The organism is Pedobacter miscanthi (genome assembly GCF_032678605.1).
GTDB classification, from domain to species: domain Bacteria; phylum Bacteroidota; class Bacteroidia; order Sphingobacteriales; family Sphingobacteriaceae; genus Pedobacter; species Pedobacter miscanthi_A.
The window spans coordinates 115,343-313,265 of record NZ_JAVTSU010000007.1 but is presented as its reverse complement, the minus strand read 5'-3'; the positions used below and the strand labels follow the sequence as shown (position 1 = coordinate 313,265).

General features: G+C 41.3%; 173 protein-coding genes, 1 tRNA gene, 1 other RNA gene and 3 pseudogenes (1 of these 178 only partly in view). 66 read left to right on the top strand and 112 right to left on the bottom strand.

The genetic code is table 11. The features are described from left to right. Positions 1-126: 126 nt before the first annotated feature. Positions 127-200 (bottom strand) — tRNA-Ile (locus tag R2R28_RS13060). Between the two features lie 226 nt (positions 201-426). Here R2R28_RS13060 and R2R28_RS13055 point away from each other — a divergent pair. Continuing rightward, complete coding sequence (locus R2R28_RS13055; protein ID WP_316826131.1) at positions 427-2,520, top strand: HRDC domain-containing protein; 2,094 nt, start codon at positions 427-429, stop codon at positions 2,518-2,520. An 80-nt stretch (positions 2,521-2,600) separates the two neighbouring features. Then, positions 2,601-3,869: an Hsp70 family protein gene (locus R2R28_RS13050; RefSeq protein WP_316826130.1), complete on the top strand. Its 1,269-nt coding sequence runs from the start codon at positions 2,601-2,603 to the stop codon at positions 3,867-3,869. 348 nt (positions 3,870-4,217) lie between these two features. Here R2R28_RS13050 and R2R28_RS13045 read toward each other — a convergent pair whose 3' ends face one another. The 5 genes from R2R28_RS13045 to R2R28_RS13025 form a co-directional block, all read right to left on the bottom strand. Next, the gene (locus R2R28_RS13045; protein WP_316826129.1) at positions 4,218-4,994 is read right to left on the bottom strand and encodes an AraC family transcriptional regulator; all 777 of its coding nucleotides are present in this window, start codon (positions 4,992-4,994) and stop codon (positions 4,218-4,220) included. 329 nt (positions 4,995-5,323) lie between these two features. Continuing rightward, entirely contained in the window at positions 5,324-5,521 is a 198-nt protein-coding gene (locus R2R28_RS13040; protein WP_316826128.1) for a cold-shock protein, read from the bottom strand. Between the two features lie 3 nt (positions 5,522-5,524). After that, positions 5,525-5,713 (bottom strand): cold-shock protein, encoded by a 189-nt coding sequence (locus tag R2R28_RS13035; protein WP_316826127.1) that lies wholly within the window; start codon positions 5,711-5,713, stop codon positions 5,525-5,527. Between the two features lie 189 nt (positions 5,714-5,902). Then, complete coding sequence (locus tag R2R28_RS13030; RefSeq protein WP_316826126.1) at positions 5,903-6,910, bottom strand: aldo/keto reductase; 1,008 nt, start codon at positions 6,908-6,910, stop codon at positions 5,903-5,905. A 116-nt stretch (positions 6,911-7,026) separates the two neighbouring features. Continuing rightward, on the bottom strand, positions 7,027-7,929 hold the full coding sequence (locus tag R2R28_RS13025; protein ID WP_316826125.1) for a helix-turn-helix domain-containing protein: 903 nt from the start codon (positions 7,927-7,929) through the stop codon (positions 7,027-7,029). Positions 7,930-8,274: 345 nt separating this feature from the next. Here R2R28_RS13025 and R2R28_RS13020 point away from each other — a divergent pair, with 345 nt between their 5' ends. From R2R28_RS13020 to R2R28_RS13000, 5 genes are all read left to right on the top strand, one after another. Next, positions 8,275-8,457 (top strand): hypothetical protein, encoded by a 183-nt coding sequence (locus R2R28_RS13020; protein WP_316826124.1) that lies wholly within the window; start codon positions 8,275-8,277, stop codon positions 8,455-8,457. A 98-nt stretch (positions 8,458-8,555) separates the two neighbouring features. Continuing rightward, a complete protein-coding gene (locus tag R2R28_RS13015) occupies positions 8,556-9,974 on the top strand; it encodes a PQQ-dependent sugar dehydrogenase (RefSeq protein ID WP_316826123.1) in 1,419 nt (472 codons plus the stop codon). Positions 9,975-10,122: 148 nt separating this feature from the next. Beyond that, positions 10,123-12,828 carry a PQQ-dependent sugar dehydrogenase gene (locus tag R2R28_RS13010; protein ID WP_316826122.1) on the top strand — a complete coding sequence of 902 codons (2,706 nt, stop codon included), beginning with the start codon at positions 10,123-10,125 and terminating at the stop codon, positions 12,826-12,828. Positions 12,829-12,955: 127 nt separating this feature from the next. Next, positions 12,956-13,591, top strand: coding sequence for an HAD family phosphatase (locus tag R2R28_RS13005; protein WP_316826121.1), 636 nt, complete (start codon positions 12,956-12,958; stop codon positions 13,589-13,591). A gap of 8 nt (positions 13,592-13,599) precedes the next feature. Beyond that, positions 13,600-13,920 (top strand): DUF962 domain-containing protein, encoded by a 321-nt coding sequence (locus tag R2R28_RS13000; protein ID WP_316826120.1) that lies wholly within the window; start codon positions 13,600-13,602, stop codon positions 13,918-13,920. A gap of 217 nt (positions 13,921-14,137) precedes the next feature. On the opposite strand, the gene R2R28_RS12995 is transcribed toward R2R28_RS13000, so the two are convergent. Beyond that, entirely contained in the window at positions 14,138-15,322 is a 1,185-nt protein-coding gene (locus R2R28_RS12995; RefSeq protein WP_316826119.1) for a proline dehydrogenase family protein, read from the bottom strand. Between the two features lie 94 nt (positions 15,323-15,416). On the opposite strand from R2R28_RS12995, the gene R2R28_RS12990 reads away from it, so the two are divergent. From R2R28_RS12990 to R2R28_RS12945, 10 genes are all read left to right on the top strand, one after another. Continuing rightward, positions 15,417-15,623, top strand: a complete 207-nt coding sequence (locus R2R28_RS12990; protein WP_025142770.1) for an RNA-binding S4 domain-containing protein — start codon at positions 15,417-15,419, stop codon at positions 15,621-15,623. Next, positions 15,623-16,681, top strand: a complete 1,059-nt coding sequence (gene aroB, locus R2R28_RS12985) for a 3-dehydroquinate synthase (RefSeq protein WP_316826118.1) — start codon at positions 15,623-15,625, stop codon at positions 16,679-16,681. The genes R2R28_RS12990 and aroB overlap by 1 nt, the downstream gene beginning before the upstream one ends. Position 16,682: 1 nt before the next feature. Beyond that, positions 16,683-17,645, top strand: a complete 963-nt coding sequence (locus R2R28_RS12980; protein WP_316826117.1) for a sterol desaturase family protein — start codon at positions 16,683-16,685, stop codon at positions 17,643-17,645. 406 nt (positions 17,646-18,051) lie between these two features. Next, entirely contained in the window at positions 18,052-18,669 is a 618-nt protein-coding gene (locus tag R2R28_RS12975) for a hypothetical protein (protein WP_316826116.1), read from the top strand. Positions 18,670-19,008: 339 nt separating this feature from the next. Continuing rightward, on the top strand, positions 19,009-19,842 hold the full coding sequence (locus R2R28_RS12970) for a prephenate dehydratase (protein ID WP_316826115.1): 834 nt from the start codon (positions 19,009-19,011) through the stop codon (positions 19,840-19,842). A 115-nt stretch (positions 19,843-19,957) separates the two neighbouring features. After that, positions 19,958-21,097, top strand: a complete 1,140-nt coding sequence (locus R2R28_RS12965) for a chorismate mutase (protein ID WP_025142774.1) — start codon at positions 19,958-19,960, stop codon at positions 21,095-21,097. Between the two features lie 181 nt (positions 21,098-21,278). Further along, complete coding sequence (gene aroA, locus R2R28_RS12960) at positions 21,279-22,568, top strand: 3-phosphoshikimate 1-carboxyvinyltransferase (RefSeq protein WP_316826114.1); 1,290 nt, start codon at positions 21,279-21,281, stop codon at positions 22,566-22,568. 103 nt (positions 22,569-22,671) lie between these two features. Beyond that, positions 22,672-23,769, top strand: a complete 1,098-nt coding sequence (gene aroC, locus R2R28_RS12955; RefSeq protein ID WP_316826113.1) for a chorismate synthase — start codon at positions 22,672-22,674, stop codon at positions 23,767-23,769. A gap of 2 nt (positions 23,770-23,771) precedes the next feature. Further along, entirely contained in the window at positions 23,772-24,380 is a 609-nt protein-coding gene (locus R2R28_RS12950; RefSeq protein ID WP_316826112.1) for a DUF1684 domain-containing protein, read from the top strand. A 125-nt stretch (positions 24,381-24,505) separates the two neighbouring features. Further along, on the top strand, positions 24,506-25,261 hold the full coding sequence (locus R2R28_RS12945; RefSeq protein WP_316826111.1) for a LytTR family DNA-binding domain-containing protein: 756 nt from the start codon (positions 24,506-24,508) through the stop codon (positions 25,259-25,261). On the opposite strand, the gene R2R28_RS12940 is transcribed toward R2R28_RS12945, so the two are convergent. Together R2R28_RS12940 and R2R28_RS12935 are read right to left on the bottom strand one after the other, a co-directional pair. Then, positions 25,262-27,505, bottom strand: coding sequence for a tetratricopeptide repeat-containing sensor histidine kinase (locus tag R2R28_RS12940; RefSeq protein ID WP_316826110.1), 2,244 nt, complete (start codon positions 27,503-27,505; stop codon positions 25,262-25,264). Between the two features lie 346 nt (positions 27,506-27,851). Then, a complete protein-coding gene (locus R2R28_RS12935) occupies positions 27,852-30,272 on the bottom strand; it encodes a thiamine pyrophosphate-dependent enzyme (protein ID WP_316826109.1) in 2,421 nt (806 codons plus the stop codon). Positions 30,273-30,443: 171 nt separating this feature from the next. On the opposite strand from R2R28_RS12935, the gene R2R28_RS12930 reads away from it, so the two are divergent. From R2R28_RS12930 to R2R28_RS12900, 7 genes are all read left to right on the top strand, one after another. Further along, entirely contained in the window at positions 30,444-30,836 is a 393-nt protein-coding gene (locus R2R28_RS12930) for a DUF1573 domain-containing protein (RefSeq protein WP_025142781.1), read from the top strand. Between the two features lie 62 nt (positions 30,837-30,898). Beyond that, on the top strand, positions 30,899-32,098 hold the full coding sequence (locus R2R28_RS12925; protein ID WP_316826108.1) for a pyridoxal phosphate-dependent aminotransferase: 1,200 nt from the start codon (positions 30,899-30,901) through the stop codon (positions 32,096-32,098). 125 nt (positions 32,099-32,223) lie between these two features. Beyond that, positions 32,224-32,590: a transfer-messenger RNA gene (gene ssrA / locus R2R28_RS12920) on the top strand. Positions 32,591-32,849: 259 nt separating this feature from the next. Next, the gene (locus tag R2R28_RS12915; RefSeq protein WP_316826107.1) at positions 32,850-34,106 is read left to right on the top strand and encodes a site-specific integrase; all 1,257 of its coding nucleotides are present in this window, start codon (positions 32,850-32,852) and stop codon (positions 34,104-34,106) included. Beyond that, complete coding sequence (locus R2R28_RS12910) at positions 34,107-34,652, top strand: ORF6N domain-containing protein (protein WP_316826106.1); 546 nt, start codon at positions 34,107-34,109, stop codon at positions 34,650-34,652. 96 nt (positions 34,653-34,748) lie between these two features. Further along, on the top strand, positions 34,749-35,489 hold the full coding sequence (locus tag R2R28_RS12905; RefSeq protein WP_316826105.1) for a hypothetical protein: 741 nt from the start codon (positions 34,749-34,751) through the stop codon (positions 35,487-35,489). Positions 35,490-35,588: 99 nt separating this feature from the next. Further along, a complete protein-coding gene (locus R2R28_RS12900) occupies positions 35,589-35,885 on the top strand; it encodes a helix-turn-helix domain-containing protein (RefSeq protein WP_316826104.1) in 297 nt (98 codons plus the stop codon). A 392-nt stretch (positions 35,886-36,277) separates the two neighbouring features. On the opposite strand, the gene R2R28_RS12895 is transcribed toward R2R28_RS12900, so the two are convergent. The 9 genes from R2R28_RS12895 to R2R28_RS12855 all read right to left on the bottom strand — a co-directional run bounded on the left by R2R28_RS12895 (position 36,278) and on the right by R2R28_RS12855 (position 42,195). After that, positions 36,278-36,412, bottom strand: a complete 135-nt coding sequence (locus tag R2R28_RS12895) for a hypothetical protein (protein WP_316826103.1) — start codon at positions 36,410-36,412, stop codon at positions 36,278-36,280. A gap of 620 nt (positions 36,413-37,032) precedes the next feature. After that, positions 37,033-37,821, bottom strand: a complete 789-nt coding sequence (locus tag R2R28_RS12890) for a PRTRC system ThiF family protein (RefSeq protein WP_316826102.1) — start codon at positions 37,819-37,821, stop codon at positions 37,033-37,035. Further along, on the bottom strand, positions 37,818-38,531 hold the full coding sequence (locus tag R2R28_RS12885; RefSeq protein ID WP_316826101.1) for a PRTRC system protein B: 714 nt from the start codon (positions 38,529-38,531) through the stop codon (positions 37,818-37,820). The genes R2R28_RS12890 and R2R28_RS12885 overlap by 4 nt, the downstream gene beginning before the upstream one ends. Then, positions 38,512-39,453 (bottom strand): hypothetical protein, encoded by a 942-nt coding sequence (locus R2R28_RS12880; protein ID WP_316826100.1) that lies wholly within the window; start codon positions 39,451-39,453, stop codon positions 38,512-38,514. Before R2R28_RS12880 ends, R2R28_RS12885 begins: the two co-directional genes overlap by 20 nt. A 232-nt stretch (positions 39,454-39,685) precedes the next feature. Further along, positions 39,686-39,904, bottom strand: coding sequence for a PRTRC system protein C (locus R2R28_RS12875; RefSeq protein WP_316826099.1), 219 nt, complete (start codon positions 39,902-39,904; stop codon positions 39,686-39,688). A gap of 16 nt (positions 39,905-39,920) precedes the next feature. Beyond that, positions 39,921-40,472 (bottom strand): PRTRC system protein E, encoded by a 552-nt coding sequence (locus R2R28_RS12870; RefSeq protein WP_316826098.1) that lies wholly within the window; start codon positions 40,470-40,472, stop codon positions 39,921-39,923. After that, positions 40,469-40,687, bottom strand: coding sequence for a hypothetical protein (locus R2R28_RS12865; RefSeq protein WP_316826097.1), 219 nt, complete (start codon positions 40,685-40,687; stop codon positions 40,469-40,471). The genes R2R28_RS12870 and R2R28_RS12865 overlap by 4 nt, the downstream gene beginning before the upstream one ends. Positions 40,688-40,809: 122 nt before the next feature. Then, entirely contained in the window at positions 40,810-41,229 is a 420-nt protein-coding gene (locus R2R28_RS12860; RefSeq protein WP_316826096.1) for a single-stranded DNA-binding protein, read from the bottom strand. A 396-nt stretch (positions 41,230-41,625) separates the two neighbouring features. Further along, on the bottom strand, positions 41,626-42,195 hold the full coding sequence (locus tag R2R28_RS12855) for a UPF0758 domain-containing protein (RefSeq protein ID WP_316826095.1): 570 nt from the start codon (positions 42,193-42,195) through the stop codon (positions 41,626-41,628). 119 nt (positions 42,196-42,314) lie between these two features. Here R2R28_RS12855 and R2R28_RS12850 point away from each other — a divergent pair, with 119 nt between their 5' ends. Beyond that, entirely contained in the window at positions 42,315-42,716 is a 402-nt protein-coding gene (locus R2R28_RS12850; RefSeq protein ID WP_316826094.1) for a hypothetical protein, read from the top strand. 118 nt (positions 42,717-42,834) lie between these two features. On the opposite strand, the gene R2R28_RS12845 is transcribed toward R2R28_RS12850, so the two are convergent. From R2R28_RS12845 to R2R28_RS12725, 25 genes are all read right to left on the bottom strand, one after another. Beyond that, positions 42,835-43,011, bottom strand: coding sequence for a histone H1 (locus tag R2R28_RS12845; protein ID WP_316826093.1), 177 nt, complete (start codon positions 43,009-43,011; stop codon positions 42,835-42,837). Between the two features lie 186 nt (positions 43,012-43,197). Beyond that, positions 43,198-43,983, bottom strand: a complete 786-nt coding sequence (locus R2R28_RS12840; protein ID WP_316826092.1) for a hypothetical protein — start codon at positions 43,981-43,983, stop codon at positions 43,198-43,200. A gap of 176 nt (positions 43,984-44,159) precedes the next feature. Next, positions 44,160-44,954 (bottom strand): hypothetical protein, encoded by a 795-nt coding sequence (locus tag R2R28_RS12835; RefSeq protein WP_316826091.1) that lies wholly within the window; start codon positions 44,952-44,954, stop codon positions 44,160-44,162. Between the two features lie 59 nt (positions 44,955-45,013). Beyond that, positions 45,014-45,616, bottom strand: a complete 603-nt coding sequence (locus tag R2R28_RS12830; RefSeq protein WP_316826090.1) for a hypothetical protein — start codon at positions 45,614-45,616, stop codon at positions 45,014-45,016. Further along, the gene (locus R2R28_RS12825; protein WP_316826089.1) at positions 45,617-46,426 is read right to left on the bottom strand and encodes a DUF4099 domain-containing protein; all 810 of its coding nucleotides are present in this window, start codon (positions 46,424-46,426) and stop codon (positions 45,617-45,619) included. A 13-nt stretch (positions 46,427-46,439) separates the two neighbouring features. Then, entirely contained in the window at positions 46,440-47,012 is a 573-nt protein-coding gene (locus R2R28_RS12820; RefSeq protein WP_316826088.1) for a M23 family metallopeptidase, read from the bottom strand. Beyond that, positions 46,987-48,945 carry a type IV secretion system DNA-binding domain-containing protein gene (locus R2R28_RS12815; RefSeq protein ID WP_316826087.1) on the bottom strand — a complete coding sequence of 653 codons (1,959 nt, stop codon included), beginning with the start codon at positions 48,943-48,945 and terminating at the stop codon, positions 46,987-46,989. Before R2R28_RS12815 ends, R2R28_RS12820 begins: the two co-directional genes overlap by 26 nt. Positions 48,946-48,957: 12 nt before the next feature. Next, positions 48,958-49,782 carry a DUF4138 domain-containing protein gene (locus tag R2R28_RS12810; protein WP_316826086.1) on the bottom strand — a complete coding sequence of 275 codons (825 nt, stop codon included), beginning with the start codon at positions 49,780-49,782 and terminating at the stop codon, positions 48,958-48,960. Between the two features lie 5 nt (positions 49,783-49,787). Then, on the bottom strand, positions 49,788-50,987 hold the full coding sequence (gene traM, locus R2R28_RS12805) for a conjugative transposon protein TraM (protein ID WP_316826085.1): 1,200 nt from the start codon (positions 50,985-50,987) through the stop codon (positions 49,788-49,790). Further along, the gene (locus R2R28_RS12800) at positions 50,984-51,412 is read right to left on the bottom strand and encodes a hypothetical protein (RefSeq protein ID WP_316826084.1); all 429 of its coding nucleotides are present in this window, start codon (positions 51,410-51,412) and stop codon (positions 50,984-50,986) included. Before R2R28_RS12800 ends, traM begins: the two co-directional genes overlap by 4 nt. Further along, positions 51,390-52,004: a conjugative transposon protein TraK gene (traK, locus tag R2R28_RS12795; protein ID WP_316826083.1), complete on the bottom strand. Its 615-nt coding sequence runs from the start codon at positions 52,002-52,004 to the stop codon at positions 51,390-51,392. Before traK ends, R2R28_RS12800 begins: the two co-directional genes overlap by 23 nt. Before the next feature lie 24 nt (positions 52,005-52,028). Beyond that, positions 52,029-53,177, bottom strand: a complete 1,149-nt coding sequence (locus R2R28_RS12790; protein WP_316826082.1) for a plasmid transfer protein — start codon at positions 53,175-53,177, stop codon at positions 52,029-52,031. 21 nt (positions 53,178-53,198) lie between these two features. After that, complete coding sequence (locus R2R28_RS12785) at positions 53,199-54,002, bottom strand: hypothetical protein (RefSeq protein ID WP_316826081.1); 804 nt, start codon at positions 54,000-54,002, stop codon at positions 53,199-53,201. After that, the gene (locus tag R2R28_RS12780) at positions 53,999-54,688 is read right to left on the bottom strand and encodes a hypothetical protein (RefSeq protein ID WP_316826080.1); all 690 of its coding nucleotides are present in this window, start codon (positions 54,686-54,688) and stop codon (positions 53,999-54,001) included. The genes R2R28_RS12785 and R2R28_RS12780 overlap by 4 nt, the downstream gene beginning before the upstream one ends. Continuing rightward, positions 54,685-55,353: a hypothetical protein gene (locus R2R28_RS12775; RefSeq protein ID WP_316826079.1), complete on the bottom strand. Its 669-nt coding sequence runs from the start codon at positions 55,351-55,353 to the stop codon at positions 54,685-54,687. The genes R2R28_RS12780 and R2R28_RS12775 overlap by 4 nt, the downstream gene beginning before the upstream one ends. Then, positions 55,350-56,012, bottom strand: a complete 663-nt coding sequence (locus R2R28_RS12770) for a hypothetical protein (protein WP_316826078.1) — start codon at positions 56,010-56,012, stop codon at positions 55,350-55,352. The genes R2R28_RS12775 and R2R28_RS12770 overlap by 4 nt, the downstream gene beginning before the upstream one ends. 32 nt (positions 56,013-56,044) lie before the next feature. After that, positions 56,045-58,498: a TraG family conjugative transposon ATPase gene (locus R2R28_RS12765; RefSeq protein WP_316826077.1), complete on the bottom strand. Its 2,454-nt coding sequence runs from the start codon at positions 58,496-58,498 to the stop codon at positions 56,045-56,047. After that, positions 58,476-58,787 (bottom strand): plasmid transfer protein, encoded by a 312-nt coding sequence (locus R2R28_RS12760; protein ID WP_316826076.1) that lies wholly within the window; start codon positions 58,785-58,787, stop codon positions 58,476-58,478. The genes R2R28_RS12765 and R2R28_RS12760 overlap by 23 nt, the downstream gene beginning before the upstream one ends. A gap of 3 nt (positions 58,788-58,790) precedes the next feature. Continuing rightward, positions 58,791-59,099 (bottom strand): DUF4134 domain-containing protein, encoded by a 309-nt coding sequence (locus R2R28_RS12755; RefSeq protein WP_316826075.1) that lies wholly within the window; start codon positions 59,097-59,099, stop codon positions 58,791-58,793. A 78-nt stretch (positions 59,100-59,177) separates the two neighbouring features. Then, complete coding sequence (locus tag R2R28_RS12750; RefSeq protein ID WP_316826074.1) at positions 59,178-59,492, bottom strand: DUF4134 family protein; 315 nt, start codon at positions 59,490-59,492, stop codon at positions 59,178-59,180. 2 nt (positions 59,493-59,494) lie between these two features. Then, a complete protein-coding gene (locus tag R2R28_RS12745) occupies positions 59,495-59,827 on the bottom strand; it encodes a hypothetical protein (protein ID WP_316826073.1) in 333 nt (110 codons plus the stop codon). Further along, entirely contained in the window at positions 59,824-60,195 is a 372-nt protein-coding gene (locus tag R2R28_RS12740) for a hypothetical protein (RefSeq protein WP_316826072.1), read from the bottom strand. Before R2R28_RS12740 ends, R2R28_RS12745 begins: the two co-directional genes overlap by 4 nt. Positions 60,196-60,203: 8 nt before the next feature. Further along, complete coding sequence (locus R2R28_RS12735) at positions 60,204-60,851, bottom strand: ParA family protein (RefSeq protein ID WP_316826071.1); 648 nt, start codon at positions 60,849-60,851, stop codon at positions 60,204-60,206. A 17-nt stretch (positions 60,852-60,868) separates the two neighbouring features. Next, positions 60,869-62,017: a relaxase/mobilization nuclease domain-containing protein gene (locus tag R2R28_RS12730; RefSeq protein WP_316826070.1), complete on the bottom strand. Its 1,149-nt coding sequence runs from the start codon at positions 62,015-62,017 to the stop codon at positions 60,869-60,871. A gap of 319 nt (positions 62,018-62,336) precedes the next feature. Then, the gene (locus R2R28_RS12725) at positions 62,337-62,741 is read right to left on the bottom strand and encodes a plasmid mobilization protein (RefSeq protein ID WP_316826069.1); all 405 of its coding nucleotides are present in this window, start codon (positions 62,739-62,741) and stop codon (positions 62,337-62,339) included. 1,049 nt (positions 62,742-63,790) lie between these two features. Here R2R28_RS12725 and R2R28_RS12720 point away from each other — a divergent pair. From R2R28_RS12720 to R2R28_RS12700, 5 genes are all read left to right on the top strand, one after another. Next, positions 63,791-64,378: a trypsin-like serine peptidase gene (locus tag R2R28_RS12720; RefSeq protein ID WP_316826068.1), complete on the top strand. Its 588-nt coding sequence runs from the start codon at positions 63,791-63,793 to the stop codon at positions 64,376-64,378. A gap of 244 nt (positions 64,379-64,622) precedes the next feature. Further along, a complete protein-coding gene (locus tag R2R28_RS12715) occupies positions 64,623-66,266 on the top strand; it encodes a caspase domain-containing protein (RefSeq protein WP_316826067.1) in 1,644 nt (547 codons plus the stop codon). Between the two features lie 5 nt (positions 66,267-66,271). Beyond that, positions 66,272-67,240, top strand: coding sequence for a MoxR family ATPase (locus tag R2R28_RS12710; protein ID WP_316826066.1), 969 nt, complete (start codon positions 66,272-66,274; stop codon positions 67,238-67,240). Positions 67,241-67,243: 3 nt separating this feature from the next. Further along, positions 67,244-68,458 carry a hypothetical protein gene (locus R2R28_RS12705; protein ID WP_316826065.1) on the top strand — a complete coding sequence of 405 codons (1,215 nt, stop codon included), beginning with the start codon at positions 67,244-67,246 and terminating at the stop codon, positions 68,456-68,458. After that, positions 68,445-72,788, top strand: coding sequence for a hypothetical protein (locus R2R28_RS12700; RefSeq protein WP_316826064.1), 4,344 nt, complete (start codon positions 68,445-68,447; stop codon positions 72,786-72,788). Before R2R28_RS12705 ends, R2R28_RS12700 begins: the two co-directional genes overlap by 14 nt. A gap of 49 nt (positions 72,789-72,837) precedes the next feature. Here R2R28_RS12700 and R2R28_RS12695 read toward each other — a convergent pair whose 3' ends face one another. From R2R28_RS12695 to R2R28_RS12645, 11 genes are all read right to left on the bottom strand, one after another. Beyond that, the gene (locus R2R28_RS12695) at positions 72,838-76,227 is read right to left on the bottom strand and encodes a caspase family protein (RefSeq protein WP_316826063.1); all 3,390 of its coding nucleotides are present in this window, start codon (positions 76,225-76,227) and stop codon (positions 72,838-72,840) included. Between the two features lie 5 nt (positions 76,228-76,232). Continuing rightward, on the bottom strand, positions 76,233-76,958 hold the full coding sequence (locus tag R2R28_RS12690) for a hypothetical protein (RefSeq protein ID WP_316826062.1): 726 nt from the start codon (positions 76,956-76,958) through the stop codon (positions 76,233-76,235). Positions 76,959-77,303: 345 nt separating this feature from the next. Beyond that, complete coding sequence (locus tag R2R28_RS12685; protein WP_316826061.1) at positions 77,304-78,134, bottom strand: hypothetical protein; 831 nt, start codon at positions 78,132-78,134, stop codon at positions 77,304-77,306. A gap of 37 nt (positions 78,135-78,171) precedes the next feature. Next, positions 78,172-78,798 carry a hypothetical protein gene (locus R2R28_RS12680; protein ID WP_316826060.1) on the bottom strand — a complete coding sequence of 209 codons (627 nt, stop codon included), beginning with the start codon at positions 78,796-78,798 and terminating at the stop codon, positions 78,172-78,174. Between the two features lie 232 nt (positions 78,799-79,030). Next, positions 79,031-79,831, bottom strand: coding sequence for a hypothetical protein (locus R2R28_RS12675; RefSeq protein WP_316826059.1), 801 nt, complete (start codon positions 79,829-79,831; stop codon positions 79,031-79,033). Positions 79,832-79,837: 6 nt separating this feature from the next. Next, positions 79,838-80,527, bottom strand: a complete 690-nt coding sequence (locus R2R28_RS12670) for a hypothetical protein (protein ID WP_316826058.1) — start codon at positions 80,525-80,527, stop codon at positions 79,838-79,840. A 46-nt stretch (positions 80,528-80,573) separates the two neighbouring features. Next, positions 80,574-83,198: an AAA family ATPase gene (locus tag R2R28_RS12665; protein ID WP_316826057.1), complete on the bottom strand. Its 2,625-nt coding sequence runs from the start codon at positions 83,196-83,198 to the stop codon at positions 80,574-80,576. Positions 83,199-83,371: 173 nt separating this feature from the next. Then, complete coding sequence (locus R2R28_RS12660; protein ID WP_316826056.1) at positions 83,372-85,744, bottom strand: restriction endonuclease; 2,373 nt, start codon at positions 85,742-85,744, stop codon at positions 83,372-83,374. Positions 85,745-86,045: 301 nt separating this feature from the next. Then, positions 86,046-88,955: a TonB-dependent receptor gene (locus R2R28_RS12655; protein ID WP_316826055.1), complete on the bottom strand. Its 2,910-nt coding sequence runs from the start codon at positions 88,953-88,955 to the stop codon at positions 86,046-86,048. 249 nt (positions 88,956-89,204) lie between these two features. Beyond that, a complete protein-coding gene (locus tag R2R28_RS12650; RefSeq protein WP_316826054.1) occupies positions 89,205-90,464 on the bottom strand; it encodes a 6-bladed beta-propeller in 1,260 nt (419 codons plus the stop codon). A gap of 712 nt (positions 90,465-91,176) precedes the next feature. After that, a complete protein-coding gene (locus R2R28_RS12645) occupies positions 91,177-91,455 on the bottom strand; it encodes a DNA-binding protein (RefSeq protein ID WP_316826053.1) in 279 nt (92 codons plus the stop codon). Positions 91,456-91,823: 368 nt separating this feature from the next. On the opposite strand from R2R28_RS12645, the gene R2R28_RS12640 reads away from it, so the two are divergent. From R2R28_RS12640 to R2R28_RS12625, 4 genes are all read left to right on the top strand, one after another. Continuing rightward, positions 91,824-92,966, top strand: a complete 1,143-nt coding sequence (locus R2R28_RS12640; RefSeq protein WP_316826052.1) for a hypothetical protein — start codon at positions 91,824-91,826, stop codon at positions 92,964-92,966. Between the two features lie 267 nt (positions 92,967-93,233). Then, a complete protein-coding gene (locus R2R28_RS12635) occupies positions 93,234-93,818 on the top strand; it encodes a hypothetical protein (RefSeq protein WP_316826051.1) in 585 nt (194 codons plus the stop codon). 195 nt (positions 93,819-94,013) lie between these two features. After that, positions 94,014-94,457 (top strand): MauE/DoxX family redox-associated membrane protein, encoded by a 444-nt coding sequence (locus R2R28_RS12630; protein WP_316826050.1) that lies wholly within the window; start codon positions 94,014-94,016, stop codon positions 94,455-94,457. A gap of 118 nt (positions 94,458-94,575) precedes the next feature. Further along, positions 94,576-94,956 (top strand): hypothetical protein, encoded by a 381-nt coding sequence (locus R2R28_RS12625; protein ID WP_316826049.1) that lies wholly within the window; start codon positions 94,576-94,578, stop codon positions 94,954-94,956. Positions 94,957-95,020: 64 nt separating this feature from the next. Here R2R28_RS12625 and R2R28_RS12620 read toward each other — a convergent pair whose 3' ends face one another. From R2R28_RS12620 to R2R28_RS12610, 3 genes are all read right to left on the bottom strand, one after another. Continuing rightward, positions 95,021-96,343 carry a RagB/SusD family nutrient uptake outer membrane protein gene (locus tag R2R28_RS12620; protein ID WP_316826048.1) on the bottom strand — a complete coding sequence of 441 codons (1,323 nt, stop codon included), beginning with the start codon at positions 96,341-96,343 and terminating at the stop codon, positions 95,021-95,023. A gap of 66 nt (positions 96,344-96,409) precedes the next feature. Continuing rightward, entirely contained in the window at positions 96,410-99,667 is a 3,258-nt protein-coding gene (locus R2R28_RS12615; protein ID WP_316826047.1) for a SusC/RagA family TonB-linked outer membrane protein, read from the bottom strand. Between the two features lies 1 nt (position 99,668). After that, positions 99,669-100,241, bottom strand: coding sequence for a TlpA disulfide reductase family protein (locus tag R2R28_RS12610; protein ID WP_316826046.1), 573 nt, complete (start codon positions 100,239-100,241; stop codon positions 99,669-99,671). Positions 100,242-101,224: 983 nt separating this feature from the next. Between R2R28_RS12610 and R2R28_RS12605 the strand changes: the two genes are divergently transcribed. Further along, a complete protein-coding gene (locus R2R28_RS12605) occupies positions 101,225-101,458 on the top strand; it encodes a helix-turn-helix transcriptional regulator (protein ID WP_316826045.1) in 234 nt (77 codons plus the stop codon). Between the two features lie 277 nt (positions 101,459-101,735). Here the strand turns inward: R2R28_RS12605 and R2R28_RS12600 are convergent, their stop codons facing one another. Then, positions 101,736-102,284, bottom strand: a complete 549-nt coding sequence (locus tag R2R28_RS12600; protein WP_316826044.1) for a hypothetical protein — start codon at positions 102,282-102,284, stop codon at positions 101,736-101,738. A 40-nt stretch (positions 102,285-102,324) separates the two neighbouring features. On the opposite strand from R2R28_RS12600, the gene R2R28_RS12595 reads away from it, so the two are divergent. From R2R28_RS12595 to R2R28_RS12575, 5 genes are all read left to right on the top strand, one after another. Continuing rightward, positions 102,325-103,176, top strand: coding sequence for a hypothetical protein (locus tag R2R28_RS12595; protein ID WP_316826043.1), 852 nt, complete (start codon positions 102,325-102,327; stop codon positions 103,174-103,176). 379 nt (positions 103,177-103,555) lie between these two features. Continuing rightward, positions 103,556-104,944, top strand: coding sequence for a hypothetical protein (locus R2R28_RS12590; RefSeq protein ID WP_316826042.1), 1,389 nt, complete (start codon positions 103,556-103,558; stop codon positions 104,942-104,944). Between the two features lie 4 nt (positions 104,945-104,948). Next, positions 104,949-105,281, top strand: a complete 333-nt coding sequence (locus R2R28_RS12585) for an STAS-like domain-containing protein (protein WP_316826041.1) — start codon at positions 104,949-104,951, stop codon at positions 105,279-105,281. Further along, entirely contained in the window at positions 105,281-105,787 is a 507-nt protein-coding gene (locus R2R28_RS12580; protein ID WP_316826040.1) for a hypothetical protein, read from the top strand. The genes R2R28_RS12585 and R2R28_RS12580 overlap by 1 nt, the downstream gene beginning before the upstream one ends. 293 nt (positions 105,788-106,080) lie before the next feature. Beyond that, positions 106,081-106,863 carry a sce7726 family protein gene (locus R2R28_RS12575; RefSeq protein ID WP_316826039.1) on the top strand — a complete coding sequence of 261 codons (783 nt, stop codon included), beginning with the start codon at positions 106,081-106,083 and terminating at the stop codon, positions 106,861-106,863. Here the strand turns inward: R2R28_RS12575 and R2R28_RS12570 are convergent. Beyond that, the gene (locus tag R2R28_RS12570) at positions 106,860-107,927 is read right to left on the bottom strand and encodes a beta family protein (protein WP_316826038.1); all 1,068 of its coding nucleotides are present in this window, start codon (positions 107,925-107,927) and stop codon (positions 106,860-106,862) included. The two genes, R2R28_RS12575 and R2R28_RS12570, sit on opposite strands and share 4 nt — an antisense overlap. 1 nt (position 107,928) lies before the next feature. Continuing rightward, positions 107,929-108,747, bottom strand: a complete 819-nt coding sequence (locus R2R28_RS12565; protein ID WP_316826037.1) for a hypothetical protein — start codon at positions 108,745-108,747, stop codon at positions 107,929-107,931. A gap of 396 nt (positions 108,748-109,143) precedes the next feature. On the opposite strand from R2R28_RS12565, the gene R2R28_RS12560 reads away from it, so the two are divergent. Continuing rightward, the gene (locus R2R28_RS12560) at positions 109,144-109,866 is read left to right on the top strand and encodes a hypothetical protein (RefSeq protein WP_316826036.1); all 723 of its coding nucleotides are present in this window, start codon (positions 109,144-109,146) and stop codon (positions 109,864-109,866) included. Between the two features lie 280 nt (positions 109,867-110,146). Here R2R28_RS12560 and R2R28_RS12555 read toward each other — a convergent pair whose 3' ends face one another. The 5 genes from R2R28_RS12555 to R2R28_RS12535 form a co-directional block, all read right to left on the bottom strand. Beyond that, positions 110,147-110,500 (bottom strand): hypothetical protein, encoded by a 354-nt coding sequence (locus R2R28_RS12555; RefSeq protein WP_316826035.1) that lies wholly within the window; start codon positions 110,498-110,500, stop codon positions 110,147-110,149. Between the two features lie 2 nt (positions 110,501-110,502). Next, positions 110,503-111,024: a hypothetical protein gene (locus R2R28_RS12550; protein ID WP_316826034.1), complete on the bottom strand. Its 522-nt coding sequence runs from the start codon at positions 111,022-111,024 to the stop codon at positions 110,503-110,505. A 232-nt stretch (positions 111,025-111,256) separates the two neighbouring features. Further along, positions 111,257-114,034, bottom strand: a complete 2,778-nt coding sequence (locus tag R2R28_RS12545) for a PIN domain-containing protein (RefSeq protein ID WP_316826033.1) — start codon at positions 114,032-114,034, stop codon at positions 111,257-111,259. Positions 114,035-114,177: 143 nt separating this feature from the next. Beyond that, the gene (locus R2R28_RS12540) at positions 114,178-114,372 is read right to left on the bottom strand and encodes a hypothetical protein (protein WP_316826032.1); all 195 of its coding nucleotides are present in this window, start codon (positions 114,370-114,372) and stop codon (positions 114,178-114,180) included. 231 nt (positions 114,373-114,603) lie between these two features. Next, positions 114,604-117,813: an SNF2-related protein gene (locus tag R2R28_RS12535; protein ID WP_316826031.1), complete on the bottom strand. Its 3,210-nt coding sequence runs from the start codon at positions 117,811-117,813 to the stop codon at positions 114,604-114,606. A 175-nt stretch (positions 117,814-117,988) separates the two neighbouring features. Here R2R28_RS12535 and R2R28_RS12530 point away from each other — a divergent pair, with 175 nt between their 5' ends. Together R2R28_RS12530 and R2R28_RS12525 are read left to right on the top strand one after the other, a co-directional pair. Then, the gene (locus tag R2R28_RS12530; RefSeq protein WP_316826030.1) at positions 117,989-118,264 is read left to right on the top strand and encodes a hypothetical protein; all 276 of its coding nucleotides are present in this window, start codon (positions 117,989-117,991) and stop codon (positions 118,262-118,264) included. A 27-nt stretch (positions 118,265-118,291) separates the two neighbouring features. After that, on the top strand, positions 118,292-119,362 hold the full coding sequence (locus R2R28_RS12525) for an HNH endonuclease domain-containing protein (RefSeq protein ID WP_316826029.1): 1,071 nt from the start codon (positions 118,292-118,294) through the stop codon (positions 119,360-119,362). 152 nt (positions 119,363-119,514) lie between these two features. Here R2R28_RS12525 and R2R28_RS12520 read toward each other — a convergent pair whose 3' ends face one another. From R2R28_RS12520 to R2R28_RS12510, 3 genes are all read right to left on the bottom strand, one after another. Then, positions 119,515-120,405, bottom strand: coding sequence for a hypothetical protein (locus R2R28_RS12520; protein ID WP_316826028.1), 891 nt, complete (start codon positions 120,403-120,405; stop codon positions 119,515-119,517). 487 nt (positions 120,406-120,892) lie between these two features. Further along, positions 120,893-121,297 (bottom strand): hypothetical protein, encoded by a 405-nt coding sequence (locus R2R28_RS12515; protein ID WP_316826027.1) that lies wholly within the window; start codon positions 121,295-121,297, stop codon positions 120,893-120,895. A 25-nt stretch (positions 121,298-121,322) separates the two neighbouring features. Continuing rightward, the gene (locus tag R2R28_RS12510; RefSeq protein WP_316826026.1) at positions 121,323-124,925 is read right to left on the bottom strand and encodes an NACHT domain-containing protein; all 3,603 of its coding nucleotides are present in this window, start codon (positions 124,923-124,925) and stop codon (positions 121,323-121,325) included. Positions 124,926-126,659: 1,734 nt separating this feature from the next. Between R2R28_RS12510 and R2R28_RS12505 the strand changes: the two genes are divergently transcribed. Next, positions 126,660-127,958, top strand: a complete 1,299-nt coding sequence (locus tag R2R28_RS12505; RefSeq protein WP_316826025.1) for an alpha/beta hydrolase family protein — start codon at positions 126,660-126,662, stop codon at positions 127,956-127,958. A gap of 476 nt (positions 127,959-128,434) precedes the next feature. Here R2R28_RS12505 and R2R28_RS12500 read toward each other — a convergent pair whose 3' ends face one another. Together R2R28_RS12500 and R2R28_RS12495 are read right to left on the bottom strand one after the other, a co-directional pair. Further along, on the bottom strand, positions 128,435-129,958 hold the full coding sequence (locus R2R28_RS12500) for a patatin-like phospholipase family protein (protein WP_316826024.1): 1,524 nt from the start codon (positions 129,956-129,958) through the stop codon (positions 128,435-128,437). 420 nt (positions 129,959-130,378) lie between these two features. Beyond that, the gene (locus tag R2R28_RS12495; RefSeq protein WP_316826023.1) at positions 130,379-131,101 is read right to left on the bottom strand and encodes a UPF0489 family protein; all 723 of its coding nucleotides are present in this window, start codon (positions 131,099-131,101) and stop codon (positions 130,379-130,381) included. 424 nt (positions 131,102-131,525) lie between these two features. Between R2R28_RS12495 and R2R28_RS12490 the strand changes: the two genes are divergently transcribed. After that, entirely contained in the window at positions 131,526-132,299 is a 774-nt protein-coding gene (locus R2R28_RS12490) for a cyclase family protein (RefSeq protein WP_316826022.1), read from the top strand. 208 nt (positions 132,300-132,507) lie between these two features. On the opposite strand, the gene R2R28_RS12485 is transcribed toward R2R28_RS12490, so the two are convergent. The 14 genes and pseudogenes from R2R28_RS12485 to R2R28_RS12420 all read right to left on the bottom strand — a co-directional run bounded on the left by R2R28_RS12485 (position 132,508) and on the right by R2R28_RS12420 (position 150,933). Beyond that, positions 132,508-132,816: a hypothetical protein gene (locus R2R28_RS12485; RefSeq protein ID WP_316826021.1), complete on the bottom strand. Its 309-nt coding sequence runs from the start codon at positions 132,814-132,816 to the stop codon at positions 132,508-132,510. 254 nt (positions 132,817-133,070) lie between these two features. Further along, on the bottom strand, positions 133,071-133,802 hold the full coding sequence (locus R2R28_RS12480; RefSeq protein ID WP_316826020.1) for a hypothetical protein: 732 nt from the start codon (positions 133,800-133,802) through the stop codon (positions 133,071-133,073). 601 nt (positions 133,803-134,403) lie between these two features. Beyond that, positions 134,404-134,952 (bottom strand): annotated as a pseudogene (locus tag R2R28_RS12475) (RHS repeat-associated core domain-containing protein); the annotation flags it as partial. Positions 134,953-134,987: 35 nt separating this feature from the next. Next, positions 134,988-135,650, bottom strand: coding sequence for a hypothetical protein (locus R2R28_RS12470; RefSeq protein ID WP_316826018.1), 663 nt, complete (start codon positions 135,648-135,650; stop codon positions 134,988-134,990). Next, a pseudogene (locus tag R2R28_RS12465) lies at positions 135,565-136,101 on the bottom strand (RHS repeat domain-containing protein); the annotation flags it as partial. The pseudogene R2R28_RS12465 and the gene R2R28_RS12470, both read right to left, overlap by 86 nt. A gap of 27 nt (positions 136,102-136,128) precedes the next feature. After that, positions 136,129-136,776, bottom strand: a complete 648-nt coding sequence (locus tag R2R28_RS12460; RefSeq protein WP_316826017.1) for a hypothetical protein — start codon at positions 136,774-136,776, stop codon at positions 136,129-136,131. After that, positions 136,763-138,382: an RHS repeat-associated core domain-containing protein gene (locus R2R28_RS12455; RefSeq protein ID WP_316826016.1), complete on the bottom strand. Its 1,620-nt coding sequence runs from the start codon at positions 138,380-138,382 to the stop codon at positions 136,763-136,765. Before R2R28_RS12455 ends, R2R28_RS12460 begins: the two co-directional genes overlap by 14 nt. Positions 138,383-138,429: 47 nt before the next feature. Beyond that, positions 138,430-138,984: a hypothetical protein gene (locus R2R28_RS12450; protein ID WP_316826015.1), complete on the bottom strand. Its 555-nt coding sequence runs from the start codon at positions 138,982-138,984 to the stop codon at positions 138,430-138,432. A 4-nt stretch (positions 138,985-138,988) separates the two neighbouring features. Then, entirely contained in the window at positions 138,989-142,657 is a 3,669-nt protein-coding gene (locus R2R28_RS12445; protein WP_316826014.1) for a DUF6443 domain-containing protein, read from the bottom strand. 30 nt (positions 142,658-142,687) lie between these two features. Continuing rightward, positions 142,688-146,569 carry a hypothetical protein gene (locus tag R2R28_RS12440; protein WP_316826013.1) on the bottom strand — a complete coding sequence of 1,294 codons (3,882 nt, stop codon included), beginning with the start codon at positions 146,567-146,569 and terminating at the stop codon, positions 142,688-142,690. Positions 146,570-146,586: 17 nt separating this feature from the next. Then, a complete protein-coding gene (locus R2R28_RS12435; protein WP_316826012.1) occupies positions 146,587-147,201 on the bottom strand; it encodes a hypothetical protein in 615 nt (204 codons plus the stop codon). A 1,067-nt stretch (positions 147,202-148,268) separates the two neighbouring features. Then, positions 148,269-148,613: a hypothetical protein gene (locus tag R2R28_RS12430; protein ID WP_316826011.1), complete on the bottom strand. Its 345-nt coding sequence runs from the start codon at positions 148,611-148,613 to the stop codon at positions 148,269-148,271. Positions 148,614-148,728: 115 nt separating this feature from the next. Continuing rightward, the gene (locus R2R28_RS12425) at positions 148,729-148,962 is read right to left on the bottom strand and encodes a hypothetical protein (RefSeq protein ID WP_316826010.1); all 234 of its coding nucleotides are present in this window, start codon (positions 148,960-148,962) and stop codon (positions 148,729-148,731) included. A 30-nt stretch (positions 148,963-148,992) separates the two neighbouring features. Further along, positions 148,993-150,933, bottom strand: a complete 1,941-nt coding sequence (locus tag R2R28_RS12420; RefSeq protein WP_316826009.1) for a chloride channel protein — start codon at positions 150,931-150,933, stop codon at positions 148,993-148,995. 114 nt (positions 150,934-151,047) lie between these two features. Here R2R28_RS12420 and R2R28_RS12415 point away from each other — a divergent pair, with 114 nt between their 5' ends. Then, entirely contained in the window at positions 151,048-151,752 is a 705-nt protein-coding gene (locus R2R28_RS12415; RefSeq protein ID WP_316826008.1) for a Crp/Fnr family transcriptional regulator, read from the top strand. Between the two features lie 169 nt (positions 151,753-151,921). Here the strand turns inward: R2R28_RS12415 and R2R28_RS12410 are convergent, their stop codons facing one another. Together R2R28_RS12410 and R2R28_RS12405 are read right to left on the bottom strand one after the other, a co-directional pair. Then, a complete protein-coding gene (locus tag R2R28_RS12410) occupies positions 151,922-152,377 on the bottom strand; it encodes a JAB domain-containing protein (RefSeq protein WP_316826007.1) in 456 nt (151 codons plus the stop codon). A gap of 299 nt (positions 152,378-152,676) precedes the next feature. Next, positions 152,677-152,868, bottom strand: coding sequence for a cold-shock protein (locus R2R28_RS12405; protein WP_113946820.1), 192 nt, complete (start codon positions 152,866-152,868; stop codon positions 152,677-152,679). A 524-nt stretch (positions 152,869-153,392) separates the two neighbouring features. On the opposite strand from R2R28_RS12405, the gene R2R28_RS12400 reads away from it, so the two are divergent. From R2R28_RS12400 to R2R28_RS12380, 5 genes are all read left to right on the top strand, one after another. Beyond that, a complete protein-coding gene (locus R2R28_RS12400) occupies positions 153,393-153,770 on the top strand; it encodes a hypothetical protein (RefSeq protein ID WP_316826006.1) in 378 nt (125 codons plus the stop codon). Continuing rightward, on the top strand, positions 153,770-153,988 hold the full coding sequence (locus R2R28_RS12395; protein ID WP_316826005.1) for a hypothetical protein: 219 nt from the start codon (positions 153,770-153,772) through the stop codon (positions 153,986-153,988). Before R2R28_RS12400 ends, R2R28_RS12395 begins: the two co-directional genes overlap by 1 nt. 51 nt (positions 153,989-154,039) lie before the next feature. Continuing rightward, positions 154,040-154,489 carry a hypothetical protein gene (locus R2R28_RS12390; RefSeq protein ID WP_316826004.1) on the top strand — a complete coding sequence of 150 codons (450 nt, stop codon included), beginning with the start codon at positions 154,040-154,042 and terminating at the stop codon, positions 154,487-154,489. Between the two features lie 2 nt (positions 154,490-154,491). Continuing rightward, positions 154,492-154,779, top strand: a complete 288-nt coding sequence (locus R2R28_RS12385) for a hypothetical protein (RefSeq protein WP_316826003.1) — start codon at positions 154,492-154,494, stop codon at positions 154,777-154,779. Positions 154,780-155,002: 223 nt separating this feature from the next. Then, positions 155,003-155,581: a ferritin-like domain-containing protein gene (locus R2R28_RS12380; RefSeq protein ID WP_316826002.1), complete on the top strand. Its 579-nt coding sequence runs from the start codon at positions 155,003-155,005 to the stop codon at positions 155,579-155,581. A 364-nt stretch (positions 155,582-155,945) separates the two neighbouring features. On the opposite strand, the gene R2R28_RS12375 is transcribed toward R2R28_RS12380, so the two are convergent. Next, the gene (locus R2R28_RS12375; protein WP_316826001.1) at positions 155,946-156,152 is read right to left on the bottom strand and encodes a hypothetical protein; all 207 of its coding nucleotides are present in this window, start codon (positions 156,150-156,152) and stop codon (positions 155,946-155,948) included. Positions 156,153-156,505: 353 nt separating this feature from the next. Between R2R28_RS12375 and R2R28_RS12370 the strand changes: the two genes are divergently transcribed. The 4 genes from R2R28_RS12370 to uvrA all read left to right on the top strand — a co-directional run bounded on the left by R2R28_RS12370 (position 156,506) and on the right by uvrA (position 162,183). Further along, positions 156,506-156,865 (top strand): response regulator, encoded by a 360-nt coding sequence (locus tag R2R28_RS12370; RefSeq protein ID WP_316826000.1) that lies wholly within the window; start codon positions 156,506-156,508, stop codon positions 156,863-156,865. A 116-nt stretch (positions 156,866-156,981) separates the two neighbouring features. Continuing rightward, the gene (locus R2R28_RS12365) at positions 156,982-159,189 is read left to right on the top strand and encodes a hypothetical protein (RefSeq protein ID WP_316825999.1); all 2,208 of its coding nucleotides are present in this window, start codon (positions 156,982-156,984) and stop codon (positions 159,187-159,189) included. 156 nt (positions 159,190-159,345) lie between these two features. Then, positions 159,346-159,531: a DUF3606 domain-containing protein gene (locus tag R2R28_RS12360; protein ID WP_316825998.1), complete on the top strand. Its 186-nt coding sequence runs from the start codon at positions 159,346-159,348 to the stop codon at positions 159,529-159,531. Positions 159,532-159,681: 150 nt separating this feature from the next. Further along, positions 159,682-162,183 (top strand): excinuclease ABC subunit UvrA, encoded by a 2,502-nt coding sequence (uvrA, locus tag R2R28_RS12355; RefSeq protein ID WP_316825997.1) that lies wholly within the window; start codon positions 159,682-159,684, stop codon positions 162,181-162,183. A 214-nt stretch (positions 162,184-162,397) separates the two neighbouring features. Here the strand turns inward: uvrA and R2R28_RS12350 are convergent, their stop codons facing one another. The 3 genes from R2R28_RS12350 to R2R28_RS12340 all read right to left on the bottom strand — a co-directional run bounded on the left by R2R28_RS12350 (position 162,398) and on the right by R2R28_RS12340 (position 166,144). Further along, entirely contained in the window at positions 162,398-164,611 is a 2,214-nt protein-coding gene (locus R2R28_RS12350) for a histidine kinase dimerization/phosphoacceptor domain -containing protein (protein ID WP_316825996.1), read from the bottom strand. A gap of 265 nt (positions 164,612-164,876) precedes the next feature. Further along, complete coding sequence (locus tag R2R28_RS12345) at positions 164,877-165,188, bottom strand: YtxH domain-containing protein (RefSeq protein WP_316825995.1); 312 nt, start codon at positions 165,186-165,188, stop codon at positions 164,877-164,879. A gap of 575 nt (positions 165,189-165,763) precedes the next feature. After that, positions 165,764-166,144 carry a response regulator transcription factor gene (locus tag R2R28_RS12340; RefSeq protein WP_316825994.1) on the bottom strand — a complete coding sequence of 127 codons (381 nt, stop codon included), beginning with the start codon at positions 166,142-166,144 and terminating at the stop codon, positions 165,764-165,766. Between the two features lie 227 nt (positions 166,145-166,371). On the opposite strand from R2R28_RS12340, the gene R2R28_RS12335 reads away from it, so the two are divergent. Continuing rightward, positions 166,372-166,635: a hypothetical protein gene (locus R2R28_RS12335; RefSeq protein WP_316825993.1), complete on the top strand. Its 264-nt coding sequence runs from the start codon at positions 166,372-166,374 to the stop codon at positions 166,633-166,635. Between the two features lie 147 nt (positions 166,636-166,782). On the opposite strand, the gene R2R28_RS12330 is transcribed toward R2R28_RS12335, so the two are convergent. Further along, positions 166,783-167,208 (bottom strand): DUF1810 domain-containing protein, encoded by a 426-nt coding sequence (locus R2R28_RS12330; protein WP_316825992.1) that lies wholly within the window; start codon positions 167,206-167,208, stop codon positions 166,783-166,785. Positions 167,209-167,901: 693 nt separating this feature from the next. Between R2R28_RS12330 and R2R28_RS12325 the strand changes: the two genes are divergently transcribed. From R2R28_RS12325 to R2R28_RS12315, 3 genes are all read left to right on the top strand, one after another. Then, complete coding sequence (locus R2R28_RS12325) at positions 167,902-169,005, top strand: ATP-binding protein (RefSeq protein ID WP_316825991.1); 1,104 nt, start codon at positions 167,902-167,904, stop codon at positions 169,003-169,005. An 82-nt stretch (positions 169,006-169,087) separates the two neighbouring features. Next, positions 169,088-171,064 carry an ATP-binding protein gene (locus R2R28_RS12320; protein WP_316825990.1) on the top strand — a complete coding sequence of 659 codons (1,977 nt, stop codon included), beginning with the start codon at positions 169,088-169,090 and terminating at the stop codon, positions 171,062-171,064. Between the two features lie 168 nt (positions 171,065-171,232). Further along, positions 171,233-171,574 (top strand): hypothetical protein, encoded by a 342-nt coding sequence (locus R2R28_RS12315; RefSeq protein WP_316825989.1) that lies wholly within the window; start codon positions 171,233-171,235, stop codon positions 171,572-171,574. 82 nt (positions 171,575-171,656) lie between these two features. On the opposite strand, the gene R2R28_RS12310 is transcribed toward R2R28_RS12315, so the two are convergent. The 3 genes from R2R28_RS12310 to R2R28_RS12300 all read right to left on the bottom strand — a co-directional run bounded on the left by R2R28_RS12310 (position 171,657) and on the right by R2R28_RS12300 (position 173,428). Beyond that, on the bottom strand, positions 171,657-171,884 hold the full coding sequence (locus R2R28_RS12310; protein ID WP_316825988.1) for a hypothetical protein: 228 nt from the start codon (positions 171,882-171,884) through the stop codon (positions 171,657-171,659). A gap of 336 nt (positions 171,885-172,220) precedes the next feature. After that, the gene (locus tag R2R28_RS12305; protein ID WP_316825987.1) at positions 172,221-172,994 is read right to left on the bottom strand and encodes a DNA-formamidopyrimidine glycosylase family protein; all 774 of its coding nucleotides are present in this window, start codon (positions 172,992-172,994) and stop codon (positions 172,221-172,223) included. A 2-nt stretch (positions 172,995-172,996) separates the two neighbouring features. Next, positions 172,997-173,428, bottom strand: coding sequence for a DUF3606 domain-containing protein (locus tag R2R28_RS12300; RefSeq protein ID WP_316825986.1), 432 nt, complete (start codon positions 173,426-173,428; stop codon positions 172,997-172,999). A gap of 73 nt (positions 173,429-173,501) precedes the next feature. Between R2R28_RS12300 and R2R28_RS12295 the strand changes: the two genes are divergently transcribed. Continuing rightward, positions 173,502-173,807 (top strand): hypothetical protein, encoded by a 306-nt coding sequence (locus R2R28_RS12295; protein WP_316825985.1) that lies wholly within the window; start codon positions 173,502-173,504, stop codon positions 173,805-173,807. Between the two features lie 95 nt (positions 173,808-173,902). Here the strand turns inward: R2R28_RS12295 and R2R28_RS12290 are convergent, their stop codons facing one another. From R2R28_RS12290 to dinB, 5 genes are all read right to left on the bottom strand, one after another. Then, positions 173,903-174,532 (bottom strand): hypothetical protein, encoded by a 630-nt coding sequence (locus tag R2R28_RS12290; RefSeq protein WP_316825984.1) that lies wholly within the window; start codon positions 174,530-174,532, stop codon positions 173,903-173,905. A 317-nt stretch (positions 174,533-174,849) separates the two neighbouring features. Further along, positions 174,850-175,461 (bottom strand): hypothetical protein, encoded by a 612-nt coding sequence (locus R2R28_RS12285; protein WP_316825983.1) that lies wholly within the window; start codon positions 175,459-175,461, stop codon positions 174,850-174,852. A 61-nt stretch (positions 175,462-175,522) separates the two neighbouring features. Next, a complete protein-coding gene (locus tag R2R28_RS12280; RefSeq protein WP_316825982.1) occupies positions 175,523-176,071 on the bottom strand; it encodes a hypothetical protein in 549 nt (182 codons plus the stop codon). 181 nt (positions 176,072-176,252) lie between these two features. Next, the gene (locus tag R2R28_RS12275) at positions 176,253-179,198 is read right to left on the bottom strand and encodes a DNA polymerase III subunit alpha (RefSeq protein ID WP_316825981.1); all 2,946 of its coding nucleotides are present in this window, start codon (positions 179,196-179,198) and stop codon (positions 176,253-176,255) included. 11 nt (positions 179,199-179,209) lie between these two features. Beyond that, positions 179,210-180,367, bottom strand: a complete 1,158-nt coding sequence (gene dinB / locus R2R28_RS12270; RefSeq protein ID WP_316825980.1) for a DNA polymerase IV — start codon at positions 180,365-180,367, stop codon at positions 179,210-179,212. Positions 180,368-180,650: 283 nt separating this feature from the next. Between dinB and R2R28_RS12265 the strand changes: the two genes are divergently transcribed. Next, positions 180,651-181,103, top strand: coding sequence for a PA2169 family four-helix-bundle protein (locus tag R2R28_RS12265; protein ID WP_316825979.1), 453 nt, complete (start codon positions 180,651-180,653; stop codon positions 181,101-181,103). Positions 181,104-181,490: 387 nt separating this feature from the next. Here the strand turns inward: R2R28_RS12265 and R2R28_RS12260 are convergent, their stop codons facing one another. Genes R2R28_RS12260 through R2R28_RS12250 form a run of 3 tightly spaced genes read right to left on the bottom strand, consistent with a single transcriptional unit; the run spans position 181,491 to position 183,851 of the window. Continuing rightward, a complete protein-coding gene (locus R2R28_RS12260) occupies positions 181,491-182,171 on the bottom strand; it encodes an SOS response-associated peptidase (protein ID WP_316825978.1) in 681 nt (226 codons plus the stop codon). Positions 182,172-182,194: 23 nt separating this feature from the next. After that, positions 182,195-183,439 carry a Y-family DNA polymerase gene (locus R2R28_RS12255; RefSeq protein ID WP_316825977.1) on the bottom strand — a complete coding sequence of 415 codons (1,245 nt, stop codon included), beginning with the start codon at positions 183,437-183,439 and terminating at the stop codon, positions 182,195-182,197. Beyond that, entirely contained in the window at positions 183,423-183,851 is a 429-nt protein-coding gene (locus tag R2R28_RS12250) for a S24 family peptidase (RefSeq protein ID WP_316825976.1), read from the bottom strand. Before R2R28_RS12250 ends, R2R28_RS12255 begins: the two co-directional genes overlap by 17 nt. 168 nt (positions 183,852-184,019) lie before the next feature. Between R2R28_RS12250 and R2R28_RS12245 the strand changes: the two genes are divergently transcribed. Both R2R28_RS12245 and R2R28_RS12240 read left to right on the top strand, forming a co-directional pair. Then, complete coding sequence (locus R2R28_RS12245) at positions 184,020-184,286, top strand: hypothetical protein (protein ID WP_316825975.1); 267 nt, start codon at positions 184,020-184,022, stop codon at positions 184,284-184,286. Between the two features lie 3 nt (positions 184,287-184,289). Continuing rightward, positions 184,290-184,727, top strand: a complete 438-nt coding sequence (locus R2R28_RS12240) for a hypothetical protein (RefSeq protein WP_316825974.1) — start codon at positions 184,290-184,292, stop codon at positions 184,725-184,727. A gap of 160 nt (positions 184,728-184,887) precedes the next feature. On the opposite strand, the gene R2R28_RS12235 is transcribed toward R2R28_RS12240, so the two are convergent. The 3 genes from R2R28_RS12235 to R2R28_RS12225 form a co-directional block, all read right to left on the bottom strand. Further along, positions 184,888-185,274 (bottom strand): hypothetical protein, encoded by a 387-nt coding sequence (locus R2R28_RS12235; protein WP_316825973.1) that lies wholly within the window; start codon positions 185,272-185,274, stop codon positions 184,888-184,890. Positions 185,275-185,434: 160 nt separating this feature from the next. Beyond that, positions 185,435-186,181: a hypothetical protein gene (locus tag R2R28_RS12230; protein WP_316825972.1), complete on the bottom strand. Its 747-nt coding sequence runs from the start codon at positions 186,179-186,181 to the stop codon at positions 185,435-185,437. 280 nt (positions 186,182-186,461) lie between these two features. After that, on the bottom strand, positions 186,462-187,238 hold the full coding sequence (locus R2R28_RS12225) for a DUF3560 domain-containing protein (protein WP_316825971.1): 777 nt from the start codon (positions 187,236-187,238) through the stop codon (positions 186,462-186,464). Between the two features lie 533 nt (positions 187,239-187,771). On the opposite strand from R2R28_RS12225, the gene R2R28_RS12220 reads away from it, so the two are divergent. Together R2R28_RS12220 and R2R28_RS12215 are read left to right on the top strand one after the other, a co-directional pair. After that, positions 187,772-187,954 (top strand): hypothetical protein, encoded by a 183-nt coding sequence (locus R2R28_RS12220; RefSeq protein WP_316825970.1) that lies wholly within the window; start codon positions 187,772-187,774, stop codon positions 187,952-187,954. Positions 187,955-187,966: 12 nt separating this feature from the next. Further along, positions 187,967-188,260, top strand: a pseudogene (locus tag R2R28_RS12215) (RidA family protein); the annotation flags it as partial. 110 nt (positions 188,261-188,370) lie between these two features. Here the strand turns inward: R2R28_RS12215 and R2R28_RS12210 are convergent. The 7 genes from R2R28_RS12210 to R2R28_RS12180 all read right to left on the bottom strand — a co-directional run bounded on the left by R2R28_RS12210 (position 188,371) and on the right by R2R28_RS12180 (position 196,392). Next, complete coding sequence (locus R2R28_RS12210) at positions 188,371-188,643, bottom strand: hypothetical protein (protein WP_316825969.1); 273 nt, start codon at positions 188,641-188,643, stop codon at positions 188,371-188,373. A gap of 355 nt (positions 188,644-188,998) precedes the next feature. Then, on the bottom strand, positions 188,999-190,144 hold the full coding sequence (locus tag R2R28_RS12205; protein ID WP_316825968.1) for a PepSY-associated TM helix domain-containing protein: 1,146 nt from the start codon (positions 190,142-190,144) through the stop codon (positions 188,999-189,001). 4 nt (positions 190,145-190,148) lie between these two features. Beyond that, a complete protein-coding gene (locus R2R28_RS12200; protein WP_316825967.1) occupies positions 190,149-191,360 on the bottom strand; it encodes a DUF4374 domain-containing protein in 1,212 nt (403 codons plus the stop codon). Between the two features lie 37 nt (positions 191,361-191,397). After that, positions 191,398-193,755: a TonB-dependent receptor gene (locus tag R2R28_RS12195; protein WP_316825966.1), complete on the bottom strand. Its 2,358-nt coding sequence runs from the start codon at positions 193,753-193,755 to the stop codon at positions 191,398-191,400. Positions 193,756-193,841: 86 nt separating this feature from the next. Continuing rightward, positions 193,842-194,528, bottom strand: a complete 687-nt coding sequence (locus R2R28_RS12190) for a hypothetical protein (protein ID WP_316825965.1) — start codon at positions 194,526-194,528, stop codon at positions 193,842-193,844. A 122-nt stretch (positions 194,529-194,650) separates the two neighbouring features. Beyond that, entirely contained in the window at positions 194,651-195,763 is a 1,113-nt protein-coding gene (locus tag R2R28_RS12185; protein WP_316825964.1) for a hypothetical protein, read from the bottom strand. An 80-nt stretch (positions 195,764-195,843) separates the two neighbouring features. Continuing rightward, positions 195,844-196,392, bottom strand: a complete 549-nt coding sequence (locus R2R28_RS12180; RefSeq protein ID WP_316825963.1) for a sigma-70 family RNA polymerase sigma factor — start codon at positions 196,390-196,392, stop codon at positions 195,844-195,846. A gap of 814 nt (positions 196,393-197,206) precedes the next feature. On the opposite strand from R2R28_RS12180, the gene R2R28_RS12175 reads away from it, so the two are divergent. Then, positions 197,207-197,923, top strand: partial view of a LytTR family DNA-binding domain-containing protein gene (locus R2R28_RS12175; RefSeq protein WP_316825962.1) — the 5' portion only. It continues 24 nt past the right edge of the window; the window shows 717 of its 741 coding nt (coding positions 1-717); it begins with the start codon at positions 197,207-197,209; its stop codon lies off the right edge, out of view.

Below are 197,923 nucleotides of genomic sequence, written 5' to 3'. Positions count from 1 at the left end.
ACAGATTTTGTAACTGATCCCCTTTTAGGAGCAGAATAAACTTCGCAAGAAAGGGAGCGTTTAGATAATTCGATCGTACCCAAACAAAAAACCCCTCTAAGTATTACTTAAAGGGGTTTAAAGCAGTGGGCCCACCTGGGCTCGAACCAGGGACCAAAAGATTATGAGTCTTCTACTCTAACCAGCTGAGCTATAGGCCCGGAAAAAAGTATTCCTTTTTTGCGAGTGCAATGTTACAAATTTGAATTGAATTTTCGAAAATGTTTTTGGCAATTTTTCATAAAAAACCATTATATAAACTCATTTTCAACTGCTTAATCTTATTTTTTATTTTTCAGAGTACTCCCTTATGCTTTTAAAATGTGGATAAAAGGGCTCTTGATCTGTCCTCAAATGAGATTTGAATAGGTTATTTTTGTAGTTGATATGAATACGCCTGATCCGGACAACCAACTTCTTTTAGATTTTTTAGCTACGACCAATCAACCCGTTTTTTTAACCGGTAAAGCAGGAACGGGTAAAACCACCCTCCTACGCAAAATCAGGGATACCACCAAAAAGAATTTTGCCATTGTTGCCCCTACTGCAGTTGCAGCAATAAATGCGGGTGGTGTAACCCTCCATTCGTTTTTCCAGATCCCCTTTGGGCCACTGGTTCCTGTTGTGGATGAAAATGCAGATACCAATTTTAAATATTCTGACGAAAAAACCAGGTTATTACGTTGTCTTGATCTCTTAATTATAGATGAGATCAGTATGGTTCGGGTTGATATCATTGATTTTATCGACCGTACTTTAAAACGTGTTAAAGGATCCGGCCGGCCGTTTGGGGGCGTTCAGGTTTTAATGATCGGCGATCTTTATCAGCTTTCTCCTATTTTTCATGATGCCTGGCACATTTTGGGCGCTTTTTATTCGAGTCCATATTTTTTCGATAGTATCATTTTCCGTTCCACGCCGATGGTCACTTTTACGCTGGATAAAGTATACCGCCAGTCAGACCCAACATTTCTGGATATCCTGAATGGTATGCGCGAAAACACGCTTGATACTGGTTTATTGGCGAAATTAAACGAACGTTATGATCCATCTTTAAATCAGGAGTGGAAAGACGATTACATTACTTTAACCACACATAACCAACTGGTTAACAAAATTAACCAGGGATGTTTAGAAAAACTGGATGGAGATATTTTTGATTTCAATGCTGTAATTAACGGCGATTTTCCTAAAGATGCTTATCCTACTGATGAAAAATTACAGTTAAAACTTGGCGCACAGGTTATTTTCATCAAAAATGATTCTTCAGGCAAAAAGCAATATTATAACGGAAAGGCAGCAAAAATCACCGCAATTAATCAGGATTCAGTAAAAGTGAGTTTCTCTAACGATGGCCGGGAGATTGAGGTAGAAAAAGAAATCTGGCAAAATGTAAAATACAGTTTGAGTGACGAGGATAATAAAATAGACGAAACAAGTACAGGTTCGTTCTCTCAATATCCTTTTAAACTGGCCTGGGCCATCACCGTTCATAAAAGCCAGGGTTTAACCTTTGATCAAGCCATTGTTGATGTAAGCACGGCATTTACCCACGGACAGGCTTATGTGGCATTAAGCCGTTGTCGAAGTTTAGAAGGATTAATCCTAAAATCTCCTGTAGCCTCCGAAAATATCATCACCGATGCCAAAGTCATCAATTTCACAAAAACCAGCCACCAGGATAAACCTACTGCCGATCTGCTGGTGCGTTACAGCCAGCAATATGCCTGGAGCTTAATCCACGAATTATTAGACTTTTCGCTCGTTGCTAAAGACTGGGAAAAACTGGGCCGATCTAAACTGATGGATAAAGATGAAAAAAATGCATTTTTATCCATTTATGAACAGGGAAACCAGCTCCTTCAGAACGAAATATTTAAAATAGCCAGGAGCTTTGTCGCAAAAGAACTGTCAAAAATAAACACTGCTGAAAATCCGGCCAATGAGGGTGACTTTATGAGTCGCCTGCAAAAAGCATCGGATTATTTTATTCCTAAACTCGACCAGGTAATTACGCTGATGGCCAGAATTGTGGCAATCAATTTTTATAACGATACCCACTCTGATAAGCTCCTTACCGTATTAAAAGAAGTTAAAGACGCACTTCAAGTTAAACTGGCCTTATTTAAAATCTCCTGGAATCCGTTTTCGATTAAAGATTATATCAATACCCTGCATGCCGCAAGTAACAAACAACCAGAGAAAAAACAGGTAAAATCGAGTATTAAACCAAAGGAGATTTCCAATCCGCAGGTTTATAAAAATTTGGTTGAGTGGCGCAAAACCATTGCACAGCAAAGAGGCACTCCGGATTATTCGGTTCTTTCTGACCTGGCCTTACTTTCGATTGCCGAAAGAATGCCAAGAACCACCGATCAACTGGCTGCACTTAAAAGTGTCGGGATTGGCAATGCCAAAGAGCTTGGCCAGCAAATTACCCGGATTGTAAATGCGCATTTGGGTACGAGCGAGTTATTTTAAAAAATTTTTAGTTCAATACATCTTTTTTTAATACTTTCGCAGCCCCATTTCAGTCGCTACATTTCACAATACGCCAAGCCATGAGTAAATTTTTATACGGAATAGATTTTGGAACAACCAATTCGGCATTATCCATTTATGATGAAGAAAAGAAAGAAATTATAGATACGATTTCAATCCCCTCTTTAATCTATTTTACGGAAGTAAAAAGCATTATCGATGGCGAAAACCATATTGTTGGCGAAAAAGCAATCGAAGCTTATTTAGGCGATGGCATGAAAGGCCGTTTCATCAAATCCATCAAACAGATTCTCTCGAGATCTACTTTTACCGAAACCCGCATTCATAACAAAAGATACACCGCTTCTGACCTGGTGACCCTGATTCTTAAAGATTTAAAAGAAAAAGCAGATCACATTATTGGTGAAGATTGCCAGAAAGCCATTATTGGCCGGCCGGTTTTTTTTGATGATGATAATACCATGAAAGATACCCTGGCACAAACCAGGCTAAAAAAAGCGGCAGAAAATGCTGGTTTTACAGATGTACGCTTTCAATTTGAACCTATCGGAGCAGCTTTTGCTTATGAAAAAACCATCAAAAAGAAAGAGCGTGTTTTGGTTGCCGATCTGGGTGGCGGAACCACCGATTTCACCTACCTCATCCTCGATCCCGATAAGGTTGGCAGCAAAGACAGAAAAAATGACATGATTGCCTCTGGTGGTATCTACATTGGTGGCGATAGTCTCGATTCTGCCTTTATGTGGGATAAGGGCACTCCATATTTCGGAAAAAATACGATGTATGAGGCTACCCCGGGAAAGGTTTTAAATGTGCCAAAATCGCTGTTTGCCAACATTTGTACCTGGGATAAAATGAATTTCTTTAACGGACTAAAAATTCAGAAAGAGATTGAAGAATACTATTATTATTCTAAAAACGATCCGAAATTTAAAAATCTGATTACATTAATCGAAAATAACCTGGGTTATTCTCTCTTCAGGTCGATCGAAAAAACAAAAATTGAACTGTCTGATCAGCCGCGCTCTACATTTACTTATAACAATATGGAAATCGAGATTGATGAAAACATTTCACTCGAACAATATAATTCGATTATTGAAAAAGACATCAATAGAATTGACGCTTACCTGGATCAGTTTATGGAAACATACAAAATCAATCCTGAGGATATTGATTGCCTGTTTTTAACCGGAGGAACATCGATGGTTTCGGCGGTACAAAACCTTTTCAAAAATAAATTCCCTCACATTCCGTTAAATTCTGGAGATAACTTTAAAAGTGTAGCAAAAGGATTGGCCTATAGTGGTTATCTGTTTGAGAACTAATACCTGCCAAATTACACGAAGCAGTAATTAAACCAAATACACTGTAGTTTAATACCCTGAATTATAACAGTTAAAGTACGACGCATGGTTATTTAATATCTTATACAACATAATGTAATTACTCATATACGACTATGTAACATAATGAAGATTATTTTCTTCTTTATACAAAGATTTTATAATTTAGTGGTTGAAAAATTGGTGCGGCTGATAGTAGATACAGTGAGCAAAGCCTTACGCGTTAGGCGCTCAAGCAATTAATGTGGTGAGGTTCGGAAAGCCTGTTTTCTGGAAGAGATGAAATCAAGTTGATGTCCATTTCTTTACCAGACGCACCAATTTTCATTTTTAAACCAACCGGCTAAACTGGAGTACTGAAACTCCTTTGTGTCTTCTAAAACTCGTTAAAAATTTACTGGTTTGTTCAAACCCTAAAATACCGGCTATCTGATCAACCGAAAAGTCGCTGTGCAGCAACAATTCCTCAGCTTCTCTCATAATCCTGTCTTTAATTAATACAGTTAAGCTTTTCCCTAAAACGCGATCCAAAAATTTATTCAATTTCCCTGTGCTCATCCCCATACCGTCAGCATAAAACTGAATCCCCCGCTCCACTCTATAATACTGCTCTAAAATAGCCCTGAAGCGCAAAACCTGCTGTAATTCGTCTAACGTTAAAGCTGCCAGGTAACCATCTAAACCAGCAGTAAACCCCAGAAACAAGGATAAATATTGTGCTAAAAACCGTAAATCTTTTTTAGCGTCGATTTCTTTCTTAAGCTGATCCAGTAAACTATAAGTTTTAACCGATTCCTGAGGTTTTAAATCCCTGTAGGATAAATTAAGGAAAAGATTTTTTGCAAGTGGATCCAAATGTTGAAGCAAAAACTCAGCATATAACATGCTGCTGAAATTTAACCAATAACCTGATTTAATCTGACCTTCAAGCCTTACCAATCCTTCTTCAGGAATAAAAAAGATTCTTTTATCCACCAATTTAAGGTCGCCGGAGTTCATACACAAAAAGCCAGTGCCCTCCTTCACAATCAACATCCGCATCGGATATGTTGCCTGCAATGCACGTTCTCTATTAAAAACCCCGCTAATTGGCGCTAATTGTATCATAATAAACTTAAAGGATAAACATCAGTAAGACTGAAATATGCTAATCAGGTTACATTTCTATTAATTTTTTATGTAAACCAGGCCTTTTTCAGCATACAAATATCACAAAAATGCCCTCTAAAAAGATTAGAGGGCATTATTTATTAGATAAATATGAATCATTTTTATCCATTATTAAAACATTTATGCTATAGAAGGCTTTGCTTTGCGGTGGCAAACTTGGATATGTTTGTTTTACCGTTTAATCAATTTGATTTTACAACGAAAAACAGCGCCAAATCATTACCATGTTTAACTAAAACACCTTACTAACCCGTAACTTTGTACCCTCAGGCCGATAAGATCCTTACCTGAACGGCCTCTACTCCTGATTTAGTAAATTCAAGATCAAATTGAACAATATTATCAGGTTTAATCTCTCCAATTATGCCGTGAGCAAAAACATTAAATTCCATACCTCCGTTTGATGGCGTAATACCACCAAAACCTTCTTCGCTATTATAAAATTTTACTGTACCCAGTCTCATATTCTATTTAATCAATCTCACATTAACAGCGTTTGGTCCTTTTTTACCTTGTGCAACTTCAAACTCAACCCGGTCATTTTGATTTACTTTATCGATTAAACCCGTAACATGTACAAAAATTTCGTCGCCGTTTTCTGTAACAACAAACCCAAAACCTTTAGATTCGTTATAAAATTTTATTGTGCCTTGCATTTTATTTAGATTTTTAATTATCAAACATACGAATAACCAAAAATGTTTAGCAATTAAATAGATTTTATCATTAAATGTGTAGATCTGTACCTATTTAACAATGTTTTTAAATTTAAAGCCTCAAATATAACATTAAACAAAAAAAGCCACAGGTTACACCTGCAGCTTCAAAACTACCAATAACATATTTTAAGCATTTACAAACTGTATCTGGGTATCATCATACCGCCCGCCAGCGGTAGCGCCTACAGGAATAATAGATTCTAATTTTTCTTTTTCGGCTGCAGTTAATGTAATATTGGTGGCCGCTGCATTTTCTTCAATGTATTTAATCCTTTTTGTACCCGGAATTGCCAGTACACCTTGGGCAAGTACCCAGGCCAATGCCAATTGCGAAGGCGTTACACCTTTATCTGCAGCAATTAGCTCAATCTCTTTTAACAAGGCTATATTTTTGTAAAAGTTATCACCCTGAAAACGTGGAATACTTCTGCGGAAATCATCTTCGGCAAAATCATCCGGACTTTTGATATCGCCCGAAATAAAACCTCTTCCCAATGGAGAATAGGCAACGAAACCAATTCCAAGTTCATTTAAAGTATCCATTACGCCACTGGTTTCTGCTTCACGTTCGAAAAGTGAATATTCACTCTGTACGGCGGTAATTGGATGGATTTTATGTGCCCTTCTAATCGTTTCTGCAGAAACCTCCGATAAACCGATATACTTTACCTTGCCTGATTTTACCAATTCGGCCATTGCACCTACTGTTTCTTCAATTGGTGTATCAGGGTCAACACGATGCAGGTAATATAAATCGATATAATCTGTACCGAGATTTTTTAAGGAGCGGTCTAACGCTTTTTGCACATAGGCCGGCGTACCATTAAATCCCCAGGTTAATTGTTCGTTATCATCAACTTCGTAGCCAAATTTTGTAGCAATGGTATATTGATCACGGTTACCTTTTATCGCTTTTGCTACCAAACGTTCATTTAACAGCGGCCCATATAAATCGGCAGTATCCAAAAAATCGATTCCAAGTTCCAATGCACGATGGATGGTTGCAATTGAGTCCTCTTCATTAGCCTTGCCATAAATATCTCCTCCTGCAATAGTGGTCATGCCCATGCAGCCTAATCCCTGTACCGGTACCTGTAGTCCTTGACTACCTAATTTTATTTTTTTAATGCCCATGTTTTATTTCTTTAATTTAACAAGGGCAAAGTTATAGGGATGAGCACTTCGTTGATTAAACAAATCAAAGTGTTTATTAAACAAATCAACGGAAAGAAAAATGGGAAAGGTAAAATCTAAACAGGCAAAGAATTGTTCCTGATTTTCATCGGGGTAAAGCCTGTATGCTTTTTAAAAAAATTATTAAAGTATGAGGCGTATTCAAACCCCAGGCTAAAAGCAATTTCTGCCACGCTCCAATCTGTATGCAGCAAAAGGGATTTGGCTTCGGCAATAATGGCCTCATTAATAATGGTGGTGGTAGATTTACCGGTTACTTCCTGAATGGCAGCATTTAAATGGTTTACATGTACAGAAAGCCGTTCGGCATAATCTCCGGCTTTTTTCAGTTTAAGGGGATCTTGTGGAGAATCAACCGGAAATTGTTTTTCCAAAACGGTTAAAAACAGGTTGGTAATTCTCGAAGCTGCATTTGTTGGATTAAAATAAGCAACCGCAGGCTGCATTTTAACGGCTTCATGAATAATTACATTCACATAATTGCGGATCAGCTCATACTTATACACATAATCACCATCCATTTCGGTCTGCATCCTTACAAAAATACTTTTAAGGTAGCTTAGCTGTTCATCTTCCAACAGGTAAACAGGATTTCCATCTGCTTTAAACAAAGTAGAATCCTGCAAACTTTCCATACGCGCACCAGTGTGCAGGAAATCTTCACTAAAAACGCAGAAATGCCCGTCATATACCATATCCTCTTCTTTAGCATCCCATGAATAAGGAATTAGCGGATTGGTAAAAACCAAAGCAGGTTTGCTGATCTCGATATCGCGGTTTGCATACAACAAAGTGCTACAGCCTTTTGTAATGAGCGAAATTTTATAAAAATCTCTCCTATTATAAGCTGTTAACTTACATTTATCATCATTCATCCCAGCAACCCTAAATTGAATAGGATCGATATGAATACCAGAAAATGAATTTGTTTTTTTGCCGGATACCGGATTTTGCTGCATGTTCAAAATTAAACAATTCAAAGAGAAAACATCTCTACAAATTATTTGAAAAATGAATTAGCTCTTTTTACCATTAAAAATTACAAAGAAAACACTGAAACCACCTAAAAGGAACACTATTCCTAAAATCATATTTATTTTATCGCCCATTTCGTAATCTACAAATTAAATCTGAAATGACAATATCCTGACACAAAATAGTCACAAAATACAACCATAAGTTGTAAGAATATCAATTTTTACTTAAATTAACTTCATAATTAGCATCACTGTAGCGGATACCAACCAGTTGTAAAACATATATAAGCTGGCAATGTTAATTAAACAACATTAAACTACCAGAATATGAAAAAATTAACGAAAAACAGCAGTAAAGAAGAACTGGAAAGTATAAGAAAAGGCGATACCATTAAAGACGATACCGGAAAAGAAGGAGAAGTTACCCAGATCGAAATCTTAACCCGCCGACAAGAAAAGCAATATTATTATAAGCTTAAAAACGACGGCACCATATTGGTTATTAAATAAATTACATACCGCCTATTTATTATTTGTCCATAAGCAGATCATGATTAATATTTTATCATATATTTATTTGGTAAAACGTTTTAATAAACTCATTATCTATGATAAAGCTAAAATATATTGCTTTTTCGGTTTTTATCGTTGCCTTTGCTTACGCAACCAGTTTTACAGCTAAACAGGATAAAGATGAATCAGGAGTATTTTTTAAAATAGATACTTTAGCCAGTAACCTCAATGTTCCGTGGCAAATTACTTTTCTGCCCGACCGCACCATGCTGTTTACCGAACGCAGCGGGCAAGTACGCCTTTACCGGAATGGCAAACTTAGTGAAAAGCCCATATTAATTGTAAATGATATAAAGGCTGAAATCAAAACAGGCTTATTGGGAATGGTGGTTCACCCTGCCTTTAACAAGAATCATTTTATCTATATTGCTCATAATTATGGTGAAAATAACCGCTTATGGCTTCGCGTTGTACGTTATGAATTTAAAAGCGATACGCTCATCCATCCAAAAACATTAATCGAACAAATTCCTGCCGCCCGCAACCATACCGGATGCAGGTTAATTTTCGGTCCAGATCAAAAATTATACATTTCTACCGGTGATGCAGATCAGCCTACATTGGCTCAGGATTTAAAAACCTATAACGGTAAAATTTTACGGCTAAACGATGATGGAAGTATTCCTACCGACAATCCTTTTATTAAAAACGACACGGCACATCACGAAATCTGGTCGTATGGACATCGAAATCCTCAGGGGCTTGCTTTTGAGCCGGTAACTAAGCTTTTTTATGCTACAGAGCATGGGCCTACCGGTGGCGATGAGGTTAATGTGATCAAAAAAGGGGCTAACTATGGCTGGCCTGTAATCCACCACCAGGAAACCACAGCAGGTATGATTACACCATTGCTGGAATACACACCCTCCATTGGCCCATCTGAAGCGGTTTTTTACCATGGAAAGGCTTTTCCGCAACTCAGCAACAATTTACTGGTTGCCTGTTTAAGGGGCGAATCGATACTCAGAATCGAAATGAAGGAAAGTAAAGTGCTTAAACAGGAAGTATTATTAAAGAAACAATATGGAAGAATCCGATCGCTGGTGGTTGGCCCTGATGGATACCTTTATATGTCAACATCAAATTTTGACCTGCCCGAAAGTAAAGGCAAAAGACCTTATGATATGATCCTCAGATTACGTCCTTCAACTAAAGAAAATAATCAGATGGCCCAAACCATATCTTCCAATAATCAAACGTCAAAAATGGAAACCGGCTCTGCCGAAATATTTAAACAACTTTGCGCATCGTGCCATGGTGATAAATTACAAGGAACAGAAAGGGTTTATAGCCTTATGGGCGGAAAATTTAAACACGGGGCGGATAAGCAGTCGATCATCAACAACATCAACAATGGAATTATAGATAAAGGCATGCCGGCATGGAACGGTTCCATCAGCAAAAAAGACATGGAAAGCCTGGCCGATTATATTTTAAAGCAAGTGAAGGAATGAGCGTTTTTTAAAAAGTGAATATTAAATAATTTTGTCATTTAATTCAATCTTTCTGTCATTAACTTTCCAGATTCACATAAATTTTGATACAATCAGTTAAGTTTTAAAACTAAAATCTATATTTATTGAAAATCCCTCAACCAAATAAATGAAAACAACATTTACCCTACTCTTATCTGCCATTGCATTTATATTAATTTCGGCAACTACATTAACCAAAAACACTTACGGAAATAAAACTTTCGATTTTCTTAAAAATAAAATTGATACTCCCGATCAGGACCGTTTTGTTAAGGTTACCCTCGCACAAGGAGAATTTATGGAGCCTACTGAAATGGCCATACTCCCAAACCTCGACATTTTGGTGGCACAGCGCCGTGGTGAAGTATTAATTTATAAAAACACTACAAAAAAAATCAAAGAAGCCGGCAAGCTTGATGTTTATTTTAAAACCAGCAACCCCGATGTAAATGCAGAAGAAGGCCTGTTAGGAATGGCTGCAGATCCAAAATTTGCTGTAAATAAATACATTTACCTCTTTTACAGTCCATTTGATAAGTCAGTAAACCGTTTATCAAGATTTAAAATGGTTAATGATCAGATTGTAAAAGAATCGGAGAAAATTATTTTAGAATTTTATTCGCAACGCGAAATTTGCTGCCATACCGGTGGTTCAATTGCTTTCGGATCAGACAATCTCCTTTATGTTTCTACCGGTGATAACTCTACGCCTTTTGATGCACCTAAACAACAATATGTAAATAAAGGATATGCGCCGCTTGATAACAGAAAGGGCCTGGAGCAATACGATGCCAGAAGATCGGCAGGGAATACCAACGATTTAAGGGGGAAAATTTTAAGGATTAAGGTAAATGAAGATGGAACATACAGTATTCCGGATGGCAACCTTTTTCCAAAAAATGATCCAAAGGCCAGGCCAGAAATTTATGTAATGGGCAACCGGAATCCTTACCGCATTTCGGTTGATCAGAAAAACAATTTTTTGTATTGGGGAGAAGTTGGTCCTGATGCACCGAATGATGATCCTTTAAGAGGTCCAAGAGGTTATGATGAGGTTAACCAGGCACAAAAAGCAGGTAATTTCGGTTGGCCGCTATTTGTTGGCAATAACTACCCTTACAAAGCTTACGATTATACCAATGGCGCCAATGGCAATGCTTTTGATCCAAAAGCGCCGATTAACAATTCGCCGAACAATACCGGTTTAGAAAAACTTCCACCAGCACAGCCGGCATTTATCTGGTATCCTTATGGCGAATCGGCAGAATTTCCACAGGTGGGTGCCGGCGGACGTACAGCTATGGCCGGACCAGTGTATTATGCCAGTACAAATTCGCCATACCCAGCTTATTATAACGGAAAGTTAATTATCTACGAATGGGTACGTGGTTGGGTTAAAGCAGTAACCATGGATGCCAAAGGCCAATACCAGAGCATGGAGCCTTTTTTATCTAAAGTATCGCTGGCTGCGCCAATTGATATGGAATTAGGACCAGATGGAAAATTATACATTTTAGAGTATGGAAAAGGCTGGTTCAGCAAAAATCCTGATGCTGCAATTTCAAGGATCGATTACCTGAAAGGAAACCGTCCGCCAATGGTTGAAAAACTGAACATTGTAAAAACAAGTGGACTGCTTCCATACAAGTTAACGGCTAATGTTATTGCCAAAGATCCTGATGGAGATGCTTTAAATTATGTTTGGAACTTAGGAAAAGGGATAACAAAAACCACTACCAGCCCAACCTTGCAATATACTTTTACCAAAGCAGGTGAATATCCGGTAAGTGTTACCGTAATGGATAAAAGCAAAGCTTCTGCCAAGAGTGAAGTTATACCTGTTTTTGCAGGAAATGAGCATCCAAACGTAGCGATTGATTTGGCGGGCAACAAAACTTTTTACTTCCCCAATAAACCAGTTGATTATAAAGTTTTAGTAAGCGATAAAGGTTCGAAAGTAGACAACAGCCGTATTTATATTTCTAATACCTATACTGAAGGAACGGATATGGCCGGCGCACAATTGGGCCACCAACAGGCTGCCCAAACTATGATCGGTAAGGCACTGATGTTAAAAGCCGACTGCAGCACCTGCCACAAAGAGTCTGCAGTTTCTATCGGCCCTGCATTTGATAAAGTTGCCGCCAAGTATAAAAATGACCCAAAAGCAGCTGATTACCTGGCTTCGAAAGTAATTGGTGGTAGCCAGGGTGTTTGGGGTGAAGTACCCATGCCTGCACACACCGCGATGAAAGAAGCTGATGTAAAGAAAATTACGGAATGGATTATGACTTTAGGCAATAAAGAAGTGGTTAAAGCATCGTTACCTATAGCTGGTAAAATTGTTCCGCCAGCTGCTGCCGATAAAAAGAAATCGGTTTTAACTTTAAAAGCTACCTACACCGATGCAGGTGCCAAAGGTTTAAAACCATTAACAACCACCAACCTGGTTAACTTAAAAAGTAATGTGATTGACGCCAATGACATTAAAACCTTTGGCGGTTTTGAAAGAAAAGATGTTTTTGGAGGTGAAAAACTGGTTCTAACCAATATTAACGGATGGATCGCAATTAAAAATGTTGATTTAACGGGTATATCCGGATTTACTTTCTCTTTCTTAAATCTTGATCCGGGTGCTGATGGAGAGATCGAAATCAGACTGGATGACAGTAAAGGCATTATGATCGGGAAATCGACTTTTAGAAAAAGTGTTCCAATCAATATGCTTTCTGATGGAAAATTCCACTCCCTCTACTTTGTTTTTAAGGAACTTAAAACAGGTGATAAAAAGAACCGGGCAATTATCCAGTCGATTACTGTAGAGCCTAAATAATTTGAATTAATTTTATGCCCGAAACCTAATAAAATAGGTTTCGGGTTTTTTATTGTAAAAAAATCTGCATTAATACCCTTCATTAAGTCAGCAATAATATCTTTGCAAGCAAATTCTCAGGATTTCCATGCAAAACATTAAAAACATTATTTTCGATTACGGAAACGTCATATTTGATATCGATTTCAGGATTGCCCAGGCATCTTTTCAAAAGCTGGGTATTACCGATATAGAAAATTTCTTTGCGCATAAAGCACACAACCAATTATTTGATGACTTTGAAACGGGGGCAATTTCTCCGGCAGAGTTTAGGGCCGGGATCAGAACAGCGGCCAGCAAACCCGAATTAACAGATCAGCAGATTGATGATGCATGGAACAGCCTGTTAATTGGTACCATCCAGGAAAACCACGATTTATTACTTCAGGTAAAAGAAAAGTACCGTACCTTTTTGTTGAGTAACAACAACGAGATCCATTACAATTGGATTATCGATTATTTAAAAGCTACCTTCAAAATTAATAATTACGATGCTTACTTTGAAAAAGCTTATTTTTCTCAGCACATGAAACTGCGGAAACCCAATACCAGTATTTTTGAGCAGGTATTAAAAGAAAACAACCTTAACCCGGCAGAAACTTTGTTTATTGATGATAGTCCACAACACATAGCGGGGGCAAAAAAAGTGGGTTTAAATGCTTTATTAATGACAGAAAAACCGGCTCAGTTAGCCTCGTTTTTAAAAGCAAACGGAATTTTGTAAATTCGGGTATGACAGAGAAAAAGTTTAAGTCGCTAAAAGAATTCTACCCTTTTTACCTATCAGAACATAACAATACCACCTCGCGAATCCTGCATTTCATCGGAACAGGATTAGTGGTATTGGCTTTTTTTACCGGTTTTCTTTTTCACAACTGGCAGTTCTTCCTGGCTATGCCTGTATTGGGTTACGGTTTTGCATGGGTGGGCCACTTTTTCTTCGAAAAAAACAAACCCGCTACCTTTCAATATCCGGGTTATAGTTTGGCCAGTGATTTTATCCTGTTTTACGATTTACTTACCGGAAGGCAGCCTTTTGTGGTGGGGAATTAACTTCCGAAGTTTAACAAGGTCAAGAGCGGAGAAAGAACTTCGGAAATCTGATTTAAAAACGGTCGTCATTGCGAGGAGGAACGACGAAGCAATCTTACAACGGTCGCTAAGCATCAAACTTAATAAATGCTTTTTACCCACCCAAAGTAGTAGGATTGCTTCGTGCCTCGCAATGACGACCCCATTGTTAACCGTCAAATGCCAATTGAAAACTGAACTACAATTTCCTTCTTTTCAATTCTCTTTCAATCAAACCTAATTCACGACCGGTTTGTCCGGCAACTGAGGTGTTTTCCTGTGCCCTTCTGAACAAGTAAGGCATTACCGCTTTAATCGGTCCATATGGCACATATTTGGCCACGTTATAGTTCGAATCGGCCAGGTTAAAGCTCAGATTATCGCTCATCCCCAACAATTGTGCAAAATAAACGTGAGGGTGGTTATGTTTAATATTCTTTTCTTCTAAAAGATAGGTTAATAAACGACTGCTGTCTTCATTATGCGTTCCGGCCACAATGGCTATTTCTTCAATATGATCTACACAATAGCGCAAAGATTCGTTATAATCACGATCTGAGGCTTCTTTATCAGGCTGAATTGGCGAAGGATAGCCCATTTCTGCAGCACGTTTACGCTCTTTTTCCATATAGGCACCACGCACCATTTTCACCCCTAAAATAAACCCATCTGCTTTGGCAATTAAATGGTCGGCTTTCATATCAGCCAGTTTATCGTGGCGGTACATCTGGTAAGTATTGTATACAATAATGCGCTCACGGTTAAATTTACGCATCATATCCAAAGCCAGTTCATCAATGGTATTCTGGATCCAGGTTTCTTCCGCATCAATCATAATCGGTACCCCTTTATCAAAAGCGGTTTTGCAGATCATTTCGCAACGCAGTTTCACTTTTCCGTACTCTGCCTCTTCCGTTACGTTTAATTTTTCTTTGGCATCTAGTTTCTGCAACAACGCAAAACGGCCGATACCTGTTATTTTAAAAACCGTAATCGGAATTTTAGCATCCCCATCTGCACGTAGAATCGTGCGGATAATTTCGGCACAGGTTTCATCAAAAACCTGCTCTTCTTCTTCTCCTTCAACCGAATAATCTAAAATGGTACCAACTCCACCCTTATCCAGTTGTTCGATGGCTTTATTACATTCAGCGATGGTTTCGCCGCCACAAAATTGTTGAAAAATAGTGGCTTTAATTGCACCCTGGATAGGGAGCCCAATATTTAAGAAAAAGTTTGTAATGGCAGGGCCAACTTTTGTAAGGAAATTACTGCCTATCATTTTAAAAAGCCAATATGCTTTTTTCAGTTCCTGGTTAGTTTTTTGACGGAAAGCAATTTCCGTGTTGTCAAAATTAGGTTGTTTATCGGGGACTAAATCCATTTTTTATCTATATATAAGTCAGATTGGTGCAAAATTATAAAAAGCATTGGTTGTTAAAACTAAAAACCTCCAAATAATCGTATTTTTGCATAAAATGATACAATTCAAATTAGAAGGCGAATTTATTCCACTAATCCAGCTGCTAAAAGCAACGGGCTTAGTTGGTACTGGTGGCGATGCACAGGCTGCCGTGATGGACGGTTTGGTAAAATGCAATGGCGAAGTAGAATTTCGCAAACGCTATAAAGTCAGAGTTGGCGATATCATCACTTTTGAACAAGATAAAATCGAAGTAATTTAATGGAAACCTTAACGAGCGCAGGCCATTCGCTTTATTTCGAAAGCAATTTAGACGCCTTAAAAACACTTTTAGAAAGCAACAAATACAGCAAAGTTTTTGTATTTGCAGATGAGCATACCAGTGAAATCTGTTTGCCGCTGTTCCAGTCTCTTCTAGATGATTTCTCTGAATTTGACCTGATTGAAACTTCAGCAGGTGAAGAAAACAAAAACATCGATTTTTGTATTGGCATCTGGAAAACCCTTTTGGATTTTGAAGCCGACCGCAAAAGTTTATTGATTAATTTAGGTGGTGGTGTAATAACCGATATGGGTGGTTTTATTGCTTCTACCTATAAAAGGGGGATCGATTTCATTAATGTGCCCACTACCCTGTTATCGCAGGTTGATGCCTCGGTTGGTGGTAAAACAGGAATCGACATCGACAATGTAAAAAACATGGTGGGAACTTTTACCTTACCACAAATGGTTTTTATTGAAACCGCATTCTTAAAAACCTTGCCACAACGTGAGCTTTTATCAGGTTTTGCCGAAATGATTAAACACGGTTTGATTTACGATAAGCCTTACTACGAAAAATTAAAAGAAAGCAATTACCTTACCCCTTCTGCTGAAGATATTTACCGTTCGGTAGAAATTAAAAACGAAGTGGTAACCATCGATCCGCATGAAAAAAACCTGCGTAAGATTTTAAACTTTGGTCACACCATCGGGCATGCTGTAGAAGGTTATTCGCTGGCTAATGACGAAAATCCGTTAACACATGGTGAAGCCATTGCCATTGGTTTTGTATGCGAGGCAGCTTTATCGATCAAAAACAGTACACTCAGCAAAGAAGAACTGAACGACATCAGTAGCTATATTTTGTCGTTATACCCTAAATACCACATCAAAAAAGAAAGCTTCGATACGCTTTTTGAATTGATGCAAAGTGATAAAAAGAATGAAGATGGAAATATTTTATTCTCACTTTTAGAAACAACAGGCAAATGCACGTTTAACTGCCGTGTAAGCACAGCCGATATTTTAAGCAGTTTGGATTATTATAACAGTTTATAAAATGAATTTTACCGGAAGTGATATTTCTGTAATCGGGCTTTTTGGTTTCGTAATCGTTTTAACCCTGGTTGAAATGTATTTTAGTTACCAGCATGACAGAAAATTATATACCAAACGCGATACCTGGACGAATATTTACCTGATGACGGCAGCTGTTGTGATTAATTTAGCAACCAAAACGGGTACATTTTTCTTATTGGCTTATTGTTACCAGTTCCGCTTGTTCCTGATTCCTAACATTTGGGTGTACTGGTTAGTGCTTATTTTAGCACAGGATTTTTTATACTGGTTTTTACATACCGTAGGGCATTACGTGCGCTTTTTCTGGGCCATGCACGTTACGCACCACTCATCAGAGCACTTTAACCTTACCACAGGTTTCCGTTCTACCGTTTTTGAGCCGATGTACCGTGTATTCTTTTACCTGCCTTTGGCTTTTATGGGTTTTACTGCGGTAGATATCCTTTTTGCTTATCTGGTAACCCAGATTTATGGCAATTTGGTGCATACACAATACAATATAAAATTCCCTAAATGGTACGAGTACATCTTTGTAACGCCTTCGCACCACCGTGTGCACCACGCCAGTAATGTACGTTACCTGGATAAAAATATGGGCATGGTGTTAATTCTTTGGGACAGGTGGTTTGGTACTTTTCAGGCAGAATTACCAGAAGATGTAGTAAAATATGGTTTAACTACGCAACCTAAAGATACTGGCCCGGTAAACATTATTTTCCACGAGTTTATTGCTTTAACAGCCGACATTAAAAAAGCACCAACTTTTATGGATAAGGTAAAATACATTTTTAATCCACCGGGATGGAGCCATGATGGCAGCACTAAAATTGCTAAAATTATGCAGCAGGAATTGCGTGATGAAGAAAAGAAAAATTACGAAGCATTACAACAAGAAAAAGTAAAAGGACTTAACGATCGGGGAGAGTTAAGCTCTACAGGATAAAAAAAAGTTTATTACCTAAAGGTCTGTGTCTCCACAGACCTTTTTTGTTATATGCCTTAGCTATTGTTAATTTTTAATCACAGATATGCACAGATTAACACAGATGATGTTATATATGCTATAAAGAATCGTCATTTCGACTGCATTCCGATTTTTCATCGGTTGCGTAACGGAGAAATCTTTTAAACTTGATTTGATAACCTGTTACAAAGATTTCTCCATTTCGCTGCACTCCAGTCGAAATGACGACCTTACTAGGGAGTCTGTCAATGGTAGCGCAGCGAAGAATCTCAGACCGTGGTGAACAGGGCATGAGAATTTATCTGTATTGGCCCTCCATATCTGAACGGCAGAATAGGCTTATAATTTCATATTCTTTTAGCATATTGCAGTAAATTATACCACCATGAAAAAACTAATGCTCTCTCTTCTACCTCTCCTGCTCGTGCTTAAAATTAAAGCTCAAGAAGTTAAAAACACAAGATATTTCGATGTAGATAATAAAGAAATTAGTCAACAGGTTTTTAAAGATAAACGCGCTACCAATACCGTTTTAGATATTCCTGGCGATTCATCCAATCATCATAAACTAATCAACAGAGAACAACAGGGTAAAATAAGCAACCGTAAAGAACTTATTTCTCTTTTAGAATATGCAGCGCATGAAAAGATTAATCCTTCACAACAAATTCTAATTATTTACTACCCTGGGAAAGACGCATGTAATACTGGTGGTGATGTAAAATTTCTAATATCAAACCTAAAAGAGATTGAAAAAGGCGTTGATCGAATAGCCAGTACAAAAACATTTTACATTTATAAAGATAAGGAGGGACTTGAAAGATATGACAATGCCATACCATGGATTAAAGATCCGGAACAAATCGTAGAAAAACTCTTTTTTAAATACCACTATCCTTGTAATAGTTTTACCGTGATTTCTAAAACAGGCAAGTACATCAGCTATTTTGGAGAATTTTATAAAGACCTTGTATTAGAAGCTTCCAAAAAACTACGCAAGTAAATTAAAACCGGGATTTTAGTTTATTTTAATCCACACACCATATAAAAATCCGTTTTTAAACCATTTTAAACCATAAAAAGACCAATCCGGAAACCAGTCCGTTTTTAACAAAATTAAATTTTATTAAAAATATTTTCAATTTCCTATTGACAAATTAAATTTTGTTGCTACATTTGGCTCAACGAAAAAAAGAAATGCAAATTACAAACACATATTACTTTGGTTACTTTTACTATTTTAGTAAGAGCCGGGGCTAATATGCAAAAAGATATATAACAATATTAAAATGTATAAAAAAGTCCCGGCAAACAGCCGGGACTTTTTTGTTTTAACGCAAAAATGGAAACGACAAAACGAGTAGCAATTCAGGGTATTAAAGCATCTTTCCACGAAGAAGCCGCATACAAATTCTTTGGTAAAGAAATTGTAACTGTAGAGTGCAACTCTTTTAAAGAAACTTGCGACAAGCTGGAAAAAAATGAGGCAGACTTTGTGGTAATGGCCATCGAAAACTCCATAGCAGGCAGTTTATTACCAAACTATACATTAATTCGCGATTATGGTTTTGCAGTTGTAGGCGAAGTATACCTGCCTATTCAGCTGCACTTAATGGCCTTACCTGGTGTAAAGTTTGAAGATATTAAAATCGTAACCTCACACCCTATTGCCATCCGTCAGTGTATCGATTTCTTTTACGATTATCCACACATTAAAATTGTGGAGAGTAACGATACCGCTGCCTGTGCAAAACGTATCCAGGAAGAGCAGTTAACCGATACCATGGCCATTGCAAACAGCTTAGCCGCAGAGCTTTATGGTTTAAACATTTTAGAACGACGTGTAGAATCGAACAAGAAAAACTATACCCGTTTCCTCATCCTTAAAAAGGATAAAACCGACGAGGGAAAGAAAATAAACAAAGCTTCGATCTGTTTTCAGGTTGGACATAAAGCAGGCTCATTGGCCACTGTGTTAAATGTATTTGCAGAGCAGGATGTAAGCTTAACAAAAATACAATCTATGCCGGTTTTAGGTAAAAGAAACGAATACTACTTTTACGTCGACTTAGAATGGCCAAGTACCGAAAAATATGATAAAGCCATTAGAAAAGCATTAAAATATACTTCGAACTTTAATATCCTCGGAGAATATCAAAAGAACGATAAAGTATAAAAAGTCGGAGGTCAGGAGTCCAAAGACAAATAGCAAAAAAGTAAATAATTTAAAATCAAAATATATCTTCGGACTTCCGACTGCGGACTCCGGACTTAAAAACAAACCCATCATCATGAAACTTAATTTGAACATCCAACCATTAAACACCTGGTTAAACGTAAACAACGAGCCGTTAATCATTTCCGGTCCTTGTAGTGCAGAAACTGAAGAGCAATTATTAACTACAGCACATTTATTGGCTGCTACCGGTAAAGTATCAGTATTGAGAGCTGGTATCTGGAAACCACGTACCCGCCCGGGAGAATTCGAAGGGATCGGAAGTATTGGTTTAGAGTGGTTAAAACGTGCTAAAGCAGAAACAGGTTTACCAACTGCAGTAGAGGTTGCCAATGCAAAACACGTTGAAGAGGCTTTGGCAGCTGGTGTAGATATCCTTTGGATTGGTGCACGTTCTACTGTAAACCCTTTCACCGTTCAGGAAATTGCCGATGCTTTAAAAGGACATGATGTTCCGGTATTAATCAAAAACCCGGTTAATCCTGATTTACAATTGTGGATCGGTGCGATTGAGCGTATCAATGGTGCTGGTATCACTAAAATTGGTGCTATCCACCGCGGTTTCTCTTCATTCGAGAAAAGTTCTTTCCGTAACGAACCCATGTGGGAACTGGCTATCCAGTTAAAAACACTTTGCCCTGAATTGCCGATCATTAACGATCCAAGCCATATTTGCGGTAACCGTGAATTAATCCCTTACATTTCTCAAAAAGCATTGGATTTGGATATGCAAGGTTTAATGATCGAATCACACGTAGATCCTTCAGTAGCCTGGACAGATGCTAAACAACAAGTTACGCCTGCTGCTTTGGCAGAATTGGTTGACCGTTTAACGGTACGTGAGCCAGAAGCACCAAACGAAGCTTTTGCTGATAAATTAGCTGATTTACGTAAATCAATTGATAAAATTGACGATATCTTATTGCAGAAATTAGGTGAGCGTATGGCTATCGTTGAAAAAATTGGTGAGTTTAAGCGCGATAACCAGGTAACGATTTTACAGGTAAACCGTTGGGATGCCATCATTAAAAAAGGTCACGCTTTTGCAAAAGCTTTAAAATTAGACCTAAATTTTACCGAGAAATTCTTAGAATTGATGCACGGTGAATCGATCCGTAAGCAAACTGAAATTATGAATGCAGGCAAATCTGAACAAGGCATTGCTGCTGAGCAACATACTGAGGTTAAAGCATAGTTGAGGTTAAAGCTGAAAGACTAAAGCTTAAAGCTACGTTTAACAGTGGTGTCATGTTGACCCTGTAGAAGGACATATGATAATGTTTCGACAGGTTTAACATGACATTTAATAAAATAAGCTATATGTGGTGTCAGATGTTTCCATCTGACACTTACATTTAAGAATAAAACAGAATAAAATGTCGAAAAATGCCTTAGTTTCTTTTAAAGGAACCAAGAATATTAATACGGAAATCCAATTAACGGGCTCCAAAAGCGAATGCAACAGAGCCTTAATTATCAGCGCTTTAAGCAAGAAACTGGTTAAAGTTGAAAACCTTTCCAATGCTGCCGATACGGTAACCTTAAACGGTATCCTGAATAAGTTGGGAGTTGAGGGTGGTGAGTTGGGAGAAAACTCCAAACTAAAAACTGCAAATTCCGAGCTGGTTGATGTTGGGCCAGCGGGCACGGCGATGCGCTTCCTTTCTGCCTATCTTTCTGCTAAAAACGGAAATTTTCTGTTAACCGGAACGGAGAGGATGAAACAACGTCCTATTGGTATTCTGGCAGAAGCTTTAAAAACAATCGGAGCCGATATTTCGTATGCGGAGGCCGAAGGCTTCCCGCCGTTAAATATTACTGGCCCATTGGATCAAAAAACTGCACAGATAAAGATTAAAGGTGATGTTAGCAGTCAATATATTTCGGCTTTACTGATGATTGCCCCTATCCTGCCACAAGGTTTAACTTTAGAAATCGAGGGTGAGTTAACATCTAAGCCTTATGTAGATATGACTTTAGATATGCTGGCAGAAGTAGGCATTGCGCACAGCTGGAACGGAAACTTAATTAAGATTGAACCACAGGTTTTTAAACCCGGTACTTTGGTAGTTGAGCCTGATTGGAGCGCAGCATCTTATTGGTACAGCATTGCAGCTTTGGCCGATGAAGCCGAAATTGCTTTACCTGCTTTAAAAGAGAAAAGCCTGCAGGGTGATAGCCAGATCAAAAATATCATGAAAATTTTTGGTATTGCCACCAGTAAAACCGATAAAGGCATTGCCATTAGCAATTTAGGACTTACTTTAGATACCAAAGAAGTTTTAGATTTGAAAACCTGTCCTGATTTAGCGCAGACCATTGTGGTTATTGCGGCTGCTTTAGGTAAAAACATGGCTTTTACAGGTTTAGAAACCTTAAAAATTAAAGAAACAGACCGTATTGCAGCCCTTCAGAACGAATTGGCTAAAATTGGTGTTACTTTCACAGAAAACAATCTTGTTTATACTTTAAATACCGACAATCTTCACTTTCCCGATAAAGTTACTTTCGCAACCTACGAGGACCACCGTATGGCGATGGCTTTTGCGCCGCTTGCATTATTAATCAACGAAGTTGAAATCGAAGAGATGCAGGTTGTAGAGAAATCTTATCCTTTTTATTGGGAAGATTTGAAAAAAGCAGGGTTTGAAGTGAGAGAGATTTGAGACACAAATTTAATAAAGACAAATAAATAACAAACTAACGAGGTTTGAATAGGGTTTGAGGTATATATCTCAAATCTAATATCAAATCTAACATCTAAATAATATGGCAGGCAACTCATTCGGACAATTATTTCGCATTACTACTTTTGGCGAATCTCATGGTGTAGCCATTGGGGTAATTATTGATGGCTGTCCGGCGCAATTGGATATCGATATGGATTTTATCCAGTCAGAATTGGACAAACGCAAACCGGGTCAATCTAAAATTACCACGCAAAGAAAAGAAAGCGATACCGTTCAGGTTTTGTCGGGTGTTTTTGAAGGGAAAAGTACAGGTACTCCTATTGCACTTTTAATCCCGAATGAAGATCAACGTTCGAAAGATTACGGTCATAACGTTGATGTATACCGCCCCAGCCATGCCGATTACGTTTATGATGCAAAATATGGCATCCGTGATCACCGTGGTGGTGGCCGTTCTTCTGCACGCGAAACGGCAGCCCGCGTAGCCGCAGGAGCCATTGCTAAATTATTTTTAAAACAACAGGGCATCGAAATCTTTGCACATGTAACTTCGGTAGGTACGATTGAAGCACCTAATTTAGAAAGCAACGATTTATCAGCATTGTTGGCTATAAGAGAAGAAAATATTGTACGCTGCGCAGATCCGGCAACCGCACACGAAATGATTGAATTTATCGATTCGGTAAGAAAAGATGGTGATACAGTTGGGGGTAAAATTGGCTGCGTAGTAAAAGGCTGTCCGGCGGGTTTAGGCGAACCTGTTTTCGATAAACTACATGCCGATTTAGGCAAGGCCATGCTGAGCATTAATGCTGTACACGGTTTCGAATATGGCTCTGGTTTTGCGGGGAGCGAACTGCGTGGATCACAACACAATGATATTCCTCAACCCAAAGCTGCCGATGCTAAAGTATTTAAAACCACCACCAATTATGCAGGCGGCATTTTAGGTGGTATTTCTAATGGAATGGATATTACCTTCAAAGTAGCTTTTAAACCCGTTGCCACCATTATGCACAACCAGCAAACCATTAATACCGCAGGCGAAGCGTCAGAAATTAAAGGAAAAGGCAGGCACGACCCATGTGTGGTACCAAGAGCTGTAGTAATTGTTGAGGCCATGGCTGCACTGGTTTTAGCCGATCAGTTTTTAAGGAATAAGGCTAGCGTAATTTAAACATGAGAATCATCACTTTTCTATTTCTGTTGGTCAGCATCAACACTTTTGCCCAAAGCTTTTCAGCACAAATTGCCAAACACCGTGAGGCGTATAAAGCAGATTTTATAAAAGACAGCCGATCGCCATTAAAGAAAGATGATTTACAAAATCTTCATTTTTACGATGCGGATAGCACTTATAAAGTTATTGCCGAAGTAGTATTACTTAAAAACGAAAAGGTGTTTAAAATGCCAACCTTTAATGGCAGCAGCAGCGATTATTACCGCTATGCGCATATAAATTTCAGCTTGAACGGCAAAGCTATCCAAATGACATTGTACAGGAGTGTTTCGTTATCCAGTAATCCCGTTTATAAAGATCACCTCTTTTTACCTTTTACTGACGAGACCAATAATAAAGAAACTTATGGCGGGGGCCGCTATATTGATCTCGATGCAAAAGAAATCAAAGATAACCACTTCGAAGTTGACTTTAATAAGGCTTATAACCCTTATTGTGCCTATAGCGATGGCTATCGTTGCCCGGTACCACCAGAAGAAAACGATCTGCAATTAACAATAAAGGCCGGAGAGAAATCTTACACAGGCGAAAAGAAACATAAAAATTAAGCACCAAAGTTAAGTTTTATTAAAAAAACATAGCCTGAATTGTATTATAATCACATTTTAGCGTAAATTAGGAACATCAAATTCATCCGCCTGTTCTTTAAATAACTTAATTCCCCCATCCATAAATGACGTATAGCTGCATAATTGTTGATGATAACGAAATTGAAAGAGATGCAATAGAAATGCACCTCAAAAAAATCCCTTCATTAAACATTTTAGCGGTTTGTAGTAATGGTATCGAGGCATCGCAGTTATTGGCTACAACCCCTGTAGATATCGTTTTTTCAGATATTGATATGCCCGAACTTTCAGGAATGGAGCTGTTAAAAAGCCTCAAAAAACAACCTTTATTTATATTCATCACTTCTTTTACTGAATATGCAGCAGAAAGCTTTAACCTGGATGCTTTAGATTTTATTGTAAAACCGGCAACTTTCGAAAGGATATTAAAGGCTACAAATAAAGCCATCGAATACCTTGAACTGAAAAAACTGATTGGCAAAGAACCTCAGCCTATAGATAAATCTACCAATGAGGAAGGTGACGATCATTTCTTTTTCAGGGAAACCAAAGGAATTACCAAATTAAAATATGATGATGTGATCTACATCGAAAGCATGGGCGATTTTTCTAAATTATTTACCAGTACCGATAAACACATCATCCTGGTTAGTTTGAAAAATCTGGAGAAACAATTACCTGCTAAAATATTTTCGAGGGTACACAAACAATATATTATCAATATCAACCATATTGCTACCCTAACCAATCACGAAGTACATTTAGAACACAATTTTATTGTGCCTATAAGTGCTTCAAACAGGCAGGAATTGCTTGAAAAGGCGATTGATAAAAAAATCCTTTCGAGGTTTTTAAAATAATCATTTTTTCAATATGATGGCAAAACAAGTACCGCCGGTGGGGTTAGCACTAACGTTGATATGCCCATCCATTAAACCAACAAAAGTTCTGCAAAGCAGTAAACCTAAACCAGTACCCTTTTCTTTATTGGTACCCAGGGTGCTTACACCAGCCCCAAGGTAACCCGGTTTATTAAAATGGTTCAACCGAACCGGATCTAAGCCAACACCGGTATCAGAAATTTTAATTTCCTGGTAATCGCTTAAATCCGTCGAACTGATTTCGACCAAACCTCCTTCAGGGGTAAATTTAATGGCATTACTTACCAAATTACGGATTACCAGGCTCAACATATTCTCGTCGGCCTTACAGAAAGTTTTGTCAGGGATTAAATTTTTGATACTGATCTGTTTCTGGTCTGCACCATCTTGTAAAGATTGGATAACTTCTCCCGTTACCTGCTGAATGTCTAATGATTCCAGGTATGGATTAAAACCTTGCATCTGGCTTGCTGCCCAATTCAGTAGGTTTTCCATCATGGTTGAGGTGTAAGTAAGGTTATTTTTTAAGGATGCAGCATATCGCTTTAATTTCTCCTGTTCAATATTACCACCTTCCAGCAGTTGCATAAATGAGATCAGCGAATTTACAGGTGTTCGCATATCATGGCTCACTACGCTAAAAATACGGTCTTTAACCTTACTTAACTGCTCTAATTCTCTTTTCTGATTGTTGATGATCTTATTTAACCTTGTTGTTTTTCGCTGGTTCAAAAAGATAACAACTGCAATAATCAGGATCAAGATTGTAGCAATACTTAAAAATATTTTGATGCGTCCGTCAAATTTAATCTGCTGATCTTGTTTACTAATTTGCTTATCCTTTATACTGGCTGCAATCTGTGCTTCATATTTAGCCTTGGTAAATTTACCTTCCTGTGCCAAACGCTGGATATCGAGATCGGCTTTCGCCTTTTGAAAAGTTAAAAGATTTAAAGCCTTTTCTTTATCACTTAAAGCCAGCTCTTGCCTTTTTAAAATCAGTTCCTGCTGTTGCCTTTTTAATTCCCCTTCAGTAAGTTTTTGTTTTAATAAATAATCGCGCTCCTTTACATTAAAATCAAGCTGCATTTGTCTTCTGGTGATTTCTTTTTCCTTATCCTCATTAAAAATTTTATCCCTTGCCGCAATATACTGCCTGTAATAAGCTAATGCCTTGTTATAATTCTTTTCTTTTTCATAAACGGTGCTCAAACCCAGGTTAGCATTCCTTTCTATATCCAAAAACCTATTTTCTTCAGCAATTTTCAAACTGTTGTTCAATAAGGACGTGGCGTTTTCAAAGTCGTTTTCCTTTTGATAGAAATTACCCAATGCATATAAAGTAGAGGCATATGCTTCTTTATCATCACCTGTTTTACTTAGTTCAATCGATTTTTGATAAGATTTAAGTGCAGCATCTTTTTGCCCGATAGAACTGTAAAGATCGGCCAAATCTCGTTTTGCCGTTGCCACAATCCCTTTATCATCAATAATTTCTGCTACTTTTAACGATTTGTTGTAATACTCCAGTGCCAGTTTAATTTTTTGGCTGGGCAAAACCTTCATTTCCATTAATTCCCGGTCAGAAGCTTCGAAATAATTGTTACCAATTAAACCATAAACAACAGCCACACCCCTCGTATTTTCTCCATCTTTTGCAAATACTTTCAAAGCCATATTCATATATACCAAAGCCTGACTTTGGTTGCCTAAACGTTGATAAATGGTAGAAACATTGGTATAGCAACTGGCCATATCTACTTCGTTCCCCATCTTTTCGTAGATCGAGATGGCTTTTTGATTTACGTCTAAAGATTTTACATAATCAGGAATACTTCCATAAAGTGCACCAAGATTGAGGTAAGTACCTGCTTCCATATCAAGGTTACCAATTGAAGAAAATTCGGCAACTGCTGTTAAATAATTAACTTCTGCTTTTTGGTAATCAGAACGGCCATGATACATCAAAGCCCTACGATAATAGGCCATTGCAGAAAATTTTTTCAGATTTTTTTCATGCGAAAGCTGAATGGTTTTGTCTAGATAATCTTCCGCCTTATCAATATTTCGCATTCTCATGTACTGGCGATACACTTCTGTTAATATTTTAATCTTTGTCGAATCAGTTTTCTGGTTCTTCTGATTAAGGCTTAACAGGCTGTCGAGTTTTTTTTGAGGGGCATTTACCTGAGCAAAACCAGCCGTATAGAAAAGTAAAAACATTAAAAACACAGTGCTTACTTTAAAAAAATAAACACAGCTACACCTCTGTTTTTCAATAATATCCCGCCTCAATCCCTGATAAAATTTAATCATTCATGTTATCAGAAAATGCGCACGAAAAACTTCGAAAACTATGGTGTTTCACAAGTGGGATGATATAAAACATATCGAAATAAAAAAAATTGTTTGGTTTATAAATGTATATAAAAATTCTATTACTCAGTAACCGAATTTTTACCTGATAAAATAAAAAAACAAGATTATTTACTTCTTTTAAGAGTAGACCGATAAAAGCATTTATAAAACACTATTTTACAACACCTTACGCAAAACGAATATCCTTTAATTAAAAGAGTGCAGGATATTTTGTTGGATTCGCATCATGCATCATCTGGTAAATCACCTCAATCACATCATCAACAGATGGTTTACTGAAATAATCGCCATCCGAGCCAAATGGTGGACGGTGTGCTTTTGCCGATAAGGTTTTTGGTTGTCCATCCAGATGGAAATATCCTTTTTGTTCTTCTACAACCTTTTGCAGGATATAAGCAGAAGCACCACCAGGCACATCCTCATCTACAACCAGTAATTTATTGGTTTTTGAAAGAGAATTCACACAAACATGGTTAATATCAAAAGGTAAAAGGGTTTGCGGATCAATAATTTCGACTGAAATACCTAAAAGAGCCAGTTCTTCTGCAGCTTCCTGCACAATCCTTAGCGATGAACCATATGAAACCACCGTTATATCCGTTCCTTCTTCTAAAACCTCCGCTTTTCCTAAAGGCACAGTAAAATCGCCGACATTGGTTGGTAACTTTTCTTTTAAACGGTAGCCGTTTAAACATTCGATTACTACTGCCGGTTCATCAGCCCTGAAAAGCGTATTGTACATTCCTGCTGCCTGGGTCATGTTTCGGGGTACACAAAGGTGCATCCCTCTTAAAGAACCCAAAAGCATGCTAATTGGAGAGCCTGAGTGCCAGATACCTTCTAAGCGGTGGCCACGTGTACGCACAATAACCGGCGCTTTTTGAATACCTTTGGTGCGGTAAGCAAGTGAAGCCAAATCATCACTCAGCACATTAAGGGCAAATATCAAATAATCAAGGTATTGTATTTCGGCAATAGGTTTTAAACCACGCATAGCCAAACCAATTCCCTGCCCCATGATGGTCATTTCCCTGATTCCGGTATCCGTAATTCTTAGTTCGCCGTACTTGGCCTGTAAACCTGCAAAACCCTGATTTACATCACCAATATTACCTAAATCTTCGCCAAAAGCAACCAAACGCTGATCGCGGGCAAAATTTTCGTTAAAACAGGCATTAAGCACTTCCCTACCATCAACCATTTTAGAAAGTTCATCGTATTCAGGATCGACAACGGCAATTTTGGAAGGACTTTCTTTGCCATCGGTATGTAATTTAGAATTGTACCTGTCGTAATTATGTCCCTCCTGCTCTTTGTACCAGGCTAAGAGTTCATTACGTTCAGGAGAACCTGTGCCGGTCGAAATGCGTATGGCTTTACGTACTGCCACAAAAACTTCTCTTCGTTGAGCATCGGCAATTGAAGCCAGGTTAGCTGCAATTTTAGCCAGTTCGGGTTGGTGTTTTGCTACACCATTAATCAGGTCGATGGCTTGTTTTTGTTCAGGTTTGATACTGTCCAGAAATTCATTCCATGCTTCTTTTTGAGCATTGCGCACAAAAATCTTTGCTTCTTTTTCGATTTCTGCAATTTCATCTTCTGTGGCAACGGCCGAATCGAGCATCCAGGCACGCATTTTCAGGATACAATCATGCTCAGCTTCCCAGGTAAGGCGATCTTTAGATTTATACCTTTCGTGAGAACCAGAAGTTGAATGTCCTTGAGGTTGAGTCAGTTCCGTAACATGAATTAACACCGGAACATGTTCGTCTCTGCAAACATTAATGGCTTTTTCATACACTTCGCACAAAGCGGGATAGTCCCAGCCTTTTACTTTATATATTTCATATCCGGGTTTTTCATGCTCGCGCTGAAATCCTTTTAAAACTTCCGAAATATCTTCTTTTGTAGTTTGATATTTTGCCGGCACGGAGATTCCATAAGCATCATCCCAAATGGAAATCGCCATTGGAATTTGTAAAACACCCGCAGCATTAATCGCTTCGAAAAACACCCCTTCTGAAGTAGAAGCATTGCCAATGGTACCAAAAGCAACTTCATTTCCATTAACAGAAAAATGTTTTAAATAATCAAGTTCCCGATTTTCCCTGAATAACTTAGAGGCATAAGCCAAACCAACCAAACGGGCCATCTGCCCTCCTGTTGGTGAAATATCCGACGAACAGTTTTTGATTTGTGTAAGGTCGTTCCAGCTGCCATCTTCGTTAACCGATTTGGTCGCAAAATGACAGTTCATTTGCCTACCGCCCGAAAATGGATCGGCCCCATTGGTGGGATTTGCATACAATTGTGCAAAAAACTCTTTTATTGTAGAAATGCCTGTTGCAAAGGCAAAAGTCTGATCCCGGTAATAACCCGAACGCCAGTCGCCATTCTTAAAAGCTTTCGCCATGGCAATTTGTGGCACCTCTTTACCATCCCCAAAAATACCAAATTTAGCCTTCCCTGTTAATACTTCCCTCCTACCTAAAACACTGGCCTGCCTACTCTCAAAGGCCGTTTTATAGTCACTTTTAACAATTGATTTAAAATCATTAAAACTCAGTTCAGAAGCACTAATAGCGTTGGTCATCAATTTTTCATTCGGCATAGTAATCAAAGATTGGTTGCGGCAAATATATACAAAATTAAAAGTTTGCCTTTATCCTTGATTGTAAAATTATATATGGAATTGTAAAATAATATTTGGAATAGTTTTTGTTTTACATTGAAAACATTAAATTTGTTTTAGATATTTAAAAAAAAATTACACCCAAATAACATGAAAAAGATCTTAGTATTATTCGCTTTTGTTTTAGGTTTCGGGATTGCTGCAAATGCACAAGCTAAACCTGCTGAGTTTAAATTTGAAACTGAAACGCATGATTTCGGTAAAATTGTTTTAAACAAACCAGTAACTTACGATTTTAAATACACCAATGTTGGCGAGGAGCCATTAATTATTACCAAAGCTGAAGCAAGCTGTGGTTGTACTGTACCAAAATACACTTCTACTCCACTGAAAAAAGGTGAAACTGGTGTAATTTCAGTAACTTTTAATGCTGCTGCTGGTCCATCTACTTTCTCTAAAGCAGTTACCATCACTTCAAACGCTAAAACACCAATTAAGGTGCTTTATATTAAAGGTGAAACTGTAGCTGCCGCTTCAAAGTAATTTTTTAACCGATAATATTTAAAAAGTCCCGATTTTCATCGGGACTTTTTTATTTTTGTACCATGCCAAAAATTTCACAAAAAGGTGTGCAGATGCCTGCATCTCCGATCAGAAAATTAACTCCATTTGCAGATCAAGCTAAAAAAGATGGTAAAAAAGTATACCATTTAAATATTGGTCAGCCCGATATAGAAACCCCTGAAGGGATGCTGAATGCCATTAAAAACATTGATTTTAATGTTTGGGCCTACACACCATCAGAAGGTACGCTTGCTTACCGTTTAAAACTTACCGAATATTATAATAAACTGGGGTATAACATTACACCAGAAAACATATTGGTTACTGTTGGTGGCTCTGAAGCGATTACCATTGCCATGCAGACTTGTGTAAACGAAGGCGACGAAATTATTATTCCTGAACCTTTTTACGCTAATTACAATGGTTTTGCCTGTATGAGTAATGTGGTGGTAAAACCGATCCTTTCGTACATCGAAAATGGTTTTGCCCTGCCTCCTATTGCTGAATTTGAAAAACTAATTACTGAAAAAACCAAAGCAATTATTATTTGTAACCCAAATAATCCAACCGGTTATTTATACTCGAGAGAAGAATTAGAGGCTTTAAAAACACTTTGTGTAAAATACGACCTGTTTTTATTCTCGGATGAAGCTTACCGAGAGTTCTGTTATGACGGCAGGGAATTTATTTCTCCAATGCACCTGGATGGGCTTGACGAAAATGTGGTGATTATGGATACGGTTTCTAAACGTTACAGTGCTTGTGGTGCACGTTTGGGCTGTTTAATTACCAAAAATAAAGAAGTTATTGCTTCGGGATTAAAATTTGCACAGGCCAGGTTAAGTCCGGGTATGGTTGAGCAAATTGCCGGAGCCGCCGCCGTAGATACGCCAGATAGCTATTTCGAGAAAGTAAATACGGAATATACCTTACGCCGAGATACCCTGGTTGGAAGGTTAAACACGATTGACGGTGTTTTCTGTCCGAACCCGGGTGGTGCATTTTACGTGGTGGCAAAATTTCCGATTGATGATGCTGATAAATTCTGTCAGTGGATTTTAGAAGAGTTCGATCACGAAAATCAGACGGTGATGATGGCGCCTGCAACAGGTTTCTACTCTACTCCAGGTTCGGGTAAAAATGAGGTACGTATGGCCTATGTTTTAAATACCGACGATTTACATGCGGCAATGGATTGTTTGGAAGTAGCGTTGCAACAATATCCGGGAAGAACAATTTAATTTTCAGTTCGCAATTTTCAGTTTTAGATGCCAAATATTAGTTTACAGCTACTATTTGGCATTTTATTTGTATATTTGCTGTTCGGTTTGCAAACTGATTACTCAAAACTGCAAACTGAAAACCTGGGGCCGTTCTTGGATTTGACAGGGTGGCGAAGGTTATGTTAGCATGCAGTGCGTTGTTCGGAGAGCACTTAAAGTGAACGATCACATTTTAGTTGGCGAAAATACTTACGCCTTAGCTGCCTAGTTTAGAACTAGCTTAGCTTTTGTCCCTCTAACTGCTGCATTGTTGGGTTAGAATCCGGGGCATCGAAACAACAAAGCTGGCTTTAAGGAGATGCGACTTAAAGTGAGATAAAGTATCTAAGGATATAAATAAGGTCGGTTTTCAGCCCGCTTATGTCCCGAAAATCAATTGAAAAATAAGCATGTAGAAGGTATAATTTATCTCACAACTGGACAAGGGTTCGACTCCCTTCGGCTCCACTGGAATCAGTAACAAAAATCACCAAACAACACTAAAAGCCTGCAAATCAACGATTTGCAGGCTTTTGTTTTTTGGGAAATAATGGCTTTTTTGACCAAATAACGCATATGCGAGGTGCGTCATTCGGTGCGTCAGACTACGAAAGTTTCGGACGCACCGAATTTGATATTAACTAACTGAATATCAACTAGTTTACCACGTACACATCTTGACTTTTTTTGACTGCAATCTTAAGTTTAAAACACTTTTAAGATTACAATTATGAAAAGAAATTTCAGTTTAATTTTCTTTCTGAAGAAAGGAAAAACAGACCAAAAAGACACCTCATCGATCTACATTCGGATCACTGTTGAGAAAAAAAGAGCAGAAGTTGCCACGGGAAAACAGTGTTTAGACATTGACTGGGACAATGGAAAAGTCAGAAAAAGCTCGTCAGCAGCAAAAAGTATCAACCCTTTTTTAAAGCAACTTGAGCTAAAAGTCCACGATGCCCAGAGAAAACTTATGATGGCGGATGAAGATGCTACGGCACTCAATCTGATGGATGAACTCTTGGGCAGAAGCTATAAGGTTAGAAAATTGACGGAGGTTTTTGAAGACCATAATGATAGAATGAAGGCTTTAGTTGGAAGTGAGTTTTCAAAGATGACATTACTAAGATATCAGACAGCCCTCCGCCATATTAGACAGTTTCTTAAAGAAAAATATAACACTACAGATATTGACATTAAAAAAATCAATCACACCTTTTTAACCGATTATGATTTTTTTCTTAGAACTGTAAGAAAATGCGCCAACAATTCAGCCGTCAAGTATATTAAAAATCTCAAAAAAATTATTAAAATATGCTTGGCACATGGATGGATCATTAAAGATCCGTTTGCGAATTTTAAAGCTACAGTCAAGGTAATAGATCGTATTTGCCTGAATGAACAAGAGGTTAAAGTCCTCGAACAAAAATATATTAGTAATGAACGACTTGCAAGGGTGAAGGATATTTTTCTATTTAGCTGTTATACCGGACTGGCCTATATTGACATATATCAGTTAAAAAAATCTGAGGTCATAGTAGGAAATAACGGTGACCGATGGATAATATCCAACCGCCAAAAAACAGGTACACCAACAAGAATTCCATTACTGCCAAACGCAGTATTAATTCTGGATAAGTATGCTGACCATCCTATTTGCTGTGATTCAGATAAAATGTTTCCGGTGAGCTCGAACCAAAAAATGAATTCCTATTTAAAGGAGATTGCCGATCTGTGTGCTTTTAATATTCCGCTAACCTACCATCTTGCCCGACATACTTTTGCAACAACTATCACACTATTGAACGATGTACCTATTGAAACTGTCAGTAAGATGCTGGGGCACAAGGATCTTAAGACAACGCAGCATTATGCAAAAGTAATGGACAGAAAAGTGGATAATGACATGGCCATTCTCAAACAAAAGATCACTGAATTCAAACCAATTCAGAATTCAACAAAATATAATTACACAATAACAAAGTAAATGGAAACAAAAGAAATTAACCCGTCTGTTACCGAAGCAATGGTGACAGGCAAAATTTATCATATAAGAGATCAAAAAGTAATGCTGGACAGTGATCTATCTGATCTTTACCAGGTCGAGACCAAACAGTTAAAACGGCAGGTAAAAAGAAACCTGCTCAGATTCCCAGCGGATTTTATGTTTGAACTCAGTGATGAGGAACAGAAAATCCTAAGGAGCCAATTTGGCACCTTAGGACATGGAAAGTATTCAAAATATGGGATTATGGCCTTTACAGAGCAGGGCGTTGCAATGCTTTCAAGCGTATTGAGCAGTGAAAGGGCAATTCTGGTAAACATTGAGATTATACGGACTTTCACAAAGATCCGAGCTGCCTTGGTTGAATCAAACTCATTGAGATCTGATGTGGAAAGAATCAAAAACAGGCTGAATGACCATGATAAAAATCTCGAGATCGTCTTCAATTATCTGGATGAACTCATCATATCAAGGGAAAACGAAAAAGAGCCAAGAAAAAGAATTGGTTTCAAACCGGATTTTATATAGCATTCAATAAACTTAAATGGGCTGAGATTGCAAAAATTCTGTATTGGGTCCATTTTTGTTTAAATTTATTAAACAGTTACACATAGCATTACTCATATGAGAAAGGACCTTTTTAAATTCCGGGGAAGATTTGACTTTTCCCCAAATCCGCTTGAGATTGGAAGACCGGTTTTCAGAGATGAGGGTTCAGCAGATAATTTTTTTCTGCTGAAGATGTATAGCCTTCCAGAAAGTTCGTACGATGAGTTTTATAATTTTCATCTCAGACATTTTATTGGAAAGCATCCCGACCAGGAAAAGTTTTTTTACAACTCAGTATTTGAAATCCTATCGGTTAGAATCAATTACTACCAAAGGATAGATCCGTTTTCCAAAAAACACCCGATACACCTGGAATACCTGGCTTCACTTTCCGCTTTTAAAAAATCTATTTTAAAGAACGATAAATGGAGCAATTCACTGGCCATCGATAGGATACTTGGGGAAAAACATTCAGAAAATGAAGAATTAAAATTAAGGATTATTGAATTGGAAGCCCAGATCAGGCAGTTTCAACAGTTTGAACCTAGTGAAAAAATAAGCATTACTAAGGGAAGTCTTGCGACTTTTATGGATATTCTACGCCAGTTTCAATCATTGCAGCACCCCAGCGGATCAAAAATCCTAACGTTTCAGGGATATAGTTCCTGGTATAAACTGATCTCAAAGTACTTTGTGCACGGGGACAAGGACATTCCAATGGCAACCGCCCAGAATTATTTTTCTCCCGAATCTTCAATAAAATATACCGAAATATCACCCAAGGATAAAATCTTTGAGATTATTTCAAAAACTTAAACCGAAAAATGCCCAAATTTAAACTTTGGGCATTTTTTTTTTACCGCCAGCTCCTATGTTTACCGTAAAAAAAATAATAATGATCTAGGAGAAGAAAGTATGAATTTGGAAATCATAACAAAAGAGGATTTAGATAATTTTGGGAGAGAGCTGCTGATTGAAATCAGAAAAATTATTAGCATTGAAAAACCGGTTGAAAAAAAATACCTCAAGGGAAATGAGGTAAGAAAACTATTGGGTATATCCCAGGGCACCCTTCAAAACCTCAGGATCAATGGGATATTACCATTCTCAAAAATCGGAAGTATTTATTACTATCTTACCGTAACAGTAGAAAATTTATTGGACCGAAAATATAAAGATCTGAACAAAAAAAAGCCATCACTCCAAACTTAACCATTATGGCAAAAAACAAGATATTGGCCAGTTTATTTAGGGCAATCTGTGATGACCAAAGAATTACGACAATTCATTTCGGCCTTTTTACAGCGATTGCACTTTGTTGGGAACGTAACGGTTTTCAATATCCATTTAATATAAGCCGTCGCGAATTAATGGCGATCTGCAAAATTTGTTCTACCAGGACTTATCATAAATGCATTAAACAGCTTCATGAGTTTGAGTACATTAATTATTTCCCTTCTTATCATCCGGTTTTTGGGAGCACCATTTATTGGCATAAAAACTTCGAAGGAAAATCCAAAAAACTTTTCATAATGGATTTTAACTTCTAATGTTTTAGTATAAAAAAACCTTAATATTTTTACATATTAAGGTTTTTGTAATTCTTATCGATAAGTTATATGTTCTTCATCACCATTTTTCTTCACTTCCTTCGGGTGATTTCTCATTAAATACTTATATGCCAGCGTAGCAAAAGGTAGCAATCCAGCTATAATCCATCCAGCATCTTGTACATCCATACAATTCTAAATTATTTATTAGTTATTTAGTTAATTATTCCTCGTCCTTCACCAAATCCTTAAATACCCACAAGTGGATACTCGTAATAGAGAGCGCTATTAATTGGATAAACTAATCCAACAGCAGTCTACACAGCTTAGCTGATATCAATACATGAACACTTTACTTAATATTTATCTTCTCCGAGTGGAGGAAAATCAAAGTTCCGAAAATGGGGTGCTTTGATTAAGGCGTTTTAGAAATTTAGATACTTAATTACAATAAAGTTGAGAAAATTAATTGTCACTTCCTAATTTATTTTAACATTTTTTAACATTTCTATATATTTAATTAGTCGATTTACAAGCAGTTATGTGCAAATGTGTACTAGACAACTTTTGATCACTATTAGCCGCATAAAAAAACCGCGATGGAAAATTTGCATTTTTTTTCCGACATTAAAATCCATCAGCTAAAATTTCCGATTCCTGAGAGATTCTGCAAAAACCTGAATACGAGCTTCGGATTTTTTTTTGCAATCCTTAATCTACCTGCTTTTCTTTGTGGAGGCTGGGAGTCAGGAGAAGAGCAGGTAAAAAAAATTGGCGGCCGAAGCCCGCCAAACGATTTCGGCGGATTGCTACACTACAATAGGCTGCGTGCGGAAATCCCCAAGGTTCAAAAAGAATCCCCTGTATTGGATTATACCGTCACGGAACATTGTCCACAGCAAAGATGCACCTATATTGGCAAGTACAGGATTTATAAAAAGTTCCTGTTTATCCAGTGCCTCGGCAAGCGAACAGCTTGGCGTATCATCGCCCTGCTCAGAACTTGCAAGCAATTCGGCATATTCTGTTGTCAGTGAAGGGAGAGAATCAACGGTAGTATTTTTTTTGGATTCAGCCTGTTTGATCTTTCCGATTGTCGAAAGCACTACCTGTCCCGAATCTTTACTGTTACCAAAATCCATCAGGTACAGGCAACTGTCCCGATGATTGGCTTTGATGGCTTGCAGGGCAATTGTTTTTTCAATTGCTATTCTGGCTGAAAGGGTATCCACGCAGGAAATGGTCAGCTTTGCAGACCTGTTATTATCTTCGCTGCAAAAAGATTCAAAACGCTCTGGCACAGCTTTCCAGTTTGTCCCAAAGAAACAATTGTAGCGGTTAATTAAGACAACAGCTTTGTTCATACCGATTTCATATTCTGTAAAAAGCTGTCTTGCCAGGTTTGGCCGTTCAACGGTATCATCGTCAAAAACAGTGACCTGTAAGCCCGCATGGCCGAAAGCCCCGAGTGCAGCATTAATTTTTGCCAAGGCCGTCAGCATCTGACTTCCTGTACCACCTGCGCCAATAAGGTTGACAGAAATGGGGTTAGCAGGATTTAAAAAACTTGGATGAACGATGTGGACTCTTGTTTTCATGACAGCAGATCTTTGATGGTTTTAGGGTGTTTCTTTAAGATGTTCTTTGGAAAATCGTCCCCCGAAGAAATGAGTTTTTGCCAAAGGGGAACAATGTTAACCTTAACAGGAGAAACCTCTGTGAGCAGGTGGCTGAATGCCGAGCCAAAAAAATAGTTTTCCCAAGCTGAAATAAATGTCTCTAGGTCGCAATCAGTATCTATGTCTATATCTACATTCCCCATGCATACCCTGCCATCGGTATAGATATTAAAAAATGGTGCATAATATAAATTAGTCGATATTTCGGGTCTTTTGGATTCTTTTAAAGCCCATATTTCAAGTGAAGATACGGTGGCTTTCCATAAAAGCGGTGGCATTGAAGCCATTCCATCGGGGATGGTCAGTCCCGATTTAAAAATCAAATGTCTTTTCTTCACAGGCGTGTACCAAATCACAAAACCGTTCCGCTGCGAATTGATATAGATTACTTCCTCTCTGAGCAGTCCATTTGGCTGCAAAAACCCCTGTCTGTTTTCTTCGGACGTATTAAGAACATCGGCAAGCGACTGGCTCTCACGAACAGAAAGCGGGTGTGCATTTATAGGTGTTCCGCTTTTGCCTATGTCATAGCTTTCGATGTAAAATTCATCGCTGCCCTGCTGTTGGTAGAGCAAAAGTGCTTTGGCAGGAAGATAGGTTCTGGAGAATTTATCGGTTATGTTTTTCATGATTAAAATCGTTTAGGTTATCGGTTATCCCGTTCAGTAAATCAAAAAACCGAATTTCAAAAGTGTGGTCATGCGCCTGGGATAACTGTACGGTATCAAAAAACTGTATGGTTGCCGGCTCATCGATTTCGTTGTATTCCTGTAACTCATTATTTACTGTTTCCATTACCTGATCGTACAGGCAATCAGTAAAACTCCAAATAAAAGACAGGTAATTTTCAGCATATACCCTGCATGAATCATAGTTTTCATCTTGGTCAAAAAGACCCGTATCAATCCGATCTATGATCGAAAAGTTGGGGAAATCACAATACAGCGCATATGCCTGTTTAGCCAAAGCCAAAAGTTCTTGTTCGGTTTCAGAACAGGGGCGAAAACCGTTGAGGCGTTTTTCAAACTTTTGCAGGTGGACTTTTTTATTCAGCTTTTCAAGAAGCCACTTGCTGCGATGTCCCATCAGTTCGATGTGGCCGAGGATATACTGCTCCTCATTTTCGTCGTCGAAACATTCTTCTTCACTTGACCAGTCATAAATCATATCATAAACAGAAGACAGGTAGCTGCCCTGTTCACCGTGATAAGGGATTCCCCCGATCTGATAGAGGTAGGCTAAAACTGAAAGCAACAGTTCGGCTGTTTTTTTTCTTTTGTCATCCTGCAAAAGATCATACAAAGGCTCTACAGGCAGATAGTATAGCGTGGTTTTTGTATCAAAGGTCTTCTTTACCGATAAACAGGCCGCATGATCTTCATCATGCGCCACAATGAGTTCGAGGTTTTTATCTACTCCCTCAAGCTTCTGCTTTAAATCTTTAATTGACTTTGCTATATTTTCGGGATACACTGATAATGGAAAATTCGCAGGGGCTATCCCGTAGAAGCTGCACAGTTTTTCTGCAGAACTAAAAAATTCCCGTTCCACGCAAGCCCTGTTGCTGATCTCGACAGGATAGCCATTGATTACGGGGCTGAAAACATGCCTTAAAAAACCATTTCGGTCAGGGATTGGGGTGCAGGTCTTTTTTTGTCTTTTTTTATTTCCGAAAGGTCGGACAGTCTGTCCAACCTTTCGAGAAATTTCCCCAAATTTTGGTGGAGTTTCCAATTTTGCGAGTATTGTTGTGTTTTGATGCATTTCGCTATGTTTTTCATGGTTAGCCTTTTGTACCCAATGTGGTAATGAATTTAAATTCGAGGGCATCTCCCTTGATTTCGGGTCCCTCGATCTTTGCCGTAGTGAGAATGGGATAAGTCCCCGAATAAAAATCCATAACCTGTTCGGGGCTGAATTTTTGTGCAGGGTCAGAAAGTTTTACCTCCTGTCCCTTATCGCTGAAAACGAATGTTCTTGGTAATGCGGTTGTTTTAAGCATGGCTTTTTTTTTTGGTTTACAATAGCGTCATTTGGCTTTTTCTCCAATTGAGTTCCTTTTGGAGTTTTTCGATCTCTGCTTTTTTATCGGGATAATCCTCCACATTTGGAAGAATCGCGAGAGCCTCCCCATATTTACAGGAACTGTTCAGCGCAGCAATATCTTTTACAATATCCTCGAATTTGGTTTTGATAGAAGCAGATTCTATGGATTCGATTGTACTGTCCCCTATCTTTTTCGTATCGGGGACTGAACTGCTTTTTTCCTTGGGTTTGGAGATCAGTTTTGCTTTTGCGTCTTCCAATCCTTTTTGGTAGGCAGATAAGTTTTCAAAAAAAGAAACGGTCTGTTCCACGGGAGCAGAAAGGCTTTCAAAAAAGCCCTCGTCAATTTCCTTAGCTGTCCCACGGTATAACATTGGTGGTAATGTGTTACCACCCGATTCTGCTGCGCTACTTTTGAGCAGAACAGAAACGAGCAGTTCGCTTTCTGCACTAAATGAAACATTGATGATCCAAGAACCTGCACCGTGCAGCCTTTGGATAGCCTGAAAAAAATTGGTTCTCATGGTTTCTGTTTAAATAAGTGTGTTCCCCTTTGTTTTGAAAAAACGGCATCGAAACCGTTGCCCCCGATTACGCTTATAATAATGTTCTCGGCATGGCGGATGCGCACGGCATCCCCTGCGGAAATCCGCAAACAATAGAGGTTTTCAAAAAACCGCAATGTTTTGGCGATTTCGTAAAGGGCTTTTTTTTCTGTGGTATCGGCTAATATGCTCATGATATAGTTTTTTAAGGGAGCGGTGAACCGCTCCCCATGTTTTAATTCAGTTGAAATGAAATATTATAATTTAGGTCGTGTCCCATGCGGAAAACCTAAAATGGATAAGTACCGCCTAATAATTAAAATGGCACATCACCGTCAATGCCCTCGAATTTGTTTACGGGCACTGTTTCTTCTGCATTTGGCGCATCATGCTGTGTATTTTCAGCAGCAGGGTAACCACTTTCACCTCTCTGATTACTTCCCAAGAGTTTGATTTCACTAGTATGAAAGGTTAAAGAGGCTTTGGGCTCACCCGAACCGCTCAGATAGGCGTTAATACCAATTCGGCCATAAACCTGTACCCAACCCCCTTTTTTTAGATATTCCGCTATTCCTGTATTAAGCCAATAGGAACACTCGATAAATGTGGTCACCTTTTTCTGTTCCCCGCCAGAGCGGTAAGTGTCATTGATAGCAATTGAAAAGCCAACAACTTTTCTCTCTCCGCTTACTGTTCTTACCGCTGCATCAGCGGTCAATCTTCCTGTAATTTCCATTCTGTAAAATTTTAAGTTTAACTTTTTTTTTCCTTTCCTTTTTTCCGAAAAATCTTTCCAAAAGAAAAAACGGAAAAAAAGAAAGTCCGAAAAAACGGGTGTATAGGAAACGAGAGCTATAAGTCCCGGAGGGTGTTTTGGCGCAGCCAAAACATTATGCGCTCGCAGAGCACCGAGCGCCCGATATTTACGGCCTTTTTTACCGTTTTCTATTGTAAAGTTTAACTTTACAGCCTATAGCAAAAAAGACGCTTGCCCCGTAAAACTATTAACGTAGGCCCCCAAAAACCAACATTGAAATCAGCCTAAAAAAAAATATATAAATGACTTACAGGGTTTTACCATATTCAAATATTTCCAATGCGTTGATTTTTCAATTGCAGTACTACACTTACCCTAAACCGCGCACATCCTTCTACCCAGCTCAAGCGCTGCCAGGATAGCACTGGACTTTGCCAACCCTACACCTTTAAACCTGGAAAGCGATTTATGGTCCTGCGCTGCCAGCACCTCAAGCCTACCCCCAACTGCTTTTAAGATCTTTTGAGCTAAATCGACAGCACTCACATCAGCCCGGCCAGAACCGATCAGCATCGCCATCAGTTCTGCATCACTCATTTGGGATGCACCCGAAGAAACAAATTTTTCCCGTGGCCTTAAATTGATATCCCATGACCTTATTCCTTTGTTATCAGCGGAACTTTTAAGGCGGGCTACATCCGCAACACTGAAATTGTCCTGGCCCAGATAGCTTGCAGAGTGGAACAGTGAAGACATTGCAGAAATCAAAAAATGAAAATCCTGTTCAAAGACGACAACTGTCGAACGTTTATAGGTTCCATCATCCTGCGCATCACTTCTGGTAATGCACAAATAACGGTTATCGTTAGCTGCTCTTTTAAAATCAAGAAAGTAATTTCTTTTCCCTGAGGAAAAATTTTCGGAGGTGAGATTATTGGTGTTCATATCCATCAAGTTTAGGTATGAACAAAATTATCTATCGTATTCTGAGGATTCGGTTGTATATTGGCTTATCCGATCCGACCGGATAAAAAACGGATAGGGACTACAGAAGATAATTCAAAATGCAGCAGCCTAAAGAAAACGAGCGGACCTGTAGCTACCGCAACTGTAACAATACATTTGAAGGGAGGAGTGATAAGATCTTCTGCAGTGATCAATGCCGTAACCATGCGCGGCGCGACCAGCTAAAGACTGAAAAATGGAATGAACCGGTTTTTTATGATAAACTTTCTGAAATTATTAAAAACAACCATAAAATACTAAAACACCAATTTGAAGAAAAGGGGGAGAATACGATAATTACCAATTTCCTGTTAAGGGACAGCGGATTCAATTTCGAATACCATACGCGGATTCTTAACACATCAAAAGGCATTTACAGATTTTGTTTCAATTATGGCTGGCTGGAATTGGAGAACGGAAAGATACTGATCGTAAAAAACGAGAAGATGGTCGAAATCTGAGCTCTAAACTATTTGTGATTAAAGTCTGCTGTTAAAAACATCCCTAACGACATGCAAAAGCAGGGCCGCTGCCCAATTGGACAGCGGCCCTGCTACTATTTCCCAAAACAGATTTCTTTTACTTTGTATTTTTCTTTTCTGTTACTTCAGCCCTGATCTCCTGAGCAAGGTTTTTAAGATCCTGCATACCTTTACGTACACGTGTTCCTGCTGCAGCGTTTCCTGCGCTGTAGAATTTTTCTACGTCAGCTTCAACAGAAGCTACCAATTCTTTGATTTTACTGAATTTTTCCATGCTTATAATAAATTTGAACGGCAAATATATCCATTAACATCAATCCACCAAATTATTCAAATCATAAACAGCTTTACGACATCACATTACCCTAAAAAAACAGCCTAAAAACATTAAATATGCAAAAGCACGGAGGCTTTCGCCTCCGTGCCCGTGACAGCAGTCTGTCCGGTAATTAAAGCAATTCTACCTGCCCCTCCCTGTTTTTTTTTCAGCCGAAGTGTCTTTTATAGCAGCTTCTTTAAGTTCACTGGATATCAATGCCTTAGTCGAAGCTTCATTAATGCCAACTGCTTTGCTGTAAACCGAAACAAGGTTCAGATCATAAAAATCAAGGGTTTTGAACTTAGGATTTGCAGCAATAAAGCCCATAATCTCTTTGCCATCCTTTAAAAAGGTCACCTCATGAAGATTGCCCCTATTCAGGCTTTTCAACAATTGTTCTTTAAATCCCGGTCTGTCAATACCCTGGAATACAAACCCCTCAACAGTAGAAACCAGATTATAATCATATTTTTTGAATGCATAGCCTTTTTCTGGATCACGTTCCGAAAGATCAAGCTTAAACCACATGTTGGCTTTTTCTCCGTTCTTAAGCACAACATCCTTATTGACCGCACGTCCACAAAGTAGATTGTAGCTCTCTTTAACTGTTATTCCCTCACCTTTTTTGATATAAAACCGCTGATTTCTCATTTCATATGGCTTAATGGCCGGCTGAAGATATATATCATATCTGTCAAATGAATACTTATCGGTACCGCTTTCTTTTGATATTTCAAGCTGATACTGTACCACATCTACATGATCCGGCCGATTTTTCGGATTGGGCACAGGCATTATTAAGTCCAGGGTCATACGGAACCGTGGCAGTTCAAATTCTATACAATTTCTCAATGAAGCGTTTAAAGTCCTCCCAAAGCCAAGGTATTCCAGAGTATGTTTCAGATCACTAAAATTCTTTTCGTTCATAATCATCACATGAAATGCCTTTTATCGAAAATGAAAGATAGTGCCTAACATTCTAAAACAGCCTTTCATTTTCTTAATTTCTACCCAGTTGACCAGTAACTTAAAAAGGCAAGCAGATAAAAACCGGGGACCGAAGTCCCCAGTTAAACAGAGGATACCCCCCAAACAAAACACAATTATCTTCCCCTGCCGTTTTTCGCTTCAACCGAAGTTTCCTCTACAACAGCTTCCTTATTTTCTACCGGGGCCAAGGTCTTCACGGGGGCTTCTTTCAGATCAACCGCTTTGCTATAAACCGAAGCAAGGTTCAGATCATAAAAATCAAGGGTTTTAAACTGCGGATTTGCAGCAATAAAGCCCTTCATCTCTTTGCCATCCTTTGAAAAAGTCATTTCATGCAGGTTACCCCTTTCCAGGCTTTTCATCAACTGGTCTTTAAAACCCTGCTTATTGATATCAGGGAGTACAAAGCGGTCAACAGTAGAAGCCAGGTTATAGCCATAGTTTTCACCATAATTTTTAACTGCAAAGCCCTTTTCCGGGTCACGCTCCGAGAGATCAAGCTTTAGCCACATATTGGCTTTCTCACCGCTTTTCAGCACTACATCTTTATTCACCGCCCGTCCTGAAAGCAGGTTATAACTTTCTTTAACAGTTACCCCTTTTCCCTTATTGATGTAAAAAGTCTGGTCAACCGCATCAGGCTGCCCTGCCTTTTGAAGGGATGCATTATATTTGTTGAAAAAATACATTTCCGTATCCTTGCTTTTTGAAAAGTCAAGCTCATAGCGCATGCTATCAGCGAGTTCGGGCTTATCCTTGGCATTTGGGGCTGCCATACTCACTTCCAACTGAAGCTTGAATTCCAGAAGTGGTTTTTCGATTGCTTCCTTAAGTTTCTGGTTCAACGATTCGCCAAACCCTAAGTATTTCAGATTATTCTGAAGATACTCCAAATTGTTTTCGTTCATAATAAATGGATTAATTTTGATTGATAAAAAATAAAATTTAGCTGTTGATACAGCCATTTTCATTGATTCATAAATTCGTGTAAAAAAGAAATTTTGGATTTCGGGACATATTGCCTGAAAAAAGGCCGTATTTTCACCAATAAGAAAAACCGCCGCAGCGAAATGAGCTGTTGAGGGATACAAAAAATATTACCGGGTAATTTGAAAAATACCATTTCATCCCCGAGGATGAAATGAACCGCAATTCCCCTATAGTCCATACAGAATTTGATTGTCCGTAGGTTTTCGATCAAATCGCCTCCTAAAAGCAAATTAATCTGTACTTTCCCAGTTTGTTTAAGTATCTCTCCGGGAAAATGATAGTCAGGACCAATGGCAATAAACAACAGTTCGTCTGGTCTGGTGAACCTGCTCGGATTAAAATGCAGAAAAGCAACGGCTTCCATGGCGCTTGAACAGATAAAGACCTGGGTTACAATATTTAGATTGACAACACTACTGCTCCAGAAATCTCCGGCAACGGCTATTAAATGTCCATCCTTGCCAAAGTGTTCGGATAGGCCACCATTATAGTCAAATATCACACTGCCGGAAATATCGGTCCTAAACGAAAATCCATAGAGCCCGCATATTTTCCTGGCAACAGAAACAGCAGAAAACATTTATCTTGATGTTCCTGATCGGGTATAGCCCCGACTATGACCAGTGCCAGCACTTAACTTCTCATCAGAAATCATATCCCCGAGCTTAGACATCTGCTGTTTCTCATATTCCTTAAATGCCTGTTTGTAACCGTTGTTTTTTTCATTGCTTTGCGCCAGCAAGCCTTTTTCACCGATCAATGCCTTGAGGCCGGTCAACAGCAGATAAGAAATCCCACCGTCCATCAAAACCGAAACAACCAATGCAAGCCTGTTTGAGCGGATGCCCTCGGCACTGGTGCTGCTCGCCTGTATCAAAGTGCCATCTTCCAGTTCGATCTGTCTTCCGGCACTGTAACGCTCTTTCTGATATGGGCTCAAAGTCATACCATTCACCTTTTCCGGCGCTTTCACCTTAAGCATATCAGTCACCACAAATTCTTTTGTGTCCCAATCATATTCGACCAGCAGTGATTTTTTCTCCCCGTCCCGGTCGACTTCTTTTAAGATATTTGCACGCTCGCCCAGAATGAGCTGATCAGCTTCTGCCTGGTTAATATAAGAAGGATTCAAAGACTGTTTGTATATCGGATGGACCAACAAGTCAGGTTTTCCTGCCACGCCCCTAACTAATGAGAGTTTTACTTCCATCTCTTTGATCTCGATACCGCTACGGGAGATATCATGTAATTTGATCAGATTGGTCCTACCGCCTGATAAAAGCGCATGAATATCTTTTCGATCGATCAACAGTTCTTCACCTTTTACAAGCCCGATCTCCCGGAGCTGCTCAAGGGGCAGATCTTTTTCGTTCAATATTGTTGTGTTCATAATAAATTCGGTTTTAATGGTTAATTTCAGTTTCGCGTTCAATATGAATAGTTACCCCGGATGGTTTTCTTACCCAGAAAAGGTCATTTAAAAAAAGATAAAGGTCATTTCCGTACAGGTTACCGAAGAAATAAAGACACTTTAGCGGATCAACAAATCTCCCCTTGTGTTTTATTCCAAAGTGGAGGTGTTCCCCTGTAACCCTGCCGGTATTCCCCGTGATAGCGATTGAAGTTCCGGAAGCCACAAGACTCCCAATACCGACCATGGATTTTGAAAGATGTCCATAAATACTGCTATAGGCACCATGAGCAATGATGATGTAGTTTCCGATAATCAGGTCAGCTGAGACCTTGACTACTTCCCCGGGCAGGATGGCAAAAACGGTATCTGATCTTGCGCGCAGATCTATGCCAGTATGAAAAACATTCATCCTGCCGGTTACCGGGTGTGTCCTGTTACCAAATCCAGAGTTAACCTGAAACTTGCGCAGTGGAAGCGATAATTTCAGTCCGTCAAAAGACTGAGCATGGGCAAGGTTAAAAGAAAGGCATATTACCTTAAGAAAAACCAGCGACCATAACATCGATCTCCCTGGTGATGCGCATAAAATTGCTCCGGAGAATTTCTTCTTTTTTGCCCCCAAAATCATAGTAAACAGGCAGCTCGACATATCCATCTTCTTCTTTTTTAATTTCGTCCACATCCAGGTTAATCCTGCAATTGATTGCAGAAGTCTCGAATTTACCAGAGTAAGAACTCTGCGCATCGGCTGCAATTACCCCTACCATCTCGCCAGCACCGAGCGAGGCGATCTTCCCTGCAGGGATCAATACCTCGAGTTTTTCACTCAATGAGACCGAAACCTTGCTCCTGTCGATCGAAAGGCTTTCACCCAACTGTTTGGATTTTCCAAGGATCCGTTCCAACCAGTCCAGTGTTTCCTTGTTCCTTGCGGATCCGGAAAGCACATTTCCGATTACAGAAATAATCGTAGAGGCGGTATCTTTACCATATTGCTGTTTAAACTGTGGCAGTTCCTGAAGCCCGATCAAAACAGCAACCCTATTGGATCTGGCCGTGGCAATCAGGTTCTCAATACGGTGTACAAAAAGTGTAGGTACTTCATCAATGAGCAGCGCGGAAGGAAGATTGCCTTTTGAATTGATCAACCTGGTCAAACGGTTAAGCACTACGGAATAACATGCGGAATTGATGTTCTGCGTATTGGGATCATTGGCCAGCACCAATATACCGGGTGATTCTTTGCTGGAAATTTTCAAATTAAAATCATCTCCCGAAAACACCCAGAAGCTTTCTTTGGTCGCCATACGGCTCATAAATATCTTCAGTGTGCCGATCTGCCCTTCGAGCTGATCAAATGCCTTTGCCGCAAATGCTGATTTAAACGGGGAAAGCAGCGAAACCAGTTCAGGATCGGTAAACAGTACGGCAAATATCTCTGCATAGGACCGGTTTAAAAAAGCCATCACATGCGGCAGGCTTGAAAGTTTACCGTTCTGATACCTACTTAAAAAATAAATACAGGAGGCCAGAAAATTAATTGCAGACTGAGTGAAGAAAGCATCACTACCACTGGCCTTATCCCCTTTTTTCAATGCCTCAACGGTTGCTTCAGCTGTTTCGGACGCATCTGCCAGGGTTGTGATGTAATCGGCACGGAGTGGGTTGATCCGTCTGCTTTTTTCGACTTCGTTCAGATTGATCACGTGAAAAGTAAATCCTTCCAGTAATCCTTTTTTCTTCGAGAGCAAAAAGTGATAATAAGCAATTTTTCCAAGGTCCGGATATTTGAAATCGTACAGGCATACCGCAAAAGACTTGGCGATCATCTGCCGGATAAATGGGTTAATGATAGAAAAGGACTTTCCGGATCCTGGCGTACCGATCACCATTGTTGCCCGAAAGGGATTGACCAGATTGATCCAGCCCTTCCGTACTTTTTTCCCATAATAAAAAAGCATCGGTATGTTTACAGAGAAAGGAGTTTCTACCTTAAGGGTAGGCTGCATGAAACTTTCAGCCTCCACGTTCCACTTATCTTTACCAAGACCGGAACGTATGATCTTGGACACATTGTCCATAGAAACGCTGATCATTAACGCACCAAAGAGCGAACAGATAATATACCCGAGATCATACCAGGAAGTATAGGCAAATACCAGGGTAGAAGGCTTTTCAAAGAAATAGATACTTCCAAAATATAACAGCAACCCGGCACAGAGTGGATAAACAACCTTGCTTTTCACATCAAAATCCGGTTGCTTTTTAGACAACGTACCAATACTGACCAGACAGATCAATATCAATATAGACAGCTTGCTATAAATCAGTTCATCATAAATGGGAAGCAGTTTTATCCTGTAAAGGCCTTTTGAAAATAGTCCCCAGAACGGTGCATCAATGTAAACAAAGAGGGTAACTTCCAAAAAAATGCAGAAATAGATCAGGCACTGGAGAAAGCCGTGGAGCTTTTGGATCTCTTTAGACTCTTCCATAAAAGCAACAAATTACTGGTCAAGGGCATCAGAATCCAGCAGGTCCCCATATCTTATCCCGAAAGATACTACCCTGCCAGAGACCTGCTTTTCGGAAAGCGTGACATTAAGGATCTTGTTTCCCGGAAAGGTGAATTTTCTAAAAACGAACACATTGCGGTAATACTTATTGAAAGATGAAACCTTCGAAAAAACATATTCCGGCACGAGGTCAATTGACTGGCTGTTTGAAGCCCGCAAAAGTTTTTTATCATCAATCTTAAACCTGACTTCATCAATATCAACCTTTAGGTTACTTTTGTTTAGATAACTGATATCCAGGAATACATAATCCCCAACGCTTGCAATTTTATTCAGTACAGCCTTTAGTCCATATGCATTTGCCCTGACAGATCCACCTGAAGAAGATTTTCTGAACATTGAAAGTGCGTAACCCCTGGCTTCAGATTCAGATAGCCCAACATCGGGCAACGATATGGGCCGCATATCAAAAATCCCAATATCCATATTGGCCCTAAACAGACTATCCGATCTGCCTTCATCATAAATCAGGCTGAACTGGGAGATATTCTTTTCTCCAACAACGGTAAGCACAGATGAAAAAGCAGAAGCACAGGAGTCGATCAGTTTTAGTCTGAGCAAGTTCCCCACCGGAATATCACCGTGAACCTTCGGTGTTGAAATATCGACATACCGGATATTTTCAGGTGAAAGGATATGCACTGTCATATCTTTTTTAAGATATATCACAGTAAGTGGTTTGTTCAAAGGAAAAGTCTGGGCAAAAGCATGCCAGGTGGCCAAAAAGCTGAAGGCCAACAGAAGTATTTTTTTCATAAAATTTATTTTAATTGTTTCTGGAAAGATTGGGGATCGATAAGATAAACGCGGCTATTGTATTTTACCTTGGCCTTATTTTTTTTGATCAGCCCTGAAACTGCGGAGGAGGTTGACGTAAATATCTTATCCACCGCGCTCATCAGGAACTCCTGCTGATCTTTAGCGCCGCCCTGGGTAGAAAAGCCCTGGACTGACTCAGTTCCAAGGTTCCGCGAAAACTCCCTAAAGTTTGATGAAGGAACATATAACCCCTCAAGACCGTCAAGGTCATAAATTTCGAGCCTGACAGGGATAATTCTGTCCCCTCTGGCAATGGAGGTAACACTTAGCTTGACCCGTTGCTGGGAAAAACCAGAAATTTCAGCAAAGAGATAAGTCCCTTTCACCAATGGCAGGGAACCAACAAAAAGATCTTCCAGAATCCGGATCCTGATCCTCGAACCGGAATAACCCGTCACATTTTCATCGATCACAGCAAGAATAGGCCTTTTCTCATTTTCTGCCATTACCGTATTAAAAATACCGCCGGTAATAGCAGCTTTGGTTACCGATTGGACATCTGCAACTGTGGCAGCAAAAGCAGGTTTTAATTTTTCCTTTCTTTTAAGTTCCGCCTGGTACTGCGGATCATTTGCCTTACCCATACTGTCCATATAGGACATCTGCTTTTTAAATACCTCCATTGGGTCCGCTTCATGTTCTTTGACCATTTTGTCCATGACAGGCTGCCGGATTGGTTTTCCACCCCCAGCCAGTGCAGAAAGCGCTTCTGCCATTACCCTGTCTTCCGTAGAAAGTTGGGGCTTCCGCCTGCTACCAAGCTCGAAATCCGATGAAGGACCTGCCGCAGTACCGATCACCCCGGTTCCTCTACTTTTAAGTATACGGTCTATGGAATCCAGTTTATTTTTCTGGTTTCCAGTTTTAACCATAACTGCTGCAGCCTCATCGCCTTCAATATTATTTATCGCAGTAGTTCCTTGCGAATCTTTGTAGCGGTCCCGGTATGCATCAAGTTTGTCAGTAAGGCCACGTTTTCTAACCTGGTCTGAGATATCAGCAACATTACTGTTCATCCCATCCTGGGCCACGACCTGTTTTTTTTGACCGGCCGAGCTCTGGTAGACATAAAAGAACAGGCATAAAAACGGTAACGCGAGCAAAGGCACTACATATCTGGGCTGTTTCAAGTTTATTTTCATGGTTGTTGGATTAGTTTAAGTTCAAGCAGTGCATCTTCCAGAAAGACAGAATCAGACTGCGAAAGCTTCTTTTTGTTTAAAACTGAATCTACTTTGTCCCTAATGGTCATTGTCCGGCGTAGATTTTCCGCAGTTCTTGAAATAGAATTCAAGCCCTTGGTAATTGCTGTGGGATTTTGAACACCTTCATTCTTTGTACCCAAAAGAGGTGTACTCGAAACGCCTGTTTTAAAATCAGAACTGAACGACCTTATCACCGAGTAGATCAGCACAATAAGCATACATACGAATATCCTTTTTGGATGCCTCGACAGAATAGATCCTGAGCGCTCGTATATTTTTTTGATATAAGGTGCAAGCTCATCCCGCAGGTCTGCCCATACCGTTTTTTCCGGTGCCCTGTTAGAGCGAATTTTTCTGAACATTTTCGATGTCTTTATTTTCAATGGTTTTCCAACCGGTGATCAACACCCCGTGGGGATTATTTTCACTCCTTGGTATATCTTTCAGGTAACCTTCGGTAACCAGCGAGCGGGAAACTGTCGTGCTGCGCCGGTCTATTTTCTGTTTTCCATAATACCTGAAGTATAGATGTGGCAGATCAAGAAAAATAGAATCGGTCTGCAGGGTCAGCACAGAACTGCTGGAAAGAACCGAACTGAAATACCCCTTTTCCTTAAGGTCATTGTACTGGCGGGCACCCGATTCATCGATCAGGTACATGGCCCGTTTCATCTGGTATTCAATAAAACGGTCATCAGGTGTGAGCGAAAAGAAAATGGAATGGAACAGGTCAATGTGGGCTTTATATTCAGCTGGACGGTTTATCTGCACGTCGGTCTGTTTGGCGAGGATCGGCACATTATTATCCAGTATATAAATGCTTTTTCGGGCGGATATGACCTGTTTATAGGCGTAAACCGATACCACAATACTTACAGATAAGGCAAGCAACAAGCTCCCCATAGATACAAAAGTGGCCAGGCGGATCTTGGATTCGATATTTTTAATGATCATAACAGATAGTTAAAAGTTAAATAATCAAAAGAATTTTCCGGATACTTTTTTGGCCATTCCTATAACAGTCTGGGATCCACGGCCAAAATTCGATGCAGCGGAACTGATCCCGGAAGTAGAGATAATCCAGGTCGAAATGCTTGGCACAGTGAACATGCAGATCGCGCCGATCAAAAAACTCAGGATCACCGTTCCGAAAGACAGGATCCCATTTCCGGCAAACCAAGCCATTTTTTCCATATTTACCGCTTCTCCGTTCTCCCCGATCAGCTCCTTATACCTGCTGATCTCCATAGTCATAGCCGTTTTCTGAAGCAGGGCAATAATATACATCACCAGATATCCAATCCCCAGATAGAGATTTACCGAAACAAACCTTGCAATCCAGGTACTCAAAGAATCCCTGAAAGAGGGTAAGACACTCGCAGCAACTGCAAAAGGCCCAAGGATAATCAGGATTGCTGAATAAATAATCTGGATGATAAAAAGCACGTAAACGGCCAGACGGAGGATCCAGATACCAAGCAGCTCCAATAACTGGGTCAATAACAATTGCATACCGATCTTCAGACGGTTTTTAAGCTCAATGACCGGACTGATCACTGTCGACATCCCCTCTTTCACAGAACTGGTGACCGAGTCCCATGCCTGTCCGATCCAGGTATCTGATTCTTTTTCAGCAAGCTCCGTCTCCGCCTGAAAGCTGTAAAGGGCGTTGGCAACCTTGATCATATAATCAGCACGGATCAGCCGCAGGTTATTGACGTTGGCCTGCTCGCTCATGTACATCTCTTCAGTTTTCATCGCCACCATATCGGTCGGAAAAGCAATCACCTTGGTAAAAGCACCCCACCATAGTATGATCATCACGAGTCCGAACGGCCGGAGCAGTGGCATAATCTCCAGTTTTTTGTCCCCTGAGATCATCTCATAAGACTTTATGGCAAAAAATATGATCATGAATATAGCGGCCAATGCCTTGGCATCGGTGATAAAGAGATCGAAATGTTCCCAGAGGGAATTTTTCAGTCCTTTTAAAAACACCATCACTCCCTCCTCATAAACACCGTTTCCCTGCAGAAACTCAAATGACTTCCTGTAATCGGAAGTCTGGGCTGATGCTCCAATGGTTAATACCATCAGGATAAAAATTAACCCTATATATTTTTTCATAATAAACAGTTTAGGATGATATTAATATTTACGGCTGCGCAGTACTTCCCGGGCTATTTCCACATCACTGTTCTCATCCCATTTTTCGATCCGGGTTTCCTGGGCTTTAAGTTTCTTTTGGAGCAGCCCCTGTGAAATAAACCTGCCAGCGGTTGAAACCCTTGTAGACCAGATGCCCATCAGCTTGCGGTAATCCATCAGCATCCCATGATAGGAAAGTATCCTTGCACCGCGGTCCTGATTACTTTTTCTTGTCAAATCAAGCCTTTCAGCCAGCACCCTCATTTCACCGTTATACCAATCGTAAATCCCTTCACTGATCAGACTGGCTTTCGTACCGGCGTTTAAACCCTCAAGGGCGAGCAACGGATCAAAATCGGTCACAGGCCTTAGCTGACGGGAATAATAAAGCAACCATAAGGGATCAGCAGCGGACAATAGCCCGGAATGGCCCAGGATTTCTTCTTTCGCCACATTTCCCAAAGAATCTGAATGAAGTTCATACGAGCGGTCAGCATCTTTTTGAAGTCCTGCCAGCGATAGCCGCTGTAACTGTGGCCCTGCTCCCGCCAGAGGGCGCAGATCCGTCTTTGGATAATTCGGGTGCAGCCCCCAGGTGAGCCAATAATAGGGGTTGATACCAAGCCATCCCGAAGTCGGGGTAAACTTTGAACGGTCCCATTGTTTGAAAACCATACGCTCCTGCTGATAGACCATGCTTTCATCCCTGATCGATTTCTGGGCACCACAAAACAATGCCGGAAGCATCAACAGCATAAAAACAGGCATAATCATCACTACTGTGATTGTTCTATTTTTTTTCATCTTTTTAAGTATTTAGTATTCCTGATAATATCTTCCACCATGGAGCGGTCCTGATTGATAAAGGAAGCAAAAGGATTGAGCGAAGAAAACATGCCCTTTATTTTGGCATAATACATTGCTTTCCACGCGCCATAAGTCAGCCCTGAAAGAATGTGCAGTTCGGTATTGATCTTGCGCAAAAGCGCATCCCTTGCTGCGTGATCCATTAAAATATCGTTGCCGCTCTTGAGCACAAATCCGGAAACTTCACTAAACAGGCTCAACGCCCGTGAATTCATCTCACGGTACATGTCTTCTGCGAAAAGCAACAGATAAGGCTCCGATTTGGCAAGTTCTGCCATCTGGGTAGAATAATTCAGGATATCCCCGCAGATCAAAGCCATATTTTTGACCATCAGCCCTCCCCTTAATGCGGAATTGACATTGGACAGTCCCTCATAGATAATGCTCTGCGCGGCCACAACTGTCGCGCAGTTTAAGTTAATCTGCTCCAGGCTTGCGTTAATCCTGTCCAGAAATTCGTTGTGCGTCATTTCCGCGGCACCCCTCACTGCAAAATTCTCATTGACAATGCCAAAGTGCCTGGAATCAAAGACCACCCGCTGGGCATATCCCTTGAAAAAACAGAACCCAAGAAGCAAAACACTCAGCAACACCGAAACCGGCAGAAATAATTCCTTTTTCATTTTTTTAAGTATTTGGCGTTTTGGATAATATCCTCAATAAGCGAACGGTCGGTATTGATGTAATCTGAAAATGGGTTCAACTGCATGAAAAGTGCCCGCATATTCCCGTAAGAAATGATATTCACCAGTCCACTTGATAGGGCACGCAGCTTTGAGAGTTCAGCTAGAACAAAATCAAACAGGATCTTTCTATCCGAAACTTTCATCTGGTTGACCGCCCCAATGCTTACTGTTAACCCTACAAGGAAAGACAGCAGATCTTTGGACCGGGAAAGAAACTCGGCCTCGGTCTGGTAAACCAGCAAAAGCAAGGCGGGATTCTCTCTGGCCAGTTCATAGAACTTTACCTGATCATCGGTTATGCCCTGAATCAATGGCACAGCCTTTAATCCGATGTCCATGGCAACCATTGCCGTACCGATCAGATTGAACCTTCGCTGTATTTCCCGGTAACTGTTTTTAAGCTTTGCAAGCATCGTCCGGTTCGCCTGCTCATTGATCAGGCTTACGCTCTGCCTGTCCCTTGCCACCTGCTGCTTTTCATTTTCAGATTTTGAATCGCTGACCAACTGGTGGATCCCGGGAATATTGAGCGCTTTCTGCTGGCCCTGGCTACTAAAAAAGCAGCCGAAAACCAGATGTATCAATAAGATAAAAGTTCTCATTTCTTTAAGTATTTAGCCTCCGAAATAACCTGATTGGCAATCCTGACATCCATATTTACCCAACCTGCCCAGGGATTGAGCGCAGCAAACAGTCCTTTCATTTTCGCCCAGTACATCGCCCTGTGCATCCCATATGCAGTGCCACGGAGGATCCGCATCTGCGTGGCAATATTATTGAGCAATTTTGAGCGCTCCCCTGCATCCATCAGGTTTCCCTTGCCACCTTTTAATACAAAAGCCCCAACCTCCGTCCCAAGTGAAAGGGCCCTGACCTTAAATTCGCGTGCGCCCTTCTCCGCAAATAGCAGTAACACAGGGTCCGACTTTGCCAGGACAACCGTTTTTTCAACATCCCCGACGATATCAAGCCCGATCTCTCCGATCTCCTTTACCGATACCAGGTTGTTCATCACCGAGGCGACCTGCGTAAGTCCCTGATAGATCCTGTCCTGAAGATCATTTACGATGAGCAGCTGTCCGGTCACTGCAAGCTGGCCTTTTGAGATCAGGCTCAGATTGTCGTTTGTCCTGTTCAGCTGGCCATTGATTACAGAAGCGTGCCCGGCTATCGCGCCCGAAATCAACGGGTCAACATAAAGTGTCTGCGCCGAGACAAAAAAGCACGGCCAGGCCATTAAAAACATAAGTATTGTTTTCATATCCCAATTGATTAATAATAAAATTTAACTGATTATTGACCCAAAGAAATATTCACCGAAGTGACAAATTCACCCATGGATAGCCCACTGGCCTTCAGGTCGGAAACAAAGGCATCGAGCGCCGTGGGATAAGATCCAAACCGTAAAACATAACTTTCTACCGCCAGTTTTTCAGGCTTTTCTGTAGTGTAACAGAGATACTGTTCAAGCGACACCTCCACCCCGTATACTTCACCCACTGCACCGCGCCTTATATAGACTTCTTTAAACCTCCCCCTGCCAGACCGGTTATCCAGTTGATTGATACTGAAAATTTTCCTCTGCTCGGTTTCACTGATCGAGAGCAAAGCTGCAATCTCCTTGTAACTGTCTTTGAATTTGGTCTGGTCGAGCAATATGACGGTATCGGAAGAACTGACGATTGTATTTTTCACAATTTCATTCCCGATGATATCTTCAAGGTCCTGGGTGACTGTGATAATCTCCCCCCAGAATTTACGGGCCGTTTTATAAACAAAGACCATATAGCCTGCCATGAGCGGAGACGAAATCGATTTCCACGCCTCTTCTATTTCCAACAACTTCCTAAAACCATTTCTGTGCCTCAGCTTTTGGACATACACATCCATAATAATGAGTGTCACAAGTGGGAAGAGTATTTTATGCTCCTTCACATTATCAATTTCAAAGACGATAAAGCGCTCGTTCAACAATGAAGTGTCACCGGGTTTGTTGAGGATCGTACCGAATTCTCCACCCCGATAAAACTTCTTTAAAATAAATCTCGCCTGCTCAAAGTCAAAAGGAACTGATTCCTCTTTCATGATCAGCGGGATCTTGTAGAGAGAAAACTCATAAAAGGAATCAAAACATAGCGATCCGATTTTCGGCACATCCGGCAATGGATTGAACCAGTTGGCATAATAGGCGCCGATTACATTCGACCAGATATCCTTTTCCAGTTGCGTAGCCGTACCGTCCTGCCCTTTTACGCAAAGGATAATCAGGGTAGATAGGAAATCCTTTTTTTCGATATTGTATTCATGCTCACTCATCGCAAAGGGATTCATCGTGATCGGCTCTGCTTCCGAATAAGTGATATATTTACCGCCAAAATAACTGCACAGCCCGGAATAGGAATGACCGGTATCAATGATCACCACGTCCATGTTATACAGCTGGTACTGCTCCAGAAGCGAATTCATCAAAAAAGATTTACCAGTACCTGAAGGCCCGAGCACGAATTTATTACGGTTATTGATCCTTCCTGTTGCCATTGGCAGATCCTCAGGATCAATTGACACCGGCACGCCTTTCCTGTCTGTAAAACGGACCAAAAAACCGGACTCTTCGTCTTTTTGAGGCGCTTCTTTAAAAAACAGACATAGCGCCGCTTCAGCAGTAGTGAGAAAAAAATCGTACTTTTTAAGTTCAACGGCATTTCCGGGCAAGCAGGTACGAAACAGCTCCATCTGGTTATAGGCATTCTTTGAAGGCACTATTCCCATCTGAAAAAGCGCACTCTCTATAAAATTGCAGCTCTTGGAGATATGTTCATTTTTAGCACAGACCACAATATTGAAATGTGCATTGATGAGCACCTGATTGTCCCTGGCCACATCATCAAGCAGCATCGAGATATCTTCCACGCAAATAGTGTTGACAGGGTCCGGAATCCCGGAATGCCTTTTCTTTTTTAGCTCCAGCGCTGAAAGCACCTTGGACTGCGAAGGGATTTCAATCACCTGGTTATAAAGCAGGCAGTCAAAATCTGGAACCCTGAAAAGAAAAGATAACATATCCACCGGAAAATCCCTTATCCTTCCGCCTTCCGCCAGATTACCAAAAGCCGGAAGATCCTGCGGAAGCTCAATCTGATCAATATCTATGAGCGGGATGCACCGGACCGTCTTGTCCCCAAGACCGATGCCAGTCTCCCCGGATTTATAATTTTCCAGGGAAACCGGCCCCTGAGAAAAATTCATGGCCATCGTCCGCAGGACAAGTTTATTGATTTCCCTTTCCCGCAAGAGATTGGGCATCATGCCGCCAGCCACCATAATATCCATCACCTTGGATATCATCTGCCTGAAATCCCGCAGGGCCGTTTTATCATACTTGTAAAAACGTGAAATTACAGACTCTTTGGTGATGACCAGATAGGTCTGCTGCTTATTGAAGATCCGTCCGGAAAAGTGTTTATTATAGCTTTGCTGAAGATATTCTTGAGCGGGGGCTGAATGGAAAACAGCTTTTGAGACTACATCGATCTTCTGGATCATATGCCCTTCCCCTATGATGCCCACCAGGTTCATGAAAACAGAATGGAAATTTTCAAAGGCTTCCGCATCGGCTGCATACTGACAAACAGGGTTTTCCATTTCGATCACCACTGAAAATTCACCATTCATCCCGTAGAGCAAATCTTCGCTCATCCCCACATCAACGCCCATATAGGGAAGTTTAAATTCGTTCTTGCCTGACATATCTATATATTTTTTGAAGATTGCATGGGTGCAGGTAAATTCCCCATAACTTATTTTTATCGTACAGCCCTTTTTTCTGGCGGGAGCCAAGCCAGAAAAACCCTGAAAGGAGCATACCGATCATGACTATCGCCCCGACATACATACTCATAATGGCCATTAACAATGCACCAGAAACTAAGGACAACAATAAAATGCCAAGGCCCCAATAGATAAACCTGCCCTTGAAACCCTTATAGGTCAGTGGACGTTGCAGGCCTTTGTATATTTTATATCTTTTGGCTTCCATATCTTATAGCCCGAAGAAAGCCTTAACGATCAGCGAAGAAAGAACCAGGAAAAGGCATGAACCGCCCCATCCCATCAGCTCTTTGTTAATATCCTGGTCACCACTGTTCCATTTGGAATACACCCTGATCCCACCAACAATACCTACAATACCACCGATAACCAGCGCAATATTGGATGCCGGATCAACATAGGTCTTTAAGGTCGAGGTCGCGGTATTCAGTCCATTGACGCCGCTTTGGGCAAAAAGAAAATCTACCTGGGTTACCAAAAACAAAAGGATAATGAAACGCACATTCTTGATTTTTTTCATAACAGTTTTAATTAAAGGATAAATGGATGGAAATAAAAAAAGCCCTGGAAGGGCAATGGATTACTAGTAAAAAATAAATTAAAGACCGAAAAGGTGTAAAAGAAAAGTCCAGCTCAAAAGCAAAAAAAGCGCGGAGAAAAACCAGGCGGGAATATCCATACTCACATCTTTTCCCAATTGCCACTTGTGGTAGATCACCACAGATCCAACAATGGCAATCAGTGCGGAGACCACATAGGAAAAGTCCCGCATCGAAAAAAAATACTCCCTGATCCATGAATGCGCCTGCCCCATTTCAGCAATACCTGGCTGGGCCAGCAAAACCACAGGACTTACAACTAAAGCAAACAGTTGCACCAGCAACAGTAATAACAAATGCCTAAACCTTTTCATAATCAAAAGCTTACTGCCTTGGTGTATTCGATGGATTCATCCCTGGCAAGCTCAAAGAGCTCCCGTATGGAAATCCCGCCAGAGGAAACGATAGGCGAATCTGATGCATCCCCCTCACCTTCCCCGATAAAGTAATCAACTTCTGAAAACCCAGGGTCCAGATCCTCCATTGCTATTTTTTTCGGCAGATCGGAAGAAGAAATGCCAACGGAAACCACCTCCGTACCGCTGTCCTTAACAGCCTCACCAAGCCTGGAATAATCAAAAAACAGGTTGACCCCATAATAAAAGCAGTAGCTGCCAAGGAGATAAATAATAAATTGTGTCCATGTCATAGTTCGAAATTTTCTAAGGTTTGTTTGATATAAGTTTTAAGTTCCGGGTGCTTCTGAAATAGATAATGGATGGAAAACGCGATAAAACGGTTCATATCAATTCCCGAAGCCAGCTTAAAACTGTTCAGCAGCTTTACCGTCCTTACATCCAGCCTTGGATGGAGCATATGGGTATTGCCCGAACAGTCAAACCCCTTCATCGCCTCCAGAATCCCGGCAGCGGCTGAAAGGGTTTTCTTTTCCATAACAAGCTTCCCCTTTGTCGCAACAGCACGCCCAGCCCCATTACCACCAACAAGCTTCCCCTCAAAGGGCAGCGATATTGACCTGCGCAGCTCATCTGCTATTGAAATAATCTTCTTTTCCATAATACATCTTATTGGCTGGCAGGTTGTGGAATAGAAAGACTGATATGGCTTTCATAAATCTTTTCAAAGACAGGAAGAATGATGGGATAAAGCACCAACGGGGTCTGAAAAGTACTTGTACGCTGAAAATCCACCCGGTCAGAAATCGCTGCAGTCAAAGTCCCGAAGCGGATCAGCTGGTGCTCAACTTCCGTCTGGGTTTCATACTTCACATTTCCCTTTACCCTATTTGGTACAAAAAAAACAGGAACATCCTTATTGATCTTCTTTAAAACCACAGAAAAGAGAATTGTTGAATCAAAACTGAATTCATCATAAGAAAAAGGGCAGATTACAAGATCTGCAGAAGCAAACACCGGCATCAGGCCATCATCATCAAGTTTTCCGGGAAGATCAATGACCACAATATGTTCCGGACTTTGGGAGAGCACAGTAAACATGGAAGGAAAATGTTCCAGTCCCGCAGCAATGACCTCATAAGGTTCAGTGTTCTCCAGTATTTTGGACTTCTCATATTTCTGGGCCAGCGACTGCTGATAGTCCATATCAATAACAGTGACCCGCCGTTTTTTAACAAGGGTTAAAAAATTTGCAAGCAATAGCGTGAGCGTACTTTTTCCAGCCCCCCCCTTTTGGTTTCCGATAATTATCAGCATGATTAATTGATTTAAGTTTAACGTGTATTGGTACGGGCCATGCCCTTGCGCTGACGGTTCCTGCCAAGGATAGCTTCATCGTCAATATCTTCCGCCAGGTCAGGCAGGCTTAAAACAGAACTATCATAATTTGAGCATCCGGTAACAGCTTCCGAAGGTATTCCCGACACTCTACTATCCAAATTGGTGTCTTCCGCCATCTTGCCATTAAAAACATGACCATCCGTGCTTTCCCCAACCAGCAATGTTATTTTCATCACCTCAGAGCCTTTGAATACATTCTTGTCAGCATGGTCAATAATAGTATAGCCGTAAGGAAAATGACCACCTGAATAATGAAAGATGAACTGTAGGCCAAATCTGGAAGATAAAAAATCCCCCAGCTCAGAGCCACAGCGGAATAATGGATCAGGATTGTTATCAGCCGATCCATGCCGGTCGAGGGGTAACGGACTATATTGGAGTTTATATTTATTAATGATTTCCCGAAGCTGCACAACCCTTTTAACGGTGCTCTTATTCAGTAAAATCTGTTTGTCAACTTCAGAAAGTTTTATACTATGTACCTGTCCATTCTGACCACTTATTTTTAACTGCCCAACATGCTCATCTTTCTCTGTCTTAAAACCCATAACCTCAAACAAAAGCCTGAACTGTGCTACTGTGGAAAACCTGTATTTCAGCATTTTAACGGATACAGATTTAATATCCGTTTTAGCATCCTGCTCCAAAACCTGTGAAAGCATTCTGATAGATCTCAGTTTCTCAAAAGCCGAGGATATCTTTTTCCCAGTTTTATCGATCCTTGTGGACACCGCGTGAATGTGGTTATTTTGTGTATCATTATGAAAAACAAGCAGGTAAGGATTCTTCCCATAACCCATTTTTGAAAGCCAGTTCCGGGCAATCCTGGTCAGGTCTTCTTTAAGTGTTGACCTTCCCCTGGCAGAAATGACCGCATGAAACTGAGGCTTTGAAACCCTTTTATTTACTGAAGAAACCGCCTTAAAATAATTGATGTAATCAGAAGGCCTGAGCGAAGAAAGAAACCCAAGCGCACCAAAGTTGGAAACATTCACCAGTTCCCCCTTCCCTAGCTCAACCTTGTCCGTATTATAATTCACTCCAGAGAAACTGGCGGAAGAAGAAAGTATCTTTACAATCATATATCAGGATATTTAGTCACAGCGTTCAGCAGTTATAAAGATCCAAAGCCATTTAAGGAACCATATAACCAGCCCACCAGAAACACAGCTATAAAGTTTCAGCGTTAGCCACATAACTGAATAACCAAATGACAGGCTACCAGTTAACACAGCCACCCATATACCTACAAAACCATGGGACCAGCTATACGGATAACCAAGGAACTAACGAACTGTATAACCAGTTACTTCCGCAGCAGCATAACTCAAAACAAAAACCAAAGAAGTAAAAGTTAAACCATCCAGTGGCGGCCACGATCAGGCAAAAAGAATCTGCCCCCTACTTACCGGCCAACCTCACCATCCTGCGCAGGAGCACCTCCAGCCGTTTTTGCATCTCCTGATAATCCATCAGCAGGATATTGAAACGCTCGGCAACAACAACAGAAAGAATTCCCTGCCGGTTCAGCGCATTCGCATATCTCGCCAATTGATTAATATTATTACCTGCCCTACCCATTTCAGTCCCCAAAAGATCAAGCCCACCGATCAACTGCTCCGCATTTACGATTACACGCTCAGAACCAGTCAGAATCCTATTTCTGATCAGATCAGCTTTAGAAATGCCCAAAGTATTCTCCAGCCTTAAGATCAGCTCAAACTCAGCACTTGTAAAACGCACATCAATCTTTTTATCACGTTTACCGCAGACCAGTGGTGGTCTTCCCAGTTGACTTTTCTTCATAACGCTCCAGATAACCAAAAAAAAGAAAACGAGCCGCGAGTTTTCTCAACCCTGATGGTGGACTTAAGCGAAGCGCAAGGCCAGTCAACAGGGCAAGGGACTTTTTGGCCAAGAGAGAATCCCACAGGGATTTTCGTCGGACAAAAAGACATCTTGCATTTATAAAAAGCAGAAGCCACCTATGGATATCATAACCCTCTATCTAAAGGGAAAATTGTCAGTCCATAAAAAAAGGGGCACATGGCCCCTTAATCACCTAAACTAAACACAAAACCCAAAGTCTTCGGTGGATCGGAACTACTCGCGTCGGTCCATACGGACCGGGCCCTCGCCTGCCCCTGCGCTTTCATGATATTGATACGATCTCAATTTCGCAGGATTTTCCGCTTCCGCAGAATAATGCTTCATTCCAGTATGTCAAAGAACAGACTCCATATGGCATAGTGACTCTACGCCATAGGCAAATAGATAATCCTATTACTTTTAAAAAGCTATAGCTTCTAGTGAATTTCTACAAATGGTCTTTTTCACCCCGTCTCATTAATCACTTCCCTACATTAGCACTTCCCTGAGAGTGAAGGTCCGGTAGAACTACTATGTAGAAAGCATATTAGCTTTGAAACCTGTTATATAGATTTCTTGGTCCAAACGTATCTATGAATCAAAAAAAAAGGAATTTTTGAGCTCAAATGGACCAGATTGATACCTGGATGAGCTGTTAACGAGCCATAAAAGAATGTATCATTGATAGCTAATTCTTCCTGGATAATATCTAATCTCATTATGATGGACTCTTAGAAGTTCAGCAGTTAGATTTCTGAACATAATTAGATAAAGAAAAAATTGTGATATTTTGGGACCTTCTCAGAGAAAGATTAAACAATTGTCTGTTTTAATATCCCCAACAATTGACTATCTTGTCTAATCTAAATTAACATATCATCATGCCTTCAAAACTAGAAATCGTTACCGACACCAATAAAAGCCCCTATAATAATATTTGTTTTCAACAGATTACAAGGGGCCAAGTTATAAGTTCCCCCACTTTTTTGTCTACAGGATTTCTGATCCGGCCAAATGTTATTTTGACCGCAGCCCATAATGTCTACTCTCCTATCCTTTCAGTGGTAAAAAAAATTGTACTCACACCGGGGAGATACAGGAACAGTAGCGCACATAGTCCAATAGTAATTAATGGAAAAGCATTGTGTCAATCAGCGATACGGGTACACCCATCTTACACCTTTACCGATGGTCAACGGATCCGCTACGATTTTGCGATCATCATCATTCCCGATTCAATTATCAAGAGTTCACCCGATTGGCCAAAAGAAACAAGTTTTGAAATATTACCAGATGTTATCCTAGAAAAAGGAAATCAGGTAACGGTTGCCGGTTATCCTGCAAGTAATGGGTATGATGGTTCCCTCATGACAACACAGAGCCAGATTATCGAATTAGTGAATGATCTCTCTTTTGATCATCAATTGGAAACAGAAACCGGTAATAGCGGATCTCCAATCTGGATAGAAAAAGATGGAAAAATACTGGTTGTTGGGGTACATACTTTTGACGGCGCCGGAACCAAACTTACCCGGGAATACATTGAGATGATATTAAAATGGATTAAACCCTAGAATATCAATGGATGGTACACAGATTAAGAAACCTGACCGGCAAGTCAGGGACAATGACTGATGCCTCATTATTAGTAGAATATCTCCACCGCACTAAATCACGGAATTTATCGAAAACTCATAAAAACCCATCACCTATACCTATGATTGCATAAAAGAAACTAAAAATACCAAATTTGTTAAAATAACGTAAATTAGTGCCAGCCATAATTTAGTTCAATATAACACAACCATTCAATAATTAATGACGCACTCTCAGCCAAAATCTGCTTCAGCTTTCTCCCATTCTCATCAAACAAGCACGGAAGTAACAGAGGGTATAACCTATATTATCAGTATTGGCATAGATCGTTATGCTTCTGCTGGAGTTGTTGATTTTGTACACGGGACTTGTGAGCGGGATGCGCAGGATATTGTAGAATGCCTTACGGCAAAATATGAAAATTTCGAATTATTTGACCGTATACTTTTCAATGAACAGGCAACTAAAAATGCAATATTAGAACTAATACGAAATTTTTGGGAGAGTAGTTTTAATACACACGCCAACAACCTTTTGATCTATTTTTCCGGACACGGAACCCTTCTTGACGTGGGAGACCAGGGAGCCGGCCGTGGCTGTATTATTCCCCATAAGGTTAGTATATCAAGACTGAATGACCTGATTACCTTTAGTAACATTAAAGATGAACTGATCTCAAACAAAACCAAAAATTGCCTGGTTATAGTCGATTCTTGCAATAGCGGCTCATTTTTTCTTGCCAGCGAATCGAATCCCCTTATCGGAAGCACAACCATTGAACCTAAATCAGCCCGATATACTGCCGCGTTGGTGGCCAGCCGTGCAAATGAAAATGCCAAAGCGGGAAATGCAGGGGAAAACAGTCTTTTCACGAAAAAGTTACTCGAGATTTTAAGAAAACCGGACCAACAAGAATTCAGTTCAACCACACTGAACACGTATTTACAAAACATTTTCAACAACCCCACCGATCCGAAGCCCGTATTTGGCAGGATTGAAATATCGGGAAGAGATAATAGCGGAGAGATTTTCTTTAAAGTCAAAACTACAGAGTACAATAAGACTATGGCAAAGACTTTTTTACAGGATGGATTAAATCGGTTAAATTTCGACGATCAGTTACTCATGTTCCATAAATTTAAGACCGCGGATAAAAAACATTTGGCAATTTTTCGGGGCAAACAGCAGAGCGGACTTTGGCTCCTGGCAAAGATGTCGAGGGACAACCCTTATTTTCCAAAAAAGCACTGTCATAAATATGGATATGCCTATTTACCTGGAATCACCGGTAACGGCATGGATAAACTCCTAACCATTTTCAATAACTTATACGGCATCCAAATAGGCGACATAAATACGTTAGCAGGGTACATTTCAAGCAATCTGGCAATTCAGGGGGTTCATATCAATATAGACCTGAGCCCGCGAAATTCAGAAGAGGTCCTGCGGTTGAAAGACAAAAAGGAATTTATCGAAGCACTTATCAGCCTACTAATTAAAATAGACCATAATTATAACGAAGACAATAAACTCGTTGTCTGCCTATATGACCATTCAGATGCAGATTTTAAAGATGCGGTTCCTGCTGCCCCAATTGCTAATTTCAATATGATAATATTTCCTCAGATTGCGGATTTTGACGAAAACAAGGCCACCCTTTGGTATCTTAGGGAAAGAGCTTTTTATAACGGCAACAATGAAAAACAGTTACTGTTCGATCAGCTTTTTGAGGGGGAAATTTTAAACAACCTAACCGAGATCTGCAATGAAGCAGGGCTCAACCCCGGAAAAACCGTAGAGATCATCTGCGCAAGAATGTGCATTCCGGTCCTCGCAGATGAACTATTAAATAAACCTTTAAGCTAAAAAATATGAGCCTACACTTATACCACGGTACTGCAATAGAAAATCTCGCCAAAGTCACAGAGATGCAGCTACCTGTAAATGTCGCCCCTTACATACCTTCAAAACAGTTGATAAAAGCAGTACAGCTCGCACAGATCCTTGGAAGACCTTTATTGGTGAAAGGCGAACCTGGCTGTGGAAAAAGCAAACTAGCGGAGGCAGTTGCAGTGGAAATCCATGGAAAAGATTTCCTAAACAACTATTTTGAATGGAATATAAAATCTACCAGCAAAGCAAAAGATGGACTTTACTCAATAGACTATCTACAGCGTTTGAGTGATGCTAATATTGAAAAGAAAGATGAAAAAAGCCTGGGGATCGAACTCAAAAAAATCAAAGAAAATATCTATGAAGAGCACGGAACCTATATCGACCTGGGTGAAATCGGAAAAGCCTTTATGGCGAGCCGCCTCAACCCATCTAAGCCACCTGTAATATTGATTGATGAGATTGACAAAGCAGATATTGATTTCCCGAATGATCTTTTGTTTGAGCTGGACAGAATGGAATTCGACATTCCGGAAATCCGCAACCCCGACACCCAGGTCATCATCTCTGCAAACCCTGCGAACAAACCGGTCATTATCATCACCAGTAATGATGAGAAACCGCTTCCACCCGCCTTTTTACGCAGGTGTCTGTTTTTTTACATAGACTTCAAAGACATTAAACTTGAAGATATCATACTTTCCCGTTTTCCCGATCTTAAGAAAAGAGAACTTGCCCGGCCAGCAGTGGAGGCATTTCAAGGCTGGCGGGATAAAATCCATTCAGAAGGCTCCAGCCTAAAAAATATTTCAACAAGCGAACTACTGGACTGGATCTACCTGATCGACCGTGATAAAGGAATCACCCAGATCGATCCACAGAAGCCCCTTTTCCCCGAAGTATTATTAAAAGATATTGAGTCAATAAAGCTGTTTACAGAATCTTAATCTATGAATAATCCGGTATTGATAGAGTTGTTTGAAGAGATCAGAAATGATAAGAGCTGGCTCCATCCAAGCTTGGATGATTTTTTACTATTGCAGACCCTTTTACTTTCAAAAAAAATTACAATCACTGGTTTTGAAGAACTAACATTTATTTTGAAAACTCTATGGCTGAAATCACACGAAAGTAAAGACCTAAGTAAATTTAACGCGCTGTTGTTAAAACGCAAGACGGCGTTAATAGAACTTGGAGAGGCATTGCTCACCTGGAATGAGCATCCCGGATCTCATAATGCTCCGGAAGTCGCATCAGAAATAAGCCCCCCACAGGCTTCTGAAAAAAAAGAATCTGACATCAGCCAGCAACACAAACAGGACAGCGGCGAACCCGCAGAGAATCTTGACCAGGATACATTGAATGATACTGAAGACGAAGTGGTAGCAAGTTTCAAAATGCCGGATAACAATAGAATCACTGCCGAAATGGAAAAAATAAATTCACTTGAAAATTCCACTAACGGTTTTTTGTTCACCAAAGGCTACTTCCCGATCCATAACCGGCAGCTTCAGCACGCATGGCGTTCGCTGACTGCCAATCTACCCGGGATGTCAAATGAGGAAATTGATATAAACGCAACTATTTCTTCAATCACCAATAAAGGGTATTTTTCAGGTTTTAAATACCTGAGAAAAAAAATCAACAAAATTCATCTCTATATCCTTTTGGACCAAAGCGACAGCATGATCACTGTCGAAGAATTTGGTCAGGAGCTGATCATTTCCGCAAAGCAAACAAAAAAATACCCAAATCTGACTGTAGGGTATTTCAATAGATTACCGATAAAAAGTGACGGTTCTCAAGAGTACCTTTTTTCGGATGACTCGGGAACAAAATATCAATCCCTTCAATCTTTGTTCAAGGGTTCCCACCAATCGGATATTGCCGTTATGATCTATAGTGATGCCGGTGCATTAAAGAGCGTTTACGATAAAGACAGGTTAGAAGCGACTATTGAATTCACTAAAACCCTCGTGCAGCATTGTGCCTACATGGCCTGGTTAAACCCAGCGCCACGCGATCGTTGGATTGCAACTAATGCAGAAGGAATTGCCGCTCAGATCCAAATGTATGATACGAGCAGGGTCGAGTTCGAAGCAGCTGTCAATGCCTTAAAAGGAAAAACAACACTAAACTTATCAGAAAAGGATGCTGCCCGTTAATTATAATGACCTATCGCTTTCCGGTGATGCACAGCTCAGGCTGAATGCTTTCAATGAAAAATATTGCCGGAATGACAATGGCTCAGGCGATCACCTGGGACATCTTATTTTAGCCTGCCAAATGGCATTTCCCATGGTGCTGACCCCAAAGATGAGTAACCTTCTGTGGCTTAATTTTGGGCATTATCCCAATATATATGGCACAAAAAGAATTGAAAATATTGCGGTAAGCGATATACTCTTTTCTTCATTGTGCAGGCCATTATTAGGCAACCAGTTTGAGGTAGTTCCAGAAATAAGAACTTACCTTCTTTTTTTGCTTCATGACGGTAAATGGCTTTCTGAGCATAATATATTGATGTTTGGCAAGAACCGTTTGGAAAGCATTGCGAGCTTCTTGCTTGCCTACCTGGCCGATAAAAGGATTTCAAAGGAAAATAACGACGCGGGATTCAGGGACCTGAACAGATATGCAGCGTTAGCCTACCTTTCGCCAGAGCTGCTTTCTGTAAATCTCGCAGAAAGTCTCCAGGCAACATTCGCAAACACCGGCGGAGAAGAACTGGAGACCGAACAATTAAGGCTGAATTTAGTCATCAAACGTTTTCAGGAACAGATTTCTTTAAAGCTCAATCATAAAAATAAAATTTATAAAAATCTGGATCCGCTCATCAAATTTAGCCTCGCCAACAAGGAAAGGCTTTTCGATGGACCTGCAAAAGTGGTTTCAGATCTATATTATTCCATCGGCAAACAGTATATCGGAGAAATGCAGGCTGACAACGGCATTCAGCTACCGGTAAGAAGTATAGACAGTAAAAGATTACTGCGCAGAAAAAACGAGGTACAGCGTATTTTCACCATTTTTGTCTCCGTTAATTACATCGAACAGAATATAGGAAATTATTTTGACCCAAAAATTCAGATATGGGAAGGCTTTAAGCATATCTTTGAAAGACGAAAAGACTTTGAACTAATAGAAAGTTTCATGCTGATTAATCAGGAAGCAACTTTTGATACTTTTCTTTCAGGTCTTTTAGATGCCTGCGAAAGAATCCATCCAGAAGATGTTCTACTTATCTATTATCACGGAACAGAAGCACTTGACCGGGAAGATTCCATCGCTTTTGCAGACGCCAAAGGATTAGTAGAACGGATCAAACGAAAGGATTTTATCTATGCCACAAACAAAATTTTAAAGGCAGGCAACGTTTCATCGGTGTTGATACTGGACTTTCCGATCAAGGATATCTCGGCATATAAGGATGCAGCAAAATTTGTTTTGAGCGCTACAAACATTGATCCAATGCCATTTGAACGCCAATATCATAAAAGCGGGATTTTAGAACATATGAACAGTGTCCTTGGTCAACTTGGAACACTTCCCTCATACAGCGATCTAATGCTGCTCCTAAACAGGTCAGCAGCTGACCAAAGCAATGGCGATCCTCTTAAATTCCAGCTCTGGACAAAAGCAAATAAGGATACTGTACTGCTTGATCAAAAAATCCGAAAAAAAGACTTTTCCAAACATTTTATGACGTTCAACAAGGGTGGTGGGTTTTGGGAAGTGATCCAGGAAGAATTTATCGATGTACTATTAACTCGGGATATCCAGGTATTTGAATATTCTGGAAAGCAGGTTGAAGTTTCAGGCGAAATTTTTATAAGGGATTATAGCATGCGCGTTGACGGAGACCTCCAAAACCTCAACCAGGAAAAAGTCTATCTTGTCCGCCCCAGACCAATTGCACTGGATTATGTAATTATTTATAACAACAGTGACAGCGATCTGGAACGCATCGAAAACAGTCTGTTCAGAAGATTTCCAGATGCCCGGTTCAACCGTTACGGCATGTTCAATTCTGTAACTGCAAATGGCTATAATCATGATGAGCGAGATAACCTAACAGAACGGGTTATCCTGGAATTTGCAGTTGGAGAAAATAACGAGATCCTGGTTAGCTTTGAGCAAAAAAAAGAATCAATGCCGATTGAAGAATCTATCTTCGCTACCACAGAATTGAAGGAGATCAGGGAAGCCATCAGACAATTTTCCCAGTATGCCTATTTATCAAACCTGAATCCTATTGGCCAAAGGCTGGGAACGGCATCTCCACCACCATTCATTTTTGGATGGCTCAAAGGGCAACAGGTCAATGGGAACGACACCGATAACAAAACACTCATTTTTGACCAAAATTCGTATGGGATCAAAAATGGACAACTTAATATAAATCGTCTTCGTCTGGAATTCAACGAAAGCTTTCAGGGACCGGTTTATTATGATCTATATGTTCTGTTGCCAAACTTTCAGGTTTTAAAGCTTCAATCCGGAAAGTTGAATGAAAAAACAACAGGCAGTAAGCGGATAATCGAAATAGATGTAACCGGATGGGCCGACTTGCTTATTGACTACAAACAAATTATAAAGTTCAAAACCTTATTCTCAACTGAACCGATCGTGGTAGACTTCAGCCAAAAAGGGGTTAGTAAGCATCTTTTAAAACCCAGATTTAACTATACCGAACAAGTAGAAACTTCCTGGGGCGAGCCTTTTAACTTTAACCTTCAGGCAAGAAACAAATTTAACTGGGGCATCGAAGCACACTTTATGCCCGACTTGATCAGCATGCTTTCAAGCGGAAGACAGAATACGGATGAAAAAACTGAAAGGCTCAGTTTAGATCATTTTAAAAACCTTTTAGCGCTGATCAGTGAAAATAATCTGGAACATGGGGATATTAACGGATCAATAAGGACACTGCTCCAGAAAAGCAGTACACACCGACCAAATAAGAGACATCTTGATCTAGAAATCCAGCAGGCCCTATTTGACTATATCAACAGAAGGCCTGAGGGCATTCCATCTTACTTAACTTTGGATGGTATCTGGGGACCCGTAAGTGAAAGAGCATTGGAACAGTTTACCTATCAATTCCACATCGTCGGGGCCGAAAACAGGGATTATCTTCTGTTACAGAAAATCCAGGCGGTTTTAAGCAGATTGATAACTATTGAAACCGTTGAAACTTCAAAACCCGCTTATGCACAGAGGCTGGAATACTTTACCTTTAATAACGGACTGCCCCAGTTATACTTTGCTGAAGATGATGAACATCTTAAGGTGTATGATGCGATAGACCATAGAAGACGCGCTGTTTTTAACCGGACAGTACCGGTAAAATACCTGAAAGATTTCTGCAGGTGGTATTATCTTTTAAAAATGGGCAGCAAACTATTTCTTGACTCAATTCCGATATATTTTAGTGTTACCGGGGCGGGCCCTCAAGTTCACCAAGAAACGGAAAGCCTTAATAGCCTTTATTTCATAGAGCCGGACACTGAACTCGTGTGTAACTACCGTGAAGTCAGTATTGATATCGATATGGCTAATTTTGATTTCCCGGTATTTCAACTTGGCGTCTTTTTTTCATCAAGGTGTTTACCTAAAATCATAGTGGGAGAAAAATATAGACGTGAAAATTCTCACCAGGATTTCATCCGTTATAATGCAGGCGATTTTTACAACAATCAGGACCAGCATTCTTTTGAACAACAGGTGGTCAGGTTTGAAACAAAAGCAGATTTCTTCAAAATATTTATACTACGCAGTCAGGAATATTTCCTAAATCTTATGGATGCACCGCATGACGAGGTCCTTAACCAACTCTGTCATCTGCCTAATGCAGACATTATTGCTGTGAGAACAGTCGGCTTGGATATAAGCCGGGAGAGAAAAGATTTCCAGGTGATAAAACCTTACAATCAACAGCGCATTTTGGTAGCGGGAACAGGCGGCAGACAGTTATCTCCAATTGAAGAAAGGATGGCAAGGGCGATCGGACAACAATTGGCGCTTGAGGGATATGGTGTGATCGGCGGAGGCTGGCCGGGTGTTGATGACATAGTAAAGGATGCCTTCCTAAAAGTCTTTATTGAAAATGGAGACATAGACGAGGAAAGGCATATTACCTTGATTGAATCTGGACAAAAGCGTACAGGTCCAACTGATAGGACCGATATGTTGCAACCTAACCAAAGTTGGTATTATGAGGCAACACAACGGGCAGCCGCAGTAATCCTGATCGGGGGAAATGGAGGTACCTACCAGACCTATGACGCCGCCAGGGAGAAAGGTTTAACAGTCTTACCAGTGAGGGATACCGGTGGCGACGCAGAAAAAATTTATTTCACAATGCAAAAGGAAGGCCTGCTATTGGGGGCAGGTCCACTTGGACAGCTCATCCCGGATGACACAGCAGCGGAAGAAATAAGCAAAAGAATTATTGAACTTATTGAACAATCAACAACACCGGCCAGGCAATAAAAGTCCCGGCATTGTTAGATGCCGGGAAAAAACCAAACCATCATTAGTATCAAATGAGTGTGGTGAGGATTGATAGTACTTCCCTGTTGTTAAAATAATTCATGTGATCTGAAGGCACAACATAAACAACAGGTTTAATCAACCATTCGGGCTCTTCTTTGAAGGTTATGATACTTTCATCACTCACCGCAATATCGTTGGGAAGATGAAAGAGCAGCCTGTCCAGCCCCGCATAAACAGAATTTCTGATCGAAGCAGAAAGACAGCGTTCTATAAGTTGTGAAGCCTGTCCGTACGCTGAGATAATGTCCCGGGTATTTCCCGCGATTACCACATAAGGAATTTCCGGATCTTTACCCTTGTTCAGATTGCCATAAATTCCATCCTTCGCATCCATTTCCTTTAAAGTTACCTGCGCCCCTTCAACCAATTTCCCAATTCCGGAAAGCAGGAACATCCATGGTTTGAGAAGAGATGCGCCATTAATGGCATAGGTGATCAGTGCAGCAGCCAAATCCCTTACATCCGCCCAGGGCGTTCCATTGTTGGGCGTACCCAACATGATCAGACTGCTCACCACCCCAGGATTACGCTCGATCATGGACCTACTGACCAGCCCGCCCATTGAGTGTGCAATTACCGTTAATTTCTTCCCATGGCCAACCCCAAGACCGACCGATTTTAATCGGTCAAGCAACAGGTTTGCCGTCTGCTGTATCGGGGTATTTAGGTTCTCATAATCGAAAGCCAACACCAGGTCGCTGCGCTGTTCCAGGGTCTGCATGCCTTCCCCCGGCATTTTTATACACTTCACCATACCTTCTGTATCCCCGATGATCCCATGGATAAAAAGAATGATCGCGGATGAGTCTTTCACCAGATTTTCTATTTCAATATGATCATCCATATAGTGGACATTCAGCGCTGAATCCACACAGACTTTTGCAAGCCGCGTGGTTTCACCACGGAAACCGAGCTTTTGGCCGATTACCTTCTGAAAATAAAGTTTGATCGAGCCCCAAAAGCTGCGCTGTGTAACGGCATGGTCGGAAGCGGTAGGCTTAGGCAGTATCTCTATAACAATATCACCATTGTTGTCCATATATCCCAAAGGAAAATACAGCCCGGTCTCACTATCAAAACCGACGGGCAAAATATTCGAAACCTCCATATCCCGTTGTTTATCAATGGAGAATACCAGCGGGTTATCCCTATCAACATATTCCAGTCCCGAGATATTGTAAAGTTCAATCACATCCATCAAAGATGTACTGCGCTGGGAACCGGTAATATCCAGCGGCTCCATTCCAAATGCCGAGTTTAACAGTGACGGTCCTTGGATTCCGTCCGCGTTACGGGAAGTAAGCTGCGAACTGTTCAGACTTGCATCCGCCCTAAAACCTGTATGGCCCCTAATTTTTAAAATACCAAGCTGTTTTTCCCCATCCCCGATTGCCACCCCATCCAGCGGCTGGCTAATAGTAAACCCTAATGTTTCGGTATACCAATACAGACCTGAGGGCTCATTGAATGGTCTGGAGGCTGCACCCCTGCCATTTACTATAGCTTTTAGATTTTTCTGTCCCGGTGCTTCAGTCAATTTCACCCCAGGCTGTGTTAGCCCGTCAGTGCTGATCTGTTCTACTGCAACAAATAGCTTTATATATTCTGTAACCTCAGTGTAATTCAGTTCACGTATATGCTGATCGATCCCTAGATAAATCAGATCGGAACCTGGCTGTCCTAAAAAAGTAAGCCACTCTGTCTTCCCTTTAGCGATTTCGACAGGTGAAAAAAGATTACCGGTAATCGCATGATCAAAGCCGAGATAGGCACTGCCCACCCAAAGTCGCTCTTCACTGTTATTGGTAACTGATACTTTTATAACCGGCTGGTGCCAGTCTTTGCCTTTCTTTTTATAATAAACTTCCTGTACGGAATTTCCATTACCGATCTTCTCAAAGCCAGTGGCTGCCATAGAAATATTGTCAATAGACCTAAAGACATTTACAGTATAAGGAAGGTTTCCTTTTTGATTGCCCGTACCTTCCAGTTCCCTGAGATAGAAACTTCTGGCAACGCGTTCTGCGGAATCCAGAAAACTTCCGAGATTTAAGGGAGATAGGTCAAAGACCGGCAAAAATAAAGGTACACTTCCGCCGCCCAGGCTTAAATAGATTTCATTCAGATCATTTTTTCCGATCACAAAACGTCCTGTTTTGTCATCCTCGAAAGACAAACAGGTCTGGGTACTAGCGGCAGCATTAAAATCTGATGCAGATGGAAGACCTAAACCTGAGGGAACCCCCACGGTAAACTTTGAAGGCTTTTTTCTGATCACTTCAGCAGACCACACCTCATCGATCCCCCCAAGCCGGATATCATTATTAAGTCTGGAAACACCTGCAGAAGCACTGTGTAATACCTCACATATAATACCTTTAGAAGTAACTACCTGATCTCCCGGATTTAGGTTATGAATAGGCCCTGCATCAATACACCATCCCATTTCAATCCTGTCATAATATACCTTATAAGCAGCCCCACCAATAAGTGACTTACCCAAAAAAATCCGGTCTCCATCAATACCTGTCAATTTACCGTTGGTATTTAATCCGGGCAGTTGATCATCCACAACATTGTTTATCTGTATCCCGATCCGCTCAACCAGATCACGGTAACTGATACTTCCCCCCGTGCGGTAGAGCTGTTCGATCAGAGAAAAGGTAAACGCCCCACGGACTTTCCCGCCTATTGGCAGTTCTTTTGCCGTCTGATAATCTCTGCTTGCCGCCAGATGGATGTGATCGCCCTGGACAGAACGGATATACGCTTTCCCGTCGCGTTCGCTCAAAGGATAAGCAGAAAGCCCACCCACCTTCTCATCAAACCCCAGATACCCCTCTACATCTTCTGGTGCATGCCCCGGCTCACTGCGCATCATCCGCTCGGTAACGTCTTTGCGCGTCAAAAAGGATTTTGTGACCGTACCCGAATGACAACAGTCAGTTATTGCCACAAAATTGACTCCTGGCCTTTTCTGCAAGGTTCTCCAGATCAAAAAACCAAGCTCCCTGTCCATCAGATCCTTCCCACCCGGCTCACGGCTATCGATGCACACCAACGACTGAACCAGTCCACTGGCAGACTGAAAGACAATAGGCGCATCCGAATAGGATCCATGTCCACTGTAATAGAACAGGCACTCATCCCCTTGCTCCGCCTGCTCAAAAAAATCGAACGCCGAAATAATATTGTTACGGGTCGGTCCCCCATCTTCAAGATCGGTTACTTTTTTAATCTTCAGCACCGAACCTGGCAGTCCTCCGTAAAGCTTTGTAAGACACTCTGACAAAGCTTCAACATCATTCAGACACCCATTAAGAGGTGTGGACTGGTAGGCATTTATCCCCACCAGTACCGCGTATATGTTTGCCATACTCTTTAATCGCTTGAGAGTTCTGCTTCGTTGAACGGCTGCACACTTAGTTTTATCACTTCGCCTTTTTCTACCACTGACCTAGGACCGATATGGGTAGCAGATAGCCAGGGTGCAACAATGCCCACCAGTCTGTAAAGTGGCGTAAGGTCCTTCTGCGAGATATACTTTAAGGTACTCCCCTGTTCGTGGGCAACAGTAAGCCCAAGGGAAGAATCGGTAAGTTTCAAAGACCCCGTGGCAACTCCTGCTTTTGCTTTCAGCTCCAATTTGACATTACTGCTGTTGGAAATGATTATTGTAGCCGATCCGGCAGTAATCAGTTCAGAAATGATCAACCAATCCTTGTTCCAGTTGCCAGCTTTGTACTTTTCCAGTATCTGTTTTTCAATTGCCCCAAGGTTTGTGATATGCCCCGTTTTGACATCCCCCGCCTGAAAAACGATACTTTGATCACTTTTAAAATCAAAGCTAAAACCCGCATCAGCGTCGGTAAGTACACTGCCAGCGGCCGGTACAGAACCTGATAGTTTTGTACTGATCGTCACCGAGTCGCTCGAGGTATAATCTAACTCACCAGTAGAACCTTCTTCGGTCTCAACCGGGATTCCCTCTTTCTCGAGGGAAGAATAAACATTGAAGACCCCGAAGCTGTCCAATTTTCCGACCTGACCAAGTTTAAGCGGTTTTCCCGGATCCCAGGTCGCACGGTAAGCAGTTTTCCTGCTCATATGCCTTAGATAAAATTTAGCTGGTTTTGACATAATTGCTTTTTTATAATATGTTTAATTGATTAAGGTCGGTAAAGGATAAACAGAACAGGTAGGTCCAGTATGCAACCGGGACATGTAATTAAACTGGACATGGATTTATTTTAAAAAAAATTAAGCCCAATCATTAGCCTCCGGAAATCTAAAGTAACAATAACCAACTAAGCATCAAATACTTATTACTGGGTATTTTTCATTGGTAGTTTATTCTTTTGTGTAACACCTACACAGGCCTGCCACCCAAGCGCCCAAACTAAGATCACGGCTATTATGCCGCCCATCCCCAAACGCCTGCCCATAGTAAAATCAAACAATCCGCGAAATCGATTTTTGATACAGATCCCCGTCAATCCTTATTTTCTCCATAACAATTCCTGTGAAACGGCCCTGGACAAAATGGTCACAAAAATAGTTATGGTAAGCTGCCGACCATGCATATTTTTCAAACAACCGGAAGTTTGTCCGGTAAAGTTTTAGGTTGTCAATTATTGGCTTACGGTGTGCCTGCAATTCTCTGATTATCTTTTTTTTGGGATATCCACGGTCGTAAAAAAGGATAAACAGATAATTAATAAAATAAACCCCGTCGATATCCACAAGAAATAACTTATTCTGCGGGGAAGATCCCGAAGGGGAATAATAGTTGATGTGTTTTTTTACCATCTCCACAACATCGGCAGAGAGGATTACCCTTGGATTCACAGCACTTTCCGACTCCATTTTATAGGCCTCAACCAAAGCAGGCCCCAACACGACATGATTATCCATATATAGATTGCTCATACTAATAGCGCCCCTTATAAAGATGTCCGATTTAGCAAAAGAGAACTGGATATGGGAAAGCACCTCGAAAATATCACCCAGTTCAACTTCCCCGAACTGATCAAACCACGGATGGCCAAAAACAAAATTATCAGTAAAGATCTTGAGCTCAAAAGACTTAAAACCCTGCTTGCCGGATAGATCATGATTTGATTCTATATGGGCCAGTTCCTTTTTTAGCACCCGCAGATATTTATTAAAATAACCAAGATCATTCCGCATAATCTTCTGGCTAAAGCCAAGGATGTCAAGATAAGCACAAAAACTCATCCTGAACAGCTGCTGTCCCTTTACACTTTTATATATTTCCTTCATAGAATATCATTAAACAATTATCTACCAATATCAGCTCTTAAGCAAGCGCAACTTCCCATATCAGTACCCTGGTCTCAGATTTTATCTGCTCTGCCATCAAAATTTCATTAAAAATCAGATCGCTTACAATTTCTCTTTTCATAGGCTGGAAGACTTTTAAAAACCGGTGGTCGAACTGGTTGGTCTTTTGCTTCAGCTGATGCTCAATAATATCGTTGCTGATCCTATAACTGGAAGGAAAACGCTCAATAATATTACTTCTGATCTGATGCCCGAGCATTTTATGATCGGCCACACATATGAACAACCCCTTGGTTCCGGTGAAGTGGGCCTCCAGGGATACCCTTATCATATCATTCAGCATCTTGACCGCCCTAGAAGTTTTATTGATCGTACCATTTTCATTGCTGTTCTGCCTGAAAAGACCAAATTCTGCAGATATATTTAAAATAGGTTCCATTATCACCATATCAATCAGTGGCTTCTCCTTTCGGAAGGAGATCTTCTCCGCCAAGGGAATAAAACACTGGCCATTTATAGGAACTTCCAGCTGTATCTGTGATGGTCTCAGCGAATTTGTTTCCATGACTGCAGCAAAGAAATCATATCTGATCGTATCTTCACCTATATGCAAAAGCCTGAACCTGTCCAGTCTTTCCTGCAATAATTTTTTATAGTTGTTAAACAGTGTTAACAAATTTTCATCAAACCCGTTCATATCAGTGGAGCGTATTAGTTTACAAATAATTTACCATCATTAAAGAGCATCCATCAGAACAGGGCGCAATCCTACCTTGGTATAATCAGTTAAAATGACCTAATGTTCTTTTATATGCTAAAAAAAGTGCCTTACTTATTATTTCTGCAAGATCTTTTCGTATCCGGTTCTTCAGGCCCTATGAAATATAATTAGTAAGTGGCTCAATAAATTTATCAAAGTCAAATACCGGGAGATTCTTAAAAGAGCCATGTAAGCCACTTACCCGTTTTTCCTTAATATCGGTTGTATCAAACAGTGGATGATCCTTAAGTATTTTCAACAAGGAATAAACCATAGCCTTTTCCATAGCCACTCCGTTTTTGAACACATCGATAATATCCCAGAATTCAGGTGAACCTACCAGTTCAGGAGTTTTTTGTTCATCATCCACTAAACCATAAAATTCAGGAACTGCTGTCTTTTTCATTAGTACAAAGGCGATCAGGTACCTGAAGTCGCCTTTTTTTCCTTCCTTGAGTGCCTGATGTAAAAAGAATTTCTTTTGGTTCAGCGGAATCTGCATCGATCTGCTCAACTTCGCTGCATCCCTGACATCCAGTAATATAAGATCGGTGATTTCAGTGGCCTCCGCTGCATCCATGAGTCCATGGGCAACCTTATTTCTTAGCAAACGGAACTTAAAAGAATAATATTCGTGGTTGAAATGGTAATCCAAGTACTTTTTCATGATGTTGACTTTTTCCTGAAAGCCCATGCCCAATACTTCATTTTCCGAGGTTCCGAGCGCGATACATATATCATGAAAAATCCCTTCTATGATCGTCATGGCTATACTGGAAAAAAGAATTCTTTTATTGTCCCGGTAACCTGCCAAAGCCTCCTGGATCGTTTCCTGCCTGGAATAAAAAAAATGATTCAGTCGGCATTCTTCCTCAAGTTCATTTATTACCCCTTCATCCGAAATGTAGGATTTCAAAAAAAGCTAAAAAGCAGGCTTATCACTGTCGAACATTCTTTCCACGTTCTTATAATAGCGTAAAACAAATTCGCCAAATTTATTACTGATCAACGTCGGATAACTCACTTCGTATCTTGCAGGATTCCAGGCGTACCCATAAGGAATAGAGTTTAAAAAACTTCCCCTGGAAAGTGAATCCGCCTGTTGACGGGAATAGAAAAATATATCGTCTTTAAGGAAATGGATCACCTGCTCCCGTGCCTGTTGGTTCAGATTCAGATAATAGCTTAACACCGGTTTATCGGATTGTGATCTTTTGGAATCCTTAGCCGCGTTAATATCATTGAGCTGGTTTTCAATTTTCTTAATCCTCCCATCAATTTCCTTAAGATGGAATGAGGCCATTTGAAACTGTTCTACAAGGATCTTACCAAGCTCTCTATCATAATCAAAAAAAATATTTGTAATTTTTTCAAAAAAAGCAGTCTCATCCCGGGGAACCTCTTCGCCTTTTTCCTTCGTGTTTTTCAGATATAGCGATCTGATCTCCTCAAATCCTTTTTCTTTCTTCCAACCGAAATAACGTTCAAGAAATGCTCTTCCAAGTTCAGCCAGGGTCAGCCTATAGATAAGGCCAGACTTATAAAAATAATCAATATCTCTTGAAAATGAGCTCACCGGCTCAGTCATGAGGTTGGGTTTGGACCGGCTCATTTATTTAAAATAAAAGTTATAAAAATCGAGTTATTTAATAATTATCCTACTTACGTCTTTTCCTGATGTCAGTTATCAAAGTCTCCAAAGCCGTTAGATCCTCCAAAAATTCTGATGAAGGTGGCGGCTCCTGCATGAGTGTGCCAGCAGAATCATGGCCTAAAAAATAAGTTGAACACTTACCCATATTCTCATCTACCTTTTGATAATCCATATCAGTGATATCTGTAATCTTGGACAACCGTTGGGTCTGGATCTCTCTTCCAAACCGCTGAATCGCACCGTTCAGCAATACCTCCTCTACAAAACGTTCCCAGGTTTCCCTCAGTTTACCGTAAAGATGCTGAACATTTACACGGTAAACTTCCTCAGTCTGCGTGCGCTCGATTTTTTCGAGTTGTTGGTACTGGTTTTTTAAAATACCGATTCTCTTTCCCACCGGCAGGGCATCCCACGGCGGATTCACCGCAATAATACCTGTTTCCTGTTTTTTCCTTGTCAAACTCTTGATATCAAGATCACTTCCCTGTTTTTCAGAGTGTTCCTGTAACATCAATAAAAAAGTAATGTCGTGGGTAAATACAATAACCTGTCGTATTTTCGCTTCCGTTACGATACGCTTTGCAATCTTGTCCCGCCACTTATGATCAAGCGAACTTACCGGATCATCAAAAATTATAGTGCTCTTGTGCTCAGAGAGCGTCAGTTCGGATAGAAAAGTGGAAAGCGCAATGCATCTATGTTCCCCCTCACTAAGGATATCCTTCAAGGCCACCCCATTTGCATTAGGTTCATTCAGGCGCAGATAGTGATACTGCTTGCCTTTAACACCTTTAGTTTCAGTTTCAATTTTAATGTTGCGAAACCCCATCCCCTTAAGCTCTTCCTGAAACTTCTCCCTCAGGTTCTGCGTAACATAGGTCGAGGCAAGCTGATTGCTCAAAGTGGTAACCGTACGGGTTGCACATTGAGCAGAGCATGTGGCCAGCAGGCCAACCTTCTTCTGCCTATAGATTTCCCTGGCCAGTTTTGGCCTATAGTCAAAGATCTTTTTACTGTTCCTGAGTTCATCAAGAGCCTTTTCATTTGTAGCAATGAGATCGGTGATCGACTGGGTCTTCAGTTCCTCTATATCCTTGTCAAGCTTCGTAATTTCCTCATCTATCCTGGTCTTACTATTTTCAGTCAGGACCGGCGCCTTTAATGCATCAAACTTTTTCCCTGCGGTTATTCCGGCTATCAGCGCATTGCGCTGGGCTTCAAGTTCCCTAAGATATACAACCTGCGCAGCCTGGTAACCGTTCAGCGCCCCCTCCAGTTCAGTAGAGGTCGGCTCCTGATCTGTAAAATCAAAAGAAACTGCATTTATTTGCTTTACCAGCGCATCGTAAGTGATTTTAGCCTTATTATGTTTTTGCTGGGTATCATGCTGAACAAAGTTCTCAAATCCCAAAAAACGCGCCTTTGCATCAGCACTTAAGTCCTGGAAGCACAATGGGCACTTACTGTCCTCACCCGTTTCAGGGAATTCACCCGGGCTCTGGTCCCCGTTATAAAATTTACGCGCACTTTCCCATAACTGCTTCCAGGAATCCCCTCCTACACCTGCAATAGGAAGGCCTGAAAAAGCACCTTCCGAAGAAAGGCGGAGCGTTTCCTGGGTGGTAAGAAACGTATTTACGGTGCTTACGATCCCATCAAGTTTATCCTGGGAGATCAAAACAGACTCCAAAGCATCAAACTTGTCTTTCAGTACCTTATAACGCGTGATCTTAGCCGCATTTGTCACTATGGTTTTCTCGGGATCAGTCGCCCTCAAGGTTGCAATGATCGTTTCAAGTTCCTTCTCACGGGCAGCCAAAACCAAGTTCCATGTACCTGAACTTCTAAGATCATCTAAAGTAGTATTCTTATTGATTGAAGACAAAAATTTGCCGGCAGCTGAATTTTCATCGATCCCAAGCAGGGAAATATCAAATTTTGAGCCGTTCAACTGCACGATTTCAGCATTGAATTCCCTGTCTATCTGCTGCAGGACAGCAGACAGCTTTTCCACATAAGAAAGTCCCTGGGGAATAAAAGCAATCTCATCCTCACCCGCGATATAATGATGTGCACTGGAGGTATCAAAGACATCAACCCCTTTGAGTGCATCCCCACTAACTTTTCCATTGACAAGGGACACCGAAAGAAATACCGTACCATCGTCAGAATATTCCACATCCGCTTTTTTGTCCTTACCCTTGCTCAACACATCATAGACATTATCATTTATCGACGGTTTCTGGCCACGGGTATTGCAGACATGTTTCAAAATACTGACAAAACTGGATTTACCTGCACCATTATCCCCGTATACAACAGTCATTCCTTTATCCGCAAAATCGAGCGAGCTACCCAAAGAAAGCGCATTTATATTATCTATATTATGGATCTTACTGATAATAATATCCTTATCCGAAGAAGCATGGTTTACAAAAGCCCGCAGGGAAGCAAAATCGACCGCAGGGAATGTTTTATTCGATAAGCCTACCTCAGAACGGCAGATTTCCTTGAGATGGCCAATATCAGCAGCAGTCAGGGTATTGTTCCGGATCAGCATATCGATACCTGTCTGCCAGAATTTTGACTTGGTTTCTGCCCAGGTGATAATATCAGTTAAAATATTCATTTTTAAGAGAGTTAAATTAATATTGATAAAATAGTGTTGGAATCGATTGATAGATAGAACCTAAAACAACATTCCTTAAAGTGCTAAATGTAGACCAATTTTATTATAATATATTACAATTAAAGCTTAAAAATCATGATTCTTCTGTCCCGTAAGTAATGGATTTCGGATTGTTACTCACCATCCTCTGAACCGGTTCCTATCACACCCAGGTCCCATCCAGCTGTACTAAAAAGAAGATCTATGGCCCTGACCTGCTGCGCAGGGTTCAGTTTTGGATCCTTGAACAAAGCAGACCCCGGTTGTTCAAGCTCAGCATTTTTCCTTGCCAGATTTGTCTGAACTTTTACTTCCCAAAACTTCAAGTCCGGTTCCTTATGGTTATTGTATTCTTCAGAAGATCCCAAAAGTATCTTTGCCAGGCTCTCATGCTGCTCCTTCAATTGCGAATAAATGCCATTGACCATTGAAATGTCCTTTACCGAATCCTCCCAGACCATTTTAGACAACTTCTCCCTTTTTTCGGAAGTTCCTTCCAACATCCCCATTACCAGACCGTTCCCATGATCAGAGCTTTTATAGTCCTGATAATCCAATCCATATATTTCGAAAACCACTGGGATTTTTTTTGCCAGCGACTGCTCGTCAATCGATTTGATCAGCGCCTCTATGATCACAAAAAAATTCTCAACGATGAACGCCCTTGTCATTGGGGAGTCCCCGATATTTTCCAGCACATACATCAGGTTTTCCCTAACCCACCATACCGAAGAAGAAAAATCGATCCTGCGCAGATAATCCAACAGCAGCCCGTCAACTGAAATATCGCGGCAGTGCCTGCACAATACTTCAAGTATTGATCCATTACTGCTATATTCCCTGTACTGGTCAAGCGACTGTACTGCACCAGAAGCAATACGATCTTTGAGAATCTCCTGCAACTCTTTCTCCAGTACCAAGGGACTATTTTCCACATCAAAAAGCTTGAGCTGCTCCAGATACACAATACTGGCGAGGACACCTTTTTTTTCCTGATAAGAATCCTTTAGATAAGCAGCAAGGTAGTCCGAAAGCGAAGGGTTGATCAGCTTAAATTCCCGTACGATAATATCCTCTTCCATAAAAACCCTTTCCTTGACAAAAGACGAGGTGATAAAACCTTTCAACAAGCTGATAATTGAATCATTGTAATGGTTCGCCTTTATAACCTGGTTATTCTCACTTTTCTCATAAGCCAGCCTGCTTTCAAAGGCACTTCTCAAATGGACATCCTTCATCCCATAAGGGCGTGTGAAAAGCGTGAGCAACAACCGCTGATCGAAATAGCTGATCTGGTTAAAAAATGAACTGCTCCAGATTTTTTCGGGATTATCAAGGTTGGCAAGCATAAAATCCCGGTACGCCTCCAGGCCAAGGGTATTGACCGTAACTGGTTTTGTAATGCTCTCGATGATACGGGGCGTATAGTTTCGGTGCGCAATGATTTTCTTGTAAAACTTATCCGTGGTGATCGCCGATATCGCCTGCCCACTGAGTCCCCTGGTGTAAATGTGGTTATAAAGAATCTGGCCCTTCTCATAATCCGAATAATCATCAAGCCGAAGCTCAAACTGAAGCCCCGAAATATCAGAGTTACTGATTTTTTCAGACCGCTGGGCCGCCTGCGAAAGGATAACAGTCCGGGTGGTGAGCACAAGATACTTGTTGGGCGTCGCCTTGATTCTATCCACAAAGGCAGCAAGTGCTGCCTCATGTTGGCTGCCCGTAGTCACAAGATAATAAATCTCACCCAAGAAATCATCATAATAAAACAACTGCTTTTCTTCATCATCCCTTGAGATAGCCCGCTCAGCCTCCTCAATATTATAAACCTTGAATATTTTATACCCCGCCCTGGCCCTTGCAAAAAAAAGCACATCGGCCAGTGTTGATTTTCCTATGCCCGGCTGCCCGGAAATCAGCAGAAGTTTCTCCCTGTCCAGAATCTCTGCCGCCTCGTCCAATTTTTTTGTCAGCACATAATACTTGATGCGAGCTTGTATCTTATCCACATAAGCCCTAGTCCTACCCTCCACAGCATTATTCAATATCGATTTTAATACCGATGTACTCGAAAACCACAATTTAAAATGGTTCTCCTCAATCTCCGGATAATTCCTAAGGATATCATTTATAGTAGAATGGCCGATAACATCATCAGCGGTTAAAATAAATGGGGACATTAATTCTTTGATTTCATCAGCCTGCCCAGGCGTCAACGGCAAAGAAGTAACGACAATGTACCTATCAGGTTTAAGTTTAAGCACCTTGGGAAGCTCATTGTGCAACAGTGTAAATTTCAGCTGAGCATACTTGGAATGATTATAATGTTTTACCTGAACAACAATTTTATTATTGTTATCACTACTGGCATATCTTAGATCAATCCCCTTATCCTTCCCATCCTTAAAGCTCCTCAGCCCGAGATCAAATCCCTTATTGAGCACATCAAGTGCAAGAAGTTCAAATTCCTTATCATTCAGCGTGGAAAAATTATAATCATTCATTCAGTATCAATCAAAAATATTGCTCATTAAAATTACAATTGGGCCGTTCCAAACCAGCAAACCAAATCAACACCCACAATCAGACCGGAAATCCATGAAACAAAAAATCTGACTGGTAAGCTTCCGGCCTTGAGTTACAACTGGCACTGCCTACATAAACTCCGTTAATAGCGGCATATATTAATTTAGATAAAGAAACTACCGTACGACTGGATATGAGAGCAGGAAAACGAATATATGAAAAATCCCCATATCAAAGTACCGGTTTCCAATAGAATAAACCCCTATCGGTATTTACCATTTACCGGCCGAATTTACGCGGATAATAGGCTAAACCAAACATAAAATACTGTTGTAATACATTATTAAAACCAAATGTTTGGACGTTTCTATTGGTGATATTAACCACATTTTTGTTTTGCTTTAACAAATCCAAAGCAGACAACTTAATTTCAAAGTTTTCCCCCCGCATAAAGCGGTAAGTCAGGCTGGCATTCCAAATGGTATAATTTACAGTGGATTGGTTTTCAGCTTTATTGGTATTCAAATCAACATTAGTACTCCATGTCAGATTTTTCGGAAGTTGCAAGCTGCCACTAAAGCGTGTATAGTTATTTTGTCCACTGTACTGGCTGTCACTTGATGTTTGCACATTTTTGTATAAACTTAAACCTTCTTTGACATTTATATTTACTATATCCAAAAAACTATAGGATAACTCTACATCAAAATTGTTATTTTGATTGTTTGAACTTATCAAGTTTGCATCCAGATAAAGGGGAGTATGATAACTATAATGGTTGTACCAAATATTAAAACGGTAAGTATTAATTTTATTGGGGCTGTAAGATTTTCTAAAATAAGTGCCCATGTGCCAATATTTATTTCCTTGTATGTTTACTTTATAATTTATCATCCGGCCAATGATGTCGTAAAAAACACTGTCTGATATTTTGTTATCAGAAAAATTACCATCCAGGCTGAAATCTATTTGGTAAGGATTTTTTGATTTCCTGCTTTCCAGGCTGGTTTTCCAGGCAAAACTTTTTATGTATTCTGGCTTTACCGCCAGGTTACCTTTTGGGATGTACCAGACATTGGCGCTATCTACAAGCGGGGCAAGGTGATCGACACTGGGGTAATTTACATAGGTATTAAAATTTAATGCACTTTTTATCTCGAAACGTCCATACTGATGGTTATTGTAACTTATCGATGAGTTAGGGATAAAATTGTGATATTGGTAACCAAGATTTTGCTGGCTTTGGGCAGCTAAACTTTGCCAGCCATAATATTGTACTTTAGCTGAAACCGAAATATCAAGACTTTTGTTATACCTGTTGGTAAGCCCATTATAAAAATTTTTACTAAAATTCAATTCGGGCTGTATATCCTGTACCCTTTCGCTGCGAATATTGGTCAAATTCAGATTTGTCTCCCTTTGCTGCGAACTGGTAACGACATCAGATACCAGATCATTTATATCGTTTTTATTGAAAGCTAAAGTACCGCTTAAATTCATCTTGATTCCTGCCAGATTCCCGAAACCAAATAATAATTTTCTTAAATTTGGATACGTTATATTAAACGTATGTGACATATTTATGCTTTCCCGATCGTACTGCCTATCGAAAAACTTGTCTGCCCCGGGATCGACAGCGGACAATATCGAAGACCAGTTGTTAAGCTCATTTCTGTGCCCATCGTAGGCCAGTCCATAACCAAGGCTAAAATTGTCCAACAGGCTCTTTTTTCTTTTTTTCTTCCCATCAATATCCAAATGCTCCTTTTGGTAATTGAACTGAGCGGAAAACACGATTTTCCTATATAAGTCCTGACTGGTTATCAAACTCTTATGGTTACCCAGTTGCCCAATGGTCCCCGTTCGGGTCTGCACACCTATATTCTGGCCAGTATTATTAGCCTGACCTATATTTGCATCACCCGAAATGGTAAGATCGAAAATTTTGTCCTGATGGGCATAGTTAACTGAAATATTGTTACTTGTGCCGATATTTTTATTCTGGCTGGTAACACTATTACTTAAAATACTATCAGTTTTTAAAATAATATTATTAAGTATGGTATTTTCTATAGTTTCGTTGTTATTCTTAAAAAAATAATCAACCGTAAGCCTACGGCTTTTCCTATCGCTAAGCTCCGGTATGAAGTCATATTGTAACCTCGTAGCTGCGACCGTACTGAAATTGATACCTGCCCTTTTAAAATCAGGTTGGTAATCCATATTGTTCCCATCCCCTTTAAAACTATTGAACCGGATCAAAGTATTGATATCATCCGCAGTCCTGTTGACATTATTGGATGCTCCAACAGTATTTATCTGTAGTTTTTTATTATAAACGCCAAGCATGCCATGTGCGGCAAACCTATCTTTGGTGCCATATCCAGCACTTAATTTACCGAAGTAGCCGTTTTTTTTATCATCTTTTAATTTAAGGTTGGCATTTAAGGTAGAATCAAGTGGGTTTTTTTCATTTGGACGGCTATATATTTGCACCTTATCCAGTACTTCTTTAGGCAGGTTCTGGGTAGCAGCGGTAAAATCACCACCCATAAAAGGCTTACCATCAACCAGTAGAGAATTTATTTTCTTACCGTTATAGGTAATATCACCATCTCCCCAGACAACCATCCCCGGCAGTACCCTGATCAGATCTTCCGTTGTTGCATTGACATCCAGTTTAAAAGCCTTGGGATTAAACTCCAGGGTGTCCCCGTTCATACGCACAGGCGCTTGGGCTGTTATATTTACATCCTCTAAGTTATTTGACTGATCACTGCTCTGGAACATATAGATCCAATCGAAGTCTATTGTACTTTTATCTGCATGAAGATTGAATATCTTTTTATAAGGCGTATACCCTACATGGGTAATGATGAGCTTTAATGGTGTATTTAGAGGTAATTTCCCTATGCTGAATTCGCCAAAATTATTAGGCAGAACAAATTTCAAAAGGCTGGAATCAATATTTTTATAAACAGAAACCGTTGCGCTGCTCAATACATATTTATAAGTACTGTCCTTTACCCTTCCCTTTATCGATCCCAATATTGATCTGAGGGTATCGGGACGAATCTTCACCTCAATTTCCTTGTCATCGTTTCCCCAGGACTGGGCAATTGTGATATCTGTCCAGATCAGAGAAATCAATAACAGCAGTATATATTTCAAGTAAATTCTAAACTTCATTGAATGTTTTTATATTCTTATACCATAAAACGGGTTAAAATTAACGCGCAAGCCATACGGTTTACCCAACAGAGACCAGAAGGAAAAAATATACATAACGGGATAGCTACACGAATTGAAATTAAAGACCTTAAAAAAAAGCAGATAAACCACCAGCATTAAACGCCGAGCGAAAAATCATCCTCACCACCTTATCACTCTTAATTTTCTTCCGGATGATAAGCCTATCAGATAATAATGCCACGGATTTTACTCCTTCAACTTCATCCGCACAATAACGGGATTACTTTTTCGGTTCTGGGTTTTAAAATAGTCCTGCAAGGTAGCTGGGTACTGCGGCTTTTTATCCTTTGTCGCCTCCAATGAAGCAAACATATTAAAAGATGAAATATTGGAGTAGTAAACACCTTTTTCGAATTCATTAAGCCCCTCAACCTTCATCCTTTCATTGAAAATAGGCAAAAAATAATTACTTCCGTCCCCAACGAGGCGTTCTAACGAAACCAGTTTCTCAGTAGTGGTATTAAAAATAAAATTATACTGGTGCTCAATTTCCGATCCCCCGCTTGAAACATAGACCCTAGGGTTTATCTTGAAAAACAAATTATCACCTTTATAAAAAATATTTGATACGTTCATAATTTTCAGAGGATCTGGATTCAGGAAATATTTCTCTGCAGTAGCCTTTATCAGCTCCTTGTCATGCGATGTCAATATTTCCTTTGCAAAAACCCTTTCCCGGGGGAACACAAATTGGAATACCGGCTTTGCATCATCCTTATCCACATGATAAACCTTATAATCCAGGGGAGTAGAAATATAAAACGCATTTCCGTCTACCCTTTCAGGTAACATTAAAAAACCATTAATAGCGCAGATTGCCTCGTTTTCCTTTTGGTTGACCGGCAATAATGACTTATACAGAATATCATTTTTATAGGTCTCAAGGCGGTATACAATGCTGTCTTTTACACTTTTTAAATTGGGAATAAAACAGCCGTTCGCTAATGCAAAATAGCCATTCCCAAACGGAAGCATTTCGGGATTTTTCGAAGAGCTGGGTGCTTCATTATTATTATCGATCAATTTACCCGATTTACTATAATACTTCTTTTCCCGGGTATGGGAAGACCTGGCCCCACGCGAAAACTCGATACAATTTAAGTTATTGTTAAACTCTATATTTTCTCCCACACTCTCTGCTTTGCCTTTTATCTTTGTGATAAACTTACCCAGCAAGGTGAAAAAATATACACTATGGGTATCTGCATCATACACAACAAAACTGCTATCTGTCACAATAAGCCTGGTCACATATCCCAGCATACATTTTTTGCTTGTCTCTAAAGGAATGTATTCAACCTTCTCAAAATACTCCGAAACCGTACCCCCGTAAGCCTGCGCCGGATTTATGCGAATCTTGGGCAGTTCCTGCGCAAAAGCACCAACAGTTAAAATAGTTGACATCAAACTATAAAACATTAGCCTACCGATATTATTTTTTTTCATTAATTTCTAGGTATATAATTTCCGGACAGCCTGCACAGCCAATATGTTCAATTTACCATTGTTATAAACGAGTGCAAAAGGCAATTTTTATAAGGTGTAGGTAAGTGGTCATTATGGAGCATCATACGCAGTATTGCCAGCGCAGATAAAATGCGAGACAACAATCCTGTATTTTTTTCTCCGCGAAGCTATTTTTGATCTTAAAATAGAGCACGGCCATAACCAAACCCTGTTTACAAACTTCAGCAGGTAAATACAACAGCTTTCCATTTCACAAGCGCTCAAGACCTATCCTACAAATAATCAAATCGGAATACCAAAGCTATAAGGCCAATGCTGCTTTCTAATTAAAAACTGGGGATTTGAATGAGCGTTTTTCATATTGGTTAATTCAGTACCCACAAATAATGGGTTATCTTAGATGATTGTTTCTTTTACATTATGTTCCGCAATTTAATCCCAAAACAATTTCACAGAAATGGAGGGTTTACCCCAATTGATGGATAATCCGATCATGCTTGGTTTTCCCTAAAAGTGTACCGGTTTTCATTCCAATTGTATACTTCGCTTTTGCCGTATGACCTTGATTGAACCTTAATATAAAGGAAAACATGCTCTATTGGAAAAGCTATTTTAAATCAGGACAAGGAATTGCCATAAACGGACCGTTTTCTCCGTAGTACTGATCTGAACCTTATTTTAAATCGATAAATCAAACCCGGCCTCTTCTCCTGCTTTCCTTAAACTCACCGAGCAACTGGCTCTTATAATACTTATCCCCACCGGGAAGTTTCTGCGGCTTCAATACCCCTTCCTTGACCTTGCGTTTATAAGTACTCTCACTGATCCCCAGATAATCCTTCACCTCCTGGCGGTCCATCTGCGGATCCTCATCAAACACAAGGCTGCCATGGTACTTACTATTGTAAACCAGAACCAATATCTGGTAGATTTTGGACAGAACATCCAACAGCGCATCAATTTTATTCATTGGAACGATAGGTTTAAATGTCAACATCAAAGCTTAATCCGTCCCCAATATCAAAGAGCGGAACTTACAGCAACCCGAACAAGGACATCCTCAAAAACAAAACATCAAAATACCCGGCATACATCGAAAAAAGCATCTACAGCGGCAAATAAAACAATTTTACCAACACTTGTCAAGTTGCTGCAGGGTTGCTCAAACCAGCAACCAACACATCATAAAAATGCATAACCCCATAAAAAACAGCACATCAGAAAAAGAATTCCTGCAAAAAACACTATTTCACCACGGGAACACCCCACTTCACCACGGACATAAAAAAAACAGGCAGCGGAATTTTATTTTAAGCAGCCCCCTTAAAATAAAAAAAAATGAATTTCGAACTCTTCACCTACCACCAGATATTCGATCAGACCATCCATATTGATCAGACCGAAAGCATCAGCATTGAAGCACTTAAGTCAGAGATCAAACTGGAATCCGACCGTATCCTCATCGCCCTACAGAACAGTACCCCACAAATGGATCCCGCAAAAACCCAGCAGTACATCCACCAACACCAACAGGCAATCCATATTATGATCGAAAGACTGGAAGAAACATTATCCGACCATAAAGAAGAAAATAGCAGAAAAAAAATCATTGAAATCCTACTGCACTCAGCAGAAAACCTAAGCCTGGACCTTCAAAAATATTTCCCTGCCTACTTCAATTACCAGGCGATGCTTCCCAGATCACTGGCCCAACAGACAAGCGCCAGGATTGAAGAAAAAGCAACCCACCTGATACAGATCATCAGCTCCCGTAAAAACCCCAAACAGCCCATCAATAATTTAGAGAACACATTGAAAGAAATCATGACCACCCACAAAAATACCACCTATGGACAAAGGGACTACATGGAATCCTTTTTGGATACGCTGAGGGAACAGATGGAAAAAATAGAAGCCGGGATAGAACTGCTGGATATTATCCTGCGCATGATATCCCTCAACTACAACCACCCGCTGTTTTATGAATTCTGCTGCACCTACTTCAGCAGAGAAGTTGAGCGCTGCGAAGAAATATCCGCACAATACACCACATTGAACTTTATCAAAAAAAGCATCAACCAGACCAGCCCATCGAATAGTCAAAAGTATAACCCGGACCTCCCCGCAATCCAGGACAGCCTGCTCAAATTCATCACATCAGAACTCGACTACCTAAACTCGATGGACAGCATTGGAGCCCATCTTCACCAGCACGGGCTTCTGGACGACCGCTACAAAGTAACCCTCACCGTCCGTCAGCTCGCCATCTTCATCCACCTGCAGGTAGAAGCCAACATCATCATCACCGAAACCCCAAAACTCCTCCACGAATACATCGCCAAACACTACCGCACGAACGAAACCGACAGGATCTCCGCCAAAAGCTTTAAAAACGCCTACTATAGCGCCTCAACAGAAGACCTGGAAAAAGTGATCGATAAAATCGTAACCATGCTTTCCCTCGCCCAGGAAAAGCTGTAGCAATCCCATCAATTCCAAAAAAACATCCCTACAAAGCAATAAACACCAAGGCAGTCAACCTCAATAAGCCAAATTCCCATATAATCTGCCCGCCAACCCCAAATACCACCTCAATTATCCACCCAATCCACCCAACATCCAATAAAAAATAGTGCATAAACCCAAAACCCCAAAAATCCAGTTTAAGAAAATCGGGGTTGCTTGGGGTTGCTGATCCAGCAACTTGACAAAGCCCAAAAACAACATTTCTTTACAGGAAAAACGAAAATGGAAACAGCACTTTACTTCACCGCACTAAAAAAGTATGACCAGTTGCCCATCGGCCTGGAAGCCTACCTTACCCAGGCTTTAAAGACCCAGGAATTCAAAAAAAAGCAGACCATCACAGCAAATCTCCCACCTGAAAGCTTTCTGAGCTGCATCACCAGTGGCGCAGCCAAACTGTATTCCACCGACAGGGAAACCCACGAAGAGCACACCATGGATTTTTTCTTTGAAGGAGACTTTCTGCCATCAATCCCCCATATCCACCAGATCGCCCCCGCAAAGGCGATAGACCTGTCCATAATTTTCCTCGAGGACACAACAACATTAGCAATAAACGAGCGGCATTATCTCTTCCTTCCCAGGATCTTCCCGCACATTGTACACCTCTACAACAACATCCACGGACAACACTACCTCAACCAGATCGAACGGACCATCCTCAGGGAAATCCTCGCCGCCCAGCTCCGTTACCAACAGCTACAGAAACTCAGGCCCGAACTTTCAAACAGGGTATCCATTACAGACATGGCCTCCTTCCTGGGCATCCATCCCAACACCCTGAGTGCATTAAGGGGAAAAAAATAAAACAAATCAAAAAAAAAGAAAAAGAAAACACAAAAAAACGCCCCATAAAACCATAGGTATTGCCCAAAACCGGGTAATACCTATTCCAGATTAGACAAAAAAATGCACCCGGCCCAAATTTTCTAATCCAGATATGAGCCCAAAAAGCCACAGAGGCCGGAGATTTACACTAAGAAACAGAAAGCGAAAAAAAAAATGAACACATTATTAAACAGGGACTTAGCCCTCAAAATCATCACCAGCCCGCTGATCATACTCTGGGTATATACAGGGGGATCAAAGCTGATGGATTTTCCGGATTTCAAAAACCAGCTGCACCTCCAGCATTTCAGCGAAACAACAGCCAAGATCCTGACCATAGCCCTCCCCGTATCCGAACTCCTAACAGCAGTACTGCTCGCGAGAAAATACCAAAAACCCGGACTAAAGATATCACTGATACTACTGGGCATCTTCACCCTCTATATCATACTGATCCTCAGCGGCTACTACATCAAAGTACCCTGCAGCTGTGGCGGCGTACTCAAGTTTCTGGGATGGCGCATGCACCTGCTCTTCAATATATTCTTTCTCACCATAAACACCTTAGCACTCTATTTATACACCAAAAAAGAAAGGAGGCAGGGAAAATCAGACTGAACAGAACACGTGCCCGTCAAGAAGCTTCACCGGCACGGAGATAAAAATCAACATCCGGTGCAAAACACCATTACCTAAAATTTTTGCCGGTTTTTCACTGTAAAAACCCCCTTAAACTATGAACACTTTAAAAAAAATCAGCTTTGGCGCATTCGCCTTTATTTTTGGTCTAACCCTGGTACTGACCCAGTCCGCATTTAAACCAGCAGGCATCATTGCAAGCCTAAAACGTGTACCGGTAACCGTTTACTACCATGGACCTAGTTTCCTACAAGCGGAAGTCGAAAAAGAATCCAACTGGACAACCACCACAAATTCACAGACCTGTAACGACGTAGACCAGGTTCCCTGCTCGCTCCAGATCGACAATAGTTATGTGAGCGCTGGTGTCCTACAGAACTCTGCCCTATTGAGCGCAGCACCAAATACTATAACAGCAACCTACTACGTCCAAGGTTCCGCTGACGGGCTGATGGAGATATCCAACAGAACAAAATAGCCAAAAACAAAGACAGGGCCATCCGGCCCTGTTCTTTGATTGTTAACTAAACCTAATTCAAATACTAATTCTGCGGAATGCCGGCAATCTCTATAATATCCGTCGGCAGGGGAAGCGCATAGAACGAAGCATTTGGTTCGAGAAAATAGCTAACCCCACTAATTGTCCTTTCCAACCGTATTCCCAGCCCCTCCCTATTATATCGCTTAAGATCCCCCCATCGCAGACCGCGCATCAGCAGCTCCTTTCTACGTTCGGCACGTATGCCAGCTAATGCCCCGGCCTTATCGACCGCCGTAACCGGGTCATAGATTACCGTTCCCTTCCATCTCTTTTTCAGCAACAGGTTCAGGTCGGCCATTGCCCCACCGATATCCCCCGTCCATGCACGGCATTCAGACCTATTGAGGTAAACCTCATCCGTAGCAAGTCCGGTAAACAAAAGTGATGCACTTGCACTGTAACTTCCCTTAAACTGCTGGTATTTACCACTGGGCCTAAAGTAGATTGCCCTTCGAAGATCATTCACCCCAAAAGAGGCATGCAGCAGCGTATCAATGCGGGCAGTACTTGGGGCCTGCAATGAAAACCCATTGGCCATCTCGCTGTAAAAAACGATTTCCTTATTGAACTTCCGGAAAGGCACATTAAGCCCAATCCCCGAGATATCACTGTCACCGTTAAAGTCCATTAGGGCCGATTTGATCTTTAGACATTTATCAGCATAGATCAGGGATTTTTCGTAATCACGCATATACAGATAAATCCTGGACAACTGTGCATAAGCAGCCGCCTTCGAGGGACGTGTGAGTACCAGTGGATTCTCAGGAAGCAGTTCAGAAGCTTCCGATAAATCTTTTATGGTCTGGCGTAGACAGGCACCGACACTGGACCTGACCGAGGGGACATTAAAGTCCGAGCTTAACCGGAGCACAATCCCCGGATCATTTTCAGAAGACGAGGCATTATAACCTAGGCCAAACTGCGCAGTCAACAGGTAAAAATAATAGCTCCTAAAAAAAAGTGCTGATCCCCTTACATTGTCCCAATCCAGGGAATTTTTCGAATCTCTCGGCACCTTATCTAAAAGTTCCAGACACAGGTTTGAATTATATATAGGCAGGTAACCTGCAGACCAGTCATTGGGAAACCTGTAATCCACCTTTTTCCACACATAAATATCCCTGACCAACTGGTTTAGCGAACCTATTTCCGGTATAAAAAAATCCCCCGCACAGGCCTCACCATAGGATGGGCTCCTTTGGTTGTTCATCTGACCGACATCATCAAGAATCCCCTGGATCTCGTTAAGCTTACCGGGAACCAGAAGTTTCGAATCCGACTTCAGTTCCAGATACTTTTTGCAGCCCGGGCAAAGCAGTGTCAAACCGCTCAAGGCCAGCACCGCCACAAATATTTTGATTTTCATAATTAAGTTTTTTATTATCCACGATTAAAAACTTCCCCTGATACCAAAGGTATATCCCTTTGTCTGACTAACCTGGTCAAGATAATCAGGGTCAAGCCCAAAACGGTTCGCCTTCCACAAAAGCCCAAGATTGGCCGCATTCGCAAATACATCGAGCGTACGAAAAGGTATCCTCCATTTTTCAGCATTGATGTGGTAACCCAAATTCACATAATCCAGCCTGATATTGTCAGCAGGAATAACGTTTACCACAGCATTGGTATAAAAATTATCCCGCAGATCATCGTTCGGATACATTAAAGATGGTACGTCAGTCCTTTTCTCATCGCCGGGAAATTGCCACCTTGAGTAATAATCCGGATGGAGCACCCCAGAGCCTATAAATTCCGAAGAAACGAAAGACCGCTTTTTAACAAAATACCCAAATCTATAACTGATATTGAATGAAACCGTAAAGTTGCGGAAGCTGAACGAATTGATCAGCGATCCGAAACAGGTAGGGCTGGCAGGCCCGACATATTCAATATTGGCAGCACTTAAACGGCCTTCATCCGCTATTGCCGAATAATCCGTACTCAGAACCCCTTTCACATAACCCATCGGATTACCCGAAGCGTCAAGCCCGCCCCACTTATATCCGGAAATCGAATACAGCGGCAGACCAACCACAGGGGTAATCGACCCACCCCCGCCAAGCAGCGCCGAAAGACTGTTATTGGTCGAATAATATTTTACCGTTTTATTTTTGTTGAGACTTAGATACAGATCAGACGACCAGTTAAACCCCCTGCCCGAAATATTCCTGCTATGCAGCTCCGCATCCAGCCCCCTCCCCTCCATATCCGCAACATTCCTGGTAAGTTCAGCAGAAGCTCCCCACGTAGTATAATCATAAAGAAAAGAGCCATAAAGATCCGAACCATGCTTGCGGTACAAAGCAATACTTCCTTTCAGCCGGTCACCCCTGAGCGCAAAATCAGCCTTGAGGTTTACCTGTGAAAGCTGTTCCCATCTCAAGTCCGGATTGTTGATCCTGGAAATCCGAACAAAAGGAAGAACAGATGTAGAATTGGACCCCATAATACCGGATGCATACGCCGTCTTTGAAAGATCAACGTTTCCGCTCCTGCCATAGGTCAGTGTAAAACGAAGTATGGGAAGCCAGGACAGGTCATAAAAGGACTCCTGCGAAAAAGACCAGCCCAGTCCGGCCGACCATAGCGGTTTCCATTTATCATTGGTATTGGCACCAAAAACATTTGAACCATCCCTCCTCACGCTCCCTGAAAACCTGTATTTGCCCTTATAAGTATAAGACCCATTCCCATAAAAACTGATGAAACGGTTCTGTGTACCTAGCAAACTGTTGCCACCGGGTATAGGCATCGAATTTCCCGTAATAAAATTAGGATAACTGCCTACAAAATCTACCGCCTGAAAAACAAGGGGATCAGCCTGATAACCATATAACATATCGCCACTGCCACCAACCCGTGATTCCCGCGTTTCCGCACCGGCAAGAAAGCCAATAGAAGAAACACCGATATTCTTGTCCAGGTTCACCTGAAGCCTCGCCGTGGAAGAAGACACCTCCTGGCGGTCAGTGCTCAGACTGCCACCCTTTGGAACAACATACCTGACCACCCCGGTAACCCGGTTGAGCTGGCTGTAAGAATTGATAAGGTTCCTGGAAGCAAAACTCTCCGCATCAGCGGTCTGGACAGCTGTCATGTCCTGCTTCTGGCGCTGATAACTCGCCTCCACGTTCAAAAAGTCAAACACCTTATAACGCAGACCGGCAGACCCGAGCAGTTCCTGGCGGTCAAAAGTGGAAGTTACGTGTTTATATTCCTCGGTAGGATAATAATTCCAGTCCTGTAACTTTCCCAATCCCGCAGTATCAGTATAGGCAGACCTAAACTCACGGGCCCAGGCAACCGGATTACCCGCGGCATCCCTCAACGGCCCATAACCCGCCCTGCCCGCAATCAGCTGAGAACCATAACCCGGGCGTCCCGAGCTGCCAGAAGCGAAAGTCAGGGAAATGGAAGTGGAAAGCGAAAGTTTTGGCGTAAGCATGGTTTCCTGCGCATAGCGGAGATTAAACCTCCTGGATGCCGCATAATTCTCATCATAACCACGGTCATAACCGGCAGTAACAGTCTGGGCACTCCCAGCGGTACCCGCCCTGATATTTAAACCATACTGCTGAGTGAGCGCATGGGTATAAAACTCATTCAGCCACTCCCTTTTGAGATCCGTAGCCGTTAAAACATCCAGACCCGCCTGCAGCTGCGCAGCAGAGATCATCCCGTTCCGGCGTGACAAAAACAGCTCAACCCCGGGAGTAAGCGCAGAATAACCATTAATGATCCTCGCATCAAAATACCCCTGATCAAAGAGCGCGCGCTCCACCTGTAGAACATCCGAAGCAGCAGCCTGTTTCACCTGCCCCAGATCAGGCAGGCCGCGTACCGTCACATTTGCATTAAATGAAATATTCAACGACTGGTTCAACCTCGCTTTTTTTGAACTGATCACAATCACCCCATTCCCAGCCCTGGCACCCCAGATCGATGAAGCAGAAGCATCCTTCAGTACCGATACACTCTCAATGTCAAAAGGATTGATATTATTGATATCACCCTCATAAATAAACCCATCCAACACAATCAGCGGATCCAGCGGCCCGTTTATTGTCCCAAGCCCCCTCACCGATATCCCCGTTTTATTCTGCGGATTCGCATTCGACTTACCCACATTCAACAGCAGACCCGAACTCTGCCCCAAAAGCCTATCCAGGATATTTGTTCCAGTCCTCGCACCGAGCATTTTGGAATCAATTACCGAAACCGTACCATTGGTCTCATTAGGCTTCACCTTCTGATAACCCGTACTGATCTCCACCTGCTCCAGCTCCTTAACCTGCTGGATCATCCGCACCAGCAAGGGGCCGGAAAGATCACCCACACCCCGCAGCACCCTAGTCACCGGAAAAAGATCCAACCTCGAAAAACGCAGGGTATCCGGAAAAGCCCTCACCATAATTTCAAAACTGCCCACGGAATCAGTCCGCAGCGCACCACTGTACTTCGACCTCACATACACCTGGTTGGGCAGACCATCAGGGACCACCACCCTACCGGTCACCTTTACCGGCACCGCCAGCTTCTGCGCAAAAACCGGAGAACAGAAAACAGCACACAAAACAAAAACACCACAAAACACCGGAACAGAAACATACCTCCCAAAAAAATCCGATAACCTCCAACAGCCCCCCATCCTAAAACTCCTTCCTTTTTAAATTCAGCTCCAGCCCCGCAAAAAAGCGCTCAAAATTAGCCTCCGTAAAATGCGTACCATCAGTAATAGCGGCAACCCGGCGGTCAGCCCCGATCCACACATAATGAGGGTAACTCTGATGCGGGAACAAAACCGGCGTAAACCCCTTGTCCCAGATCATCGGAATAGAGAACACCTCCCCCGCACGCTCATGCAACTCCACAAAAGCACTTGTATTCTCCAGCGAATCCACCGTAGAATCATCCACAAACAAAATCTGCAGATACCTGCCATACTTCTCCTGCAGCTTCTCCATCTTTGGAAAACTGCTAATACAACTCCCACACCAAGTACCCCAAAAATCCAGGATAACAGCCTTCCCCTTAAAAGAAGACAGCGAAACCGGCCTTTTATCCCCGTTCAACACATGCACAAACAACAGATCCGGAACCTTCTCCCCCACCCGAATCGCAGCCGTCCCATAAGGACCGCTAACACCACCACCAGACTGCCCAAAACCCCTAAAAAAAAGACAAAGCACAGCCACAGCGATAAAAAATATCGTTTTTTTCATAATAAAATCTCAGTTAGTTGATAAAACCGCCCGGAACCCCAGACAGCAGAAAGACTGCAAAAAACACAGCAAAAAAAGAAAAACACAAAGAAAACAAGCCCACAAGCCCCCAGAACCAATAACATAAAGAAATAAAAGGGAAAGCAACACCCATGGGCCCCAGCCAATTCAAACAGGATTCTTAGGCTTCAAAGCATAAAGCCAGTCAAAAGAAAAAAACATAAACAGGCTCATACACTAATGGTTAATTAATAAAAAAAATAACAGAAATTAAAAAACACACAAAAGCCAGCCCATCGCACAAACATGCGCAGCTACGAGAAACCGTATTGATAATTAGAAAAAAGATACCTACCTTGGGATTGCGAAAAACCATAGTAAGTGCACCCCTGCCTAACAGCAATAAAGGGCTGGCACCAAGGCTTAAATTAACCCACCGGGAATCAGTGCGCACTCACACAACACCCCCTTTTTCATTGGGCTAACTACACCTGGAATTCCGGCACGCACACTACGATGGAGAACAGATAACGTTCTTTAACAAGAGTTTAAGGGAAAACTCAGGTACCACTTCCTGGAAGTGATACAATTTGATGGCGCTTAATTTTTTCGTTTTCATAAACGTTAATTTTATGTAAAACGATGTTTACCCAAAAAAGCTAGGATGAGACCAGATTGGCAAGAACCAATAGGGCGAACTCCAATGCTTTTGATAGAGGTACCGTCAAGAACCGCTCAGATCGAGATCTGAGTTTCGCAAAAGACTAACGTGGAGCCCGCCCTATTGAATATAAGATATCACGAAGATAGCAAATTCCAATAGATACGGCGAACTCACGATCGTCTCATGCGAAAATTGACGGTTTTCTACCACGAGAGACATCGTTAAAGCCAGGCTAACCCAACTTTATTTGTCGCTATAAATAACTATTAACAAATATAACAAAGTTGCCTAATAAAAGCAACTTTTATTTTCATTATTTATGATTAATCGGATTGGCGAGGTTTTAAAAGGAAAGAAAGCTGGCAACAAGGACTTAGTTAGATTCTTAGATGTTAAAAAGTCAACTGTCTCAAGGTGGGTAAACAACAAACAACAGCCCACAATCGGAACTCTAAATAAAATAGCCGAATTTCTTAGAGTTGACATAAGGGAATTACTTCATCCAAGTGATTGGAGTAACAGCGACGTTGAGGAATTTAAGAAAAGTAAATAACCTCAGTTAGTAAAGAGATTAAGCGAATTTCAAAAGCATCAAAGACTCACCCTAATAAATAAGCTTATTTATTTGATATTGCTCTTGAATTCTTTTCCGCTTCCCTGGAGATCTTCAAAATACCTTTATTGTAATACATTAAGCCATCAATTCTCTTATAATCAGAAATTGTTGCTTCGTTTTTTATTGTAGAAACGTTGCGAAAACAACTAGAATCAAACCGCCGACAAATAAAAATCCCCACACGAATCAAAAGGCAGTATTAATATCCTCATAATTAAAACGTTTTAAAACCACTAATAAAACTATAGCTAATCTTTGTATTCTTCAAAGAACTATGAAATTTCATTCCGAAGCTATTTTTGTAATTTATTGCAAACTCCAAATCTGTAAACTGTGGTGATTCAAAAAATGCTGGTTTTTTTTCAGCAACAACCGTATGATAATAGTGACCTTGAAGGATAACTGATTCACCACTTTTCAATCGAATGCATTGCAATCTACCTAAATCGATTTGTATTGAATGAGGTGATAGATGAAGTTGAGGATAGAAGGCATCGGAATTGGAAATGTTTTCAAGTTTGACTGTCAGTTTATATGATATTAGAAATTCTTCATTTCCAACATCAGGAGTATCCCACCCGAAAGTAAAAAACCTATTGCTAGGATTTATTTGGTGGGTTTCCGAAATAACTTGAATATGAACCTTAGGTCTTAATTTTATAAGCCAGTTAGCTAAAAATAATAATATTGATGTGACAATAAAAACAATAACCCCAGTTACAAAATCTTTACTATCAAATAATGATGAGAGTGTAGCGAACATGTTCAAATATAATATATCTTTATAATACCTAACAAAGAATATGCTTCAAGTAAAACAAAATTCGGTTGCAAAAAATAATCCAAAAGAAAGTAGAATTATTACTAAACAGCCTATTCAACATCACATTACAATTACAAACAAATTACTAACGACCAATTCTAAACTATTTGACTTTACTATAATTGACATACTATCCTTTCTTTTAAGTCTGACTACAGCTATCATTGCTTTTAGAGTGTGGAAGCTAACTCAAGAACAAACGAAATCAGCAATTAAATCTGTTGAATTAGCTGAGAAAATATTTATTGATACTAAACTTACGAATGACCACAGTTTAACTCTACAACAACACGCCGCAGATAGAGAAAAAAAAGAAACTGAAAGAAGACATCAAATTGAAAAAGATAGATTTGAAATTGAGAATGCACCATTTTTAGAGCTTGAACAACTATTGATTAAAAGAGAGCAATTTTCAGTTAGAGGAATAGAATTTAGCATAAAAAATCTTGGGAAATTTCCGGTTAAAATAACGAAACAAGCTTTTATGTTAACCCCATTGACTAAAATAGACAATCACATTAAGCTGGATATCAACGCACACTGGAATACTTTACTCAATAGGCCACTTGAAGATAAAATTCAGTATCTCACAAACCAAACACCAATACTTTATAATAGAGATTCTGAACATACTAGTAACGGCTTCGAAGATTTTCCGACAATTCTTGAAGACCAACAAATATTTTTCACAGGCTACATTGAATATATGAACTTAATTAATAAGGAGCAAATGATCTACCGATTTATAACGAGTCCAGTAACTTATAATGGAACGAGATTTAGCTTTTCGTTTAATGAAAATGAAACTTTAAAATCATTTCTAACAGCATAAATAATCTCAATGATCAAAAAATTAAGGGAGTTTGCTGAATATATGGAAATCTCAAAATTTAAAATAAACCGACGATACCTTCCTATAAAAGTTTGTTCGTCTGCTACAATCTCACTTCCATTATCTCCTTGAAATCATTATAATAACCAAGTAAGCACTCTAGATTCTCATCTATGGTTTATGTAGCATTTAGGGAACCAAAAAATATACAGAAATACAATTTGCGCGCCACATAAAGTAAACAGAAATAAGATTAATTTAATAAAACACCACCCATATTGTTATTTTGTGGAGAAATAATGATTGTTTTATAGATTATATTAAAGTAAAATCTCAATATTTGTTTCCCGGGAATTTTCTATAACCAAATTATCTCTAAGTGAGTCAAGATTACCATTTACTGTATACGCTCTCTCAAAAACGTTTCAGAAGAAAATTAAAAAGCAAACATAAAAAAAAAGCTAAAAGATTTAGGATCAACCTAAAGCATCTAGTTTTACGAAAAATTTTAGGTAAGCCTTATACATATCTTGATGTTCTGCAAGCTTTCCTGCCAAAAAACATCAAATATCTTTTATTTGACTGTTATGATTCATCAATTCATCTTAACAAATTAAGCAGTGCTGTATTAAATTCTGGCAGGTTTTATGTACCAGTGGAATTTTCCTTAATTGATACCCCAGAGGAAAGTTATCAGTTTATCAATGATCTAGTTTCCGCACTGGTTTTACAAAAAGCTGAAAGAATCATTATCGATTATAGCAAATGTAAACGGGTTACAATGGATGCACAGATCTTTTTGGACGTTATCATTAAAGATGTAATCACATTTTATAAGCGTTGCAAGGAATACAAACAGTTACGTCCTAGTGTTTTAAATATCAAAGGGGACAATGTTATAGATATCGACGTCCGTAAAATGCTGTATTCAGTTGGTTCACCGGCGATCCACTCGAATGCAACAATACGTTTTAAAGATATTGTTCCTTATAAGCTTTGCATACATAACTCCTTAAGCAATAACCCAAAAACAATAGAAAGAAAAGATATTGATACCACGCGGCTTGCAGATTATGTACTGGACAGCTTGTCCCGCCTCAACCGAAAGCTCACACCGGAAAAGCTCGAAGATTTATGTATTGTGATCAGCGAAATTCTCATCAATGCTGAAGAACATTCATCAAATAAATACAGGTATTCCATAGGCTATTTTACCGAGAAAAACGTCGAAGGAAAGCACTTTGGGGTATTTCGTTTAGTTATCATGAACTTCGGACAGACTATATATGAAAAATTCAAGGATCCGGATTGTCCGAACAAAAACGTAGTTCAAAAAATGAAAGAGCTCTCAAATAGCTATAATAAACGCAAGCTCTTTATTTTCAAGGAATTTGAGGAGGAAACCCTATGGACACTTTATTCATTACAAGAAGGCGTTACGAGTACAGATCCTCAGGAATACAAAAAAAGAGGCAATGGTTCGATAAGGTTTATAGAAAGTTTTTTTAATATCAAAGGGGAAAAACGAATAGTTGATGATTTCTCAAAAATGACAATAATCTCAGGTAATACCCAGATTGTCTTCGACGGATCATATAATATTGTTCGAAATAAACGCAATAATGAAAATTTTCAGTATATTACATTTAATGAAAGTGGCAATATTATGAACAAACCTGATGCAAAATTTGTTAAGTTTGCAGATAATTATTTTCCGGGTACCATCATCAGCGCGGAAATGTTGTTTAATGAAGATGATTTAGAGTAGTAATATGAATTACCAGAACGTAATTGAACTCGAAAAATTCCGATCACCTGGAGCTAAAGTTTTTACCGGTCGTGACCGTGGCAAAAAAGTTAGGGAGGATAGTCATATCGACGATATTGAGGCCGCTAATGAAGAGGTTACAATTGTTATCCCTGACAATGTTTATTCAATAATACCATCTTTTTTTGAAGAGCTGTTTTTAAATTCAGTTCTTAAATTAGGTAGGGATCGATTCCTGAACAAATTTAAATTCCAATCTTTAGGAAATTATAAATATGAGAAGCCGCTGAACGAGGCGATAGACCGTATCCTTAGAAAAACCACAGCAATAGGTTAATGGAGACTTTCGACGCAATACATAAGACTGCAACTATCATCATTGCCGGTTGCAGTCTTTATGTTTCTTTCTATATTTTCCGTCAGAATAAAAATAATCAGGCGAATGACAAACAGAAAGACCGGAACATACAATCTTTGAAGGTGCTTGTTTTGGACCATAGTCTAAAATTCTTATACACCTTCTTCGAAGACCTCAATTTAGAACTTCAAAAACTCAAAGCACCTGATTTGGATGATGAAAAAAAAGCTAATATTGTCGATAAAGTGAGCGATAAGTTTATTGAGGTGAGAATGAAATTTGTGGATATGCTACTGGCAGTAGACGATAAGCTATATAATGAAATCTTATCTAAAATGGATAACTTTCAGTCCCATATCAGCAATTCGGCATTTGATGGAGGGATAAACTTGTTTAATAGCACCAAATATGATGAGTTGATCTCAGTTAAATATAATGTTTTTAAGACCGAGATTATAAAATCTTTATTTGCCTATAAAGGATAGGCAACCAATTCTGGAATTATCACTCCAAAACGACGAATAAATTTAGAGCAAGTTGACAGACTGGGTACTTCGATGAAAGTGTCGGTTTATTCTGCTCCTATTCTAGCTAGCTATTCCACTGCAATTTTTGATAAGCATTTTTGAATCACCCTTATAAACAAGTAGTGGTGCTTTATTTTACTAAAAGAATATTCTCATTTTAAGCCAAGGTCTCAGCATCCTTTTCAACAAAAATAATATATGACGATTGTTATATATTTCTTACGGATATATGTAAATTTGGAGACACCTGCATGAAAAACGTCCAAAAACTGATCGACACGCCGATAGCAAATACATTAGCTAGAAGTTATTCCCCTCTTCTATACCCAAGAAAACTGCGGGAATTACTTGAATCGGTAACACCAGGGAGCGATTATTCAGGTCATGATAAATATGCCCTACACCTGGAGGTGAATAAACTCTTGTCCCAAACCTATCAGGGCGAAGAACTGATCAAATACCAGATCGCACGACGTTATGTGCAGAAAAACACAGTAGCGGCTTTCGAAATTAAGGTAGGTAACAGCCGTGCAGATTTTGTAAGCATTAATGGAGTCAGCCGCTGTTATGAAATAAAGACTGAACTGGACAACCTGAGTAAACTTATCAAACAGTCCTGGGACTACACCTCTGTATTTGAGTATAATACGATCATTCTTGACGAAAAACATCTCTCACGTGCCGATGAAGATCTCCCACAGGAATACGGAATTATGATTATCGGGAAACGTTCGCTTATACCTTACAGACGCGCAAAAAAAAACACCAATATCTGTAGCATCTGTCAGTTAAAAATGCTGACCAATAAAGAACTGGAAATATTCTTTGAGTGCGATAAAAATGAGATTGATCGTATTCTGGAAAAATTTAGCGCAAATATGATCAATAAAAAATTTAAGCTTGTTTTAAAAAAACGCTATCAGGAACGTTGGGATTTCGTTTGCACACATCATGACAACATATTACCGATAGACTTCCAGTTTTTCTTCAGTACCTTGGAATCCCCATCTCTGCTATATCAGCGGAAATTCTAAAATGCGCCGGCATTGATCAACATCTTAATGCTATGGAGATAATGCATGATCGATATCCACTTGTATTTCGCCTGATTTTTCGAGGGCTCGTTTCCACTTCCGATATTTAGTAAACGGTCATATCCCAGATTATCTATCACATAGGGAGATCCGTTTGTTACCCATTCTTTAACATATCCGCTATCTAATACAGCAGGTATAATAGTTGTCTCGAATTCAGCCAGATTTTTTGTCGGCCCGCGATAACCATAATATAAGTTCTCATCAGGATTAAAAAACACAAGTCCGGGGCTTATCCCACCGCCAGCATTTAGATCGTCACGCTTTACACCTGCATAATCACCAAAGGCATTGAAATGATACTGAGGCAAGGCAAAAAGATCTTTAAGGCTGTTGTCCGCTTGGCCAATTACCTCCCCGTGCTCCAGGTTCACATTCTGTATCTCAGTGTTAATAGCACTTCTTATAACTATTTGGAACTTGTCTTTGAAAATAGCATCTAAAAATTTCCTGTGCTTAACCACGATAGGACTTGTGATATTGTTCTTTTCAAGATCATAAATAATAAGATCATCATCCCTCAGAGCCAAGTCCTGCATCTGTGAAAAAGCGGCATCGAAACGCTCATTATATATTCTAAAAGCGATCTGCGGAAAAATACCTGATAGGCTTTCATACTGCTTGATGAGCGTTTCCCTGTCTTCCGATATCGGCTCCAATATTGAAATTACCGGGATTAATTTGTCTGCCAACGCTGAGAACTGGGCATAAAAAGCAATACGCTCATCTAACCTGCTTATTGTCGAAAGGAAAAACGTCCTCACCTCCGCACTGGTACTTACCTTTGGCGTAATGTAAATGGGCAAGTCAATTAGGACTTTTTTAGCCTTTACCTTCAATATTATATCTGAATAAATTTCTAAGGGGGTGCGTTGGTTATCTTTGCGATCTTTTTCTTTAATGATCTCAATCAATGGCACCATCTGCTCGCCGAAATCGAACTTTTGAAGAACATCGATTTCCTGCTGCCTTGCCCTAAGAACGGGAAAATACTTAAATTCCATATTAATTTATCTTTAAATCCTTTATTCCCAATAATTCAGCCTCATCCCATATACCCGCCAGCTCGTAGAGTTCATTATCATCTACATAATCGTCCAAAAACCAGTTGAAACGCTCAGCTGTCCATTGATATTTTGGCCCTACTTTGAGATCATTTTCAAATTGCACCAGTGCCTGAGCAATCTTTGCCCTATAAAGCGCTAAAAACTCTGTCTTACCCAAGGTGTCTTCAAAGTTCTGTATGTACTGAAATCCATTTACAAAACGAAGACCATCCTGCTCAACCAGTATCTTATCGAGAACAATCTGCTCATCCTCACTAAAAGAGCCTAAAGCACGCATATCGTCTATTAATTTCCCGAAAGCCTCAGAAATTACCACCCTTGGGTGTATAGCAATTTTACTCTCAATTTTGTAAGCTTCCACTAAGGGCACCCCAGCGGCCATATCCCTGCTGTCCAAAAACCAACCTGCATCAATTCCCCCACGTAAAAAATAACCCTCTTTAATAAATTCATAGTTAAGCAGATTGACCAACTGGATAACCTCCAAAAATAGTCCTGCACTTTCAGTTTCTTCCACTACATAGTCAATTGTTATGCAAATATTATCACTGAACATGTAATGGTTACAGCTTCTTTCTCGAATCCACATAATAGACTCCTGGAATTTACCTATAAGTCTATTGAGGGATGGGGACTCATGAAAGCCTTCATCGTCGGCGGCGGCATTATCCAATGCTTCCTGCTCAAATGCAGGCAACATAGAACTAAAGCCCAGAATATCTAAAAATACTACGATCTGTTTGGTATATTTCGGCACAAAAACTAAATTATTAGTAAATATAATCAGATTTAACCAAAACTGCTATCAGCATAGAATCAAGTTATTCACATCACGATTAGTCAACCTAGCAACCGCCAATTGAAAATTCAAACCATTATTTCACAAAATACGCGGCATCTTTACAGAACAAACAGATCAATTAGTGCGGTTCCCATGTGACAGCCAAAATAACCCTAACGTCCTACTTTGCCATCTCTGTAACAGCCTCTTACCCATTGCATCCTGAATGACTTATCAAAACCTTTACTATACCGTTAGATTATATTCAATTGTAACAGCCAAAATATATTGCTATTTTCGCTCTACATAATCCCTGACACATCCAGCCAACACGATTTCACAAAACAAATAGCCCACTCCCCCCTAAAATCAATGAGAAAAAAGAAAGATATCCCTCTAATCATACTCCAAGCATTGGAGCCTTTTGTCAATGATAAAGGCGAAAAATTTGAAATCGTAGATCCCGGTAAATCGTTGCTAAAAGTAGTTGACAAAGAACCGGGTTCAAATTTTCATTTTACAATCGAACAGCACGAAAAAAAGACAGATGGCACGTATCAGCTTTTAATGAGCAAAGCACCCACAAATGCCATGGACAATAATGAATTTAGGTTTTGGATAAAAATTGACAATGTTAATAAGGAATTTTCAGAATGGATCGCAATATTGGAACAATATGAAAGTATTAAATCTTTTTATGACGACAAAATCATAAACGGCTTTCAGGAAGAGTTTTATGCAGAATTTGAAATTCTTGAAGATGAAGAGGATTTTCCACTGAAAACTAAACAGATCCTGCTGCTAGACGAATACCTTGAAGAACTTGGCGAGAAACTCCAGGAATATGTTAACGAACAAAACGCCCTCGAAATAAGTGCTATTCAGGAGGAAATAATTCTTTTAAGAGAGAACCTAACTACCAAATCAAAAAAATGGATATTAAAAAATCTGACCAAAATTTGGGGAAGCATTGCCAAACGGGGCACTAAGTTCATCAAAGAATTCCTCACCGAAGCCAAGAAAGAACTAATTAAACAGGGCGTTAAATCGGTATTGGATTATATCGTACAAAATGGTCCGCACCTACTGAATTAGTGAGAGAAAAAACTTCGGGAAGCATTGAAACCATCTTTTCAAGATACAGTGCCAATGTTAATTTTTAGCATTTACCCATAAAATCATATCCTGACAGACTTAGCACTGCTCAAAAGAAACTGCTATTTTGCAGCGCGAAAACCCATGATTGACCAAAGAGGAGTAATTCTGCATAGAGGCGGTACCCGTTGCAGTGTAGTAAAAACCACTGCAATATCGACACACGGACGACCGGCTTTTTACGCGGATCAATTTGTCTGAACGGATAAATTACATTTGATTATACTTCATTGATGATTTTTACCTGATCTCCCACTCTTACAGAAAGCAACAAGTCCGCTTTTGGATCTATATCACCAAAAGCACTGAAGGCACTTAACAGATTATTTGGCTTTCTAAGTTCTGAAACTAATGTGGTTATTCTTTCCTGGACATGCTGTACCTTGAAAAACCCTTTCGCGATCTCTAAATTACCGAGGCTATCATTTGAAAGCGGATCAAAAATCTCCTCACCGGTATCATATACTAAAAACCGCATATAAGATTTGATTCCATCATCTGCCCCCCTATTGATAACAATAACATAATTATCAATTTTCCTTGCGACCCTAATATCGATCTTATTAACTTCCATGTTTATTCTGTATATCTTATGTAGTTTTTAATGACAAGTGTGCTGAGGACATCACTATTATTGTTGTTCAATTGACGAATTACAATCGGATAGTTATTTACAAAGTCATTATTGAATTCTATTAACTTAATCTGGATAAATTTATCCTGTATGTTCTGAACATAACCCTGTGCTAGTTCCACCTGAAAATCATGGTCGATATAAAATACCGATACTCTCGCAGAATATTCAAAATAGGCGTTCCTATCGATTAAAAATGTAGAACTGTTTGGCAAATAACTAATGACCCGAATTACCCTGTCACGGACCAGCCCAATTTCAGTATACAACTCGTAGGCAAGTTTTGCCATAATGAGTATAACAAAAAGAGCTACAATTACGACAAGGGCAAACCATTTTACCCCGATTTTATATTCCCAATCATTGATAAAGATGGAAACAAATCCAAAAATACCACCAACGATACCAATAAAAATCGAAATTCCATTGAGTGAGAGTATGTCCTTAAGTTTACCTCTAATCATTTTAATAATTGACCTACTTTTTTTTGCTAAATTTATACAAACAAAATCATAGAAAATTCACCATAGCCAAAAAACATGTTAACAAATCAGGCTGGATATAAAATCGGTTAACTGATTTGAGAAAAAATCCATCTATCGTACTGCATGAAGTATTATTTTTTAAGATTAATGCAGTGTTTTTCTTGCAAACAAAATGTTTTGATCCAACCGAAGCCAAGCTAAGCGCATAAATCTAGTCATATAGATCCAGGTACAAATGCAGCACGCGGACATCCTTGGATTTTTTACAATGCCCCTTCAGGAATTCCCTCAAAGCAGTACTTTTCCTGAACTTATCCTTATAATGCCTAGTTAAGTGATTGAAAAGCCAATCACTATCAAATAAAGCATAATCGAAATTTTCCATATCCAACAACCAACAATAATATGTATCCAGTTGCATCACGCTTGAAACCCACTCTGGATCAAAGGGCAAATCAAACTTGATCATGTAATTGATAAACGCATCTACCCTACCGTCATTGTAGTATTCTTTTCTTCTAAAAACACTTACACCTTTCCCTTTCCCCAGGTTGGTTGCAATTGTAGCCAAATACCGGGCATGCATTGTTTTGTTAAAACCGATAACATCAAACATAACTGCTGAGTAATAAATTTCGTCCAAAAAACCAGCCTGTAAAAAGTGCTTGATAAATTTAGAGATTTCCGATTTCTTTGATTTTGAATCCAAAACCATAAATATGGTACAAAGAATGTCTATACCGCTGGAACTCCTTTTTAAATAATCATTAGTCAGATATCTGTTCTGTATTTCCTTCCAGATAGAATTAGTAAAATTGACTTTCTCATTACGCCCGTCAATTATCCCTCCTATAAGATCAACCAAAGTAATCCGCTCTATGCTATCAGTTGTTAAGGTAAAAAACATCAGCTCAACCAATTGGCAAAGACTGAACTTTGAAGATTTGTGGTAAACAAAAAACCTCAACGTTTTTGTCAGTTCATACTGGTTCAGATGCTCCTGAACTTTTAAGAATGACATTAACTCAGTAAAAACCTTATCAAAATCCTCCTGACCAATATCTAATACAGCAAAAAAAGTAAGGAAATTATAAAAAACCCGCCTATAGCCTGACCAAAAGACGGACCGGGCTTCACTATCAAATTCCTTATATGCCTCAAATGTTCCGTTGTAGTCTCTTAAGAAAAGAGAGAAACGCTGGACAATTGTATCTTCATCATCCGGATCACCATAATGGAGATCCGTGAGTTTGTACCGTTCGTACATTTCAATAATATCCTTTGTATTTGCGTTCAGGATAATTTTCTCAAGCAGACTGTCACTGAACTGAATCAGTTTTCCACCTAAAGTACTTTTGCATCCATAGGAAGCAAAGACTCCTTCTATGCAGATTTTTGTCAGATCCCTAACTTCATAAAACCGGTCGAATATCACATGGTTATATTCCATAAAGCAGAGTGTTTCTTGAAAAACATTCAGCAGTTCCATTGTATGGTGGTTCCATCCACTACTACGTGAATAAAATAAATCCCGGATCTCACCAACCAGATCCTGCATCTTTTTTCTGCTGACATTAATAAACTGAAGATCTTTTATCCAGGTCAAAATATCTCTGTTGGCGCGGTTTGCATAGGACAAAAAATGCTCCTCAAGATCGATTTTCTCAGCTTGCTCAATCAATGATAATTCATTAGGTGTACCGTCATGTTCATATTTCACAAGTTTTCCGATCTGTATAATATTGAACTGAGCAATAAAATGGCTTATAAATTGTTTATTGCTAAGTGCTTCCAGGGAAAATTTAGTCAATACATCGAATGCCGATCTATACTGGCCCATTTTATAATGCACATAGGCTTTCTTCAAAGCGGGTTCCAACTCATTGCCCCCGTCAGACAACAAATCCATCAAATCTCTGTAACGAAAGCCCCTATACATGCAAAGTGAGCAACTACAGTCAGTCTGTTTGGGCATTGGAATCAACACCGGCTCAAATCTCTGTTTTTCAGTTGCAATAAAGGTAATAAGGTTTCCCCGTAAACACCTAAGTATTATACTTGTATCATCCCCAATTTCTCCGGCCAAAACGCCACCTTCAGCAGGCAAAGATTTAAACCATTCCAGAAGATCCAGATTATCAGTAACCGCAGTAAATGGTTTTTCCGTTATATAGTCATGATGTATGTTCAAAAAAGGGTATTGGTTAACAATCATTCTTTTCGGCAGAAAACTGATATCATCAAAGCGCCCATCCAGATATTCTTTTAACTGGCCACCGATCGAAAGTTTTCTATTGACAGCAATAATGTTAGGAATGATTTTTTGTCTGGCGACTGCTACTTTCCCTGTTGTGAGACCTATTTCAATCAAATGGGTTATTCCCTCATTTAGGTCGGCAAAATACTGCACCTTGACTTCAGGATAACACTCAGAAATATCCGCATGCAGGATCGTTTTTGGGTTTTCTATTTCTCCAAACTCTTTAAAATTTGCAGAAAAGAAGTAGAGTTCATATTCCTGTCTGCGCTTGAGCTCTGCCAAAGTTGAGAAAATTAAAACAGCATCATTTTGGCTATCGCTTTTATCTAAGAATGGAGCTTTTTTTTCCCGTTTGTGCTTCCGCGCAAGTAATACATCGTTATCGCCTTCTTCTACAAGAATTGCCAGAGAAAGTAAGCGATCGACTTCTGCAACCTGAGATTTCAAGAGCCGGTCTGCAGTCTCCATCTCAAAATCCTCAAAATCCGGTGATTTCCCGAATATTTGAGATTTCTTCAGATCCTTAACATGATTTCTGACAGCCTTATCGATTCTTTCTTCACAGATCACCCGATGTTTCGCCCATTCTTCTTTAAGCACTTCAGGACAGAATAAAACAACCTCACTTTGATCAACCCAGGTCGACAACTGCTTGAGCAGACTATTGTATTCGATTGAAGAAATCAGTTCACGCCAGGTACAGGTATCAATTAAAAGATTTTTTGCCATGTATAAATATGTAGAATGGAAAAGTTAAGCGGAATATTTATATCCCAGTAAATTGCCTTTGGCTTTAAATTAATCCCACCATCAGAAAGCTAAGAATAATTATTCGAGAAGTAAATTTACAATTCGTGGCACTAACTAACTAATTAGCGGTTATTTGCAACCAATTCAAGTCCTTCCTCCGTTAAGACATGGTTTCCGTTATAAGCAGGTACATCACCTATGTACAATATCTCAATAAGGTCCCGGTCAACTAAAGATTTAATGACAGTATCGGCTAACTCTTTGCTTTTCCCTATTTCGATTAGTCTCAGATATTTTAAGGTATCTTTTGAATTCATATTTATTTTATTAAATTTATAATTGTTTATTTATAGCTTTTACCATAGTTAGTGGAACTTCTCTTATCTCGTGGTTTTAATCAAAGAAGATACACCGCCTTTATCATTCTAAAATCTCATTATTTTATTTCTTTACAGCATGAATTGATTATCTCATCATCGTTCATTGCGCCTTGAAATGGTGTATTATGACGACAAAATAATAAACTGTTAAGCTCTTATATGCCGACCTTACTCCCCACCTGCTGCCACACCTATGATACAGGCAGCAATACGTTTGTCAATATCTTTACCAAGAACACAACGCTCGAGCATACCTAAAAGCTGTGGCACATCAAACTCCATATTCCTATATTCACCTTTTAGATTGGCAAGATTAAGAATCGTTCTCTTTCTCCTGTTATTTTCCCTTTTGAGCTTAAGCGCCGGTTGCAGAATCTGAATCCACTCCTCGGCCAGCCTTTCATAATCAACAGCCTCATCAGAACTGCCATTCATAGCACCGATCATTTCCTGATAGGCCGCCCCTTCTTCATTGTCGATCTTCTTATTTTTCAGTTTCATGGTCAGAATATATTCCGCCACCTCCAGCGCACGCCTTTTTTTTGGTGGCAACAGTTCGCGCTCCTTACTTTGAAAAAGACTGACATAATGCTCCAAACTATTTTGGTCCCACGACAACCCCTTAGATTCCCCCATAATATTGTCCCTGAGCTTCTGGCAGACATCAGGATAATCCGTATGGATATCACCCAGCTCGTCAATAAAGTACCATCGGGGACTTTTGTTTTTGTCCCCCCGTAATGCAATAAAACACCAGTTGCGCTCACCTTGGATAAAACTGACCTTTGTTTTAACCGCTGAAGATACATTGGTAAACTGATCATAAAGTTCTTCTTTAATAATTGCAGTTTTCCCTTCCTTTAAATTGACTACAAACTGGAAACTATCATGAATACCAGTCCAAGATTCGTCCTTATCAACAAATTCCTTGAATTCCTTAATTAATTCCTTCGTACTTGACAGCTTCTCAAATTTCCTTCCCTTAAGCTCCTCCGGCAGGTCAAAATTTGCACCATATATCTGCTCAACAATATTATTGGTTTCAAACAGCCGCTGATCTGTTTTCATTGCATATTCATCGGAATCTACCGCCCAGTAAATATCTATAAACTCATGCATGCTATCCATTCTATCCGCCCTGCCGATACGCTGCTCGACAACCCTTAGCACACTGGGCGTATCCAAAAGAAATACGCATGAAGCCCGTTGAAGGTCAACACTCTCCGACATTTTATCCGAACACAGCGCAATACATTTCCCGCCAACATCCGAGTCCAGTCTAAAAATATCAAGTACCTTGCCGCTACCCGCGTCTGTCTCACTTCCTGAAGCTACCAGAACCTTACTGGCCGGGTAATTTTCTTCAAACAGCTTCCTCAGATAGTATAGCGTAATCACCGCACTGTCAAAAGCCAGGATATTTTCATGGGCGGTGGAAATACGGATCAGCTCCTCAACTTTCCCAAGCTCCCGGTTATTGGACAGCCGCTTTGCCAATTGGGAGATTTTTTCATAAACACCATATTCCTGTCGGCACGCCAATTGATAACTTTCCATTTCGGTAAGCCATTCCGGAAAATATTCACTTTTGAATTTTTGATGCCGGAAGGGAAGCTTCCCAGACTCCATGATCCTTGCTATACTACCCAGCTTATCCCCCGAGTCATTGCTTTTCCCCTCAAAGCCAAACACATCCATGGCCTTTTTTGTCCCCTCTATATGTTCGATCAATGCCACCTTCGATGACCTTAACCTCGCCCTTACCGTGTAGATTGATAATTGTTTACCACCGTGAAGCCTTTGATCTACTATAGACTTCAGGCTTTCATCGCTTGACACCTCATAATTTGGAAGATGGAATTTAGTCAGATAAGTAATCCCTTTAATCTGTTTTGCCAGCTCATTTATCTCTTTTACAATTGCCTTATCCTTGTCGGACTCCTTGGTAAAATAGATTTTTTCCTGTTGACGCGGAAACTTGCAGGTAACACCAAGCCTGTTGAGATATTTCTTTTCATCTTTTTCGATCTCCCTGTTCAATGCCTTTTTTGTTCTTCTGACCGTAAATTTGCTGATAAATTTCCTGAGGCTTTTGATGTTCTCAGGCCTATTCCCCAGATAAGGCTTGAGAACCAATTGCTGATAGATTATAAAATCCTCATCTGTGAGATTATCAACATCCAGCAGGTCGATGAGCCTCAGGATATCTTCAACTTTCCTGCTTATCGGAGTTGCTGTCACCAATATTTTATAGTCCGCCTTATTATCTTTGATCAAATGCGTGCGGTTTGAATCAGCCGAAAGGTAGTTATGGGCCTCGTCTATGACCAAAATATTGGCCAGATTAAGATCTTCAATAAGTTTTTTCCTATTCTTTCCCGACGAGTTACTGAGTAAACCATGTGAAATCTGGGCGTGGTTGATCCTATTGAACGCTTTGAATTCCGAAGCCCATTTATCCAACACCAATGGAGGACAGACAATCAGTGATTCAGTCCTGTAATTTCTTCCGATATCATATAGCCAATGTTGCAATGACAATACCAGCGAGGTGCACAGTTTGGTTTTCCCAGCCCCCGTTGGATCCGCGATAAGCACATTGGAATGGCTCTGGAGTATGGAAATTGCCTGGGCAAGCCCTTTCCACTGGGTAGGCCAAAGCTTGGTAAGCTCCAGCTTACTGATAATATCCTTGTATTCATTAAGCCAGCTGCCTTCCAAAACCTCAGCAATCGCGCGTGCCAGTGCCTCCTGCCAGCTCACCTCGTTGATCAGATCTTTTAGCAGCTCTATTACTTTTTCATTATACGGCAACGAATCATCATAGTAGCTATCTGCAATCAGCTTGATATCACGATATTGCTGTTGTTCAAAAGGATTTTTATCATCATTTTTTACCCGTATGTTTGCTTCCTCCTGGGTTGTTAGTCCATTATGGCTAAAGTTCGATGAACCCAGCATTGCATAGTTATCACCGACATAAATCTTGGCGTGAAGTTTATCCCTAAAGCGGAACGCTATTAGCCCGCGGTTGATTTTATCAATAAGATGCATTACTGCACCGCCCTGCATGATGGAAAGGCCATGTTTTAACCAATAGTCTTTAATTTCTTTGTCAAGGCCAAGTCTCTGGTATTTCTTGCGCCCCTTTATGTTAGGCTCAAACCCTATAAGCACTCTTACAAGACGGTTATTTTGGAAATCTTTGCTACCGAACAGGTCAATAAGATTTGAGAGGGAAGTGAATCCTGTAACAATGATATATTCCGCGCTTTCTTCAATATCTGGGTATATAACATTCCGCACAGTCCTTGACGGTGACTTAAGATTCAATGGAAATAGATTCTGATCAGGCCATTTTGGCTTGTCAAAATCCATCGTAAACTGTAGGGTGTTTTGACTACCATCTATACTCGGACACATACTTTGAGATTAATTATAGATATATAAATCTAATAAAAAACTTTAAATACACCTACGCACGCGAAGAAAAAGCTGGCAACCATATGTTTGCACCAACAATAACTTTCACCTAAATTTACAAAAGATAAAAATGCTCAAATCCGAATACACCAGGGAAGAAGTAGACAAAGTGTCCCAGTTCTTCCAAAATTACATGGCCCAATCAGCTATACATTCCTTAACTGCCGATCAGGCAGCAGAACTTCTCGCCAAAAACTCCGTCCTAAGAAACGATATCGGACCAAAACCGGGGTTTAACTTCCGCGAAATGCTCCGCCAGGGCCGCGAGGGAAAAATTGAAAAGGTTGCTGGAGCATACCAGCTCCGACCTAAAACCAGGTGGACAATCAATCTGATTGACAAATAACCATCACATTAAACCAATCCCAACCAGATGAGCTTTCCCCTCCCCCAACGCCCCGGACTTCCAATCGCCCTACTGGCTGCGAGTTTCAACAATACCTCCGCAACCTATAAATATTACTGGCTGTTATCCATCATATCCGAACTCGAAGAAGGAAACACAGTAATACCAAAACACCGTCTTTTTGCAGGCATGGTATCATCGGCCTGGTATACGGTAAATTATTTCCATATCTCCTTTGGCAAACAGGACCAACTGCAACGGGCCATCGGACAGGTCCGTAAACTGGAAGGGATAACCATTGATGAAAAACAGGACATTGTGAAACGCAAGATCATCGGCAGCCTGAACCCCTTAACAGCTAGAGCAATCCAATATTTTGACAAAGAAGTACCCCACCGCTACCTAAGCCCATGGTTTTCTGAATCAAAAGGAAACCGCTCTGAAATACACCAGCTTTCAACAAATTTCGAAAACAACAGTCCCTACGCCCTGGATGAAAAGAATCTGACGATAAACCCGCTCTGGCAAGCCTACCTCGTGGAACATGCAGGTATTTTAAAGGCGTTCTGTTACTGGCACCTCAGCCTTTACCTCCAGAAACACAACCCAAATGTTCCAGACATTCCAAATAAACTGATCAAACCGGCAAAAAGGAACAGCCTATTGAACCAACGCAAGTTCTGGAACATCATTATTGACCATACCGGCCCACTGGAATGCATCTACACACAAAAAAAACTTATCCATGGCAACTTTGCCGTCGAACATTTCGTTCCCTACGCATTTGTTTCCCATGACCTCATCTGGAACCTGATCCCGGCCGATCCATCTTTCAACAGCCGCAAGAATGACAGACTTCCAAGGATTGAAGATTACTTTGATGGATTTTATCAGCTGCAAAGAACAGCAATCAAAGTGATGAGTGAAAACTATCCCAAAGAGCCGATAATGGATGATTACCTAAGCATATTTCCCAATGCCAATGCCCATCAACTGACTGAAACAGATCTGAAAGGAAGATTTTTAGAGAATATCCAGCCGCTGCTTACCATCGCGAACAATAACGGTTTTGAATACATGAGAAAGCATATTTATTAATTGCATAAGTTCAAGTATCATAGCATGCTGTTATCACTACAATAGACAGACGCGCGACATCCGATTGAAACTAAAGATCCAGAAAAAGGACCAGTCCGGAGTGGACAGCCAAGGACAACTCAAACAAATCAATTTATATGCTTACTTTAATTTCAGTTTTCGATTTGTTTGATTCGTGAGGCTAAGCCAATAATGTTCTTCATATCCGGAAACAGGTTTTTGACATTTTCAGGAGCTGATAAGGCGGGGTGCACCTCCGCTCCCTTATCCATCTCTGCCATTAACTCTTTGATAGTAAACTTTACTCGTTCAATCTTTTCTGGATCGGCCTGTCCGTAATGCTCTTCACAAAAATGCTGTGCTTCTGCTTCAACAACGTAATCAAGCATTACCTTTAAGGCATCACCTAGATCCTGTTTTGTCTTATTCTGGATTTTTTTGGCATTTACTGTCTGGGAAAGCATTCTTCCCTCTTGGAATTTCTTGTATACAACTGCGGCCGCCCACGCCAAGCTTCCTATGGCAGCAACCGCCAAAGTTGTACCCAATGCCACCTCCAGCCAGATTGATCCATTTTCTACGCTTTTGATATTGATCTCTCCATTAATCTCTTCATTTACTATTGTCTGACTCAAGATCTTTTGAAATGAATCGGCAGCTTTAGACAGATCATTAAAGTCTCTTACTTCTGGTAATTTGATGAAGATACTATTCTCAGCAGGTTCACCGATTACCTTTGTCAAACTTTTAGAAATTTCTTGGGCAATCATACTCAAATTATTAAGATCAGAAATCAATTCATTTACATCAGCCGTCTTCATTCTCAAACCATCTCCGGAGATATCAAAAATCTCAGTTTCTTTAAGTCTGTTTATGATTTCGCTGGCAATGTCGGTCTTCTCGATATTACGAATAGCTTTCCTAATAGGTACAAGGTTCCCTACTTCTATATATTGAATACCATTATATTGAATTGCCGACTGTGATATTAATAAATCTGGAACACTACTTTCTAAAGTTGAGATGATATCTTTGAGTTTCATTAATTTATTTTAGTTAAGAGATGATGCAAAGCGTCAAAATTAGTATTTTCTTTTAAATTCACCATCTTACGGTGAAAATACAGCGCATAACTCTTTTATTTAAATATCAGGATCCAATTCGATAAATATTTTATTTTAATGCTTTTTTTGATCTGGTCATTTAATTAGATTTAAATTTTGCTCTATTTTTTTTATGGGGATTATCTCAATCTGAATATCCATATTCCAATTTTGCCAAAACCACCAAATAAGCTTAATAAATATAATCTCATGGCAATACAATCGATCCATGTTCTTTATTAGACTTGCTCAAAAACCTTCTTTCGTACAATAATAATTTAGTCAATTGATAGATTCGATTACAATTATTTGAAGAATCCATCAAGGGAGCTTTTAATATCCGAAAAACATAAGTCATAGTTAGGTTCAATGTTGCCATCTTTACCAACCTAGGCTCTTAGTTTCCAATTACAAAATAAGCAACATTTCAATCTCTGATAAAATTAAGAACAAGGGCGGTGAGCGCGATAACTAAAGAAGTAATGGTGAGTGGAAGAACAGTCCTTGAATATTTCATGCTCCGGTAATTAAAATACGAACTATTTGCCAGTTGCTGATAAGTCCCCTTTTGAAGGGATTCTATGCCAGCTTTGCTAATATACACCAATTTGTTCTCCCTAACATCCACCAGACCAATACATATTAGGTAAAACAAAGAATCTGAGACATCTGTACTGTATGAATTCCAGCTGATTTCCTTATGGATGAGCTTCGGTGAATAACGGATTAAATCATCGGGATGTATCCCATCCTTTTTTGCAAGGTATTCCAGAATAACTGCATAGAAATGGTTATTTCTATAGATCTGCAAAGCATCAGTTGCACTATACATATGTTATATATTATTTATCCTTTTGTTATTTTTCATTAATGTTCAGATGACTGGCAAAAATATCCTGGGCAACTTCCCTACGAAGACCTGCCCGAACCTTGATATTGACAAAACTCAGCATAGCTGTCTCTAACACTAACGAATCTCGGCGGTGACGTAGAGCCACCCTAATGATATTACTACAACACTTTTCAGTACCAATGCGGTAAAGACACTCCATGGCCCGTCTTAAACCGGCAAGCTCATGAACATTCTCTCCATCACTGAGCACCTCAAGCGAAGAAAGCAACCAGTCCTCATCTTCGGGTAAAGCCATATATACATAAGCCCTGAGATGACCTTCTAATAAATGTCTTTCCATCTGATTTAAATCGTTAAAATGCAAAAGATAGGAGCAGATTATCTTTTTTACCAGCAGGTTCACTTCAGGGATCATTAATTTTTCAGCCCCTTCACTAAATCTGGAAAGTTCATACATTGCATCCTTGTCATCCCTATCACTATAAAAAGAATAATGTGCAGAAAATATTTTGGTAGCCAGCTCCTTAGAAAGCAACTGTGCTGCTCCGATAAGCGTGTAGTGCAATTCTTGTGTACCAGAAAGGTATTTTCCATCAGAAATATACCAACTAATTATCTCTTCTGCCTTTTCCTTCAGCGAAAATAGCTCATAAGTTTGTACCAAAGCCATGGCCACTTCGGCAAAATCTCTTGTCATTTCTTTCTTGGCAAAAGCATGAACCCTACTAAGAAAAGAAGATGCATCGATAAGATAAAATCTTCTAACCCCCTCCAAAACAGTCACTAAACTCTTAATAAACAACTTAACACCGGGATGATCCTCAATAAATCCAACAATAGCACCATTGTTAAGCATAGCGATCAACGCAGCACCCTGCAACCGAGGATCGCCTTGCGAAACATATTTTATTAACTCCCCAAGTACCTCATGCGCATCAAAGCGACCGAGAGCTTTTACACCTGTAATCTTAATGGAAAATACTTCACATTCCAAGAGTGTTTTAACTTCCCCCACACTAAAATACGTTTCTGAACTAGCCAACCACTTTGCCACTTCGACAGAAGCATTTTCGTGTCCAGAGGAAAGAATGAAAGTAAGAATCTGGTCTTTCACCTCCCGTTGCTTAACTGCAGAAAGCAATCGGGTTGTACTCCACATCTTACTGCTCCGTTTTGTATTTGCTATCAAGCTCAGATAGCGGGGAATAAATGACTCATGACCACTAATCGCGAAGATCTCTGCAATGGTGGATAAAATCTGATCCCTCTGATGGTCGGCAAAATATTCTTCTTCAAACAACTTTTCTAATGCATTAAGAACATTCATAGACAACCTCCCTTCTGTGAATATCCTTACAAAGATATCCTTGCAGCTCTGAGCTGTAAATATATTCTCAAATTTTTTCCAATTCTCTATAATGATAAGTAGTTCAGCCTCGCCAAAATAAGAAAGGGCCTCCAGCACCGCAGCATTTGAGGTGGGATGCAAGAGTTCCAGATTCTCATTCCAGTCCCGATAACGGTAGACAATTTCTTTAGCCCCTTTGAGCCGTCGACGAGAGATCTGTACCAGGGCGCTCATGATAACCTCGTCATAAACCTCCCGGTCAAAAACATCCAGAAAAAAGCAATCAATTTGCGCGTCACTGATTCGCTCTAGAAAAAATAAAGACTGGGTTCTTATCGCTTTTACTGGAGAATCGCAATGAGAGAAATGATATTGGAGGATTTCCTTTTTTTCGCGCTCGCTACAATTGGGATTTTCGATCAGGCAATGGCTGCGCAAAAGCAAATCTTCAGGTAAGCATTCAAATACCTGCTCACAAGACGAAAGCATAGCACATAAACCGACCACAATCTCGGCAGGAAGCCTACCTACCAATTCTGATGCTCTGGGATCACGTTTAAGTATCATATTCGATACATACCTTGCAGAGAAATAGTTCAAAAACAGGCGGTGCCAGAAGAAGACCTGTTCCCCGCTGTTGATTACCAGTCCAGTCGAACACATTGCAGAAGTAACTTCTTCTATCAGCAAGCCGCTTCTGACATGTCTCTGCATCTCCAATGGCTTCAGCACCTCAAGTATCAACTCAGAGAACTGTTCGAAATCAAGTTCAGTCAGCTTTCGATCGGTTAATTCAATGGCAAGACGGCTATATAAAATATCGAGTGTACGCCAGTCCAGTGGTGACTGGTTGTTCCTGTACTTATCCAGGTTCCAAAGGCGCACATGCTCTACCACTGCGGCCGTAACAGCGGAAATGCCATCAGGCATCTGCTGTTTTTTTAAAAACAAGGCAATCAAAAAAAGCAAAATCAGCATGTTACCTGATTCCTGCATTAACCCGCTTTGATTAAGGTGATAGGAAAAATCATAGTGATTAGCCGGTAGGTATTCACGGACGATGCGTTCACGATGCTCAAGGGAAAGCGGTCTGATTTCGAAGAGTACCGCATCCCTTATATCAGGCAAACGATGCTCTCTTGTAGTGAGAATACACTCACAGCGGGTGGAGATTTCTGAGAGTTCAATATCCAGATCACGTAAGCAACTCTCAGGCACCTCGTCATAGCCATCAATATACAATCTTAATCTCCCTTGTGAGATAATCGAATCAATGTCATTATTAATATATCCGTCTTCGAATAGTTCCCGTTTGATTAGCGCTGCTAGTGAATCATTAATCCTGAGCTTGCGCAGCAAAATGAGCACCGGCACTTTGTCAAGGCTGTAGTTCATGCATCTGGCTGAATCGCTAAATGCTAAAAAGCGAAGAAGTGTCGTCTTGCCAGAACCAGTACCGCCTGATAGTACGCGAAGCCTGCTGCCATAAAAAGAAGCTATCCTGAACCATGGTATCGGCTTCGCTGGGATGTTAATCCCAGTCTTCTCTGTTGCAAGCGAAAACTCAATAAATTCAGTAGGGTCAAATTTGCGAAAATCAATTTCCTCGAAAGCGCTGAATTTACCCGATGGAAAATGCCAGTTATTTAGACGTTGATGAACAGATGAGATATAGGTATTAAAATCCGATAGCATCAACATACGCTGAGTGATCGATGGATGAGCTATGGCCATAGCCGCTACTGCAGCTGAATAATCATACCTTTGAATGAGTTCTATCGGAGAATAGGAAAGCTGGTTTTTTCGGGAAAGCAAATCCTCGAGATGCGAGATGAACATCTGAAGAGCGGCAATGTCTTTTGCATAAAACAAAAGGTCATTGGCACTAAAAACCTTGATCTCCTTGCCATTAGTAATCATGATAAAATTCCTTCCTACGCTATTGCTGTAGGATTTGAGTTGCCCAACATGTGTATCAATCTCTTCTCCGGGGCCTTTTGAATCGATAATAAAACGGACCTGCTCTGGCTTTCCCTCTAAACAGACAACAAAATCAGGCCGGTGTGTCAGGCGCTTTGACTGTCCCTGTGCAAATTTAACTCCCGAGAACAGATCTCTTGCAGGATAGTGTTTTTCAGGTAATACCTCCATCAGACCCCATCCCAGAAATTCCGTCAAGAGCGGGATTATAAAATTCTGGCTTACTTCAGCCTCATTTTCATATTTTATTGCATTAAACCTGTCGTAAAGTCTACCCATATTTACAGGTAAATTTGAAAAAAAATATCCTCATTTCATGCAAAAACGAGATAAATAAACCTAAAATATTGTATTTCGAAAAAATGTTATTTAGTGAATGGGAGACTGTAAAATAATTCTAGCTTATTCTTTGCACAATTAAAACGCCAAGGATAAAACGGGCCGAAATGCTGAAAGATTAGTTGTCATTTAAAAAAGTTTACATTATACACAAACATTCAATTGCTAGATTGGATTTATAATCAAATGAAATTGAAAAAATCTGTGGACGGCTTGCGGTCGATAATGCAGTAAAAACGATAGGATGCCGGGTCTGAAAAATTACGAACCAGTAATCAAGTAACAAAGTTTTTAAATCATCAAGAAAAGCTTCATTCTTCATGGATTTTAATTGAGGTGATGCATTAAAAATTCGATGTATTAACAGTACTCTTATGGAATCTAATAACTGCCATGTTTCCATCTAACTCCTGCCCTAGTCAAGGCAATAACGCAGTGATACTATTGTTCAAAGTAGATTACATGTCTAGTGCTTCAGAAAGTGCCCTGTCTGCAATTAGGCCTAGGCTTAAAGTAGGAAGTTAAAAAAAGAAACCTGTAAACTCGCCTCGCAGCATGAGATCCAGGTCAACATACTTCAAACCTCTTCCCTGTCAGGGACAGACGCGGCATCCTTTTGGAACAAAAGATACAGCAAATGGCCCGGCCCGCAGGGGACAGCCAAAACAAACATAATCTATACTCTCAAAACCTAGACTCTCCCTCACCTCCACCTATCCCTCCACCGCATAAAATCCTCAAACTCCCTCCTCCTTTTCCTCCTCTTATCCCTGTTCCAAAAAAAAGCAACCACAAACAGCACCCAGCAGCCCTTAGCCATCAGCACCAGCAAAACAGACACCGGATACTTAGCCCCAAGCGCCCCGACCATACAGCAAAAGCTAATAAAAACAGTCAGTATAAATTTCCCAAACCAGTTCATAACAGATCATTCACCCGGACTAAACAACAGACACATGTCCCTATTTATCCAGCCAAACAAAATAACAGGCCGAAACTAAAACCCCAGCACCACCGTGGTGAAACAGGCAGTTACCGTGGCGAAATAAACACCAGGCACCGTAAAATGAATTTAACTACAAAAACCTCACCCTATCAGAGACCCTCGCGGCACCAGAACAAAAGATACTACAGGTGGCCCAAAGGGCACAGGAAAAAAAGGCCATGGAAAATATACACAATGAAACCTTAGATAAAAGACCTCACAGCAGAAAATCGTACAAACTGGTAAGCTATCCTCCTGAAAACCTGTTAAGTTTTAAATGGAATGCCCGGTATTGAAACAGGCATTTTGGTCTTTTTTGATAAAACTGGAATGCCCCAGGTTTTTAAAAGCACTGTTAATCATGTTCAGTCCCGAACAAAAACTGTCCGTTTTCGCACACCTCCTCATAAAAGCTGTCATAAATACTTTAACACCAACCTATTACGCTATATTATAGTTTTGGCATAAGCTTTGAACTTTTGGGATTACTGCACTAATCAATCATAGGATATTTAAATTAAACCTTAAAACTGAACAGCGTACACTTTGGAGCAATGAAAATTTACACTAATCAAAGCGGTGATTCAGCAATTGGCGGCCAGTCAACCGCCAGTGGGACCCAAAAGTTTAAAATACAGCTCAATTGAAAACCAAAAATATAAACCGTTAATACATATAAAAATACAACTATGAAATTCATATATCTGCTTCTTCTGCTTACAATGGCACAGACCGTACATAGTCAAATACCACAGGGGCATTATGAAGGTGCCCTTACCCGGGATGGATCTGTCCAGACGATTTCATTTGATTTTGATATGGATAAAACAACCTACGGTATCCCCGAAATTGGTTATATGGATGTGGCCACAGAAAAAATCTCCAGGAGCAAAGACACCTTAAACATAAAAATATTCTATGGGGATTTCTACTGTTTTTTAGATCCCAGAACAGGAGATCTGACAGGCATAAGCAAGGACATGAACCCAAAGATCCGCATGCACCTAAAAAAAACGGTAGCGAAGGAAAAAAACTATTCAGAAGAAGAAATTACATTTACAAATGCAGGTATTTCACTGGCAGGCGTTTTGTTCAAACCCAACAAACCTGAAAAGCCGACCCCCTATGTGATCCTGATACACCGGTCCGGGTGGGAAGACAGGAACACAGCCTGGTATCATTCAATGGCCTACAGTCTGGCGAGCAATGGCATAGGCGTTTTACTTTATGATAAACGTGGAACCGGTAAATCAAAAGGTAATTTTCCATCAGCAGATTTCAATGATCTGGCAGATGATGCTGTTTCTGCTTTTAATTATCTCAAGAACAGAAAAGACATGGATTATACAAAAATAGGCTTTCTTGGCGCAAGCCAGGGCGGATGGATTGCACCTCTTGCAGCAAATAAAGTCTCAGACTGCAGCTTCGCAATCCTGGTGGTAGGCCCAGCGGTCTCCCTTTATGAGCAGGATATCAACCGCGTCCAATATACTTTGGCTGATGAAGGTTACCCGAAAAAATCCATTGACTCTGCACTTCATTATTCAGGACTTTTTTTCAAATATATCCAGAGTAATCATATAAAAGATTGGGAAGCCCTCAAAACATATGCAACAAAAATAAAAGATAAAAAATGGATAGATTATCTTGATATACCCCAGTCGCAAACCGGGGACGACATATTATGGTGGAGAAAGAACAGGTATGACCCCAAAGAAGCCCTGAATAAAATAAAATGTCCTGTGCTGAGTATTTTGGGAGAAAAAGATGTACTGGTGCCACCTGCTGAAAACAGGAATAAAATGGAAGCTTATTTGAAAAATGCGGGGGTGGATCATAAAATCGTTACCATAAAGGATTGCGGGCACGACATGATAACCAAGGGAGCACTAAATGGCGCTAACTGGAACTGGCCAAACACATATTGGCAATGGGAAAAACAACCCCGTGAATTTTTCGGTTCCATACTTGATTTTATACAGAAATAAGACAAGACAGCCAGCAAAAAAATATTCAACAGCTAAGCACAGTTCTGTATCCCACAACGGGCATGGGGAGAAATAATGATCATTAAAGCATTTCAGCACCCCTCGGCCCATTTGGAAATCATCACCGCCAAGGCTTTAATTTATCCCGTTTTTCCCGCCGATTACTTTTCTTATGCTGTAAATACACGATAAGGTTCACCCCACTGGGTAAAAACACAACACTGCAGATATTCCAGTAACTCACATTTCCTGAAGGATACTTTCCACTCCCCCATTTGGGGATCCCAAAGTCAGTCATAGCCCTGCCTGGTGATGGAGTGGCCCTGCAATTCCGCCCACAGGTGTAACCTGTAACCGTCAATTTCCCTGTTCTTTTTATAGTTGTAATAATAAAATCCGCACAGTGGCACGCACAGGGCAACTAGCCATAACTGCATTTTACGATGGGCTGCTCTTGTCATTTGAGGCTCTTGGACTTATTTTATTAAATCCCTGATAGCTGCCTGCTCCATGGAAACCGCATAGCGGCCCGCTAGCACCAATATTTCTTTCTCCCAATCATATATTTTGATCTTGGTATCAACCTGCGATGATAATTCATACAATTCAAAAACCTGTTTGAGACTAAAATTCTTAAATAAATCCAAAGGAGCTTCGGAGATATTGTCGTTTGTATAGCCTTTGAACAAAGGCCCGGACGCGAAGTCGTTATATACATCTGTCCAATTCATATCCCCATTGAGAATCTTTGTTTTTAATAGTTCCAATTCCTGTATTGACTTTTCGTCTGCAGATTTTTCAAGTGCAAAGAACTTATTCTTTATAGTCGATATACCAATCCTTTTGATATTGTCCTCCTTGATATGATAGTAGTTTGCAATATATTTGATATTATTATCTGCATAAAGAATATTAATATCAACCGTGTACATCAGCGCTTTAGATAGCAGTCCGGCATAACTGATCCTTCCATTGGTCTGCTGCTGCACCTCATTCCCAAGCCCCCCACAGTCAATGACCAACATTCTTTTTTTATCCAGCGCTACCCGATCAAGATGTAGCAATTCCAACAGGGTGGCATAGCCCAGGTTATCCACCGCACCGCCATCAATCACCCTGATGACAGAATCGGTATTCTTTATGCTGAGCTTAAGCATCGGCAGCACCCCTGGAAAAGCTGCACTGCCGGAAATGGCATAGCTTAATGGAAAACCATAGCCACTATTGATCTCAAACTGCTTTTTGGGAAGCAGTGAGCCATTTATTCTTAGCGCATTGATAATATGGGGCATAAATGGAAATCGTTCCCCGTTATTATAAATTGTGCCATTTGTAACAAAAATGGGAAACCTTACCTTCTTAAGCGAAGATTCAACCGGGATAAAAAAATCGCTTAAAAACATAGTATCAATCGGTTTATCCTCAAGATCCAGCTTGCCCAACTGCAATAATTCATGGTCGATCATAGTGGGATATGATTTAAATATTGCATTCCTTTCATATCCCGGTAATTTGGCCATCGTAATTGCACTTGCCCCCTTAAATAAAAACTCCTGAAAGCGTTTTTTTCTAGAATCCGATCTCCAGTAATCAAAGTAAGAAGGGTACTTATCCAGGATGTTGTTTTTTTTCAGGGTCAAATAATACCCGGCAGCAAAACCACCGCCCGACACGGTAGAAAAATAGTCAACTTCATTTAAAAAACTGCTTTGGCCTTTTTTAATATCATCGAGGCCAATCAGGACACCAGTCCCAAAATACTGTGCCCTGGAGCCGCCACCCGAGATGGCAACCCCTAAGGCCAGGCCGCTAAGCTGGCCTTCCCTTTCCTGGGGAGATTTATAAAAACTGGTCTCAATTGCAGGTATTGGCTTATACCTGGTATTGGAATTAATGACTATCTTATTGTTTGCACATGAATTAAGAAAATTCATTGCCAGCACTGCCAACATTAAAGGCAGGAGATTGTTGTTCTGGTAGATTGATTTTTTGAGAGGCATTATGAAAATGGTTGTGGTGAACTGTTATACAATTTATTCCGGTCCGGTCATATAATGCGGCAGGTAAGTAGCCTATCAAACTTAACTTTAAAAAAATTAATAAGCAACTGATAATCAAATAAAAACCTGCAAAAGCACTAAACCCCAAGAATAAGCCTTCCCTGTCAGGGACAGACGCCGCACCGTTGCAGAACAAAGGTTACAGCAAATGGCCGGGCCCTAAAGGGAAAACCAGAACAATCACTACTTAATCTTATAGAGCAGCGCACAACCGCATGATCAAAACACAGCAAAAGATTCCCTTTATCCAAAGATGTTGAAAAAACTTAAGCACAAACGCCGGGCACTTAAAATATACGGTAATATCCGGCAAACCCGTGAAATGCAAAACGGGCCTACCCCAACAGCATAAGCAAACTGTTATCCTGGCCACTCAACCTTAAAGCCCAATTTAGTTCCAACCCGTTCCAGAACATGCCGTGAATTTTCCTGTCCGTTGCAAAAATAATCACTCATTGCGATCGTAATAACCGCGATCCTATCGGAGACTCTAAGAATTTGGTCACATAACAGATCAATATACCTATCCGACAAAAACTGAAAATACTGCGTGGAACTGAGATCAGTAAAAAAATAATCCAGATCAAGGTTTAAAATCCATTTATGCCTACTATCCTGGGAGACCTGGTAAGCAAGATCTGAATGCAACGAAGTTATTTCAGGATAATAGTTAATCGTTATGGCATCAGCGACATGACCGTCCCTATGTGTTGCAAAAATATTGTTATTGAAAAAATTGGGCAGTATATGGAATATATTCATAATATAGTTATCGAACCTAAAGACCTGCGAACCCATCAATGCACCAACATCCGTTTTTAAGGCAAGATATTGATCAATAGTCGCTAAATCCGAAATTTTCAAGTCCCGCAGAAATGAACGGGAAATATTGTCAATCAAATCAAAGTGACGGTCAATATGAAAAAAATTATAATCCTTTTTGGGATCCAGTTCATTTAACCAGCACCATCCCGCTGCCGCATGATTGTCCATTACATAGATATTCCCATGCTTAAATAAAAATCCAACATCATATACGCCACTATCTGGCGGATTGCCCTGGTCAGGTTTTTTGATCCACATATTTTTTTATTTAGAAATTAAACAGAAAGGTAGCAATTACATGCCATAGACGCGTATATGGGCAGAAATTTTAAACAGAGAATCCTTGGCACAGGAAATTAGTTTCAAGGGATCTTAAAGGCTCTTTTCTGTCAGGGACAGTCGCGGCAACCTTCCAGAACAAAAGATATAGCAAATGGGCCGGCCTATAGGAACAGCCAAAACATCCAAAAAAAACCTACAAAATTTCACTTCGATTAAAACAGGCAGTTAACCACAATACCACTGCCATATCATTCATATTTCCACCAAACCTTTGCCGCCACTGCCCAGAAACCGTAAATTATTACCCTCTTTTCCAATCATTTACACAATCAGAAGCTGTAACAGAGATTTCATAACGATTAATTATGGAAATTTATCGACATCACACCTACACATGAACATGGAAACACAAATTATTGACCTATCCAAAACTATTCAGTACAACCAGCACGACCCCTGGTTCATGAAAGTAAAGATCAAACGCAAAGCACATATCAGATCGCGGTGGCTCATCAGGTTGGCACTGAAATTACCCTTTAAATTATTCCCCAAAAACTGGACAGGGTGGGCAGATGATACGATAACAAAAATGGGACTGCATTCAACAACCCATATCGATGCACCCTGGCACTATGGACCTATCGTGGAAGGCAAACCGGCCAGGACAATCGATCAGATCCCATTGGAATGGTGTTATGGCAATGGAATTGTAATAGACTGTTCCCACAAAGAAGATTTTGTTGCAATCACCGTAGAAGACCTCAGGCAGGACCTGGACAAAAACGGGATACAGATCAGCAAGGGAAATATAGTCCTGATCAGGACCGACCGCGATAAATTGATGGGCACCCCTGATTTCCCGCACAAAGGCACCGGAATGAGCAGGGAAGCAACCGAATGGCTGATCGATCAGGGCGTAAAAGTAATGGGAATTGATCAGTGGGGATGGGACCTTCCATTAAAATTCATGGCCGATAAAGCTAGGGCACTCAATGACCCGGAATATTTTTGGGAAGGCCACCGTGTGGGAATAGACAAAGAATATTTACATATGGAGCAACTTACCAACCTAAAGTCATTACCGCCCTGCGGATTTAAAGTCTGTGTTTTTCCGCTCAAGATCAAAGGAGGCTCGGCAGCTCCGGCAAGGGTCGTGGCGATACTGAATCCTTAAAGGATCAATGAAGGTTTTCTTAGATGAAATCCGATCAACCTATCCGTACCCCAGCCTGCGATGAAGATAGATTATATAAATTGGGGTGATCATTCATCTGATCACCCAGTTTAAGAAGCCCGGCACGGGAAAGGTTATGGTCAATAAATAATACCGACCTCCCTTTCAGGGAACGCCCAGGCAATACAGCCTACCCCCTACATGGTTCCTATTTAAAGCGGCCATGTTTACGGAAAGCCTGGATCAGCTGGTAGACAAAATAGGCAATAACAATCCGGGCAGCCCCATCCAGAAAACGGGCAGACACCGGATAGCCATCCCCACTATTCAATGGGGCGAAAGTATCCCGTTTGTGCAGTGGATTTACAAATAAAAAAATAATATAAGAGCTGACAGTGATAAAATGCCCTATATTTCCGGCGTGGAAAGGATCTACAGGGACTATACCGAGCGTGGCCAGGAACAAAGCATAAAATATTCCAGTTAGTAAACAGTGCCGTACTCCAGCTCTGACCATGATTTGATGAAATGCGGTTGAGCAGAAGAGTGCGTATTTCAATAAAAGTGACGAAGAACCAGTTTGAAGCGGAATGAGTTGTCACTTGGAAAACGGAACGAGCGGCCATTTTCCATGAAACACCCATATTAAAGTCAAAAGTATTTTGCGATACAATCTTTTCCACCCAAACTGTTGTCTTTGAGTGTCTCTTTTAAATGCCCATCGTCGTCCCAAAAATGCACAGACAGGTAAGATGCCAGGCTGGAACAATTTTATTCGTTAGTAAACCTTATGTTTTGGTTATTTGGTTTCTTAAATGAAAAACATGAATCAATTAATGGTATTTTGTATTCATCGTCTATGTAGATTTTTGAGTGAAAAACATTACGGATAAGTGCATTTTTGTTTTTAAATATGATAATCTTTCCCAGACTTACGTCCTGAGATATATAATCTTTATATTCATTATAATTAAATATTTTCCATTTATTTTTATTTAAATAATTATAATAACTCTCAGAAAGATCTACAACATACATTCTACGATTAATTTCTATAACATTAAATTTCCCGAGATATAAAAAATCAGATGGGCTACACTGAAGAACTGACACCCTTTTTAGAATGCTTACCATTTTATCTGTTAAGAAACTCAACTCATAATCTATTTGAACATTTTGCTTCTTACCACAATAATTGATTCTTAAAGACCTCTCTATATCGGAAAAAATAATCGAGTTAAATTTGGGATTATTGAGTAGGGGGTATTTAACTTTAATTCCTATTTTTTTATAATCTTTCTGATTATATTTCACCTCTTTATTAGGTTTTTCTAATTCATCCAACAAGGCGACTAAGTACTCATTATTTTTATAACTTTTCTTTTCAGTTTTTTTAGTGGCATATCTTTTTATTTTAGCTTCATTGTTTTTATTCTGTTTCTTTTCTTTACAACTCATAACAAGGCAAAAAAAACTGACTAGTATAATAAATCTTAACTTCATATATTTACTATTTAAAAATTGTGGGAGTTTCTAATCTCTTTATTGCATTTTCAATTTGCGTATTTCACTAAATCTGTACAGTCCGTTTCGCTCCAAACTGTACGCGAATTTGGCTGCCGGATTTTTTGCTAAGTCATTCCTTTCCCTCTGAATGCATAGCGGCTTGGCTGCAAATTTACTTCTTCCCCTAGGAGCTCCACGGTTTCACGTTCGGGGTCCTCATTTCCCGCTTTCCTTTAGATCATCATCCTTCAGATGAAACCGTAAAATCCATCAAAAAGGCGCTCTGAGGCGCTTAAACTCAATCTGATGAAGCAAGATCACACCAGATATCGATTTTACCTCTGGGGCTTTAAATTGCCCTGAACTTAGAAATTTTATTGGAACTGCTGTGTGAAGAAATTCCGACCTGAAGATCAGGGCGTACAGTTTGGAGCGAAAGAAGGTGTCAGCATAAATGCGAAACGCGCGTACACATTTGCCGAAATGCCCAGTCTGTCCTCATAATGTAAGCGTCAATTTTTGAATTCGGATTTTTCTCTCCAGCATATTTTTTAACTGTTTTTTCACTCAGGCCAGCAGGATTAAATGTAATCGCGTCTCAACCCGTAGCATAAGCATTGAGAGCTGCCTCACCTCCCCCAAGCGAATGTCCAGTAAAGGTTAATTCAGAATTTCCAAGTCTATTATTTATCTCTATTGCATTTGATGAAGCCTGTTCATATTGTGATGATGTTCCCATTGGCTGTGCAACATCCGCAATGATGTCACCCTTCTTATCATTTGTACCAGCAGTTGCATATGCATATTCGACTTCTCCTTTTCTATCTCCACTTGTTATTTTTCTTTCATATAATGCCGATAATAATCCGTTATCTGCATGGGTATATTCAATTCCTTTCACTTTTGATGAAACTTTCCAACCTCCAACCAAAATATCGTCACTTTGATCCCCGTAAACATGGGCTGCCATGGCCGCTGCCTCTCTAGGGGTTGGTTTATCTGGCATCATCCCGTCTGGATCGACGAACCTAATGGGATTGTTGAAGGCATAGTTATATGGACTATGCCGCCTCATCTCTTCCGCCAACGGATCAATCACATTCCACCTTCCAATCACCGGGTCATAGAACCTCGCCCCGTAGTCAAACACCCTCACGCAACCATTTTAAGATTATTCTATAATCAAAGTCTATTTTTAAGATACGGACTTAAATCTACATCATCCCCTAACCAGTGGTATGGAGTACCTTCAAGCGGTAACTTAAAATTTTCAAAATCAGTCTTTTCATTCGCTTCTATCCATTTTCTAAAAATATCATAAACTTCATTAACTTTCACCCTATCAAAATTAATTTGTTTACCTGTCATCCTTTCTATTAAAATGGGTTGAATCGGGGGGGTGTTTTTAGTAAGAATCCATGTGAAAGAAAATAATGCTTCTATCTCAATAGTAAAACCCTTAACATTCGGAATAGTCCATCTAGTAGTGTAATTATTACTATTTGGTCTTTTTATCTTCATAAAATAATATTTATTACTTCTTGTTGTATCTCCTTTAAATTGGAGGAACTCTTTAAGAAGTTCAATCTTCATTATTTTAGTAAAGTTAAGTTTCCCAATTATTTCTCTATCATCACCTAAATCTAACCTTTCACCAATATCTCCACCTGGCAGAGGTTCCCTAATTGAAATATGTTGTCCGCAGTTATTTTTAGAATAACTATAAGGCGATTTTTCTAATAACTTAAGTGCTTGCTTATTATTTGGAACTATCTGGTATTTTTGACCAAAACTTAAAGCGCATAAGTGCATAAACACCAACAAGTACATACCCAGTTTTATCATTGCTTATTTTTCTTATAATAAGTTCTTCTAGCATCTTTAGCATCCACTCCAGCCACATTACCTCATGTACACTAGCTATTGCAAACATTTCCTTTTTTAATACATCTGTGATTTTATTAAGGCCAAAGGCCGAACTTTCAGCATATATGGTCGCTGATTTACTGAGAAGTTCTGAATTACTAATTTTCAATTCTGTAATTCCATTTTTTTTTATAGCATAACCATCGCCTTGTTGGGTATAGGATCCATCTTTTGCAACATATGCTTTGTCATCTTCAATATGATCTGTTCCAAGCCATTTACCGTCAGTACCATAATAATCACCAAACATACCATCCGGATCGATAAATAATATTGGGTTATTAAAGGCATAATTATAGGGTGTAGACTTAGGATCCTTCTCCGCCATTGGATCTACCACATTCCATCTTCCGATCACCGGATCATAGAACCTTGCGCCGTAATCTCATGGCTTTGTCTATAAGGTCTGTTTCAAGAGTGTTTCAATGTTATTAACATTATCCTCACCCAACCACTTATAGTTTCTGCCTTCTAATGGCCACGACAATTCAGAAAAATTCCCTTTCTTCATCTTTACAAACCATTCTCTGTAAATCTTATAAACTATATCCAAATCATTCCGCTTGAAATTGCATGTTTCTCCGGTTTGCTTATTTATTAAAACTGGAGAAATAATTACGCTACCTTTAAATAGCATTGTTGTCATAGAATATAGTGCTTCAACTTCTACTGGGTATCTTATATTTTTTTTTGAAATCTCAAGTCTATTATGACTTCTTCCGTAAATGTTTGAAAAATATTTATTACTAACACAGGTGTCGCCATAAAAACTCAGATACTCACGAAGAATCTTTATTCGATCCGTCTTATTTAATCCCAGTCTATCAAAAGCAATTCGATCATCCGAGGGGAATTCTGTAAGTGAATTTTCCTTGTACAGCACTTCTATATGCCTTTCACATGTTTGACTTTGTGTAACAGAATCAGAAAGAGAGAGATATTTTAATTGAAGTTGCTTGTTGACAAATGCACTAGAACAACTAAAAAAATAAAAACATACAGTCATAACTACACTTGTCACTAGATTTGAGTTATTCTTTTTCATTCTTTTTAAAATATCTTCTTAAATAATCCATAATTTGATTGAATCCGTCCGTTCCTTTATCATACTTTACATAATTCGTTGCTTCTTGCCGGTTTTCTTTTTTTCTTACAGGACCTATATCATTTTTCGATGTATATCCGTCAGGTTTAGACGTAGCTGAATGAAAGGGTTCCCAAACATCTCCGATTGTACTTCCCCCCACTGTCATTACATCATGATCAGGAACTTCTATACCCGAAGAACCTTTATCTGATATCCCTAAATCCGTATACTCATCTCTTAAAATTTTACCAGCCCCCTCTGCATCAATAACGAATTCACCATCACCAAGCGTCAAACCATGGCAATTAGCCATAAATTGAGAAATAGGAATACCATTTACGCTCGTCGAATTTTCTATATCTATTAGCGTAATCTTCCCGTCTTTATCTGTAAATTTGATGCCGCTTAACTTATCAACGAGGACATCCGCTTTTTTATCAGTACGTATTGTTCCAGTTTGATATGTCAACGAGTAGGTTCCACTAGCATTAGTAGCATCCCTTGTGAAACTATTTCCTGATGAAGTAAAGATTATCTTGCCGGTTGCAGGATCTCGTTCGATCATCCCATCAGCATCGATATATCTCACTGGATTATCATAAGCATATCGATAAGGAGACCAACGTCTGTTTACCTCTGCCAACGGATCAATCACGTTCCACCTACCAATCACCGGATCATAGAATCTTGCCCCGTAATCGTATTGCCCCAGCTCCTCCTGTTTCTCTTTATTATTGTATTTGTAATTATTCAATGTTGAACCAATATAGGCATTTCCTGGATTCATATCCAGTCCAAAAGCATAATAGTCCTGTACCTGGATGATGCCCCCATCCTGTTTGATGCCGGCACGGGTATTACCTAAATGGTCCCTCAAGAAATATTCATAAACAAAACTCCCCCCACTCGGAACCGCGCGGCCTTCTTCAGTTGGAATAAATTCAAGACTTCCGTTACTGTATTCAATTCCATCAATGTAATCCCGCGTCATCGCGCCGGGTACTTTTTTCACCTTGTTCCCTCCGGCAATGTAAGTGTAATTTATGCTTCCGGTACTTCTGGTTACGGTGTTTGGCAGGTTAAGGTAATTGTAGCTGATTCCTGTAACCAGGTTCCTGGAATCAACACTTACATTTCCGTTATCATCATACTGATACGAACCGTCCTGGTTCGCAGTGCCCGTGTCCTCTAGGCTAAGCAGTTTATTGCCCGTATTGGTGCCACTGCTATAAGTATATACGAATTTATTAAGGAAAGTATTAGCAGCAGTACTGTTTGTCCTGTTGAGCGTCAGGATATTGCCCCTCAGGTCATAGCTAAGCTCTTCATTAAATCTGTTCAGGTTTCCCGGCGTGGTGTACACCGCCTTTCTCAGCCTGTGGACCTTATCATATTCATAGGAAAAGCTTTGCACCCCCTGAAAGAGACTTAATCCGGCAGGTACCACCGTCTGCCAGCTTAGCTGAGCAATATTACCGTTATACTGCGGCAGGCTGCCCTCCGCATATTGCAGGCGCTCGGCAAAAACGGCGGACGGACTGGACGGGGCTCGAGTCCAATCCATATATCACTGACTATTAAAACTACAAATAGTGCCAAGACGAGTCAAACTTAATCACCAAACCAGTATTTCATATCAATTTTACAATTTTCATCAAGAGTAGTACCAGCAGTTAGGACAAATTTTTGCCCTGAAATGGATAGAAAATGAAAAGAGTTATTGATATTTATGTTGTCTTGAATTTGTTTGTCAACAGAAAAAATAGCCTCTGGAACTTCTGGCATACGATCATAAGAAAAATGCCATGAGCCATTCTTGAAAGTTCCTTGTATTATTCGAATCTGATCAGTTTTTAAATCAGTAACTGTCTGTTGCAAAAGAAGTAATAAACATTTGTTCTTTGCTTCATTAAAAAATATTACACTATCAATTTTAGATGAAGAAATGAATGAACTGTCCGCATATGGTATCTTACCGTCTTTGTTCTTTAAACTGATCAAAACCGCCGAAGCTGACTTTAATACCCCTTCATATATTTTTTCTTTCTGAATACTTATTTGGTTTATGTCATTACATGCCATTTTATTGACGACAGCACCTGTACAGCCAAATGAGATCACCATACAGACGATAACAAAGTTCCTGATAAATTTAATCTTTTTCATTATATTATCTTACGTTAACAGTTACACCCTTCCCTCTAAAGTATGAAATTATCTCATCCAAGTTTGTTCCAACCGAATGCCCTCCTAAGCTATCATCGTCATGAGTACCATTTGATATAAATTGACTTATACCTCGTATACGTGAAAAACTTGTTTTTCCCTTTAAAGGAGATAAAAAATTCCATACAGAAGCAACTCTATCTTTTGATGAAGATATCTGAGTTCCCTTAATGTTTGACGGATGATTAAAATCAGCAGGTTGATGGGGTTCGAGATATACCACTTCTTGGAGTATTGAAGCATATTTTTTACTTTTAGAAAAAACTGACGCCATACCTGCTGCAAAAGCGCCCCCCTGACTATGCCCAACTATTTTGATTGTTTCTCCTTTTGAAAGAGATATATCTCCATTCTCAAGTTGAGAAATTAGGTTGTTTGCTGAGGCAATACCTTCAGTAAAACGATCTTGTGCATCAGAAGTATTATCTGATGACGCATTTATATACATAGAATTATTATCCTTATATCCTTGCATAAATGCGTTATCTACATTACCCCAATAATCATGAGGTCTATTCTTGTTATTATATATTAAATAAGGATATCCTTGTGTTAAATCTCTTGAGGGGGGGTATGGAGTATAGTTCCAATTAGGTATACCCCCAAAAATATATCTGTCATTATCTTGCTTATACCAATGCAGAGGTATAAATCCATTTACAAAAATCACAAGATTTCCATCAGGATCAATTGCATTTACAGGATCATTAACTGCATAAACATATGGACTTACAGCTTCATAAGCTTCTGTTTTATTATCTATTCTATTCCACCTGCCTATCACCGGGTCATAGAACCTTGCCCCGTAATCGTATTGCCCCAGCTCGTCCTGTTTCTCTTTATTATTATATTTGTAATTATTCAATGTTGAACCAATATAGGCATTTCCAGGATTCATATCCAGTCCAAAAGCATAATAGTCCTGTACCTGGATGATGCCCCCATCCTGTTTGATGCCGGCACGGGTATTACCTAAATGGTCCCTCAAGAAATATTCATAAACAAAACTTCCCCCACTCGGAACCGCTCGGCCTTCTTCAGTTGGAATAAATTCAAGACTTCCGTTACTGTATTCAATTCCATCAATGTAATCCCGCGTCATCGCGCCGGATACTTTTTTCACCTTGTTCCCTCCGGCAATGTAAGTGTAATTTATGCTTCCGGTACTTCTGGTTACGGTGTTTGGCAGGTTAAGGTAATTGTAGCTGATTCCTGTAACCAGGTTCCTGGAATCAACACTTACATTTCCGTTATCATCATACTGATACGAACCATCCTGGTTCGCAGTGCCCGTGTCCTCTAGGCTAAGCAGTTTATTGCCCGTATTGGTGCCACTGCTATAAGTATATACGAATTTATTAAGGAAAGTATTAGCAGCAGTACTGTTTGTCCTGTTGAGCGTCAGGATATTGCCCCTTAGGTCATAGCTAAGCTCTTCATTAAATCTGTTCAGGTTTCCCGGCGTGGTGTACACCGCCTTTCTCAGCCTGTTGACCTTATCATATTCATAGGAAAAGCTTTGCACCCCCTGAAAGAGACTTAATCCGGCAGGTACCACCGTCTGCCAGCTTAGCTGAGCAATATTACCGTTATACTGCGGCAGGCTGCCCTCCGCATATTGCACGCGCTCGGCAAAAACGGTGGACGGACTGACCGCGTCCGGGTCGTTTATGCTGTTGAGCCACCCCCGCTCATTATAAAGATAGCTGGCCGTATTTATAAACGACTGCCCCTCATTACTGCTGTGCAACTGTTTCGTCCGGAGCTGTCCGATCTCGTTATAAGCCAGCTTTGAAAGAATGATAGGTGCCGCACCGTTAATACTTTCAGTGGTCTGGATCTTTCGGCCCATGTGATCGTAACCATAGTTTACGGCAATAGTGGTTGTCTGGCTTCCTTTGGTATGCGTTCTTGTTGTAGAGGTTACGGCATTGGTAAAATCAAAAGTATTCACCACACGGTCTTTCCCCCCTACACTGTTGTCCTTTAGTGTTTCTTTTAAATGTCCGTCATCGTCATAAAAATTTACCGACAGGTAGGAGGCAGATCCCGAGGTAGTGTAGGTCCTGGTCCCGGTCAATAATCCTTTGGTCATGGTGCCTGCCGTATTCTGTGGCACAAAAGCAAGTGCACCCGGAAAAGTATAATCGTCATAATAATTGACAACCTGTGTATTGCCTAAAACTACCGGGTAAGTATTATAGGTCCCTGAACTGTTCATGTAACCATTGCCGGCATTTGAAGTCCGTATTTCCCATGGCGGACCGGAGGGAACGGCATCAACGTTGGACTGCATCAAAAGCCGCCTTGACGTATTTGCTGTACTGCCCGCATCAATAAAAATTCCGCTGGCCACTGTACGGCCAAACTTATCGTATTTGGTCACATACCACTCCTGGTTACTGTGGTTGCGCTGGTTGGCATCCTGGGCCATCACCACACGGTTAAGCTTATCATATACAAGGTACTCCCAGCCCTTACCCGGCAGCTTTTTTTCTATAAGCCTGTTTTTGCTGTCATAACGGTACTGATAACAGATGTTATCCAGCTGCTGCGCATTGGGCCCTATAAATACCCCGGCCGGTATGGTCGCGGGGTCACTGTACTGGGGGTCCCCATAGATTGCCGGCGGAAGAACGAATATGAGATTGCCATAATCATCATACACGTAATGGGTGTTCAGAACTTCGGCCTGTCCGTCGGCTTTTCTGTTATAGGCACGCCTGAGCAGAACATGCCCCTCAAAATCCTTAAATTCTGCGGTGGTACCTATGAGCCCATCACTTACCTGCCAATTTTCATCCCTGGATACCGTTTTGATCAAAGTACCGGCAGGCCATGGACTCTGAAAAGTATTAAAAGAAAACTGGTTTGTGCCCGTGTTAAGATATGGGAAGTACTGCCCTGCCTCATTGACCGCATTGTAGCTATATTCTGTTTTGATCGTGTGCCCCTGGGATAACTGCCATGGATCCCCGGGAGCACCCTGTTCAAGCGGCCGCTCAAGCATGGAAGTTTCATACCGGGTTTCTGCAAACGGTGCAGGGATCCTGGCAACACCATTTGGAAGCTGGCTGCCCGTACTGCCCCCGGGATTATAAAAAACATACACGCCGTCCCCACCGGAAGTATTCCAAGGGTATAATGTCCCGCTTAAAGCCTTGGCATAAGGAAGGAACTTTTTCACCTCCCGGCCAACGGAATTATATTCGAACGGCTGGATCAGGTCTTTTGTGCCGTCCGCGCTGCCCCTTACCTGCGAGACCTGTATAGGGCGGCCCAGTCCGTCAAAATATTTCACCGTCAGCATCAGTTCACAGATATTCTTCGTCCGCAGGTCCGTTGCCGCGGAAAAGGCTTGACGCGGCGTATAAACAGCGATATAATTCTGGTCCCCGGTAAATGGCGCTGCCATAGGCGTACAGTTGCTGATAAAGGGCCTGAAAGCTCCGCCCGGCTGCGTAGCGAAGCCCGGTGCAAGGATTATGCTTCCGGTACTGTAAAAATCCCCGGACATATTGTCCTGATCAAGCGGAGCGGTAACCAAGGTCTGGCCATAACCAGTCAGGCCGGTCAAAAGGAAAAATTGAACCAGGAGAATGAGTTTTTTCATCGGTTTAGATATAATACTACTATGGTCAGTTTAAAAAAATATGTTGTTGGCGTCGATTGCGTAATTTACTCCAGGGGAAAATGTGATAGTGTCGCCGTTTTTAACCCAATAACCTGGTGCCCCATTGGATGGCGTGATGTAATATTTAATGATTACGCCTCCAGATATAGCCGTTTGCCTGAAGCTCAGTTTATAGGTCCCACTACGGGTATACAAGTCGTTCGGCGGAACATATGGGCTACCCGCAACGGCGAGTGAATATGGGAACTTACAGGAGCCGGTTATACCATTTTCACCTATCAGGTCGAGATAAATTTCTGAGGGCACCGCTTGCTGAGGTACCATGGTTGTATGGACCGAAATAACCGATATTTGATTTGGATCAATGCAGTCCGCTGTGGACACAGCATTCGCTCCTCCATAGAGCAGGGAAGATTCCATGTTCAAGGTTGCCTGTGCCGTGCTGCTACCATAAGTTACACCCCCTGGAATAACATAGTTATATATCTGGATATTGGTTGATGAGGGACAGTTCTTTTTAAAAGTGGCCATCAAAGGAATATTGGTGTAGTTCTGTCCCGCGAGATTGGAGGCATTAAGATTCAATGGCCTGTAATTATATTCATACCTGCTCAATATCTTTTGACTCCGGTCTTTTACCGTAAGTAGCCGGCCAAAAGGATCGTAGTCATAAAATTTATCCAGCCCTTTCGGGTCGGTCTGGCTGGATACACCGACAAGCGGGCTGTAAGTAGAAATAGTGACCATGGCCCCAGCGAGCTGGGCACGCAAACTTCCCAGTGCTGTCCGTAATAAAGCTTGGTCCGTGATGCTCTGCAATGCAGTTTCGTTTACCACTGCACTTACCTCAGCAAAGGTTGCTCCTGAAAATTCCGCAATGGGATAACAGTAATTATACCCCCATAAGTAAACAGTAGTATTACCTGTTTTATCTGTTATCTGCCTGATACGTCCCTTTTCATTGTAAAGGAAAGATACTTCCGTTTCTAGTGTGGACCCTTGCTCGGAGCGTTGCAAGGATACGGGCAGATACGACATAACAGTACTCCCTGCCGGCGTGGTAAGGCTTACAGAACCGAAATTGGTCAGCGCTCTTGATATTTCCTTGTTAAGTGTATTATTGAACGATACTTCTGATACCGGTTGGCTGATCATATTAGCAGCCGTCATCTGATCATAGACAGTCACACCGGGAAAATCATATGCATATTTGATATTTTTGGTGTACTGTTCGCCCTTGCTGCTTGTTGTAACTATTGTTGAGGGCTGCAGGTAAGGCAGGATGTTCCCACCATCAAGATTCTTGTAGGTATACTGTGTAGACTGGCTCCGGATACCCGTCGGTGTCTGCCACTTTTCTGTTTCGGCAGTTAAAAACAGCCTACCGGAAAACAGCCCATAAGTCCCTAACACAAAATCAGCATTCAGGTTTATAGGTCCGGAACTCCACTGTGCATTCTGATCATAAAAATTCGTAGAGGGGGATACATTGCCTCCAGTTACCTGGTATACGTTATTATAATAGGCATAGGCAACCCTGGCCTGTTCGCGTCTTTTATACCTCGTATACGAACTTTCCTTACTGTGTATCAGCTGATAGGTACTGCTGCTTTTATTGTATAAATATTCGGCAGTCGATTTTTGGGGGCCGAGCAGTCCTTCGGCATATAAGAGCTGAACGTTTGTGCCCGGAACCATGGTTGGTCTGTAACCTGAAGAAGGGTCGTAATATCCCGGGGGATAATAAGTATATACCTTCTTTCCAGACACTTCTCCCATATCGCTGTTATATTCCGTGACTTTGGTATAAAAGACCGGTGCTCCGTTCATATAGTTATAATCAAGGGTTGAAGCGGGCTGGTAAGTTGTTTTTCTTTCCTGGGTCCATACGCTCATACACCCCTTGGTATTACACTGGGGAGAATTACTATTTTTAATGTAAACGATATTCTGATCATAACTAAAGGGCGCGTAGCTTTTTATGCCGTTAATGAAATTACGGGGAGGAGGGTTTACAATAATACCAACGCCATCCTCCGATTCGCCGTAGCGGTAATATTTCTGGCTTTGTACCTTAAGGATTTTTCCGTCATAATTATTGATACTTCGGAGGCGCAGCCCGCCGGCCATCAATAAGATTGGTCCGCTCCCATAGTTATCGTTACCAAATTCCTGATATAAGTTAGGTTCATAATCAAAATCGGTAAATCCCCCGGAAGGATAGATGATCCGTTCAAGGATGCCTTTTTTCATAGCGATTTCGTTGGGCATCTCAAGACTGTTATTGTTGTTGCCAATATTGAAGATGACATTATCCCTGTAGTCATTACAGTTACTGATGCCGATGTAGTTGTAAAATCTCTGTGTGATACTGCTATAGGGCACCATGGTCGTAGATTCTACGCCCCCCCTACCGGAAGAGGTACTTAAGTTAGGGTAACCCCATGCATCTGAACCTCGCAAATGGTTACCAAAGCAGGTTTTTTGATTGTATAAAAAACCATATTTTTCAAAGGATACGCCATTTACTTTGATATTGATACTGTCAAGATATAGGGTACCCTTGAAATTACCGCCGTTCGCCCGTTTTGGGTAATCCATACTGATTTCTGAAACATAACTGTTTTTCAGCTCGATAACACGTGATGTCTGCCCGGCCATACTATTATAAATGGAAATTGAAAACATCTGATCCGTACCGTTAAAGGATATTTCACCACCCCTGAAAGTTATTTTTTCAAGGGCGAGCGCGGAAACTGTTACCGGAGGTGCAAGCGGAAAATCCGAACTTGTAGTGCTAAATGTCCTGTTGTTTACCTGATAGGTTGACCCTGTGTATGTAAGGTATGGCAAATAAAAAACAGCTCCTTCGGGGTATGTGAGCATGTACTTGGGAGAAGACAGGTTATAAAAAGCATAATTCGCTATTAAATTGGAGTAGGAGCTAATCCCGGGGCTGACCTGGTTATTGAGGTTACCTACACCTCCAAGTGTACATGGACCGGGGTTGCTATAATATTCTATTTTTTCCGCGTTCCTTTTGTACACCATATCAGGTTTGGCTGTGTAATTAAAGTTAAGGTTTTCCGTTTTAGTGGCATTAACGATCTGCTTACATTTCCATGTCGTAATATGGCTTGTATATGGATCAGACCAGGTACCATTGATTCCTTTTTGACCTGACAGCTCAAGCCCCTGCTGCGAAGGGTTGTTGGGGTCAAACTGCCCGCCAGAGCCGAAATAGTAGACTGTACCGTCTGTATCCGTAATAATAAAGCGGTTATCTGTATACTGAATGGTAATATTGTCATAAGGCACCGGCATGATAAAGTAACCCGTTCCTGTGTTATTCTTGACAAAATAGAACGAGCCGGTTTTATTAATCAGCCTGTAATTAAATTTATCAGGGGCACCGTCAAAACTGCCCGAGGCCAATCGCTCTGTCATGTATGTGGTGTAAAAAGGATAATTGCACTCTGAACAACCGCTGTCCTGGTAATAGGTTCGCAGATCGGTGTTTGCCAGGTAGCCAATATCCCGATCAAAATCATCCAGTCCATTAATAGAACGTGATATCTGTATATCAGAACTCAAAGACCATCCCAGGCCCACACTGGTCGACTGCTCATTGATCTTAAAACCTCCCGGATGATAGTTGAGCTTGATGGGTAGCTTTAGATCCCCGCTTTCCACAGTATATAACGGGACAGATATATCAGGCGCCCCAGTACTGAAGTTTACAGGGTAACCGACCACCTTGTTCAATGCTGCCGCCTCTGGGGAAATTGGCATCACCTCTTTTTTGGGAGACTGGGCACCGGCCAGGAAACTGCCTGCAGATAAGAGCGAGAAAAGGACTATTTCTTTTATTTTCATATCAAGTCTGAGCATTTATTTAATTTTTAGCGTTAATTAGCAGCGTTGAGACAGCGAAAGCTGTTGATCACGGTATCGGCCTCCAGAGCTGAAAGCTTAATACTTAGTTCTGTGCCACCCGGCGTTCCCTTATTCAGGGTGATCCAGGCAATCTGACCTGTTGAGAGAGGCGTCGCTTCCTTTGCCGGTAACGGCGCATTGATGATAACTGTGGATCCGCCGGGCATTATCTGAACGGTCGCAGCAAGAGTGACAGTTTTGCTGCTCGTAAAGTTTATGACTAACTCAGACTGCCCTGAGTTTTGCCAGGTGCCGGTGTGAACAATCAAACTGACGGTGTATGAAGAATCTATTTTGATAATTGAAAAGTTGGTGGGAGCAACAGAGGAGTCACCGACTATCTGTGTAGTGCCCGAGCGGATGATTTTTCCCGTGAGCTCATTTTTATTCACAACGCAGTTTTGTGCTTTTAGCACAACAGGAAACAGCAAAACCAAAATCGCGGCCAACCTAACCATATGCAGCTTAAATATTGTGGCTGATCTTCCCGTTGCAATTGGACCAGATGTTAATCTAGAATTTAAACTTCGTGCAAAAACTGCTGCATTAAAACACTGTAAACTTGTTAAAATTAGATTCATTTTCATAAAATAGGTTTAGGATGATGTGTTTCAGATTAAGCTATCCGAATATTTCAGGATCAATTTACAATTGAAATTGCCTCATCTTAATGCTTGGATTATATATAAAAGAAGCAAGCATTGAGAACAAACAGTATAGCTGTTTGTATTTTAATGTATAGCGGTAGGGAGAGCGTTGAATCATCATTAGATTTTCCGATTGTTGTAATTACAATGTACGAAGCCTATGACCTCAAAAAATAGATTAAACAATCAAAATCATGGATAATTCACTCACACCATCCTAAAATCAGGGATTTTATGCATTACGATAAAAACGCATTGAACTATTTTATACCAATCCCGTATGTAATCCGAGCATAGCCCAGGTTATGATATCAGAAAATGATTACCGCAGCCCACAATAGTTATTTTTAAAGTCGAATAATCCCAATGTTAAATGTAGGGTGCCCTGAATTATACCGGCAGACAAATGGGAAATGTGCATGACAAAAGAAAATGATTTATAAAACTATACCTATAGCAGTAAATAAGCAATCTATTCCTGACAGGAACAGATGCGCAATCTTTCCAGACAAGAAATACAACCAATGGCCTGGCCTATAGGAAACAGCAAAAAAGAAAACCCACTAATAAGCTAACTCCAATACAATATTCACAAAGCACACGGCATTAGAAAAGAAGTATATTATAAATGAGCGGGTGTTTATCTATCGCCTAATTTTAGGTACATAACAGCAATGGGATATCCATATTGAAGGTAAATAATGAACCGGGGATGGACGAAACATGATTACTGACAGTTGGATCAAAAGTCACTTCAGGATGCCTAACAGGATTTTTGGAATTAAAGCTGACCGGACTTTTTATTCAGTTTGCCCCTGTTCAAGGATTGATTAACCAAATATCCAAAAAAATTGAGAACAGTTTTAGTAAATAGGATTGATTTTCTAATGGTTGTCATTACTATTTTATTAGGTTTTACCCGCCATTACAGCAAATATAATACCAGTAAGACCAATCAACCCAACCGGCTTATGGGGGTTATATAAAAAATGTAGCTTAAAGTTTTTCTAAGGAAACTTATTGTTTCTTTTAAACAGAAATAGAAAAACCGCCCTGAAAACTTTCCCAAACCCATTCATTATTTCCTCAACCGTCCAGTATTTCTGCTCCTCACCGGACAACACCCAGATCCCCTTTAAACCGAACGGCTTGGTGGTTACCGCAAACACCCTGAGCGCTATGCCCTCAGAACCCCTGCATGGGATTACCTCATCCACATCAAAGGCTATACCCGAGGGCCAGGGATCGGATATTCCCCATGAAGCAGCATCTGAATCTTCAGGGTTAAAGGTAAGCGTATATCCTTTTGCCTTTAAGCCCTCTATCACTTCATCGATATCGTTCTCTTCCATTAAAATAAGCTGATACTATTTAACTATGCCGGGCGGAATATGATTTCAGGGAAGCCAATAGCAGGCCCATTCTTTTTCACAGCCCTTTCCTCATCATAAAAATGACAGGACAAAATTATCCCACCCGGTATTTTTTTTGCTGCCAGGTAGCGATATTGAAAATCCCACCTAATGCGATCAACAAGCCTCCACAGAATTCAGGCCACGCAAAGGAATGTATCCCGTTGATATTGATCGTCCATGGATGTGAGTCGACCGCGTTCACCGAATTGAGATGGCCTGTGGTAAACAAAGCGACAACCAGCACAATTAGGCCAGCGGTCATCATACAATAACTTGCTTTTTTCATGATATTAAATTTTAAAAAACCAAAAAAGTATTAAGGCCTCCTATCGGCCATCATCCTTTTGCCCCTGACAATAATTTTCTTCGTCTGCCTGTCCAGCGAAAGGTTTCTCCCGGTCCTGCTCTCACTCTCGTGATTCACATGATAGGCCCTGACAACATCCCTATAACTCAACAGACCTTCAAAAGCCCCTTCATCCCTGCTACTGAATACCATCAGAGATTCAACCTGATGTAGCGACATAACTCCCAACGTGTTTTTCAATGAGTCGCTATCTTTGACCCGCGCATTTAGAGGTTTTGTTATTGACAGTATTTCTTTTTCGGTATCTGCCGAAGGCTGAAAAAGATCCAATACAGAAACCGCGCCCAGGCAGTCCCCGGTCGGTTCCTTCACGGCATACTGATTTTCCACAGGAGGATTTTCCCCAAAATACCTTCTCACCTCCGCAATGGTATTATACGGACTTATAAATACAGGATTTTTGTCCATAACTTCCGAGACACGGAGTTTCAGCAATAGATCAGGTTCATAACTATCGGGTGTATGCACACCCCTGCGTGCAATCTTTTCGGTCATGATCGTGTTTTTCATAAAAAACACCGAAATAAGATAGGCCCCAGAACAGGCTCCCAAAAGCGGAAGAAGCCCGTTGATCTGATGGGTAGACTCCAGCGCAAAAAGAATGCTCGTAAGATATGCCCTGGAGGCACCTGCAAACATCGCCGACATACCAACCAGTGCCGACATGGGTATACTGATATCCAGAGCGGGAAAGAAGTTATGCAGCAGATAGCCCAAAGCAGCCCCGCTTGCCCCACCAATGGTCATCAAAGGCGCAAGCGTTCCGCCCGAAGTCCCACTGCCAAGAGCAATTGCCCAGGAAATAAATTTGAACAGGCACAGTGAAAGGATAACCGAAATGGAAAGCTGTCCACTTAAAAGCGAGATGATATTATCATATCCTACTCCCAGTGTCCGCGGTGCAAAGTAACCAACGATACCAACTGCAAGCCCCCCGATAGCTGGCCACCACATCCAGTGGAGTGGGATTTTTTCAAAAGCATCCTCAATAATGTATACGATCTTGGTCAGTCCGAGTGATGCGAAACCGACAAGGATCCCGATAAAACTATATAAACCCAATGCAGCATTCGAGGGCGGCAAAAGTGCCGGCATGGGAAATACCGGTCCTGCTTCAAAAAGAAGATGGTGTCCGGCTGCGCCGGTGATGCAGGCGAGGGCGACGGGAATAATAGATCTGGCTGAAAACTCGAACAACAACAGTTCTATTGCGAGAAATACCGCTGCCAAGGGAGTCCCGAATATAGCGGACATCCCAGCAGTAGCCCCCGCGGCAAGGATAATTTTACGCTCATTCGGACTCACCGTAAATAGCTGTCCCAGCGTTGAGCCCAAGGCACCTCCCGTTGCAATAATTGGTCCTTCAGCGCCGAAAGGTCCACCTGTACCTATCGCAATTGCAGAAGAAACAGGTTTCAAGATCGCTATCGCAGGCTTTATCCTGCTCTGGTTGGTCAAAACCTGCTCCATTGCCTCAGGGATCCCATGTCCCCTGATCGCCTTGGAACCATAAAGTGCCATCAGCCCAACTATAACTCCACCGATAACGGGCACCAAAATCACCCATAGCCCCAGATGATTGTCCGCCGGGCTTTGGAAATCAAATCCAAACCGCTGATAGAAAGATATGTTTGTAACCAGGTTGATCAGGGACACCAGAACCTTTGCTATTAGGGAAATCACTGCAGCAACCCCTACAGACAACATAGAAATAAACAAAAGACGCTCCTTAGAACTTTTCTCTCTGTTCCTGCCCATTTTAAACTTACCGAAAACGCCCAGCGAAGGGGATATCGGGATTATATTTTTTCTACTGTTCATTTTACTTTTGGAATGCAACAAAAGTAAAATAAAAAAACACAAATAAAAATTAAAATATATTTTAAACAATATAAATTAAACATTTTTACAACAATTTATTAAAATAAATATATTTTAAACAATAACAATCTATTCATCTTAGCAATTAAATATAAGTTGTATTTTTGCCTGTGAAATATCTGGATGATGAAAGAATGTAATAACCTGTGCGATGTAAAAAGCTGTTTTCTCTGCAGCCGGGTAATAGCGGATTGGCTTCCCGCTGTTGCCCAGAAGAAAAGGAATTTCCAGTTAAAAAAAGGCGACCAGTTATTTATGGAAACAGAAACTGTTAGCGGCATCTTTTTCGTTTTTTCGGGAACAATAAAAGTCCATAAAAAGTGGGACAACGAAAAGGAACTCATTATCAGGTTTGCAAAACCGGGTGATGTGATCGGGCACCTCGGACTTGGAAAAAACCCTACCTACCCCGTTTCCGCTACAGCACTCGAACAGGCAAACGTATGTTTTATCGATCTTGAATTTTTTAGATCAAGCCTGACGGTAAATCCCGGACTTACCTATCAGATGATGGATTTTTTTGCTTCCGAGCTCCAGGAGTCACACGAACGGATGCGCAACCTTGCCCATATGCCGGTAAAGGCAAGGATCGCCACCGCCCTGCTTTCCCTAAGGTCACAATTTGGGACTGATGCCAGTGGAGCAATAGATCTTGATATCTCCCGTCAGGACATTGCCTCCTATTCGGGCACAACCTACGAAACACTTTTTAAGGTTTTCACAGAATTCACCAAAGCAGGAAAACTTAGCGCGAACGGCAAAAGAATCAATGTCCTTGATACCTCTTTTCTTCAGCTTGTTGTAACGGATGACAACAGAAAGAACTGATGATCAATAACTTGTTAGTTCGGCTTACGTATTTTTGCACGACATGATAATCGCACGGATGGGCGCGGTAACAGGATTCCCATAACTGTAAAAACAGAATAAACAGGCACAAAAAAAGCCGGTCAATCGCTAAATAGCGAGACTGGCCAGCTTATCACTTATATATACCCTATATCATCTCCTGGTCCTTAAAGCTAAAATACCCATAAGGCGAAACAATCAGATGATCATGAACAGTGATCCCAAGGATCTCCCCGCCCGAGACAAGCTTCGAAGTGAGCGCAATATCTGCAGCGCTCGGACGCAGCTCCCCACTCGGGTGGTTATGTGATACGATCAGACTGCTAGCGCATGATTTTAAAGCAATGGAAAAAATCACCCTGGGATCGGCAACCACACCCGAAATGCCGCCCCTGGAAATATCCACCACCCCGAGCACCCTGTTCTGGCTGCTCAGCATTACTACCTTGAATTCTTCCAATAGCTCGATCCGGCCCGCATCCCAGCTGCCCAGCAATATTTTGAAAGCCATATCAGACGAAGTAACCTTTGGGCGCTCCGCAACCTTGAATTTAGGCTTATAACTGATCTCAATTTCCGCAACCTGATAATTTACATTTTCCATAATATTTTTATTTAATTATGGTGCATCCATAGGTTTCATGGCTGCTAAAGCTGGGAGAAGCAACGGAATAAATGGAAAAGTGTGCAAAGGCCACAGGTGGGTTTATGCCGGAATTTCTTCCGCGTACCAGCAACGAAACCTAAATTTGTACCCGGATTGAATGAATACCTCCCCAGCCATCCCCCTGGAAAAACGGAAATTACCCGTTTTTTTTGAGTCAAAGCCGATACAGACCGAAACAAAAAAGTGCAGGAAGTCAAACTGCCCGCACTCCATACAAATAAATCAAAATGGGAGGATTATACCAATTTAACGTTCACCGCGTTTGGTCCCTTTTTGCCGTCCTGAACATCGAAAGTCACTTCGTCATTCTCTCTCACATCATCTTTTAGACCTGAGATATGAACAAAAAACTCTTTGCCAGTACCCTCTTCAACCACAAATCCGAATCCCTTTGATTCATTAAAAAATTTCACTTTACCTGATGCCATAATAACTGTTTTTCTTTAAGATGTTTAATTATGCAAGTTATTAAAATAAGTTGTAACCTTCCCACACTTATACTCTCCGGGTGCTCCATGCACATATTAAACTCCTGACAGGACAGTATCCGCACCGTGCGGGATCAAAAGCCGATTGATTACTTTAATATCAGGATTGAGCCCTTGTTTTTTTTCAGCCTAAAATAAAAATGGGTTTCCCTTTGATACCTGACCACCTCGATCTTATCAATAATTCCGCACCTACCCGATTCATCCTCTACAGAATCACCAACATTAAGACCATTAAGCTGGGTTATTGAATTACTTCTCGAAACAAGGAGTTTTGCTACCATCCTGCGAATATACCCATTAACAGCAGCCTTTATCTGGCCAACAATATTACCAAATTGCAAATATCAACCTTAAGCTATCATCAATGCTTTAAAGCAGGCCGTCCCGCCCACAACCCAAAAGTGGTATGAATGTTAATCATTGTATTTTGAAATACTAATTTTTTTAGCAAAATTTGCAGTATGAAATCCACTAACCAGCCACACCAGTTAAGCCACCATGATAAAAAACAGGGCGTGTTCACCAATATGGCGATTGTGGCCGAAGCCAAACGTGCAAACTGCTGGCTGTACAACAAGCTGAACAACAACTGGTATACTCCAGAAGAGTTCCATGAAAAGTATGCCAACCAAAAAGACTCCAATATCAATATCAGGACAGTTTTGGAAAACATATCCATCCGTGACCCCAACTCAGGCATCAAAGCCTACCACAAAGCGCTGACAGATAAGCTCAACAGGTTTGAAAACGAAACAAGGGAATTGAGGGAACGTGGGGAAGCATTCTCAAAAAAGGTCATTGACTATTACCAATCAAAAAGCAAAGATAAATTTAGATAATGAACATTAAGGCAGCAGCATTCCAGAAGCAGATAAAAATAGGCGCAGACCTGGTGGTAATAGACAGGGTCAAGGGAGATGATCTTTTATACCGGATCATGATCAATCAAAATTTTAAGGGTTACATCCAAAAGCGGGACGGCCTGTTCCATAGGATCGATGGCTCGGATATCCACACGTTATTGTTCGCAAGAATCTGCCAGGTCCTTGAAAATTGAATTATGGCAAACAAATCAGTTAAAATGCAGGTTTTCATGTAAATATCATGTATGAACACAGATCCATTCACCTACATCCCCATCAATCCGGGAGAACCTATGCTGATCCATTTAATCCGGGATGGTGAGTTTAAGGTAATTATAGGCGGTTCACATCAGGGATCCGTAGTGCAGGATGATAGCGCTGAATTCGGTTGGCGGACAGAAGATCCTTTATTATTGGAGGTATTACCGGACCTTTCCATGGTGCTCCGGGAACGCGAGGCAATGGGAAACCTTCCTTATGCATTAAAAGAAATGTACCCGGCCGAAATCATCGCATGGGAATGGACTGAAGACGGACAGCTGAAAATCATAACCCGGCCAGAAACAGACCTGAAAGCGTTTGCAGACATGGTCCGTGACCAGGTAAACGAAGTGGTCCTTTTCGAAAAAGACCTGATTATATATCTGTTCAAAGAAGCCGGTTCAGGTGTTGAAGAGATACATATCAACTGCTGAGTATGAAACAGTTCACAAGCGAAGAACTTACTACCATCACCGGCCGTCTCAGGCATGCACTGAACAGTTTCCCGGTAAGGATAACCCTGGCCGAACACAACCAGGTCTGGATCCTACTGCCTCCAAAACCCCTTTTTTCCTCCCACCGGGAAATGACAGAATTTGCCCGGCACAGTATCATGTCGGCCGGCATTAAACTTCACCTGGACCTGCACATGGTGTTCATGCAAGGTGAAGAGTACATTAGTACGGTCATTCTGGACGGAACCCCAGAACCCGAAATAACTTAAGAAAAGATTTGCAATCCTATCTTCCTTTTCCATACATTTTATACAATCCTTTCAGTTTAAGAATTGTTTTCCCTTTCTTAAATACGTATGTAATCAGGTATTTAACCCACTCCCCGGAAAAATACCTAGTGAAGCAATGAAAATTACCCGATTATAAAAAAGGCTAAACAATGTCAATTATATCTAGTTGTAAAGGTATAACGATAACTAATAACATAACAATATGGCAACTACAGCAAAAGCAGGAGCGGCAAAGACCGCAGCTACTACTACAGCAAAAAAAAACACGGCGAAAAATGCGAAGATAGAGCCTTCTGAATTTCATGAATTTTTCGTTGATGAATTAAAGGATATTTATTGGGCAGAAAAACACCTGGTTAAAGCACTTCCAAAAATGAAAAAAGCTGCAACAAGTCCTGAACTTGCAGCGGCATTCGATAAACATACCCAGGAGACCCAGACCCATATCGACACATTGGAACAGGTTTTTGCTTTATTGGAGGAAAAACCCGCAGCAAAAAAATGTGATGCAATGGCGGGCTTGCTAGAGGAGGCTGAGGGAATTATCTCAGATACCGATTCAGGCACTATGATCCGTGATGCAGGACTTATCCTGGCGGCACAGAAAGTCGAGCATTATGAAATTGCTACTTATGGCACCTTAAAGGTATTTGCCGAAAATATGGATAGGACTGATGTGGCTGAATTATTGGGACAGACCTTGGAAAATGAAAAAGTTACTGATGTAGCCCTGACAGAATGCGCTGTAAGCTTCGTAAACCAGGCTGCAGCCGAAGAATAATAATAGCAAGTACTGGTAAATTTAAAGGGATCCTGAAACGGATCCCTTTTTTGTTATTTGCCAATAATATTCTTTAATCCTTTATAAAGCCTGAAAAAATAATTGCTATGAATGTTTTTTATCATTCCCATCAAAAGCAATTGGCAGCTATGTAAACCCCATAATGGGATATCTAAAGGTATTCTCTTTTTTTAAATGCTGACTAGATAAAAGCAGCTTTATGTGTCCATCAGTATTTTTTTTACGGTGTCCTCAGGATTTAGCCGTTCAGCGGGTTGTAGTGTATCTGCTTTTTTAGCAACTGTATCTGTCGAAGTCATTTTGGATTTTACTTTTTACCCTTCCCACCAACATCTATCGTAATTTATTGATTCAGGAACCTGGTGACCTCAGCCAAATCCTGGTCAACCTGATCTTTAGTTGACAATGAATTATAATGGACCGATCCGGTATCGAATTCACTCTTTAGGGTTATATAGTCAATCTCATTTACACCCTCCGTAGGCTGAGCGTGCCCGACAACGTTAAAAACGCCTTCTTTACCATCGTGAAGGAAGCTGTATTTTACCATAAAGGTATTCAGATTATCTGTGGGGATTTCTGCTATCTCATGGTATTCCCTCCTTGTTACGGTTTCAAGCCTTTGCTTGATCAGGCCCAATAGCACCTGTTCTTATCTTCTTTCATATCTCACCAATTTGAACAGATAACACCAACCGTTGATTTAAGTTTTGTATTAGGAAAACACAAAAAATCTAAGCGAATAGCCCTTTTCGTACTTGATACTGAATCAACCTAAATGCAGTATCCAGGTGATCTGCAGGGGAAAGATGCTAAAGGCTGCACCAAACAACTAAATTCTTTTTAAACCTTTTTTATAAATATGAGTTTTAAAGATACAATAGATATAATAGACAGATAGTTATGAGCAAAAATATATTGGTAGTTGAGGATAATGAGGGTATCAGGGAAATGATAGGCTATATGTTGAATGAGGAACATTATGAAGTTCATCTGTGTGAAGACGCTGGGAGTTTTAGAAAAGAAATCTTTCAGCGCAGGCCGGATATGGTCATTCTCGATATTATGCTCCCTGATGGAAACGGCATTGATCTTTGCTGCGAAATCAAATCAGATTACCGCACCGGCCATATACCAGTAATGATGATGTCCGCACATGCAACCTTGGGTGATGTGAGAAAAAAATGCCAGGCGGATGATTTCATCAGCAAACCTTTTGATATTGATAATTTTATGGGAAAGGTTTCTTATCTGGTATCATAAACAAATCTGTGCACGGGCTTCCAGAGCTGATATACCTGCATTTTACCTGTTCCAAAACAATGTTAAAAAAAACAATGTTGTGGACGGGAATAGTTTAAAAGGTAAAATTGACAGTTATGAAAGGATTATCACCATGGGCCCTGACTGCGATGGCCCAGTTTAAAAACAGTTCCCTGCTCCACGCTGAAAATTACGGGGAACTCCGGTTCAACATTTTTCAAACCAAGGATTCCATATGGATCTCGGTCACACATAAAAAAAATCTACCTGTCTATTTTAGGGCCTGCTATGCTCCTGACGGCTTATCAGAAAGCCCAAAAATCAGAAAGAATAAAACTGATTATACGCTAAAGCTCAAAACAGCAGTCGGAATTTTTAAAGTAAGGATTTCCTTTTCACAGGAAAACTTTACCCTGTTAAAATATAATTGCACACTCACCCCTGCCTCGGAGATTTTTATCCCATTCTGGCCCAGGGATATCCTTACAACAGGCGTTAAAGGAGCTGTGAAAGCAATGGGCGAAGTTCATGCAGCCCAGATGGGAACAAGGTCAGGCCTGTTATACTTTTCGCTACCGGAAAGAGACCTGCGCATCCTTTATTTCCAGAACCTCACAGCCCTTTCTGACTACGCGGATCAGACGGGCACCTCATTATCCGGCGTTGTCGGCGGAATGCTGCCCGAAATCGGTCTGGCCCTCCCTAAAACGGAGGAAAAACCTTTAAAAGCCGGCCAGGAGGTTATCATTTCAGATGCAACAATTGCTTTTAAAACAAAAAATAAAGAAAACCAGGATCAGGCAGAAGATTATCTTGATCTATTGGCAGAAGTATACCTTAATATCCCCAGGCCGGATACCCACTACCTTCACTGGCCCGAAATCCTGGACAAAGGACTAAAAGACCTCATCGAAAACCCTGGCTGCTGGTCAATGGTGGGCGGTAACAGTTATCTAAATGCCTACGTAAGCGATTACCAGACCCCACCGGAAATCATGGTGCAGTTAGCGGTACTGCTTCCGCTGGTGGATTACTCAAAGTGGAGCGGTAAAACCCTGGAAGTAATGGATACCATAAAAAAGGGCCTACCGGCATTTTACAGCCAAAAGCTAAAGACACTGGTGAGGTGGCACCCCGGGGCGGAGGACAAACTTGAGGGAGATGAGGAACAGAAAATGCCCATGGTGATGGATTCATGGTACCTGCACCATCCGCTTTTAAACCTGTCAAGGTTAGCACTCGATGGAGATAAAACAGCGGAGAAACTATTTCTGGATTCACTCGGATTTGCTATAAAAGTTGCACACAGGTTTAAATATCATTGGCCCGTGTTCTATAAAATGGATACACTTGAAGTAATAAAGGCAGAAACCAAGCCTGGAGAGGGCGGCGAACAGGACGTGGCCGGGTTATATGCCCATGTGATGCTGCAGGCCTTTGAACTTACCGGGGATAAAAAATACCTGAAGGAAGCGGAGACCGCCGCAAAAAAACTGGGGGACGTTGGCTACAAGATCATGTACCAGGCCAACAATACTGCATTTGCTGCCGGAGCACTGCTCCGGTTATTTAAACTTACAGGCAATGAACTTTATCTTTCCTTAAGTTATAGGTGCCTGGCCTCCATTTTTGAAAACGTCCAGCTATGGGACTGTAATTATGGATACGGAAAAAATCTTCCGACATTTTTTGCTCTTTTCCCTCTTACAGATGCCCCTTACACCGCGGCCTATGAAGAGCAGGAAGTTTTCTGCGCGCTGCACGATTACCTCAAGCATGCAGAAGGCGTTGATATACTTCCAAGCGTTAGGCTCTTATGTAGCGAATTTATCCGTTACCTGGTTGAGCGCGCACCATACTACTATCCCCCGATGCTGCCCTCAGATATGTTATCCGATGAGGTAAAAACCGGTGAAGTAGACCGCAAGCTTTGGATTGCACTGGAAGACTTACATGACGGAATCGAAAAGAGCGGTGCTGTCGGACAGGAGGTTTATGGCGCGGGCAATGCCTTTGGGATCTTGCCCCGGCACTTTATCAGGTTCAGCGACAATCCCTTCCTGATATTTTCAGACTGCCCCATCTCCGGGATTAGGAAAAGCCCAGGTTCAGTTATCTTCCACCTTCAGGGGGATCCCAGATTATCCTACCGGCTGCGCATTACCCCTTCAGAAAGTGAGACCAAAATGCCAAATATTAAATTCTTTTGCCAATCGCCGTCAGTCAGATTAACACCATCCAAGGACAGAAACCAGGATCTGGAAGCCTTTATAATGGGGAATGAAACCGTACGCATCAGCTGGAAAAAGCGTAACCAGCAATAAATAAATCCAATAACAGCCATTACCATTATTGAAAAGGTAACCGTTCAGGCTCCCAGGGAAAAAGCCTATGCCTTCTGGAAACTGGCCGAATTCAGTTTATCACCAGCTAAACAATCAGGTCAGAGAAATTGTTAAATGAAGAAAACATTTGATACTATGAGCGATAACAAAAGTAAACAGGACGGCAGGGAAGATTCCAAAGTGGATCTCAATGATGCAAGCGAAGTAGCTTATGCTGCGAAACAGGCAGGGGTTACTTCAGCAAAGTACAAAGAACTGGCAAAAGCTTCGGGCAGCTCGTCAAGAGAAAAGATAGCTGAATATATCAAAAAAAACAGCTAGTCCGGACAGTAAATCGGAGCTTGAATAAAAACAGGCCGGAAGATCCGGCCTGTTTTTTATTTCATCTTTTATCCCTTTTTTGGATTGCCGGTTATAAATATCAAAAGAAGTTGGCCATATCAGTTACAACAAGGAAACAGTAAAAATAATATGCAGAAAAACAAGGATATGATCAGGGTCAGAGGTGCACGAGAGCACAATCTCAAAGATATTGACATTGATATCCCAAGGGATAAACTTGTGGTATTTACCGGTGTCTCCGGATCCGGTAAATCCTCACTTGCATTCGGAACTTTATACGCCGAAGCCCAGCGGCGTTATTTGGAATCAGTTTCCCCATACGCCCGTAGACTTTTCAATCAGATGGGTGTTCCTGAAGTGGAATCGATAGAAGGCCTGCCACCAGCCATCGCCCTGCAGCAGCAAAGAGGCGGAACCAGCACCCGTTCATCGGTGGGAAGTGTGACCACGCTGTCCAACCTATTGCGCATGCTCTATTCCAGGGCCGGGGAATACCCCAGAGGGCAGCCGATTATTTATGCAGAAGGTTTTTCGCCCAATACCCCACAAGGCGCATGCCCGGAATGCCATGGTTTGGGCAGCGTATTTGAAGTTACAGAAAAAACAATGGTCCCCGATGACAGTCTGAGTATCCGGGAGCGGGCAGTGGCCTCCTGGCCCCTGGCCTGGCAGGGGCAGAACCAGCGGGACATATTGGTTTCAATGGGTTTCAACGTAGATATTCCCTGGAAAGAATTACCCAGGGATCAGCGGGACTGGATCCTGTTTACCAATGAGACCCCAACTGTTCCGGTTTATCCGGGATATTCTCCCGAAGAAACCGCAAAAGCCATAAAAAACAAGAAGACTCCTGATTACATGGGAACTTTCATCGGAGCCAAACCTTACGTAATGAAAACATTCAGTTCAACTCAGTCCGAACTGATGAAAAAAAGGGTAAGCCGGTTTATGGTCAGCAGTAAATGCCCCGAATGCAATGGAAAGCGGCTCCGAAAAGAATCCTTATCTATCCGTTTTGACGGGAAAGATTTTGCTGAAATCTCACGGCTCCCCATTTCGCATCTTTGTGACGTTTTTAAAAAATTTGCACAAGCTAAAGGGATAGAATCAGAAAAGCAGATCGTTACCCAGCGGATTTCCAGGGATATCCTTTCCAGAATGGAAGTGATGTTGGAACTCGGCCTGGGCTACCTCAGTCTGGAAAGGACAACGCCCACGCTGTCCCCGGGAGAACTTCAGCGTTTAAGATTGGCCACACAGGTGCATTCAAACCTTTTCGGTGTTGTTTATGTACTTGATGAGCCATCGGCAGGGCTCCACCCAGCCGATACACAGGCGTTGCTTAGGATATTGGACAGATTAAAAGAGGCCGGAAATTCAATCTTTGTTATCGAGCACGAAATAGAAGTCATCCGGCATGCAGACTGGATTGTTGAGGTAGGGCCCGAAGCGGGCGAAAAAGGCGGATATATTCTTTACAGTGGCCTTCCGGAGGGCTTAAAAAAAATCAAGGGTTCTCCTACCTCTGCCTATCTCTTCGGTAAAGCCGGAAAAAACATCCATTCGGCGAGAAAACCCACAGGACAGCTCATTCTTACCGGAATTTCCCGGCACAATCTGAACAACATAAATGTCGAATTCCCAATTGGGGTGATGACCTGCGTGACGGGAATTTCAGGCTCGGGAAAAAGTAGCCTGGTAAGCCAGGTACTTGTTGAACTCATCTCGGATGCCCTCGGCCAGAAAACCGAAGCCATTCAGGATCTCCCTTTAGAGATGCCGCAAGAACAAACAGGTTTACCGCTAAGCGGAAGAATCTGCTCAGGACTGGATCAGATCAGCAGGCTGGTGGTTGTCGATCAGAAACCCATAGGACGGACGCCAAGGTCAAACCTTTCCACCTACACCGGATTATTCGACCACGTGCGCAAACGCTTTGCCGATACCCCGCTCGCAAAGAAAAGGAAATATGATGCAGGACGTTTTTCCTTCAACGTTGCAAAGGGACGCTGCCCGAACTGTCAGGGCGAAGGTTTTGTTATGGTTGAACTATTGTTTTTGCCCAGCGTTTACACGCCATGTCCGGTCTGTAATGGCAGCAGGTATAACCCCCAGACGCTGGAAATAACCTACAAAGAACACAACATCGCGCAAGTGCTGGAAATGACGGTTGAACAGGCATGCAACTTTTTTGACGAAGACTCGGTAATTTACAGGGCGCTGGATATTGTGCGCGAGGTCGGTCTTGGCTACTTAAGACTCGGGCAATCAGCGACCGAACTCTCCGGGGGCGAGGCCCAGCGGATCAAGCTGGCAACTGAACTGCAAAAAAGCCAGAAAGGATCCTCGCTCTATATCCTGGATGAACCTACAACAGGCCTGCACCCTTCGGATGTGGAAAGACTATTACTTCAGCTCAACAAGCTTGCAGATGCGGGCAATACCGTGATTGTTGTAGAACACGATATGCAGGTCATCGCCCAGAGTGACTGGGTTATAGATATTGGGCCGGGTGCGGGGGAATGTGGCGGAAAAATTCTGTATTCAGGAAATGTGGATGGCCTGTTGAAATGTAACGAAAGTAAAACAGCCCCATTTCTGGAACGTTATCTGAACGATGAAAAGGCATAACAATTGAAAAAAAAATTAACATATTGCTTTGATATGCTTGGAATAAATAATCAACCGCGTCAAACCTTTAAATATACCGTAAAATAGAATTTGGTGCCCTTAAAACCGCACGCCCGAATCTATTACACTTTATGTTTATCTGCTTATCATACCACATATTTAAAACCGAAAGATAATACACGAACTTGGGGAGTTTTTTAAATATTTCCCAGGTTCAGTCCCGAAATATCAATTGCATCGTAACACCATTATCAACGATAAAATTCAGTGTCCCATCAAGCTGCTTCGATAAACCCTTGATTAAGTTCATTCCCATCGAATTTACTTTTGCAAGCTCCCACCCTTCAGGAAGGCCAATGCCATTGTCTTTAATTGAAAGATTATGCTGCGATCCTTCCGTATTTAAAGATATAAAGATTATTCCTGAAACGGAAGGATAGGCATATTTAATGGCATTAGTTATGGATTCATTTAGTATCAAACCTATCGATACAGCCTTTGTTACACTGAGTTTTAATGGTGCCAGATCCATTGTGAACTGAATATTACCTTCCAGTCCATAACTATCCCGAAAATGCCCAACAAGGTCATCTATGTAGGTATGGATATCGATGAATACCATATCGTCGGTCTGATAAAGCCTTTGATGGATCAGCGCTATAGATTGCATTCTATGTTCGCTATCTTTAATAATGCTCAGCGCAACCTTATTTTTAATGAACGAGGATTGACGGTGTAAAAGTGCGGTAACGATCTGCAGATTGTTTTTAACCCTATGGTGGATTTCTTTGATAAGCCACTGTTTTTCGGTTACAAGGTCATTGAGTTCATTATTCTTCCTGCCAATTTCACGACCGGAGGACAGGCTCTTCCTGTAACTCATGTAAACAATAACCAGAATAACTGCCAGCAGGCATAGTCCCATAATGGTTGCATTCCGGGTAAATTCCGCCCGCTTTAATGAACCGTTCTGGATGGTTTTCTGCTGCTTGAGTATTCTGATATCTTGTTCCCTTTGTTTTGTTTCGTATAATACCTGAAGCTTTTCTGCTTCCCGGATCTTGTTTACATTGAAAATCGAGTCGTTTAACTGATTGAATATTTTATAATTTTTCAGCGCTGAGGCATAATTGCCCGATGCGGAATCAATTTTATGTAGGAGATAAAAAATTTCTTTTTTGCGTGAAGCAGGAATCCCCGGGTACAGGGCAGCTTTTAAATAAGGTGTCCCCTTTGAATAATTACCTGTTTCAGTATAAAAGCGCCCAAGATCCTGCCTGGCGATGTAGGCCATCTCATTGCCAGGAACGTTATAGTTTTTTTCTGCGAACAGATAATATTTTTCTGCCAAAGCATATTTCCCCAACGCTTTATAACAATTTGCTCTGATCTGGGCAATGAAAGCAGCCTCATGTTTCCCATCCGGCAAATGTCCTGCTTCATAGGCCAGTATCTGGGAAAGTGCCTCCTTATTTTTTTTAAGCCTGATAAGGCCCTCTGTCACAAATCCTACAGTCCGGATCAGGTATTCCTGCTTCAGGTATATCGTATCACGGAGGGATAAAGTTTTCTTATATGCCCTGATGCTCTTTTCAGTCTGTCCGAGTTCCTGATAAATCAAGCCGAGTTCTCCATAGTATAGATCTTGCCTCTCATTGTCATAATTTTTGTTCATCCAGTCTATGCCCTGTAGAAGGTACTGTAGCGCAAGGTTTAAGTTCGCATCATACCTCTCGAGTTTGGCAAGCAGATAATACAGCCTGCCTACTGCAGGAGCCTGATATTTACTGTATTCAGAGATGTAACCCCGAGCTAAACTCTTAACATTTTTTCTATCACCATTGATGTTAAAATAAGTATCATAATAGGCCATCTCACAAGCTGCCTTAAAATTACGCTCGCCTTTAAAAATTGACATGGCATTATCTATATAGATTTTTGCCCCGAGCCGATTTTGGGTGTAGGAGAAATTTTTCTTAACAGCTCTTGCCATAATCAGCGCCTTACGGTGTTGGTCTGATCCATTCCTGAGATAATCTAACGCTTTATTAAACCAATCAAATCCGCCGTGAGCATTGTTCCTTGCAAATTCGACCTCACCTAACATGCTAAGTGCTTCAATTGTTAGCGTTAATGCCGGACGGCCCAGGCTCTTGCTGCCAGTCACCGCAGCGTTGAAATATACAATGGCCGAGTCCATATCAGTGGTATCCTGTCCGTGCCTCAGTTTGAGGTAATAGGATCCGATCATCAATCTGGCCTTAATTTTAGATTGAGGATCGATACTGTTGCGAAGATTTTTTTTCAGTTCAACAATATCTCCTTTCTTAAAAATCTGTTGGGCTGAAACATTTTCTGCAAGAAAAACAAAAACAATAAACAAATATGTTTTTAACAACGAATAATGTTTTTGTGGGATAATTTGCATAAATCTTAGTTTGCATAACTAAGGTAACTATAAGCGCAGTAAAAATAAAACAAGCGGGATGCTTACCTGGAAATAAATTCAAAACTACCGTAAAGCAGTTATCAGTTTAAACGATTGTCCCATCGCAGATTGCAAAACTCAATGATAAACTGGTTGAAGATATCCAAAAACCAGGTTAAAATATTACCACCTAAACAGAAAAAGCGGCTTATGCCGCTTTTCACTTTTAATTCTTAACTAATTCCGTGATAGCGCTAAATGCCCGCTAAGCCTGCTCGATGGTATTTATGGCCGAATCTTTAACTTCTTCTTTTACCGATGTAGCTTTGTCCCTAAGCTCATCTTTAGTCTCCTCAAAGGAATCAGCAGCCCTACTGGCATAATCTTTTCCGGTTTCCACAAGACGTTCCAATTCTTCTTTGGCACGGTCAATAACCCTGTCCTTAAGATCAGCTAGCGATCTGGAAAGCTTATCGACTGTTTCTTCTCCCTTATCCGGAGCAAATAAGATTCCCAATGCTGCCCCTGCTGCAAGTCCGGCAAGCAATGCAACAACTGTTTTTGAATTATCGTTCATAGTAGCGTGTATTATTTTTTCTTGTAGAACCTGTTATTCAAGGATTTGTTTGATTTTTTTTCTAAAAACCCCTTTATCCTAAATACCACCACACTTTCAGAAAACCAGGTGACTTTTTCAATTGGAGACAATGCGGGGCAATTGCAACCGAGGATCAGGAAAAAATATCTGAGCGCCATTACAGGATAGAAAACATGATCAGTAAAACCACCGCTGGATTTGTGATACGACTTTATACTGTGCTGAAATAATTAAGCTGCACAATGTCAGGATCCGGGTAGGCAGCGAAATGGGAAAGGCGCTGACTTTCATTCCAGTTTGCCATCCAACTCAGTTCAACCAAAACAATGTGAGCACCTGGCTAAAATCCCACTCCAGCGGCAATAATATATTGCCTTAACAAAATGTTGGATAACGTTTCATGTACAAAGCCAAACGAATAGTCTATAACGAAAAGCAAAAGAAACCAATGCGGCAGTATTCCGGCTAATCATCCGAAAGTAACGCAAAAATTCTCCATCGGCATCCTAAGGATTCAGCCAGATAACCCGGGATCTGTAATAGCAAGATAATGCCTATGATCCATAGCTGGCCAACCCCTTAAGGAGTTGATCAATGGTATTAAGCAGCGAACTGCCTTCATATGGCTTACCGATGATAGCATCAGCCTTGCAGTCAATCAGGGCAATCTCCTGATAGCTAAGACCGGTCAGTAATAAGATCGGAATACCTGAACTAGCGGATTTACCCTTTAACTCATCACATATTAATCTTCCATCAGCATCATTAAGTCTAATATCCATGATAATGAGATCCGGCTTAAACCCGGCAACCGCCTGATCGATACGCTCGGCACTTAATACTGTATGAGTCAGAAAATTTTCAAATATCAAAAAAGAATCGAGTGCGCCCAGCATCAGTTCATCATCGTCAATCACAAGAATTCTTTTTTGCATAGTAATGTAGTTAAAGAAATGTAGGGCGTAAATCTAAACGTTTTTATATGATAAAATTACAACCTACTGCTCTAAACAACACTTTGAAGCTTCTGAAAAACATATTAATGTCTTTTTCTGCTTAGCTTACATAATATCAAACAATTCCAATAGCAATCTTAGACCATTAAAGCTAAATCATTGAATACCAATATCAAAGTTCACAATAGCAATCTTTAAACTCAATTATGAAAGAAGCCGATCTATTCGTAGCACTGCAAAAACAGGTACTGGCAAAATGTGGCATAGCAATTATTGATATCAATGATTGCAGGAATATTTCAATCCAGATTTTCGAACAAAACAGAAACTATATTTCCGAAACTACAATCAAACGCTTTTTTGGATTTCCCAGCACCAACGATCAGTTCTCACCCTTCGTAATGGATAGCATCTCACAGTTTATAGGCTTTACAAATTGGGAGGAGTTCCAGCATAAACAGTCGGGATGATATTGTCACCACCCCCGTCCAGTTAAAAACGGCAAGACATTATAATTGAGAACTATCAAATGCAAGTACCGATCAAGATCTACAGCCCCCTGAGGATCATCAGCATACCATTAAACGATATACAATTCCTTAAGGCCTTTTTAAGTATCAATTTTTACCTAAAAAATCAAGCGTCAGTTCATCGCGCTGATCATCAAAATACTTACCCAAAACATTTCCGAACACAGGATCCGAATCATCTACTTTTGCGAAAAGGGTCATACAGGAGCGCAGCTTCAGATCGTCCGGGGAACCGAAGATCCCATAAGCGGTTCTCCCATCAAGAGATAAAACGGCCCGTGAAATTTCAACAAGATGTTTACCCAGAATGGGATGGCGGAGATATTCACCAGCCTCCCTGATATTATCAAGAGCATAATATTCTGATATCTCACTCTTACCCAATCCCTTTAACTGAGGAAATATATACCACATCCAGTGGCTGGCTTTTCTCCCGTCCATTATTTCTTCCAAGGCTTTAAGGTAAGCCTGGTTGTGGGCAGTTAAAAACCTGGTTATTTTATCGTGTTCCATTTGATTAAATTCAGTATAATACAACTTCTTCCACGAGCACTGGGCATCACTTATGTTTCGGCGGAACATGACGCCCAGAAACTACCGTTACCGGCCTTAAGCCGGTATATTATAATACTTCATAACACCAAAAACCTTTCTTACCCCTTCAGCCCATTGCCCGGTATGTTCATCCTAAAAGATTCGTCAAACATCTCAAAATCCAGTCCACCATCACTTATAAAAAAAAACCGCTCTGCCAGGGGTGCCCAAAGCCTGAGCTCCCCTCCCCCCGTTTCCGTTAAAATTTAATCCAATATTTCTTTTGCGTATGTTTATTTCCAATGATGGTTTTGAAAAAAACAAAAAAAATCGATCAAAGTTTTGGAACAATAATCCGGATACGTTAAGAGTCAGGAAAAATAAAATAGCTATCCTGATCGATTTGCCCTCCCTGGGGCAATAAAGGTGTTTAGAAATTGAAGTTACAAGGCTATTGCTTTAGTATGTTGGTAAAAGATTTTTCTTGTTGATACTAAGCAACATCGTTCGCAGATTCATCAATAAAATCTTATAAAAGCTATAAACGCGGTATAAATACGCAGTGTTTTACCCATAACTGCTTCCATGGCCAGATTGACAATTCATAAGCGGATTAATATATTTATCTTCACGGAGAATTTGCATGCAGACCAGCATAGAAGTGCCCTTGATATGGAAGATAGATTTGAACTTGTAGAACAGCTTGCCAAATACAAAAAAGAAAACGAAGAACTGAAGCTAAAAGTTGAGGAACTGACCGACTTTTTCGAAAATGCCTCCATTCCACTCCATTGGGTCGATGGAGATGGGATTATCATATGGGCCAACCAGGCCGAACTCGATGCACTGGGCTATCTGAAAGAGGAATACATCGGTTTTCCGATCAGTGACTTCCATGCAGATCAGAATGTGATCAACGATATTTTGGACCGCCTGATCAGGAATGAAACACTTTACGATTATTCTGCAAGCCTTAAATGCAAGGATGGTTCGGTCAAACACGTACTGATCAATTCAAATGTGCTTAGAAAAGATGGTAAATTCATCCACACCCGTTGCTTTACCCGGGACGTCACCGAAAAGAAATATGAGGAACAGCGGAAGAATGATTTTGTTGCAATGGTCAGCCACGAACTTAAAACCCCGTTAACTGCAATCACCTCATATGTTCAGCTTTTAATGAGAAAGTGGGGCAAGGATACAGATGGATTCAATATGCAGGTGCTTTCCAGGATAGAGATCCAGGCCAAAAAAATGGTTGCGATGGCGCACGACTTTTTAAGCCTTGCCAAAATCGAAGATGGCAAGATCCATCTCCGCAGGAAAAAGTTTGACCTGGAATCCCTTGTAACAGAAATCGTAGAGGATGCACAATTACTGACCACAAAACATAACATCCGATCTGGAGACTTTAAGGGAATCGAAATTGATGCCGACCGGGACAAGATCGGGCAGGTATTAAGCAATCTGGTAAGCAATGCAATCAAATACTCCCCAATGGGCGGAACCGTTACAGTCACATGCGAAAAGTGCCCGGGCGAGGTTAACATTTCCGTAGTTGACCAGGGCATTGGGATCAATAAGACAGATCAAAAAAGATTATTTGACCGCTATTACCGTATAAACGACAATAACCATAAAGAAGTATCCGGATTTGGCATTGGACTGTACCTTGTATCGGAAATCCTTAAATACCATCAGAGCGAAATCAAGGTTGAGAGCGAACAGAACCAGGGGTCAACTTTCCATTTTGCTTTACCGGCAGAATTTAAATAAGCCATTTCCTCCAGGTTTCCATAAATTTCCAAGCAATATCCACCATAATTTTTATCCCAGTTTCCATATCTTTGGATTATTGATGAAGACTGAAGAAAGACCGCAGGAAAACAATTTTAGCGGAGAGCTGATTATCCAGGCCCTCCAGTTGTCCACTGAGCCCACCGCGATCTACAGCGGTGAAGATATGCGTATCCAGTTTGCGAACGATGGAATGCTCACACTGTGGGGCAGGGACAGCTCCGTAATCGGAAAACCACTGATAGAAGCAATTCCAGAATTAGAGGGCCAGCCCTTTTTACCCATACTCAGACAGGTTTGGCTTACTGGTATCAGCTACTCGGTAACAGAGGCACCGGCCCAGCTCATCAAGAACCGCATGCCGACCATAGGTTACTTTGATTATGAATATAAAGCAATACTAGGCAGTGACAACAAAACATACTGCATTCTAAATACCGCAAAAGACGTCACATCAAACAGGGCTTACCTTGAGCGCCTACAGCAAAAAGAAGAAAAAGAACAGGCCCTGATCGAAGAAATGGCTACCACCATGGAAGAGCTGACCTCCACAAACGAGGATCTGAACAGCTCACTGAAACTGCTGGGCGAAAGCCGGGAACATGTGAGGACCATTATCGAGCAGGCCCCTGTGGGAATCGCGATGCTGCAGGGCCCCGAACACATCATCGAAATCGCCAACCCCGAGATCCTTAAAATCTGGGGACGTGAAGGTATAGAAGTAATCGGACATCCCCACCATGCGGCCAGGCCCGAACTCCAGGGACAACCTGTCAATCTTTGGCTGGACAACGTTTACTCAACCGGCAAGCCAAAGGTCAATAAAGAGTTTCTGGTAAAGCTCCGCTATAAAGGAGGATTGAGAGAAGCAATCGTAAACTCCATCTACCAACCCATTGTCTCATCCGGCGAGGTCACCGGAGTGCTGGTCATCCTCGAAGAAATTACACAACAGGTGTTGAACCGGCGCAGTAGTGAAAAAGACCAGCAGATGCTTGCCCTTGCAATTGATGCCGGAGAACTGGCAACATTTTATTACGAACCCCAGAGCAACCTCTTTTCAGGCAACCACCTGCTGAAATCATGGTTCGGGCTTTCTGCAGAAGAAAACCTGGACCTGTCACTGGCACTCAGGACCATCCATGATGAAGACAGGGACCGCGTAACCGCTGCCATCAGCGAAGCACTCCGGGAGGGATCAAACGGCCAATATAATATTGAATACAGCATCAAAAACCCATCGGAAATAAACCTCAGGCTGGTTCATGCACAAGGGAGGGTATTTTATGGTTCCGACGGTAAAGCTGTGAGCCTGAACGGCACATTAAGGGACATCACCCAACAAAAAGAAGATGAACAGCGCAAAGACGACTTCATGGGCATGGTAAGCCATGAACTAAAAACTCCTTTGACTTCCCTGAATGCCTACCTACAGGTACTCCAACGGCAGGCCAACCTTACCGGAGAGACCACCCAGCAAACCGTTCTTGTCAAATCAGTCAGACAGGTACGGAACATGAACTCCATGATCAACGGCTTTCTTAATATCTCTAGGCTGGAGTCGGGAAAAATGATGATCGAAAAAACACAAACCGATCTCAAGAAACTTCTTGCCGAGCTCGAAGAAGAAATGCTTTCCACGATCCACACACATATAATTGAATTCCAGCCCACAGAAAAGCTGACGCTGATCGCAGACCGGGAAAAAATTTCACAGGTAATTCAAAACCTCGTGGGAAATGCGGTTAAATATTCACCAATGGGAACCAGGATCACAGTTGCCTTCCAGCAGAGGGACCCAGGCAAAGTACAGTTATCCGTAAGGGATGAAGGCATAGAAATTGCAAAAGAAGACCATGAGAAGATTTTCGAACGCTATCACAGGGTCCAAAACCCCCAGATCGGATCAATCGCAGGCTTCGGGATCGGACTATACCTCTGCCGCGAGATTATCGGGTTACACCAGGGCACAATCCGGGTGGAAAGCGGCGAAGGCAAGGGCACAACCTTCATTGTTGAACTTCCATTGGAAAATTAACAACAAAATATCAAACCCTAATAATTCCAGAATAAGGATAATAGAATACCCCCTTCAGATCTATTCGCCTGCCTGTATGTTATAAATAATATCTGAAACTTTTACATTCCGGCAAAAGACAAATATTAAGATGTTTTTATATTAGCAGTCTAAAACATCAATTGTCCAATGAATTTTTACTACTGTTTGAGTTTCAGCGAAACTGTTGACGGTTCATGCATGCTCTTTAAGAAACTGGCATGGATCTCCAGGGACGATGAAGATCAATGGTATCAAATTGCAATAACGGAAACGGAAATTGCTGCAGGCAATATCCAATTCAACAACGGCATAACAAGGGGCGGAGAAATTTGGGAATGGGTAAAAACGGGCATTACAGAGCGTATAGGCCAATCCATTGAGTTACGGGATATTGAAATCGCACTCCACGGCCCAGATAAAATGCTTTTCATCTGGATGATCAAAGATGCCCGTCCCGTTTCATACCAGGCAGATGAAGCGCAATGGTAGGTGAAGCTCAACAACCTTGAATTTTCCTACAACACACTCCTTAAGATATACCCGTAAGAAACCGGGCTTTTTTGAAGCCCAGCTAAAGCGTCCTGACTTCAAATGCACCATAGCTCACCATTTCTGCATTATGGGATACCTGAAGATTAAGTTTCAACTTTTCGATAAGCCCCTTGGCTGTTTCAATGGCTTCATGAATATTGTTCATACCCTTCACCTCTATGCCCGAACGCATTACCTTGAATTTATTCGGTTCAAACTTATCAATGAATTTCTGGAGGTCTTTGGAAAGATTGTTTACCGTGCTCATAGTTTAGTATTTACCTTATAATCCCATATGCGCTACAATTGTTTTGCCATTCCCTGAAATTGCCACTCCAGAACAAAGTATCATTCCAATTTTGCTTCCCCTTGGATATTGCAAACAACTCTAAATCTCATTGGCAAGCTACTGCCCATTCAAGTACCAACCAATTAGGGGCTCGAACACTATAGGGTCTGATCATTGAGAGGGAAAAACAAAAAAGACGGTATGCGCTAAATAATATGCCTTTTTAAGTCAAGGGCTGAATAAATAGGCGGATAATACAATAAAATGATGTGACCGAAGAAAGTAGATTAAATAAATAGATCGGTAAAGTGTCGATTATTCAAAAAGTTCCTGCCCTTTTGTATAGTAACTTTTACGTCCGCCGATCTTCTGCGATAAAATCTCCTCTCCTTTTGATGTCTCTTTCAAAGATGCGCCATGCACCTGCATAAAATCCCGAAGTTCACCGGTCAGCCCGTCCCCATTCTCTCTGGCAATCTGTTCAATTGCCCTGTTCAGTACTTTACCGATACTGGCATAAAGTATCTTTGCCATCTTTTCCGGGATGGCCTTAGCGATGGAAAAAGGAGAAATACCGGCATGGTAAAGTATCTCATCACCATAAGAATTACCTATCCCGCGCATCTGGTGCTGATCCATCAACAGCGTTTTGATGACCGTCTTTTTCTTAGTGAGTAAATCCAGAAAATATCCTTCATCCATACCGAGTGCGTCCGGAGTATCCACCGCTTCAGGATTAAGGGTCGTCGTGGCCTGCTTCTGAAGATCGATCAGTGCAAAGGCATCACCTCCCTCGAAATGAAAACCCAGGATCTGAAACCGCGGCGGCTCATCCTGGTCTATCAGCACTAGTTCACCCCTTAACATCAGGTGAAGCCCGAGGACCTGTGATCCAGAAAAAAAAAGCTGCAAGGTTTTTCCTGCCCTTTCCACTTTCATCAGTTCCCTTCCTTCCAACGCTTTTTTCAATTCCTTGCCCGTAACATTCAATTTTTTTGCTACGCTGATTTCAAGCGTTTCCAGCACTTTCCCTTTAAACCTGCGGGAAAGGATCTGGGCAAAGACGGTTAAATCCGGTAGTTCTGCCATAGTTACATCGATAAATATTTTTTGATTTCTGCAATACTGTCGCCCCGCAATAAAGCGGCAGCTTTTAGCTCAACAGTACTGATCTGGAACTGCTCCGCCCAGTAAGCCAGTTCATCCGGATCATTAAGGTTTATTGTCCCGGTATTGGCACCAAATTCCTGCGGTTCCAGGGTATCCCCGTCACTTTCTATTTCATGGCGGTCGATTGCCCTGTCAGTGTCCGGTAAGGATGCCCTTTGCGGTGTATCCCTACTTTCTTTAGCCTGACCTTCCTTTTCAAAATGCTCACGCGCGCGCTTTAATCCTGTAGCTATCGCAATACCCTCCTCCACGCCCTCCTGCAAGAGCGCATTCGCAATTTCCACTGCTTTTTCCCGGAGCTGCAAAGGCTGGTTTTTATATGATGGAGGATAGTCCCCGTTGTACCACGGCATAATCAAAGTATTTGTTCCAGTTTTAAAACAAGTCTTTGGACAACAATGTTTTGCTTAATAAACCACAATATATATGAGCTTTATGGAACAGATGAATGTCAGCGATGAGCAAAAGATAAGTTTTGATTTTAGCAGGTTCAGATTGCCACAATACGTCGGGGAATTCCGTCCACTTCTTTACAAACACGGAGACCGATTTTGTACGGTACTTGGCCCCGACCCACAAAGCGGCATCTTTGGCTGTGGTGATACGCCAGAGGATGCACTGATCAACTGGAACGATGAGCTCAGGGAAAACCTTCGCCATCCCGATCTGAAAAATCCGGTCATGCAGTTTGTTTTGGATACGATCAATACCAAAGCAAAGGATGTCTGGTAAATTGCTAACTGGTGCACGTATTAACCGTTCTTTTAAATCAAAGTAAAGGCTTCGGGATCTGCTCAGTTAAATTATAAAAGAGAATCCTAAATCAATCAGGAATTAAATACTTTGTCCCTTTTATCCTGGATTTCCCTTATTTTGGAAAGGATTATCTTAAACCTCGCGATATCTTCCTCAAAAAAAGACTTCGCATAGGTTTCAGTCTGCTTAGCATTAAACAAGGTCTTGTAACCGTCCTCATACCTGGTGACCTGATAAAAATCATTTTCGATCACCACCCTGTACACATCCGCATTTATGGAAAATTCGAACGGGAATTCTTCATTCATAATCACGATGAGCAAGGCCGTATTAAAAGTTGCAATTTCAATGGCAGATTTCCTGATCTCCGGTATGAGTTTATAGAAATCCGCATCCTCCTGAAGTTCTATTTCCAATACTGCAGAAGAGGGTTCTGTTATTTTAAGGATCTGGGGAAACCTGTCTTTTAACTTTCCGATAAAAAACTGTTTTTCATTTTTAAGCACCCGTACCAGCTCAGGCTTGAGTTCATAATATGCCGTGTAATTATCATCAATATCTTCGTCCCATGTAAAAAAACCATATTGATCGTTATCAAACCACATCCCCGATCTAAGCCCATCGGAAGTGAAAGTCTGCCCGTTACTGATAACCCTAACATCCCTTCCCTTTACCGAGAGATCATAAATTACATTTTCCATTTAATCTTTATAATACTAATTATCCGTTGATTGTATGTCAGTAAAAGGTATATGGTTTAAGTCTAGTTTACTTTAATGATCCATTCCCGTAACCTTTACCGAACTGCCCGTTGTACTTTATGCCCAACCAGCCCCCAACCGAACCCTGCGTAGCTGAGCGGAATACTCCAGGGCCGGCAGATCTCCGTATTCAAAATGTGCGGAAGGTCCCACGCTACTTAAAAAACCCCCAGCTGCTGACCATTCATATACCGCAACCGGCCCGCCATTTATCATCATCATCATAAAATACAAAATCTTTTCTACCAAGAAAAAGGCTAATTGATCCCGACAAGGACAAAATAGGCATTTCCAGCCTTTTTGACGACCAGGTCCAAATGCTCTTCGAAATCCACAAGGTTCAAAATTTCATCTTTCAAAAAAGTTGAAAAAACCTCAAGGTCGGTCTCATCCGAAATAACCACCTCCAGGGTTTCACTGCCCTTCCACTCTGTGGAACGGATTTCGGGATAAGCCCCTTTGAGCAGGGAAGGAAAGCCTTTTCTGGAAAAAGCTCCTGAAAGCAGGTTTGAAATATCCCAGAGGTAAGGCTTAAGGTCTTCATCATGCGTATTCCACTTCATACCCCGTCCCTCCCGCCACATAGTGCCGATGTAACGGCCATCAAATTTTACACTATAACATTCTCCACTGCTTTCAACCACTGCCTGAACCGGTCCATTGCCGGTAGGGATTTCAAAAACATATCTTTCCATATTCAAATTTGGTTCCTGGGAAACAGAGGTCCCCAACCTACTCTTTTTGCGCCCGAGCAGAAATGCCGCAGTCAGGGAAAAGCCTAAAATACTGCCCAGCAATAATTGACTACGGTGGCTGAAGCCCCATTTTTTCATTGCCTTAAAATAATGCATAATTCCATTGCCTTCCATAACGATAAGAACAAGTCCTTTGAAGGATAGTTTTGTAAAACACAACACCGTATTTCATAAATCAGGTCACCTCAACCTTGAAATCATCAGAAAACGCTGCATTATATACACTAAAAACAACAGGCCACTCTTCTTCTACAAGTTCCGAAACAAAGGAACTGAAGATTAACCTAAAGCAATCAAACTCAATACCATCCCTACAGACCACCATATAACTGCTGTCATTCTCCATGATCACTTCCTTTACCTGCTCTTCCCAGTGGACCTTGATCTTGTCGGGCAGCAGGTTAAAGTGCTGGCTGTCTATAAACTTTCCGATTGCACTTATGCGTCCCCCATCGAGATTTTCTCCGTTTGCAGATATCCAGATCCCATCAACTTTACTTAAGCTTCCCAAAAGAAAACCATTATATAATACATTCCAGGGCTCGCCTTCCGCAAAGCGCACCAGTTGATAGGCATCCATAGCGTCGCCCTCACCAAAAAGATAATCGAGCACCACCGTTCTGGTGGTCGCTACAAGGTTCTGCTTAAATACGTTCGAATAATGCTCCATTTTGCCCGATACAATTGACCTTAATTTTTTGCCTATCAATTTCAAAATCTCCATTGATTTTTTCTACCCCATTTTAATTTCTGCAACATTTGCATCCGTAGATACGGCAACATTGATCATGTTTTCGCACACTCCGGGCACATCGGTTATCCGGCGTGAGGACACCGGTCTCCGCTGGGTTTTTCACCTTATTAATTTTGGTAGAATAACCAGTATATAGGGTATTTTGTTTGCTTTAATCCATCACCGGGTTTGAAAGGATCGGAAGTTTGGCAAACTGTCTTACCTCAATGCTCGGAAAACCGAAATCTTCTACCACAAGCCCCGAGATCAGATAACATCCATGACCCCGGAAAGGATAAGCTGGGGTAGAATTGGGAAAATGCGTGGTATCAAAAAAACTTCCCTCAGCATCCAGAAAGGTACCGAACCACATTTTTTTGTTGTTCTTGGTATGCACCGTTTTTTCGCATACATAATGACCTACAAGCTTGACCATCTTCCCCACATAAGATTTCAGGTCTGATACCCTAACCGCTCCACGGTATGCTGTTTTCAGTAGATCGAACATGGACATGGAAAGTGGAAAACCCAGCAGTTCAAGTTCATGATAAGCATTCTCGAGCGCTGTATTTACCAGCACCGGCATCGAATAGTTTTTCTTTTCAACCTCGAAGAGTTCCGATGCCGCACTGGGCCTGACCTTCTGCCCCATCATCAGGTGCACCTCCCATAAAAGTTCTTTTTTACTTTTTCCCGTAAACCGCAACGCCCCCACCCGGATCAGGATTACGACCTGCTCAATCCCCATACCTGTCCGTTTGATCAGGTCCTGTGCAGAGAGATAGTCTCCCTTCAGCCTGCGCTCTTCGGGAATGAGTTCCACATATTTCCCCTCCAGCCCCAAAATGCCGACAAAACCCAGAAAGGCATCATCCCCAAAAATCGAAACCGCCGAAAAAGAACGGTTCACGCAGGGCAGATGTACTTTGGCCCCTGATTTAGCCAGCTCATGAACATAAAGCCAGCGGGAATAAAAACCACCATAATTGTTGAGCACAGCAACCATGAATTCCCGTGGATAGTAAGTTTTCAAAAATAAACTTTGGTAACTCTCCACCGCAAAACTGGCCGAATGTGCCTTGGAAAAACTATAGCCTGCAAAACTGGAAACCTGCCTCCAGACTTCCGCTATGGTTTCTTCCGGCCGGCCCAGCTTTCGGGCTTCCTCAAAAAACCGTTCCACCAACCTGTCAAATTCACTTTTGGAGCGGTACTTCCCGCTCATGCCACGCCGAAGGATGTCGGCATCCGTCCCATCCATCCCTGCAAAATGGATACAGATCTTGATCACATCCTCCTGATACACCATTACCCCATAGGTTTCCCCGAGCATTTCCTCCATAACCGGGTGCAGGTACTGCACTTTAGAAGGATCATGGTGGTAGCGTATATAGGCCGGCATCATCCCGGAGCTGGCCACCCCCGGACGGATGATTGATGATGCAGCTACCAGTACCAGATAAGAGTCGCACCGCAGTTTGGTCAGCAGCTGCCGCATTGCAGGGGATTCAATATAAAAGCAGCCGATGGTATCACCGATCTTCAGTTTATTGTTCAGCAACGGATCATCCATGAATTTTCTCACCTGGTGGACATCCACCTTTTTCCCCAGGTTTTCTTCCACCAGCCTGACCGCTTCCTTGATATGGCCGATACCGCGCTGGGAAAGGATATCATACTTATCAAAGCCGATCTTCTCCGCCTCGTACATATCCCACTGTACAGTGGGCATCCCCTTTGGGGGTAGATCGAGCGCGGTATAATAGGTAATCGGCTCCTCAGAGATCAGCACCCCTCCGGCATGTATGCTGCGCTGATTGGGCATGTTCTGCATCATCTGATAAATTGCCATTATCTTTTTAAAGGTTTCATTGTCCCTGTTCACCGCAGCCCGGGCCGGATCGGTGAACCCGTCGATTTCCCCCTTGGGCAGGCCCATCACCTTTCCGATCTCGCGGATCACCGAGCGGTCCTTAAAGGTTGACATCGTGCCCAGCAGCGCAGTATGCGAAGATCCGTACCTTTTAAAGATATAATCCTGCACATCCTCCCTTTCGTCCCATGAAAAATCAAGGTCAAAATCCGGCGGCGAGGTGCGCTGTGCATTCAAAAACCTTTCAAAATACAGATCCAGTTCAATAGGATCCACATCCGTGATGCGAAGACAATAAGCAACCGTTGAATTTGCCCCTGATCCCCTGCCAACATGATAATAACCCCGCGAGGAGGCATAACGGATAATATCCCAGGTGATGAGAAAATAAGCACAGAAATCAAGCTCAAAAATCACTTTGAGTTCATGTTTCACTTTTTTAAACGCATCCTTATTGGTCTTTCCATATCTGTATTCCACCCCCCCGAGCGCCAGTTTTTGAAGGAGCTCCCGGTCATCCTCCTTATTACCGGTAAAAGTTTTCCTGTTCAGGTTCACCCTTCCCCCGGCATATTCCTCCATCGAACAGCTGTCCATCAGCGAACGGGTATTATCCAATATAAAAGCAAATTTGGAAAAGCGCGATTCAATCTCGCCCGGAGGCAAAAAACAGTCCGTAGGAGCGCACCTATCTTCATCCCCAACCATGGTGATCAGGGTATTGAGGTCTATCCCACGGAGATATTCATGCAGGCGGTACTCCAATCTGTTGCAGACAAAAACAGGCTGGAGCACCACAAGTTTTTGTTTAAGGTTTTTAAGCTCAACATTGAACAGACTGTGCAGCTCATCAAAACGGATACCCAGGTATTCATTATCCTTAAGTATCCCCTTATAACCAAAAGGATAGATCATATAAGCGTTTACCATCACCTCAGCCTCGTCCGGAAGTTCTTTTTGAGCCAGGTTATGGTGGCTCAGAAACTCATTGAGTTCACGCATGCCCTCCCTGTTCCTGGCGATGCCGATGTAAAGCAGTTTTTTGTCCCGCCTGAACTCCAGTCCGCCGATCGGCTTGATACCAGCCTCACGGCATCCGCGGATAAACTCCATCACACCCGTGGAGTTGTTGATGTCGGATAAAACCATCTGCGTTACGCCACGGGATGTGGCCTCTTCGATCAGCCTTGGAACCGGCATTGTGCCGTAACGCAGGGAATATTGGGAATGGACATTGATGTACATGATAAAAAATATTAAAGTTCAATGTTCATCGTAGATGCTATCGATATGGATTTGGAACCGAAACGGTGACGGATCTTATCAAGCGCCTGATAAAGAGAATACTGCTCTTCGCTCTGTGAATAAAGGTCGATCTGCTCAAAACCCGTCACCAGATTGGAAAGGCGTACCCCGACCAACCTGATGAGTTTCCTTTTCTGGAAAAGCTGGCGGAAGAGATCCTTTGCTTTGGCAATCAGCACCGAATCCAGCGCGGTATAGGGAATGGATGCCTGCCTGGTAACGTCTTCAAAATCCGAGTAACGGATGGTGAGGGTGATACAGGCGCAGAGTTTTTTTTGCTCCCGCAGCTGGAAAGCTATATCCATTACCATCGCGGTGAGCAGGTTGCCGATCATCGTTACATCGATTGAATCGGATTTAAATGTCGACTGTGTACCGATACTTTTAGCTTCAGAATAGGGAACCACAGGCGAATAATCGATCCCCTTGGATTTCTGCAACAGCGAGAGGCCGTTTTTCCCCAGTAAGGCATTCATGTGATCGGGTGAAACCTGCGAAAGGGTGTAGATTTTCTTGATACCCATATCGCTCAGCTTGATAAAGGTTTTCTCCCCCAGCCCCGGAATTTTACGGATCGACAACGGATTCAGGAAAGGAACAACGCCGGGCTGCTGGATATCGAGCTCCCCATTGGGCTTACACTCATTGGTAGCCATTTTGGAAACCGTTTTATTTACCGATAGACCAAATGATATCGGCAGCCCGGTCTCTTTGATCACTGTTGCCCTGAGCTCATGGGCGTATTTCATACATCCATGAAAACGGTCCATGCCTGTCATATCGATATAATGCTCATCAATACTTGCTTTTTCGATCAACGGCACCCGCTCCTTCAAAATATCGGTAATCTCATGCGAAGCCTTCGAATACTCATCCATATTGCCGCGCAGAAAAACCGCATGCGGACACAACTGTCTGGCCATCCGCGCCGGCATGGCTGAATGGACACCGAACTTCCGCGCCTCGTAACTGCAGGACGCCACCACACCACGGTCAGAACTCCCACCGATAATGACCGCCTTTCCGATCAGGTCAGGGTTCTTGCGGACCTCAACAGATACAAAAAATGCATCCTGGTCCATATGGATGATGTGTTTATCGCTGTGCATATCTCAAAGTCTGAACAAAATTACTAATTAAATTAGTAATTAAAATCAATTAAAAGTTATCAACAACTGCAAAAACTAAAATTGTTAGTAATTTATTTCGAAATAACGCCTTCTTGTCTGTGGAAATTAAGTTTAATATCAAAACCTTAAACTATGGCAATGTGGATAACTTATAGTTTATTTATAACAGGAACCCACATCACCTGCCCCATCAATGTAAAAGTTATTTCAAAACAATATGAACCAATTACCAGTTCTTTAAGGAAAAACAACTTATAAAAACATGGAAAACAACAATAAAATCATCGGCGACCTGAAGGGTCTTATATCAATTGTAAACGACGGTAAAGAAGGATACGAGTCTGCGGCAGAGACCACCGAAAACCTGGAGCTCAAAGCTGTTTTTCTGAAATATGCCGCGGAGAGAAAAGCATATGAACTGGAATTGAAAGCCCATCTGGCATCACACGGCGGAGAATCCGATAACAGTGAAGGCGGCATTCTGGGGAGCCTGCACCGTGCATGGATCGAGGTTAAAGAAGCATTGAGCAGTAAAGAAGATGCCGCAGTACTTGGCGCAGTTGAAACAGGCGAAAAGGCAGCGATCGAAAAATATGATGCACTTCTTAAAGATCCATCCACCCACGCGGACCATATTGACCTGTTGACCAGACAACGGGACGGGATACAGGGTGCTCTAACAGAAATTACCGCTTTGAAAGGCTCAAGGTCATAATTGAAGTTTATAAAACTTTCAAAAAAAGGAGTCAGGTTAAATACAACTAAGGGCTGCTATCAACAGATCAGCGGCCCTTATCATTATTGAGACAGGCCATCAATCCCATCCATCCCCAAAGATTATACTAGGTTGGCAATTTGATAAACAGCCCTGGTGATCCCACGACCGTATAGCAATAATCCGTAGCTTACATTTTAATGCCCGGCAAACTTTTGGGCTGTTTGCGTAATCCCGACCCTTCAGATCCCATCATGCAATACGTGATCGATACATCAATACCAAAGAACAGGGCATCTCATAAAACAGTTAGAGGCTTAGTGAAAGCGTTAAGCCCCTTCACCCAAACTACCGGTTAAAACACAAGTGATCTGCTTTCAGTATACGCTAGTCAAAAAGCGTCAAGTCAGGCCCGGAAGGATTGTTATTATTTTCATCCTTGTTACGGGCATTGTTTATCTTCGGATCCACCTGCCAGCCTTTTAGCAGTGTATTATCAACAGGATGAAGCGCCTTTAACCGCTGTTCAACCGGAAGTTCACGGTCCAGCCAGACAGCACTTTCGGCCTGCGACAGGATACACGGCATCCGGTCATGAATCTTTCCCACATAATCGTTTGCCTTCTGCATAATCATGGTACAGGAAGGAATCACAATCCCTGTGCGTGGATCTTTCCAACTGTCCCAATAACCGGCCAATAACAGTATGCCACCATCTTTCCTTTCAAAAAAATAGGGCTGTCTGGCACTGCCACCCCTGTCCCATTCATAAAAACCCTCCACCACAAAAACACAGTGCCTCCTGCCGATCAGCGGACGGTAGGTCGGCAGGCTGAACATGGTTTCGATCCTGCAGTAAGTGGTTGAGAATTTAGGTACCTCTTTGGATCCCGATGGGATCAGTCCCCATTTGACATAATGCAACCTTCCCGGCCTCGCATCCAAAATCACGGGCATATCCGTTCCAGGGGGACGGTTTGTATCCTTTTCCCTGGTATCTCCGCCGAGGAGCAAACCTGCCTTTGCAGCCATTGCCAGACTTTCTCCGATCAGTGTTCTTCCGCACATATCTTTATTTCCTTTTTTATAAACTATACAACCTTGATGATATCGGCCCACCTGGTGGTGTAGCCTTTTGATAAATATTCATGTTTCAGCCGCCACTTTTTCTCAAAACCTTCCGTGGCCATACGCAGCGTACCCCTGCCGTAAGCAAGGTTCAGCTTATCAAGCACCCCGGATACCACATCTTTTTTCCCATTGTCATGGGGAGAAAATACATTCAGCTGCAGCTCACCCTCGGGAACCAATCCGGTGGCGATCACCCCGGCTTTTCTATATTTTATGCCGTATTTGAAAAGCATTGCAGATACCCGTACCGCTATGCTCACCAGATCGGTAGTACTGTTGCTTGCGATCAGCAGTTTATGGGTATGGCTGGGAAAATGCTGTGGATGGTCTTCCCTATTCTTATTGGTGTAAAGAAAAACCTGCAGGTATAAACACCGCAGCTTTTCCGCCCTGAGTTTTTCAGCAAGCCTGCTCGCATATAAGGTCAGGGCCTCGGCAAGGATTTGGGGATGCTCGATATAGTTACGGAACGACCTGCTCACGGTAATCCCCTTTTTAACCTCCCTGACTGCATCCAGCGGAATCGCCGGCCTTCCCCAGAGTTCATTCCACATCCGCTGTCCCAGAACGGTCATATGCTGCTTGAACCACATCTCCGGCATTTCCCTCAACTGCCCCACAGTGGAGATGTTCAGCTCTTCAAACTTTTTGTAATATTGGCGTCCTACCCCCCAAAGATCATGCACAGGAAATTCCTTCACTGCGGCACTGATCTTTTCATCAGTATCCAAAACCATTACCCCTCCAGCTTTTTTAGAAAGTTTATTGGCCAGTTTGGCAAGGGTTTTAGTGGGGGCCACCCCTATGGATACCGGAATACCCGTATTACGGATAACCGAACCCCGGATCTTGGGCGTATAACTTTCCAGCTCGCCGATCCCGCCAAGCCAGCCAAATGCTTCATCAATACTGTAAACATCAAGCCGTGGGAACCAGCGGCCGAGGTTGTGCATTACCCGCTCGCTCATATCCCCATACAGGACATAATTGCTGGAAAAAACATGGATATCAAACTTTTTGATCAGGTCCCTCACCAAAAATTCAGGATCGCCCATTTTTATCCCACAGGCCTTCGCCTCCTCACTCCTGGCAATTACGCAGCCGTCATTGTTGCTTAAGACAACCACAGGTTTACCGTTAAGCTCAGGGCGGAAAAGCCTTTCGGCCGAGGCATAAAAGTTATTGCAGTCACAAAGTGCAAACATTGCTGTACCTCCCCCTCCTTAATGATTTAGGCAATACGTTCCTGCATACCGAAGTGACAACGCCCCAGACCTGGAGCGTACCGATTTCCGTTTCGCTGACCGTACCAGAATCGTTTGCGAGCAGGCAAGAACCGTTCTCCTTCAAAAAAAGCCTACAGCTGAAACTCCCGGATATGAAAGCGATAATTATAGCACCGTGATGGGGCGACAATGAACGGTCGACGACCAGTAGATCAGCATCCGATATGCCATAAGCCAACATCGCATCCCCCTGCATCTGAAAATAAAAAGTGGAATGCGGATCTATGACCAGTTTTTCGGCAAGGTCAAGCCTGCCCTCCAAATAATCTGCCGCAGGGGACTGAAACCCCGAAATCTTCTGCTCTGCTCTTTTCTCAAACGACCTGATCATAAACCCATTGCCTTAGTGCACACCAAAATTATACTAAAATTTTTAGTAATTAAAATCCTGTTCCAAACAAATCCACAACTGGTTGGAATAATATTTACGATATAATCAAAACCATTCCATCAAGGGCTTTGTCTTTATGGTAGATCGAAAGCACAAACAATATCAGCAATGGAAAAATTACCCTTATCGGAAAACGTGAAAAGATTTATGGACTATGCAATCGATACGGTCAAGGCAATGGATGGTGCACCCGAACACAGCGAAGAGGAAAAATCAGGAGTGTTAGGCAAGTTATCAAAACTAAATGGATACCTGAAAGAAATGGAACAGTCCTATCTGGATAATACACCAGGAGAAGACCTTCCACAGCTCGTCAGAGAACATTGCCCAGGCAGGACACAGCTAAGACATCAGCCAGAAATATTATACTATTAAATCATGGAAAAAATCAAAAACCTCATTGCAGGGCTTGGAGGCGCAATAGTACTGAACATCCTCCACGAATCGTTAAAGAACAGTGGCAAAGATATGCCGCATATTGATGAGCTGGGTGAAGAAGCGCTGCAGAAATCACTTGCTCATTTCGACTCACAGATTGAAAATAAGCAAACCCTTTACCTTACCACCCTGGCCGGTGATTTAGCTGGTAATGCGGTATATTATAGCCTTATCGGTGGAAGAAACAGCCTGATCTGGCCTAAAGCAGTGATTTTTGGCCTTTCAGCAGGGATCGGCGCGGTAAGACTGCCCAAACCTATGGGCCTGGATCCAAAGCACACGGCTGGAAATGATACAAAAGCAGCCATGACCATTACCTATTATCTCATCGGTGCGCTGGTGACAGGTGCTATATTAAAATCGTTGAAACGCGGTTAGGAAAGTTATTGATATATTTTGTTTCAAAAGCATATAATATCAAAGTCCTGGCATTTAAAAATTGTACGGCATATTAATGAGTCACCTAAGCCCCTCTCCTTAGGAGAGCAGCGCCCTAGCTTATTTACCACTTTTTTGACAGGACCAAAACCCCTCCAGCTCACTTTATGGCCCTGACCGCCTTATCGAAAGACAGCTCCAAATTCTTCTGATCAATATCTTTTAACAGAACATCATGCACCCCATTGCCGCTCCCGGAGGTAAAATAAACTTCAGCCTTAACCCTCGCCCCTTTTTCGAGGCCTTCTTCAAACAGGGCGATACCGAACAACGTACTATCAACTTTTGAATAAGCGATTATGCTCACCGTACCCAGATCGTAACTCCCGTTATTTTTTAAGGTGACAACACCGTTTTTATAAGTATAACTCTCCCCTTTGAGCGTTTTGAGATAGGTTTTATTTTTACTCGTGATAGCATTATAGGTCTGTGCATAACCTGAAAACCCAGCTATAGCCAGTAACAGCACCAAAATTATTTTCTTCATGATCTTAAAAGAATAAACATAATATAAGTATTTAAAAAGCACCGGAAACCGTACGCCCAGATCCACCGGAAACTCCGGCAGAACAATTACCAGCTATCCGGAACCGGTAGCAGGCCAAACTATGGGAGAAGAAAACACCGTAAAAATTTCAGCATAAAACTCAGTCGACTTTGGGAAAACACTGTGGCCCAACGGCACCACCCATAAATTCCAGAACGATATTTTTCTTGTAATAAATATGGCTGCAGCCATCGTTATACCTACCGATCGTTGCCGCATCCAGATCATTTTTAAAGATCAGGTAAGAATATTTGGCCATACTGCTTCTTGAAAAACCGATCTCGGCAACCGTATCATTTTCAATGGAAACACAGTGCGCCCGGTCAAGCAACGTTTTAATGTTTTTTAAAGTCCCTTCCGTCCAGTTCAGCCGATCGCACATTTTTTTGAGTTTAACCGAACCGAATTCCATTCCCCAGTCCTGATCAGTCTCAAGGGAATTGAAATTATCGGGATTTCTGTGGCGGATCTGCATGTCCACGGATGCCGGGGCACTGATTACATTATTTGCCGGCTGAAACTCGATAGTGACAATATAGCCCTTGGGTACAATCTTACCATAACCGGTAATCAGGTCCAGCACCGCTCTATAATTGCTGTCGATATTGGCTACGAGTTCTTTCTTACTGCTGCTGGGCATACTGCCCATAAAAAGTAAAAATTCCTGGCCTTTCTGGTCCGCTGAATTGTAATAGCTTTTGAATTCATTGACACGTTCCACTGTTCCAAGCTTCTTGTAGATCGTCAACAAAAGCGAATCTTTATCGATTGCCTGATTAAAGTGCTGCGCATAAACGCAAAAGCTATAAAAATTGATTATTGCGAGCAATGAGAGAAAACGTTTCATGGGGATTCAGATTGTTTGGTGATAAAATATACAATTGAACATTCTATCATTCTGCGATAAAGTTAAAAACTTCCTGTCAACTTGAGAAAGCAATCGCAAACTTAATCCCAGATCCTTAAGAGCTCACTAAAACACCAAGACACAAACTTCAGGATTTTTTTTCCAGCAGACTTACCCACAAAATAACATACGATTGCAGCCAGGCCGTCAACGGCCCGTTGCAATCGTATATTGTTCAACAGTCAAAGACTGACCTCAAACCCGATTTAAAATTAACAAATCAGACCCTCACCAACTCTGCGATCATCTTACCATAATATAGCGCATTATTACTGATATGCCGCTGCCATGCCCCCTCAGACCTGCACCAACGGAAACCATGCCCTTTTAAGCGCGCCATCACCTCCTGCGCGGGCTTCCCCTCAAAAAACAGTTGCAAACGGTTAACCTCACGGTTTTCAAAAACACGTACCCCATTGATCAGCATATCGACCGCAGCAGTCAGCCCCTGCGCTTTTAATACCTGCAAACGTTTATCAATGCGCCTGATATTGGCACTATTGTTTGTCAAGGTAAAATGGGCAAAGCCCTGCCCGCCAAACTTGGGCTGTATCAGCTCCTCCCACATCCGTTCATTCCCGAACTTCAGATTTAAAAAAGCATCCCTATCATTCTTTCTGATACAGGCATTGGATGCCTTCATAAATTCCTGCATTTCTTTTAGAGCAGCCAGCTTCTCTTCGAGTTTAAGCACAGCATCGGGATCATCCGAAAAAACCGCATCATTATTTTTGATACTTTCGGCCTTGCCTGCATAATAAGCCGCTTTATGATCCGCCTCGACAGACTTTCTCATTGTACCAGAAATCTTATCCCTGTATCTGCGGTCAGCTTTTTCAGAATGATGGCCGATCAGAATCGGCTGCCCCATCGGGATCGCATCCGCCATTTTTTTGCTCACCCCGAAGAGCCTGTCCGATTCAGCTTCATTTTTTAAAGCCCTACCTTGCGCACCTGCGATGCGGTTTTCCTTGCGTTGATGAAAATCATGTTTCATAATCCTAAATGCATTCTTTTGGCTGCACCAAACCTTTTAAAGTTAAAAACCATCTCAGTTCCCTTCTTCCCCATATTTTTCAAAAGATTTTCCAAAAGAAAAAAGGTCAAAAAAGAAAGCAATAAAAGCATGGTAGGAAATACCGCAGCGGTATAAACCCCGCAGGGCGGCGCAGCCGTTATGCCCGCACAGGTATTACCGGACATTAGCTTTGCTTTCCCTTTTTTGCCTTTTTCTTAAAATCGATCCAACTCACTACACCTAAAAGAAGAAGTACAAAAGGGAAGAACAGCGCTAAATTGTAAACCCATGATCCCTTATACCGCAGATATGATTTTTACAAAAAAATAACTGGTGACCCAGTTCAACATCATTGCATCCGTAAACTCTTGCAGTCCGTAAGAAACCCAAATTTTTACCGCCTAAATAAAAAAGTGCTGTAAGGTAATGCCCTAACCTGCGACTAAACACCAAAGAATACTAAGTGGCTAAGAATTTGCAAAAGGCCTTACACATTAAGCCGCGGACAGATCATGCTTAACAATAAGAAACACTTAAAGAAAACATCATTTAAAAACATGAAAGAAGAAAATAAAACATCAAGCGAAGAAAACAAAAGGTACAGCCAACTTTCAAACACCATCCACGATATCGGCATTTCCGTTAAAGTCGGCTCCTATAGCGATGGGATCGAAGTGAGCCCCAATGCCCGCTAGCTCTATTTATCAGGAATGCTGGGCATGACCACAAATGGCGAAATCCCCGAGAATATAACCCAACAGTCAGTTCTGGCTTGGCAGAACATCATCAAACTCCTTGAATCCGCCAAAATGGATATCAGGAACATCGTAAAAATCACCCAATATATCACCATCCCAGAAAACATCCCCGCCTATTCCAAAATCAGAAGTGGATTTCTTGGAGATTTAAAACCAGCTTCTACACTGCTTTTAACTCCACAACTGGCCCTTGCGGAAATGTTGGTCGAGGTTGAAATCATCGCCGCTAGCCTTGCGGGATAATACCTCATAAATTATCAGCTTCATCTGTACCGGGGCATTACAGGCATTTTGCAAGCGTGTTGAGAAACTTAAAACGGTTATGGAACATTGATCAATGAGATAAGGTATGATCAGGGATAACCCTGATCCGAACCGGCTTCGAGGATACACTGGATATTGTAGATCATATCCTCACTGGCCCAGTTCCAATCACCTTTAAGGATCAACCCGATCAATAATTCCTCAGCCCCGTAACCACCCAGAGGTTTTCTCTCAGGATCGTTGCGGTAAAACATCATGATACCGTCACCATCGTCGGTAAAAAAGATAAACTGACCGGTAATTAAAGAGCGATGGAAGATTTCTCCATATCCGGTTTCGATTGTCTGATCTAAAGTAGCCATATTTTTTTTTGCCCGGCAAAAACAGGACCGGCTTAAGATGTACAAGGAACCGTGGAATAAATAGCTCAGCGCTTATGCCGCGAAAGTCCTTTTACAGATTAACGGTCCTTTATATTTGCAATCAAAAAAATAGGGCTACAGGCAATGGAAAAACCTGATGTGAAATCAGGATGGAAATCCGGAAAACAGCAATTTTAATCTTTATTCACCAGAAGAAAACCGGATTATGGATTTTTGCGTATAATGGCAATGTAGGGGGTGAGAGCCCTACATCCGGCGAAAGCCAGAGAGCGTTAATTTAGATGGGGGTAATCATGAATTTGATTATCCCTTTTTTTATTGCCTTTATATTAAACTATTCCCTTTTCTTCCCCTTTTTACCAAACTTACGGTTATACCAGATGATAAATCCGGTGACGGGAAGCGACGCGCCGATCAGGCTGGCCAGGCAGGCGATAATTTTCCCGGGTAAACCAAGGATACGCCCCACATGGATATCATAGTTCATCCGTCTAAGTTTCAGCGCTGTGCCACTTTCAGCGAAACTGGCAGAGTAATACGCATCCCGCTTGATCTCCGTAGCGGTATAACGGTCGAAACAAAGGCTCTGGTTAGCGTAATAACTATTCAGTTTCGGGTAGACATCAATCTCAATTGCTGATTTCACATCTGCAGTATCGGGCATCCTGTAAAAATACCCCGCAGCGTCCGGAAAGCGTTTTTGCACCCTTTCTACCACGTTATCTAGCGCAGTTTCAAGCGAAAGCCCTCCCTTCACTCCTGTGCTGTCGGAAAGCGGCGCCGACCATTCGGGAACCGATCCACCGCCTGTAATTTTATAAAGGCCTTTATTATACCACTTGATACCATAGATCATGCCCGTGAGCGAAAGCAATAACAAAAGCACTATGGCATAAAACCCAAGCACATTATGCAGGTCGATATTGATCCGTTTCCATTTTGCATCCCACTTGATCTTAAAGCTCTTATTTCGCGTAGACCTGTTCCATTTCTTGGGGTACCACCAGACGAGTCCCGTAATGAGCAGGACCACAAAGACCAAAGTACCATAATTGACCACTAGCCGACCGGTTTTAAAGGGCATCCAAAGGTTACGGTGCCCACTTTCTATCCAGTAAAAAAATAAGGTCAGACGGTCTTCCAACGGCCGCTGATAAATAACCCTGCCCGAATGTGGATCTAAAAAAAGAAGAAGCGGATTGTTCCCCCACTTCTTCACCAGTACCTCTACCGCGGAACCGTTCTTATAAAAAACATTGTTCACCGGCTCTCCGGGATAAAGGCGTTGCACGATTTCTCCTATTTCAGAAGGGCTAATGATCCGCCCATTCTGATGCACAACAGTCATGGACGGGCCCGTCAGCTCCCTGATATCGTCTGCAAAGACCCAGACCGCCCCGGTCAGGCAGACCACGAGCATGATCAGTCCCGAGGTGAGTCCCAGCCATAGATGCAGCCAGTTATTTACTTTTCTGAACATCCGGTTAGTTAAACCTTGAAATATAGTTCACGTTATCCACCCCTTTGATCTCAAGGCCTTTGGTCAGGCTTCCGCTAGCAATATCGTAGGTATAGACAAAATTCCCGCTTGTTGAAGAAGCTACGGCAATGTAAGCTTTACCGTTTTCAACCAATACAGGTGATGCGTGCACCACTTTACTCAATGGCAGATCGAGTTTGGTTTTTGTTTTGGCTACAACATCCACCAGGTAATATTCAAATACATCTGTTGCAAAATAGTCTTCAAAAGTTTTTAATAGTTCTGCCTTGCCCAGACGTGTGATCGCCTTGCCATTGCCCAGGTCCCAGAAGCCATAAAATTCCCTGTTGCCTGCACTGATTGCCGAAAGGTCAAAAAAGTAGCTGCTATCAAATGCATTCTCTCCAGCCTTAATTTTGTAAACAGCGCTAGGTTTATTTGGTGTTACCGCCCATCTGTCACCTGTGTTGGTCAACATATAAATATCACCGTTCAATAAAGCTGTTGAAGGGATCACACTTGAAAAAGATCCTGCGTAAGCAGAACGGGTATCAGAGCTGATCGTTAAATTGGTCATTGCCGGATAATCCACAGCAGCCAGGTAAGAAATATCATGTGAAGTCCACTCCGAGTTATAAACAGCATATGGGATATACAAACGGCTACCCCTTAATATACATCCGCTCAAATAGATTGCCTTATCCCCTGTTATCAGTCCCGTCAGGTTTAAACTTCCGCTTTTGGTTACCGACATATTGCCTGTATTTACAATATTGTAGCTCATCACATTATTAGGAGCAGAAGTGGTACCGTTCCATACGATCAGTGTTTCATCGTTCAACCAGTAAGAATATAAAGCACTTCCGGTAACTGCAACCTGCCCTGCGGAAGAAAGCAGACTGTTCTCATATTTATATTTGATCAGTGTTCCATTGGTAATGGTGTAATAATACCCCTTTTTGAAAAGGCGGGCCGCTCCGGTAATTTCCGCTCCCTTGCCCACGGCAGTAACAGAACCCGTGCCCAAAGTTCCAGCGGTAAGAAAATAAAGCGCTGATGGATTGGTCACCTCACCAACAATGGCAAAGGCATTCCCGTTCTGCGGCTCTCCCCCTGTTTCTTCCCCATCGGTGCTTTTTTTACAGGATGATACGGTTAAGGTTAGTGCAAGGGCGGCAAGGGCAAGTCGGTTTATGGCTTGAAATTTTGTTTTCATGATTAAAATTGATTGTTTGTATATGATAAGATTATAATTATTGGATGAAATAGCGCAGTTTGACCAGAAATGATCTTCCCGGTTTCTGCAGCCTGAAACTGTCATAGGCTGTCTGGTCAAAGATGTTGCGGCACTCCAGTGAAAGATTGTATCTTCCCTGATGGGTGGAATAAGTAAATGTCGCATTATGGATAAACTGTGTAGGGATACGGCTCTTACCGTCTGCAAAACCACGGCTCGGCCAGTTAAGATAGAACCAGTGGGTATACTGGCTGAACCAGTTGAACTGGATCCGGCTGTCTTTCCCCAAAATATCGTTTTTCCCTACGCCCAGATCGGCGTTTCCAAAAAGCCATGGCTGATTGGGAATGCGGTCTTCAAATACGGTGGAACTTTTGTCCGCGTTCAGGGCATCCATATAACTGGCATTGACCGTAAAAGAAAGCCAGTCTTTGTGACTGTACCTCAGCTCTCCATCAACACCGGAGATATTAACCTTTCCTATATTGGTGAAGGAAGAAAACACGCCCCCTGGCACAGCATTGATAAAATCAACAGCATTACGGTAAAAGCCCGATACCTCTGCAGAAATCCGGTGTTCGCCCATCTTATGGTTATAGTACAGGCCAAGGTTGATGTTATCGCTTTCTTCAGGTTTTAGCTGTGGATTGGCCAGTACGGTAATTCCATCGCCAAAGAGTTCTTCCACATCCGGCAGCCGGTAGGCATGTTCATAAGAGGCTTTGATGCCCGCATCCTCAGAAAACCGGTAGCGCGTAGCAATACCATAACCGTAATAGTTTTTGGTCTGGTCAGCTTCCTCTTTCGCATAGCCGCTACCATTGTAATATACCGCCGAGCGGATATAAGAGTGAATATTGTACTGCTTGGCAAAAACCGATGTAGTCAACCTGTCTCCAAAAAAACGGTTCTGGAAAGATAATCCCAGCACTCCCTTATCAAGTTTATTTGGAATATCCAGTGGATTTGAATCCTGATTTGCCCCGGTATAAGTATTGATCCCGGTCCTTTTACCGGCATTGAGCGAATAGTTCAGGCTCAATGCGTTCGAGGGATTGATGGAATAGGACAGATTCCCCCTGATGAGCGCAAACTCATTGGTATACTTAAAGATCGAAAAGGCACCCTGTTCGGCAAAATTCTTATCTACAGAGATCACATCGCCCAACCAGTTGTATTTTGCGGCAGAAGTATCGACTGTGGTCGATTTATCTTTTGCGTAGGAGGCAAAAAGGCTCAGGTCAAGCCCGTTGAAAAACAGGTCTTTTTTTCTGTATTTCAAGCTCGGCATCACAAAGTTGCCCGTAGAATTTACCCGGCCATAAACCAGGTCCTGTTGTGCACCGGTCTGCCTTTCTTTATACCCAGAAGAATAAAGCAGGCCAACAAGCAGCACATCGGCCCATTTTTTATCACGGAAACCAAACTCGGCCTGTCCCATTGCAGAACGATAAGCATCATGGAAGCGTCTGGCATCCCTGGTTACATTGCCTTCAGCCAGTCTGACCACCACGTCCTTCATCAGATAGTTGTTATCCGCATAATTATAAAATCCACTGGCATTAATGGTAAAACCAGATTTTGTATCGGTATAGCGCCCGCTTAATGCAGCCCTATGGGTATTAAAAGAACCAAAACCGTAACTGGCATCCAGATACTGTTTTACATGCTGATTGGTCACAATGTTCACCGCCCCGCCCAGTGCATCTGCACCAAGTTCGACAGGAACAACCCCTTTGTACACTTCTATCCTTTCGGCCAAGTTTACCGGGATATTGTTCAGCGACATCGAACTCCCAAAATTTTCCATAGGAATCCCGTCGATAAAAAACTTCACCTGTTTGCCCGATAGCCCATTGATCGAAAAATTAAAGTCAGACCCCAGTCCGCCGCTTTCCCTCACCCTGATCCCCGTACTCCTGCTCAAGACCTGGTTAAGGTCTGCAGTTGTATTGGCAAGGGCTTTGGTCTCGATTCCGGTCACATTGAATCCGCTCTCGGTGAGTTTCCTTTTTTCTGTTTTCCCGTTTACGTTCACCGTTTCCATGTCCCTGCTATCGCTGATGAGCACAACATCAAAAACATCCTGTCCGCCGGTGCCCTTAACTTCCACAGTCTGCTTTTTCAACTGATAACCTACCGCACTAACCTCGAGTGTGTAAAAACCGGCTTTATCAACCTTAAGCTCAAAGCTTCCGTCGGCAGCGCTGACTGTGCCGGCCTTTAACGAACGGATCATTATGGTAGCCCCTTCGATGGGCAACCGGTCATTTCCTTTTACTCTTCCGGGAATACGAAACTGGGTGCTTTGTGCATTGGAGAAGAAATTTACGGCACATAGAAGCCCCGTCAGCAGAATTTTATTAATTTGCATTGATTTTAATTGTCATACGTTAAAATTAACCCCGCCAGCGGGGACAGGCCGTACTGTTACCAGCAGTCCGGCCTATTTTATTTTCATTAGATCGACTTTAGGTCCTTATTGATCTGCATCGCAAGGTTCAAGGGCAAAAAGTCCTCCATATAGCGCTGGTCCACCACGATAATATCGGGCGAAATCCTGCTCATCTTCAAGGCCACATAAGTGACACCTTTCTTACATATAAAATTTTTGGGCGCCTTTCCGTTCTGTGAACAGTTGGAGGCAAAGTTCAGGCTGATATCCTTAACCGAATTGTTTTCGATCAGCATTACATCACAAAAAGTGACATTGCCCGATGAGTGTGCGATATTGGCGCTGATATTCCCTTTTGGAAGTGCGGTAAAAATAAGGCCGTCTATATTTTCCCTCTTCGAAACCCCTCCACTGAGGTTATTGATGAGCACCGTCCTTGAGCCGGCAGCATCAGGCTGGGCACCAAAATACAATGCTGCACAGATAAACAAAAGCGCAAAACCTCCGGCAACGACCAGACCGCTGTGCAACAGCCTTAATCTCCTGCGCTTTGAATCATGATGAACGGTCGATAGCTCGATAGCAGCCCAAAGTGACTGTTCCATTCTAAGCTCAGTCAATGCATCATGAGAAAAAACAGGCTCTTCTTCGCCTTCTTCCAGCCAGGCTGCAACCGCAGCAGATTCCTCCGCTGTGCATTCGCCCAGGTGGTACCTGCGAAAAGTATCTTTATTTATCGGGTATCTGACCATCTATCTTAACAGTCGCTTGTGGAAAGGTTTACCCCTACGCCTTATTAAGATTCTTTTTAAATAAAATATAAGCTACTGATAATCTGAAAGTTTAATTTAAGATAGACCTTAAATTGATCATTTTAGGAAGGCTGGAGCATTAAAAAGGAAGATAGCGGGGAAACCGCCCCGCGGATGGCAGGTCCTTTTCTCAGATTCCCTTTTTTGACATCAAAAACGTATATCCTGGATTCTCCCTGTTTTTCATTGACAATGAAACTGGCGTGCACTCCATCATAAAAACCGCTCGTACCCCATACGAAGTTGGGCTGAAGTCGGTCTTTAAGCAAAAGTTTCAGTGTTTTTCTTTTCACGTCAGCCAGATAATAATCACCTTTCCCTGTACTGGGAAAAGCGGTCGTCGAGAGGATCACCTGATTTCCACCGGCCTGCGTGATACCCAATAGATGCACTCCCCCCAGTTTTGAAGAAAGATCGAAAAAATAACTTGGATCAAAGCCCGACCTGCCGGCACCAATGCGATAAAAAGCCGTAGGGGCGGTGGGATGGTTGCCATGATAAAACACAGGCGAGGTGAGTATATACATTGCCCCGTCACCACCTTGGAAATAGTTGAACAGGCCGTTTACCCCTGCACCGGGGAAGGCCGATTTCGTATCTTTGGCCAGTGATAGCCGCTTTAAAGAGGGGTAATCCATCACCGCCAGATATGAGGTATCACTGCAATGGTCATAATCTTCACCGAAAGAACTATAACCCACATAAAACCGGTTCCCCTTTAAAACACCAAAGTTATCACTTGGATTTTGACCGCTGGCAACAGGCAATGCCAATTTCCCACGCCTGATTACCTTCATATCTTTGGTGTCCACCACTGCAAAAGAAGATATATTTTTCCTGCCACGCCCACTGATGTAAAGTTGATCGTGACCAATCATTGTGGTAAAAGAGATATATTCAAATTCTCCAAGTGTGAGCTTTCCCTTTTCGCTCAGCCCATCGAAAGAATAAGGATATTTCTCCAGCGTTCCGGTCTTTTTGTCCATACTTAGCAGAAAACTATCCTGCGGGATAACAGCTGATCCTAGACGCTCATTGATGGCCGTTCCCTGACCGGTATGCAACACAAGGGATGAATCCAGTGAATCAAACCAGATCATACTGTCATGTTCTCTGGAACCTTTTTCTCCATTGATCAGCAGCAGGTATTTTCCCTTTGTGGATTTCTTTTGCACGCCTGACCTACAGTTCACAATCAGGCTTGCAATCAGACATAAAAACAGAAGACGGTTACAATAACAGGATAGTCTGGGCTTCATTCATTTTTGTATTGGCCAAGCCTCTGGCGGATATAGGACATTGCCTTGGTGATCTGGCTCTCCACGGTTTTTTCTGAAACCAGTAAAGAAGCAGCGATCTCCCGGTTGTTCAACCCATCCTCACGGCTCAGCTTATAAATCAATCTGCAGCGCTCGGGCAACCGCTCTACCAGCACCTTAAGCTCTTGGGAGAGGAAACTGTAAGCAACCTGTTTTTCGGTTACCGATTCAGATTCCCGCACATAAAGCTGGGATTCCCCAAGGTTTCTCTCCTGCTGGATCTTTTCACGAAAGTAACCAGATATTTTGTATTTGATGGAACGGACCAGATATTTTTCAATGGAATCGGTAATGATGAGTTCTCCGCGCCTCTCCCATACCGAGCGGAAAAGGTCATGCACCAGGTCCTGGGCGATCTCACTGTCCCCGATCTTTTGATAGCAGAGGTAATAAAGTTTTTTCCAGAACTGTTTATAAATCAGCTCGAAAGTGTCACCATTTACACGGAGCACCTGCTTTTGATCTATTTTCTCTGCTTCAGACAATTTCCTGGATATTGAGCGGCAAAGTTAAAATTATTTAGATCAATTCCAAATAAACAGTTTACACATTCATAGACCAACAATTCATTCTGGTTCTCAATCCTACAGCATCTAAAAAAAAATAAAGTGGGATATCTAAAAATACTAATCTATAATCATGTAGTACCAACCTTATTTATTTCTTCCTGCCAAGCTGGATCAGAAAACCTGTTAAGCTGGAAGAGCGCCTTTTAAAAGGGATCCAAAATGGAAGTGAGTGAGTAAAACTTTAAAGATCTGGCGGACCAAACGGTCAGCTACCTATGGGCATGTTGCCAAAATTGCTATATTGATCTGCTTTTGTATTGCCACAAAAAAACAGGATAATATTCCATTGGTCAGAAATCTTCCCTGTCAGGGACAGACGCGGCATCCTTTTGGAACAAAAGATACAGCAGATGGCCCGGCCCGCAGGGGACAGCCAAAACAGATACCAAAATATAACTCAGCGGATCAATTATAAAACAGTCTCAGTTATGCGCAGGCTATTACACAGGCTATTACACAGGCTTAGACCCTTCGCTGCAACAAAATATCAGACGGAAACTTAGCGCCAAAAAGAGTATAAATTTGAATTAGCTCCTTAAACAACCAGAATAACCTGGCTCCCAAATTCCTACACCGCATAAAATCCTCAAACCCTTCGTTAATCCTTTTGCCCATATTAATAACGATACGGATCGCATCATGCAAAAACTACATTCACCTATCATTGTTATTACAAAAACATTCCCACAAAGAATAATGACTACATTAGCTAATACCTAAACTAACTTATATGAAAAAGATCATCCCCTGTATCATCGTTGACGATGAGCACGGAGCAATCCGTACCATTGGAGACTATATCGGCAGGATGCCGAGGCTGGAACTCACCAACACCTATACCGATCCATTGGAAGCCCTGGCAGAAATGTCACAGCAAAAAATCCCGCACCTGATCTATTCCGACATTGACATGCCGTCATTCACAGGCATAAACCTTGCCGAAAGCCTGAGGGATAGCCCGCACCACATCATCTTTACCACCTCATACCCTGACTACGCCGTAAATGCTTTTGGCCTAAGGGTAAAAAACTACCTGCTCAAACCTTTTGACCTACCTGAATTTGCCAAAGGAACAGAAGCCGTGCTCAAGGAATTCTTCTCCCCGATCACGCTAGAGGAGGAAACAGATGATTCCTTCTTCCTGCGCACCGATCCCGAGAAGACCACACTCACCAGGGTTTTAAAAGATGACATCACCTACATCCAGGGGGCCAACAACAATGTTTACATCTATACGCAGGAAAACTATTACTCCGTCTACATGACCTTTACCGAAATTGAACAGAAACTCGCGGACAGTATAAACTTTTACCGTATCCAACGCTCCTACATTATCAACTCCGGCCATGTAAAAGCCATTTCGGGGAACATGGTAAACGCTGGCAAATACAACGTGCTCATGTCCCCCAATTACAACGCCAAGTTCTTGGACTGGGTCAACCGCATC

Excerpts from the sequence above, each read along its gene's own strand:
- R2R28_RS13055 (WP_316826131.1), top strand. The coding sequence starts at position 427 with ATGAATACGCCTGATCCGGACAACCAACTTCTTTTAGATTTTTTAGCT.
- R2R28_RS13050 (WP_316826130.1), top strand. The coding sequence starts at position 2,601 with ATGAGTAAATTTTTATACGGAATAGATTTTGGAACAACCAATTCGGCA.
- R2R28_RS13045 (WP_316826129.1), bottom strand. The coding sequence starts at position 4,994 with ATGATACAATTAGCGCCAATTAGCGGGGTTTTTAATAGAGAACGTGCA.
- R2R28_RS13040 (WP_316826128.1), bottom strand. The coding sequence starts at position 5,521 with ATGAGACTGGGTACAGTAAAATTTTATAATAGCGAAGAAGGTTTTGGT.
- R2R28_RS13035 (WP_316826127.1), bottom strand. The coding sequence starts at position 5,713 with ATGCAAGGCACAATAAAATTTTATAACGAATCTAAAGGTTTTGGGTTT.
- R2R28_RS13030 (WP_316826126.1), bottom strand. The coding sequence starts at position 6,910 with ATGGGCATTAAAAAAATAAAATTAGGTAGTCAAGGACTACAGGTACCG.
- R2R28_RS13025 (WP_316826125.1), bottom strand. The coding sequence starts at position 7,929 with ATGCAGCAAAATCCGGTATCCGGCAAAAAAACAAATTCATTTTCTGGT.
- R2R28_RS13020 (WP_316826124.1), top strand. The coding sequence starts at position 8,275 with ATGAAAAAATTAACGAAAAACAGCAGTAAAGAAGAACTGGAAAGTATA.
- R2R28_RS13015 (WP_316826123.1), top strand. The coding sequence starts at position 8,556 with ATGATAAAGCTAAAATATATTGCTTTTTCGGTTTTTATCGTTGCCTTT.
- R2R28_RS13010 (WP_316826122.1), top strand. The coding sequence starts at position 10,123 with ATGAAAACAACATTTACCCTACTCTTATCTGCCATTGCATTTATATTA.
- R2R28_RS13005 (WP_316826121.1), top strand. The coding sequence starts at position 12,956 with ATGCAAAACATTAAAAACATTATTTTCGATTACGGAAACGTCATATTT.
- R2R28_RS13000 (WP_316826120.1), top strand. The coding sequence starts at position 13,600 with ATGACAGAGAAAAAGTTTAAGTCGCTAAAAGAATTCTACCCTTTTTAC.
- R2R28_RS12995 (WP_316826119.1), bottom strand. The coding sequence starts at position 15,322 with ATGGATTTAGTCCCCGATAAACAACCTAATTTTGACAACACGGAAATT.
- R2R28_RS12990 (WP_025142770.1), top strand. The coding sequence starts at position 15,417 with ATGATACAATTCAAATTAGAAGGCGAATTTATTCCACTAATCCAGCTG.
- aroB (WP_316826118.1), top strand. The coding sequence starts at position 15,623 with ATGGAAACCTTAACGAGCGCAGGCCATTCGCTTTATTTCGAAAGCAAT.
- R2R28_RS12980 (WP_316826117.1), top strand. The coding sequence starts at position 16,683 with ATGAATTTTACCGGAAGTGATATTTCTGTAATCGGGCTTTTTGGTTTC.
- R2R28_RS12975 (WP_316826116.1), top strand. The coding sequence starts at position 18,052 with ATGAAAAAACTAATGCTCTCTCTTCTACCTCTCCTGCTCGTGCTTAAA.
- R2R28_RS12970 (WP_316826115.1), top strand. The coding sequence starts at position 19,009 with ATGGAAACGACAAAACGAGTAGCAATTCAGGGTATTAAAGCATCTTTC.
- R2R28_RS12965 (WP_025142774.1), top strand. The coding sequence starts at position 19,958 with ATGAAACTTAATTTGAACATCCAACCATTAAACACCTGGTTAAACGTA.
- aroA (WP_316826114.1), top strand. The coding sequence starts at position 21,279 with ATGTCGAAAAATGCCTTAGTTTCTTTTAAAGGAACCAAGAATATTAAT.
- aroC (WP_316826113.1), top strand. The coding sequence starts at position 22,672 with ATGGCAGGCAACTCATTCGGACAATTATTTCGCATTACTACTTTTGGC.
- R2R28_RS12950 (WP_316826112.1), top strand. The coding sequence starts at position 23,772 with ATGAGAATCATCACTTTTCTATTTCTGTTGGTCAGCATCAACACTTTT.
- R2R28_RS12945 (WP_316826111.1), top strand. The coding sequence starts at position 24,506 with ATGACGTATAGCTGCATAATTGTTGATGATAACGAAATTGAAAGAGAT.
- R2R28_RS12940 (WP_316826110.1), bottom strand. The coding sequence starts at position 27,505 with ATGTTTTTACTTTTCTATACGGCTGGTTTTGCTCAGGTAAATGCCCCT.
- R2R28_RS12935 (WP_316826109.1), bottom strand. The coding sequence starts at position 30,272 with ATGCCGAATGAAAAATTGATGACCAACGCTATTAGTGCTTCTGAACTG.
- R2R28_RS12930 (WP_025142781.1), top strand. The coding sequence starts at position 30,444 with ATGAAAAAGATCTTAGTATTATTCGCTTTTGTTTTAGGTTTCGGGATT.
- R2R28_RS12925 (WP_316826108.1), top strand. The coding sequence starts at position 30,899 with ATGCCAAAAATTTCACAAAAAGGTGTGCAGATGCCTGCATCTCCGATC.
- R2R28_RS12915 (WP_316826107.1), top strand. The coding sequence starts at position 32,850 with ATGAAAAGAAATTTCAGTTTAATTTTCTTTCTGAAGAAAGGAAAAACA.
- R2R28_RS12910 (WP_316826106.1), top strand. The coding sequence starts at position 34,107 with ATGGAAACAAAAGAAATTAACCCGTCTGTTACCGAAGCAATGGTGACA.
- R2R28_RS12905 (WP_316826105.1), top strand. The coding sequence starts at position 34,749 with ATGAGAAAGGACCTTTTTAAATTCCGGGGAAGATTTGACTTTTCCCCA.
- R2R28_RS12900 (WP_316826104.1), top strand. The coding sequence starts at position 35,589 with ATGAATTTGGAAATCATAACAAAAGAGGATTTAGATAATTTTGGGAGA.
- R2R28_RS12895 (WP_316826103.1), bottom strand. The coding sequence starts at position 36,412 with ATGGATGTACAAGATGCTGGATGGATTATAGCTGGATTGCTACCTTTT.
- R2R28_RS12890 (WP_316826102.1), bottom strand. The coding sequence starts at position 37,821 with ATGAAAACAAGAGTCCACATCGTTCATCCAAGTTTTTTAAATCCTGCT.
- R2R28_RS12885 (WP_316826101.1), bottom strand. The coding sequence starts at position 38,531 with ATGAAAAACATAACCGATAAATTCTCCAGAACCTATCTTCCTGCCAAA.
- R2R28_RS12875 (WP_316826099.1), bottom strand. The coding sequence starts at position 39,904 with ATGCTTAAAACAACCGCATTACCAAGAACATTCGTTTTCAGCGATAAG.
- R2R28_RS12870 (WP_316826098.1), bottom strand. The coding sequence starts at position 40,472 with ATGAGAACCAATTTTTTTCAGGCTATCCAAAGGCTGCACGGTGCAGGT.
- R2R28_RS12865 (WP_316826097.1), bottom strand. The coding sequence starts at position 40,687 with ATGAGCATATTAGCCGATACCACAGAAAAAAAAGCCCTTTACGAAATC.
- R2R28_RS12860 (WP_316826096.1), bottom strand. The coding sequence starts at position 41,229 with ATGGAAATTACAGGAAGATTGACCGCTGATGCAGCGGTAAGAACAGTA.
- R2R28_RS12855 (WP_316826095.1), bottom strand. The coding sequence starts at position 42,195 with ATGAACACCAATAATCTCACCTCCGAAAATTTTTCCTCAGGGAAAAGA.
- R2R28_RS12850 (WP_316826094.1), top strand. The coding sequence starts at position 42,315 with ATGCAGCAGCCTAAAGAAAACGAGCGGACCTGTAGCTACCGCAACTGT.
- R2R28_RS12845 (WP_316826093.1), bottom strand. The coding sequence starts at position 43,011 with ATGGAAAAATTCAGTAAAATCAAAGAATTGGTAGCTTCTGTTGAAGCT.
- R2R28_RS12840 (WP_316826092.1), bottom strand. The coding sequence starts at position 43,983 with ATGAACGAAAAGAATTTTAGTGATCTGAAACATACTCTGGAATACCTT.
- R2R28_RS12835 (WP_316826091.1), bottom strand. The coding sequence starts at position 44,954 with ATGAACGAAAACAATTTGGAGTATCTTCAGAATAATCTGAAATACTTA.
- R2R28_RS12830 (WP_316826090.1), bottom strand. The coding sequence starts at position 45,616 with ATGTTTTCTGCTGTTTCTGTTGCCAGGAAAATATGCGGGCTCTATGGA.
- R2R28_RS12825 (WP_316826089.1), bottom strand. The coding sequence starts at position 46,426 with ATGAACACAACAATATTGAACGAAAAAGATCTGCCCCTTGAGCAGCTC.
- R2R28_RS12820 (WP_316826088.1), bottom strand. The coding sequence starts at position 47,012 with ATGTTATGGTCGCTGGTTTTTCTTAAGGTAATATGCCTTTCTTTTAAC.
- R2R28_RS12815 (WP_316826087.1), bottom strand. The coding sequence starts at position 48,945 with ATGGAAGAGTCTAAAGAGATCCAAAAGCTCCACGGCTTTCTCCAGTGC.
- R2R28_RS12810 (WP_316826086.1), bottom strand. The coding sequence starts at position 49,782 with ATGAAAAAAATACTTCTGTTGGCCTTCAGCTTTTTGGCCACCTGGCAT.
- traM (WP_316826085.1), bottom strand. The coding sequence starts at position 50,987 with ATGAAAATAAACTTGAAACAGCCCAGATATGTAGTGCCTTTGCTCGCG.
- R2R28_RS12800 (WP_316826084.1), bottom strand. The coding sequence starts at position 51,412 with ATGTTCAGAAAAATTCGCTCTAACAGGGCACCGGAAAAAACGGTATGG.
- traK (WP_316826083.1), bottom strand. The coding sequence starts at position 52,004 with ATGATCATTAAAAATATCGAATCCAAGATCCGCCTGGCCACTTTTGTA.
- R2R28_RS12790 (WP_316826082.1), bottom strand. The coding sequence starts at position 53,177 with ATGAAAAAATATATAGGGTTAATTTTTATCCTGATGGTATTAACCATT.
- R2R28_RS12785 (WP_316826081.1), bottom strand. The coding sequence starts at position 54,002 with ATGAAAAAAAATAGAACAATCACAGTAGTGATGATTATGCCTGTTTTT.
- R2R28_RS12780 (WP_316826080.1), bottom strand. The coding sequence starts at position 54,688 with ATGAAAAAGGAATTATTTCTGCCGGTTTCGGTGTTGCTGAGTGTTTTG.
- R2R28_RS12775 (WP_316826079.1), bottom strand. The coding sequence starts at position 55,353 with ATGAGAACTTTTATCTTATTGATACATCTGGTTTTCGGCTGCTTTTTT.
- R2R28_RS12770 (WP_316826078.1), bottom strand. The coding sequence starts at position 56,012 with ATGAAAACAATACTTATGTTTTTAATGGCCTGGCCGTGCTTTTTTGTC.
- R2R28_RS12765 (WP_316826077.1), bottom strand. The coding sequence starts at position 58,498 with ATGTCAGGCAAGAACGAATTTAAACTTCCCTATATGGGCGTTGATGTG.
- R2R28_RS12760 (WP_316826076.1), bottom strand. The coding sequence starts at position 58,787 with ATGGAAGCCAAAAGATATAAAATATACAAAGGCCTGCAACGTCCACTG.
- R2R28_RS12755 (WP_316826075.1), bottom strand. The coding sequence starts at position 59,099 with ATGAAAAAAATCAAGAATGTGCGTTTCATTATCCTTTTGTTTTTGGTA.
- R2R28_RS12750 (WP_316826074.1), bottom strand. The coding sequence starts at position 59,492 with ATGAAAAGGTTTAGGCATTTGTTATTACTGTTGCTGGTGCAACTGTTT.
- R2R28_RS12745 (WP_316826073.1), bottom strand. The coding sequence starts at position 59,827 with ATGACATGGACACAATTTATTATTTATCTCCTTGGCAGCTACTGCTTT.
- R2R28_RS12740 (WP_316826072.1), bottom strand. The coding sequence starts at position 60,195 with ATGGAAAAGAAGATTATTTCAATAGCAGATGAGCTGCGCAGGTCAATA.
- R2R28_RS12735 (WP_316826071.1), bottom strand. The coding sequence starts at position 60,851 with ATGCTGATAATTATCGGAAACCAAAAGGGGGGGGCTGGAAAAAGTACG.
- R2R28_RS12730 (WP_316826070.1), bottom strand. The coding sequence starts at position 62,017 with ATGATTGTAAAGATACTTTCTTCTTCCGCCAGTTTCTCTGGAGTGAAT.
- R2R28_RS12725 (WP_316826069.1), bottom strand. The coding sequence starts at position 62,741 with ATGAAGAAAAGTCAACTGGGAAGACCACCACTGGTCTGCGGTAAACGT.
- R2R28_RS12715 (WP_316826067.1), top strand. The coding sequence starts at position 64,623 with ATGACGCACTCTCAGCCAAAATCTGCTTCAGCTTTCTCCCATTCTCAT.
- R2R28_RS12710 (WP_316826066.1), top strand. The coding sequence starts at position 66,272 with ATGAGCCTACACTTATACCACGGTACTGCAATAGAAAATCTCGCCAAA.
- R2R28_RS12705 (WP_316826065.1), top strand. The coding sequence starts at position 67,244 with ATGAATAATCCGGTATTGATAGAGTTGTTTGAAGAGATCAGAAATGAT.
- R2R28_RS12700 (WP_316826064.1), top strand. The coding sequence starts at position 68,445 with ATGCTGCCCGTTAATTATAATGACCTATCGCTTTCCGGTGATGCACAG.
- R2R28_RS12695 (WP_316826063.1), bottom strand. The coding sequence starts at position 76,227 with ATGGCAAACATATACGCGGTACTGGTGGGGATAAATGCCTACCAGTCC.
- R2R28_RS12690 (WP_316826062.1), bottom strand. The coding sequence starts at position 76,958 with ATGAGCAGGAAAACTGCTTACCGTGCGACCTGGGATCCGGGAAAACCG.
- R2R28_RS12685 (WP_316826061.1), bottom strand. The coding sequence starts at position 78,134 with ATGAAGGAAATATATAAAAGTGTAAAGGGACAGCAGCTGTTCAGGATG.
- R2R28_RS12670 (WP_316826058.1), bottom strand. The coding sequence starts at position 80,527 with ATGAGCCGGTCCAAACCCAACCTCATGACTGAGCCGGTGAGCTCATTT.
- R2R28_RS12665 (WP_316826057.1), bottom strand. The coding sequence starts at position 83,198 with ATGAATATTTTAACTGATATTATCACCTGGGCAGAAACCAAGTCAAAA.
- R2R28_RS12660 (WP_316826056.1), bottom strand. The coding sequence starts at position 85,744 with ATGAATGATTATAATTTTTCCACGCTGAATGATAAGGAATTTGAACTT.
- R2R28_RS12655 (WP_316826055.1), bottom strand. The coding sequence starts at position 88,955 with ATGAAGTTTAGAATTTACTTGAAATATATACTGCTGTTATTGATTTCT.
- R2R28_RS12650 (WP_316826054.1), bottom strand. The coding sequence starts at position 90,464 with ATGAAAAAAAATAATATCGGTAGGCTAATGTTTTATAGTTTGATGTCA.
- R2R28_RS12645 (WP_316826053.1), bottom strand. The coding sequence starts at position 91,455 with ATGAATAAAATTGATGCGCTGTTGGATGTTCTGTCCAAAATCTACCAG.
- R2R28_RS12640 (WP_316826052.1), top strand. The coding sequence starts at position 91,824 with ATGAATTTCGAACTCTTCACCTACCACCAGATATTCGATCAGACCATC.
- R2R28_RS12635 (WP_316826051.1), top strand. The coding sequence starts at position 93,234 with ATGGAAACAGCACTTTACTTCACCGCACTAAAAAAGTATGACCAGTTG.
- R2R28_RS12630 (WP_316826050.1), top strand. The coding sequence starts at position 94,014 with ATGAACACATTATTAAACAGGGACTTAGCCCTCAAAATCATCACCAGC.
- R2R28_RS12625 (WP_316826049.1), top strand. The coding sequence starts at position 94,576 with ATGAACACTTTAAAAAAAATCAGCTTTGGCGCATTCGCCTTTATTTTT.
- R2R28_RS12615 (WP_316826047.1), bottom strand. The coding sequence starts at position 99,667 with ATGGGGGGCTGTTGGAGGTTATCGGATTTTTTTGGGAGGTATGTTTCT.
- R2R28_RS12610 (WP_316826046.1), bottom strand. The coding sequence starts at position 100,241 with ATGAAAAAAACGATATTTTTTATCGCTGTGGCTGTGCTTTGTCTTTTT.
- R2R28_RS12605 (WP_316826045.1), top strand. The coding sequence starts at position 101,225 with ATGATTAATCGGATTGGCGAGGTTTTAAAAGGAAAGAAAGCTGGCAAC.
- R2R28_RS12600 (WP_316826044.1), bottom strand. The coding sequence starts at position 102,284 with ATGTTCGCTACACTCTCATCATTATTTGATAGTAAAGATTTTGTAACT.
- R2R28_RS12595 (WP_316826043.1), top strand. The coding sequence starts at position 102,325 with ATGCTTCAAGTAAAACAAAATTCGGTTGCAAAAAATAATCCAAAAGAA.
- R2R28_RS12585 (WP_316826041.1), top strand. The coding sequence starts at position 104,949 with ATGAATTACCAGAACGTAATTGAACTCGAAAAATTCCGATCACCTGGA.
- R2R28_RS12580 (WP_316826040.1), top strand. The coding sequence starts at position 105,281 with ATGGAGACTTTCGACGCAATACATAAGACTGCAACTATCATCATTGCC.
- R2R28_RS12575 (WP_316826039.1), top strand. The coding sequence starts at position 106,081 with ATGAAAAACGTCCAAAAACTGATCGACACGCCGATAGCAAATACATTA.
- R2R28_RS12570 (WP_316826038.1), bottom strand. The coding sequence starts at position 107,927 with ATGGAATTTAAGTATTTTCCCGTTCTTAGGGCAAGGCAGCAGGAAATC.
- R2R28_RS12560 (WP_316826036.1), top strand. The coding sequence starts at position 109,144 with ATGAGAAAAAAGAAAGATATCCCTCTAATCATACTCCAAGCATTGGAG.
- R2R28_RS12555 (WP_316826035.1), bottom strand. The coding sequence starts at position 110,500 with ATGGAAGTTAATAAGATCGATATTAGGGTCGCAAGGAAAATTGATAAT.
- R2R28_RS12550 (WP_316826034.1), bottom strand. The coding sequence starts at position 111,024 with ATGATTAGAGGTAAACTTAAGGACATACTCTCACTCAATGGAATTTCG.
- R2R28_RS12545 (WP_316826033.1), bottom strand. The coding sequence starts at position 114,034 with ATGGCAAAAAATCTTTTAATTGATACCTGTACCTGGCGTGAACTGATT.
- R2R28_RS12540 (WP_316826032.1), bottom strand. The coding sequence starts at position 114,372 with ATGAATTCAAAAGATACCTTAAAATATCTGAGACTAATCGAAATAGGG.
- R2R28_RS12535 (WP_316826031.1), bottom strand. The coding sequence starts at position 117,813 with ATGGATTTTGACAAGCCAAAATGGCCTGATCAGAATCTATTTCCATTG.
- R2R28_RS12530 (WP_316826030.1), top strand. The coding sequence starts at position 117,989 with ATGCTCAAATCCGAATACACCAGGGAAGAAGTAGACAAAGTGTCCCAG.
- R2R28_RS12525 (WP_316826029.1), top strand. The coding sequence starts at position 118,292 with ATGAGCTTTCCCCTCCCCCAACGCCCCGGACTTCCAATCGCCCTACTG.
- R2R28_RS12520 (WP_316826028.1), bottom strand. The coding sequence starts at position 120,405 with ATGAAACTCAAAGATATCATCTCAACTTTAGAAAGTAGTGTTCCAGAT.
- R2R28_RS12515 (WP_316826027.1), bottom strand. The coding sequence starts at position 121,297 with ATGTATAGTGCAACTGATGCTTTGCAGATCTATAGAAATAACCATTTC.
- R2R28_RS12510 (WP_316826026.1), bottom strand. The coding sequence starts at position 124,925 with ATGGGTAGACTTTACGACAGGTTTAATGCAATAAAATATGAAAATGAG.
- R2R28_RS12505 (WP_316826025.1), top strand. The coding sequence starts at position 126,660 with ATGAAATTCATATATCTGCTTCTTCTGCTTACAATGGCACAGACCGTA.
- R2R28_RS12500 (WP_316826024.1), bottom strand. The coding sequence starts at position 129,958 with ATGCCTCTCAAAAAATCAATCTACCAGAACAACAATCTCCTGCCTTTA.
- R2R28_RS12495 (WP_316826023.1), bottom strand. The coding sequence starts at position 131,101 with ATGTGGATCAAAAAACCTGACCAGGGCAATCCGCCAGATAGTGGCGTA.
- R2R28_RS12490 (WP_316826022.1), top strand. The coding sequence starts at position 131,526 with ATGGAAACACAAATTATTGACCTATCCAAAACTATTCAGTACAACCAG.
- R2R28_RS12485 (WP_316826021.1), bottom strand. The coding sequence starts at position 132,816 with ATGGTCAGAGCTGGAGTACGGCACTGTTTACTAACTGGAATATTTTAT.
- R2R28_RS12480 (WP_316826020.1), bottom strand. The coding sequence starts at position 133,802 with ATGAAGTTAAGATTTATTATACTAGTCAGTTTTTTTTGCCTTGTTATG.
- R2R28_RS12470 (WP_316826018.1), bottom strand. The coding sequence starts at position 135,650 with ATGATAAAACTGGGTATGTACTTGTTGGTGTTTATGCACTTATGCGCT.
- R2R28_RS12460 (WP_316826017.1), bottom strand. The coding sequence starts at position 136,776 with ATGAAAAAGAATAACTCAAATCTAGTGACAAGTGTAGTTATGACTGTA.
- R2R28_RS12455 (WP_316826016.1), bottom strand. The coding sequence starts at position 138,382 with ATGGATTGGACTCGAGCCCCGTCCAGTCCGTCCGCCGTTTTTGCCGAG.
- R2R28_RS12450 (WP_316826015.1), bottom strand. The coding sequence starts at position 138,984 with ATGAAAAAGATTAAATTTATCAGGAACTTTGTTATCGTCTGTATGGTG.
- R2R28_RS12445 (WP_316826014.1), bottom strand. The coding sequence starts at position 142,657 with ATGAAAAAACTCATTCTCCTGGTTCAATTTTTCCTTTTGACCGGCCTG.
- R2R28_RS12440 (WP_316826013.1), bottom strand. The coding sequence starts at position 146,569 with ATGCTCAGACTTGATATGAAAATAAAAGAAATAGTCCTTTTCTCGCTC.
- R2R28_RS12435 (WP_316826012.1), bottom strand. The coding sequence starts at position 147,201 with ATGAAAATGAATCTAATTTTAACAAGTTTACAGTGTTTTAATGCAGCA.
- R2R28_RS12430 (WP_316826011.1), bottom strand. The coding sequence starts at position 148,613 with ATGGAAGAGAACGATATCGATGAAGTGATAGAGGGCTTAAAGGCAAAA.
- R2R28_RS12425 (WP_316826010.1), bottom strand. The coding sequence starts at position 148,962 with ATGAAAAAAGCAAGTTATTGTATGATGACCGCTGGCCTAATTGTGCTG.
- R2R28_RS12415 (WP_316826008.1), top strand. The coding sequence starts at position 151,048 with ATGATGAAAGAATGTAATAACCTGTGCGATGTAAAAAGCTGTTTTCTC.
- R2R28_RS12410 (WP_316826007.1), bottom strand. The coding sequence starts at position 152,377 with ATGGAAAATGTAAATTATCAGGTTGCGGAAATTGAGATCAGTTATAAG.
- R2R28_RS12405 (WP_113946820.1), bottom strand. The coding sequence starts at position 152,868 with ATGGCATCAGGTAAAGTGAAATTTTTTAATGAATCAAAGGGATTCGGA.
- R2R28_RS12400 (WP_316826006.1), top strand. The coding sequence starts at position 153,393 with ATGAAATCCACTAACCAGCCACACCAGTTAAGCCACCATGATAAAAAA.
- R2R28_RS12395 (WP_316826005.1), top strand. The coding sequence starts at position 153,770 with ATGAACATTAAGGCAGCAGCATTCCAGAAGCAGATAAAAATAGGCGCA.
- R2R28_RS12390 (WP_316826004.1), top strand. The coding sequence starts at position 154,040 with ATGAACACAGATCCATTCACCTACATCCCCATCAATCCGGGAGAACCT.
- R2R28_RS12385 (WP_316826003.1), top strand. The coding sequence starts at position 154,492 with ATGAAACAGTTCACAAGCGAAGAACTTACTACCATCACCGGCCGTCTC.
- R2R28_RS12380 (WP_316826002.1), top strand. The coding sequence starts at position 155,003 with ATGGCAACTACAGCAAAAGCAGGAGCGGCAAAGACCGCAGCTACTACT.
- R2R28_RS12375 (WP_316826001.1), bottom strand. The coding sequence starts at position 156,152 with ATGGTAAAATACAGCTTCCTTCACGATGGTAAAGAAGGCGTTTTTAAC.
- R2R28_RS12370 (WP_316826000.1), top strand. The coding sequence starts at position 156,506 with ATGAGCAAAAATATATTGGTAGTTGAGGATAATGAGGGTATCAGGGAA.
- R2R28_RS12365 (WP_316825999.1), top strand. The coding sequence starts at position 156,982 with ATGAAAGGATTATCACCATGGGCCCTGACTGCGATGGCCCAGTTTAAA.
- R2R28_RS12360 (WP_316825998.1), top strand. The coding sequence starts at position 159,346 with ATGAGCGATAACAAAAGTAAACAGGACGGCAGGGAAGATTCCAAAGTG.
- uvrA (WP_316825997.1), top strand. The coding sequence starts at position 159,682 with ATGCAGAAAAACAAGGATATGATCAGGGTCAGAGGTGCACGAGAGCAC.
- R2R28_RS12350 (WP_316825996.1), bottom strand. The coding sequence starts at position 164,611 with ATGCAAATTATCCCACAAAAACATTATTCGTTGTTAAAAACATATTTG.
- R2R28_RS12345 (WP_316825995.1), bottom strand. The coding sequence starts at position 165,188 with ATGAACGATAATTCAAAAACAGTTGTTGCATTGCTTGCCGGACTTGCA.
- R2R28_RS12340 (WP_316825994.1), bottom strand. The coding sequence starts at position 166,144 with ATGCAAAAAAGAATTCTTGTGATTGACGATGATGAACTGATGCTGGGC.
- R2R28_RS12335 (WP_316825993.1), top strand. The coding sequence starts at position 166,372 with ATGAAAGAAGCCGATCTATTCGTAGCACTGCAAAAACAGGTACTGGCA.
- R2R28_RS12330 (WP_316825992.1), bottom strand. The coding sequence starts at position 167,208 with ATGGAACACGATAAAATAACCAGGTTTTTAACTGCCCACAACCAGGCT.
- R2R28_RS12325 (WP_316825991.1), top strand. The coding sequence starts at position 167,902 with ATGGAAGATAGATTTGAACTTGTAGAACAGCTTGCCAAATACAAAAAA.
- R2R28_RS12320 (WP_316825990.1), top strand. The coding sequence starts at position 169,088 with ATGAAGACTGAAGAAAGACCGCAGGAAAACAATTTTAGCGGAGAGCTG.
- R2R28_RS12315 (WP_316825989.1), top strand. The coding sequence starts at position 171,233 with ATGAATTTTTACTACTGTTTGAGTTTCAGCGAAACTGTTGACGGTTCA.
- R2R28_RS12310 (WP_316825988.1), bottom strand. The coding sequence starts at position 171,884 with ATGAGCACGGTAAACAATCTTTCCAAAGACCTCCAGAAATTCATTGAT.
- R2R28_RS12305 (WP_316825987.1), bottom strand. The coding sequence starts at position 172,994 with ATGGCAGAACTACCGGATTTAACCGTCTTTGCCCAGATCCTTTCCCGC.
- R2R28_RS12300 (WP_316825986.1), bottom strand. The coding sequence starts at position 173,428 with ATGCCGTGGTACAACGGGGACTATCCTCCATCATATAAAAACCAGCCT.
- R2R28_RS12295 (WP_316825985.1), top strand. The coding sequence starts at position 173,502 with ATGAGCTTTATGGAACAGATGAATGTCAGCGATGAGCAAAAGATAAGT.
- R2R28_RS12290 (WP_316825984.1), bottom strand. The coding sequence starts at position 174,532 with ATGGAAAATGTAATTTATGATCTCTCGGTAAAGGGAAGGGATGTTAGG.
- R2R28_RS12285 (WP_316825983.1), bottom strand. The coding sequence starts at position 175,461 with ATGGAAGGCAATGGAATTATGCATTATTTTAAGGCAATGAAAAAATGG.
- R2R28_RS12280 (WP_316825982.1), bottom strand. The coding sequence starts at position 176,071 with ATGGAGATTTTGAAATTGATAGGCAAAAAATTAAGGTCAATTGTATCG.
- R2R28_RS12275 (WP_316825981.1), bottom strand. The coding sequence starts at position 179,198 with ATGTACATCAATGTCCATTCCCAATATTCCCTGCGTTACGGCACAATG.
- dinB (WP_316825980.1), bottom strand. The coding sequence starts at position 180,367 with ATGCACAGCGATAAACACATCATCCATATGGACCAGGATGCATTTTTT.
- R2R28_RS12265 (WP_316825979.1), top strand. The coding sequence starts at position 180,651 with ATGGAAAACAACAATAAAATCATCGGCGACCTGAAGGGTCTTATATCA.
- R2R28_RS12260 (WP_316825978.1), bottom strand. The coding sequence starts at position 182,171 with ATGTGCGGAAGAACACTGATCGGAGAAAGTCTGGCAATGGCTGCAAAG.
- R2R28_RS12255 (WP_316825977.1), bottom strand. The coding sequence starts at position 183,439 with ATGTTTGCACTTTGTGACTGCAATAACTTTTATGCCTCGGCCGAAAGG.
- R2R28_RS12250 (WP_316825976.1), bottom strand. The coding sequence starts at position 183,851 with ATGATCAGGTCGTTTGAGAAAAGAGCAGAGCAGAAGATTTCGGGGTTT.
- R2R28_RS12245 (WP_316825975.1), top strand. The coding sequence starts at position 184,020 with ATGGAAAAATTACCCTTATCGGAAAACGTGAAAAGATTTATGGACTAT.
- R2R28_RS12240 (WP_316825974.1), top strand. The coding sequence starts at position 184,290 with ATGGAAAAAATCAAAAACCTCATTGCAGGGCTTGGAGGCGCAATAGTA.
- R2R28_RS12235 (WP_316825973.1), bottom strand. The coding sequence starts at position 185,274 with ATGAAGAAAATAATTTTGGTGCTGTTACTGGCTATAGCTGGGTTTTCA.
- R2R28_RS12230 (WP_316825972.1), bottom strand. The coding sequence starts at position 186,181 with ATGAAACGTTTTCTCTCATTGCTCGCAATAATCAATTTTTATAGCTTT.
- R2R28_RS12225 (WP_316825971.1), bottom strand. The coding sequence starts at position 187,238 with ATGAAACATGATTTTCATCAACGCAAGGAAAACCGCATCGCAGGTGCG.
- R2R28_RS12220 (WP_316825970.1), top strand. The coding sequence starts at position 187,772 with ATGCTTAACAATAAGAAACACTTAAAGAAAACATCATTTAAAAACATG.
- R2R28_RS12210 (WP_316825969.1), bottom strand. The coding sequence starts at position 188,643 with ATGGCTACTTTAGATCAGACAATCGAAACCGGATATGGAGAAATCTTC.
- R2R28_RS12205 (WP_316825968.1), bottom strand. The coding sequence starts at position 190,144 with ATGTTCAGAAAAGTAAATAACTGGCTGCATCTATGGCTGGGACTCACC.
- R2R28_RS12200 (WP_316825967.1), bottom strand. The coding sequence starts at position 191,360 with ATGAAAACAAAATTTCAAGCCATAAACCGACTTGCCCTTGCCGCCCTT.
- R2R28_RS12195 (WP_316825966.1), bottom strand. The coding sequence starts at position 193,755 with ATGCAAATTAATAAAATTCTGCTGACGGGGCTTCTATGTGCCGTAAAT.
- R2R28_RS12190 (WP_316825965.1), bottom strand. The coding sequence starts at position 194,528 with ATGGTCAGATACCCGATAAATAAAGATACTTTTCGCAGGTACCACCTG.